203 protein-coding genes, 1 tRNA gene, 4 pseudogenes, 1 CRISPR repeat array and 1 riboswitch (2 of these 210 cut by a window edge) are annotated in these 230,686 nt (G+C 40.9%); of the genes and pseudogenes, 103 read left to right on the forward strand and 105 right to left on the reverse strand.

Annotation, left to right across the window (positions count from 1 at the left end):
- A CRISPR array of direct repeats spans window positions 1-959; the repeat unit is 36 nt; unit sequence GTTTTAATTCTTCTTCCCCTCACGGGGACGGAAACT (it extends 14 nt beyond the left edge of the window).
- Between the two features lie 170 nt (window positions 960-1,129).
- The 4 genes from WA1_RS01965 (at window position 1,130) to WA1_RS59285 (ending at window position 4,391) form a co-directional block, all read left to right on the forward strand.
- On the forward strand, window positions 1,130-1,597 hold the full coding sequence (locus WA1_RS01965) for a GFA family protein (protein WP_017741216.1): 468 nt from the start codon (window positions 1,130-1,132) through the stop codon (window positions 1,595-1,597).
- Window positions 1,598-1,886: 289 nt separating this feature from the next.
- Window positions 1,887-3,077: a polymorphic toxin-type HINT domain-containing protein gene (locus tag WA1_RS01970; RefSeq protein ID WP_017741217.1), complete on the forward strand. Its 1,191-nt coding sequence runs from the start codon at window positions 1,887-1,889 to the stop codon at window positions 3,075-3,077.
- A gap of 66 nt (window positions 3,078-3,143) precedes the next feature.
- Window positions 3,144-3,722, forward strand: a complete 579-nt coding sequence (locus WA1_RS01975) for a hypothetical protein (RefSeq protein WP_017741218.1) — start codon at window positions 3,144-3,146, stop codon at window positions 3,720-3,722.
- 90 nt (window positions 3,723-3,812) lie between these two features.
- Entirely contained in the window at window positions 3,813-4,391 is a 579-nt protein-coding gene (locus WA1_RS59285; RefSeq protein ID WP_272819048.1) for a CRISPR-associated endonuclease Cas1, read from the forward strand.
- 69 nt (window positions 4,392-4,460) lie between these two features.
- Here the strand turns inward: WA1_RS59285 and WA1_RS01985 are convergent.
- A pseudogene (locus WA1_RS01985) lies at window positions 4,461-5,034 on the reverse strand (ATP-binding protein); the annotation flags it as partial.
- A 263-nt stretch (window positions 5,035-5,297) separates the two neighbouring features.
- Here WA1_RS01985 and cas1 point away from each other — a divergent pair.
- The 4 genes from cas1 to WA1_RS02005 all read left to right on the forward strand — a co-directional run bounded on the left by cas1 (window position 5,298) and on the right by WA1_RS02005 (window position 7,406).
- Window positions 5,298-6,326, forward strand: coding sequence for a CRISPR-associated endonuclease Cas1 (gene cas1, locus WA1_RS01990; protein ID WP_017741221.1), 1,029 nt, complete (start codon window positions 5,298-5,300; stop codon window positions 6,324-6,326).
- A 2-nt stretch (window positions 6,327-6,328) separates the two neighbouring features.
- Window positions 6,329-6,607 carry a CRISPR-associated endonuclease Cas2 gene (cas2, locus tag WA1_RS01995; protein ID WP_017741222.1) on the forward strand — a complete coding sequence of 93 codons (279 nt, stop codon included), beginning with the start codon at window positions 6,329-6,331 and terminating at the stop codon, window positions 6,605-6,607.
- A gap of 222 nt (window positions 6,608-6,829) precedes the next feature.
- Window positions 6,830-7,090: a hypothetical protein gene (locus WA1_RS02000; protein WP_017741223.1), complete on the forward strand. Its 261-nt coding sequence runs from the start codon at window positions 6,830-6,832 to the stop codon at window positions 7,088-7,090.
- A 22-nt stretch (window positions 7,091-7,112) separates the two neighbouring features.
- Window positions 7,113-7,406, forward strand: a complete 294-nt coding sequence (locus WA1_RS02005; RefSeq protein ID WP_017741224.1) for a hypothetical protein — start codon at window positions 7,113-7,115, stop codon at window positions 7,404-7,406.
- A 282-nt stretch (window positions 7,407-7,688) separates the two neighbouring features.
- Here WA1_RS02005 and WA1_RS59290 read toward each other — a convergent pair.
- A pseudogene (locus WA1_RS59290) lies at window positions 7,689-7,823 on the reverse strand (hypothetical protein); the annotation flags it as partial.
- A 96-nt stretch (window positions 7,824-7,919) separates the two neighbouring features.
- Entirely contained in the window at window positions 7,920-8,213 is a 294-nt protein-coding gene (locus WA1_RS02015; RefSeq protein ID WP_026134430.1) for a type II toxin-antitoxin system Phd/YefM family antitoxin, read from the reverse strand.
- Window positions 8,214-8,653: 440 nt separating this feature from the next.
- Here WA1_RS02015 and WA1_RS02020 point away from each other — a divergent pair, with 440 nt between their 5' ends.
- Both WA1_RS02020 and WA1_RS02025 read left to right on the forward strand, forming a co-directional pair.
- On the forward strand, window positions 8,654-9,937 hold the full coding sequence (locus tag WA1_RS02020; RefSeq protein ID WP_026134431.1) for an AAA family ATPase: 1,284 nt from the start codon (window positions 8,654-8,656) through the stop codon (window positions 9,935-9,937).
- Entirely contained in the window at window positions 9,930-10,538 is a 609-nt protein-coding gene (locus WA1_RS02025) for an RloB family protein (protein ID WP_017741228.1), read from the forward strand. The genes WA1_RS02020 and WA1_RS02025 overlap by 8 nt, the downstream gene beginning before the upstream one ends.
- 89 nt (window positions 10,539-10,627) lie before the next feature.
- Here the strand turns inward: WA1_RS02025 and WA1_RS02030 are convergent, their stop codons facing one another.
- From WA1_RS02030 to crn3, 14 genes are all read right to left on the reverse strand, one after another.
- Window positions 10,628-11,128 carry a hypothetical protein gene (locus WA1_RS02030; protein WP_017741229.1) on the reverse strand — a complete coding sequence of 167 codons (501 nt, stop codon included), beginning with the start codon at window positions 11,126-11,128 and terminating at the stop codon, window positions 10,628-10,630.
- A 21-nt stretch (window positions 11,129-11,149) separates the two neighbouring features.
- On the reverse strand, window positions 11,150-11,428 hold the full coding sequence (locus tag WA1_RS02035; RefSeq protein ID WP_017741230.1) for a hypothetical protein: 279 nt from the start codon (window positions 11,426-11,428) through the stop codon (window positions 11,150-11,152).
- The gene (locus WA1_RS02040; protein WP_017741231.1) at window positions 11,429-12,061 is read right to left on the reverse strand and encodes a hypothetical protein; all 633 of its coding nucleotides are present in this window, start codon (window positions 12,059-12,061) and stop codon (window positions 11,429-11,431) included.
- A 31-nt stretch (window positions 12,062-12,092) separates the two neighbouring features.
- Window positions 12,093-13,160: an RAMP superfamily CRISPR-associated protein gene (locus WA1_RS02045; protein WP_026134432.1), complete on the reverse strand. Its 1,068-nt coding sequence runs from the start codon at window positions 13,158-13,160 to the stop codon at window positions 12,093-12,095.
- Window positions 13,120-13,608, reverse strand: a complete 489-nt coding sequence (locus WA1_RS02050) for a hypothetical protein (protein ID WP_017741233.1) — start codon at window positions 13,606-13,608, stop codon at window positions 13,120-13,122. Before WA1_RS02050 ends, WA1_RS02045 begins: the two co-directional genes overlap by 41 nt.
- Window positions 13,605-14,582, reverse strand: coding sequence for an RAMP superfamily CRISPR-associated protein (locus tag WA1_RS02055; protein WP_017741234.1), 978 nt, complete (start codon window positions 14,580-14,582; stop codon window positions 13,605-13,607). The genes WA1_RS02050 and WA1_RS02055 overlap by 4 nt, the downstream gene beginning before the upstream one ends.
- A 33-nt stretch (window positions 14,583-14,615) precedes the next feature.
- Entirely contained in the window at window positions 14,616-15,236 is a 621-nt protein-coding gene (locus WA1_RS02060) for a hypothetical protein (protein ID WP_017741235.1), read from the reverse strand.
- A 10-nt stretch (window positions 15,237-15,246) separates the two neighbouring features.
- Window positions 15,247-16,431 (reverse strand): type III CRISPR-associated RAMP protein Csx7, encoded by a 1,185-nt coding sequence (csx7, locus tag WA1_RS52135; RefSeq protein ID WP_017741236.1) that lies wholly within the window; start codon window positions 16,429-16,431, stop codon window positions 15,247-15,249.
- Between the two features lie 5 nt (window positions 16,432-16,436).
- Complete coding sequence (locus WA1_RS02070) at window positions 16,437-17,846, reverse strand: TIGR02710 family CRISPR-associated CARF protein (RefSeq protein WP_017741237.1); 1,410 nt, start codon at window positions 17,844-17,846, stop codon at window positions 16,437-16,439.
- Between the two features lie 36 nt (window positions 17,847-17,882).
- Window positions 17,883-18,458, reverse strand: coding sequence for a hypothetical protein (locus tag WA1_RS02075; protein ID WP_017741238.1), 576 nt, complete (start codon window positions 18,456-18,458; stop codon window positions 17,883-17,885).
- Window positions 18,459-18,461: 3 nt separating this feature from the next.
- Window positions 18,462-19,862: a type III-D CRISPR-associated RAMP protein Csx10 gene (gene csx10, locus WA1_RS02080; RefSeq protein WP_017741239.1), complete on the reverse strand. Its 1,401-nt coding sequence runs from the start codon at window positions 19,860-19,862 to the stop codon at window positions 18,462-18,464.
- Entirely contained in the window at window positions 19,859-20,572 is a 714-nt protein-coding gene (locus WA1_RS02085) for an RAMP superfamily CRISPR-associated protein (protein ID WP_017741240.1), read from the reverse strand. The genes csx10 and WA1_RS02085 overlap by 4 nt, the downstream gene beginning before the upstream one ends.
- Window positions 20,569-22,920: a type III-B CRISPR-associated protein Cas10/Cmr2 gene (cas10, locus tag WA1_RS02090; protein ID WP_017741241.1), complete on the reverse strand. Its 2,352-nt coding sequence runs from the start codon at window positions 22,918-22,920 to the stop codon at window positions 20,569-20,571. Before cas10 ends, WA1_RS02085 begins: the two co-directional genes overlap by 4 nt.
- Window positions 22,921-23,127: 207 nt before the next feature.
- Entirely contained in the window at window positions 23,128-24,186 is a 1,059-nt protein-coding gene (gene crn3 / locus WA1_RS02095; RefSeq protein WP_272819049.1) for a CRISPR-associated ring nuclease Crn3/Csx3, read from the reverse strand.
- 326 nt (window positions 24,187-24,512) lie between these two features.
- Here crn3 and WA1_RS02100 point away from each other — a divergent pair, with 326 nt between their 5' ends.
- Complete coding sequence (locus WA1_RS02100) at window positions 24,513-25,970, forward strand: TIGR03985 family CRISPR-associated protein (protein ID WP_017741244.1); 1,458 nt, start codon at window positions 24,513-24,515, stop codon at window positions 25,968-25,970.
- A gap of 556 nt (window positions 25,971-26,526) precedes the next feature.
- On the opposite strand, the gene WA1_RS02110 is transcribed toward WA1_RS02100, so the two are convergent.
- Window positions 26,527-27,345, reverse strand: coding sequence for a polyphosphate kinase 2 family protein (locus WA1_RS02110; RefSeq protein WP_017741246.1), 819 nt, complete (start codon window positions 27,343-27,345; stop codon window positions 26,527-26,529).
- A 426-nt stretch (window positions 27,346-27,771) separates the two neighbouring features.
- On the opposite strand from WA1_RS02110, the gene WA1_RS02115 reads away from it, so the two are divergent.
- Window positions 27,772-28,533 carry a hypothetical protein gene (locus tag WA1_RS02115; RefSeq protein ID WP_201789059.1) on the forward strand — a complete coding sequence of 254 codons (762 nt, stop codon included), beginning with the start codon at window positions 27,772-27,774 and terminating at the stop codon, window positions 28,531-28,533.
- A gap of 64 nt (window positions 28,534-28,597) precedes the next feature.
- Here the strand turns inward: WA1_RS02115 and WA1_RS02120 are convergent, their stop codons facing one another.
- From WA1_RS02120 to WA1_RS02130, 3 genes are all read right to left on the reverse strand, one after another.
- Window positions 28,598-28,789 (reverse strand): hypothetical protein, encoded by a 192-nt coding sequence (locus WA1_RS02120; RefSeq protein WP_017741248.1) that lies wholly within the window; start codon window positions 28,787-28,789, stop codon window positions 28,598-28,600.
- Window positions 28,790-28,938: 149 nt separating this feature from the next.
- Complete coding sequence (locus WA1_RS02125; protein ID WP_017741249.1) at window positions 28,939-29,175, reverse strand: ChaB family protein; 237 nt, start codon at window positions 29,173-29,175, stop codon at window positions 28,939-28,941.
- Between the two features lie 162 nt (window positions 29,176-29,337).
- On the reverse strand, window positions 29,338-30,720 hold the full coding sequence (locus tag WA1_RS02130) for a phospholipase D-like domain-containing protein (RefSeq protein ID WP_017741250.1): 1,383 nt from the start codon (window positions 30,718-30,720) through the stop codon (window positions 29,338-29,340).
- A gap of 328 nt (window positions 30,721-31,048) precedes the next feature.
- Here WA1_RS02130 and WA1_RS02135 point away from each other — a divergent pair, with 328 nt between their 5' ends.
- Both WA1_RS02135 and WA1_RS02140 read left to right on the forward strand, forming a co-directional pair.
- Window positions 31,049-32,206 carry a cysteine desulfurase family protein gene (locus WA1_RS02135; RefSeq protein ID WP_017741251.1) on the forward strand — a complete coding sequence of 386 codons (1,158 nt, stop codon included), beginning with the start codon at window positions 31,049-31,051 and terminating at the stop codon, window positions 32,204-32,206.
- A 116-nt stretch (window positions 32,207-32,322) separates the two neighbouring features.
- The gene (locus WA1_RS02140; protein ID WP_158516581.1) at window positions 32,323-32,916 is read left to right on the forward strand and encodes a hypothetical protein; all 594 of its coding nucleotides are present in this window, start codon (window positions 32,323-32,325) and stop codon (window positions 32,914-32,916) included.
- A gap of 30 nt (window positions 32,917-32,946) precedes the next feature.
- Here WA1_RS02140 and WA1_RS02145 read toward each other — a convergent pair whose 3' ends face one another.
- Window positions 32,947-33,759 (reverse strand): response regulator, encoded by an 813-nt coding sequence (locus tag WA1_RS02145; protein ID WP_017741253.1) that lies wholly within the window; start codon window positions 33,757-33,759, stop codon window positions 32,947-32,949.
- Window position 33,760: 1 nt separating this feature from the next.
- On the reverse strand, window positions 33,761-36,247 hold the full coding sequence (locus tag WA1_RS02150; RefSeq protein ID WP_017741254.1) for a hybrid sensor histidine kinase/response regulator: 2,487 nt from the start codon (window positions 36,245-36,247) through the stop codon (window positions 33,761-33,763).
- A 94-nt stretch (window positions 36,248-36,341) separates the two neighbouring features.
- On the opposite strand from WA1_RS02150, the gene WA1_RS02155 reads away from it, so the two are divergent.
- Together WA1_RS02155 and WA1_RS02160 are read left to right on the forward strand one after the other, a co-directional pair.
- Entirely contained in the window at window positions 36,342-36,923 is a 582-nt protein-coding gene (locus tag WA1_RS02155; protein WP_017741255.1) for an IS607 family transposase, read from the forward strand.
- A gap of 43 nt (window positions 36,924-36,966) precedes the next feature.
- Complete coding sequence (locus WA1_RS02160; protein WP_017741256.1) at window positions 36,967-38,343, forward strand: IS200/IS605 family element transposase accessory protein TnpB; 1,377 nt, start codon at window positions 36,967-36,969, stop codon at window positions 38,341-38,343.
- Between the two features lie 577 nt (window positions 38,344-38,920).
- Here the strand turns inward: WA1_RS02160 and WA1_RS02165 are convergent.
- Window positions 38,921-39,235 carry a hypothetical protein gene (locus WA1_RS02165; RefSeq protein ID WP_017741258.1) on the reverse strand — a complete coding sequence of 105 codons (315 nt, stop codon included), beginning with the start codon at window positions 39,233-39,235 and terminating at the stop codon, window positions 38,921-38,923.
- 494 nt (window positions 39,236-39,729) lie between these two features.
- Between WA1_RS02165 and WA1_RS02170 the strand changes: the two genes are divergently transcribed.
- Window positions 39,730-40,032, forward strand: coding sequence for a hypothetical protein (locus WA1_RS02170; protein WP_017741259.1), 303 nt, complete (start codon window positions 39,730-39,732; stop codon window positions 40,030-40,032).
- Window positions 40,033-40,345: 313 nt separating this feature from the next.
- On the opposite strand, the gene WA1_RS02175 is transcribed toward WA1_RS02170, so the two are convergent.
- The 3 genes from WA1_RS02175 to WA1_RS52140 all read right to left on the reverse strand — a co-directional run bounded on the left by WA1_RS02175 (window position 40,346) and on the right by WA1_RS52140 (window position 42,825).
- Window positions 40,346-41,464, reverse strand: a complete 1,119-nt coding sequence (locus tag WA1_RS02175; protein ID WP_017741260.1) for an ABC transporter permease — start codon at window positions 41,462-41,464, stop codon at window positions 40,346-40,348.
- 137 nt (window positions 41,465-41,601) lie between these two features.
- Entirely contained in the window at window positions 41,602-42,477 is an 876-nt protein-coding gene (locus WA1_RS02180) for an Npun_R2479 family HD domain-containing metalloprotein (protein WP_017741261.1), read from the reverse strand.
- Window positions 42,478-42,618: 141 nt separating this feature from the next.
- Window positions 42,619-42,825 (reverse strand): hypothetical protein, encoded by a 207-nt coding sequence (locus WA1_RS52140; RefSeq protein ID WP_081402814.1) that lies wholly within the window; start codon window positions 42,823-42,825, stop codon window positions 42,619-42,621.
- Between the two features lie 130 nt (window positions 42,826-42,955).
- On the opposite strand from WA1_RS52140, the gene WA1_RS02185 reads away from it, so the two are divergent.
- Window positions 42,956-44,467: an efflux RND transporter periplasmic adaptor subunit gene (locus WA1_RS02185; RefSeq protein WP_026134434.1), complete on the forward strand. Its 1,512-nt coding sequence runs from the start codon at window positions 42,956-42,958 to the stop codon at window positions 44,465-44,467.
- 49 nt (window positions 44,468-44,516) lie between these two features.
- A complete protein-coding gene (locus WA1_RS02190) occupies window positions 44,517-47,648 on the forward strand; it encodes an efflux RND transporter permease subunit (protein WP_017741263.1) in 3,132 nt (1,043 codons plus the stop codon).
- Between the two features lie 204 nt (window positions 47,649-47,852).
- Here WA1_RS02190 and WA1_RS56530 read toward each other — a convergent pair whose 3' ends face one another.
- The 3 genes from WA1_RS56530 to WA1_RS02200 form a co-directional block, all read right to left on the reverse strand.
- On the reverse strand, window positions 47,853-48,005 hold the full coding sequence (locus tag WA1_RS56530; protein ID WP_158516582.1) for a hypothetical protein: 153 nt from the start codon (window positions 48,003-48,005) through the stop codon (window positions 47,853-47,855).
- 13 nt (window positions 48,006-48,018) lie between these two features.
- The gene (locus tag WA1_RS02195) at window positions 48,019-48,405 is read right to left on the reverse strand and encodes a hypothetical protein (protein WP_017741265.1); all 387 of its coding nucleotides are present in this window, start codon (window positions 48,403-48,405) and stop codon (window positions 48,019-48,021) included.
- Between the two features lie 162 nt (window positions 48,406-48,567).
- Entirely contained in the window at window positions 48,568-48,798 is a 231-nt protein-coding gene (locus tag WA1_RS02200) for a hypothetical protein (RefSeq protein WP_017741266.1), read from the reverse strand.
- A 139-nt stretch (window positions 48,799-48,937) separates the two neighbouring features.
- On the opposite strand from WA1_RS02200, the gene WA1_RS02205 reads away from it, so the two are divergent.
- The 4 genes from WA1_RS02205 to WA1_RS62050 all read left to right on the forward strand — a co-directional run bounded on the left by WA1_RS02205 (window position 48,938) and on the right by WA1_RS62050 (window position 51,097).
- Window positions 48,938-49,009: transfer RNA gene (locus tag WA1_RS02205), tRNA-Gly, on the forward strand.
- Window positions 49,010-49,043: 34 nt separating this feature from the next.
- Window positions 49,044-49,187 (forward strand): restriction endonuclease subunit S domain-containing protein, encoded by a 144-nt coding sequence (locus WA1_RS56535; protein ID WP_158516583.1) that lies wholly within the window; start codon window positions 49,044-49,046, stop codon window positions 49,185-49,187.
- Between the two features lie 234 nt (window positions 49,188-49,421).
- A complete protein-coding gene (locus WA1_RS02210) occupies window positions 49,422-49,838 on the forward strand; it encodes a hypothetical protein (RefSeq protein ID WP_017741268.1) in 417 nt (138 codons plus the stop codon).
- Window positions 49,835-51,097: a pentapeptide repeat-containing protein gene (locus WA1_RS62050; protein ID WP_017741269.1), complete on the forward strand. Its 1,263-nt coding sequence runs from the start codon at window positions 49,835-49,837 to the stop codon at window positions 51,095-51,097. The genes WA1_RS02210 and WA1_RS62050 overlap by 4 nt, the downstream gene beginning before the upstream one ends.
- Here WA1_RS62050 and WA1_RS02220 read toward each other — a convergent pair.
- Window positions 51,094-51,984 carry a hypothetical protein gene (locus tag WA1_RS02220; RefSeq protein WP_017741270.1) on the reverse strand — a complete coding sequence of 297 codons (891 nt, stop codon included), beginning with the start codon at window positions 51,982-51,984 and terminating at the stop codon, window positions 51,094-51,096. The two genes, WA1_RS62050 and WA1_RS02220, sit on opposite strands and share 4 nt — an antisense overlap.
- Window positions 51,985-52,586: 602 nt before the next feature.
- Here WA1_RS02220 and WA1_RS02230 point away from each other — a divergent pair.
- The 3 genes from WA1_RS02230 (at window position 52,587) to WA1_RS56540 (ending at window position 54,399) form a co-directional block, all read left to right on the forward strand.
- Window positions 52,587-53,684 carry an XRE family transcriptional regulator gene (locus WA1_RS02230; protein WP_017741272.1) on the forward strand — a complete coding sequence of 366 codons (1,098 nt, stop codon included), beginning with the start codon at window positions 52,587-52,589 and terminating at the stop codon, window positions 53,682-53,684.
- The gene (locus WA1_RS02235) at window positions 53,662-54,177 is read left to right on the forward strand and encodes a PIN domain-containing protein (RefSeq protein ID WP_017741273.1); all 516 of its coding nucleotides are present in this window, start codon (window positions 53,662-53,664) and stop codon (window positions 54,175-54,177) included. The genes WA1_RS02230 and WA1_RS02235 overlap by 23 nt, the downstream gene beginning before the upstream one ends.
- Before the next feature lie 63 nt (window positions 54,178-54,240).
- On the forward strand, window positions 54,241-54,399 hold the full coding sequence (locus WA1_RS56540; RefSeq protein ID WP_158516584.1) for a hypothetical protein: 159 nt from the start codon (window positions 54,241-54,243) through the stop codon (window positions 54,397-54,399).
- Here the strand turns inward: WA1_RS56540 and WA1_RS02240 are convergent, their stop codons facing one another.
- From WA1_RS02240 to psbA, 6 genes are all read right to left on the reverse strand, one after another.
- Entirely contained in the window at window positions 54,400-55,581 is a 1,182-nt protein-coding gene (locus tag WA1_RS02240) for an MFS transporter (RefSeq protein ID WP_017741274.1), read from the reverse strand.
- Between the two features lie 211 nt (window positions 55,582-55,792).
- Entirely contained in the window at window positions 55,793-57,157 is a 1,365-nt protein-coding gene (locus WA1_RS02245; protein ID WP_017741275.1) for a UDP-N-acetylmuramoyl-tripeptide--D-alanyl-D-alanine ligase, read from the reverse strand.
- A 112-nt stretch (window positions 57,158-57,269) separates the two neighbouring features.
- Window positions 57,270-57,422 carry a hypothetical protein gene (locus WA1_RS56545; RefSeq protein ID WP_158516585.1) on the reverse strand — a complete coding sequence of 51 codons (153 nt, stop codon included), beginning with the start codon at window positions 57,420-57,422 and terminating at the stop codon, window positions 57,270-57,272.
- A 96-nt stretch (window positions 57,423-57,518) separates the two neighbouring features.
- Window positions 57,519-57,965, reverse strand: coding sequence for a tellurite resistance TerB family protein (locus WA1_RS02250; protein WP_017741276.1), 447 nt, complete (start codon window positions 57,963-57,965; stop codon window positions 57,519-57,521).
- Window positions 57,966-58,198: 233 nt separating this feature from the next.
- Complete coding sequence (locus WA1_RS58015; RefSeq protein WP_169886883.1) at window positions 58,199-58,357, reverse strand: hypothetical protein; 159 nt, start codon at window positions 58,355-58,357, stop codon at window positions 58,199-58,201.
- Between the two features lie 282 nt (window positions 58,358-58,639).
- Window positions 58,640-59,722 (reverse strand): photosystem II q(b) protein, encoded by a 1,083-nt coding sequence (gene psbA / locus WA1_RS02255; protein ID WP_017741277.1) that lies wholly within the window; start codon window positions 59,720-59,722, stop codon window positions 58,640-58,642.
- Window positions 59,723-61,056: 1,334 nt separating this feature from the next.
- On the opposite strand from psbA, the gene WA1_RS02260 reads away from it, so the two are divergent.
- The 8 genes from WA1_RS02260 (at window position 61,057) to WA1_RS02295 (ending at window position 72,251) form a co-directional block, all read left to right on the forward strand.
- Entirely contained in the window at window positions 61,057-61,905 is an 849-nt protein-coding gene (locus tag WA1_RS02260) for a glycosyltransferase family 2 protein (protein WP_169886884.1), read from the forward strand.
- A 232-nt stretch (window positions 61,906-62,137) separates the two neighbouring features.
- The gene (locus WA1_RS02265; RefSeq protein ID WP_017741279.1) at window positions 62,138-63,364 is read left to right on the forward strand and encodes a glycosyltransferase family 4 protein; all 1,227 of its coding nucleotides are present in this window, start codon (window positions 62,138-62,140) and stop codon (window positions 63,362-63,364) included.
- Window positions 63,365-63,402: 38 nt separating this feature from the next.
- A complete protein-coding gene (locus tag WA1_RS02270; RefSeq protein ID WP_051077011.1) occupies window positions 63,403-64,953 on the forward strand; it encodes an efflux RND transporter periplasmic adaptor subunit in 1,551 nt (516 codons plus the stop codon).
- 170 nt (window positions 64,954-65,123) lie between these two features.
- Complete coding sequence (locus WA1_RS02275) at window positions 65,124-66,482, forward strand: tetratricopeptide repeat protein (RefSeq protein ID WP_017741281.1); 1,359 nt, start codon at window positions 65,124-65,126, stop codon at window positions 66,480-66,482.
- Window positions 66,479-69,724, forward strand: a complete 3,246-nt coding sequence (locus WA1_RS02280; protein WP_017741282.1) for a glycosyltransferase family 39 protein — start codon at window positions 66,479-66,481, stop codon at window positions 69,722-69,724. The genes WA1_RS02275 and WA1_RS02280 overlap by 4 nt, the downstream gene beginning before the upstream one ends.
- 112 nt (window positions 69,725-69,836) lie before the next feature.
- A complete protein-coding gene (locus WA1_RS02285; RefSeq protein WP_026134435.1) occupies window positions 69,837-70,808 on the forward strand; it encodes a lysylphosphatidylglycerol synthase transmembrane domain-containing protein in 972 nt (323 codons plus the stop codon).
- Window positions 70,809-70,832: 24 nt separating this feature from the next.
- Window positions 70,833-71,972 (forward strand): hypothetical protein, encoded by a 1,140-nt coding sequence (locus WA1_RS02290; protein WP_017741284.1) that lies wholly within the window; start codon window positions 70,833-70,835, stop codon window positions 71,970-71,972.
- 72 nt (window positions 71,973-72,044) lie between these two features.
- Complete coding sequence (locus WA1_RS02295) at window positions 72,045-72,251, forward strand: hypothetical protein (protein WP_017741285.1); 207 nt, start codon at window positions 72,045-72,047, stop codon at window positions 72,249-72,251.
- Between the two features lie 441 nt (window positions 72,252-72,692).
- Here the strand turns inward: WA1_RS02295 and WA1_RS02300 are convergent, their stop codons facing one another.
- From WA1_RS02300 to WA1_RS02330, 8 genes are all read right to left on the reverse strand, one after another.
- Entirely contained in the window at window positions 72,693-73,091 is a 399-nt protein-coding gene (locus WA1_RS02300) for a roadblock/LC7 domain-containing protein (RefSeq protein WP_017741286.1), read from the reverse strand.
- Between the two features lie 69 nt (window positions 73,092-73,160).
- Entirely contained in the window at window positions 73,161-73,577 is a 417-nt protein-coding gene (locus WA1_RS02305) for a roadblock/LC7 domain-containing protein (protein ID WP_017741287.1), read from the reverse strand.
- Between the two features lie 49 nt (window positions 73,578-73,626).
- Window positions 73,627-74,184, reverse strand: coding sequence for a hypothetical protein (locus WA1_RS02310; protein ID WP_017741288.1), 558 nt, complete (start codon window positions 74,182-74,184; stop codon window positions 73,627-73,629).
- Window positions 74,185-75,001: 817 nt separating this feature from the next.
- Complete coding sequence (locus WA1_RS02315; protein WP_272819050.1) at window positions 75,002-75,259, reverse strand: hypothetical protein; 258 nt, start codon at window positions 75,257-75,259, stop codon at window positions 75,002-75,004.
- A gap of 156 nt (window positions 75,260-75,415) precedes the next feature.
- A complete protein-coding gene (locus WA1_RS02320; protein WP_017741290.1) occupies window positions 75,416-76,693 on the reverse strand; it encodes a glycosyltransferase in 1,278 nt (425 codons plus the stop codon).
- 159 nt (window positions 76,694-76,852) lie between these two features.
- Window positions 76,853-77,053, reverse strand: a riboswitch (cyclic di-AMP (ydaO/yuaA leader).
- 585 nt (window positions 77,054-77,638) lie between these two features.
- Window positions 77,639-80,089: a glycoside hydrolase family 31 protein gene (locus tag WA1_RS02325; protein WP_419183582.1), complete on the reverse strand. Its 2,451-nt coding sequence runs from the start codon at window positions 80,087-80,089 to the stop codon at window positions 77,639-77,641.
- A 254-nt stretch (window positions 80,090-80,343) separates the two neighbouring features.
- Entirely contained in the window at window positions 80,344-80,463 is a 120-nt protein-coding gene (locus WA1_RS62055) for a DUF2795 domain-containing protein (protein ID WP_473163453.1), read from the reverse strand.
- Entirely contained in the window at window positions 80,444-80,623 is a 180-nt protein-coding gene (locus tag WA1_RS02330) for a hypothetical protein (RefSeq protein WP_017741292.1), read from the reverse strand. The genes WA1_RS62055 and WA1_RS02330 overlap by 20 nt, the downstream gene beginning before the upstream one ends.
- Before the next feature lie 109 nt (window positions 80,624-80,732).
- Between WA1_RS02330 and WA1_RS59295 the strand changes: the two genes are divergently transcribed.
- The 4 genes from WA1_RS59295 (at window position 80,733) to WA1_RS02345 (ending at window position 85,024) form a co-directional block, all read left to right on the forward strand.
- Complete coding sequence (locus WA1_RS59295) at window positions 80,733-81,512, forward strand: lectin OAA family protein (protein WP_017741293.1); 780 nt, start codon at window positions 80,733-80,735, stop codon at window positions 81,510-81,512.
- Between the two features lie 631 nt (window positions 81,513-82,143).
- Entirely contained in the window at window positions 82,144-83,658 is a 1,515-nt protein-coding gene (locus tag WA1_RS02340; RefSeq protein ID WP_017741294.1) for a group II intron reverse transcriptase/maturase, read from the forward strand.
- Between the two features lie 209 nt (window positions 83,659-83,867).
- Window positions 83,868-84,038, forward strand: coding sequence for a plasmid partition protein ParG (locus WA1_RS54545; RefSeq protein ID WP_017741295.1), 171 nt, complete (start codon window positions 83,868-83,870; stop codon window positions 84,036-84,038).
- 110 nt (window positions 84,039-84,148) lie between these two features.
- Entirely contained in the window at window positions 84,149-85,024 is an 876-nt protein-coding gene (locus WA1_RS02345; RefSeq protein ID WP_017741296.1) for an effector-associated domain EAD1-containing protein, read from the forward strand.
- Window positions 85,025-85,397: 373 nt separating this feature from the next.
- Here the strand turns inward: WA1_RS02345 and WA1_RS02350 are convergent, their stop codons facing one another.
- The 7 genes from WA1_RS02350 to WA1_RS02380 form a co-directional block, all read right to left on the reverse strand.
- Window positions 85,398-86,564 (reverse strand): AAA family ATPase, encoded by a 1,167-nt coding sequence (locus WA1_RS02350; RefSeq protein WP_017741297.1) that lies wholly within the window; start codon window positions 86,562-86,564, stop codon window positions 85,398-85,400.
- Window positions 86,561-87,352 carry an RNA ligase family protein gene (locus tag WA1_RS02355; protein ID WP_017741298.1) on the reverse strand — a complete coding sequence of 264 codons (792 nt, stop codon included), beginning with the start codon at window positions 87,350-87,352 and terminating at the stop codon, window positions 86,561-86,563. The genes WA1_RS02350 and WA1_RS02355 overlap by 4 nt, the downstream gene beginning before the upstream one ends.
- 289 nt (window positions 87,353-87,641) lie before the next feature.
- On the reverse strand, window positions 87,642-88,262 hold the full coding sequence (locus WA1_RS02360; RefSeq protein ID WP_017741299.1) for a hypothetical protein: 621 nt from the start codon (window positions 88,260-88,262) through the stop codon (window positions 87,642-87,644).
- Between the two features lie 119 nt (window positions 88,263-88,381).
- Complete coding sequence (locus WA1_RS02365) at window positions 88,382-88,675, reverse strand: glutaredoxin family protein (protein WP_017741300.1); 294 nt, start codon at window positions 88,673-88,675, stop codon at window positions 88,382-88,384.
- A gap of 31 nt (window positions 88,676-88,706) precedes the next feature.
- Window positions 88,707-90,431 carry a pentapeptide repeat-containing protein gene (locus WA1_RS02370; RefSeq protein ID WP_017741301.1) on the reverse strand — a complete coding sequence of 575 codons (1,725 nt, stop codon included), beginning with the start codon at window positions 90,429-90,431 and terminating at the stop codon, window positions 88,707-88,709.
- 476 nt (window positions 90,432-90,907) lie between these two features.
- Window positions 90,908-91,492, reverse strand: coding sequence for a TetR/AcrR family transcriptional regulator (locus WA1_RS02375; protein WP_017741303.1), 585 nt, complete (start codon window positions 91,490-91,492; stop codon window positions 90,908-90,910).
- Window positions 91,493-91,551: 59 nt separating this feature from the next.
- Window positions 91,552-91,965 (reverse strand): hypothetical protein, encoded by a 414-nt coding sequence (locus WA1_RS02380; protein ID WP_017741304.1) that lies wholly within the window; start codon window positions 91,963-91,965, stop codon window positions 91,552-91,554.
- Window positions 91,966-92,285: 320 nt separating this feature from the next.
- Here WA1_RS02380 and WA1_RS56550 point away from each other — a divergent pair, with 320 nt between their 5' ends.
- From WA1_RS56550 to WA1_RS02390, 3 genes are read left to right on the forward strand one after another with little or no spacing between them, the layout of a single operon-like run.
- The gene (locus WA1_RS56550) at window positions 92,286-92,429 is read left to right on the forward strand and encodes a hypothetical protein (RefSeq protein ID WP_158516586.1); all 144 of its coding nucleotides are present in this window, start codon (window positions 92,286-92,288) and stop codon (window positions 92,427-92,429) included.
- Between the two features lie 31 nt (window positions 92,430-92,460).
- Window positions 92,461-92,706 carry a UPF0175 family protein gene (locus WA1_RS02385; RefSeq protein WP_017741305.1) on the forward strand — a complete coding sequence of 82 codons (246 nt, stop codon included), beginning with the start codon at window positions 92,461-92,463 and terminating at the stop codon, window positions 92,704-92,706.
- A complete protein-coding gene (locus tag WA1_RS02390) occupies window positions 92,703-93,185 on the forward strand; it encodes a PIN domain-containing protein (RefSeq protein ID WP_017741306.1) in 483 nt (160 codons plus the stop codon). The genes WA1_RS02385 and WA1_RS02390 overlap by 4 nt, the downstream gene beginning before the upstream one ends.
- 232 nt (window positions 93,186-93,417) lie before the next feature.
- Here WA1_RS02390 and WA1_RS02395 read toward each other — a convergent pair whose 3' ends face one another.
- The 3 genes from WA1_RS02395 to WA1_RS02405 all read right to left on the reverse strand — a co-directional run bounded on the left by WA1_RS02395 (window position 93,418) and on the right by WA1_RS02405 (window position 98,183).
- Window positions 93,418-94,068, reverse strand: coding sequence for an MAE_28990/MAE_18760 family HEPN-like nuclease (locus WA1_RS02395; RefSeq protein WP_017741307.1), 651 nt, complete (start codon window positions 94,066-94,068; stop codon window positions 93,418-93,420).
- Window positions 94,065-95,198, reverse strand: a complete 1,134-nt coding sequence (locus tag WA1_RS02400; RefSeq protein ID WP_017741308.1) for a DUF262 domain-containing protein — start codon at window positions 95,196-95,198, stop codon at window positions 94,065-94,067. The genes WA1_RS02395 and WA1_RS02400 overlap by 4 nt, the downstream gene beginning before the upstream one ends.
- Window positions 95,199-95,774: 576 nt before the next feature.
- Complete coding sequence (locus WA1_RS02405) at window positions 95,775-98,183, reverse strand: exonuclease domain-containing protein (protein ID WP_017741309.1); 2,409 nt, start codon at window positions 98,181-98,183, stop codon at window positions 95,775-95,777.
- 319 nt (window positions 98,184-98,502) lie between these two features.
- Here WA1_RS02405 and cysH point away from each other — a divergent pair, with 319 nt between their 5' ends.
- The 3 genes from cysH to bchD all read left to right on the forward strand — a co-directional run bounded on the left by cysH (window position 98,503) and on the right by bchD (window position 102,866).
- Window positions 98,503-99,222 (forward strand): phosphoadenosine phosphosulfate reductase, encoded by a 720-nt coding sequence (gene cysH, locus WA1_RS02410; protein WP_017741310.1) that lies wholly within the window; start codon window positions 98,503-98,505, stop codon window positions 99,220-99,222.
- A gap of 259 nt (window positions 99,223-99,481) precedes the next feature.
- Window positions 99,482-100,297 carry an EndoU domain-containing protein gene (locus WA1_RS02415; protein ID WP_017741311.1) on the forward strand — a complete coding sequence of 272 codons (816 nt, stop codon included), beginning with the start codon at window positions 99,482-99,484 and terminating at the stop codon, window positions 100,295-100,297.
- A 394-nt stretch (window positions 100,298-100,691) separates the two neighbouring features.
- Window positions 100,692-102,866, forward strand: coding sequence for a magnesium chelatase ATPase subunit D (gene bchD, locus WA1_RS02420; protein WP_066612683.1), 2,175 nt, complete (start codon window positions 100,692-100,694; stop codon window positions 102,864-102,866).
- Window positions 102,867-102,932: 66 nt separating this feature from the next.
- On the opposite strand, the gene WA1_RS02425 is transcribed toward bchD, so the two are convergent.
- Entirely contained in the window at window positions 102,933-103,718 is a 786-nt protein-coding gene (locus WA1_RS02425) for an RNA polymerase sigma factor SigF (RefSeq protein ID WP_026134437.1), read from the reverse strand.
- 374 nt (window positions 103,719-104,092) lie between these two features.
- On the opposite strand from WA1_RS02425, the gene WA1_RS02430 reads away from it, so the two are divergent.
- The 9 genes and pseudogenes from WA1_RS02430 to WA1_RS61555 all read left to right on the forward strand — a co-directional run bounded on the left by WA1_RS02430 (window position 104,093) and on the right by WA1_RS61555 (window position 111,237).
- Window positions 104,093-104,821 (forward strand): Bax inhibitor-1/YccA family protein, encoded by a 729-nt coding sequence (locus WA1_RS02430; RefSeq protein ID WP_017741314.1) that lies wholly within the window; start codon window positions 104,093-104,095, stop codon window positions 104,819-104,821.
- Window positions 104,822-105,213: 392 nt separating this feature from the next.
- A protein-coding gene (gene prfB / locus WA1_RS02435; RefSeq protein ID WP_148662597.1) for a peptide chain release factor 2 occupies window positions 105,214-106,330 on the forward strand; the annotation gives its coding sequence in 2 pieces (ribosomal slippage) (window positions 105,214-105,285 and window positions 105,287-106,330; 1,116 coding nt in all).
- A gap of 121 nt (window positions 106,331-106,451) precedes the next feature.
- The gene (locus WA1_RS52150; RefSeq protein WP_081402816.1) at window positions 106,452-106,607 is read left to right on the forward strand and encodes a DUF3285 domain-containing protein; all 156 of its coding nucleotides are present in this window, start codon (window positions 106,452-106,454) and stop codon (window positions 106,605-106,607) included.
- 69 nt (window positions 106,608-106,676) lie between these two features.
- Complete coding sequence (gene ybeY / locus WA1_RS02440; RefSeq protein ID WP_017741316.1) at window positions 106,677-107,204, forward strand: rRNA maturation RNase YbeY; 528 nt, start codon at window positions 106,677-106,679, stop codon at window positions 107,202-107,204.
- 139 nt (window positions 107,205-107,343) lie between these two features.
- Window positions 107,344-107,817: a diacylglycerol kinase family protein gene (locus WA1_RS02445; RefSeq protein WP_017741317.1), complete on the forward strand. Its 474-nt coding sequence runs from the start codon at window positions 107,344-107,346 to the stop codon at window positions 107,815-107,817.
- Window positions 107,818-107,903: 86 nt separating this feature from the next.
- The gene (locus WA1_RS02450) at window positions 107,904-108,515 is read left to right on the forward strand and encodes an anthranilate synthase component II (protein WP_017741318.1); all 612 of its coding nucleotides are present in this window, start codon (window positions 107,904-107,906) and stop codon (window positions 108,513-108,515) included.
- Window positions 108,512-109,294, forward strand: coding sequence for an MBL fold metallo-hydrolase (locus WA1_RS02455; RefSeq protein ID WP_017741319.1), 783 nt, complete (start codon window positions 108,512-108,514; stop codon window positions 109,292-109,294). The genes WA1_RS02450 and WA1_RS02455 overlap by 4 nt, the downstream gene beginning before the upstream one ends.
- A gap of 587 nt (window positions 109,295-109,881) precedes the next feature.
- A pseudogene (locus WA1_RS61550) lies at window positions 109,882-110,235 on the forward strand (response regulator); the annotation flags it as partial.
- A 663-nt stretch (window positions 110,236-110,898) separates the two neighbouring features.
- A complete protein-coding gene (locus WA1_RS61555) occupies window positions 110,899-111,237 on the forward strand; it encodes a sensor histidine kinase (RefSeq protein WP_419183607.1) in 339 nt (112 codons plus the stop codon).
- Between the two features lie 39 nt (window positions 111,238-111,276).
- Here the strand turns inward: WA1_RS61555 and WA1_RS02465 are convergent, their stop codons facing one another.
- Window positions 111,277-112,326 (reverse strand): trypsin-like serine protease, encoded by a 1,050-nt coding sequence (locus WA1_RS02465; RefSeq protein ID WP_017741321.1) that lies wholly within the window; start codon window positions 112,324-112,326, stop codon window positions 111,277-111,279.
- Window positions 112,327-112,999: 673 nt separating this feature from the next.
- Between WA1_RS02465 and ligA the strand changes: the two genes are divergently transcribed.
- Window positions 113,000-115,075: an NAD-dependent DNA ligase LigA gene (gene ligA, locus WA1_RS02470; protein WP_017741322.1), complete on the forward strand. Its 2,076-nt coding sequence runs from the start codon at window positions 113,000-113,002 to the stop codon at window positions 115,073-115,075.
- A gap of 315 nt (window positions 115,076-115,390) precedes the next feature.
- On the opposite strand, the gene WA1_RS02475 is transcribed toward ligA, so the two are convergent.
- Window positions 115,391-115,606 (reverse strand): hypothetical protein, encoded by a 216-nt coding sequence (locus tag WA1_RS02475; protein WP_017741323.1) that lies wholly within the window; start codon window positions 115,604-115,606, stop codon window positions 115,391-115,393.
- A 159-nt stretch (window positions 115,607-115,765) separates the two neighbouring features.
- Window positions 115,766-115,981, reverse strand: coding sequence for a hypothetical protein (locus WA1_RS02480; RefSeq protein ID WP_017741324.1), 216 nt, complete (start codon window positions 115,979-115,981; stop codon window positions 115,766-115,768).
- A gap of 495 nt (window positions 115,982-116,476) precedes the next feature.
- Here WA1_RS02480 and WA1_RS02485 point away from each other — a divergent pair, with 495 nt between their 5' ends.
- The 10 genes from WA1_RS02485 to WA1_RS02530 all read left to right on the forward strand — a co-directional run bounded on the left by WA1_RS02485 (window position 116,477) and on the right by WA1_RS02530 (window position 132,392).
- A complete protein-coding gene (locus tag WA1_RS02485) occupies window positions 116,477-119,011 on the forward strand; it encodes a hypothetical protein (RefSeq protein ID WP_017741326.1) in 2,535 nt (844 codons plus the stop codon).
- 217 nt (window positions 119,012-119,228) lie between these two features.
- A complete protein-coding gene (locus tag WA1_RS02490; protein WP_017741327.1) occupies window positions 119,229-119,537 on the forward strand; it encodes a hypothetical protein in 309 nt (102 codons plus the stop codon).
- A gap of 131 nt (window positions 119,538-119,668) precedes the next feature.
- Window positions 119,669-122,680: a serine/threonine-protein kinase gene (locus tag WA1_RS02495; protein ID WP_017741328.1), complete on the forward strand. Its 3,012-nt coding sequence runs from the start codon at window positions 119,669-119,671 to the stop codon at window positions 122,678-122,680.
- Window positions 122,677-123,873 carry a CHAT domain-containing protein gene (locus tag WA1_RS02500; RefSeq protein ID WP_017741329.1) on the forward strand — a complete coding sequence of 399 codons (1,197 nt, stop codon included), beginning with the start codon at window positions 122,677-122,679 and terminating at the stop codon, window positions 123,871-123,873. The genes WA1_RS02495 and WA1_RS02500 overlap by 4 nt, the downstream gene beginning before the upstream one ends.
- A 52-nt stretch (window positions 123,874-123,925) precedes the next feature.
- Entirely contained in the window at window positions 123,926-127,582 is a 3,657-nt protein-coding gene (locus WA1_RS02505) for a protein kinase domain-containing protein (protein WP_017741330.1), read from the forward strand.
- Window positions 127,579-128,766, forward strand: a complete 1,188-nt coding sequence (locus WA1_RS02510; RefSeq protein ID WP_017741331.1) for a CHAT domain-containing protein — start codon at window positions 127,579-127,581, stop codon at window positions 128,764-128,766. The genes WA1_RS02505 and WA1_RS02510 overlap by 4 nt, the downstream gene beginning before the upstream one ends.
- A complete protein-coding gene (locus WA1_RS02515) occupies window positions 128,763-129,542 on the forward strand; it encodes a hypothetical protein (RefSeq protein WP_017741332.1) in 780 nt (259 codons plus the stop codon). Before WA1_RS02510 ends, WA1_RS02515 begins: the two co-directional genes overlap by 4 nt.
- Before the next feature lie 78 nt (window positions 129,543-129,620).
- Window positions 129,621-129,893, forward strand: coding sequence for a hypothetical protein (locus WA1_RS02520; RefSeq protein WP_026134440.1), 273 nt, complete (start codon window positions 129,621-129,623; stop codon window positions 129,891-129,893).
- A gap of 15 nt (window positions 129,894-129,908) precedes the next feature.
- Window positions 129,909-131,819 (forward strand): ligand-binding sensor domain-containing protein, encoded by a 1,911-nt coding sequence (locus tag WA1_RS02525; protein WP_017741334.1) that lies wholly within the window; start codon window positions 129,909-129,911, stop codon window positions 131,817-131,819.
- Between the two features lie 279 nt (window positions 131,820-132,098).
- Window positions 132,099-132,392: a hypothetical protein gene (locus tag WA1_RS02530; RefSeq protein ID WP_017741335.1), complete on the forward strand. Its 294-nt coding sequence runs from the start codon at window positions 132,099-132,101 to the stop codon at window positions 132,390-132,392.
- On the opposite strand, the gene WA1_RS52155 is transcribed toward WA1_RS02530, so the two are convergent.
- Window positions 132,326-132,544, reverse strand: a complete 219-nt coding sequence (locus WA1_RS52155) for a DUF6887 family protein (protein WP_081402817.1) — start codon at window positions 132,542-132,544, stop codon at window positions 132,326-132,328. The genes WA1_RS02530 and WA1_RS52155 overlap by 67 nt on opposite strands.
- A gap of 20 nt (window positions 132,545-132,564) precedes the next feature.
- Window positions 132,565-132,693: a DUF6888 family protein gene (locus WA1_RS59305; protein ID WP_272819051.1), complete on the reverse strand. Its 129-nt coding sequence runs from the start codon at window positions 132,691-132,693 to the stop codon at window positions 132,565-132,567.
- A gap of 501 nt (window positions 132,694-133,194) precedes the next feature.
- On the opposite strand from WA1_RS59305, the gene WA1_RS02535 reads away from it, so the two are divergent.
- The 7 genes from WA1_RS02535 to WA1_RS02565 all read left to right on the forward strand — a co-directional run bounded on the left by WA1_RS02535 (window position 133,195) and on the right by WA1_RS02565 (window position 139,364).
- Complete coding sequence (locus WA1_RS02535; RefSeq protein ID WP_017741336.1) at window positions 133,195-134,985, forward strand: Hsp70 family protein; 1,791 nt, start codon at window positions 133,195-133,197, stop codon at window positions 134,983-134,985.
- A gap of 71 nt (window positions 134,986-135,056) precedes the next feature.
- Window positions 135,057-136,364, forward strand: a complete 1,308-nt coding sequence (locus WA1_RS02540; RefSeq protein ID WP_017741337.1) for a clostripain-related cysteine peptidase — start codon at window positions 135,057-135,059, stop codon at window positions 136,362-136,364.
- A gap of 101 nt (window positions 136,365-136,465) precedes the next feature.
- Window positions 136,466-137,410 (forward strand): HipA domain-containing protein, encoded by a 945-nt coding sequence (locus tag WA1_RS54555; RefSeq protein WP_017741338.1) that lies wholly within the window; start codon window positions 136,466-136,468, stop codon window positions 137,408-137,410.
- Window positions 137,407-138,189 carry an HIRAN domain-containing protein gene (locus tag WA1_RS02550; protein ID WP_017741339.1) on the forward strand — a complete coding sequence of 261 codons (783 nt, stop codon included), beginning with the start codon at window positions 137,407-137,409 and terminating at the stop codon, window positions 138,187-138,189. The genes WA1_RS54555 and WA1_RS02550 overlap by 4 nt, the downstream gene beginning before the upstream one ends.
- Before the next feature lie 94 nt (window positions 138,190-138,283).
- Window positions 138,284-138,508 (forward strand): hypothetical protein, encoded by a 225-nt coding sequence (locus WA1_RS02555; protein ID WP_017741340.1) that lies wholly within the window; start codon window positions 138,284-138,286, stop codon window positions 138,506-138,508.
- Window positions 138,509-138,572: 64 nt separating this feature from the next.
- Complete coding sequence (locus WA1_RS02560) at window positions 138,573-138,947, forward strand: hypothetical protein (RefSeq protein WP_017741341.1); 375 nt, start codon at window positions 138,573-138,575, stop codon at window positions 138,945-138,947.
- A gap of 3 nt (window positions 138,948-138,950) precedes the next feature.
- A complete protein-coding gene (locus WA1_RS02565; RefSeq protein ID WP_017741342.1) occupies window positions 138,951-139,364 on the forward strand; it encodes an HNH endonuclease in 414 nt (137 codons plus the stop codon).
- 204 nt (window positions 139,365-139,568) lie between these two features.
- Here WA1_RS02565 and WA1_RS02570 read toward each other — a convergent pair whose 3' ends face one another.
- From WA1_RS02570 to WA1_RS54560, 4 genes are all read right to left on the reverse strand, one after another.
- The gene (locus tag WA1_RS02570) at window positions 139,569-139,856 is read right to left on the reverse strand and encodes an AAA family ATPase (protein ID WP_017741343.1); all 288 of its coding nucleotides are present in this window, start codon (window positions 139,854-139,856) and stop codon (window positions 139,569-139,571) included.
- Window positions 139,844-140,929, reverse strand: a complete 1,086-nt coding sequence (locus WA1_RS02575) for an XRE family transcriptional regulator (protein WP_272819052.1) — start codon at window positions 140,927-140,929, stop codon at window positions 139,844-139,846. Before WA1_RS02575 ends, WA1_RS02570 begins: the two co-directional genes overlap by 13 nt.
- 118 nt (window positions 140,930-141,047) lie before the next feature.
- Window positions 141,048-141,941, reverse strand: coding sequence for a hypothetical protein (locus WA1_RS02580; protein WP_017741345.1), 894 nt, complete (start codon window positions 141,939-141,941; stop codon window positions 141,048-141,050).
- 5 nt (window positions 141,942-141,946) lie between these two features.
- The gene (locus WA1_RS54560) at window positions 141,947-142,126 is read right to left on the reverse strand and encodes a hypothetical protein (RefSeq protein WP_272819053.1); all 180 of its coding nucleotides are present in this window, start codon (window positions 142,124-142,126) and stop codon (window positions 141,947-141,949) included.
- A gap of 76 nt (window positions 142,127-142,202) precedes the next feature.
- On the opposite strand from WA1_RS54560, the gene WA1_RS02585 reads away from it, so the two are divergent.
- A complete protein-coding gene (locus WA1_RS02585; protein ID WP_081402818.1) occupies window positions 142,203-142,487 on the forward strand; it encodes a tyrosine-type recombinase/integrase in 285 nt (94 codons plus the stop codon).
- A gap of 206 nt (window positions 142,488-142,693) precedes the next feature.
- On the opposite strand, the gene WA1_RS02590 is transcribed toward WA1_RS02585, so the two are convergent.
- The 7 genes from WA1_RS02590 to WA1_RS02615 form a co-directional block, all read right to left on the reverse strand.
- Window positions 142,694-143,452, reverse strand: coding sequence for a Uma2 family endonuclease (locus WA1_RS02590; RefSeq protein WP_017741347.1), 759 nt, complete (start codon window positions 143,450-143,452; stop codon window positions 142,694-142,696).
- Window positions 143,453-143,809: 357 nt separating this feature from the next.
- The gene (locus WA1_RS02595) at window positions 143,810-144,232 is read right to left on the reverse strand and encodes a WD40 repeat domain-containing protein (RefSeq protein WP_017741349.1); all 423 of its coding nucleotides are present in this window, start codon (window positions 144,230-144,232) and stop codon (window positions 143,810-143,812) included.
- A 33-nt stretch (window positions 144,233-144,265) separates the two neighbouring features.
- Entirely contained in the window at window positions 144,266-145,006 is a 741-nt protein-coding gene (locus WA1_RS02600) for a hypothetical protein (RefSeq protein ID WP_017741350.1), read from the reverse strand.
- Between the two features lie 5 nt (window positions 145,007-145,011).
- Window positions 145,012-146,079: a trypsin-like peptidase domain-containing protein gene (locus WA1_RS02605; protein WP_017741351.1), complete on the reverse strand. Its 1,068-nt coding sequence runs from the start codon at window positions 146,077-146,079 to the stop codon at window positions 145,012-145,014.
- 138 nt (window positions 146,080-146,217) lie between these two features.
- The gene (locus WA1_RS58020; protein ID WP_017741352.1) at window positions 146,218-146,355 is read right to left on the reverse strand and encodes a hypothetical protein; all 138 of its coding nucleotides are present in this window, start codon (window positions 146,353-146,355) and stop codon (window positions 146,218-146,220) included.
- 349 nt (window positions 146,356-146,704) lie between these two features.
- Complete coding sequence (locus tag WA1_RS02610) at window positions 146,705-148,111, reverse strand: tetratricopeptide repeat protein (protein ID WP_017741353.1); 1,407 nt, start codon at window positions 148,109-148,111, stop codon at window positions 146,705-146,707.
- A 213-nt stretch (window positions 148,112-148,324) separates the two neighbouring features.
- The gene (locus tag WA1_RS02615; RefSeq protein ID WP_336389838.1) at window positions 148,325-149,377 is read right to left on the reverse strand and encodes an eIF2A-related protein; all 1,053 of its coding nucleotides are present in this window, start codon (window positions 149,375-149,377) and stop codon (window positions 148,325-148,327) included.
- 80 nt (window positions 149,378-149,457) lie between these two features.
- Here WA1_RS02615 and WA1_RS62060 point away from each other — a divergent pair.
- Window positions 149,458-150,665, forward strand: a pseudogene (locus WA1_RS62060) (ISL3 family transposase).
- Here WA1_RS62060 and WA1_RS02625 read toward each other — a convergent pair.
- Window positions 150,649-152,625 carry an nSTAND1 domain-containing NTPase gene (locus tag WA1_RS02625; RefSeq protein WP_017741355.1) on the reverse strand — a complete coding sequence of 659 codons (1,977 nt, stop codon included), beginning with the start codon at window positions 152,623-152,625 and terminating at the stop codon, window positions 150,649-150,651. The pseudogene WA1_RS62060 and the gene WA1_RS02625 sit on opposite strands and share 17 nt — an antisense overlap.
- 58 nt (window positions 152,626-152,683) lie before the next feature.
- Between WA1_RS02625 and WA1_RS02630 the strand changes: the two genes are divergently transcribed.
- Both WA1_RS02630 and WA1_RS02635 read left to right on the forward strand, forming a co-directional pair.
- Window positions 152,684-154,843: a CHAT domain-containing protein gene (locus WA1_RS02630; RefSeq protein WP_017741356.1), complete on the forward strand. Its 2,160-nt coding sequence runs from the start codon at window positions 152,684-152,686 to the stop codon at window positions 154,841-154,843.
- Window position 154,844: 1 nt separating this feature from the next.
- Complete coding sequence (locus WA1_RS02635; RefSeq protein WP_017741357.1) at window positions 154,845-156,485, forward strand: ATP synthase subunit B family protein; 1,641 nt, start codon at window positions 154,845-154,847, stop codon at window positions 156,483-156,485.
- A gap of 113 nt (window positions 156,486-156,598) precedes the next feature.
- Here WA1_RS02635 and WA1_RS02640 read toward each other — a convergent pair whose 3' ends face one another.
- Complete coding sequence (locus WA1_RS02640; RefSeq protein WP_017741358.1) at window positions 156,599-156,841, reverse strand: hypothetical protein; 243 nt, start codon at window positions 156,839-156,841, stop codon at window positions 156,599-156,601.
- Window positions 156,842-157,015: 174 nt separating this feature from the next.
- On the opposite strand from WA1_RS02640, the gene WA1_RS02645 reads away from it, so the two are divergent.
- Entirely contained in the window at window positions 157,016-157,975 is a 960-nt protein-coding gene (locus WA1_RS02645) for a protein kinase family protein (RefSeq protein WP_017741359.1), read from the forward strand.
- Between the two features lie 317 nt (window positions 157,976-158,292).
- Here WA1_RS02645 and WA1_RS02650 read toward each other — a convergent pair whose 3' ends face one another.
- The 3 genes from WA1_RS02650 to WA1_RS02660 form a co-directional block, all read right to left on the reverse strand.
- Window positions 158,293-158,760, reverse strand: a complete 468-nt coding sequence (locus tag WA1_RS02650) for a caspase family protein (RefSeq protein WP_017741360.1) — start codon at window positions 158,758-158,760, stop codon at window positions 158,293-158,295.
- Between the two features lie 256 nt (window positions 158,761-159,016).
- A complete protein-coding gene (locus WA1_RS02655; protein ID WP_017741361.1) occupies window positions 159,017-159,595 on the reverse strand; it encodes a Uma2 family endonuclease in 579 nt (192 codons plus the stop codon).
- A gap of 316 nt (window positions 159,596-159,911) precedes the next feature.
- Window positions 159,912-161,030: a ferrochelatase gene (locus WA1_RS02660; protein ID WP_017741362.1), complete on the reverse strand. Its 1,119-nt coding sequence runs from the start codon at window positions 161,028-161,030 to the stop codon at window positions 159,912-159,914.
- A 392-nt stretch (window positions 161,031-161,422) separates the two neighbouring features.
- On the opposite strand from WA1_RS02660, the gene WA1_RS02665 reads away from it, so the two are divergent.
- The 4 genes from WA1_RS02665 (at window position 161,423) to WA1_RS02685 (ending at window position 166,337) form a co-directional block, all read left to right on the forward strand.
- Window positions 161,423-161,995: a hypothetical protein gene (locus WA1_RS02665; RefSeq protein ID WP_017741363.1), complete on the forward strand. Its 573-nt coding sequence runs from the start codon at window positions 161,423-161,425 to the stop codon at window positions 161,993-161,995.
- A 98-nt stretch (window positions 161,996-162,093) separates the two neighbouring features.
- Complete coding sequence (locus WA1_RS02670; RefSeq protein WP_017741364.1) at window positions 162,094-163,356, forward strand: MFS transporter; 1,263 nt, start codon at window positions 162,094-162,096, stop codon at window positions 163,354-163,356.
- Window positions 163,357-163,498: 142 nt separating this feature from the next.
- A complete protein-coding gene (gene ilvB / locus WA1_RS02675; protein ID WP_026134443.1) occupies window positions 163,499-165,406 on the forward strand; it encodes a biosynthetic-type acetolactate synthase large subunit in 1,908 nt (635 codons plus the stop codon).
- A 295-nt stretch (window positions 165,407-165,701) separates the two neighbouring features.
- Complete coding sequence (locus WA1_RS02685; protein WP_017741367.1) at window positions 165,702-166,337, forward strand: hypothetical protein; 636 nt, start codon at window positions 165,702-165,704, stop codon at window positions 166,335-166,337.
- 8 nt (window positions 166,338-166,345) lie between these two features.
- Here the strand turns inward: WA1_RS02685 and WA1_RS02690 are convergent, their stop codons facing one another.
- From WA1_RS02690 to WA1_RS02700, 3 genes are all read right to left on the reverse strand, one after another.
- Window positions 166,346-166,927 carry a Uma2 family endonuclease gene (locus tag WA1_RS02690; protein WP_017741368.1) on the reverse strand — a complete coding sequence of 194 codons (582 nt, stop codon included), beginning with the start codon at window positions 166,925-166,927 and terminating at the stop codon, window positions 166,346-166,348.
- 88 nt (window positions 166,928-167,015) lie between these two features.
- Entirely contained in the window at window positions 167,016-167,336 is a 321-nt protein-coding gene (locus WA1_RS02695; protein WP_081402819.1) for a LysR substrate-binding domain-containing protein, read from the reverse strand.
- Between the two features lie 92 nt (window positions 167,337-167,428).
- On the reverse strand, window positions 167,429-167,815 hold the full coding sequence (locus WA1_RS02700; RefSeq protein WP_017741370.1) for a YybH family protein: 387 nt from the start codon (window positions 167,813-167,815) through the stop codon (window positions 167,429-167,431).
- Window positions 167,816-168,214: 399 nt separating this feature from the next.
- On the opposite strand from WA1_RS02700, the gene WA1_RS02705 reads away from it, so the two are divergent.
- Window positions 168,215-168,394, forward strand: a complete 180-nt coding sequence (locus tag WA1_RS02705; RefSeq protein WP_017741371.1) for a hypothetical protein — start codon at window positions 168,215-168,217, stop codon at window positions 168,392-168,394.
- A 372-nt stretch (window positions 168,395-168,766) separates the two neighbouring features.
- On the opposite strand, the gene WA1_RS02710 is transcribed toward WA1_RS02705, so the two are convergent.
- The 5 genes from WA1_RS02710 to WA1_RS02730 form a co-directional block, all read right to left on the reverse strand.
- Entirely contained in the window at window positions 168,767-169,288 is a 522-nt protein-coding gene (locus WA1_RS02710) for a hypothetical protein (RefSeq protein ID WP_017741372.1), read from the reverse strand.
- A gap of 215 nt (window positions 169,289-169,503) precedes the next feature.
- Window positions 169,504-170,298, reverse strand: a complete 795-nt coding sequence (locus tag WA1_RS02715) for an ABC transporter ATP-binding protein (protein WP_017741373.1) — start codon at window positions 170,296-170,298, stop codon at window positions 169,504-169,506.
- 34 nt (window positions 170,299-170,332) lie between these two features.
- Complete coding sequence (locus tag WA1_RS02720) at window positions 170,333-171,424, reverse strand: ABC transporter substrate-binding protein (RefSeq protein ID WP_017741374.1); 1,092 nt, start codon at window positions 171,422-171,424, stop codon at window positions 170,333-170,335.
- Between the two features lie 73 nt (window positions 171,425-171,497).
- Window positions 171,498-173,723 (reverse strand): caspase, EACC1-associated type, encoded by a 2,226-nt coding sequence (locus WA1_RS54565; protein ID WP_017741375.1) that lies wholly within the window; start codon window positions 173,721-173,723, stop codon window positions 171,498-171,500.
- Window positions 173,724-173,915: 192 nt separating this feature from the next.
- Entirely contained in the window at window positions 173,916-175,037 is a 1,122-nt protein-coding gene (locus WA1_RS02730) for an ABC transporter substrate-binding protein (protein WP_017741376.1), read from the reverse strand.
- Between the two features lie 122 nt (window positions 175,038-175,159).
- On the opposite strand from WA1_RS02730, the gene WA1_RS02735 reads away from it, so the two are divergent.
- Window positions 175,160-176,008: an ABC transporter permease gene (locus WA1_RS02735; RefSeq protein ID WP_017741377.1), complete on the forward strand. Its 849-nt coding sequence runs from the start codon at window positions 175,160-175,162 to the stop codon at window positions 176,006-176,008.
- 17 nt (window positions 176,009-176,025) lie between these two features.
- On the opposite strand, the gene WA1_RS02740 is transcribed toward WA1_RS02735, so the two are convergent.
- Together WA1_RS02740 and WA1_RS02745 are read right to left on the reverse strand one after the other, a co-directional pair.
- Window positions 176,026-177,114, reverse strand: coding sequence for a glycosyltransferase family 4 protein (locus WA1_RS02740; protein WP_026134446.1), 1,089 nt, complete (start codon window positions 177,112-177,114; stop codon window positions 176,026-176,028).
- A gap of 110 nt (window positions 177,115-177,224) precedes the next feature.
- Complete coding sequence (locus WA1_RS02745; protein ID WP_017741379.1) at window positions 177,225-179,144, reverse strand: FAD-dependent oxidoreductase; 1,920 nt, start codon at window positions 179,142-179,144, stop codon at window positions 177,225-177,227.
- 696 nt (window positions 179,145-179,840) lie between these two features.
- Between WA1_RS02745 and WA1_RS02750 the strand changes: the two genes are divergently transcribed.
- Window positions 179,841-180,077, forward strand: coding sequence for a peptidoglycan-binding domain-containing protein (locus WA1_RS02750; protein ID WP_017741380.1), 237 nt, complete (start codon window positions 179,841-179,843; stop codon window positions 180,075-180,077).
- A 147-nt stretch (window positions 180,078-180,224) separates the two neighbouring features.
- Here WA1_RS02750 and WA1_RS02755 read toward each other — a convergent pair whose 3' ends face one another.
- The gene (locus WA1_RS02755; RefSeq protein ID WP_017741381.1) at window positions 180,225-180,593 is read right to left on the reverse strand and encodes a hypothetical protein; all 369 of its coding nucleotides are present in this window, start codon (window positions 180,591-180,593) and stop codon (window positions 180,225-180,227) included.
- A 98-nt stretch (window positions 180,594-180,691) separates the two neighbouring features.
- Window positions 180,692-182,737 carry an elongation factor G gene (gene fusA, locus WA1_RS02760; protein ID WP_017741382.1) on the reverse strand — a complete coding sequence of 682 codons (2,046 nt, stop codon included), beginning with the start codon at window positions 182,735-182,737 and terminating at the stop codon, window positions 180,692-180,694.
- A 59-nt stretch (window positions 182,738-182,796) separates the two neighbouring features.
- Between fusA and WA1_RS02765 the strand changes: the two genes are divergently transcribed.
- Both WA1_RS02765 and WA1_RS02770 read left to right on the forward strand, forming a co-directional pair.
- A complete protein-coding gene (locus tag WA1_RS02765; protein ID WP_017741383.1) occupies window positions 182,797-183,537 on the forward strand; it encodes a retropepsin-like aspartic protease family protein in 741 nt (246 codons plus the stop codon).
- Between the two features lie 178 nt (window positions 183,538-183,715).
- Window positions 183,716-184,264, forward strand: a complete 549-nt coding sequence (locus tag WA1_RS02770) for a GAF domain-containing protein (protein ID WP_026134448.1) — start codon at window positions 183,716-183,718, stop codon at window positions 184,262-184,264.
- Between the two features lie 263 nt (window positions 184,265-184,527).
- Here the strand turns inward: WA1_RS02770 and WA1_RS02775 are convergent, their stop codons facing one another.
- Window positions 184,528-184,758, reverse strand: a complete 231-nt coding sequence (locus WA1_RS02775; protein ID WP_017741385.1) for a hypothetical protein — start codon at window positions 184,756-184,758, stop codon at window positions 184,528-184,530.
- Between the two features lie 102 nt (window positions 184,759-184,860).
- Window positions 184,861-190,389, reverse strand: coding sequence for a DEAD/DEAH box helicase (locus WA1_RS02780; protein ID WP_017741386.1), 5,529 nt, complete (start codon window positions 190,387-190,389; stop codon window positions 184,861-184,863).
- 104 nt (window positions 190,390-190,493) lie between these two features.
- On the opposite strand from WA1_RS02780, the gene WA1_RS02785 reads away from it, so the two are divergent.
- From WA1_RS02785 to WA1_RS02795, 3 genes are all read left to right on the forward strand, one after another.
- Window positions 190,494-190,853, forward strand: a complete 360-nt coding sequence (locus WA1_RS02785; RefSeq protein WP_017741387.1) for a hypothetical protein — start codon at window positions 190,494-190,496, stop codon at window positions 190,851-190,853.
- Between the two features lie 317 nt (window positions 190,854-191,170).
- A complete protein-coding gene (locus tag WA1_RS02790; protein ID WP_017741388.1) occupies window positions 191,171-191,971 on the forward strand; it encodes a hypothetical protein in 801 nt (266 codons plus the stop codon).
- Window positions 191,972-191,978: 7 nt separating this feature from the next.
- Window positions 191,979-192,455, forward strand: coding sequence for a type II toxin-antitoxin system VapC family toxin (locus WA1_RS02795; RefSeq protein ID WP_017741389.1), 477 nt, complete (start codon window positions 191,979-191,981; stop codon window positions 192,453-192,455).
- 194 nt (window positions 192,456-192,649) lie between these two features.
- Here the strand turns inward: WA1_RS02795 and WA1_RS02800 are convergent, their stop codons facing one another.
- The 5 genes from WA1_RS02800 to WA1_RS02815 form a co-directional block, all read right to left on the reverse strand.
- Window positions 192,650-193,384 (reverse strand): hypothetical protein, encoded by a 735-nt coding sequence (locus WA1_RS02800; RefSeq protein ID WP_017741390.1) that lies wholly within the window; start codon window positions 193,382-193,384, stop codon window positions 192,650-192,652.
- A 31-nt stretch (window positions 193,385-193,415) separates the two neighbouring features.
- A complete protein-coding gene (locus WA1_RS02805; protein WP_017741391.1) occupies window positions 193,416-193,616 on the reverse strand; it encodes a DUF6887 family protein in 201 nt (66 codons plus the stop codon).
- Window positions 193,613-193,786, reverse strand: a complete 174-nt coding sequence (locus WA1_RS61560; RefSeq protein WP_017741392.1) for a DUF6888 family protein — start codon at window positions 193,784-193,786, stop codon at window positions 193,613-193,615. The genes WA1_RS02805 and WA1_RS61560 overlap by 4 nt, the downstream gene beginning before the upstream one ends.
- A gap of 236 nt (window positions 193,787-194,022) precedes the next feature.
- Complete coding sequence (locus WA1_RS02810; protein ID WP_026134449.1) at window positions 194,023-194,241, reverse strand: type II toxin-antitoxin system HicB family antitoxin; 219 nt, start codon at window positions 194,239-194,241, stop codon at window positions 194,023-194,025.
- 226 nt (window positions 194,242-194,467) lie between these two features.
- Window positions 194,468-198,352 carry an Eco57I restriction-modification methylase domain-containing protein gene (locus WA1_RS02815; RefSeq protein ID WP_017741394.1) on the reverse strand — a complete coding sequence of 1,295 codons (3,885 nt, stop codon included), beginning with the start codon at window positions 198,350-198,352 and terminating at the stop codon, window positions 194,468-194,470.
- A 1,047-nt stretch (window positions 198,353-199,399) separates the two neighbouring features.
- Here WA1_RS02815 and WA1_RS02820 point away from each other — a divergent pair.
- Entirely contained in the window at window positions 199,400-202,903 is a 3,504-nt protein-coding gene (locus WA1_RS02820; protein WP_017741395.1) for a hypothetical protein, read from the forward strand.
- Window positions 202,904-202,999: 96 nt separating this feature from the next.
- A complete protein-coding gene (locus WA1_RS02825; protein WP_017741396.1) occupies window positions 203,000-206,863 on the forward strand; it encodes an ATP-binding protein in 3,864 nt (1,287 codons plus the stop codon).
- Window positions 206,864-207,065: 202 nt separating this feature from the next.
- On the opposite strand, the gene WA1_RS02830 is transcribed toward WA1_RS02825, so the two are convergent.
- The 4 genes from WA1_RS02830 to WA1_RS02845 all read right to left on the reverse strand — a co-directional run bounded on the left by WA1_RS02830 (window position 207,066) and on the right by WA1_RS02845 (window position 211,886).
- A complete protein-coding gene (locus tag WA1_RS02830; protein ID WP_017741397.1) occupies window positions 207,066-209,966 on the reverse strand; it encodes a helicase-related protein in 2,901 nt (966 codons plus the stop codon).
- A gap of 440 nt (window positions 209,967-210,406) precedes the next feature.
- The gene (locus WA1_RS02835; RefSeq protein ID WP_017741398.1) at window positions 210,407-210,955 is read right to left on the reverse strand and encodes a PadR family transcriptional regulator; all 549 of its coding nucleotides are present in this window, start codon (window positions 210,953-210,955) and stop codon (window positions 210,407-210,409) included.
- 269 nt (window positions 210,956-211,224) lie between these two features.
- On the reverse strand, window positions 211,225-211,674 hold the full coding sequence (locus WA1_RS02840; protein ID WP_017741399.1) for a type II toxin-antitoxin system VapC family toxin: 450 nt from the start codon (window positions 211,672-211,674) through the stop codon (window positions 211,225-211,227).
- Complete coding sequence (locus WA1_RS02845; RefSeq protein WP_017741400.1) at window positions 211,671-211,886, reverse strand: hypothetical protein; 216 nt, start codon at window positions 211,884-211,886, stop codon at window positions 211,671-211,673. Before WA1_RS02845 ends, WA1_RS02840 begins: the two co-directional genes overlap by 4 nt.
- 284 nt (window positions 211,887-212,170) lie before the next feature.
- Between WA1_RS02845 and WA1_RS02850 the strand changes: the two genes are divergently transcribed.
- From WA1_RS02850 to ggt, 3 genes are all read left to right on the forward strand, one after another.
- Window positions 212,171-213,067: a pirin family protein gene (locus tag WA1_RS02850; RefSeq protein WP_017741401.1), complete on the forward strand. Its 897-nt coding sequence runs from the start codon at window positions 212,171-212,173 to the stop codon at window positions 213,065-213,067.
- Window positions 213,060-213,461: a hypothetical protein gene (locus WA1_RS02855; protein ID WP_017741402.1), complete on the forward strand. Its 402-nt coding sequence runs from the start codon at window positions 213,060-213,062 to the stop codon at window positions 213,459-213,461. Before WA1_RS02850 ends, WA1_RS02855 begins: the two co-directional genes overlap by 8 nt.
- Before the next feature lie 305 nt (window positions 213,462-213,766).
- A complete protein-coding gene (ggt, locus tag WA1_RS02860) occupies window positions 213,767-215,530 on the forward strand; it encodes a gamma-glutamyltransferase (RefSeq protein ID WP_017741403.1) in 1,764 nt (587 codons plus the stop codon).
- A 62-nt stretch (window positions 215,531-215,592) separates the two neighbouring features.
- On the opposite strand, the gene pbpC is transcribed toward ggt, so the two are convergent.
- Window positions 215,593-217,998, reverse strand: coding sequence for a penicillin-binding protein 1C (pbpC, locus tag WA1_RS02865; RefSeq protein ID WP_017741404.1), 2,406 nt, complete (start codon window positions 217,996-217,998; stop codon window positions 215,593-215,595).
- 297 nt (window positions 217,999-218,295) lie between these two features.
- On the opposite strand from pbpC, the gene WA1_RS02870 reads away from it, so the two are divergent.
- From WA1_RS02870 to WA1_RS02900, 7 genes are all read left to right on the forward strand, one after another.
- Complete coding sequence (locus WA1_RS02870) at window positions 218,296-219,138, forward strand: sulfurtransferase (RefSeq protein WP_017741405.1); 843 nt, start codon at window positions 218,296-218,298, stop codon at window positions 219,136-219,138.
- Between the two features lie 94 nt (window positions 219,139-219,232).
- Complete coding sequence (locus WA1_RS02875; protein ID WP_017741406.1) at window positions 219,233-219,703, forward strand: tetratricopeptide repeat protein; 471 nt, start codon at window positions 219,233-219,235, stop codon at window positions 219,701-219,703.
- A 57-nt stretch (window positions 219,704-219,760) separates the two neighbouring features.
- Window positions 219,761-220,066, forward strand: a complete 306-nt coding sequence (locus WA1_RS02880) for a hypothetical protein (protein WP_017741407.1) — start codon at window positions 219,761-219,763, stop codon at window positions 220,064-220,066.
- 278 nt (window positions 220,067-220,344) lie between these two features.
- A complete protein-coding gene (locus WA1_RS02885; protein ID WP_017741408.1) occupies window positions 220,345-220,770 on the forward strand; it encodes a hypothetical protein in 426 nt (141 codons plus the stop codon).
- A gap of 624 nt (window positions 220,771-221,394) precedes the next feature.
- Entirely contained in the window at window positions 221,395-221,979 is a 585-nt protein-coding gene (locus WA1_RS02890; RefSeq protein WP_017741410.1) for a hypothetical protein, read from the forward strand.
- A 12-nt stretch (window positions 221,980-221,991) separates the two neighbouring features.
- On the forward strand, window positions 221,992-222,432 hold the full coding sequence (locus WA1_RS59320; RefSeq protein ID WP_017741411.1) for a hypothetical protein: 441 nt from the start codon (window positions 221,992-221,994) through the stop codon (window positions 222,430-222,432).
- Between the two features lie 11 nt (window positions 222,433-222,443).
- The gene (locus WA1_RS02900; protein WP_017741412.1) at window positions 222,444-222,893 is read left to right on the forward strand and encodes an HNH endonuclease; all 450 of its coding nucleotides are present in this window, start codon (window positions 222,444-222,446) and stop codon (window positions 222,891-222,893) included.
- A gap of 582 nt (window positions 222,894-223,475) precedes the next feature.
- On the opposite strand, the gene WA1_RS56555 is transcribed toward WA1_RS02900, so the two are convergent.
- Window positions 223,476-223,622 (reverse strand): hypothetical protein, encoded by a 147-nt coding sequence (locus WA1_RS56555; RefSeq protein WP_017741413.1) that lies wholly within the window; start codon window positions 223,620-223,622, stop codon window positions 223,476-223,478.
- 130 nt (window positions 223,623-223,752) lie between these two features.
- Between WA1_RS56555 and WA1_RS02905 the strand changes: the two genes are divergently transcribed.
- Both WA1_RS02905 and WA1_RS02910 read left to right on the forward strand, forming a co-directional pair.
- Window positions 223,753-224,037 carry a type II toxin-antitoxin system HicA family toxin gene (locus tag WA1_RS02905; RefSeq protein ID WP_017741414.1) on the forward strand — a complete coding sequence of 95 codons (285 nt, stop codon included), beginning with the start codon at window positions 223,753-223,755 and terminating at the stop codon, window positions 224,035-224,037.
- Between the two features lie 20 nt (window positions 224,038-224,057).
- Window positions 224,058-224,399, forward strand: coding sequence for a type II toxin-antitoxin system HicB family antitoxin (locus WA1_RS02910; RefSeq protein WP_017741415.1), 342 nt, complete (start codon window positions 224,058-224,060; stop codon window positions 224,397-224,399).
- A 17-nt stretch (window positions 224,400-224,416) separates the two neighbouring features.
- Here the strand turns inward: WA1_RS02910 and WA1_RS56560 are convergent, their stop codons facing one another.
- From WA1_RS56560 to WA1_RS02915, 3 genes are all read right to left on the reverse strand, one after another.
- Window positions 224,417-224,581 (reverse strand): hypothetical protein, encoded by a 165-nt coding sequence (locus WA1_RS56560; RefSeq protein ID WP_158516587.1) that lies wholly within the window; start codon window positions 224,579-224,581, stop codon window positions 224,417-224,419.
- On the reverse strand, window positions 224,565-224,708 hold the full coding sequence (locus WA1_RS56565; RefSeq protein ID WP_017741416.1) for a hypothetical protein: 144 nt from the start codon (window positions 224,706-224,708) through the stop codon (window positions 224,565-224,567). Before WA1_RS56565 ends, WA1_RS56560 begins: the two co-directional genes overlap by 17 nt.
- A 253-nt stretch (window positions 224,709-224,961) precedes the next feature.
- Window positions 224,962-225,525, reverse strand: coding sequence for a Uma2 family endonuclease (locus WA1_RS02915; RefSeq protein WP_017741417.1), 564 nt, complete (start codon window positions 225,523-225,525; stop codon window positions 224,962-224,964).
- A 410-nt stretch (window positions 225,526-225,935) separates the two neighbouring features.
- Here WA1_RS02915 and WA1_RS02920 point away from each other — a divergent pair, with 410 nt between their 5' ends.
- Window positions 225,936-230,686 carry the 5' portion of an alpha-2-macroglobulin family protein gene (locus WA1_RS02920; RefSeq protein WP_017741418.1) on the forward strand. Its footprint extends 985 nt past the window's final position, so 4,751 of the gene's 5,736 nt are visible here — the first part of the coding sequence; the start codon lies at window positions 225,936-225,938; its stop codon lies off the right edge, out of view.

Raw genomic sequence — 230,686 nt, forward strand, 5'->3', positions numbered from 1 at the left:
TCCCCTCACGGGGACGGAAACTTCGTCCGACGAACTGGAACAGTCGTCGGAAAGAGTGGTTTTAATTCTTCTTCCCCTCACGGGGACGGAAACTTTAGCCGTCGTCTCTTATTCCGTCGTCGGAACGAGGTTTTAATTCTTCTTCCCCTCACGGGGACGGAAACCAGGCACCAAGTAATGTGAGGTATTTTACCGTCTTTGCGGTTTTAATTCTTCTTCCCCTCACGGGGACGGAAACGTTAGATCTGGTGTCGTTACTTACACCAGTTTTGGGTTTTAATTCTTCTTCCCCTCACGGGGACGGAAACTTTAATTGGCTCAAGATCAAGATTTTTGATAATCTGTTTTAATTCTTCTTCCCCTCACGGGGACGGAAACTATTATCTGTGCTGGTAAAGCTACCAGCCGACACTTGTTTTAATTCTTCTTCCCCTCACGGGGACGGAAACCTGTATCTGTAGGTATATCCTTCGCCTGTCCTTGTTTTAATTCTTCTTCCCCTCACGGGGACGGAAACTTAAAAAATGTAGACCCTAGAGTTTTTAGCCAGCGTCTAACGTTTTAATTCTTCTTCCCCTCACGGGGACGGAAACTGCGTGGATGCTCCACTCAGAGTTTTGTAAAGCTGTCCAGTTTTAATTCTTCTTCCCCTCACGGGGACGGAAACTCCAACTACTCTCATCGTAAGCTTTACTAGTAATTCGAGGTTTTAATTCTTCTTCCCCTCACGGGGACGGAAACTTTTTTGATTGGCCAATAGGTTTTTGCTTTCGCAATTGTTTTAATTCTTCTTCCCCTCACGGGGACGGAAACGATCGTCGGAGTACTCCTTGGTCTCACGGGGAACTGAGTTTTAATTCTTCTTTCCCTCACGGGGACGGAAACCCAGAAATCACTATTAGCATCATATTTTGCATAATAGTGTTTTAATTCTTCTTCCCCTCACGGGGATGGAACCGACTATTGGTCGCACATGAGAGTGAGTACCGCAGAATTACTCTTGGCTAATGTCCAAGCCAATACCAGCCTGAAGGGGCATCATAGGTAACTGTGATGTCTCAGATTGCTCTGATGAATGGTAAGATTATCGAAACGGCATCATGAATAGAGAATGGAGACAAGCGGTATCATGAATGACTGGAATTTGCCATGGGAAGGCGGATGCCGTTGCGGACAGATGCGGTTTAAGGTGAGTGCCGTCCCTCTGCTTACGATGGCTTGCCACTGCACGGGTTGCCAGCGAATGACCGCCAGCGCTTTTTCTTTAAGCGTCGCGATCCCCAGTGAAGGGTTCTCGCTACTGAAAGGTCAGCCGGTTATCGGCGGCTTGCACGGTGCGGCTCGCCACTACTTCTGTCCGCACTGCATGAGTTGGATGTTTACTCGTCCGTCCGGAATAGACGAGTTCGTCAACCTTCGGGCGACGATGCTGGACGATGCGTCATGGTTCATGCCATTCATCGAAACTTGGACGAAGGAAAGGCTGTCATGGGCGACGACTCCTGCGGTTCATAGCTTCGAGACTTGGCCCGCTTACGAAGAATATCCAGCACTGATAGAAGAATACGCCCAGCTAGCATCGAAACCTGTACGATGACTGCAACTTGAAGGCTTTCTCAATCTTCTGCTATGAGATGCCAAACCTTTGCCCAAACTTCCACGTCGCAGTCTGGGTTGGTTTGCTTGATTGTTCGACTTCGGTCATTAGTAACAAGTTAAGATTCAGTCATAATTTAGGTGTAGACCTTAGCATTGAAGTTTCACCCAACTCATCCCACTTTTAAGGTCATTGAGGTGAAAACTGCTGTAATTGAGAAGGAGATTCTGTTGAAGTTGTTGATAAGATGTGGTTTGTGGCGGCAAAAGGCACGAATTAACTAGAAACAATGGCTTCAGACAATACGAACCATAATGCACAACTAGGGGGCAATAATACTCCCGCCCAACGTAAGCGGGAAATTCCAGAAGGTGAACTTCCAATTGAAGAGGGCATTCGGCAAGGGATTCGTGCTCGTGAAGACATTTTTCAAAAAGCCCAGGAAAATCCCGATCTATGGTACTTCGATCCTCTTGCGAGCAGATATAAAAAGCGACCAGAGCCTAAACCTGATTTCTCCTTAGAGCAGCAGGCGACTTCGGTAAACGCTACTCGTACCAGTCGGACACGGGAGATTCCAAAAGGGGGACTCCCGGTTGAGGAAGGCATGCGGCAGGGGATTCGTGCTCGTGAAGACATTTTTCAAAAAGCCCAGGAAAATCCCGATCTATGGTACTTCGATCCTCTTACGAGCAGATATAAGAAGCGACCAGAACCTAAACCTAATTTTTCCGTAGGAGGGGAGCAGCGTGCCATCCCGTGTTTTCCCAAAGGAACTCTTGTGGCAACTACTGATGGACTGGTTCCGATTGAGTTTCTTACCATCAGTATTACAGTGCCAGCATTCGACGAATTTAGGCAGGCTATGCTCAATAAACCAATCACTATGCTCTTGCAGAACAAGACCGTGCGTTTAGTCAATGTTACCACTGATAGGGCAACAATCTGTTCCACCATGCGCCACCGATTTTGGGTAGAGAATAAAAAGAAATGGGTTGCTGCCCAGTTCCTAAAGCCAGGTATGCTTTTGCGAACTGTGACTGGTGGGGTAAGCAAGATTAAAACGATCGCAGTCCAGGATGTCTCCGAACAAAATACTTACAACCTGACAGTTGCTGACTGCCACACTTACTTTGTCGGTAAAGAGAGTGTTCTCGTCCACAATGGAGACACAAGAAATGGTAAAGTCTACATCGGTCGTGACTGCCAAGGAAACATCATTTACGTCGGGCAAACAAAGCAAGACATTCTAGATCGCGAGAAAAACCACCGTGCCAATGCTATCAAAAAACCGGAAATATATGGGTATAAGAAAGATATGAAACTTGAAGTGATAATTGATGGTCTGACTGATGATGAGATGCACTACCACGAACGTCGGGTCTTTGAGCAATTAACGGCGCAAGGTATAAAACTGAAGTATGAGCAAAAGCCAATGGGTCATGCTGGAATAAATGAACTCATTGAAAAATACTGTTGATAAAATACTATTGGCAGCGCTACTATCCAGACAATTAAGTAGTTTCTTTAGACGAAGTATAAATTTATGGCTTGGGAAGAGTTTGAGCGAAACGGCGTCAAGGGGATAACGGGCGATCAACCTATCGATGAATTAGCGATCGCGTTGACAGAAATTGCTTCATCCTATGAAGACAGGTTTTCTCGCAAGCCCACTATTATTGAAATCATGTGGGCTATGGAAACTGTGCTCTCAAGCAACCCGAAAAGTTATGTGTCCGATCCAGAGGGTTTGAAATACGGTGACATCATTGTAAAACGGGATTACGAAGCAGAGAGCGATGATGTAGATCTAACGGAATATGAGGCGTCTGCTGGTATCGATCCGCCCGGTTATATTTTTGTGTCGCGACGTGGTTCAAGTCAAAAGAATCTACCTCCGATAGATGTTATAAAAATTACAATTCTTGACTTGCGGGAGCGAAATCTGGTCTGCGAGTATGAGATTCTGACGAAGGACATCTCCGATCAAATGGCTCAAACACTAATCTTAAGTGTGGTATTAGATGAGTTTTACGATCGCTACTTCCATGATAAAGCTGACAACATTGATTTCATAAATGCGAAATCTCATACACAATCCACTGTTTCATATGCATCGCTCTAGCACAGATACGAATGGGCTATTGCTTCCCTACTTAACGTTTACAGCCAGTGTCCCCAGACAACTGCAAAGCGGATTAGCCAATTTTGTCACTTGGGAAATCAACTGCTGCATCAATATATATACACGCTTCTCAATACCAGAGAACTTCACCCCGACTATGCAATATTACACCGGGACACGCATTACGACCTTCCTTTAGCGTGGGACTTGACAGCAGAATTTCGCGCCCCTATCGTTGATGATTTGGTACTCAATTTTGTCCGAAATCTTTCTACCAGTAATGGGAATGGTAAACATCAGCCACGGAGCTTGCTACAATCTTTCCTTCAGCAGTGGGAAGCAAAACTTCGGACTTTTGTCTTGCATCCCTACCCTGGCGAAGTCAGCTACCGTCAGTGTCTCGACTTGCAGGTGCGTGACAACTGTTTCTATATCATAATCATGGTTGTTAATTCTCTTCCCCTCACCGAAAATAAGGAAGGAGGAAGAAGAAAGGCCGAAGTTGGAAAGAATTTTCCGTCTGCTCTTTCTCTCTTCCTCCTTCCTAAGGTAGAAGCCCCTCAATTTATTGATGGAAAAGTAAGATTTTGTTCTTGCCATTTCAAATCCCCTCAATTTATTGATGGGGATACAACTTCGGTCTTCCCTCTTCCTTCTTACGAGCGTTAACTTTCTTCTCGCGCCAGACTTTTAATTCGATACCTAAAGTCGTAGAACCATATCTTAAACATAAATCCATGCGAACGCTACCACCAGAGGCTACCTTATAATCGCGCACATCGCGTAAACCAATCAACCCCACAGACAATGGAAAGTTATGAGGACGCCTGGGATAGCCATCACGTAATTGGCGTAAAACTGAAATCAAGGTTTCATTTTGTAGCGAGTCAATTTCATCTATAAATACTACCAAAGGTCGGGGCGAAGCCTGCGCCCAAGCTCGTAAATAAGCTCGAATCCTCCGTCCTGGTTCTTCGTTATGACAAACAGGTGGTTGTAGCTCTTTGGGTAATACATCTGCAATTGTATCGCGCCAAGTTCCAATCATCGCTAATTCTGCGGCACCTATATCATTATTAAACGCGCTTCCGACTTCTGCCGATACCACCACTGCTGTGTAGCGTCCACTGAGAGTCAACTGTTTCGCCAGTGCTAACATTGCGGTTGTTTTACCTGTTTGCCGGGGTGCATGAACGACAAAGTAACTCCGTTGTTGAATGAGATCCTCTAAATCCGGCAACCGAGCAGTTGGCGATAACATATAGTGAATATCGTCTTGGCAAGGACCTGCGATGTTGAACCAACGAGACATGCAACAAAACTACGTTTAAGCGGATACTCTATGAGTTTACCTTACTTGACAGCAGTTTTCACCTAAACGAACCATACCATTATGTCAGGGCGCAATGCCTTGCGCCCCTACATCAAAATTGCAACTCATATAACTCATATACGAAGTCATATAAAAATCGCTCTAGCACAGATACGAACTCATATAGCCATCTGAAAAAATAGAAGTATAGGTAAGGAAAGCAAACTTTCTTATCTACAAACAAACCCAGTTGGTTTTTATTTATGTCTACAATTTACATCACCGAACAAGATGTATCTTTCAAAATTCAACACCGTTATTTAAAGGTGTTTCATCAAGAAGAGCAACGCATTAGCTTACCAATTCGCAATCTCAGTCAACTCATTATCTTTGGTAATATCAATTTACCACAAGATATTATTAAACTCTTGCGATCGCACCCCATTCCCGTCTTATATTTAACCCAATCTGGTGAATATTTAGGACGATTAGAAAACCCATATAAACTCCAACCAAAATACTTAACCTATCAACGCAAGCGCGTGCGCGATTTTGAGTTTTTACGTGCAACGGCTGAAAGTATTATCTGGGCAAAATTACACAATCAACACGTTTTTTTGCAAAGTTGGACTCGCCATCATGTAAACCATGTCATCCAACAAGCCTTAAATTACTTAACGCTGTTGATGGACAACCTACCAATAGCACAATCTCTCAGCGAATTGCGGGAATATAGCGAGGAAGCTGATAAGGTTTACTATTGGGCTATTGCTTCCCTACTTAACGTTTACAGCCATTGTCCCCAAACAACTACAAAGCGGATGAGCCAATTTTGTCACTTGGGAAATCAACTGCTGCATCAGTATATATACACGCTTCTCAATACCAGAGAACTTCACCCCGGCTATGCAATATTACACCGGGACACGCATTACGACCTTCCTTTAGCGTGGGACTTGACAGCAGAATTTCGCGCCCCTATCGTTGATGATTTGGTACTCAATTTTGTCCGAAATCTTTCTACCAGTAATGGGAATGGTAAACATCAGCCACGGAGCTTGCTACAATCTTTCCTTCAGCAGTGGGAAGCAAAACTTCGGACTTTTGTCTTGCATCCCTACTCTGGGGAAGTCAGCTACCGTCAGTGTCTCGACTTGCAAGTGCGCGAATATCTTGCTTGTCTGCTGGGTGAAGTGGATTTTTACCGTCCCCTGGCGTTGAAGTTTCACCCAACTTATTCCACTTTCAATGTCGCTAAACCTGAAAAAGCACCATTAGCTTTGGTGAAGTAGTCATGTTTTACTTAGTTTGCTACGACATTGTTAGCGATCGCCGCCGTAATAAAATATCGAAAATCCTTGAAGGTTACGGGTTGCGAGTGCAAAAGTCTGTTTTTGAGTGCGTATTGGATGAAAAGCAGTATGAAACCCTATCCAAATACCTGACACGACTGGTTAACAAACGCGAAGACCAAGTAAGATTTTACCCCATGTCAGCACACAATCGTTGTAAAGTCGCAGTCATGGGAACGCAACCTGAATTTGTAGTAGACGACGCAGCGTTTATCGTCTGATTACAGAGATTACACACAGCATTTCCTTATAACCAAATGAACGATTGCAAAAAAGCACGCGCTCCGCCGTTGTGCAATCTCTGTGCGCTTCGGTTATACCATTTTGGATTTTAGATTTTGGATTTTGGATTGAGAAAGTCTTGCTTAGACTTGATTTCAACCAACTATCTGTCGCATTCTTTGTTCAACTTGGTATTGGTTTGGATTCTACACATAGCGTCAATGCATATCAAGTTTCGTTTGATTTTTGTTAGCAAAGTTCAAAAACAACTTGATTCATTATCCTCAAAAGACCGCAAGCAGTACGATAAAGCTTTTGAATGTTTAGCCAATAATGGCCCTGTTTATCCTAGCTTGAGAACTCATCGATATCGCTGCAAAGGCGATGATATGTGGAGTTCTTCCGCTTCGATGACAAAACGATTTTATTGGCGTTATATGGAGGAACACAGCATTCTCATTACGCATTTGGATTCGCACTAGTACACAATTACTTTTCTTTATGATGTACAATCCCCGTCGAATCACCGCACGCGAACAGAATCTCATTTCACTCTACAGCAACTGGGAGTTTAATATGACACCAACAGAATTTTATGACAAGTGGGCTGTCAGTTACGAACAAATCGCTTTAATCTGTTCCCGTTCCAATTCAACAGTTCGAGGCTGGTTTAGGAGCGATGGTAATCGACGCTATCCCACACACAATGATTTGCTGCATCTTGCTCTGATGGATTTTTTCCTAGAACACTTTGAGGAAATCCCCGAACAGGTTTTGCACTGGCTGCATGTTCAGTGAGCAGTAACCAGTGACCAGTGACCAGTAACCAGTGACCAATGAGCAATGACCAGGTAATTCAAACGTGAGTTAGATAGACTTCAATCTCCTAACCTAAAAGGATGCTGTTGGCGAATGGTGGGTCAGACCCTCACCTTGTTCCCAGGCGGAGCCTGGGAATGCCTTCTTTAGAGGCTCCGCCTAGGGTGTGGGACAATGTCACTCCTCTTCCGGTGAGAGAGGCTTTTGAGCATTATGACGGACGAAAAGGATATACACCTCTGAACCACGGACGGTGAAAAGAATTCGATATACGTTTTTCTTCTTGCCGTAGAGGAGTTGCCGTAACTCCTCGTCGAAAAGGTCATTTTCAAATGCAAGAGAGCAACGAAGCGGCATCTTCTCAAGCGACAGAATTGCTTGAAAAAGCTCGTTCATCCATGCGGTTGCGGAACTCGGTGAGTATTCGCTGATCCATTCGTAGGCATGACGGATACCTCCTGAGCTTCGGGGGTAACGATTACCCGGTACAATTCACTCATCGGGGATACCTAGTTCGTGGCGAAGTTCTGCAATCACTTCATCAGCAGGACGACCTTCCCCACGCTTCACCTGCTCCAAGGTGCGGCGGATACTCTTCACAGTATCCACAAACTCAGCGGCTTCAAGGAGTTCTTGGTAGGACTCAGCGTCCTGTACTACAAGTTCCGCTTTCCCATTCACCGTAAGCACCAAAGGATGCTTGGTTTCCTTCATGCGTTGAACAAACTCGGTCGTGTTCCGCTTGAAATCGGTAAGCGAGTGAATGTCTTTGGCAAGATCAATCATAATTAGCACACTATAAAATACTAATTAAATGCTATTCGATCTCCACGCACTATTCAAGACGGTAGGAGAGGGGTTTGGGTGAGGTCTCTCCTTTATAATTTAGTCCGCGCCGGCGGACTTTGCTTGTATAGCCGCGATTTCCAATCGCCCGATCTAAAAGGGTATTTATAAAATAAATTTTAAACAGTTGAGCAAAGATTAAAGTTTAGACTATGGCATGAAAAATAACCCAGCAATGCTGAGTTAAAAAGAACTCAAGGTCTTATGCGATCGCGTTGAAACTGTATTTGTTCTTCACTTGTATTTGATTTCATAACCACCTATCAAATCTTGAGTAATTTTTTATTATCTACTATTGAGCTAATGAGTCTGTTTAAATGCTATGATTACATATTGGTGTATTTTTAGTTATTTTTACTACTAACACCGATAGACTAATTATGTTAATCGAGTTCAGTGTTGGCAATTACAGATCGTTTAAAGATAAAGTCACTTTAAGTATGGTGGCAGCTAACATTGCTGCTCAAGAGAAAAAGCTAGATAAAAATAATCTTTTTACAGTAAATCGCGAACTAAAGCTACTGAAAAGTGCAGCAATATATGGAGCAAATGCCAGTGGTAAGAGTAATCTTGCCAAAGCTCTTAATTTTATGCGATGGTTTATGATTAATTCCTCCAAAGAAACTCAAAGTACAGAAAAAATACGTGTTGAAAAGTTTAGACTGAGTACAGAAACCGAAGCAGAGCCATCTTTTTTTGAGCTTGTTTTTCTTTTAGATGGGCAAAGGTACAGATATGGATTTGAAGCCGATCGAGAAAGGGTAATTTCAGAATGGTTGTTCTATGTTCCTAAAATTAAAGAAACAAAACTTTTTGTACGAGATAGAGATAATATTAGCTTTTCTAAGAAATTCAAGGCAGACGGAATTCAACAAAAAACTAGACATAATGCTTTGTTCATATCAGTTTGCGCTCAATTTAACGTTGAAATTGCGGAGAGAATACTAGATTGGCTAACGAGAAAAATAAGAATAGTCTCTGGTTTGGATGATTCCAGTCTTTTAAATTACACAGTAGAATGTTTAATAGACAATAAAAATAGCAATAAAGAAGAAATTATTCAATTGATAAAAAAATTAGATTTAGGGATTAGCGATATAAAAGTTGAAAAAGTATCTTTAGACAGTTTAGCTAAAGAAATTCCAGATGAAGTTAAGAAAATTTTAATAAAAAATAATCAAATTACATCTATTAATACGGTACATAGAAAGTTTGATAGCCAGGGTAACTATATTTCCACAGAGTTATTTAACTTGGATGAGCAAGAGTCTGAAGGAACTCAAAAAATATTTGCTATGGCAGGAGCGATCGTAGATACATTTAAAGATGCTAAAGTACTGATAGTTGATGAACTTGATACAAGACTTCATGTTTTAATTAGTCGTGCGATAGTAGAACTATTTAACTCTACTGAAACTAATTATAACAATGCACAATTAATATTTATGACTCATGATACCAATCTGCTGAGCAATAAGCTCTTTCGTAGGGATCAGATTTGGTTTACTGAGAAAAATAGATACGGAGCTACAGATTTATATTCACTAGTGGAGTTTAAGCTCCAAAACGATAATTCTTTTGAAAACGACTACATAAAAGGTAAATATGGTGCTATTCCTTTTATTGGTAACCTAATTTCTCTAATCAATGAGTCAGATGGCTAAAAAACATTTGAAAAAAGATAACTTACGTGGTTACTCAGCTAGAAAGGTTGAAACACGAGAACTTATCGAGAGGTTTTTAATTGTTTGTGAAGGAGAGAAAACCGAACCTAATTACTTCAATGCTTTTCGTGTACCCAAGGATGTTATTGATGTTAGAGGGTTAAGGTTTAATCCAAGTAAGCTAGTCGAAAAAGCTCAAGAATTAAGAAAGCAGGAAGATTATGACCAAGTTTGGTGTGTATTTGACCGTGATGCTTGGACTAAAGAAGATTTTAATTATGCTATTACAAAAGCAAAACAAGAAGGAATTGATGTAGCATACTCTAATGAAGCGTTTGAACTATGGTATGTTTTACACTTTGAGTTTCTTAATACAGGAATTCCTCGTAGTGATTATTGCAAAAAATTAGATAAATTACTGGGATACAAGTATCAAAAGAACAGCCAAAAAATTTATGAAGAGTTAGAAAATCGACAACTTACTGCGCTCAAAAATGCAGAAAATTTGCTTAAGCAATATCATCAACATAATCCAGAAAGTGATAATCCTTCAACTACTGTACATTTATTAGTTGGTCAATTAAATAGGTTTATTCGTTAACGGTTACCAGATGCGTAACCCACATTACCGCACTTCATTTAGAAATAATTAGCAAATTTTAAGCATTGTGGAAAGCGGCGACTTTACTATTACTGACGAAAATTTGTGTCTACTCTTTGAGTCATCTCTCCCTTTTCTACCTTCACTAAATTATCCCTTGCAGCAATAGTAAGGTATAGCGAAATTCCACAATCAATAGCAGCCATTACTAGCGCCGCCGATAAACTTTTAGTTCCACCCGTGTAATCAGCCATAATCTCATGACTGCTTTCTTGCTGCAAACTAGAGATGCGATCGCGAATTTTGGAATAGCATTCGCCTAAATCGTCCGGGTTCTGTACGAGAATTAAATCCCGTTGCGGTTGAAAGCGATCGCCTAACCCCACTTGTGTGGGAATATTGGGTAGTCTTTCGATAACTTCTGCACCCCGACGCACTTCGCAGGGAGTTCCCTCACCTATGACTTGGGACTTGCTACCTTTTTCGCCATCGGAAGCGATGAATATAACTCTGTCAGGTTGTAAACTGCTGATGGCAGTGATGATAGGTTGGAAAGAACCACCGATGGTGACTAAAAGAATTTTGGACATGGTAGATAAGAATTAACGTGTTTAAGTACTAAGAGAAGAAGGAAACTGCACAGGTTGTTGCGAATGAGGAGGGATAACCGCAGCAATACCATTTTGAATAAAAGGAATAATTACTTTACTCAAATTTTGGTTGTAATCCGTGTTAGATACAGGACGTAAACCATGAGCTAATATTGAAGAATTGCGGATTTGTAAAGTATGTTTAATAGCATTTGCATTTTGGTGATAAAGTTGTCCCAAAGCATCATTAGGTAGTTCATAACTATATAGATAAACTCTATCATATTGTGTAAAATTCAATCAGTTAACACACTTTACCTTTTTAGGAACCCCATTATCTCTAAGTTCTAAAACTTCTATTTTCACTATTAACTCAACTGATAAATCTGCATACTTTTTTGGTTCTTTAACAGTTAGTTTCAGCATTCCGGGTAATTCATAAGTAACTTCTTTCCCTTTAATATTTGTGACTTTAGCCTCAAAAATTTGACCTACTTGAAAGCTTTGTGACTGTGCTGCTACAGCTATTTCTCGCTGACGGCTAGACTCTGTTATGGTGTAAGCTGGTATTTGAGTAGAACTGGAAATTTCCCCAATAATACCGCCATCTTTGTAGTACCGCATGAGGCGAGATGTCCAGCCTAATATTTGCAGCATGATTTTTGTATCGTTTTGATATTTGGTAAGATAGTGTTGGCATGCTTTGTCGATACTACGGTAATAATCGGAAGTCTTTCCACTATGTCCGATTTGTCTACCATTTCTGACTAGAGTTTGTATGTACTTGAAAAATCGAGAACCTGCATCCGTCTGTTGTTGGTTAACAGCGTTACGGAGATAAACTATGGCTTTTCCCAACTCATTAACATCAGTATTTTCTTGAACTAGTGTTTGTGCAATTTTATGTGCCGTATTCCATTGTTCTTCGTTCATAGATACTGTTGGAACCTCATTAATAGCATAATTAATACATTCCAGATGGGGGTTCGCGGTCACTAGGATAACTCAATATGGCGGCAGTTTGCTGGAGTTGCTCGGCTTGTACCAAACGCGATGAATGCGCGGCTTGAATTTGCTTTTGCATGAACCTTTGTAAAGCTTCACCTGTTAAATAACTACTTTCGGGAAGAGTGTAGGAAGTGTAGCGAGCGCGCAAATTCTCTGCTTGTTCAATTTCAGACACTGTTACTGTCATCGTTCCCATACCAATTGGCTTACCACCTCCCACCTTGAGAGCAATTGGATACTTTGGATCTTGTCCTAAAACAATTAATAAAGTGCCTAACTCCTCTGGTTTCAGATTTTTGAAATGCAGTTTGGTTGTAAAAATATATTCTCTACCTGCCTGCTGTACGGGTATTCCAGCATTTTGCCCTTTATCAATAGCTCTTTTTGTATGGTAGTAAAATTTACGTCCTGCTACACGACCTTGAGTAAAATACGCCTGTCGTTCGTCAGGACGAGGACGGTACAATGAGGGCATAAAACCAGTAGTAAAACCCATGCTTTCACATTTGGCATCGCTAAATTCCAGCAAGCCTTGCCAATCTAATGCACCAAATACCTGGGATGCAGGACAAAGTTGTTCTTTATTTTTACAAGGTAGGCGTTCTGAGGGTATCCTATCGTGATATTTAGAAGTAATCACCGCCAAAGTACTGTTAGTAATTGCTTCATAAACAGCGCGAACACAACCTTTCAGCGAACTACCTTGAATAGACAACTTTTGATCGACATCCTGCACCATAGTTTTAATTAAAGGGATGCGGTTGTTACCGATGTCGCTACCCATGACAACAACGCCAGTGGAGACGTGGAGAGTGGTCTGCACTTTCAGGGTGAGGAATAATTTACCATGTAGATGAGCGCTCACATACTTGTGATGTCCAACAGGACGCTGAAAATTAGGGCGTTCCTGAGGAAAGGAAACGAATTCATAAGGTTTTGGTGCAAGTTCGGGAGATGAACTCTCACCGCTAGGACGGTTAGGCCTACTTGGTGGCTGAGGTCTTTGTGGACGATTTGTAGTCATGTTTATTTTTAATTGTCAAAGCGATAAAGTGAACTGTAGAGGTTTTTTTATCGATAAAATAGCGCTGGACAATATCCAATTCTTGAGCAGAAAAACCTTTAGGAAAACGGGTTTCTGTAGGGGAATGCAAGTGAGCATCTCGGTCTTGAGTATGCCAATCTTCTCCTACTTTGGTAAATTTATGATGTTCTTTGTCTGCAACACTCAAAAGCAGAACTTCATAACTATCTTTACCCTTTTGTTTCCACCTCAATTCAACTTGAGAATTAAACATCTGCCCCTCAAGCATAGGGAAGTTAGTTTTTGTGGGTTGCTGTTTCCAATCTTGACTAACTTTGTGAGTCCAACGTAAGAAGTAATAACTAGTTTCAGTTGCAAATTCTTGAATTAAAGTTAGCAAGTCAGAAACTGCTAAAAATTCTTTTTTTACACCTACAAAAGGCTTCATTTTGCCCCCAACAGTAAACGACTCCAAGACCTAACAGCCCGTTCAAATAAATCTATAACTGTACCATCCCACCAAGTAAGTTGCACTCCAAAACCTAAATCCATTGATTGTGCAGCTACTGGGGTATCTTGACGATCTGGTTTAGGGAAACCATATAATTGTGCTTCGTTATCTTCTAAAAACTCACCAGCCCCTAAAAGGAAAGTGTAATTCCATTGCTTTTGACTACCGATAGCTTGAATTTGTCGTTTATCTTTAGACAAAACACAACCAGGATATTGCACAATGGCTTGATTTAAATTTACTTCCACATTACCCAAACCGCGAGATTTAGCAAAACCTAAAGCAAACCAACCATCATTTAAATCTCGCAATACTAAACCAATTAAACCTAACTGTGCCAAAGTGAAGTTTTTGAGATGAATTTTGGTTTTGAATTCCCCAGCAGTACAAACTTGATAATTGAACAATGCTCCAGGAATAGTAGAACCAAAGACTCTATCAATTGCTACGCCATTACGTTCTTCAATTTTGAGAGACTTGGCTTTATCTGGATGAGCATCTTCAATTCTCACACGGCTAGCAATGGCAGTATTACCAAATATTTGGTCTGTAAAACTAGAGAATTTATATAACTTCCTTCCAATATTAGGGTCATTTTGATTCTGTTTTTTGAAGTTTTCTAAATAAGAATCATTTATTAAAGGGTTATTAGCCCAAAGTTTTTGAGTGTTCTCCGATGGACGTTCTTCACTACCCACAGTCCTCACAATTCTTTCTGCATGGGCGCGGATAGCACCTTTTAAACTACTTCCAGGTAAATATATAGAACGCCCACCAGCATGATAAGTTTCCACAAATTCCATATCAGGCTTAGTTGGATCAGCTCCTTCCTTACCTGATTTAATCAGAATCGGTCCATTAGGAACTAGGGTTAAATCAATAGTGCAGTGATTAACAAATCTTTTGTGCATGACTATATTTAGTTAGTTGAAGAAATATTGCAATCAAGCAGCAACCAAATTATTTAGCTGCAATTCACATTGTTGAAATACAAAATTAACAGCAGCAAATAATTTATCTAGTTCATAGATAGTGAAAGGAGTGATATTTCTTGTAAAAGAAGAACTTTCTAACTTCCCAAATTGCCACAGTCCACCATTAGAAACAATTCCATAGATAGTGATTGGATATTCTCCATTTAGTTTTTGGGCTGCAATCATTTCTGCTAAACATTGTGCCCAGCCATTTTCAAAGTTATCTTGTTTTGCTTCAACTAAAATGAAGTATGGTTTGTCAAAGACGACTTTACCTAAAGGAGAGCGTTTAGCTAAAATATATTCGGGAAATCCTGATAATTTTTCGTCATAATTGAAGGATTGGTGACTCCATAAAATAAAATGATGTCGATAGATTTTCCAAACTTCTTTAATAACAGGATAAATGAGATTTTCGCATATAGCAAACTCTGAGTTATCAACAACTGCATCACGCATCATTAGTTCTAAATCTTCACGGAAATAGTCAGAAACAGTAAAAGCAAGTTCACTGATAAAATTTGCTTCGGTGTAAGTCACTTGGAATGCTTTGAGAACTTCACCGATAGTTTTGAAACTACTGAAAGCCATATTGACCTCCTCAAGAATTTTGTGTTGCTTCGGTTGTATGAGTCTTAGCTTTATTTTCTCGTAAATAATTGATCAGCGAGTTCGTCCAATCTTGCTTTAAACTGGACTCTTTAACATCTTGATAGCTTGTTAGTTTCTCACCTGGATTGCTATTTAGCAATTCTTGCAGGTATGTGAGTAATTTTTCTGGGTCGTTGTTGACATCCAGCCAGTACATCTTGTCAATTTCTAGTTTAACGACACCCAAGCCACGCGATCGCCCGCCACCCAGAGGTATTTGTTCGGTTTCAAACTGGTGTAAGCCAATCATCAAAAGTCCCAATTCCCCAGGTTCTGCATTCTCGACGACAGCTTTAAACTCAAACTGCGTGCTTGCTGGAACTACTTGGAAATCGTAGAGTTTTCCATCTGCTGCTGTTTCGGTGTCTCTATCAATAGCTACGCCGTCTCTTTCTTGGTATTGTCCAAACCAGGTGTCACGAACTACGGTTAAATCTCTGACTTGGAATTTGCTAGCAATCCAAGGTGAACCGAAGAGGTGAGAGACTAAATCTGTATTTTTCTGAATTACAGATGTTAAAGCAAAGTCGTTCTTATATTTTTCCTTCAATTTATTTAGTTCATCTTCTAGTAGCAAGTCTTCGGCTTGTATTAATTGAATTACCTCTTCAAAAGTCAAATTTAGGAAATTTTCTGTTTTCCCAACTTGGCGTAAAATTATTAATTGCTCTAAATTCAGTTGTTTGATGTTTATAATTTTTGCCTTTGTTGCATGGTCAGGTAATAAATCTTTATCTTGAATGTATTTAATTAATTCATCCAAAGATAAATCTTGAAAATCTTCTGTTATCTGAAGTTGATACAGAATTAGTAATTGTTGTAAATTAAGCTCTTTAATTTTTTTAAGCTCACTAGATGTAAGTGACCATTCTTCCTCGATAGCTGGATTAGCAACTAATTGACGCTCTTTTTTAAGATTCTCATGTCTAAGGATACCACGGAGGAAGCTTTCGAGTCGCGATCGCATTGCACCTTTGAAGCTTGATCCTGGTATTAATGGATTACCTAAACTATCTTTAATTACAGGTAAATCTGAGCCAATTGGTTCACTTGAACGACCTGTACTGATACGTAGTGCTGTGATTGTAGTGAGTGTACCTGTGATTTCTAGGCGATTTTTGAATGTATCGAACATAGCGTTTAAATTTCTAAAGTATTGGGAAACTGTAGAGGCGGTACTTGCATTTTTTGTGGGATAACAGATGTAATAGCAGATTGGATGAATTTGACAAATACCTCGCTTACTTTCTGATAATCACTGCTATTAATTGGCTGAAATCCATGAGCAAACAGTGAGTTATTACGAACTTTTAGAGCATTAATAATTTTATTTGAATTTTCCTGATAAACCTTTCCCAAAGGATCATCAGGAAGTTTACTCAAAAGCTCATAGCTACTTCTCAAAGCTAGTTGAATTACCCCCTTAATAGGAGATCGTTGTTGCTCATATTCATTCCGCAAAGACTCTGGTAATTGCTGAAGGTCAACATCACCGGTTCTAATACCGTAAGTTTTCTTAAGACGAATCTGAGCTAATAGTTCTAAAGCTCGGTAAAGTCTCCCAACAGCGTCATCATAACGCTCTTGAGTAGCACGTCTTTCAGCACTATTTAGTAAGTCTTGTACAATCTCGTAGCCATGTCCTTCCGTACCACTACTGGAATCAAACTTTTCATCTATTTGTCCTCGACTGTTAATCACACGCTTGAGGAATAATGCTAGTTGTCGAATTTCAGTATGACTCATTTGAGGCTCTAGTAACTCTAAAGCTTCCCTATGGTCAAATCTATCCCAAGCATCTAAACCAGAACAACAAGCATATAAAGTTTGAATTTTTCGTTTAGTTTCAGATGGTAATATCATTGAAGATAGAAGTCGCCTTAGTTGTGCGATCGCAGCAGAATAGTTGTACTGTTGTAAGAAAGTTGGTAAAAATTGTTCAATGGTTCGTTGTGCGATTACAGGTGCTACACTTGCTTGTCCAGTTAATTCTCCTCTTTCAATCTTGACAATATTTGTACGGACAGCTGCAGTTACATATACCGAAACTTGATTATCAAGAGCTGCCATTGCCAATCCTACTGACATAGATTTAGTCCCACCTGTATAATCAGCCATGATTTGAGCATCTGGTAATTCTTGTTGAATGCTCTGAATAAATGATGAAACTTTCAGATAGCATTCTGATAAGTCATCTGGTTCTTGAATTAAAATTAAGTCTCGATCTGCTCGAAAGCGATCTTCTAAACCTATCTGAGTAACTATATTAGGTAATTTCTCTACTCGCATTAGGTTTAATGAATCTCGACCTGACTGATAGCGATTTTTTATACCAAGTTGTTCTAATATGAATGCTTCTACCTCTGACGGCATCTTTAAAGTTTCTGTCTGTCTAAATTCACAAGGATTGCTTGTACCTATAATCTGGGATGTACTGCCTTTACTACCATCAGAACAGACAAAAACAACGCGATCGGGTTGAAGAGATCGAACAGCAGTAATAATCGGTTGGTGAGAACCACCAACTGTGATTAATAGAATTTTTGTCATAAAAAATTATCTCCTATGTCTTTCATTTTTATTAATTTATGAACCTATTAAAGCTGTATGTTCACGACTAAGATAACCAAGGTAAAGTTGAGTAAGTTTTAGATGAATATCTTTAGCAACAATTGATTTATTCTTTTCAAGGTATAGCTTAAGTTCCTTTAGCTGTTCACGTTTAGTTTCACTGAGCATAGGATTAGTCAATTCTTTACTATCCTCTGATAGAAATGGCTTAATTTCTTTATCTATACTCCTATTGATGGAATCAAAAATAGCCTCGACATTAGTTGTTAAATCATTTATTTGTCTAATGACTGCGCTGGCAAATATTTCTTTTTGACCATGCTCATTTATTTCTAGCTTCCATATTTTACTAGCATCTTTACGACCAACTTGATAGCGAATATAGTTTTTGATAACTTCTAAAGAAGATGTTGAATCTGTGGCTGTAGTGAGAACATTTTTTATAGGAGAACGTTCTTTTATTTGCTTGATATCAAATTTTTTAGTTATTTGCTGCATTTTAATTATGACATCATCTAATTGTTTACTGAATTCATTTTCAATTCGTAGAGTTAATTGTTGTTCTAAATTAATTACGGAAATCTGGGACATTATTTAAACCGCCTGTTCTCTAAATATATTATGAAATTCATTACAAATTTGTACTTGACCGAAGCCTTCAGAAGTGCGCTCGCCTACTCCTTGCAGTTCTAATTTCAGAAGTTTATTGGTCCATTTTTCTTTCCATTTTTTTTCATTTTGTTTATTTGTACTAAATAAATACACAGCACCTCTATTTGTAACTAATTCTATATCCTTCATCAATCCCCAAGCAGAGTTCCAGCCAGAACGATAGCTATAGCTGCTGTATGCAACTTCTAATTTGAGGAAATCATTTTGTGCTTCAGGATTTAATTTCGCAAACTCATCATCTACACCTAGAAATTCACATAACATTTTTGGAGAGATAACCGTAGTGCGTCGCCAATTTTCTGTGAAGATGCCATCAGATTGTAGGTTTAGGGTAAAATATTTACGACCTTTTAATAGGTTATTTTCCGGTTCTCCAAACACTGACCATAATTGCCAACGTTGTTCAAGTTTTTGGTTGAATTCTTTGATTCTATCTGCAACATTGGTTACAGCATCTTCAATTTTGGCCTTAATTTTAACTTTACCAAGACCGCGTGAAGTTGCACCGCCTAATCTAAATAGCTGAGAATTATCATTAATGAATTGTTCCAGAGATTTAGCTAACTCTTCATTTTTTACAATAATCACACTGCGATAAACAACAGGATGCCAATTTTGTCCTTGAGGATTACTTAAAAACGATTCATTTAAAACTTCAATGCTGTAAAGAATATCATCCTGAGATGTGGTGCGTTGGCGGTTGATTCCTACTCTTGTTAAAAAGCGCGTGCTAACAGAATGACTGCGGTACTGATATTTAATTTTATTGTCGTTAGTTTTGCTATAAAAGCTGCTGTAAGGTTCAACTCGTGCATCAGTCTTGTCTTCTAGAGATTTGAGATCGCTAGGATCGTAAGGATAATTGTACGCATCTGCACAAAAGCGATCGATTAAGGTGTCAAAAACTCCATTGGCTTTAGGTTTAAAACCTGAGTCTGTTTTAGAACTGACGGCGGTTGCAGGTAAAACCATGACCTCATCAGTCACAACTTGAGAAATGATGTCATACTTTTCTTGTTCAGGGTTTTTTTTGTCAATTAAAATTGATTTATTTGCTATCTTGGCAACGGCTGGATAAGCATTCTGAAAAATTGCAGGTTCATCACCCAAAAATAATGCTTCAAATTCGCCACCGCCTGCTGATAGATTTTGTTCTGCTATTCGTGGTATTTGCTGATTAGATAGTTGTAAGATGTGTGATGCGATCGCACCGCGAATGACTGAACCAGGAATATGATCTTCTGCTTCACTCACAGAACCGGGTTTTTTGCCAGCAATCGCTAATGGCGATAAAGCTGTAATCTCTAATTTAATCCGCTTCATGACTTCGCCTCCGGTATTAGCATCTCCCACAATGGATCATCTTTCGATAGTGTTTCCAAATCTTTCCACCGCAGCCAACCCAAACCCGTAGATTTACTACCACCAAGGGCGTGAATGTGCCGCAAGCCTGCTAAAATCAAAGCCTTGGCGTATGGTGGACAGTCGGGTAAAAGATGAATTTCTCCCGTAAATTCCAATTGATTATTTGCTGGAGAAGTTTCGATAAAAAAGAGTTTATTCTCTTCTGCGGTTAAGCGACGGCGGTTAATAGTCACGCCAGGACGTATCACATCTGGTAAATCCTCTCGTTCTATATGACAAATCAAATCATCAACTACAATACGGGATGGAAGTATGGGATTACCAAATATTTGCGAAATTAAGCAGTGATAGCCTCTGTAGCCATCAATTTGGTAACGAGATTGGAATTGTCTACTCACTTGTGCTTCTGTAGGACAAAGTGTTTCAGCTTTTGGTGATGCAAAAATCTCCCATCCTAAACCCCTAGCTAGTTTTTCGCATTCATGGCGTAGTCTCCCTTTAAGTTGGGAAGCAGGAATTAGCAATTGTCCTTGAGCATTGCGGATGATAGGCTTGTCTACAAGGGAACCATCAGAACCACCCGCTCCAACACACAAAGCCGTATCAATTATGGCTGTGAGTTTAATATATCTTACTTGATTTTGGGGTAAGTTACGTAAAGTAATCATGATGCTAAGGTTGGTTGCTGTGATTTTGCAGAATTTAATTTATCCTGTGATTTTTCAATAAACGGGTATAAATCTACCAACTCTCGCCAAATAGTTTCGTAGGTAACTTTTTCCTCAGTTTCTTCTTTCCCCTCTTTTAAAGACATCCAAGGTGCGAGGTTTCCATTATTGGTTGGATCTTTAGGTTTGCACCACGCATCTTCAAACTGTGTTGTGAGGAAATTTTGAGCTTTTTTGTCACTTAGTCGTACTTTAAAATAACGATAATTAAGCATAGCTGTCTGTTTACTCCGTTCTAGTAAACTGCGGATTTGATAAAGCTGAGATTTGGGAAAGTCTGCATTTTTTAAAACCTTAGCAGTTTCTAACAGTCCACCGAGTTCATGCAAGGTATAAGGCGCGGCATACAGCTTGAGTTTTTGCTTTCCAGTCCCAGATTTAGTTAAGCCGTTGGCACGAAATTCGTTAATATTGGACGAAATCATTGTCACAGCTTTCATTACCAAAAAGTCTATTGTTCCACCATAGTATCCATATTTTTTTAGGTCTTTTGCTTGTTTTTTTGCTGATTTAAGTAGCTGCTCTGTCAGCTTTTGTGCATAGTATATCGGTGTGTTTTCAGCCGCGATTAATACACCAGTTGACATACTAAGTTGACACTGAGATGCTAGAGATGATTGTGGTTGGTAGCGATGGAAAAAGCAGCGTTGTGGTAATTTGTAATTTTCTATTTCTGCTAATCTACGTTCAAATTCTTCCCCAATAGTTTTAGCAATAGCCAAAGCTTTATCTGCTGGTACAATCAGCATCACATCATCACCACCAATGGTTAAAATTTCAAAAGGATGAATCCAAACTTCTTTTATACTTTTTCTTTCTGCTTGTAAATTCGAGTTTAATTTATGTGGCTCAAGATGTTCTGTCAAAGCTGCATATACAGATTTTTCGGTGGCGTCAAAAATATCCCGACTAAACTGTTTGTAATCTTCGGGATTTTGAATTTTTTTCTGGATGTAACCACCCATGTTATTACCATCTGCATAAATATAGGCAACAAAACCAGAAGAGGTACTTGCATCACCAATTTCTCTCACAGACATGGCTTCTTTAACCCGATTGGGATGAAGATTTTCTGAGCGGATTTTGCCGTAATATTTATGTGGTGTTTTGTATAAAAATCTTTCAAATTTGTTAACCCAAGTTTCAATAACTGCTTCACTACCGGGTTCCCAATCAAAACCTGTCTGTTCATACCATTTTGTAGAACTATTATCTCTTTTAGCTATTTGTCCTACTAATCGCTTACGTGCTGAAGCTTCTGAAAACCAAGGGTCACCAGGAAGTCCCTGACTTGAATCGTCGGGAGAGGTTTTAGCTTGCATTACAGCCGAACGGCGATCGCCCTCATCTCGTTTAAGATAAGGATGGGTTTCAAACATTGGTGGATACTGCCGCGAAGGTCTATCATGCTCCGGTAAACTATTACCATTACGCCTCTGATTAAATAGAGATGCTAGCTTACCTGCTAGTTCATTAAATGTTTTACGTTCTCTAAAGGCTTGTTCTGGAGATGTATCAATTTGCTCAAAATAACCTTTGATTAATGGATTGAATGACTTATTATCCCAATTCTCACAACATTTTTCTAACCAAAATGTCTGGTCATCATTTTTTTTGGGTAATCGACCAAAAATTATTTCTAAGGGCTTAAATGTATCACCTACGGCACAGGAATTAGCGGTTAAAGTTTCCTCTGTATAACGTTTTTCAATAGCATTAGCTAAATCATTTACAAAAGCAGCAGGACAAAAAGCTAAGATATTTCCACCAGTAGAATATATGATTAACTCTGGAATGAGTACCTTTGAAAGCTCAGGAAAATTTTCTGATTTATCTAACCAATCTTCTCTCACTTTTTGACAGTAATCTTTGGCACGTTGACACTGCTCATAATCTGGATGATTTTCGCAACCAAAGAAAGCAGGTAAATCAATCAAGTTAATTCTATCAAGTAAAGCTGAAGCACCGCGAATATCTGGCAGTTTAGCTGCTTCAAATACATATTGTTTAATCTTAGTTGCACCACCATAAACCAAGCCAACTTGAGAATTCCAAAATTGTGGATAGTCTTGTTGATATTTTTTTAACTCCTCCACTGTTTTGGGAAACGGTAGTTTTCGCAACATCTGCACTTGTTCAAGATAAGGAATTATCTCTATCGGAACTTCTCCTTCTGCTTGTAATTGCTGTTGCATTTTTTGCATCGCGCTTTTGTCATTACCTGCGTCGTTACACAACAGACACCAGGCTAATCCAATATCAGTTTGGCTGAATGAGTTTAGTTTCATACGAAAAGCAATTGTTTATTGACGTGATACCAATTTGAAAAAAGAATGCGAAAGATAGTTGGGTGAAATCAAGTCCAAGCAAGGCTTTCTCAATCCAAAATCCAAAATCTAAAATCCAAAATGGTATGAGGAATTCTGTGAACTTGTCATAATATTAGGTGAAATGGAGTTTTACATATTCAGATTCAGCTTAGTCGAGAAAGATAATTATTTTTTTGATATAAAAGTTGACTTCACGCACTTGAGTATAGATTCCGGAACACTTTTTACCCGTCCCCGCACCCAAGGACCGCAAGTTATTTCCAAATATGGCTCCTGCTTGTGAACCTCCTCTATCTCCTCCAAACGACTGTGAATAACTGCTACTGGTATTAAATTTCCCCTGTCCCGACAAAACTCATGCCAAGCATCCACTTTTTCTGGCTTGGAACTAATAATCAAATAGTGAGTACAAGCTTCTAAAATAGGCAGTTTCTCTGGCTGTACCATCCCACCAACATCCACAATCACCAAAGACTTTTGCTTCCGCAGTTGTAATATTGCTTGAGCATGATAGGGAAAAAACCGTTCTGTCAAAGCCCCCTTATTCTGTTTCTTGAAGGCTTCGATCTCATCATGAGTCGCCTCTGCACTTAATTCCAAAATGTAGTTCCCTTCTCCATCCCAGTGAGCGCGTTGTAAGTAAATCTCAGGATGTTCGGATAATAAAGCTTGAAACAAAGCATGAGATAGTACGCTTTTACCGCTATCTGGCGGTCCTACTATCATCAACGCCGGACACAGCCCAGCTTCTATGTTTCTTTTTTCCTTCCCAGGTGCATGATTTTGGCGTCCATTTGATAGATTGATAGGAATGACTTGACCGATACGGACTTGATGGGAGTTTGTGACGGACACCACTGCTCCTAAACGGGGGTCATAGCAAGCCACCCAATCGGTACGATTTAGTTTGTGAGTGAGGTAAGAATAGAGCCACATCGGTGCGCGACCGGAAATCGCCACGCCACCAGTGCTATCGATACCAACAGGTAATTCTAAGTTTTGTATATCTTGCGGTTCTATCAGACGATCGCTTCTGGTCAATTCAATTGACAGCACCTGGTATCTAAAACCCTGTACTACAACTGATTCACTCAGATGCAGGCGCAAAGCTGCGATAGTGACCTCACTCATGTGGATTGGTAATCTTTGTTTCTCTGTCATTATGGCATATTCAGTAGAAGAGGGGTCTTCTATTAAATCTGTTATTGTTACAACTATATTCATCAAGATGCTGATACTTTCAGAACTAGTTGGGAAAATTATTGCTACACAAGGCTTTTTATGAGAATATTAAGTTTTATGTCAATGATAATCTTTTATGTAACGTATTATTAAATACTTTATATAACTAAAAAACTATGAAACAAACTGTTCCAGCCGCTTGTATAGACCAATACTGCAAGGGGTGAGGAAATTGTAGGTTGCGTAGAGCGCATAAGCGAAACCCAACAAATGCTGATAAATGTTGGGTTTCGTTCCTCAACCCAACCTACTGCTGAAAAAGGACGACACAGATTGTGACCATCGCGTATTAAAGATAGGTTGTAAAATTGACTGAAGATTTGTTTCTCCCACTTACCCCAGAAATTTTGCAATGGCTGGCTGCAGGACAACTTGCCAATCGGCTACAACGATCGCTGCGGTTGTGGGTGCTCGTCAACAAACTCTACAGTACTCAGACAAACTGGGTAAACAAACTCCCAACACCATTCACATATTCTCAATTGCGGGATTACTTATTTGCCTACCGCCATCCTAAAAGCGATCGCCTAAACGCTCAAGACATCACCGCGCAATGTGGCGATCGCAGTTGCATTTGCCATAAAACTTTTTCAGAAATAGTCTTCGAGCAAAACTTCTATCTGAGTGTTGACAAATGGCAACAATCCATGATTCAACTAACAGGAATAACTGAAGAGGAACTACAAAAGGGACTGCAACAGCGTCCTTTTGCCACCGTGCATCGTTCTCTCAGGGATGACCTCAAGCAACTCGTCCGCCTGGGTTGGTTGCAGACAGAGACACAAAAGTATCGCTCTGTTCTGGTACAAGATTTACCCACTCCCCCAACTCAAACAACCACAGAACTCAGTCTGCTTTCTCTAGACCTAGCACAGACATGGGAACTACTGCAAATCTTAGAATCAATCTCCTTCGTACAGCCAAACCTATCGTTAATTATAGGAAAGTTATGGGAGCAAATAGCCAACTCTTCTGCCTCTAGAGGGCTTTATGCCAAAGACCCGCACCAAAGAATATTCCTGCACCTAGACTATATCCTTTCCCAACAAATGCAAGACCGAGTCGATAATTATCAGGAACAGCTAGAACAGCTTTGGCGCAAACCCCCTGGTAGCGTAGTGCAATTCGAGTATTGGATAGCAGCAACAGAGAACAAAGTCAAAGTCACTGTTTACCCAGTTTGCCTGCATTACCGACGCCGTGCTAAATACCTCAGTGCATATGGCACAGACCCCCATGGTAATATAGCATGGCACAACTACCGCCTAGACCGCATTGCTTGCGATCGCCTGCAAGCCCTGACATGGGACGATCCCCTGATTCCCAAAATATTAAAGCAGATGTGGCATACAGGAAATTTACCTGTACCATCATATGTTGACGCAGAACTGAAAGCTGCTTGGGGTTTTAATTTTTATCTTAAAAAAGAATTACTCGTTCTCCGTTTTCCAACAGATTTTGCCAAGTGGTACGTGGAAAACACGACAAGACATCCTACCTTTTGTGCAGTTTCCTACGACCAACTCCCAAAATTAATTGTTAAAAATATTTCAAACGAGCAAGAACGCCAACAGTTGTTAGAAATTATCAGTCAACGTTCTAAAGACGATGCTTATTACAACGCCTGGATACGAGCTAGCGATATCAACGTCCTGATGCGCCTGCGAGAATGGCGACCAAAAGGCGAAGTTATTGCGCCCTTATCCATTCGGCAACAAATGATAGCAGAAGCAGCACAAGAATTAGCTAATTATTCTGAAAAATAACAATTTTCCCACTCAAACACAATATGCGTATACATAGCCACAACGAGTTGTCATGTTAATATTCTCTCTACTGATTCTAGAGACAGATGTTGCTAGGAAACAAATATAGTTAGCTTCCTAGTGAACTATCCTCAAATTAAATATATATGTGTACTAATTGTCAAGATAAAATAGGTATTTCACTTGCATACCATAATTTCATGCAAGAGTATAAAAATTTTTTGAAGTCTTCGACAAAATTTAAACAATTGCGTTTAGTAATTAACACGGTTGAAAATTCTCAGATTCAAATAGTTTTGTACACACAAGCTCTAAAAGCACACTTAACTGCTATCGTCGCTTATATACAACTTGTTTCAATACATGAGCAGCTTTTTCAAAGATACTTGGATAGCATTCATGAGTAAGATTTAATCATACTTTACCACTCCCAATACTACTCGGAGCAAAGGAAATTAGAACGAGCAGCGGAAATTAGAACCCCGGTAACTTCTGCGAAACCGGGGTTCTAACACCTCAATTATCCTTATTGCTTCCACTCCCCACTCCCTAATCCCTAATCTGGAACAACAATCTTGTCCAAGCCCTTTTCTGCTGCTGGGTATTGTGGATTCATTGATTCAAGTGTATCAGCGATTGTACGGGCAACAACTAGATTTCGATACCACTTCTTGTTTGCTGGTACTACATACCACGGAGCATAAGCCGTTGAGCAATGATTAATTGCGTCCTCAAAGGCTGCTTGGTAGTCATCCCAAAACAGGCGTTCTTTAATGTCACTATGAGAAAATTTCCAATACTTATCTGGGTTTTGTAATCGACTTTCCAACCGTCTTTTCTGTTCGTCTTTAGAAATATGAAGGAAAAACTTAATTACCCTAATCTTGTTAAGAGTGAGCATATGCTCAAACTCATTAATAAGTTGATAACGTTTTTTCCAAACCTCTTGAGGTACTATCTGCTTTACCCTAACAATCAGAACATCTTCGTAGTGAGAGCGGTTAAAGATAGAAATCATTCCTTGTGGTGGGACTCGGTGATGGTAACGCCAGAGAAAATCATGGCTTAATTCCTCTCCACTAGGTGTTTTGAACGACCACACGTGACAGCCTTGGGGGTTAATTCCGCTAAAAACGTGTTTGATTGTGCCATCTTTGCCACCTGTGTCCATTGCTTGCAACACAATGAGTAGACTGCGCTGGTGTTCTGCATACAATCTCTCTTGCAAGTTTTGAAGGCGCTGGCGCTGGTATTCTAGTTCATCTTCAACGTTTTTTTTGTTTTTGTAGTTTTCAGAGGCATTGGGATCGACATCAGCTAAGACAATTGGTTTGTCTGGTCGAACTTGGTAGCTAAGATGGCTTGATGTATTCATAGTAATTTTGTTGTATATTGGCTCCCTGTGTCACTGGTTACTGGTTACTGGTCACTGGTCACTGGTCACTGGTCACTGGTCACTGGTCACTGTTAAAACTCAGGAACTAAGTTGATAATTATTCAGTCATTATACATAGTTAAGTAAACCCTCTTTTATAGCGGTTTTTAAGTAGGTGCAACACACTAAAATTTAAGGAACCGCAGATGCACGCTGACGCACGCAGATAAATTCTTCTGGGATGGGCTTCTTGCTTGTCGCTTAGAAGTGATTCGCCCGTCTTTTAGGAGTCGGGCGAGACGCCCGTACCACAAGAAATAATGATTTGTACACCAACCAGGAGTTTCCTGGGATTGTCTCGGCTAAAAAGCAAGAAAATATCATAACTCTAGTAAGATGCATCTCAATCAAATTTCTGCTTTACCTATGGCTTTGCTAATCTCTGTGACGACAGTGGGAATGCATACACCTATTGCTTCAGCAGAGGAAGTAAAATCTTTTGATTCTCCGTTACTTATATCTCAGAGGTATAGGGAGAGACGCAAGATCCGAGCGGTATCGGGACCGGATGACCAAGGACGGTGGCGGTTTAACAAACCCAGTGATGTCTCAGATGATGAAATGCGAGCACAGGGTTGCGTTGATGTTGGCTCAAGAAATGCACAACGTTGGCGCTGTCCTAATGACACAATTCGGGTAGATATTTATAGTCGGGATTATAACGATCGCTATAATGACCGATATGGTAGGGATCGCTATGACGACCGATACGATCGCAGAGGTTCTTCTTACACCCAAAGGTTGCGAGCGGTATCTGGACCTGATGACCAAGGGCGCTGGCGATTTTACAAGCCAAATGATGTTTCGGATGACGCTATGAGAGCAGAAGGCTGCGTTAATGTTGGAACACAAATACCTTGGCGCTGTCCGAGTGACAGAATCCGGGTACAAGTTTTCGAGAGAGATTCTGGCGATCGCTACGATGACCGATATAATAGGCGTCCCTATGAAAGACGCACGATCCGAGCAGTATCAGGACCCGATGACCAAGGACGTTGGCGGTTCAACAAACCCAGTAATGTCTCAGATGATGAAATGCGAGGAGAGGGTTGCGTCGATGTTGGACCAAGAAATGCACAACGTTGGCGTTGTCCCCAAGATAAAATTCGGGTTGAAGTTGGTCGTTGATAACACCTATCAGGTTATTTATATTAATATATGCGAAGGCATATATTTTTTTTGCCTTTTGTTTTCAATGATACACTCTGCCAATGATGAGCGCAATGACGATTGGAATAACAATCGGGATGGCAACAATCAGCCCCCATTTACCAACTTGAATTTCTTCTCCTTCTGACTTTAGGAAAGCTACCAAAGCCACTACTCCCATTAAGATCCATATACACCCGAAAGCAATAAATATAACAAATATAGAGTCTTGCATAGAGTTAAAAGCAACATTTAATTTGTAGTAGCGTTTTAGTACTAAGGCATTACTATAGCTTAATACAGAAATTTTGCTCTCGATTATAAGTAAAAGGCGGTTAGCTCACAAGAGAAACCGCCTGAAATTTAGTACTTTAGTGAGAAGCCTTAATTACCACCAGAGGTAACAGCTTTGTAGTGCTGAGCAGTGACTTCACCCTTGGCATACCAATTACCATTTTTGTCTTGACCGTACTGGTTGCGAACGCTGTTCCAAGCAATTTGACGCGCACCTTCTTCGCTGATACCGTCGCTTTGAGCAGCATTGAAAGCAGCAACGAAAATCTGCTGAGCTTCTTGGGGCAATTGTTCTCTTAAGTCTTGGGCTAACTCATCAACTTTCATTGATTTACTCCTATTCTCTAGCTTTGGTTTTATCCTAAAAAGTTAGGAGATAAATTTTCCTCTTTCTCAAAGTAGAGATAAAAAATGACCATCCTTTTGATAGAGAAGGGTTAGTGGATAGTTGTTAGTTGTTAGTGGTTAGTGGTTTTTGACTACTAACCACTAACCACTAACCCTACATTTCTGTGCAGATGGTAGAGTTTTTAGCCCTAACTCTGCTGTTTCATATAGCCGACTAAATTCTCTTTCATAATGTGCAGCAACAATGGAATTTTTGATGAACACTAAAGTTTCATCGTTAAAGTAATTTCCTGAATTAGACCAATTATGACTTCCGGCGATCGCTAATACTCCATCTAAAACTGCCATCTTACTATGCACTCCACGATCGCCTACTGGTCCTGTAGGAAAACCTACAGTCGTTATAGGACGCTTCCAAGGTTTCACTTTGATAAAACGACTGCTTTTATTAGCCAGAGGACAAACACCCATTGCATCATATGCTTTGGAATATGGTTGTCTAAAAAAATCTGGGTCCACCAGCACTTTGATATCTTCAACTCCGCGATCGCGAACTTCACCAAGAGTATCGCTTATTTTTTGGTCTGAATACACAAACACGGCAATATGTACGCTTTTTTGGGCTTGTTGTATATAAGAAGCAATGATTCCATTACTCGTAGTTGTAATATTGTCTTTCTTCCGATTTGGAGAGAAGTTGACTGCGATCGTTCCATTGCCTACCGGAATTGTGATCGGGCTTCTTTTAGGTTTATAAAATTTAAACACTCCCTGCCACATATAATTGAATTCTTCAGTAAAAATGTTGGCAATTTGTCTGTTGTCTGGAATCACAACCATGTTATTAGGATTCCCCCGACTGTCTAAATTTCTAAAGTCCCCGTGAAGGTCAGAAGTTGTCAGATTACCGCTAGATACTACCGTGGTCTTGCCATCCACAACAACAAATTTGTGATGCATGAGTCCACTGCCTTTGGGCGCACGAGTAGATCTATCGTCTTTTATCTCAATTCCACTAGTCCGTAACATAGCCAAAGCATCAGCAGGATATCGCTTTAATTCTTCATAGGCTCGCTTGTCATGAGGATTCATCTTGGCTATTTCTGCTGCTGTATAATCAGCTATAGTCTTGTTATATTTGCTGTCTATTAATACCCTCACTTTGACTCCGCGTTGATGGGCAAGAGTTAAGGCTTCTACAACTTTCGGAAGCCTTAATTCCATCACAGCTATGTCTACAGTTAATTGTGCTTGACTAATATTATCAATAATTTGCTGTTCTAAATTATCACCTTTACGAGTAAAGTGTCTGTAAGGGTCTTTGTAAGAGGAAACTGGATTTTGGTTAAAATAAACTTTAACAGCAGGGTCTTGAGGAAGCGGTTTAAGAAGTGTTTCCTTTGGTGAAGGCTTAAGACTGTTAACTAATACAAATCCACCAATTAACAGTAATAATAGAAAAGATATATTTCTGAAGAGTTGTTTGTGTTTTTTAGAAGCTAAAAGACTCAAGATAAATTTCATGGTATGAAGAGGATAATAATTGCATAATTGTCACCCTGTTAACATATTGACTAAGACCTTTACTAGTATTGTTTTAAACAACAAGAATCACAAGACGGCAATTGCGGAAGTTAATTTAGTTTTCTTGCGATCGCCGTCAGTAATTACACTACCCAGTGACCAGTAGTCAGTGACCAGTGACCAGTGACCAGTAACCAGTGACTAAAAATCTATCTGTACGCTTACGAACTGATGCCCAGAGGTGGTAATAATTGGGCAAATGAAATATATAAGCTCAAAATAAAAAGAACTAGCTGCTCAGTTATGTGTATTCTCGCTTAATAAAGTTATGCAAATTTATCTTGACTACAGTGCAACAACTCCCATTTGTCCAGAAGCTCTAGCTGCCATGCAAGCAGTTCTTACCCAACAGTGGGGTAATCCTTCTAGCTTGCATGAATGGGGACAAAGGGCAGCAACAGTTGTGGAACAAGCAAGAATGCAGGTTGCTGGTTTGATTAACGCTCGTCAGCCTGAATCTATTGTTTTTACTTCTGGAGGTACTGAATCGGATAATCTAGCAATTATGGGTGTTGCCCGTCTGTACACTCAACCCCAACACATCATTATTTCTAGTGTTGAGCATTCTGCTATTGCTGAACCAGTACGATTGCTGGAGTTATGGGGTTGGCAAGTGACTCGTTTGGGAGTCGATACTCAAGGAAGCGTCAACCCAATGGATTTGGAGGCAGCATTACGAGACAATACTGTATTGGTGTCAGTAGTTTACGGCCAAAGTGAAGTTGGCACTGTACAACCAATTGAGGAATTAGCTCGTATTGCTCGCAGTGCTGGTGTTTTGTTCCATACAGACGCAGTGCAAGCAGTGGGACGGTTGCATATAGATGTACAAAATTTACCTGTGGATTTATTAAGCCTTTCAAGTCACAAAATTTACGGACCCCAAGGGGCTGGGGCATTATATGTACGTCCTGGTGTGGAGTTAGTACCAGTACTATGGGGTGGGGGACAAGAACAGCGATTGCGTTCTGGTACTCAAGCAGTCCCTGCGATCGCGGGATTTGGAGTGGCTGCAGAATTAGCTGCCCAAGAAATGCCCACAGAAATACCTCGGTTAATGAAATTGCGCGATCGCTTGTTTGCCCAACTCACTGACATTCCCGGTTTAATTCCTACAGGCGATTTGACAAACCGATTGCCCCACCATGTGAGTTTTTGCCTGGAATACGCCGATGGGGAAAAGCTGAGTGGAAAAACTCTGGTAAGACAAATGAATTTAGCTGGTATTGGTATCAGTGCTGGTGCTGCTTGTCATAGTGGTAAACTCAATCCTAGCCCGATATTATTGGCAATGGGATATCCAGAAAATATAGCTTTAGGCTCTATCCGTATGACCTTAGGACGTGAGACGACTGAACTTGATGTAGATTGGACGGCAATGGTACTGAAGCAAGTTTTGGAAAGATTGGCACCACACTTCTCTTAAGAAAAACAGTCGTAAAATATTTATACAAGTTGGGTATTGGGTTTTTCCCTAACCCCTGACCCCTGACCCCTATAAGGTATCCTATGTTCTGCCCAATGTTAATTGACTGTAAAATTATGACTGGGGTAATTTATAATTGTCCCAATTTGTCAGAATGCTTGCGCAATACTCGCCTCAATCGAATGCAAGCACTGTTACTTTATTTTTTGAATAAGGGAGTTAAACCCGAAGACATTAAAGTTGATGGCAAACCATTACAAGTTAGTGAAATTTTGACTCAACTATCTTCACTTAACCCAAGCGATTTTACTTGCAACAGAGATTATCAAACGAGAGATAATATTGTCTTTGAAACTTCTCTACAATGGGAAGAGGTATGTGGAGGTGCTAAAAATTTTTACAATCTCACTGTTGAACAATTGCAACAGTTAGTTGATTTAGGATTTGCATCACCAATTGAAAGACAAAACTTTTCTCCAGCTATTTGCGAATTCTTGACATTTGGTCGCATTCAAAAGGATAGAGGATTTATCTTTACTTTTGAGGGGTATGTGATTAGCCCTTTTCGTGAAGATTATCGGGTAAGTATTGATGGAATTGTTTTTAATGGGATTGTTTCACAGGAATTAATTGACGATTTTCAAGCATTTATCACCTCACCGGATGAGCTTGATATTAAACACAATTATCTGCGTGCTTGGTGGGATTGACAGTGACCAATGACCAATGACAAATGACATTTAAAAATTGGGAAGTTTTTGAACGATTGCACAATGGTATCCTTCCCCGTTAAACTCTATATAATTAACAATAACTTCTACTTTGATAAGCTGACCATCTTTAGATCGATGGAGGGTTTCAACGGTTGAACAGCCTTTTTGTTTGGAGTTTTGCCAATGCGATCGCCAAATATCTCTTGAAAAATTTGGATCTAGATCGGGAACAGTCATGGTTAACAATTGTTCGCGAGTGTAGCCCAAATATTGACTGGCTGCTTCATTAACATAAATAAGTCGGGCATTGGAATCTACAAAATAAATGGCATCTTTAAATTGGTCTAGATAAAACTGGGAAAGGTACAGTGCTAACTCTGCTTTTTGGCGATCGCAAATTTCTTGTTGTAGGCGAGTATTTTGCTCGGTGAGTTGCTTTTGCAACCTTCTAATAGTCAAACTATTTTCTACACGAGCAAAAACTTCCTCCTCGCTAAATGGTTTAGTAATGTAATCAACACCACCCACAGCAAAAGCTTTCACCTTATCAAGAACCTCATCCAAAGCACTAATAAAAATGACCGGAATCTCGCAAGTGAGGGGTGATGCCTTGAGGCGTTGGCAAACTTCATAACCATTCATATCCGGCATCATAATGTCAAGTAAAATCAAATCTGGTGGGGCGGCTTGTGCTGTCTTTAAAGCGGTTTGCCCGTTAATCACTCGGCGAACTTCATACCCAAGTTGAGTGAGCATGGCGGATAGAAGTCGTAGATTATCCGGTGTATCATCTACAACTAAAATATTTGCTTTTGGCGGTTGCTCTTGACGATAGTTCATCTTAATCGACTTGTGTTAGATCTATGATCTTATCAATCCGGAAATTTTCAACCAAGTCAACTAAGGAATTTGCAAGAGTTGCATATTCTTCTGGGATTTGTTCGAGCAAGCTAAAAATTTGCTTCTCATCAGTGCAAAGCGCAGCTTGATGAAGTTGTGCTATCCACTCAGGAGGCATAACTCTCAGGGATGAAGGTTCAAGGGTAAAGGATGAAGGTGTTGTTTGATCTTTTCTACTTTCGACTTCATCCTTGACATCATAGACATAACGTACTCCTAAAAACTGAGCCATCTTTTCTAGAATGACTTCTTCCCGGAAGGGCTTGCGTACAAAATCATCGCATCCTGCAGATAAAACTACAGCTCTTTCCTCATCAAAAGCACTTGCTGTCAGAGCAATGATGGTAGTAGCTTGACCTCTTAAATGAGCTTTGATTCGTTTAGTTGCTTCATATCCATCCAAAACTGGCATCCGCATATCCATTAAAATCAGATGCGGTTCCCAAGTTTCCCATAAATGTATCCCTTCTAGACCATTTTCTGCTCCCCGCACCTCAAAGCCTAAAGATGTTAGCATTTGGAACAAGAGGTGGCGATTCTCCCATTTATCCTCAACGATCAAAATTCGGTATTTGGGCTGATTTGGTGCTACAGCAATAACGCGCCGTCGTTTTTGTTGAGGTTGAGTTTCCAGCCTTTCCATTGGGGAAATTTGTAGATCAAAGGAAAAAATGGTTCCGCGATCCAACGTACTGCTAACAGCGATATCACCTCCCATAAGATGCACGAATTGTTGGCTGATAGTTAAACCCAAACCTGTCCCTTGCTGGGATTTTCGACCAGTTTGTGTCTGAACAAAAGGTCTAAACAGTCTCCCCATCTCAGATGGTGCAATTCCAAGACCCGTGTCTTCTACTTCAAAATGAAGTTTACGAGTTGTCGAGACTGGTCTTGGTGCGTCTATACCCGATTGGGGAGTCAGTTGGTTTGTTTGTCCATTCCCCATTTTCACACGAACCGCCACACCACCTTCTTCAGTAAATTTAATTGCATTACCAATCAAGTTAATCAAAACCTGGCGCAATTTGCTTTCATCTGTTTGCACATATCTGGAAACTTCAGGGTAGCGATCGAATATCAGCTTTAAACCTTTAGATTCTGCTTTTTGTCGAAACATCTCTTCTAAAGAGTCAAGCATACCGTACAAGTCAAAACCATTTTCATTCAGTGTTGTTCTGCCCGCCTCAATTTTGGACATGGACAGCACATCATTAATTAATGTTAACAAATGCTCGCCACTGCGGCTAATAATCTCAAGTTGTTCGAGTTGAGAAGAGTGGAAAGATGGGTCGCGAGTCAACAGTTGGGTAAAGCCGAGGATTGTATTGAGGGGAGTACGGAGTTCGTGGCTCATATTTGCCAGAAATTCACTTTTGGCGCGGTTAGCTGCCTCTGCTTCATAAGCTTTTTGTTCCAATTTGCGACTGTAATTTTCTAACTGCTGTCGAGAGATTTTTAATTGTCGTGTCAGCCAATAAACCCCAATCAAGAGGAAACCCACTGATATCAGCCCGACTAACACAATTGTTCCTGCCAGTTGACGTGCAGGCAAAAAAGCTTCTTCCTGCTGCATTTCTATTATAAGAGCAAGGTCTTGATCGTTCAGCCAACGGTACACCCCAATCACTGGCACGTTAGCATAGTTGTTATATAAATCCTCCCCACTGATGCCATTCATAGCATCATCTATACCTTTACTGCTTACACCCTCCGGATACTCTTGTGTATTGGAGTATTCTTTAGAGATAAAAGTATTTTGCGTGATGAGCGAGCCAACTAAATAAGTTTCACCACTTTTACCCAAACCTTTTCGTTCTCGAACAATTTGGTCGATTCGTTCTAAATTTAGATGGGATAAAATCACTCCTTGGCGCATTCCCTTAGCATCGCGAAGAGGTGCGGCTAAGGTGACTGATGGTTTATTGGTATCAGCAGAAACGTAGAAAATTGGATCGAAAGAATTGCCTGCTTCGACTGTTTCAATATATGTAATACTAGCTAAAATCTCGTACTCATTTTTACGCCACTCGGTTGTGGATAAAATCACTTTATTTGTGCGGTCGATAATAAAAACTTCTTTAAAATTTGGTTTGAGTTTAACAACATTCTTTAAATATTCAGAGAGGAGAGCGTGAGAAATTTTATATTTTAGGTCAGTTGTTGGGCGATTTAAGAGTACCTTGACGTTTGCTTGTACGTCTGGAAACTGAGTGACAAGCAAAAAATCTCGCTGTTGATCCTCAAACCAACGAGTAATTTCTCCTTCTTTAAGGGTTGCAGTCACGCGCAACCGATTGAAAGCAGCCGCTTTTAGCGCCTCCCTCGCTTTAAAAAAGGCGACGCTTCCCACAACACCGACAGTAAATAAAGATAAAATTAGAAAGGAACTGGCGACTTTGGTGGTTAGGTGCTGATTCCAAGAATTCATAAATTTACGGATGCCTTTGTTGCTTCTGCTACCCAGACGTAAAACCAGATAACTAAATCCTGGAGTATCTTGGAGTAAAGCGTTGTTTTATTTCATGAAGTATCTTTCACCAATTCAAGCACAAAAACTCTACGGTTATCACCCAAAAACTCTGGCTAATTGGGCGGATGAAGGAAAAGTTGAGTATATCCGCACACCAGGTGGACAAAGACGCTACTTAGCTTCGTCCCTAGAATCTAGAGTACAAGCCAAACCTATTGAAAGAACCGTTCTTTACTGTAGAGTATCTACCCAATCACAAAAAGTTCTGCTTGATACTCAAGTTATCGAATTATCCAGACGCGCACCTGATTCCGAAGTCATTAGAGAAATAGGGTCAGGAATGAATTTCAAGCGGAAAAAGTTTATGGCATTGATGCAACGAGTGGCCTCAAGAGAGGTCACACAGATAGTTGTCGGGCATAAAGACAGGTTGTGTCGTTTCGGTTTTGACTTTGTGGAATGGTTTTGCAATATCAACGGATGCAAAATCACAGTACTGGGAAAAACCGAACTGAGTCCTCACCAAGAGTTGATGCAAGACTTTATGGCTATTATGCACTGTTTTAGCTCGAAGCTTTATTTTCTGAGAAAATACAAAGAAAAAATTTTTAACGACCCAGAAAAACCGGAGTGAAATGGGGTATAATGGCAAGAGGTCGAAACAAAGCAGTAAAATTATGGCACTAAAACGCAAAAAAGGTTATTCAATCGAATCTAAAACAGCACGCTTTACATTGAAGCGTGATGGGATTGACTTGGATGAAACAAAAGAAGCTTTTAACGAATTGGTGTCATTTTACTTCGCTGTTGTCGCCACCCACCCAGAAGGCACAGATAAAGCCAACGAATACTACAAGGTGTATGAGGGATTAACTTTAGGCGAAAAACCTCAATATCCTTTACCTTTCGATGCTCCATCTGTGTTTCGCCGTGCAGCCATCAAGAAAGCAATTGGAGCGTACAAATCTTGGAAAACTCATTATGACAAGTGGTCATCTCGACCACCGCGACACAGAAAACATCGACCGCCAGTGCAGCCACGTTCCTTTAACTTCAACCCAGTATTTTACTCTGGTATGTGGAAAGAGGATACGGGCAATAGCATTATGCTGAAAGTTCGTAGAAATCATGCCTGGATTTGGATGAAGTTCCAATATCAAAGCTACGACTTTGGAGCGGCATGGTCCAAGGTATCACCAACAGTCACCTTAAAAGGTGGTCAAGCATACTTAGACTTCACTATCGAAAAATACGTACCAGCAACAGGAGGATTAAAAACTGTCATTGGGCAGTCAGATTTACGTATCTGTTGTGTTGATTTAGATTTAGATGGAAACATCGCTACTTGCACTGTTCTAGAAACCGACGATAACGGGGTTGTACACGAAATTAGCCGTATGACTGTATCCGGTCATGCAGCCCATGTCAGTCGTAGGAAGAGGGATTTAGGTCGGATTGCACGTAAGATGAACCAAACTGGCTCCTTTGACAAAGGCTTTGCTAGCACCTTATTTGCCAAGATATCTCGTCGAGAGCGCAATGAAGGCTTTAGAATAGCCAACGAGATCGTGGAATTTGCTCACCGTCATGGCTGTAAAGTCATTGTTTTCGAGCATCTTGGCAATCTAAAACCCAAGCGGGGCAAGTATTCAAAGCGTTCCAATCAAAAGAGAGCGTATTGGCTTAAAGGTAAGGTTGTTGATCGTGTTCGTCGCATAGCTTATCAACGCTATGGTATCCTCACGGCTAGAGTTAATCCTAAAGATACTTCTCGGTTGTGTGCTGTGAATGGAGTAGAAGTTTGGAGAGGAAATCATTACTTACCGACCCTCTTAGAGTTCTGTCAACCTTACCAGTATGGCGGAAAGTGTTTTGCCACCGTAACGGGGCAGCGCGGAAGTTCAGCCTTGAACGCAGCACGTAACGTTGGGTTGAGGTTTCTATCTCGTAGATTTGATAAGCCAACACTCGCAGTAGAGAAGGCTGGCATCGTCCGAAAAGCCATGCCTGTAAAGGCAGGGTGTGATAAGGTTGCAAGCAAAGTCGGTGGCTAACCGTACCCCAATCTTATCACGGGTGTTGTGTAAACGCCTCGTGGTTCTCTCCTACCATCCTACGCTTATCCGGTTTGCTCTACGAGCATTGATTCTAGGTAACGCGCTCACAGAGGAGAGCAGAAATGAAAAGTTATAGTTGACCCCGGTTGACTCCGCTTTTTGCTTACACAAGTAAATTGATTGATTTGATTGGTAAAAACAGATCTTTATTACAATACCTTCGCCAAAAAAAACAGGGCGTTTTGTAGTAGAGTTGTTGTTTACCACAACGACAACTCCAATTCTACAAAACGCCCACTTAGATATACTAACACTTCTTTTAAGCTGGCATAGGCTTTAAAACTTTTCACTTTATTGCTAACAACACAAAAAAACCCCAATACCTGAAACTGCATTACAGCATATGGGGGATAGTAGTCCAGTTCGTTTGCTTTTACATACTATGAGTTTGCACACTAATCATGATTTGGGTATTGCATGAAACAATAATGAAAAAAACATGAGATTATTCTCATGACCTATCAAAAAAATTTGAGAGTGCGATCGTTCTTCCGTTGAGAGTGGGGGATCTGTGCTATAGCAATTCTACTTCTTGCAAGCGTTCGATTAAGCGGTAATGGGCATCTGGAAATTCCCTCAAACGCTGAAGTCGGGTATGGAAATCAACCATTGCATCATATGGCATTACCAAAAGCTTTAATCCGATCGCGTCTGGGTCAACGTCAGTCTCTATGTCACTTGCATCATGCTTAATAGAATTTGTCGCTTTAGTCACCTCAGCAATGAAGCCAAGCAACTCGCACTGCTTACCTCTCAGTACCTTAATTATGAAATTTAGTTCAGATCTTGAGAAATATTCTTTTCTGTAAGTTATATAAGTTTGATACATACGTCTATACGTAAGGTTAACAACTTAACTGTAATTTTATTTTTTTTTAATTGTTTTCTGTAAACAAAAAATATATTCTGTGCAGGAAAACATTGAAAAAACTTACTGATTTTTTAACGGCATGACGATTATTTTGAGGCGGAATTTTCTGTGCATTTGACGATATAACAACAGTATAGTCGTCAAACAACGCTTTTGAACAGTAATCGAAACCGAAAAAAATAAGTGACTTATTTCTAATTTTTTTCGACTTTAAAATTGCCTCTCTCAGAGGAGATTTTAAAAGGAGCTTTTGCTCTATTAGTAAGCACAACGAAGTATTTCAGTACACAGATAAAAGCTCGATTTTTGATTGCAGTTGCCCTAAGTCAGAACGGGGAAATTATACCTTATAAAAGTTTTAAAACATCCCCTTATGGTATGGAGCGATCGCGCACAAAATTGATATAACATGATGACCAGAAAATATTTAGCGTAATTCTCAGAAGGAAACAATGATTATTTCTGACTTGAACTTTTGTGAAGCCGTAGAATTTCCCAACCAAATTCTTGGCGGAGCAACCGCTATTGCTATCGGTGATGCATATGCTTATCCAGGTGGCGCTGAAGCTATAGGATCTGCTTATGCTGAAGGAGATATCACTTACACTAATGCTACTACTCATGTCTCTGTTAAGGAGAAAAAAAATGTGATCCAAAGCAAGGCGAAGGTAAAAGTGGATGCTTTGGCTATAGATGAGAATGGTGTTGCTAAGGCAAAAATTCGTGATAATGACGTTTACGTTATGCACATATAATAGTTAACACAAATGAGAAATTTAACATTGCGCCTTATTATCGCTCTTTCATCACTAAGCGCGAGAGAATAATTGAGGCGATTGGAAGTCGCGGCTATACAAACGTTAGTCCGCCTATGCGGACTTACGCATTGACAGAAAACGTCAGATATGAAGTGAGCATATTTAGCGCCTCAACGTTTGATTTTTTAACGAATAAGAACCAACATTACCAACCGTAGGGGCGCAAGGCATTGCGCCCCTACAAGTCTAAAACGACCATTATTCGTTGATGCATATAACGGTTAATTTGTACAGTGCGTAAGTTCTAGTATCACCTTTGCAAACTACGGGGATCGAGGGCGTCCCTCAGCCCATCACCCAGTAAGTTGAAAGACAACACTGTCAGAATAATTAAAATTGCTGGAGGCCAGATCAACCAAGGTTGTAATACCAGAATAGAAGCATTAGTTGCCAGAGATAACATATTACCCCAAGAAGGATCTGGCTGTTGAATTCCCAATCCAATCAGACTGAGTACGGCTTCTGCTCCAATGAAACTAGGAATAGCTAGGGTAGCAGAGATAACAATATAGCTCGCAGTTTGTGGCAGTACGTGACGAAGGATAATGTAAAGCGGTTTGCCTCCCATCGCTTTGGCTGCTTGGACATATTCTCGCTCTTTAATTGAAAGCACCTGTCCGCGAATAACCCTTGCTAATCCCGCCCAACTGATAAAGGAAGTAATGACGACAATGAGTAAAAAGCGTTGGGTATTAGATATACCTGGTGGTAAGACTGCTCCTAAAGTTACCAAAAGATAAATGCTGGGGAAAGTCATCAGCACTTCCGATAATCGCATGATGACACTATCTGTCCAGCTACCAAAATATCCAGAAATTCCACCTATAATTAGTCCCAAGGGAAAGGTCAGGAGAACTCCTATAATACCGATAAACAGGCTGATTCGACCACCGACAAGCAAACGACTTAACTGATCGCGTCCTTGGTCATCCGTACCCACAAGGTTGAACTTTGCCTCACCGTCAGCACCGAACAAATGCCAATTTAAGGGGATACCGGGAATGATATCTACTTCTTCCCATTTAGGCGGGAGGGGTACGCTTAACTGAAATAAACGGTAAGTAGAACCTTGTACAAACAGCCGCAAAGGTGAAGGCTTTTTGTAGTTTACAATTAGTTCGCGATCGCCTGTTTCTAAATTTGTTTCTCCCTGAGTTGTGGGATAAATGTGAGGACCGATAAATTGTTTTGATTCTTGAGAAACCCAATAAACGCGAGTTGGTGGCAATAGAGAACCATTGGGTTGAGAAGCATAGGGGTCATAAGGGGCGACAAAGTCAGCCGCAATAACTAGCGTATAGAAAATCAAGAGCACAATTGCCCCAAATTTCGCTAAAGGATTTTTCTTAAGTCTGTGCCACCAATTCATAGGGTTAGGGAGTAGGGAGTAGGGAGTAGGGAGTAGGGACTAGTTTTGTAGGGTTTCGATTATATATCATTATGGACTCAGAAATTTCTCATCATTTATTTTTCTCATTCCTCACTTCTTCCTAAACCCCCTATCCCCTATGCACGAAGTTTCTCCATTAAATACAAGTTATCTTCTTGAGATTTTTCGTGTTCTATAACAAACACGTTAGAGTAAAGATTAGCAATGATTTGTTTGCCTTGCTGTGTTAGAGAAAGGTAACGTAATGCATCGCGAATGTATTGATAGACCACATTCCAATAAAACTTGGCGTAGTTTTTGCGTAAGTCGGCAGGGTTTTGGTAACCCAATACCTTATTCATACCAGTTTCTTCAAACTCGTAAAACAAAGAAGTAATCTTTTTTAAATAACGGGGATCACTTAACTGACCGATTAAATCAGCCCCACGCACCAATCCAGCAAAACTATGTGTATCTTGGTGGTCATCTACAGCTGGTACTGGGAAGCGAGTTAATTCAATATTTCTCTTGATTACCTCAGCATCTATCAGTTTGTGACCGCCAAAACGTTCATCTATAAAGAGTTTAGCTCTATCAACATGGTGTGGAGTGAGACTGGCATCAGAAGCACCAGGTGCTAGACTAATCATTTTCCCGTCTTTACCCGTAGCATACAAGCCTTCTTCATCGCGGTCTAGACGGCATACCCCTTTCACATAACCAATGTCATGGCAAAGTAAGGAAATCATAAAATGCAACCAGTCTTCACTGGAAACCCCACCTTCACGGATGTGTTTGCCACGTAAAATTTCTTGCCCTACTAAGGTCACTAAGATAGAGTGTTCTACGTTATGATACAAAGCATCGCTATTGGCAATATTTTCCAAAGCCATGTTACCCGCCCAAGCTATGATATCTTGGTAGTCGTGCTTATAACAGCCGTAAGTGCGAGTGTATCCTTCACGAATTTGCTCTACAAAGGTGTCTATTAAAATCTCAGTTGCATTAAACATAGTAACTGCTCAATTTGATAAGAATTATTTATTCTTTTTCTTAATTTTTCATAATTAGGCGATCGTTCCGGAGGTTACAGGTAACCCCTTGAACGCTCTTATGGAACGGATTCGCAAGTGGGTTGGCAAACAGCCAGATCACTAGTAAATCTTTCTGACTTTAGCACAGCAATAAAGCAGTGACCAGTGACCAGTGACCAGTGACCAGTGACCAGTGACCAGTGACCAATGACCAGTGACCAGTGACCAGTGACCAGTGACCAGTGACCAGTGACCAGTGACCAGTGACCAATGACCAGTGACCAGTGACCAGTTACTGGTCACTGCTAAAGATATGACTTTGGTCATGTGTATATTCCGAGGAATCACACAACCGAAAGCCGAAGTAATACGTCATATTTAATGTACAGCAATCATTTTTAAACTTTCTTAAGCAAAGCTGCTTATAGTGGTTTGGCAGAAAGCGGAGGCATCAACTGTGGGTGAAGAGAGTTTGTCAGAACTAGAACTGGAAGCACCAGTGATGGCGGAAGACGCCAAATGGGAAGAGAAAAAAACGGTGGAAAAGCGGGGAAACCCTTGGCTAGTACCGTTGTTAGTGGGTACGGGATTGGGCGTTGCTATCTCCTTTGGGGGAATGGGCGTTCTCAGCAATCGTTCGATGAGCCAAAAACCACCAGTTGCAAGTAAATTGGTGCCAGCCGCACCAAATATGACTGTTACTGTCGCCCTAGTCGAAACAACCCGTGTTGCCCGTACACTGTACACGACGGGGAGTGTAGCAGCACGCGACCTAACTCCGGTTTTGCCGCAAGCAAATGGTTTGCAAATCAAACAGATTCTTGTGAAGGAAGGAGAAAAAGTCAAAGCCAGTCAAGTGATGGCTGTGTTAGACGATTCTCTCCTACAAGAGCAAATTCGGCAAGCACAAGCGGAAGTAGAAGCAAAACAGGCGGATGTAGCATCCAAGCAGGCAGATCTCATATCGAAACGAACATCGGTGACATCCAGTGAAGCAGTTGTTGCTTCCAATCAAGCCATTGTGCAGCAAAAAGTAGCTGACTTGGCTCAAGCTAAAGCAAAGTTGAGAGAAGCGGAACTCAATTTCCAGCGCAATCAAAAACTGGCAAATGAAGGGGCAATTAGCCGCCAACAGTTTGATACTGCGACAACAAATTTGGCAACAGCAACAGAGGTAGTGCGCCTTGCTGAAGCTAATATCCGAAGTGCTCAAGCTAATGTTAAGAGTTCTCAAGCGAACATTGGTGGTGCATTGGCTGGTGTCAAAATTGCCCAAGCTAATGTCAACAGCGCCCAAGCTAATGTCAAAAGTAGTGCAGCTAGGGTAGAACAACTAAAAACTCAACTCAGACAAACTGTGGTTCGCGCTCCTGTCTCAGGAGTTGTGGCAGAAAAACTTGCCCGAGTTGGGGATGTGACGGGTGTACCGCCACAAACTCAAGTTGGAACTGTGGTTGGTGGGACACAAAAATTATTCTCAATTATTCAAGATGGTGAGTTGGAGTTACTTGCACGAGTTCCAGAAATTCAATTGCCACAAGTCCGAATTGATGCGCCCGTGCAAGTCACTTCTGATATGGATAGTCGGGTGAAATTGCAAGGAAAAGTTAGAGAAATAGAACCGATTGTGAATCAGCAAAGGCGTGAAGCAACGGTGAAAATTAATTTGCCTGCAACGACTTCTTTAAAACTAGGTATGTTTGCCCGTGCTGCCATTACCACCACAACGACAACGGGTATAGCTGTACCGCAAAAAGCCGTACTACCCCAACCTGATGGGAGTGTAGTGGTGTTCATCCTATCGGGTGAAGACGCTGTCCGCGCTCAAAAAGTAGAACTAGGAGAAGTTCTTATTGGTGGCAGAGTGGAAGTCAAAAGTGGATTGCAACCTGGCGATCGCATAATCATCCAAGGTGCTGGCTATCTCAAAGATGGCGACAAAGTTCGAGTCGTTAATGCTGGTGGTTAATTTCCTACTAACAACTAACCACTAACAACTAACCACTAACAAAACTTCTATGTCCTTCAACATTTCAGCTTGGTCGATAAAAAAGCCAGTTCCAACAATAGTATTATTCTTAATTTTGACGGTAGTGGGTTGGTTTTCCTTCCAATCTTTAGGGATTGATACCAACCCAAATATTGATGTTCCAACGGTACAGGTAAAAGTTACACAACCAGGGGCTGGTCCTGCGGAATTGGAATTCCAAGTCACAAAAAAAATTGAAGATGCGGTGGCTGGGTTGGGTAACATTGACGAACTGCGATCGACAGTTACTGATGGCGTTTCCACAACCACAATCAACTTTGTGTTGGGGACAAACACAGATCGCGCTACAAATGATGTTCGCAATGCTGTCTCTCAAATTCGTCAAAACCTTCCCCAAGATATCAATGACCCCATTGTGCAACGCTTAGAATTTGCTGGGGGTGCTATTCTCACCTACGCAGTCAGGTCTGATAAGCGTTCTGTAGAGGAATTAAGTAACCTTGTTGACCAAACCATCAGCCGTTCATTGTTAGCGGTTCGAGGAGTAGCACAAGTGAATCGGATAGGTGGGGTTAACCGAGAAATCCGGATTAATTTAGATCCCACTCGCTTACAATCTTTAGGTATTACTGCTACCCAAGTCAACGATCAGATCCGGGCTTTTAACATTAACTTACCAGGTGGACGTGCAGAACTTGGTGGTAGCGAACAAAATATCCGTACTCTCGGTAGTGCTGCTAGCGTACAAGTTTTAAGAAACTACGAAATTATCTTACCTGAAGGTGGTTCTGTACCCTTGTCTAGTTTGGGAACGGTAGAAGATAGCTACGGTGATGTGCGACAATCTGCAAGATTGAACAACAAACCTGTGGTCGCGTTCCAAGTGTTGCGAAGTACGGGCAGTGTTATGGTGACAGTGGAAGAAGGAGTCAAAGCAGCCGTCGAAAAACTGCAAAAAACTCTTCCTTCTGATGTTAAGTTGGAATTAATTTTTACCAGAGCTTCTTTTGTTAGGGAATCTTACCAAAGTACAATTGATGAATTAATCCAAGCTTCAATACTCGCAATACTGGTTATCTTAGTATTTATACGTGATTGGCGAGCAACATTAATCACGGCTGTGGCATTGCCACTCTCCATAATTCCGACCTTTGCCGTGCAATATGCCTTGGGTTATACTCTCAACAATATGACCTTGCTAGCACTTGCACTTGCAGTCGGTAACCTAGTAGATGATGCCGTCGTAGAAATTGAAAACATGGAACGGCACATGTCAATGGGTAAATCAGCAAAGCAAGCTGCATTTGACTCATCTGATGAAGTGGGTTTGGCTGTGATAGCAAGTGCGGCCACAATTATTGCCGTATTTCTACCCGTTGCTTTTATGGGAGGTGTTCCGGGTCAATTTTTCCAACCCTTCGGTGTGACTGTTGCCGTTTCTACCATCTTCTCAACCTTAGTAGCAAGGATGATTACGCCGATGATGGGGGCGTATTTGATGAAGGACAAGCATCCGAACAAACAAGGGAAAAATCAGAAGTTCTCCTCCTCCCGTCCTCGCTTCCAACCCTACAAATCCCTGCTCAGATTCGCATTGCGTCATAGATTGACAACGATGGGGATTGCCATAGCATTCTTCATTGCCAGTTTGATGCTTGTTCCTCTCATTCCTAAGGGACTGGTGGATGGCGGTGACATTGGAATTTCTATTATCTCCGCAGAACTCCCCCCCGGTTCTTCTTTGGAAGATACCAAACTCTTAGCAACCCAAATTACCAACCTTGTTAAGGAGAATCCCAATGTTTTGAGTGTGCTATCCACAGAAGATATCAATACTGCAACTCTCACTCTTCAGTTGAAGCCTAAAGAAGAAGGGCGAAAACTTTCCCAGATAGAGTTTGAGAAATCCGTGCGTCCTTTGCTAGAAAAAGTTCCAGGTGCAAGAATTGGTTTCCAAAGTGCTGGTTCTGTTGGTGGTCGCAAGGATTTAACCCTACTCTTACGCAGTGAAAACCCTGAAGCATTAACCCAAACCGCAGATGCGATCGAAAAACAAATGCGGGGAATACCGGGCTTGGTGGAGGTGTCTTCCAGTGCAAGTTTGGTGAAACCAGAAATTTTGGTTGTTCCCGATCCGCAACGGGCGGCAGATTTAGGAGTTTCGGTGCAATCTATTGCCCGGACTGCATCTCTTGCTACGATTGGAGATAACGATGCTAGTTTGGCGAAATATAATCTACCCGATCGCCAAATCCCAATCCGTATCCAAATTGACCCTAAAGCCCGTGAGGACATCACCACTCTCAAAAATCTTCAAGTTCCCACTTCCAATGGAAGTGTGGTGCCCTTAATTGCCGTTGCAGACATCCGCTTTGGCAGTGGTCCTGCAAGTATTAACCGTTTCGATCGCACCCGTCAAGTTTCTTTAGAAGCGAACTTAGAAGGAATTTCCTTGGGGGATGGTCTTACAGCAGTTAATCAACTACCAGCTTTGCAAAAGCTACCTCCGGGAGTCATGTTGCAAAACTCCGGTGATGCCAAGATTATGTCTGACATCTTCAGTCGTTTTGGTGGTGCATTAGGGCTTGCCTTAATGTGTATCTATGCGATTCTCGTTTTGTTGTATAACAACTTCCTTCACCCCATAACCATTATGGCGGCGTTACCCTTCTGTTTGGGTGGCGCGTTGGTAGGTTTGATGCTGGCACAAAAAGCTTTAGGAATCTATGCTTTGATTGGTATTGTGTTGTTGATGGGAATTGTCACAAAAAATTCAATTCTGTTGGTTGACTACACAATTATCAACATGGAGGAAGGAAAAACCCAACGTCAGGCACTCATAGAAGCTGGGTTGTCGCGTCTGCGCCCAATTATGATGACTTCATTGGCAACCATTGCAGGTACTGTTCCCTTAGCATTGGGAATTGGTGCAGGTGCGGAAGTCCGCCAATCAATGGGGGTTGCTATCTTGGGAGGTTTTACCACTTCCACTTTGCTAACCTTGGTGGTTGTACCCGTGCTGTTCTCCTATATTGACGACTTCCAAAACTGGATGCTGAATATAGTTAAATACGGTTTTGGGAGGAAGAAAAAGCAACGGCGAAATGTTGTTGAAGGCAATGGAGTGGTGAGGGATTTGCCCCCTGCTAACTCAAATTAGCCATTTTTCAATGAACCACACTGTGTTCTTGTGGTAATGTTCTTGTGATAATGTTCTTGTGGTACGGGCGTCCTCGCCCGTACATTTGAGTACAATTCAAGCAGGTTTCAGCAGTCGTGACAGTCATGTGTCATGAATTAATTTATTGTTATTCAGGAACTTGCACTAATGCAGCGATTAATACAGACGTATCGTACAGAATTTTCACAGACCCATTTTCCCTATCTGTTCTTGAATTCGTTCCTCTCGCATCTCACTAATAAACGCATTAATGTCAAACTCATTTAATTGCCCAGTTTCAATCACTAAAACACCGTGTTTGCGGTACAATCTTGGACGGTCGGAAGATGAAGCCAAAGCATTTTCCATGTTAAGAAGCAGTTCGGTAAAATTCTAATAATTCCTGTCTTGAGTAAACTTTTTGGTTTGAGTCATAAATAACACAATTCCATCGTTCTGCGAACCTATGGGCAAACTCAAACGCCATTTGTTCACTGCCTAATTTTTTACTAACATCAAGTAGGATGTGAGTCTGTGGACTAGCATTAAGCTGTTGCGTAATTAACTCAATTTCATCAGCATCAAAGTTTTTTAGCTCACTATTATCTAAAGCAATCCAAATATGGAGACTCCCCTTAGATAAACATCCATCATACAAAGGATCGGGATGTAACACTGCTCCTACTTGCTGCAAAAAATTCAGAAATTCCTCTTGCTTAATATCAGCACTGGAAATTAGAGAAATAGGTTCTGGCATAGATTATGCTCCTATTATAGACATTAATTCTAATAATTCCTCTTGAGTACGAACTACATAACCCTCGACATTGATGATATCTTGAGCCGGAGTAGATTTGTAATTAGGTGCATAGAGAATCACTGCTTTGCATAATGGATTTAGATCGGTATTTGATATTAGTTATTGAATTTGCTTTAACTTGCGGGAAGTCTGGGTGGTTACTTCGATGATAACGTTAGTTGTTTCTACATCAATTTCACCAATCGCTCCATTTAAACCCACTTCTTTATTGAAGCTTATTAACTCATATCCTGCTTGAATGATGGCATTAGCCACTACACCTTCTAAAACCTTTTTAGGATCGCCTGAGTTCAGTGCTTCGTTAATAACATCATTAAATGAGCTAACCATATTCTATATATAGTTCATTGTTGCTATCAGGGAATGGGTTGTGATTATTGAGATGTTGTAAAGAAATTTATCACATGCTAGCTGAAATTGAAAAACTGTGCTAACATAAGAGATGATTTAAATAAGAATGCAACCAATTGCGGGTGTAATTCAGTGGTAGAATGTCACCTTCCCAAGGTGAACGTCGTGGGTTCGAGTCCCATCGCCCGCTTCTTCAGGACTCTTTGGAAGATGTACAAAATTCATTGAAACAGCTTAAGCAACTACCAGAGAAGAAACATCAGCAAGCCGAGATTGAGAAAATAAAACGTCGTATCGTTAAGCTACAACAAGAAATTCAGGTTTTAGAGCAGTTGCGGCAGATGCTACAGGAAAATTATAGTAAATAACAAGGGCTAATACCTTAGTCATTGCAAATACTGTTCCCCTCCACGACGTAGACCACGTAAGCGTTAGAGGGATTTAGACCCAATACTGCTTGGTTAAGGGGGAAACGGACGAAATCTTGTTTTAGAGATAACATCAAATGTGGAACACTAGAGATTGAACGACTGGGAACTGCCATTTTACAGATGTCCCAAATTACTCTAAATATTTAATCGCTTTAGATCGGCAAATACTTAATGAAATTGTTTCGTAATCACTTACCACCTGACTGTCCACCAGAAGATGCAAAAGAAGCATCAGAGAATGTATATATGCTTGTAAATGATAATACTCCTAAGCCTGAGGACTTTCTCTCAAAACGCGAAAAGCATCGAGATAAGCCCCCCTTTGAACCGAATGACCGTGAGTGTCAAGCGTGTGGTTTATCTGTCTACACAGAAATATCTGACCTCTTAAACACTCGTTTAAGGCATCGTGGATTTCGTAAAATGAAACCAGCATTGGGTAAATTAACTTCTGAACAGGGAGTAATGAAGCATACTCCATCATTAGATTCACCATCTCATCATACTTGGTGGGTTGCCAATGATGCAACTCCTTGGAAAGTATTTCAAGTCATTAATGTTACTACAGAATCGGTTATGGAGTCATGAGCTTTCTACCACAAAATACTGACTTAGGTGAACTTTCAACCATTGAGATATACAGTTACTACAACGGACCCAGACTTTTTTCCTGTCAAAATTTAACGGGAAATATATACTTTGCACTTTGGATAGACGAGGAGGTAGATTTTGATTTATGGCTTTATGTTCTAATATCGCAGCAAAGATTTCAGGAAATTCGATCTGGAAAGATTGATTTACAAAATGCATTTCTAAAATCTGAGGACGGTTTTGTTTTTGAGGTAAAGATTTTTTTTGAGAATTCTGATGTAGTTAACTCTGTTCCTTGCGAAAAAATTGATAAAGACTGGCTACCTTTGCCTGATGACTATCTTCGATTGCCATCTAAAGATTTCTCTGGAGCCAACTTGAGCCGTTTCGATCTGAACAATGCTGATTTAAGTGCCGCTAACCTTAGTAAGACTAACCTGAACAGTGCTAACTTGAGCAATGCTAACTTGAGCAATGCTAACTTGAGCAATGCTGAACTGAGAGATGTAAACTTGAGTGGTGCCAACCTGAACAGTGCTAACTTAAGCTACACTGACCTGAGTTATGCTGATCTGGGCAATGCTAATCTGAGTTGTGCTGACCTAACCTTTACCAACCTGAAGGCGGCTCGCTTGAGAGGTGCTAACTTGAACGGTGCAGACTTAAGTTGTGCCAACCTAGGATTTGTCAACCTCGGTTATGCCACCTTAAGGGATGCCGATCTAAGCTATGCCGGACTAAACAGTGCATTCCTAAACAGTGCTAATCTTAGCGGTGCCGATCTCAGTGCTGTCGATCTCAGTGATGCCGATCTCAGTGATGCCGATCTCAGTGATGCCGATCTCAGTGATGCCGACTTGAGGGATGTAAAAATTAACAACAAAACAGAACTGGACGGTAAATGGCGTTTAGTCAGGAAAATTGTAAATACAGGAGCTGTCGGTCAAAACCTAAGAAATGTTGACTTGAGCAATGCCAAGTTAAACGGTACTGACTTGAGTGGTGCCAACTTGAGTGGTGCTTTTATAGAAAATGCTGACTTAAGTGATGCGAATTTAAGCGATGTTGATTTAAGTAATGCCAACTTAATTGGTGCGAAAATGAGCGGTACTAATCTCACAGGTGTGAAAGTGAAGGGTGCTATATTTGGAAATAATGTTGACCTTCCTAAAGATATGGAGCGCGACCTGGAGAAAAAAGGTGCTATTTTCAACGATTCTCCAGGTGACCGCTCTGAGGTTTTAAGTCGTCGCTAGGATTGCTGTCTTTCCTCCTGATGTTTCTTTATTGCTGCATCAAGTGCACCAATAATCTCATAAACTGAGCGTTCCCCGTGCCAGACCTGAGCAAAAATTTCCATCCCACGACGGGAAATAACACATTCATCAGGATCATTTGGGCGATCGGGGTGAGGCATGAGTTCGTTTTCTCCACCTGCCGCACAGACTAAATCAAGCATGACCTTATGGGTTTGTTCTGAGCTATCCAAATCATCAAGTTTCTTCATTATATGTACAATTCCCTGAATTCGCTCTGGATGAGCTTGTGCCACATGATTAAGCAGGATAGGAAATAGTTCAATCTGCGTTCTCTCTTGGAACCCACTTGTCATTACAGCCAAATATGTAGCTGCTTCGCTATCAGTAAAAGTTGTTAAACGAGCACTGACTCGTTGCAACAGCTGCTCAAGAAATGGCACCCCTAAATGTTCTTCTAAGGTATCTAGGGCATTAGGTATTATAGTGGTTTTCAATTCTGCACGAATCTTGGCTCTAAAATTTTCTGGGACATCAACTAGAAGTGCTTCACTGGCATTGTCGCTAAGTATAATTCCGCCTTGTGGATGAATGCTAAAATCCGTGCCTGGTGTGTACCCCTTCTCGACAAGCACTTGATAAAGAGCATTTGACGCCTCTTGCTTCATGTGCTCGTACCCCGTCTGCCCTAGCATAGTTTCATAGCACCACTTATAGTCTTCTGGCGGTAACGTAGGCAAAACTTCATTTATGACTAAATCTGTTGTACGGTCTATTCCCAATCTTAAATACAACTTTCCTATGAATTCTTGATACGCTTTTGAATTTTGACTGCTGATTATCTTGACAAGCAGACGTTTTTCTTTCTGAAGTCCGAATCCTTTCATTGTTTGCAACTTTTGATTTGATAATTGCGACAAACTATTATATCGTTAAGAAGTTTGCTGGTTTTAAATCTTACTTAATTTTGTAGTTTTCTGCATTTATAGGAATTTAGTTTTTTAGTTCTGATTCCCTAGCTTTCTTGATTGAATTTCCATACTTATTCATTTCAAAATCTCCATGATTTCATTACCCAATGCTGTGTAATCCTTCCATTTTATGGTGTGGATTATCTTTAACTTAGCATTGTTGGGTTCTTTTCCGTGTCATGGTCTAAAGTCCAGTTGGCGCGATCGCACGAATAAAGGAAATAGTAGTGTAAAACTTGTTACTTCAATTTTTGAAAAAAATTTTAGATCGCTTCGCTGCTCTGCGTTCACTCAGAGCAAAGAGAAAAAGGGCAAAGGGGAAAAAGCCTTATAGTATAAATCTTTTAGGTATAAGAGGTAAGTGCGAACTCATTTACGAATTGCAACATTTAATTTGCGAATGTACATATCTTTCCGTCTGTGGGGATAATCTCTCCTCCCATAGCGCGACTGTTCCGACACTTGGTTTACATTACATACTATAATTGATATTATGTAAACCTCAAGAGTGCAAGATTATGATTGGCGAACGCATTAAGATTGCCCGAAATAAAGCGGGTTTGTCTCTTCGCCAGCTCTCCGAAGCTATGCAGGGGAAAGTATCGCCTCAAGCAATCGGAAAGTATGAACGAGGCGAAATGCTCCCAAGCTCCGGTGTTCTACTTGCTCTTAGCAAAGCGCTTGGAGTATCTCTCACTTATTTAATGGATACTCAAGGTATCGAGCTAGGAGAAGTTGACTTCCGCTCCAAAAGCAATACGACTGTTAAAGAGCGTGCAAGAGTTAAAACTGAGGTTCTTGAATGGGTAGAGCGCTACTTACAGATTGAACAAATTCTTGATATGGGTAGTGCAGAATGGGAAATACCTATTGATATACCCTGTAAAATCAGTAATATTGAAGAAGCGGAGAAAATCGCTGATGAAGTTCGGAGCCAGTGGGGTTTAGGTTATGACCCTATCCCAAACATGACTGAGTTATTGGAAGAAAAAGGGATGAAAGTCTTCACAATCAACCTTCCAGAAAAAGTATCGGGCTTTACTTGCTCAATCAAACGCTCCAACAATCATTCAAATGTACCAGTTGTTGTAGTCAACAACCTATTTTCTCTTGAACGGCGTCGGTTAACCCTAGGACACGAGTTAGCTCATCAACTCATAGATTCTGAAAATCTTTCTAAAAAAGATGAGGAAAAAGCTGCAAATTTCTTTGCCGGAGCTTTTTTAATGCCACGAGAACACCTCGATCGTGAAGTTGGTAAGCATCGTAATTTCTTAGGTTACCAAGAGTTAATAAACCTGAAGCGACTGTACGGGGTTAGTGGAGCAGCGTTATTAGTTCGCCTCAAAGATATCGGAATTATTTCTGATGCAACCATAACATACTCTTTTCAATCAATAGCAAGAACTTGGAGAATGACTGAGCCAGAGGAACTTGAAACCATCTCTGAACGTGGTACAAAAGAACAAGCTTGGCGTTTTGAGCGGCTCTGCTATCGTGCGCTAGCAGAAGATTTAATTTCTTTGAGCAAAGCCACAGAGCTTTTGCGACAACCGATTCACCAAGTAGAGGCGGGACTCAAAGGACCAAGTGGTGCTTATTCAGGTTATTGTTAGTGACTCGTCTTGTCTGATCGATCTACGCAAAGTGTCCTTATTGGGCGCTCTTATATCTCTTCCTTATGAAATTACAATTCCAGATACTCTTTTCTACAATGAGCTAATTGAGTTGACAGAGTCTGAAAGAACAACACTTATTAACAGTGGTTTGAAAATTCTTGAAACACCGCCTACAGGGATCAGCCGAATCCAAGGAATTAGCCGTCAATTCCCAGCTTTATCAATTTATGACTGTTTTGCTTTTGCCCTTGCAGAACGCTTACAAAACTCAATTTTACTCACGGGGGACAAAACGTTACGAAGAATAGCAACTAATCATCGTATTGAAGTTCACGGAATACTTTGGGCAATTGATGAAATGTATAAAACTGCAACAGCAACGGTCAAGGAACTTTATGACGCATTGATTTTATTTGAAAAAGATCCAACTATACGTTTACCTAAAAAAGATTTAGAAAATTATCTTGAACGATATAAAAATATCTTATGAAAAGAAAACAAGATAATAGTAATGTCTATTTAATAACAACAAATTCCAGCCGTTTTCCAGTCAATGAACAACATTATGTTCTTGTGGAACGGGCGAGGACGCCCGTCCTTACATCCTGTATGGGCGAGGATGCTCCGCAGTCGCTACAACTCTGAGAACCCCCGCACGGCGCTGCTCTCCACCCTACTCTATGCGATCGTGAATGATTTAGGATTGCTATAGTCAGGGCAAAAGTCCAATTAGCAAGGCTATGGGTGCTGCAAGTAACAGCCACATAGTCCAGTACAAACCATGCTGTTGAGCAACTAACCCAAGCCCAAGGGGTAATAAACCACCAACTAAACCAAACAAATTGTTTAGCGTCATGACTGTACCACTTTGTCCGGGCATAGCTGTGTACAATTGCCCTTGGAGAATTGAGTACCAACCAGCGTTGAAGAAACCCAGCAAGCCGAGAATTACCAATTTGATATTTATGTTTGGTACAACCAAAAAAGCTGGGTAAAGACACAAGACTATCATGGCGCTTAATCTTAAATAATCTAATCCCCGCACCCGTTCTAGTAAAGGGATGAGTAAAAAATCTCCCACCAAGCCAAATCCCAGCCATACAGTTACAGCAAAACTTGTCTGCGTGTTGTTTGCACCAACCACATCAACAAAGTACAGTGCTAAAAAGCCTCTTAGAATATCCAACATTAAATCAGAACATTGAAGTAAAGTTAACCAAAGTAGCACTTTACGCCGTTTTAATGCGTTGATCGCATTCCGTATCCCATCTTTGAAGCCATGCATTGGTTCATCAATTGGGGAAGATGAAGTTGGAGTTGCTTTTCGATACTTCCACAGCATTCCCAACAGCAACACTGTCAGTACTGCTAATGTAAAAAACGCACTCCGCCAACTTTGATGTAATGCGGTTGCACAAGCTAAAACCAAGGGTCCAATTACATTTCCGAAAGAACCTGCTAATGTCCAACGTGCCATATTTTGCTCGTGGCGTGTAGGTTCGATGTCCATTAAGGTGGCTTGGGAAAGACTAACAAAACAGCCAGATGCTGGATAAAACAATACAAAGGCGGCTAATAACAATGAAAAGTTATGACTGAGGGAAATCAGCAGCAACGCGATCGCAAAACCAACGCCTCCACCCAAAATCAATTGCCGTCGCTGACCGATATCTCCCCAGATTCCCAAAATCGGCTCTATCAAGCTACTGATAGTATTGGGTATCGTCAGCAACATTCCTACTTGTACATAAGAAAGATGCAAGTCGTTACGAATCAATGGCCAAGCGGCTCCACGCACTCCATCAACAAGCTCGTCTAATAATTCGATGACCACGAAGATAATAATTAAAAAAATTACATTCCTAGCAGTTTTATTTTTACCATTCAATGGCATTGTATAATTCCCCCGTCCTCAAAATTTGATAACCAACGCAAAATCTTCACAGCGCTGGCTTTTGGAGGGGGAATCCACGAACAAAATTTTACGCCTTGTAAGGCGAATCGCTGGTGGGATAATTTTCTAGGAGATTACCAGGGTGGGAAATTCATAGAAACCAAAGGTAAAAAATTACTTACCAACATACATAACATATTATAGTTGCTGGTCACTGGTCACTGTTAATAAACTCTGTCCGGAACTGACTGACAACCTTATCCAATCCTACAGAGTGTGCTGCTTTAAAAAGAATTCGATCGCCCTCTTGTACAAATGTCTTTAACCTAGCAACCAAGTCCCCGTGGGTTGAAAAGCATTCACAGGTTACACCTTCTGCACTCTCAGCTATAGCTTGGGCATCTTTTCCATCAACCAAAACCAACAACGCATCTAAATTTAATTTTCGCACTGTTTCTCCTACTTTTTGGTGGATATTGTGCGATCGCTCTCCCAATTCTTTCATAGCACCCAGTACAGCGATACGCCGATGACCTGGTGTTTCTGCTAATAAGTTCAACGCTGCTTGCATAGCTTCTGGTGCAGCATTATATGTTTCATCCAAAATGACCACATCATTGGACAAAGTAAAACGCTGCGATCGCCCTCCTGGCATATCCACCATCACACCTGCTTCTAAAAACGACCAATCAATATCCAGCACTTGCGCCACTGCTAAAGCTGCCAGAAAGTTAGTTGCATTGTGACGTCCGGGCAAAGGTAAGGGGATCTGTATTCCAGCAACTTCAAAAGTTTCGCTATCAACAAGTCTGCCTTGGATATCACCACCAGACAAACCATAGGTCAAAACTTTTCCCTGCCACACTTTCGCTGCAGTTTCAATTAATAGCGGACAATCATGGTTGAGAATTGCTACACTATCTTTAGGCATTTCTGCTAGTAACTCACATTTTGCTTGAGCGATCGCTTCCTCAGAACCCAAAAGCTCAATGTGTGCCGTTCCTACATTAGTAATCACCCCAATGGTCGGATTGGCGATGTGAGTGAGTTCGGCAATTTGTCCTTTTCCGCGCATTGCCATTTCAATAACCGCGAATTCATGTTCTGCAGTCAGTTGCAGCAGAGTTTTTGGCACCCCAATTTCATTGTTGTAATTGCCATAGGTTTTGAGAACTTTTCCTTTTGTCGCCAACACAGCAGCAATGAGTTCCTTAGTGGTGGTTTTACCCACAGAACCCGTTACCCCAATAACTGGAATTTGAAACCGATCCCGCCACCATCTACCAATTTTCTGATAAGCTGAGAGAGTATCTTGGACTTGCAAAACTGGAAATTCACCACTCTCATATTTAAAATCCACAATAGCTGCCAAAGCACCATTGTCTATCGCTGTTTGGATAAATTCGTGTCCATCAAATTTCTCACCGCGCAAAGCCACAAATATTTCACCTGGCTTGAGAATACGACTGTCCGTTTGTATACCGTTACTCGATTGTGCTAGCTCATTTTCAGATAAATTGACAGCTTGGGCAGCAAGAATTTTAACTAACTGGCTTAGAGTTATAGAAAAAGACATAATTCTAAATTTTCTCTTCGTTACGTCACTTAGGGAACACTTCGCCTACAAGTAGGACAAGATTCCTTAAATGTTAATACTGTTCTAAGTTATCTGGAACAGCTTGGAAATTTTAACAGTGACCAGTGACCAGTGACCAGTGACCAGTGACCAGTGACCAGTGACCAGCGATCGGTGACCAGTGACCAGTGACCAGTGACCAGCGATCGGTGACCAATGACAAATGACTAAAGTAGAGCCAAAAGAGATTTAACTCCTTTGGCAAGCCTAATGTATAAGAATTTATTCGACTGAGTCTATATGAGTTTTGGCTGTTATGAAAATTTCTATTCCCTACTTCCCACTCCCTACTCCCTACTCCCTACCCCCGGTTCTTAATCACCATCACTTCTACAATCTGGGTAGCGATATCACGAGAAATGTCCAAAGCATGACACAAGTCGTTCAAGAAATCCTGCTCTTCTCGAGTCACTATACCGTCAGCTAACACTAAATCTGAAGCGACTGCAAAAGCTGCTTCCCGCAAGTCGTAGGGTAAAGATTCCTTTGCTAAGTTAAACAAAGCATCTAAACCGTCCCTTCTCAGAACACCGAGAAGCTTATCAAACATCCTGTTGATGACATCATTGGAATAACTTCTGAATAGTTTCATCCGAGACAGCGTAGCAGAAATACTACGAGCCTCCTCATCAGACAGATACCCGTCTGATGCTGTTGCAGCCAAGGTGATAGCAGCAAAAGCTTCTGCTGGCGTGAGGATGTCGTGGACTTGGCTTTGTGTGCCAAACACTTTGTCAAATAGACCCATTGTTGTTTACTCCCTAGTTGGTGTCTCATCAGCGGTGCCTCTACCCATGCTTGGATCGCTGTCGGAGGATGGTGCAGCGCTATGAGACTCTTATGCTTTAGTGTTCCCAAGATTTTTCACAAACGAACACTTGCACTCAATGGTTCTTGACAAAAAGCCAACTTTTCGCTAGAAGGAGTAAAACTTCTAATATACGTAAAGCTTTTTGGTATCAACTGTTTGCAAGCCGATCTCTAATGGAACCGCTTCGTGTCTACGCGATCGCCAGATTTTTCAGTGGTTTCGATGATTGCCAAACCTATGCCGGAAACAGCAATAAGTAATAACACTGAAGCCAAGAAGGCGTTTACAAGTATCCGAAGAGCATCGTCAAAGAAAATATAGCTGTTCATTGTCCTATCTTTAGAACTCAATGGTGCTAGTACTTACATATTTCTTCACACCTTGATAATTGGTTTTCGGGAATGAAATACTAGCATAAGCATCTTAACAAAACTTTAGCTCTTTCATAACGATGTTTATACTTTTTCTTTTTGAAGTTCAGATGAACTTTGGGAACATTTTCTCTGCGCCTTTACATAAGCTAAAAATAGCTATAAACTAAAAAGCGCCCCTCTCACGAAGGACGCTTTTCTCTTGTGAAGACCAGGTACACCGTGTCTTCAAGTTAATGATTAACCGTTGATAGCAGGAGCGCTGAGAGCAACAGGAGCAACTTCAGCAGCTGCTAAGTCGAGAGGGAAGTTGTGAGCGTTGCGCTCGTGCATGACTTCCATACCCAGGTTAGCGCGGTTGAGGATGTCTGCCCAGGTGCCAATCGCACGACCTTGTGAGTCAATTACCGATTGGTTGAAGTTGAAACCGTTGAGGTTGAACGCCATGGTGCTGATACCCAGTGCGGTGAACCAGATGCCTACCACTGGCCATGCTGCCAAGAAGAAGTGCAAGGAACGACTGTTGTTGAATGATGCGTATTGGAAGATAAGCCTTCCGAAGTAACCGTGTGCAGCGACGATGTTGTAGGTCTCTTCTTCTTGTCCGAACTTGTAACCGTAGTTCTGAGATTCGGTTTCGGTTGTTTCACGAACTAAGGAAGAGGTGACTAGAGAACCGTGCATTGCACTGAACAAGCTTCCACCGAATACACCTGCTACACCTAATTGATGGAAGGGGTGCATGAGGATGTTGTGCTCAGCCTGGAACACCAACATGAAGTTGAAGGTTCCGGAGATACCCAAGGGCATACCGTCTGAGAAAGAACCTTGACCGATGGGATAGATTAAGAACACTGCGGTTGCAGCAGCAACGGGTGCGCTGAATGCTACGCAAATCCAAGGACGCATACCCAAGCGGTAGGACAATTCCCACTCACGACCTAAGTAGCAGAAAACGCCAATCAGGAAGTGGAAAACAACCAACTGGTATGGACCACCGTTGTACAACCACTCATCTAAGGAAGCGGCTTCCCAGATGGGGTAGAAGTGAAGACCGATGGCGTTGGAACTTGGAACAACTGCACCGGAGATGATGTTGTTACCGTAAAGTAAGGAACCTGCTACAGGTTCGCGGATACCATCGATGTCTACTGGAGGAGCAGCGATGAAAGCGATGATGAAGCAGATGGCTGCGGAAAGCAGTGTAGGGATCATCAATACGCCGAACCAGCCTACATAAAGGCGGTTTTCGGTAGAAGTGATCCAATTACAGAACTGCTCCCACACGCTTGCGCTTTCGCGGCGTTGTAGAGTTGCTGTCATGGTTTTATGATTGCGATGAATTTAATGAGTTGGGTAATTGCTTACCTTAATTACTAAGTTACATTTCTTTACTTTATTTAGCAATATAGTTAACTTTAGTAAAATTTATAATATTTATTAGTTCTCCTTATTGAAAGGGCAAGATTTAAAATGATGAGCGGATGCAATACTGCTCGGTTCTGGCACCTCAACTATCCTTAACCGAGTAGTATTGCGATCGCAAATAAACTAGAGTGAACAATTGCTTGCTTTGCAAATTCCACCCTCAGTCACCTCTTATAGTCCTTGGCTCACACCAATCCTTTGCAGTGCTGGCGCGTCCAAATAAAACAAAATTACAGCCATTTTCAGATTAATAGAACACATGGAGTGAGGCGGGCGAGGACGCCCACCTTCATGGAGTGGGGTGGGCGTCCTTGCCCGCCTTCTCCAGAATGAACGGGCAGGGATGCCCGTACCACAAGGTTCTAAATATATATTTAGTTACTGCGATCGCGACAGTGAGATCTGTGTTGCAACAGAGTCAATTTATGACAAAAAGATTACTTTATATGTAGAAAAAATACTGTAACTCTTTCATAAGATAAAAATCTCTGTTAAAGCTTTAGCAATAAGCTATAAAGAGAGAATATTACCATTAATGCATTTAAGACTTTTGCTCGATCCAATGTTTATGATACACTAATTTTCGTCAGTAAAACTTACAGAAATATAACCTCGGACTAAAGAAAAATATACACTTTAGAAATATCAGTATGCTCTAAGGGTGTGCTGAGCCGAGGAACCTTTGCAAGCGAGATATGAAGACTGAAAAGTCTTTATAATCTGCCTGACTTTAGTGGGCAGAGCATCAAAAACTTAGCAAAGGAAAGTCCTTGCGGTCTTCTCGGTCTGACAGTGTATTAGACATCTCCAGAAATGAGGTATCGACCCTGACTGCACAAGGCTTTTATATTCTTATTTGGAGATGTCTATTAGTGACTATGTCATTTATATATCTGGTTGTACCAGATATAGTCTTGAGGTGCGCTACTCCTATCGACCAATGTGGTAAATAAAAAAGAAGGAGATTGCAATGCAGAATTGCCATACTAATATCCTTGCAAATTTTAAGCTAGATACCCACGGACGATGGCCCACAACGAGGGAATGAAAATTTCTTCCTCCGATTTCCTACTCACTATTCCCTACTCCCTATTCCTTACTCCCTATTTCCTACTCCCTATTTTCAAAACTTTAGTTTCAACGTGCGGTTTAAATTCTCAAACTGCATAGTTAGGACTTTGTTGGAAATCAAGCCGATCGCTAAAAAATTTGCTTTCATGAAATTAAATATGTTGAATATACCTGGTGCTACTACCATTGCTGCTACCGATGCCACTCTGGAAAAAGCTCCAACTTTTTCTCGTCTAAATCCAATTGAAAGTCGTTCCATTGCAGTAGTTATACCTGCCCTCAATGAGGAAGGGAATCTTGAAAAACTACTACTTTATTTAGAGGAAACCTTCCTAAACCTTGGTTTTACTTTACCAGTAGTGATAATTGATGATGGCAGCACAGATAGTAGCCCTGAAATTCTTGCTTGTCTAAGTACACAATATAAGTTTTTAAAAGTCATTCGTCATCCTCAACGACGGGGTGTAACCGGAGTCTGGAAGACAGCTTTAACTCATGTCAAAACTGATTGGATATTTTGGGGACAAGCAGATTTAGAGTCTGACCCTCGAACTGATATTCCATTGCTGTTGCAAGCATGTGTTCCTGGAGTAGATGCGGTTGCAGGTTGGCGACAAAAGCGCGGTGACGGCAAAATTTTTGCTTCTAAATTTGCCAACTTCACTTGTCGTTTGTTCTTTGGTTTAAAAATCCACGATATGAACTGGATAAAACTAGTTCGGCGCGATCTATTGTCTAGTTTACCTGTTGAAAAAATTACCCACCGCTACTTATTGGCAATACTAGCAGCACAAAGATATAATATCACAGAAGTTCCTACTCCCTGGCATGCTCGGTATTCAGGAAAAAGTAAATTTGGTAAAGGGCGTCTTTTAACTTCCGCTATTGATTTTGTCAAGTTATGGTGGTGGTTTCAAACTGAGGGTCATCTCATTAATCAACCTCATAAGGAGAAACAGATAAATCTAGGAACAACTTCGGTAGCCAATTTAGTCAGTAAAAGATAAAGTCTTGCATACCATTACTCTAGCATTCAAATACCCCAATAATGTTTCTTGAGAGCGTCCCACGGGCGGCGCACCACCCCCTACGACTGAAAGAAACACTCTTTCCCCTACTCCCTACTCCCTACTCCCTACTCCCCTGTTTCTTGAGAGATTGACCGAAATACTTTGGTTGACGCAAGTGATGAATAGCTAGTAAAAAACAGTAGCTTAGGTTGTCGCCGTTTTGAAATTTATGAATATTAAAAGTAAGCATATTCTGGTAGTCACTTCTGTCTATCCGATGACGGTTGATGGCAATCATGGTGCTTTTATACGAGAAGCAATTTTACGCTTGCAACCAACGGAGGCTAAATTTACAGTATTTGCTCCCGCCTATGAGGCTTGTCAAAGTCATATATTAGACGGCATTAAAATTTACCGCTTTCGCTACTGTCCAAAACGGTTTGAAAATCTTGTTCGTGATGGTGCTCCTACCAAGTTGCAAAGACAGCCTCTTTATTTGCTAGCTGCGGCTCTGTATATTTTTCTAGGTACATTACAATTGTTTTGGGTGTGCCGCAAAGAAAAACCAGACCTACTCCAGATTCATTGGCCTTTCCCTCATGGATTGATGGCTTTACCTACCAGGGTTTTACTAGGTATCCCGATGGTGTTTAGTTTTCACGGCTCTGAACTGATGTTAATGAATAAGTTCAGTTTTGTAGCACACATCCTCCGTTGGTTATTGCCTATGGCTAAAGGTGTTACAGCCAATTCTTCTTTTACTTGTGGGTTGATTCGTAAACTCTACGATAAACCTGTTACCGTTATTCCCTATGGTCTGACTATCGAAGCTAAACACAATAAAGCACGATCGCCACAAGAAGTCCCGACACTCTTGTTTGTTGGTAGGCTAGATGAACGCAAAGGGCTGCGCTATTTATTAGAGGCTTTACCTTTAGTGTTGGCTCAAAGATCGGTACGCTTGCGAGTTGTGGGCAAGGGAATTCTCGAACAAGAGATTAAATCCCAGTGTCACACCTTAGAATTAGATAACGTAGTTCATTTCTTGGGATTTGTTAGTAAAGAAGAACTAGCTGAGGAATATGCAGGGTGCGACATCTTTATATTGCCAGCTATAGTGGATAGCAAAGGTGACACTGAAGGTTTGGGAATTGTTGCGATCGAGGCTCTAGCTCACCAAAAACCTGTTATTGCTAGCGCTGTTGGGGGAATTACGGATGTCATTCAATCTGGTGTGACGGGATTGTTAGTACCAGAAAAAGCTCCTGAAGCTCTAGCACAAGCTATCCTCACCTTGTTATCAGATCCCATTAAAGCCGCAGAAATGGGGGAAAAAGGTTTAGCCGATGTCCAAGCCCGTTTTAGCTGGTCTCGCATTATACTTATGTGGCAGCAAGTTTTTGCTACAGCTCTGGATTCTTGTTTAAGTAAGCAAACTCCTGAAAAAATTGTATAGTAAACATTTCCCAAAATATTCTATCAGAGTTGTAGAAAATGACGCAGTCACATCTATCTATATCTAATGGAGTTCTGACGACTCTCGTCGCAGCCCCCTTGGGTGTCATGGGGGTTCTTTGTATAACCGTTCTTTTGCCAACCTTGAAAGATCCCCAATCCAGAATCTACTATTCGGGTATAGGTTATCCTGCTCTGCAACGCGTGGCTGGCAAACCAATTCAAGTCCAGACTGTCGCAGCAACAACAAAAACTTTAGAGGATAGCTTAGCCGCTCCGGGCGAATCTGTTCCTCTACAGGAAGTAGATGTCCGCCCTTTGGTATCAGGACAAGTAGAAAAAGTTTACGTAGCCGAAGGACAGTTGGTACGTCGCGGTCAACCCCTGCTTCAATTACAAACAGCGTCTTTTCAAGACCGGGTGAATACAGCTCGGAACAATGTCGCTACTGCTGAAAAGAATGTTCAGGCTTTGCAAAGCTTAGCACCTGAAAGATTGTTGGATTTACAAGAAAATGTCAGGACTGCCCAGGCAAGGCTATATGCAGCTAAAACTAGACTAAAAGCAATAGATAATTTAGCAGAGCAGGAAGTAAAAAACAATGTCGCTGCTGCTCAAGCGAGGCTAAAGACGGTTGAAAACAAACTGCAACAACTTCAATTGTTAGCACAGCAGGGAGCTATTTCCAAATTTCAGCTATATGATATGCAAGATGTTTATGCTACTCGAAAAAGAGAACTACTAGATGCTCAACAAGGAGTTGTTGAAACCGAAAATAAGCGATTTATTAACCAAGATTTCTACATCACCCGTGAAAACGATTTGATTTCTGCTCAGCAAGCACTGGAGCTTACCCAAAAAACTCTAGATAAAGAACTAGCAGATGCTCGCCTCACCCTAGAAAACAGAAAAATAAAGCTACAGGAGGCGATGAGAGACTTAAATAGAACGAGAATTTATGCCAGTACCGATGGTCTGGTGAGTAGAGTCAATATTAATATAGGTGAAATAGTAGATTCTCGTAGCAGCGACTCTCTGCTCACTCTGGCTCAAAATACTGTATTTAAGGCTTACATCGACCAAGCGCGACTTAACACCGTTAAAGTAGGTGATAAGGCTACAGTTCGCTTGATAGCTTACCCCGGACGCACCTTCAATGGGCGGATAATTCAACTCAACCCTACAGTCGAAACTGATGCAACCCAACCCCGTAAAGTAGGCATTGACCGTCAATATACCTATTCTGTCTGGGTTACTGTCGATGAGCTGCAAATGTCTCCAGGATTGCAAGGTTATGTTGAGTTTGGACAAACTAGCACCCGCTTAGTTATCCCAGAAAATTCCGTGACCCATTTATCTGCTGGTGAAGGCATGGTGATGGTTGCAGAAACTGGCAAAGCTGTTATTAAAAAAGTGAAGCTAGGTAGGACATTTGACAACCAACGGGAAGTGCTAGAAGGTTTAAAACCGGGAGAACTAGTAGTCCTATTTCCCGGCGCATTACATCCCGGTGATGCAATTGACAGCCAGTCTGCCAGATCACCCAAAACAACTCCGGAAACTGTATATAATGCTACATTTTCTCTATAAACTTGACTTTGCGACTGGAAGTCGCGGCTATACAAGCAAAACCCACCTACGTGGGTTTCAACGCCTTGATTGTTTACTAGTCTGCTTAGGCGGACTTTGTTTGTATAGCCGCGTATATTCGCCTAAGACTTTTAAAACATTCTTAGAGGATAGTTAGGAAATTATTGACTATGAGGAATTTGGCATCTTGGCAAAACTGGTTTAATCGGGAAAAAATTCTCCTTTTAATAGGGTCTGTAGTTTTACTTCAGGGAGCAATTTATCCCTGGTATCGTTTACCAACTCAAATTTTAGAGGTCTTTGGAACCAATCTTGTTTTTACAAACATTGGCAGAGTTTTGGCAGGGATATTTGCCCTTCTGGGTTTGGCTTTTACTTTATTATTTAGTATCAGTCGCGCTCCTCGATTACTTTTTTGGACTGGATTGATATCAGTTTTACTCTTTCCTTATTTCATCACAACTTGGAGTCCTAGGGTTGCTTTTATAGCATCAAGCTATTACAATCAAGAGAAGAGTGTAGCAATTCATGTAAATAAAAATTTTGCAGAAGTTCAATCTCATTGGAAACAAAATATACTTCTAGATCAACCAGACCCTCCACCGACAATTTTTGAAATGCCTATTCAAGACAGTCGATTTTTTCAAATCCCTTCATGGGAGCGAGTTCTGCAAAATGGATTGGGCTACAAAAACAGCTTTTTTAGCTTCATTGGTAAAGGTTGGAGTTTCAGTTTAATTGGGTTGGTGATTAGCTTAATTGGGTGTTATTTGGTAGGAGAAAAGAAAAATCTACAGGTTTTTATTAAGGATGTAGTTTGGTTATTTCCTGGGACAGTATTATTGTTTGCTATTATTTTAATTTCGACCATCGGGGTCAATATTGCCAATTATCAACTAGAGACTCAATTCGCTAAAGGAGAATATGACAAAGTTGTCAATACTAGCAAAACCTTGGCATCGTGGTATCCTCCTTTACAAGGGGATGAAGCTTTTTTCGAGCGGTTGGCAAAAGCAGAGTTTTATGCAGGTGAACAAAAACCAGCTTTGTTTAACTTTGTCAAAGGACTAGAACGCTACAAATTGGGTGATTTTCAAGCAGCAGAAACCGACTTTCAAAAATCTTTGGATATCCAACCCAATCTCTTTTTAGTGAGAGGATATCTTGCATCAGCAATCCTCAATCAAGGGGTTAATTATCTTAAAAACTCTGATACTAGAAAGCCAGGAACAGCGGCAGATATTTTTGAGAGGGTATTGCAAATTTTCCCCAATCATGTAGAGGCTCTTTACGATCTGATGTTGGCTAGAGTTGTGAATGGAGAATTTCAAAAATCAGCTGATGCTGCTAAACAAATCATACACGGGCAGCAGTACTTTCAAGAACCGAGTATTGGTTTGTTGGGACAAGCTTATTTACACTTAGCTTGGGCTGATTATCATAATGACGATATTAACAAAACTTGGGAACAGTACCGCCAATCTGTCGATCCCAGGACTTGGAGTAAATCTTTTAGGGATGAGAAATGAACCGACTAGAGCGTTGGTTACCATTGGGACTGCTATTAACCTTGGGACTTTTGCTAGGAATGTTGGGTTTTTCTCTCTGGGAAAAAATCCCCTCTCCTGTAGAGCGAGTTATTTGGTCGCAACAAGCTCAATGGATTGCTCCCCAAACACCAACTTACCGTTTTTATGCTCGCCATACCTTTTCTTTACCCGATCGCGCTCAGGCTGGTTGGGTTGCGGTTAGTGCTGATAACGACTTTACTCTCTACGTTAATGGGTGGCGGGTAGCGAGGGAAAACAGCGTGCTCAACAGTTCTCTGGGTTTGAATGCTGGAGTAAAAATTCCGCCATTTCAAGATTTCAATGACAGTAACCGCTACCGTATTCAGGCTGCGAATTATTTACTTGGGAGTTCCCAAGACTGGAAATTAACGACTTATGTAGACCTGACTTCATATCTGCGTCCTGGGAAAAATGTCATTGGCTTGGAGATTCAAAAAGGACAAACAAATCCGCGTGTAGTTGTTGAGGGGGCTGTTTATCCTATCGCTGATGGCAAACCAATTCTAATAACAACAGGAGTCGCTTCTTGGCAAGTCGCAAATCTGTCAGAAACCTACCGATCGCTTCAATGGTTTGACGTGGATTTCAGTGACGTAAATTGGTTAGAAGCCAAGATGCTAGGTTCTGTTAAAGAAGCTACCTACAGTCGATTAAGTAAAAATTTATTCGATCGCCCCCTACAGGGAAATTGGATTACTGGAAATCACAGTTCTAAAGGAGAGGTATGGCTAACAGGTGGGTGGCGAATGCCAAAAACTCAGATTTCTCACGCCTATATTCGCTTTGCTGGAAGAGGGGAGTATTCCCTATTGCTTAACGGTGCTCTCGTTAACCATTACAAAACAGAAGATGGCAAACAGTTACATCTATTGGAAGTGACAAAACTGTTGCAACCAGATAATAATATTTTAGCAGTGAGGCTGGCTCATCCTTTAGAGGCGAGATTAACAAATGGCTCTGTTGACTTTTTCTTGGATGCATGGGCGGAAACAGAAAAAGGTGAGATTATCGGCGCGATCGCGACTGATAATACTTGGAAGACTTTGACAGAGCGAGTACCAGGTTGGGTAGAAGGTGCGGGTTCTGGAAAACCTGCAACCCTTCTGGGTTTACCTCAACCGCAAGAGTTCCAGCGCCATTTTGAAGGTAACGCCTATCTGCTTAATTACCCGCATTACCTATGGCGTCTGAGTATTTGGCAATTGCTAGGAATTGCCTTTGCTTTGGTTTATGCCTTTATTTTAGGCTTTTGGTTAAGGTATCGGGATAGTTGGTGGGATAGCTTAAGTGCAGGAGCAACAATACTTTCACCAGGAACTCTGTTTTTAATCGGCATTGGTTTACTCAAACACCGCTATGCAGAGGCAGAAATTGGATTGTTGTTTGCTCAACCAAAAAGCAATTACCTCATATTGCTTGGATTTGTAAGTATTGTATTGCTAACTCTGCTCTTGAGTCAAATTAAAAGTAGATTAGAGACATTCCCTCGCGGGAGCTTATGGTTTTTCCTTGGGCTAGTTGCCTTTATTGGTTTAGGGTTAGTAGCAGGAGCAAATGTTGCCCTCATTCTGCTTTTTTTTGGTGGAATTATTGGTATTACCCAGGTTCGCCAACCGACATCAATCCAAAATTGGTTAACCCAAACATGGGAATCAAGAAGGGGTCAATGGTTGTTGTTGATTTTGATTGTTAGTATCGGTTTTGGATTGAGGGTTTATCACCTCGATTTTATGGACTTGGATACGGATGAAAATACTTCCTTCGACGCAACCAGAGGAATTCTTCGCACAGGCGCTCCCATTTCAACTTCTGGCATTTGGTACACTCGCGGTCCTTTCTTTCACTACCTACTAGCTTTTTGGTTGCGTCTAGTGGGAGATTCTATTGTTAATGCTAAATATTTATCTGTATTTGTAGGTACAGCCACGCTGATTTTAGTCTATATTTTTGCCCATAAAGTCACTGGAAAAGTATGGATTGCTTTGCTAGTCACAGTAGCTTTAGCTATTAACCCTTGGGAAATTTGGTATTCACGGTATATTCGGTTTTATCAGCTTTTACAATTTTTGACCATTCTGTCTTTATGGTCATTTTTCAAAGGTTTTATTGAGCAAGCCGGGAGGTGTTATCAATACATCTTTTTCATTGCTCTCACTTGTACTCTACTCACTCAAGAAATCAGCTTAACCATACTGCCAGTTTTTCTCCTTGGTTTCCTTTTCTTCTACCGTCCATTTCGGTTATTACATGATTGGCAGATTGTTTTGGGTAGCATAATGACCCTAACAATCTTTATCTACTGTCTTGGTTTTTCTTCTATCCGACTTTTGACTCCTTTACCAGCAATAGCTGATAGCACGGCTTCTTATCTTAGACTTCACTTTTTCAATATCACAGACCTGACTGCAAATTTCTTTATCGGTTCTGATAGGATACAAACAATTTATACGCTGTTCTTTTTGATGGGATGTATCTATTTTATAAAAACTCGTAATTTCCCAATAATTTTCCTGTATAGTAGTATTATTGTTCAAGTATTTATTGTTACTATTATTAGCTATCAGTCAGATGAACGTTATGTCTATGGTGTTTATCCGGTGTTCGTTTTGCTTGCTATCTACAGTGCAATTTGTATAACAGAAAGCGTAGGAAACAGATTGGAGTTGTTATTGAGTGGTTTGCTACCTTTGCGAGCGATCGCCTTGAGTCTTACTCTTATTTTATTGATTGGCAACATACAACCTACTAGAGTATTAACTGGCTATCAAGAATCTATTAACAGACGTAATGACCAAATCTTTAAATATATCCGTACTCATAAAGAAATAGGAGATGTAGTTATTTCTCCTCTCCCATCTTTATCTGTCATTTATCTAGGTCGTTTAGATTACTTCCTCATGGGAACTGGATATTTCGATGCAACTTACTGGCATGATGGTAGGTTAATTGACCGTTGGGCTGGAGGAGTAGTTGTTAGTAATTTAGACCAGTTAAATCGCGTGTTAGAAAAATCTAAGCGTGTATGGATTCATATAGAGGACACTAGAGAAGGTAGATTTCAACCTAATACTTGGCAATATATTCAAACTTTGGGTAAACCAGTCATTGATACCTTTGGGACTCGTTTGCGTCTTTGGCAACCAGAAGATGGATTGCCAAGCCGAATACCAAATGAAGGCAAAGATTTAGGAGCTTATTAAAAAGGATTTTGGATTTTGGATTTTGGATTTTGGATTATGAGAGTTAGGAGGAAGAGATTATTAATTATTAAGTTAGTTAATTAGAATGAAAACCAAAAAAATATGTTCCACTATGAAAATTAAATCAGTCGTTATTATCAAAACACTCGTCAGTATCGGTCTATTAGTATGGGTATTCACTCGGATAGATTTCAATCAAGCATGGAATCAGTTTAAACATCTCTCTTTGCCCTTTATCATCTTTGCCTTGCTCTTTTACACAGGTTGTCAATGGTTGAGTTGCTGGCGCTGGCTAGTGGTTCTCAATTCTAGCGGTCATTCAGCTCCAATGAGTAGTCTGCTTAGCAGCTATTTTGCTGGTATGTTTCTGAATATTTTTCTCCCAGGCGCTCTTGGTGGGGATGCTTATCGAGTGTATCGGGTTGCCAAACACACCAAAGACTCAGAGGTAGCACTTGTATCTGTATTTTTAGAACGATTTACAGGTTTAGCAGCTTTATCAGCTTTAGCTTTAATTGGTCTAGCTCCTGCTTTTAAACTAGTAGCACGTTGGGATATTATTCTACTCTTTCTCATCTGTGTAGGAAGCCTAGTAGGAGCAGTTTTGCTGATATCAAGTCCTCAGTTGTTGATTTGGGCGGAACCTTGGCTGATAAAGTTTCGCCTTAGCGCTATAGCTGCTCGTTTTGCCAAAATTCAAATCCTGTTACGAACATTTGCCCAACACCGCCAAGCTTTAATTGTATCAATGGGTCTTTCACTATTACTACAGTTAGCTATAGTTGCTTATCACTATTTCATAGCCCAACAACTAAAAATTCCCATTTCTTATTTACAACTTTTAGTATTTATTCCCATCATCGTGGTAGTTACTTTACTTCCTATATCTTTGGGAGGACTGGGTCTAAAAGAAGGTTTATGGGTGTATCTATTCAGTCGGGTTGGTTTGACTGCAGAACAAGCCCTACTATTATCTGTGACGATTACTGCGTTAAGTTGGCTGTTGAGTTTGCCAGGGGCTATCATTTTGCTTTTGGATTCTACGGGATTTCAATTGGTAATACAAGGGAAACAAGGAAAGTAGGTAGTAGATAAGGAGGAAATTTCGATGAAATGGTGGGTTAAAAGGCAATTATTAATAACTAAGGTACTATTGTTACCACTAACGACGATCGCAGCGATCGCAATGACAACCATCTTGACCAATGCATTGACTAAAAACAGCATTCACCAGTCGCCAATGAAGTTTGTGCAGTGCCAAAGTGAGCAATCTGAAACTTTCTTATCTGGGAAAACAGACTTTTGGTGTGAATCCAGCGATTTGATGGCGAACGTTTTTTACCGACGCTTGTCGGCTTTAGATAATGAGCTTGCACCCAGTGGCGCTAACGGTGTAAACGCCCAGTGGGAATCTAAACAGACTCAGCAATGGTACATTGAAGCACAGCGTCATGGTGAAGAATTAATCATCGGTGGGCTGATTAAAAACGATTCAAAAGCGGTTGAGGCGGGATTTAGGATGTTTGATTGGGGATTTGCCAAGCAGGCTAGTGATGGAAGTTTTTCGGGAACTGGCGATCCCTTTCATAGCACCTCTATGTTTGTGCAAGCGGTGTCTCGCACACTTCTGGTCATACAGCAATCTCCACATTCAAAACAGTACGCCGATAAGGTAGCGCATTACACACCTCTATTGCATCGTGCAGCGCGATGGATGATTTCCGACAATGCCTGGAGAAGAGGAATAAACAATAATAAACCCTACACCCATCGCCGTTATATAGTTGCCACAGCTTTGGGACTTACGGGCAAACTCACTGGTGACCAAGTACTCATTAACTACGCCCGCAAATCTATTCAGGATGGCTTATCTCTACAACGAGAAGACGGCGTTAACCCAGAAAAAGGTGGTCATGATAGCAGTTACCAGATGGTAGGTGTGGTTTATGCTCAGCGGTGGTTAACCTACTTTCCAAATGACTCACTGACGCCCAAAGTCAAAGCGATGATTGAGCGATCGCTCGATTGGGAACATACAAAAATATTCCCGACAGGCGAAATTAGCAACAAGGGCAATACTCGCACTGGTGGACAGGAAAGAGGAAGGAGTGGCAAGGTTAAAAAGGTAGACCACAGGAGTGTATACCGTGGATTTGCTTATTTGACTTGTGTTACTGGCAACAATAAATGGGAAGCGATCGCTCGGCAAGTCGCACAGTACTACTATAATCTGCCAAAGAAATCTTAAAAAAACATTAAGTATATTTACTTATCTATCTATTGGATGAAGCATGGAGATATAAAAAGCCATTAAAGAAACATGGATAATGTACACATTTTTTCCAAAGCTCCAGAATTTCAACCTAACATCCATGAAGCCAAGCTTGCGGAGCTTCTGGATTGGTGCCAACTCGTGCAAGATTATCTAAACTCCGGGCAGACTGAGGATGCAAAGTTCTTCTTGGCGCAAGCGATCGCTGACGCTAAAAGACCAGTTGACTCATCCCGGCGTGTTTCTCCTCCCTAGTTGCAACTACAGTATTGAAACGAGAGGGAATAAGACTAGCAACTGACAGTATTTTGGGAAACCTTCCCAAAACTAAATCCTCAGCTAAGGATTAACTTCGGAAGAGTGTAGGCTTGCTAAAAATGAACACTCTTAATTGAGGCAGAATACCAAGACATTGAAAAGACTGTCTATTCTTAGACAGTCTTCAAACAACTTGAGTTGCGATACCTACTTAAATAGGTAGCCCTCTTAAGAGGGCATCGCATCCTTACTTATAGCGATAATCAAGCCTCAACACAACCTCGAAAACCTCACATCACAAAACTCCTCAAGCTTTGGCTCAACTCCAACACCATTAACAGTCCTAGGGAGCTTGCAATTTCAGTTACGAGCAAGCAAATTTGCTGTGCCTTCCACTTGAATCAAAAAATGTTCATTCTCTGGAGGGAAGGAAAAAAATTATGCTACGTAGTTCCCCCGACTTCTGCCTTCTAGAGCCGCTTTAATTTCTGGAATCATGCGCTTGATTTCCAGAAGGAGTACCCCTTTATTAGAGCCGCTAGCTACCACGAACAACATAGCATCCGTACTACAGGTAGTTACGATACTTAACCCTTGATTGCTTTCAACGTAGATTTGTTCGACAAACCCCTGGTTGAACTCAGTTGCAATTGTCTCTGCTACAGTTGACATTGTGGCAGATATAGCAGATACGGTCTCCTGTTCCGCTCCTTCACTAGGTAAATGAGATGCCAGGGGCAAACCTTGTGCTGAAACAATCATGGCACCTTGAACGTTGCTCACAGAAGTCACAAAGTTTTGCAGAATTGTATTTAGTTTGTTTGTGTTAATGACCATTGTTGCAATTCTTCACCTATCTTTCCAGAAATGACTCAATCAAACCCAGCTAAAACTTTCAGGTTTTTATCACCTATTCCAGCGCGTACCAGCAGAGTTCCCCCAACTATTTCCACCATCTAGAACGCTTCTAAGTTCTGGAATGATGCGATTAATCTCCTGAAGTAAAACCCCTTGTTTGAGACCTTCAGTAGCTAGCACAAACAACACAGTACCCTCATCACAGGCGGTGAGGATGCTAAAGCCGCGATTACTTTCAACGTAGATACGTTCTACAACGCCCTGATTGAACATAGATGAGACCCGCTCAGCCATAGATGACACTGTAGCGGACATGGCTGATACTCTCTCATCTTGAACTTCATTTGATAAGTAAGATGCCAGTGGCAGACCATCTGAGGAAGTAATAACGGCACCTTGAACTTTGCTTACAGAACTCACAAAGTTTTGCAGAATTATGGATAGCTTATCAATATCAATTGCCATTGTCGAAACTCCTTATCTTTCCATCGCGAGAATCCTAAGTCATCTGATTTCAAACAGGCGTGAACTCAAATTCTGTTTGTAGACCTGCTTGTTCAGCCACTGCGATTTGCCGCCCTTGGTGACGTTTTTGCAGGATCTGATCAATAAAGCCACCGAGTATACCAAGCGTAAATGGGCACAAACGCTCTGAATTGGCGTTCTCACCACACATTTCCAATGGCTCAACTATCGTTACCCGAATAAAGCCTTCTTGTTGAGTGACTTCATCAATTACACAGAGTCGTGTTCCTTCCATGCCTAAACTTTTATTCAGTTTCTTCAGTACAGTGGTCAGATCTTGTGTTTCCGCTGTTGCTCCCAGCATAGTGGCAATTTTCTTGCCGTATGCACGACCTGCCGTACTGATAATTATTGCCGCCGCCTTTTTACCCATGTTCTCTTCTATACCGTCCAACAACGCTTTAAAGTCTATTACATTCACAAAATCCCCAAGCATGGGTCTGAGAGTATTAGAAGTTGCCATCATTTTGTTTGACATTGCCTCATTTAGTTTTTCTAGTCTAGTTTGGGTTCGAGCAAAAGCAACCGAGACGCGCGCATTTTGCACGCGTAAGTCCTATCCTTAATTCGGCAGCCCCGACCTCTCGTCTGCTATGCTGCTATGCTTCCCCACGAATTTATTTATTCGGGGGATTTAATAAAGTGCAAACTTTATTATTTGTCGATCTAATTAAATACATTCGGCTTTTAACCGTATGGCAGAGCTTATTTGGACTGGCTTTTGTATTAAAGCTTACAATATTACAGAGCTGCACCCCGCAGTATGTCTCATGCCTTTCTTCAGGAAAAATCACATCCCATCCGTTAATAATTTGGGTATTGCATGAAACAATGATGAAAAAGTCATGAGAAAAACTTCATAATGTATAAAGCTTTTTTGATGTGTCAATGATTATCATCATGGTGACTGTGTGACATCAAATCGGCAATTTAAAAATTTACACGACATTGCCCTTAATCCCCCCGATGTATTAGGGGGAAACAAGAAAAAATCGGTTCCCGGACCAATACATCAGTCTGGGTTAGGGAGGGGGAAAAAATATTTGATAGATCAATCATGACTTTTCAAACATCCTCTAAGCTGATGTCATTCAAAGTCCGACTCTCCTCAACAACTCTAGTTAATCTCTCCGCGTCACCGCGTCCTCAAGTCTCCGTGTCGGCTAGCTTTTACGACTTCTTAGTGCCATTCGGGTTATATCCCCTTAATAAATTAGTCCTTGCCTTGCGGACTTCGTTTGTATAGCCGCGATTTCCAATCGCAGGGGATTTGGTATTTAGATGTTGTGAGAAATCCAGGTCATGCGATTTAGGACGGGCATCCCTGCCCGTCCCACAAAATGGGGGATTTTGCCGCTATACTTTTATGCTCGCAGTGCGACCTCAGTTTCCACTGATTCTTGGGAAAGAGTTGTAGGAACGTGTTCTATTTCCACTTGCACCCATTCAGAGTATACATCTTCCACAAATCTGCTGCGCTCGGGGCTTCCGTTAACGATCTCTCGGACTTTTAGAGTTGTTACGTAAACTCCATGTAGGACTTCATGTCCGTAACCAACGACTTGACCAACTAGCCCAGTGATTTGATGGCGTGCATAGTCTCCAATCTCTAACATTGTCATGACTCCCTGACTAGATAGACTTAACGATTTGTTTTTACTTTTGGTACAGAATATCAGCTATCGGTTGAACAGTTATCATTTGAGGCAGTGAAATGATTGCGGCTTCCTTCATAAATTTATTAAGGAATGCTGGTTCAAGTGATAACTGAGCGTTAATTAAGCAACAACCTGAGGTGTTCTCGCTTGTGTGGTTACAACTTCAGGCAACAGATGAGTATAAAGATGAGTTAATCTGGAGGCAACACTTTGCCAGCTGAAAGCAATTTCTACACGCTGTCTACCCGCTTCACCAAGCCGATCCCGCCATTCTGGATTGGTTAGAATGCGGTCAATAGCTAGGGCAAAAGCATCTTCATCTTTGGGAGGAGCAAGCAATCCTGTCACCTCAGGTACCACTGTAAATTGCAATCCACCTACATCACTTGCCACCACTGGAGTTCGGCTAGCCATCGCTTCAATGGTCACTAAACCGAAAGGTTCGTAGTGACTGGGGACTACACACACATCAGCAGCAGCGTAGTAAGAGGGTAGAACAGTCTCATCAAGCCGACCTGGAAAGGCTGTGCAATTGTCTAATCCAAGTTCAGATACAATGCTGGCAATGCGATCGCGCTCGATGCCATCACTATAACCGGGACGGCTACCACCCCCAATAATTAACTGTAGGTTAGCCACAGAGTGCAAACTCGACTTTGCAAAAGCTCTGACAAGTGTTTCAATGCCCTTACGTTTATCAAAGCGACCAACGTAGAGCACCACCTTCGCATCAGGAGCAATGCCCAATGCTTGACGTGCTGTAGCCCGTTGAATCGATCCAAATTTATCAATATCCGTACCGCAAGGAATGACTTCTATGCGTCCAAGAGTGGAAACTAGCTTCCGCATATGTTCCTGTTCTTGAGGACTGGTAGCAACAACTCGCTCTACGTTCTCCAGACAATTTTTTTCAACATCCAGTCGGATACTAGCTATTGCTGGTAGGTCAGAAACAGTGCTGTACTTCACCGCTCCTAAGGAATGGTATGTATGCACTTGAATCAATGGTTGGCGCTTTTTCAGTTCCATACCCACCCAGGAAGACAACCAATAGTGAGTGTGAACAAGAGGATACTGAAAACCTTGCTTCTGCTGGAATGCTTGAAACTCTGCGATAAATTCAGGTAGATGCTCCAGTAGGCTATCCCGACCTATAAACTCCATTGGACCTGCCGTCAACCGAATTGTTCGACAGTTAGTTCCATGTTGTATAATAGCAGCCTGCTCGGAACTACTGCGGCGAGTGAACATATCCACCTGCCAACCTTCCTGAGCTAACGCATAACCTACCTGACGGACATAGACGTTTTGTCCGCCAGCCTCTTCTTGTCCTATTTCTGCAGCCGGATCTCCATCCACAGAAATCAAAGCGATGCGATGTTTTTTTGTCAGTAGCATAGTTAAACTTCACCACATGGCAATCTATCCTGCCTCAGATACCTAAGTTGAGGTAGTGTGACTCCTCCCCAAAGCTAAGGGCAGGTACAACGAAGCGCACAGATACCAGCCAAGGATACCGACGAGAACAAGGCATTACTTGTTAAGAATGCTGCTCGTTCAGTCTCTTCTCAATGCCGACGAAGTTAGCTGACGGGCTAGGACTGAGAGATGTCCCTCTTTCGTAAGGATTCAGTAGGTCGGATGAAGTGTGAAAGGCAAGTTCTCATTTATCCTCGATACTTGATTCCTTATCCTTTTAAAAGATTAGCCCCAAGGTTGGTTCCTCCGCTCCAGGCTTACCTCAGGGAACACTGTGTCTAAGGCAAACCGTGAATTAGGCAGACTGATTTAGATATGTTAAGAATCTAACGCGTAACCACCGTCTAAGTCAACCTTTTTTAAGAATGACTTCCTCTAGCAACAAGCATTGCTATACTCCAAACCGTTTTATTGCAAGCTGTATAATTCTGAATATAACTGTTTAACAAGGCTAGCTTGGTACAACAAGTTATACATAAACGATCATTAAGTACAACTACCATCTAAGATATATCCCTCGTAGAAATAAATTGCAAACGCTTAACATAAGTTAGCATAGGTATATATTATTTTTATAAATAAAATTATATGAATTACTTTCTCATCCGTTTTGTTGTAGCAAACATTCAAATTTTTCTATCTTTAGGGAGAGACTCAAAAAAGGGAGTAGGGAGTAAGGAGTAGGTATCGAAGGTTAAGAAATTAGAATTACCCAATCCCTAACCCGCTAGAGCGTCAGTCCACTAATCCCAAAAACCCGGTTTCTTCGAGTTGAGCAAACGAGATATCAAGCTTTCTAAGAGAGAGAAACCGGGTTTTTTGCCCCCTTTTGAAATACTGTACCGACGCTCTGGTTTCCAAACCCTAAACCTGAATGCGAACCTTATGGAAGCGATTTCCGATCGCAAGCCCTTCCGAGTCTTCAAACTCCAGTATTTGTCCAGTGCAAGTCACTTCTTTATCATCAACCCAAGCTTGTTGTGGTTTGATTCCATGTAGATGCAGGCTGACTGATATAAAGGCGAAAGGATATTTCCCTTCTTCTGTCCAAGTGATTTCTAGATTGTTCTCAGAACGTGTCATACAAAACTTATCCAGCCTTGATTCTCCATAGCCATCACCTGCATCAGAGTAGAGAAGAGTCTCACTGTTTCCTTCTACAGGCGGGTAAATATGAAGAATTAGTTGCTTTTTTTCCTCCATTGGTAAAATACTTCCTGCTAAAACCAACAGGGGAATTTGCTCTAGGGGTGCTTCAATTGTGACTTGTTGGGAACCTTTCAGAACTGCATCATTCCAAAAATTATACCAATGACCTTTGGGTAAAATAACCTGTCGCGATCGCGCCCTTTCTTCCACAATCGGACAAACGAGTAATGCATCACCCAAGAAGAAAGCATCTTCCACAGACCAGAGTGCAGGTTCATCTGTTGCAGACCAAAAAACAGGACGCACGGGAGGATAACCTTTTTGTGTGGCTTCCCAAGACAAGGTATAGAAATAGGGAAGCAATCGGTAACGAAGTTCTAAAAATTGCCGAATAATACTTAAATAAGGTTCCCCATAAGTCCAAGGTGTGCGGTGTTCCACATTATTAGAAGAGTGGGTGCGGTAGAACGTGAAAAAGGTAGCCATTTGGAACCATCGCAAGTAAAGTTCAGCACTAGGATTACCCTGAAAACCACCGATATCAGGTCCACTGTAGGGAATACCAGAAAGCCCCAAACCTACTACTGTTGCTATAGTTGTACGCAAGGCAACCCAGGTACACTCTACATCACCCGTCCAAGTCCAGGCGTAGCGTTGAAGACCAGCCCATCCTGCACGAGAAACAAGAAAAGGGCGTTGTTGGGGATGGTATTGACACAGACTGTCGTATGCTGCTTTTGCCTGTAGTAACCCGTAGACATTGTGCGCTTCGCGATGATCCCCGCCCCTGCCTTCCATATAATGCTGCGTTACCTTAGGAAGTGAGCGATCGCCCCAAGCAATAAAAGCAGCTGGTTCATTCATATCATGCCAGAAACCTGCAACTCCCACATCTAGCAGATACTGATATTGCCGACTCCACCATCCACGAACCTTAGGGTTAGTAAAATCTGGGAATACACACCAACCAGGCCAAACAGGTGCAACAACAAGTTTACCATTGGGGAGTTTGCAAAAGCCATCCAGTATTTGACCTTCTAGAAATAAATTACTGTGACGGCTGTACTTAATCCCTGGATTGAGAATTGCAATAAACTGCACCCCAAGTTCTTTGAGTTCTTGTGTAAAACTTCCTAATTTAGGAAAGCGATCGGGATCGATAGTAAATGCTCTGTTACCAACTTGACAATCGATATCTAAATGAATAGCACTTAAAGGTAAATTGCGATCTTGAAATGCTTGGGCTTCTTCTCGGATCTTTTCTTCTGTACGATATCCCCATTTAGATTGGTGATAACCCAAAGCCCAAAGAGGAGGTAAAGCTGCGCGTCCAGTTAACTCTGTATAGCGTTCTAAAAGTTGAGCGGGTACGCCATAAGTAAAATAATAACGCAGCGATCCCCCTTCAAAATCAGCAACAGCAGTTTCCCCAAAGGTAAAATTAGCATCAAAAGAGTTTTCATAAAAAATCAAATAACTGCCAGAAGAATATAAGCTCAAATACACGGGAATACACAAATACATTGGATCTGAACCAGGACCATACATACCTGCAGCATCATAGTTCCACATCCGATATGTTTTTGGTTGTTGTTTCTCATCTTTAGCAGCACGTAAGTTAAGAGAAGAAAACCTTTCCCCAAGCCCATATATTTGTTCTTCTTGTCGCAGTTTTGCTTGATGTAACCATCCTTCACTTTTACGAGAGGGAGGCAATTCTTCACGTAACGTTTGTCCTGAAGAATCGCAAAACTTTAGACTACCATCTTCTTGGACAAAAACTTTTAGCTTAGCACTGGATATAGAGAAACCATTTTCTATCTCTTCCAATTGAGTTTTAACTTCCTGCCAATCTTGTTGGACAATAGCATAAGAAATAGGTGGTATTCCAGGTTTCCAGTCAACTCTAACAAAATCTTCAGTAAGAAAACAAATCTGTAATTCTGCCAGTTCAAAATAGAAATTAGCACCTCTTTCTGTAAGTTCAGTACGAATGATTTTTCCAGGTTGGTTAAATCCTTTTTCTGTAGAACGCTTAAAAAATTTGCGTTCTATATTGTCTCTTTTGCGAGAATAAAGAAGTGCATGAGGCGTGTATTTGAAGTAAAAGAGGGAACCCCAAAAGAATTTTATTTTTAGGTGAATTTCTTTAAGACTGTTCATCATAGAATTTCGGTATTGAGGGGAGTTCCGTAAACAATTAAGAACTTAAAGATAACAAAAATACTCTGTCAGATGTATCTGCTTGAGGAGTGAAAATTTAGCGCAACAAAGGCTTGAGATCACCGACTTCTTAAAGAAGTCGGGGATCTCAACGACCTAACCCTCTGAATTTATGCTAAAATGCCAATTGCTTGGCTCACATCAGTGGGTGTTTGGTATTGCTGATTGGGCAAATGCTTAAAAGCCCGAAGAACTCCTTAATCAACGCCTTTTTCCTCAGCATAAATAATTAAGTCTTTCTTGCTCGACGGGTATTGAACTTCATTCAAGTGTTTCTGTAGCTGTACGTGATTTACTCTATATATTTTTAATGACATCTATCCTAAGATAGAAATTAGAGATTTGAGCGTTTTTATTAAATGCGATCGCCGTAAGCGCTTTGCTACTACAACCAAAGATTAATTCGACTTTATCGTAAATCTTTGTAAAGGCGGTTCGAGCATCGCATCGGTAAGGAAGCGATTGCTTTCGCACCATCGCACCCTTTGGTTATGCCGCACTCCCATGAGCGAGTGCCACTTTTGAGATTACAATGTAACTGTCATTCAACACATTGCTATACGGAATTCAGATATTGAAAAATATAATGCCGACTAAAGAGCAGCGCAAAAAACTACGAGATGCTTTGATCGGAGCTTTTCCGGAAAAATCATCGCTTGAGCAATTGTTATATTTCGAGCTAGATAGAAATCTAAATCAGATTACTAAAGATAGTAATTTAGAAGTTATTGTCTTTGAATTAATCAGAACAGCAGAAACTCAAGGATGGTTTGAAGAGCTAATTCTTGCGGCAAAGAATTCCAACTCTGGAAACCTACTCTTGCAAGAGATCGCCACTGAATTGCTAGCAGATAATCCAACCCCTAGTACAAGCAATAACAAGCCTTCAGTGAATACCAACCCGCCTAATAATCCGCCTGCTCAACCTGTAAGCCAAGTATTTCAAATGAGCAATCGGAATCGGTATCAAGTGACAAATCAATGGGGTGGTTCGTCTGCCCCGTGGCAAGATGCGGGTACATGGGTGATTGGTTCCCGTACTGACCAGCAAGTCGTCGCGATCGAAGTGAAGTCTAACGATGGCGGACAAACCCTCAATGGCACCATGACTTACTCTGATGAGGGACCGATTGGCTTTCGGGCTACCCGCTTTGGTAGTAATAATGATTACAAGGTCGAAAACCAGTGGGGGGGAGATGCAGCTCCTTGGAATGATGGGGGTATATGGGTAATCGGTTCCCGTACTAACCAGCAAGTCGTCGCGATTGATGTGAAATCTAACGATGGCGGACAAACTCTTAATGGCACCATAACTTACTCTGGTGAGGGACCGATTAGTTTTAACGGTCAGAGGGAGCGGATCTAGCGGTTGGGTGAGAGCAAAGTGGAGTCTGGAAACAGACGATCAAAACTTTCTCTGGAATCATAGATTGTACATTTGTAGATTTGGATAAGGTGCGATTCGTTGACAGCTAAATACATAAGCTGGACCAGGATGAAAAACCTCAGTGGAGGATTCCTGAACTTTCGGTCAAAGATGTAGGTGAGAACCCTACCCGCCAGACTCAGGCGTGAATCCCGATCTGCCCACAGTGACCAAACTCGGAATTTTGGAGGCTGAAGCTGGGAACAGGACGCAACCAGACAACCGTTGCGGGTTGACACTGGCGTTAATGGGGGGCAATCCTAAGGTGAAAATAGAACCTAAAAAAGCAACCTAAAATCAAGCGGGGCGCAACTGATAAAGCCCGACTTAACTGAGGCATAATTCCCGCCGCAAGTCTTATCATTAACGGCACGAGTCCGGGGAACTCAGTGGTTGAAATGGTTACACCTACGGGGCAAAATATCAGACCGGAGGAACGAATAAAAACGGATTGGGAGTCAAGGATAGGTCGAACCCTTGTAGGCGAGACGAGACGCGGAAATCTCCCAATACGGGTAGGACAACCCGTAATTGGGTTGAGGTATTCAGAGTAAACAAATTGGAGTAGCACATGATTAGACACAGTAGCAATATTAGTGAATCCTGGAAGAGGTTGCCGTGGAAGAAATTCCGCCAAAACTTATTCCGTCTACAAAAAAGAGTTTATAAAGCCGTTTGTGTTGGTGATTTGCGGAAAGCGCGGTCTCTACAGAAACTGATTCTGAAGTCCACCTCAGCAATTATGCTGGCAATCCGACAAGTATCCCAGCTTAACGCGGGGAAAAAGACACCGGGGGTTGACGGGATAGCAAAGCTCTCATTCGAGCAACGCTTTCAACTTGCAGAGGAGTTAAGGAAATCCGGGAAACAGTGGCAACACCAAGGTCTGCGTGAAATTCCCATTCCAAAGAAGAACGGCAAAACCAGGATTCTTAAAGTACCCACAATGAGCGATCGCGCTTGGCAATGTCTGGTGAAATACGCTCTAGAGGCTGCCCACGAAGCCACATTCCACGCTCACAGCTACGGGTTCAGGACAGGAAGATCGACGCATGATGCACAGAAATTCATGTTCTACCACCTGCGGTCACAAAGCAATGGGATAGAAAAGAGAGTCATAGAATTAGACATCAAAAAGTGCTTTGACAGGATAAGCCACAGCGCAATCATGGACAGACTCATTGCCCCAAAAAGCATAAAACTCGGTATATTCCGATGCCTCAAGGCAGGGGTCAACCCAGAATTCCCGGAACAGGGAACACCGCAAGGTGGCGTTGTCAGCCCACTTTTGGCAAACATCTCCTTAAACGGGATTGAGGAAATCCACAAGTCTGTACGATATGCAGATGACATGGTAATAATACTCAAACCACAGGATGAGGCAGACAAGATACTCGGAAAGATTAGCCAGTTCCTTGCTGATAGAGGGATGGAGATTAGTGAAGAAAAGACCAAACTGACCAAAGCGACAGATGGATTTGACTTCTTAGGCTGGCACTTTAAAGTGCAAAGCAACGGAAAATTCAGAAGTTATCCTTCAGAGGACAATTTCAAAGCTTTCCGGAAGAAGGTTAAAGCCATAATCAACAACTCAAACTATGGTGCTACTGTGAAAGCAATCAAGCTTGCACCTGTGGTCAGAGGTTGGAGGAACTACCACCGCTACTGCAAGATGGATGGATCGAAATTCTCGCTATATCACATCGCAAACAGGGCATATAAGGTATTCAACAAGGAATCAAAGCAGAACCGCTACTCTAGCAAGAAATTACTAGATAAAGCGTTCCCTTCAGTCCCTTACTCCGAAAATAACCATGTCATAGTCAAACGGAATAAATCCCCATTCGACGGTGACTTAGTCTACTGGAGCGATCGCAATAGTAAGCTATACGATGGTGAAACCTCTGCTGCCCTAAAACGGCAGAACCATACCTGTGCCGCCTGTGGAATGAAATTTCTGTCTGATGAGAGGGTTCACCTACATCATATAGATGGGAATCACAGTAATTGGCGGAAAAATAATCTGGCAGCAATCCATGAAAGCTGTCACGATTATATACACATGGGGCAAAAGTCAAAACACTAAGAATATCGAGAGCCGGATGTAGCGAAAGTTACACGTCCGGATCTAAATGGGAGGGGCGAGGTGTAATAGCCTCCCTCGACCCAACCTACTATTTCTATATCGTCACTTAAAGTGCAAAATCGTGGTTCTGCTTGCACCTATGAGAATATGGGTTTGTACATTTGTTGTTTTGTGCCAATCATATTTATATCCATTATCATGTAGCGCTTATGCACATTAGTATTGCGGACGACCTCAAAAAACAATTCCATGCAGCTTGCGCTATTCGTGGCTTGAAAATGAGTCAAGTCGTAGCAGAGTTAATCGAGCAATGGTTAAAAGCCAACAATGCGCCCGCATCTGGTGGTGAATCTATGACAACAGACAAAGCCACTCAGTAATTTGTCATTTATAGTTGTACTTTTAACTACGAATTCTTCTGTCATGGCATTGGGAGCCCCAGCCACAACAATTTCACTCGTTGTAGTAAAAATATAAGGGATTCATAAATATGAGTTTATCCGGTCCACAACGTAGAGAACTACAAGACGCTTTAATTGATGCTTTCCCTGATACAGCATCCCTGGAGCGAATGTTAGCATATGAATTAGATAAAAATCTCAAAGCTATTGCTGGTGAAGGAAGTTTACAAGATATTGTTTTTAAATTAATACAAACAGCAAATGCTCAGGGATGGGTTGAAGATTTAGTTCGTGCTGCATATAATTCAAACCCAGGAAACGAAAGACTGCGGGCTATTGCTGAAGGACTGCCAAATCGCGCTCCTCTAACACCTCCTAACATTCCCCAAAGACAAAGCAATCAGCCACAAAAAATATTAATCCTAGCAGCAATTCCCCACGGCTTACGTTTGGATAAAGAAATTCGCTCAATAGAAGAAGCGATACGACGAGCTACCAATCGAGATTTATTTGAAATCAAGATAAGAACTGCTGTACGCCCAGCTGATATTCGCAGAGCAATTGCAGAAGAACAGCCATCTATTGTGCATTTTTGCGGACATGGTTTGGAAGATGGCAGTTTGCTTTTAGAGGATGATGGGGGTAATGATAAGCCAGTAGCACCATCCGGTTTAGCATCTTTATTTAAATTGCACTCCGATTATGTGAAATGCGTACTGCTTAACGCTTGTCATTCAGAAAAACCTGCTGTCGCTATTAGCCAATACATTGATTATGCGATCGGTATGAATAACCCAATCCAAGACGGTGCAGCGATTGAGTTTGCTAAAGGGTTTTATGATGGACTGGGTTATAAAATTTCCAATAATCAAGATGTGTTTCAACGCGCCTTTGATGAAGGTATGGTTGCTATTGAGATGGAAAGCCTTTCACAAGGGTCAATACCAGTTTTGAAAAAACGATAAGACTAGTCGAATTCAAAAGCAAAACTACAAGCAATATCAGCAGATAGCAGCAGCAGAAATAGCCGACACCGTTTACGTTTGCTGCTGCATCTTACTTGATAGGTGCAGCAGTATCGCTACTTGTTGCTTACTTGTTTTATTTAATTTTTGAGCGACCATTCATGTCTAACTTTGCGAAAAAGCACAAAGTGAAACATGCGTGACTAATCCTTGTAATTGCAGCAGGTTTTAGATTAATAGATTGTAGTACGGGCATCTTGCCCGTCTGTGTGGGTGGGAGAGGGACGGGCGAGGACGCCCGTACCACAAGAAAATGCTGTGGTTCTAGACCTTGAAAACTGCTGTCTATTTTGCTGTTATGCAAGACAGAACTTTACAGATTAACCCAATCCACCTGTTGCGCTTCAATAATATTAGGAACTTCCAAACGGTTCCTCATTCGGTAAAGCACTTTTTCAGGTACTACGGCGTTGCGAACGCGATTTCTGTGCAACAACTCATCCCAAGGCGCTTCCAAGTAAACAATGCGAACCCTTGCTTGATAGCTAGAAAACAGGCGAATCAACATCCCGCGTAACTGGCGGCTGAGGTTCGTTGCATTCCACACAAAAGATTGTCCCGATCGCAAATATTCTTTAGCGATCGCTTTTGCTTGATTGGCGACAACACCTTGGTCATCTTCTGGATCAACACCCATTGTCTTTCGCAATTCATCCAAAGAAATCACTTGCGAGTCTACCAAATTTTCCTGAATCCAAGTATCCTTACCAGAACCAGGCAATCCTGACATGAGAACAACCTGAAAGCGAGTATCATCATAAGCGTCATAATCCGGGTAGCTATTCTCTTTTTGAAAATAAACAAACCGACTGTGAGCCGATGAAAACAATCGCGGATGCTCCAAGCACATATTTTCCTGACAAAATTCGCGGAAGAACTCAATACGCTCAAACAACTGCACTTGGTCATTGCAGTAACGCCCCCGAACATCAGCTTCAGCAAGCATTGCCAGCATATCGCAGCGTATAATTTGACTGACTTTGATAACAGACAGTTCTGGATTGGGCTTATCCCAAAACCACAAAGGCAAACTACCAAATTTCACCAAAGCAACAATTGCTTCCCGTTCTCTCAAAGGAACATTCAAATTCCAGAGAATCTCTTGTGCCATTTTTGCTCCTTGTAGGACATGACCTTTAGAGGAGATAGCACCATCTTCTTCTATTTGAGTCGCAGCCGGTTTTGCAACATCATGTAACAAAGCAGCCGCAAATAGAACCGAGCGTTCCTTTGGAGGTAGCGATGCTGCAAAGCAGCCGCTACGCGAACGCCATTGAGGTAAGTCAACCAATGCTTTACATACTAAACGTGTATGTATCAAAACATTACCCTCAGCATGGTAGCGGGGGTCTTGAGGACAGTCAGCCAGAGCACTGAGCCAGTCAAACTCAGATTCCAGCGCCGACCAATTGATTGACCAGTTCGTTTCCTCAGGACAGTGAGGAAACGACCAAGATATTGAAGAAACAGAGGTATTCATGATTGGAACAAATCGACATCAGGACGCAGAATATTAGGTATAATGGGGCGGTTGAGCCAATGCCCATCTGATTGCTGGATAGTTGTTAAAAAGCTCGAACGAACGTACTTATAGCGAGCAGTTACCATAGCTCCCAGTTCGACCTTGATGTACAAACCTTCCATAAGATTTGTTTGGTCAGTTTGTTTGAGAGAACGTTCCACATCCAATCCCCGTTCCTGACAAAGTTCCTGAAAGCGTTCTAAATGATTGGGAGTTTGGTAATGAGAATTGCCCAGCAATCCTATCAGTTGTTTGTAAGATAAGAGTTCCCCAACAAACAGCACGGGTACAGAAACCAAAGGTAACCCAACCAATAACTGCTTGCGGCTAGACGTACTAAGAAATAGTTGCTTTTCTAAATCCAGCACATCGTACTCAAGAAAGTAATGAGGTAAAGCGTCGTAAAACACAGTGTGCTTGGCGTAAAGCCATTCACCAAACAAAATATAACGAGTTCCCAACACCTGCCAAAAAGCAACAGCATGGGTATTTGCCCACTGTTTGAACAGATTAAAGTGCTTTTCCCTCTGTCCCCCCGTGAGATAATGTCCCCGACTTTGCAATTGAATTTCACCATCAGCACCAAAACTAATAGCAGCATTTGCCCCATCCACTTTTTCTTCGACGACTACATACTGCTGTTGTATGGCACTAAAAGGAATGCTATCAAGGTCTTCATCTCCAGGTTGCGATCGCGAACCCTCAATATGATGGGTACGCGGATATTTGTAAATTTGTTTTGTCATTTCTCTACCTTGGCAACGGTAATCTTCAGCGAACAGTTATTAGTACGTGACCACATTGATTGTGAGGGGCTGCTAGATCCCCGACTTCTTGAAGAAGTCGGGGATCGGAACTAACTTAAGAACCCAAACAACACTGTGCCACGCAAATAGATTTGTAGGGCTAGATTGATAACTGAAGTGAGATTTGAGACTACATATGCCGTTACCGCAAATTTCCAAGAGGTAGATATTTTTATATTATTTACTTCACTATCTTAAAGGAATTTTTCGGACTTTCACCGGTCACTGGTCACTGGTCACTGGTCACTGTTGACAGCAACTCCAACACCTTAGAGCGTAAAGGCTCATCCTCTGGAAGTGCTCTCAGTTCATCAATTGCTTGTTGTCGAACTTTCCCCTTACCCAAAATTCTTAACCAAAGTGTTTTTTTTGTTTCAGGTAACTCGTCAATAGCCACTATTGCTGACCGAAAAGATTTCGCCAAAAAGTATACCCCAGGTGACCAATACCTCTTCTTAGGTGTAGCCCTAAATCCTTCTATCAACTCAGAAGAAGCCGTTGGTGTCAGAACCCACAGTCTGGGTAAATTAGTTTCTTCAACCCGTTGCTGGTTTTGGCTAGGCTGGTGCTCAAGTTTATCAAGCATCTTTAACAACTTCAGCAGAGAGTTAGAAACATCCATCTCATCCGGTTCATCGCGGAAAGTTTCAAAAATTGCAGCCTTAGAAGCAAATCGACCCAATAAGCCCAACTTTGTAACATCTGCCACAGGTGGTGATTCATGAGGTACAAACCAAACATCTATCTCCACATACTCTGACAATCGGCGAGCAATCTGTATCGAACCCAGAGGCTGCAATAACTCCTTGAGATAGCTTTTGACAAATTGGTCGTAGGAAGAGCGCGTCATATCAAATTCAGATAAACACTGATTTATTTATTAGGTTAGTAGTTGCGCTGTCTTCGCATGCGTCGCAACTACAAGCAATCAGCCGGACATTATACCATTAAATACGGTTTACTTGGTAGTCAAACATACTTCTGAAGCGTTTTTTCCAACTGCTGCACCGAGCTTCTAGGAGAAGGACGAGGTAAAAGCTCCTCTCTCCCCTCTTCCTCAGCGCCCTCTGCGCCTCTGCGGTTTACAAAAAAAAGTACCGGCACCTCATATTGATAAGCTTGAAACCAATCATCACGAGTCGTAATATCCCGAATTTCCAACTGTAGAGACGCAATACTTTGCATCTCCACAATTTGTTCCAACTTTTCTTGCAAACCCTCACACAAATGGCATCCCGGCTTGCTGTACAAAATTAATCGCATTGCCTCAATTAAACTGATACGCTCTCCTATCTTACAGCCCAGCAATCAATTGTTGCATCCTCTCTAAACCACTAGCGTCATTTCGCTGATTGTAGATTTTTGCAGCCTGCTCAAAAGCTTGCTTAGCTTCAGATGCTTTTTTCAAAGCCAACAAAGAATTCCCCTTGTTTTCAAACGCTTCTGCATACTTGGGATTGCGTTCGATCGCGCGATCGCAATCCTTAATTGCATCATCATACTTCTTCCGAGCAAAGCGGGCAACACTTCGTTGATAATACGCTTCAGTATAATCACTATCTAGCTCGATAGCCCGATCGAAATCTTTGGTTGCATCCCTGTAATCTTCCAAAGCTTGGCGAGTCAGCCCCCGGTTGAAATACGCCCAAGCCCAATTTTTAGAATTATCAATAGCTTTGTCAAAATCTTTAATTGCTGCAGTGTAGTTTTTCAGGGCATACTGAGCCACACCTCTGTTATTATATGCCTCAAATAATTTAGGATTTAGGCGAATAGCCTCAGATGCATCCGTGATCGCCGCCGCATAATCTTTCTGAATGCGGTAAATTGTTGCTCGCCCGCTATATGCATCGGCATATTTAGGATTTAAAGCGATCGCTTTGTTAAAATCAGACAAAGCGGCTGGGTAATCTTTTTGGTCGAGGCGCGTTAATCCCCGACTGTTGTATGCTCTAGCATACTTGGGGTCAACTTCTATGGCTTTATTATAATCGGCGATCGCACCCTCATCGTCTGCCAAACTGCTCCTAGAAAGACCGCGACTGGTGTAAGCTTCCGCAAATTTAGGATTGACTTCAATTGCGCGATTGTAGTAAGCGATCGCATTCTTATAATCGCTCTTTTTATACCGATTATCTCCCCATCTTGTAAAATCAGGAGCTTCTGCAATAAAACCGTCACTTGGTAACTGAGCAGTATCTAAATCAGCACCCCTGAGATCCGCATCAAGCAGAGTTGCGCCCCTAAAATTCACCCCCGCCAGTTGTGCGCCACTCAAGTCAGAGTTATCAAGATTGGCATACTGCAAGTTACTTCCTTGCAAGTTGGCATTACTCAAATCCGCACGGCGGAAGTTGGCATAACTGAGATTAGCATTTTTCAACTGTACGCCTCTCAAGTTAACACTCTCCAAGTTTGCCCGATTGAGGTTAACACCATTGAGAGACACACCAATAAGATTCACATTTCTCAAATCTACGCCACTCAAGTTCACCCCATCAAAACTAACCCCATTGAGGTTGACATTATCCAACCGCACACCCCGAAGATCCGCGTTAGTGAGAGTCACTCGACTAAGATTGACACCACTGAGATCGGCTTTGCTTAAATTTGTATTGCTTAAATTAGCATTTCTGAGGTCTGCACCACTTAAGTTAGCACCACTGAGATCGGCATTACTTAAATTAGCACCACTCAAGTCAGTGCGAGATAGATTTGCTCGGGAGAAATTAGCACTTTTTAACTCAGTATCTCTCAAATCAGCACCACTTAAGTTTGTACCACTTAAGTCTGTACTTGTTAAATTAGCATCATAGAGGTCAGCACGAACGAGATTTTTCCGGCTGAAGTTAGTGTAGCTGAGATCGCATTTAGAACATCTGTTAGTTTCCGTTAGCTGTTTAACGTGTTCTGGTTTTTCAGCATAACTGGGAACCGCTACTAATATTGGGGCAAAGAACGCGATAGTAGCGAAAACCTTTTTAATACTTTTTTTATAGGGAGTCGTTGATGTAAACATTACCATGACTTGCGCTTAACCAGGATAATACCTGACTGACTTAGCTAGATACCGATGTATCTGAAAAGCTATTTCCCCTAAGAGATGCTTCTCTAGATCAGTTTGTTCCCAATCACCAGTCCCTTAAAATTTTGTTTCCAAATGTAAAACCCCTCTCATTTTTTGGAGGGGCTTTTGTAAAGTTTTTTATGAAATTTTAAATTTTTTGCCCTAGAAGAGGCTCATGATAGTAATAATTCCAGCACTTGTCAGCACAACCAAAGCTCCCATTGCAACTGATACACCAACTGGATTTGGAGTTTTTGAATCCTTCATTTTTTTAAACCTTTGCTTCTAAGATATTTTTTTAAAGATATCAGTACTGCCACATAAATTAAATCAAATCATGCTAAAACTTAAAAAACGTTTACTTAAGTTAATAAAATCTTCAGTTTTTGCTAATACTATGATGAGTAGAAGGTAGTAGGCGCATTCACTTATTCACAAAACTCTGCAATCACCTGAGCTTTAACTTTATCCAGGGGAAAACTCTGGGGATAGGTCGAAAACATTAACATAATGCCTTGCAGGGTGGAGGAAAAGTAGAGCGATCGCAGGCGAGGATTTTCTACCCCAAGCTTGCGAAAAATCTCAGTCTGCACTTCAAACTGTCTGGCTTGTTCATCCATCAATTTTTGGCTGTATTTTGCCACAATTGGATCGAGTTTCGGTTGGGTGAATAGATTGAGGTAAAATCGAAACACTTCCGGTTTGCGACACACATCCTCTAACGCTCCTTCCGCAATATGCTGGATTTGTTCTGCAGGCGTTGGCTTTGCTACTGCTGCATTCATGACTTCTAACACATCATTGATACGCATATCAACGATCGCCGCTAGCAAATCTTCTTTGCCCTTGAAGTAATGATATAGCAATCCTTTGGAGATTTGCGCTTGCTTGGCAACATCCTCAATCGACGTTGAGTGATAGCCCTTCTCACAGAATAAACTCATTGCCGTTTTGAGAATTTGCTCAGTGGTGGCGCGGCGGATGCGATCGTTTTCGGCTGGGGTGCGAGGCATTCTTGTTACTTGCTCAGAAAGTCGGTAATTACAGCAATTTTCAGATTAATACACTACAACTACATATTGTGGGGTGGGTGTCCTCGCCCGCCCTCTGAGGAATGTACGGGCGTCCCCGCCCGTACCACAAGAACAGGGTAACGGGCTTGCCACTCTGCTAGACCGAGGTCATGCCCGGAATGCGGTGCTATAATTGCAGCCACACGACCTTTCTGCTCGATCGCAGCAAAATCCTCTTCAGACATCCTCATTGGTGGGCTAACTACAGCTAGAGTCTTCTCGTCAAGGAGAACAGCGAAAGCGTTAACTTGGTTGTAACCAGGAACACTATACTCAGATCTCCATACATCCGTGCCTTGAACTAATTCTTGCCAAACCATAAATTCCTCCTTTGCGATCGCGCAACGTTGTTTTACTCCTGTGAAGCAACACAAGCGATCGCTTTTGCCTTGAATTTCATGGTGTAAGTTCATATTCCTACCACTACACCTGAATGGCATAGGCAGCAGAACATATGCAAAGGTAAGCTGCACTTTGAATGTGAATCACTGCCATATTATATAGTCTAATTTATGACTGAATAATTAGTCAATAAAAGAAATTTGGTTTGCTAGAGTCATATCTTAACCGGATTGGTCATTCTAAATGACACTAGTTTTCAATTGGGTGCAATAGTTGAGGAAGCGCACCTTGTACCGGATAAACGCGGATGTGTACCTAATTCAATTGCAATCTGCTATGGTTAGTGGTAGTGCTCTATCCTGGTATGAGAATAAAGTTAGGAGATACAGGCATGAATCAACTAACAGTAGAACTACCCTCAAACATTTCTATTGAGGAAGCACGATTAGTGCTATCCGGTAAACCTTGCTCTCGATATGGGCAACTCATCACAGATTGCACCAGTTTTAAGCCCTATCTTAATCGCCTATCCTAGTATTTAGAATTTTCAATTAATCCCGAAAGCTATGAGCATCATTATTCCAGATGAAGTATTGCAAACAACCCAAATGTCTGAGCTTGAGTTATTGACTGAAATTGCAGTGATGCTCTTTCAAAAGGAAAAATTTACTTTAGGTCAAGCAAGTCGTTTTGCGAAAATGAATCAACTCCAGTTTCAACGCTTACTTGCAAGTCGCCAAATTCCTCTCCATTACGATATTGCCGAACTCAGAGAGGATGTAAAAAGTTTGGAAGCAAATAATTGGCGATGATTGTAGTTAGCGACACATCACCTATTAGTAATTTGGCTGCTATCGGTCAATTAGAATTATTGCAACAACTTTACAGTAGTGTAATTATTCCTACAGCAGTTTATCAGGAAATTCTCAATTCTGGCGAGACAGACCCTGCTGTTTTGGCGATTCAAACTGTAAACTGGATTGAAACTCGTTCTGTTGCCAATATTACTTTGCTTCAAACTTTACAAAATAATTTAGACATTGGTGAAGCAGAAGCTATTACCCTTGCTATCGAATTAAATGCCGATCGCCTGATTGTAGATGAACGAAGAGGTAGAAATGAAGCAATTAGGTTGGGTCTTCGGGTAACTGGAATATTGGGGATATTGCTAGCAGCAAAACAACAGGGATTAATTCCGTTGATACAGCCACTATTAGACGATTTGATTGCTAACGACTTCTGGATTCGGGAACAATTGTACGCAGAGCTATTACAATTAGCCGGAGAGTGATGCTGATCGCTCCTGTGTTGGTGGAAAGAATGCGTTCGGCTCCATACCCAGTAAGGTTGTTTGTTCCTCTTCTGCTCTCAGACAAGCGTACTTCTGCGTCCATCTGCGGTTAATTATTCATTGTTTTTCAACTTTTGCAAAAAGTCCAATGAAATCGACAATTTAGAATTTTCCAGGTTTTCCCGCTTTTAAGCTGATTCACACACAAATCAGAGGATTTTCTCAAGTTGAATCAAGTTGAAATCTGCATATATTTTTTCTGGATAGCTGCATTTTCTATCTGGTTACGAAATGTATCAAGCATCCCTATAACTTCTAAGTGTAACTCTATATATTCACCCTTATCAAACGACGAATAATTACCATGTGCAATTTCGTTTCTTGTCTTTAAAAGTTTAGTATCAATTAGCACTGATTTAGTAGAGTAGAGTGAAAAGTCTATTCCAAGAATATAAGTTATTTCTTTTAAAATTTCCGAAGATAGATTTGATGCAGTCGATATAACATCTTTAGGTAAAATACATCTTTGATTTAATTCCGACACAAAGAAGTCACAAACAGGTATATACAATGATGGCTTATTTGTTTCTTTTGCTTCCTTAAGTTTATCTTTCATTGCCAAAGCTAAAAAATTAGTAGAAAGTTCCTTATAGGTAAGCTTTTTTGAGCTTACATATTCTAAATAAGAGTTTGCTGCTAATTTAACAAAACCTTCCCAGTGGGAATAGAGCATACATATTCCACTCCGGAGTAATACTTTATGTCTTTGGTCAGAAACATTTTTCGCTTCTACCAAAGATTTGATTTCTGAAAGTTCTTTCTTTCGCCAAGCAAGGTCAGTAGACAGCTTATCACTTAATTGTTCAGCAGTTCGGATGCTCATAAAGGTGAAAATACTTTTCTACCAAGTGGAATAAGATAGGGTAAACGTCTTGCCGCATTCACTCCTGCTCCTGACCATTTTTGATATGTTGGGTTTGACCAAATATTTTTTATCCGCTCAGATATTTGGTCTGTTGGAGGTACATTTTGATAATTGTATCCAATTCCTAGTGCTATTACCTCATATGCAGATAATAAAAATCCTCCAAGGAATCTATCATTCTCAGATTTATATCGTTTGAAGCTATTATCTCCCATAACTTCATTAAGAATATTGAATGTCACATCAAATGCTCTCTCTATATGACTGCCATCCCAATCTTTTTCAAAAGCCATGTCACGCATTCTATCTGTTAAAAAAACGCTTACATCTCCACCCAAAGTTTGAATGCTGTTATCATCTTTATCAAATAGAAGAATAAAACGTAATACTAGTTCCATATCATACTGTTCTTCATAAAGTCTATCACTCAAAGCAATGCAGCTTTTAAACGCCTCACGATCTGCAAGTGAACGCATCAATTTATATAAATCTTTATCCAACATCAACAAAATGCAATTTCTTACTTCTTGTGGTGTTGCAATTGAGCCTCCTGTATTTAGTCGTTGAAACAGCTCGTATTTAATCATTGGATCGCTTTCTTTTTCAACAATATTGACTGCGATTTTTGCTCGCTTTATCAATAAACGTTGTGCCTGAGTTAAAGAGTTTTCTTTATCGTCTGGATCGTCCCACTTTTTCCCTGCTAAGGAAGGTAAATATGTGGTTTTTTGTAAAGCAAACAAAAGTTTATTTCGTTTTTGAGCAGATGAGATATCTTGTTCTTGAATATCGGGTTTAAAGATACCCACAAATTCATATATAGTTGACAGTCTCTGTAAGCCATCGATAACATCCCAAATACCATCATCTCTTTGGCTAACAAAAATTGGCGGAATCGGTATGCCTAAAAGAATTGATTCTATAAAAGTTGATTTTTGATGATCTGACCAACGAAAAAACCTTTGAAAATCTGGATGAATATCGATTTCATTGTTCTCATAAAGACTAATCCACTCGCCAATAGACATTGAGTAGCCATCTGTCCGAATTTCTTGCCTTGTTTTGTCAATCTCTTCTTGTAGAGACATGGGTTAAAATATTATAGGTGTTGTTAAGTTAACTATTCTTGCAGAACTGCAATATTTAGATATTTTATCGCGAATTGAGTGCTAGAGCGCCGGTACAGTAGTCAAAAAGGGGGCAAAAAACCCGCTTTCTCTCTGTGGTCAAGCTTGATATGTCGTATGCTCAACGATAAAGTTACCGGGTTTTTGGAATTACTGTATCAATGCTCTAGAAATTAGAATAGCTCAGTCAATAGTTGATTTTACTCTGTATAATGACCATAGCTGTTATTAGTACTTGTTTTGGGTAACGGAATGGCACTCATGCAGATGTATAACATAATAAAATCCAGTTCATTACCCACACTTACCTTTTAAGGGTTTCGCCAAGTCCTCATTTTTTGTTAGTTATTTTCAATAATCTAAAACTATTGAGAATAAGGCTATAGAAAAACAACGCTGTTTCGTAGTTTGAGAACTTCCCGTGAAAAGTTAGATTGCATTCGCGTTGGCGACGCTTCAAAATGTAAAGGATGTCAAAATAATTCGTAATTCCTAACTTTACCATTAATTACGAATTACGAACTAGTAATTATTCGGTCATCTCACTGTTTGTGCAACAGGTTCACTAAAGCCAAACATGGTAAACAGCCAGTGATACCATTTAGGGTAGGTGACAAACACCTTTAAAGCTGACTCTAAATCGACATCCAAATCTCTATTTTGAATGTCGATAATTAATTGATAAGTCAAATCCCAGTGAATCCTATCATGCCTGCTGAATAAAACAAATTTCCCATTTCGAGAATTTTTTAGTTGTTCTACTCTTTCTTGAGCTATCTTACCCTTAATTTCCGTTAAGCGCTCATCCCGGAATAAACCAAACTGGTCTTGAGGATGCAAGCAGACGATCTCATTAAAATTACTAATTCGACTAGTAAAAGATGTGGTGTTTGGAGGAATTTGCAGAAATCCTATGACATAGTTTTTGCGATTAGTCTCTATTACAATATGCTCTGGCAATACTCGTTTCCCCAGCCGATACAAAGTCAATTTAATAGGTTTTATCTGGTTGAAAGCTTCAGCAATGGTCTTTAATTTACCTATATCATCCGAATCAGAAATAATGGGAGTATTAACGTACTGCTGTTCAAGAAAAGCTTTCTTTTGAGTTAGATATTCAACCACATATTCTTCTATTTGCTGCTCTTGACTCTTAACATCAGGAACAAGCTTTTGACGCAGGTCTATCATGTCAACCGAACCAGGTTTCTGTATTTCCTGTATTAAATTCAGAAAGACTTCCGTCAATACCTGCTGCTGTTGCTGGACGACTCGCAACTGTTGCTCTAGTTTTTCATTGCCATCTAATTTTTGAACATTTTCCCTTATAGCAGGTAAGGGAATTTGACGAACCCTGTAGTTGTAGTACTCAGCAGCTCGGTTTAAAACCACCCGGATGGATTTTTGTTCGAGAACATCCTCTAGGTCTTCTGGGAAGAATATCTGCTCTAGAGGAACATTCACGCTCTGAAGCTTAACTCTAAGAATTGCTTTGAGTTCTTTAATATCTGGTGTTTGTAGATGAATTTGGTACTGTGATACCCGACCAATAATGGAGTTGTCAAAACTAGTCTTAAACTGTTCCCAGCGATCGGGAAAGATATTGAGGATAATCAAGCTATTAGGAACATGAGTGAAAATCTCCTTAATAGTTTCCCCAAAATTCAGCAATATCTCGCGATTATGAGGAAGTCCCAATCCTTCAAGCTGATCGAAGATGATAATTAAAGGTTCATCAAGAATAGATAGTTTACCCAGAACCGAAATAGCTTCTAAAGAAAATGCTTCTTGGCTAAGGTTTTCCCCCCAGTTCGGTAGACCAACTTTTTCTGCCTCATCATCTGATAAAATCTGATCTGCCAGCCAACGAGTCGCAATATCTTTTCGTCGAGGATCGGTGTAGCTACAATACTTGATAATTCCCTTGAGGATCGAAGTTGCAAAACCTCCAGCAGAGTAGTACTTAACCCACCATTCATTGAATCGTTTCTCAATGTGCTGCCAGTAATCTCGCTTGCGCTGAGTTCCTTCTCCTCCCAGGGCATCTGTATTTTTATAATTGAATGCCTTAAGAATTTCCTGGTCTTTATTGGTAAGACTTGGGAGAGTAGCAACAATTTTATGAAAGCTATTAACAATTAAATAGTCTAACTGGGTAAATGTTCCAACTCGCTCGACTAAAGACTCCAAAATCCGACTGTAAATATGGTACAGCACTGACTTAGGATGGTTGGGTTGACGGATAAAAAGCAGTCGGTTCTTAGATAATCGCGCTTGGGCTAATCTCATCATCAGATGAGTTTTACCTGAGCCAGGTTCTCCAATCACGACTACCCCTTTACTCTGACGGTTTGAGTCTAGTTTGATATCGGTCAGTATTGACTCAAGGGTAACAAACTCTTGGTGATAGGTATCGGGGGAATCAGGATGATTTTGAAAGGGGGTGTCAACTCGACTACTACTAAAGGGATTGGGCTTCTGTTTTAATTGCTCCATCATTAACTGGCGATAAAGGTAATAGGTAAATTCAGCATCATACCGGGCAGCATGAGCCATATCTCGGATAAAATAGCGGTTATTAACCCGTAAATTTAAATATTTACTTAGGTACTCCAAAGAGTAACTTTCTAGGCCCAACCAGTAATTTTTTGCTCTTACCCAAGTACACTCAAACTCTAGGTTGGGCAAATTCAAACCAACTTTACGGAAACTGGACTGGAGTACTTCCATATCATGCTGAGCATAATGGCAAACTATTTTCTTACCCCGAACAATAGCTAGAAATTCACTCAGCAGAGTTGTGAGACTTTTGAGGTTAGGCAAATGAAAAGCGTTATTGGGATGATTTCTAGAAAACGCTTCATAAATCACGCGTCCTTGACTATCCACGATCGCCAGTTCGCTTAATTCTGGGTTGCCTTCAGTATCAAGAACGACAAAGTCCATCTCACCCCAACTCGTGCTTTTGCGATCTCTTCACTAATGTCAAGTAAGAACATATGTTTTACTTGGCAAGTATTATGTTATTTTATACATTTTAGATACACTTGCGCTTAACTGTAATCCGGAAAAATACAGAGAAATTTTTTTACTCATGGAGTACATTAGTACTTAATTGAATTGAAAATTATATTAGAGAAAATTTTAACCAGATCTGTTGTGCAATGTACCGAAGATAGCTTTTACAGAATTCCGACCAAGTTATGTGCCATTGTGGTGTAAAATTAGGATACATTCAAGCTAGGAACAATTGGACTGGAAAATTATGACCACTGCGTTTAGACCCCAAAGTACCACTCTCGACTTGGACAAGTTAAATGAAAGATTTGAGACTGCCCATCCAAGAGAAATACTGGCATGGTCTGTGCAAAATAACCTCACTGGACTGGTGCAAACCAGTGCTTTCAACGTCGATGACATAATTATTACCGATATTCTGTATCGAGAACTCAAGCATCCAGTCCCTGTTATCTTCCTGGATACCCTGTACCACTTCCCACAAACACTAGAACTTGTTGCCAAAGCGAAAGACATCTACAACCTGGATTTAAAAGTTTACAAAACTCCTGATGTAGACAGTCGCGAAGCCTTTGTCGCCAAATATGGGGAAGCACTTTGGGATAAAGATATTGCTAAATTCCATGAAGTTACCAAGATAGAGCCTTTGCAAAGAGGTCTGTCTGAACTTAACACCATTGCTTGGATTACCGGACGCCGTCGCGATCAAGCTGTCACCCGTGCCAATATGCCCATCTTTGAATTGGATGGTAACAAGCGCCTGAAGATAAATCCTCTAGCCAATTGGACACGCCAGTTATCTTGGGAATACGTTACCGAACATGGTGTTATTTATAACCCTTTACATGACCAAGGGTATCCAAGCATTGGTGATGAGCCTATTACAACCCGAGTCGCTGATGGTGAAGATGAGCGTGCTGGACGCTGGCGGGGAACTGGTAAAACAGAGTGTGGAATTCATATTTAATCAGATTCCAAAGAATCCCATCCCTTTAAAAGGGATGTAGGAATTCTATAAGTCCTCAATCGGGTGGAACTGCCATCAATTGAGGGCTCGTTTTTTGTTAGGTACAAACACTATTTTGAGGAGCATCCCAAATGTGCAAAATGGTCTCAGAATAGTATTCTGGGGCTATACAAACAAAGCCTGACTACCCAGGCTAAGATGAGTCCGCGTAGGCGGACGAGCGTTTGTGTAGCCGCGAATTTTATTCGCAAGGTATTTTATGAACCTCAAGCAATTGGCTCCTATTTTTGCTATTTATTTGCTGACTTGCCCAATTTGGTTACATAACCCCGCAACTGCTCAGCAACAAGATATCAAACTCATACCCTTTTTTGATAATGAAAACAATCCCGTACCTGTGGACTATCCTCAAGAGCAACAGCTAGATATTTCCCCTCCACCTCCTCAATTGAATTCCTTCGACAAAGCTGTATTAAACGTTTGTGGTCCTATAGGTACTAGAGTTAGCCCTAATAAATTTAGGAGATTGCTGTCATCTTATCCAGATGTATTGCAAAAACTTCAGCAAGTGACTAAGGGAGAATTGCGTCCCGGACGCAAGGAAAAAGCACAATTTTTAGAAGATTTAACAGAAATTTGGTTTAAGAATCGCGGATTTGAACACATTTTTTGTGGAGAAATATATAACGCTAATGATATCGGTGGCTTACATTTTTATGGCAGATATTTAGAATTACAAAATCTGGGAATTGGCGGACGCTTTGTCAGTGATAAAACTCGTGAGGAAGTTGTTCCTGGTGTTATATATACATTAGGAGTGGTCATCAAGCAAGGTAACCGAATAGTGACAGATGTGATTAAAGGATACGGTTATCTGAGTAACGCTCAAGAAATGCTTTTAGATGTCACAAAAGTCTTTAAACTTCAAAGAGAAACTGACGGAGCCTGTATATATAATGCACGAGACCAAGAGACTGGAAAAACTTTCCCTACAGTCTTTGTCAGGAAGGAAAAAGCAATAATTACGTATTATCCCGATGCGACTCCTAGTGGTGAAAAATGTAAAGATTCTTAATGATTCAGCTTTTTAACTAAAAGTTAAATCACAGGCAATCAGTAGTTAACAATGAACGCTCAATGTGGGATTGTCTACCAAGGAAGAAACAAGAAAATAGATGTCCTTTGTACTTCTAAGTGTAGTAGGGGGATCTATACTACTTACAGGAAGGTTGCATTTTTAAGAAGTAGTAGCAACGGATGACAACCGGGTGTAGCGGATAAATTATCTGTGGGAGTTACAGATGAATTATTGGCTACATTCTTTTAAGAGATGAGCGTCTTACCTGTCTATATAATGGGCAGGCGAGGACGCCCGCCCCACAAGATATGTATTTAATACATCTTGGATTTCCAGGAACAATCATGTTTGGTATGCTGAAGGTCTAGACTAACTTTTATGCTAACTGTCTATGCCCGCGCCTACCATTAACCCTCTCAGTACAGCCTTTCCCTTGACAGCTGTTGTTGGTCAAGAAGCAATCAAGATAGCCCTGCTGTTAGCTGCAGTCGATCCGGGTTTGGGAGGTGTAGCGATCGCAGGTCGTCGCGGTACGGCAAAATCAGTTATGGCACGTGCCATCCACGCCTTACTCCCACCGATTGAAGTTGTTAAGGGTTCTATCAGCAATTGCGATCCCAATCATCCAGAAGAATGGGATGACAAAATTTTAGAAACCCTTGTAGGACAGGCATCCTGCCTGTCAGTAGAAGAGGGCAGGCAGGATGCCCACCCCACAATAGAAGAAGATGCCCACCCCACAATAGAAGAAGATGCCCACCCCACAATAGAAGAAGATGCCCAATCCGCAACAGTAGAAACAGAAATCATAAGCGCTCCTTTTATCCAAATTCCTTTGGGAGTAACAGAGGACAGACTTTTAGGTTCTGTGGATGTAGAAGAATCTGTGAAACAAGGCGATACTGTTTTTCAACCTGGGTTGCTTGCCCAAGCAAATCGAGGCGTTCTTTACGTGGATGAAATTAACTTATTAGATGACCAAATCTCAAATCAGCTTCTCACAGTTTTATCTGAGGGACGCAACCAGATAGAACGGGAGGGCATTAGTTTTCAGCATCCCTGCAAGTCCTTATTCATCGCCACCTATAACCCAGAGGGAGGTACTCTGCGGGAACACTTACTTGATAGAATTGCGATCGCTCTTTCTGCTGATGGTGTCCTTGGTTTAGATGACAGAGTCCAAGCAGTCGAAAAAGCAATTTCCTACTCCCAATCACCTCAAGAATTTCTCAAACAGTACAGCGAAGATCTAGACGCCCTCAAAACCCAAATTATCTTGGCACGGGAATGGTTAAAAGAAGTTACCATCACTCACAAACAAATTGGTTACTTAGTAGAAGAAGCAGTACGTGGAGGAGTTCAGGGACATCGTGCTGAAATATTTGCCGTGCGAGTTGCCAAAGCATCTGCGGCTTTAGATGGACGCACGCAAGTCACTGCTGAAGATTTGCGGCGTGCGGTAGAACTCGTGATAGTTCCACGGGCGACTATTGTACAAACACCTCCACCCGAAGAACCACCGCCACCACCTCCACCACCTCAAAATCAGGAAGAACCTCAAGATGATTCCGAACAAGAACAAGAGGAACAGGAAGAGCAAGAGGAAGAAAACCAAGAACAGCCAGAACAAGAACCACCAAGTGTCCCTGAAGAATTTATCTTCGATCCTGAAGGAGTGATTCTCGACTCCAGCGTGCTTTATTTTGCTCAGATGTCACAACGGCGAGGAAAATCTGGCAGCCGCAGCTTAATTTTTTCAGAAGATCGGGGACGATACATCAAACCGATGTTGCCCAAAGGGAAAGTCCGGCGCATCGCTGTAGATGCCACTCTCCGATCTGCAGCCCCGTATCAGAAAGCAAGAAGTCAGAGGTATGAGAGTTTGTCTACCCCCCACTCCCCCAAAAAGCGAGTATTTGTAGAGCAAAGTGATATCCGCTCAAAGCGGTTGGTGAGAAAAGCGGGTGCTCTTGTTATTTTTATTGTGGATGCTTCGGGTTCTATGGCACTCAACAGAATGCAGTCAGCCAAAGGAGCAGTGATGCAACTACTGACAGAAGCATATCAAAACCGCGACCAAGTCGCTTTGATTCCTTTCAGAGGAGAACAGGCAGAAGTTTTATTACCGCCAACTCGTTCTATTGCACTAGCACGTAACCGTCTTGAAAGATTACCATGCGGTGGTGGTTCGCCACTCGCTCATGGTTTAACTCAAGCTGTACGTGTCGGTTTAAATGCCCAAATGAGTGGTGATATCGGGCAAGTCGTGATTGTAGCGATCACCGATGGACGTGGAAATATTCCTTTGTCGCGTTCTTTGGGTGAAACCCAAGAACCAGGGCAAAAACCAGATATAAAAGCAGAGTTGTTAGACATTGCCGCTAGAATACGAGCTTTGGGAATGCAGTTATTAGTAATAGATACTGAAAGTAAATTTGTTTCTACTGGGTTTGCTAAAGAGTTAGCAAAGAATGCTGGAGGTAAATATTATCATTTGCCTAAAGCTACCGATAAAGCTATTGCTGCTATGACAAAAGGGGCAATTGCTGATTTAAAATCTAAATAAATTGGTTATTGGTTATTGGTTATTGGTTATTAGTTCAACTAACAACTAACAACTAACAACTAACAACTAAGCACTCGTTGCCACTGCTTGTGGTTGTAACATAGTGACTAAGTCTTGAATTCCTTTTTGGAGATATCTTGTGACTGTCATTGGGCTAGTGCCAATTTTCTTGGCTGCATCTTTACGAGATAGTTCTTTTAAGTACACCATTTCAACTGCCATGCGAGGCTTTTCTTCTAGCTTATTAATTGCTCCTTGAAGTTGTTGCTGTTCTTCTTCTAATTGTTGAAGAACGGCAGAACGAGGGCAGGTTAGTGCTTCTCCTAAGGTGATTTGGCAGTCAACGTTTTGAACTACGGTAGCATCTAAACTTAAAGGCAATCGGTTTTGAGCAGCTAACTTGGTTTCTTGCCATTCTTGTACGGATACCTTAAGTTTGCTGGCAATTTCTGAATCTTTGGGAGGACGACCTAAAGCTATCGATAATTCTTTACGAACTTTTTGTCCTTCATTATATAGCTCTTGCCAGCGACGGGGAATTTTTAATAGGGTGCTGCGATCGCGTAAAAAGTGCAGCATCTCACCACGAATATAAGGAACAGCAAAGGAACTAAAAGCGTATCCTTGAGTTGGATCGAAGCGCTCAATAGCTCGAATTAGACCAAAATAACCAATTTGTTCTAAATCTTCATAAGGTTCATTGCATTGATGGCTGAATTTATGAGCCATCTTGCGTACCAACCCAGTATGTAACTGTACAAGCTGATTGCGAAGTTTAATGGAAGGATTTTGGTGGTACAACTGTAATAATTCTATGCCATCAAACCGGGTAGAAGACTGATTGGTTGCCATTATAATAAATTCCTCTTTAGTAACTACTGGTTTTTGGGAAAAATAAGAATTGCGTATACGTTCTTCAAAGCTGTCATTATTTTCCTTAGGAAGCCCTTTGGAAACCATTCGTTGTTCTACTGAACTTATAAGAGACCCTACCCCGATAATCAGCATTTACACGGATTCTTTTTCCTGTGCTTCTCGATTCATGGAAACCTAGCTGATATGCGGAGAAATGTTAAATTCTGTAAAGAGAATAGGGAGTAGGGAGTAGGGAGTGGGGGAAGAGGGATTTTCCTGTGAATGACTGTGGCTGTTAAGAGAAGCGATCGGTAAAAATAGAAGTAAACGCAAACAGCAATTCTTAGCGAAAAAACCTCTTCCTTTGAAATATGAGCAATACCAGCAACTTCCGAGATGCCATTTCTAAGGCTAAAACTCAAGCCCTGTTAGGTCCAAATGTGATCGCCAACGCCCTACCCTACTTGGGAGGTGGATTGGTTCTCACTGCATTGGGGACGTATGGTGGACTCGGCGTTATCCGTACTAACCCAGCGCTGTTCTTTCCCACTTTCATTGGGGCAGTAATTGTAGAATTGATTTTGTTCTTTGTTGCCCAGAATGTTGCCGAAAAAGGTAATAAGAAAGTTGCACTGCCGTTGTTGGCAACTTACAGCCTTCTATCTGGGTACACTCTCAGTGGTTTGATTTTTGTTGCACTGCGAACTCAAGGTGTAGGTATACAAGGTATTGGGATAGCAGCCCTTGGTTGTGGTGTCACCTTTATCGCAGCCCGTCAAATTGGCTCAAATCTTTCTGAGTCAGACGGTATGGCTTTAACAAGAACCATTAATTTAGGGTTAATTGCACTAGTAGTAGTCGTTGGAGTGCAATTTTTGTTTAGCTTATTTGGTGTTTACACACCTACTTGGCTGGAAATTGGGATCTCAGGTGTAGGCGTCTTGCTCTTTGTTGGCGTATCTGTGGTTGACTTCTACATCCTGCCCCGTACTTACCATGACGATCAATATCTACCTGCCGCTTTGTCGATGTATCTAACTTACATCAACCTCTTTATTTTCATCTTGCGATTGCTTATTGCTTTAAATAGTCGCGATTAAGTGTGAGGATTGAGGACTGGGAACTGGGAAATTACAGAAATTTTCAAGTAAGGGACTTCCAAATAAAAAAATCTCCCAAAATTTCTTGTGGTGCGGGCGTCCCCGCCCGCCACTAAGCATAGGACGGGCGAGGACGCCCATCCCACAATCACCGGATAATTTATTTCTTGGAAGTCCCTAAATAGACCACATTGTAGGGGCGCGGCGGCCGCCGCGCCCCTACTTTACATAATATGGTTCAAAGAGATGAAAAACGCTGTAGTCCCCAATCCCCATAAACTTCTTAGTGGTAAAAAATACTGTGCTGGTTCAAGTGTAGGTAGAATGAAAAGGTAAACAAGTAAGAAGAGCGATCGCGTATAATCCAAAGCGATCTTTCATCAGTCAACATTATGGAAGTATTAGAACTCAAACGCGAAATCGAAACGTTGTCCAATCGCCTGGGTAAAACCCAGGACTATCTTTGACATACCCGCACTGACTGCTAAAATTCATGACCTGGAAAAAATCTCAGCCCAGCCAGAATTTTGGGATGACCGCAACACAGCCCAAACAATACTGCAAGAACTTGATGAACTGAAATCGCACCTGCAGCAGTATTATCAGTGGAAATCCAATCTAGAAGATACAAAAGCTGTGGTAGAGCTTTTAGAGTTGGAAACGGATGAAGGACTCCTCCAAGAAGCCGAATCTACTGTCAGCAAGCTTAACCGCGAACTCGATCAATGGGAATTACTCCAATTACTTTCTCGTCTGTATGACGAAAAAGGCGCTGTGTTGACAATCAACGCAGGTGCTGGTGGTACGGATGCCCAAGATTGGGCAGAAATGCTATTGCGGATGTATACCCGTTGGGGAGAAAACCACGGCTATAAGGTGGCAATTACTGAAGTGTCTGAAGGCGATGAAGCAGGTATTAAATCTGCAACTATAGAAATTACGGGGCGCTATGCCTATGGGTATCTCCGTTCGGAAACGGGAACCCACCGTCTGGTGAGGATATCGCCTTTCAACGCTAACGGGAAGCGGCAAACAAGTTTTGCTGGGGTAGAAGTTATGCCTCAGCTAGACAATAGCGTACAATTGGAAATCCCAGAGAAAGATTTGGAAATTACAACCTCCAGGTCTGGTGGTAAAGGTGGGCAAAACGTCAACAAGGTAGAAACTGCCGTGCGGGTTGTTCACGTTCCTACGGGTATAGCCGTGCGTTGTACGGAAGAACGCAGCCAACTGCAAAACAAGGAAAAAGCCCTTGCTCGGTTAAAAGCTAAGCTGCTGGTGATCGCCCAAGCGCAACACGCTAAGGAAATTGCAGAAATTCGGGGTGATATGGTGGAAGCTTCTTGGGGTAACCAAATCCGTAACTACGTGTTCCATCCTTACCAAATGGTCAAAGACTTGCGAACAAACGAAGAAACAACTGCGATCGCTGATATCATGAACGGCGAAATCGATTCGTTTATTCAAGCTTATCTCAGGCAGGAAAATCAGTTGGTAGAGAGGGAGTAGGGAGTAGGGAGTAGGGAGTAGGAAATATTCAGTAAGTTTCCTATTCCCTATTCCCTATTCTCCACTCCCCTTTTACTATACAAACTGTTACATTATTAGAAGAGTTTGTTAACAAAAGATTATGAGTGACTCTCCTTCGGTGGAACCTCAACCCAGCTACGTAAAACTTGCCATGAGAAACATGGTGCAGAAACGACTCACCTCACTTAAACATTTTTTACTGACAATGGTGGGGCTTTTGGCTGTCTTGGTGGGGCTTGCTTACTTAACCCGCTAATCGGTTATTAGTATACTTAGAGGATTGATTGATAACTAAAGAACTTAAGTATGGGAGAATTTATAGCTGGTGAAAGTTGAACTGTATGTGCAGGACTGTGTTACTGAGTCGTCTCAAGAAACAAATCTAGATTTTTGGGATGCTCGGACTCGAATTACTGCTGAAACTTGGCAAAATTGGTTTGGGCAGTGGATGGAAAGACTGCATGATGAGACTCTGCTAGCGCCAACGTATGAAATTGGGTTGCGCTTGACGGATAACACCGAAATGCACCAGATGAATTCTCAGTACCGTCATCAGAATAAACCTACAGATGTTTTATCATTTGCGGCTCTTGAGGTAGATTTCTCTCAAGGAGAAGAAATAGATACCGAAGTACCTTTGTATCTTGGTGATATTGTTATTTCTATTGAGACAGCACAACAACAGGCCCAACAGCAAGGGCATTCTTTACAGACAGAGTTAGCCTGGTTGGCAGCTCATGGTTTGCTGCATCTCCTGGGTTGGGATCATCCCGATGAGGAGAGTTTGAACCAAATGCTGAATCAGCAAGTAATATTACTGAAGGACATAGGTATTGATATTAACGTAGAATAGCCCTTGCTGAATAACTTCTTAGTGTTATTCTGGAATTGTCATCTTACGAAACTCTTGTAAAAAATTGTTTATAAACCTGTTACACAATTACAATAACCGAAAATTCAGATAACCACTTTAGTCTCTTGTGTCCACGCCTATGTCCCAACAAGTTTCATCACCCCCGCAAGTCTCAGCACCACCAACGCCAAGTTGCCTGGAGACAGTTGTTCCCAAACAACGGGAATTTTCATGGAAGGTGGCTTCTAATTTATTTGTTAGTTTTAAATATGCTTGGTGCGGAATCACCTACGCTTTTCAAAGTCAGCGCAATTTTCGCATTCATGTTGGTGTATGCGCTATAGCGATCGCTTTGAGTCTTTTTTTACAACTTAAACCAGTGGAAATAGCGGTTATTGCGGTGACCAGTGGTTTAGTTTTAGCATTAGAGTTACTGAACACAGCTATAGAATCTATAGTAGACCTGACAGTTAAGCAAACGTATCACGAATTGGCAAAAATAGCTAAAGATTGTGCTGCAGGAGCTGTACTTGTATCTGCTCTGGTAGCGCTACTCGTAGCGGCAATGCTCTTATTACCACCGCTATACGTCTTAATTGTCTCGGTTATTTAGCCGATGGCTCCTCCTGACAACTTTCCGCATAATCTTAGCATCCAAAATGGTATAAGATGATTGGCAGAAATCAGGAGCCATAGGTTGTGATTATAGTTATTGATAATTACGATAGTTTTACCTATAACTTGGTACAGTACCTGGGAGAATTGGCAGCAGAATTCCCAGTCGCCTCCGATATCAAAGTTTTTCGGAACGACAAAATAACCATAAATGAAATTATTGCTCTAAACGCAGATGGAATTGTGATTTCACCAGGACCGGGTCGTCCTGATGATGCAGGGATTTCTTTAGATTTAATCGAACAGCTTGGACCGAGCTTGCCGATTCTAGGAGTTTGCTTGGGTCATCAAAGCATCGGTCAGGTTTTTGGCGGTAAGATTATTTCCGCACCTGAATTAATGCATGGCAAAACTTCTCCAGTTCATCATAAAGGGGTAGGTGTTTTCCGAGAATTAGAAAGTCCAATGACCGCAACCCGGTATCATAGTCTAGTGATTGAGCGCGACACTTGCCCAGAAGTGCTAGAAATCACTGCTTGGGTTGAGGATGGAACAATTATGGGAGTACGACACCGGAACTATCCTCATATTGAAGGCGTCCAATTTCACCCAGAGAGTGTCCTGACAAATTCAGGAAAGCAATTATTGCGAAACTTTCTGGAACAATTGCAGTCTAGAGAGCGGAATTCTTCATGAAACGACGACAGTTCGTGGGCTATGCAGGGGTAGGAATGGTGACAGCATTATTTACTAGCTTGAGTTCTGAATTTCAAGCAAATGCTCAGTCTAAACCTCGATCTGGTGGTTCATTATCAATTCAGTGGTTGGGTCATACCTCCTTTCTGTTTACTGGTGGCGGCGTAAGAATTCTGGCAAATCCCTTTCGGACAGTAGGTTGTACCGCAGGGTATCGTCCGCCCAAAGTTCAAGCAGATTTGGTATTGATTAGCAGTCAACTGTTAGATGAGGGCGCTGTAGAAGATCTCCCTGGAAATCCCAAACTCATTTACGAACCGGGAGTTTACGAGTTTAATAGCATTAAATTTCAAGGAATTGCCATAAATCACGATCGCAAAGGTGGAAAACAATTTGGCATCAATACCGCTTGGCAGTGGAAGCAAGGGGGTATTAGCATTCTTCACTTAGGGGGAGCAGCTGCACCCATATCCATTGAGCAAAAAATTCTGATGGGGCGTCCTGATGTGGCGTTAGTTCCCGTAGGTGGAGGGCCAAAAGCTTATAATGCTGAAGAAGCCAAGCAAGCCATTCAAGTCATTAATCCTAAACTAGTAATTCCTACTCATTACCGTACACAAGCAGCTGATGCTTCTACGTGTGACATTTCCCCATTAGATCAATTTTTGACAGCAATGGATGGTATGACAGTGCGCCGTAGCAATAGTGACACAATAACTATCAGCTCTGGCGATCTCCCAGAAAAGAGTGCCATTCAACTGTTAAGTTACAAGTTTTAGGCAAGGGACTTCCAATAAATAAATTAGCCGAAAAATCAGTTTTTTGTAAAGACGCGCCATTTGAAGCGTCTTTTTTCATCAGTATTTGCCTGCAGTCAGCAAGTTTTCTTTAATTATTTTCAATAAACTTAGATTTCCAAATTCTATTTGGGAACTATAAACTTGACCTACTCTCTCAACAGCAATATGAGAGCTACCTTAGAGGAATTTTGCTTGTGCCATTATGCGATCAAAAAAGTATTCTTTCTATAGGAATCATAAATGATTTCTGAAAAAATCTTAGTACTGTAGGGTGGGCAATGCCCACCACAAGCTTTATGTGGTGGGCATTGCCCACCCTACGTGTATTTCACAAATCAAAGAGGAGTCCCAGACAACAGTAAGTTTACTTATAAATATTGTTTTTAAATCACTAGTATAGGGTAGTAAAAATAACTATTGAGTTAACAAAGCATGAATTGCTTGTGTTTTAACCTTTATTCTCTTCTACCTTCTTCAACTAGAAAAGCTAATTGAAATTTTCATCAGTTTTTTCAAAAAATTAAGGATAAATCATCATGCAAGCTTGGCATCAACATGAAACCGAAATGAATTCTTTAGACATAAAAGAAACCATCTTAGTTATTGACGATAGTAAAGCTAATTTAGATTATTTAAATATCACTTTAAGTGATGCAGGTTATAACGTGTTGATTGCCATGGATGGGACAAATGGTATTGAGCAAGCTTACAATGAACAAATAGATTTAATTTTATTAGATATAATTATTCCAAAAATCGATGGATTTGAAACGTGCCGCATACTTAAATCAAATTCAATGACAAAAGATATTCCTATTATTTTTATGACTGCTCTTTCTGAGACAGGACAAAAAGTCAAGGGACTGAATTTAGGAGCAGTAGATTATATTACTAAACCATTTCAAGAAGAAGAAATATTAGCTAGGATACAAGTTCATTTAAAACTTAGACGATTGAATCTGGAGTTAGACCAGCAAAAACAACAACTCGAACATCGAGTAAAAAGCAGAACTGCTGAACTTTCTGAAGCCCTTGAAGAACTCAAAAAAGCTCAATTGCAGCTAGTACAAAGCGAAAAAATATCTTCCTTAGGACAGCTTGTTGCTGGTGTTGCTCATGAAGTCAACAATCCTTTGGGCTTTATTTTTAGTAACTTACACTATGCTGACCAATATGTTGACGATCTTGTTCATCTAATTAAACTTTATCAAAAACAGTTTCCCAATCCGGGAAATGAGATAGAAGAAGAAATTGAGGCAATTGATCTAAATCACATACTAGAAGATTTGCCCAAAGTTATTTCCTCAATGAAACTAGGCACAGATCGCATTCAAGGGATTATGCAGTCCCTAAGAAACTTCTCACGTGCAGACGGAGATCAAAAGATAGCTGTTGATATTCATGATGGATTAGAAACTACTCTCATGATTTTGCAACACCGTCTCAAAGCTCGACCCAAGCGGCCCATGATAGAAGTGATTAAGGAGTATGAAAACTTGCCTCCTGTTAAATGCTATTCCGGACAACTTAATCAAGTTTTTATGAATTTATTAACAAATGCCATAGATGCTTTGGAAGAGGGAATGGGCAATGGGTCATGGGGTATAGAATCTACTCCTAATTCTCATTGTCCAAAAATTCGCATTACAACTGAACTTGTTGAAGACACAAGAGTTCTTATTCGGATTTCAGACAATGGACCAGGAATGCCTGAACCAGTACAGAATCAGATATTTAATCCTTTTTTCACGACAAAAGCAGAAGGCAAAGGGACTGGATTAGGTCTTTCTATCAGTCACCAGATTATCGCACAAAAACACAACGGAATGTTGCAATGTATTTCATCTTTCGGCCAAGGAACAGAATTTATTATTGAGATTCCATTGGATACTAACCAGTTACCAGTGACCAGTGACCAGTGACCAGTGACCAGTATCTACTAACCACTAACCACTAACCCATTATAATTTTTTTCGGTAACGAAGGGCTACGAATCCTGCTAGTAAGACCGCACCAATCGTACTAGGTTCAGGGACTGTTGCAGGACGGCTGAGAATACTGTCAATCCAGTTTGCATATGTTGAAACTCGAGTATCAACACTGAATTCTCCAAAGCTGGAATTGAGAATGTTGTCAATATCAGAACCCGAACAGTCTGGGTAACCATAACACGTACCAAATGATGTGATTCCAGCAATGAGTCCATTAATAAATGTTGGTCCCCCAGAATCCCCGGCTGCTGAATTGATTTCATCCAATCCTAGCCCGGTGTCTGAAATACCGAAGTGGACACCAAAGGCATCGTTAGCTGGTAACCCATTATCAAAATCATAGGCTAAAACTGTGCTAGGAAATGGGAAAGTTTCTAGTTCGGGTAGCTTGGATAAAATTTCGCCTGGAGCATCGTAGATGTTTTTCCCGAGGCGTTTCAACCCATCCGAGGAAATATCGCCTTCATTACCATTACCAGAATAACCATACCCTACTTTAATACCTATCTTTCCAACTTCATCTGTACCGCGATAAATATCATAGCGTTCGGCTGCTACAGGTGCTTCTGAAGCTAGTTCTATGATGGCAATATCGCCATTTATAATGGTAAAGTTATCACTCCAGTCTGAGTGAATAAAGAGATTTGCACTCTTTATGGATGTAGAACCTGTAGGTAGAGAGAAAAAAGCTTGAATACTATTAGCAATAATATTTTGAGAGCCGTCAGTAAAACAATGGGCGGCTGTAAGAATATGTCTCCCTGAGGTTAATAAAGAACCCGAACAACCGAAGTTTTCTGAATCAGTTTTGATGAGTAAATCTACAACACCATCAAAGCCTGTTCCTAGATTGACAACAGAATGTGCTGGATTGCCTGCTGTAACATAACGCGGGCGATTTTCATTCTCTATGGATCTGAGCTTGCGAAAGGTAGCTGCTTCTGCATTCAATAAACAGCCCCCAAAGGTAGTTGTCAAAGCTACAACTACTGGTACAAGGGCTTTGTGAAAAGGTTTCATATTTGGAAAAAATTGAGATTGGAAAAGAACTTTACTCAGATTTCACGTTCAAACAATTGTTTGAAGTATAACTATTATTACTGAACTATTATTATGCTTATTATTTGAGGAGAAGCTAACAGTAAATCTTCGGATATGAACAAAATTCATTCGTTTAAAAATCGTATTTTTACTGTTATCACTTTTTTTGTTAATACTTGATTTATTGAAAATAAATATCACTAACTTGAACAAAAAAATATAGTTAATTAATCTTACAGAAAGCGATACAAACCACAAAATTCATTTATGAAATAACCAGAGATTGCTTCATTATTGAAATCCCCTACCTTCAAGTAAGGAGATTCATCGGTCACTGGTCACTGGTCACTGGTCACTGTTAATGTAAAGAGTATAAATTGACTTAGTAGAACTACCGATGAAGCTAAGAGTATTTTGCGATCTCAGAGAAATAAAATCATCATAACAGGGAGATAAATAAACGTAGTTTCCGAAATTGTAATCCCTAGATGACTTAAAAAAGTTTTATGCCATGAACCAGTAATGATTATTTGCGCCGACTTACTTATGACTTTCTACCTTGTCAAGTAGAGGACAGAGTTCGTTAAATTTGATTAAGCTATAGCTACGACTTTGTTAATAGTGAAGACAGTTTGCTAATTTGGGAACGACGATGGAAGCGATGGAGACGGAAGCTAAACAGCGTATTCAAGAACTGCGACAACTCTTACAAAAGGCTAGTTATGCCTATTACGTCCTTGATTCTCCCATCATGGAGGATGCAGTTTATGACCAGTTGTATCGGGAGTTACAACAACTGGAACATCAACACCCAGAATTGGTGTCGCCGGATAGTCCCACTCAACGGGTTGGAGAAAAACCGACGACTCAGTTTACCTCGGTGCGTCACAACATTCCACTCTATAGTTTAGAGAACGCATTTAATGTAGATGAGTTAAATAATTGGGATCAACGCTGGCGGAGACAATCACCCAATGCAGGCGCGGTGGACTATGTGTGCGAACTCAAAATTGATGGCTCTGCTTTAGCGTTGACTTATGAAAATGGTGTTCTTGTCAGGGGTGCAACTAGAGGCGATGGCACAACGGGGGAAGATATTACCCAAAACGTGCGGACTATTCGCTCGATTCCCTTGCGCTTAAATGTAGAGACCAAGCATGGCGGGTCTGAAACATCTGGCGCGTCGGGTGCATCTCTACCAGAAAGAATAGAAGTGCGGGGTGAAGCGTTTTTGCCCCTAGAAGTGTTTCAAAAAATCAACCAAGAAAGACAAAAAGTAGGTGAAGCGGTGTTTGCCAATCCTCGGAATGCTGCGGCGGGTACACTCAGGCAGTTAGATTCCCGGATTGTAGCGCAACGACGGTTAGATTTCTTTGCTTACACGCTACATATTCCCGGTAGAGATGATGCTAGTATTGCCAGTACTCAGTGGGAAGCACTGGAATTGTTGCAGAAATTGGGATTTCGGGTAAATCCTAACAAGCGCTTGTGTTCTTCTTTAAAAGAAGTTGCTGAGTATTACGAACACTGGGATACTGAACGGCTGAATTTACCTTACATGACTGATGGGGTGGTCGTAAAGCTGAATTCTTTCAAACTTCAGGAACAGCTTGGGTTTACGCAGAAGTTTCCTCGTTGGGCTGTGGCGCTGAAGTATGCCGCAGAAGAAGCACCGACTCGTGTGGAAAATATTGCTGTAAATGTGGGTAGAACTGGGGCGTTGACTCCTCTTGCAGAAATGCGTCCCGTGCAATTGGCAGGAACTACTGTTTCTCGTGCTACTCTACATAATGCCGATCGCATTGCTCAATTAGATATCCGCATTGGGGATACTGCGATCGTACGTAAAGCGGGGGAAATTATCCCGGAAGTTTTGCGAGTTCTTCCAGAACTGCGTCCTGAAGGTACAAAACCCTTTGTCATGCCCAGCCATTGCCCTGTTTGCGGTCAACCCGTGGTGCGGGAAATGGATGAAGCAGTGACTCGGTGTGTAAATGCTTCCTGTCCAGCTATCTTAAAAGGAGCAATTGAGCATTGGGTCAGTCGCGATGCTTTGGATATTAAGGGTATGGGTGAAAAGCTGGTACATCAACTTGTGGACAAGGGAGTTGTGCATTCTGTTGCCGATTTGTATGACTTGACAGAGGAGAATTTGTATGCATTGGAACGGATGGGAAAAAAGTCGGCACAAAAGTTGGTGGAGGCTATAGCCCAATCAAAAAACCAATCTTGGTCTCGCGTGCTGTATGGTTTGGGTATTCGTCATGTTGGGAATGTGACGGCACAAGTTTTGGCGGAAAAGTTTCCGACTGTGGAACAATTGGCTGACGCAACACAAGCGGATATTGAAACAATTCACGGTATTGGGGCAGAAATTGCTCAGTCTGTTTATCAGTGGTTCCGCATTGATGCAAATCAAACTTTGATTTCTCGACTCAAAGATGCTGGGTTGCAATTGGAGATTGTATTGGATGCGATCGCACAAAATGATGACAATCAAAAGTTGGCTGGGAAAACTTTTGTGATTACTGGCACTCTACCAACTTTAAAGCGGGATGAGGCGAAGGCGTTGATCCAAAAAGCGGGTGGAAAAGTTACGGATTCTGTGAGTAAGAAAACCGATTATTTAGTTGTGGGAGAAGATGCGGGGTCTAAGTTGACTAAGGCGCAGGAGTTGGGTGTTGCTCAGTTGAGTGAGGAGAAGTTGTTGGAATTTTTTGAGAGTTAAGGAAGCGCAGAGGTACAGCTTCGCTGTACCTTGATTATACAGAAAGTTTCCATATAATCTTTGGTGGTGTTTAAACCTCAACCGTATTCTAGAGAAAGATGTATAAAGATTATGTGAAATTTCCCCTTAAATTGTAATTATTATAAATAATTGGTGCCTGCCGCTCATCTTTTGAGTACTTCTACTCATTTCGAGCGAACGAATTGCACTTGCTGGTATCTCGGCAGGCACCCTTGTAGGCTGAAGTTATATGCAGCAAGCAAAGAAAAAACTGTCACGCAAGTCGTTGAGGTGTGAGATGAGTTTTGGGGCAAGCTAACGACAAGACTCATCGACTATGGCAACTACAAACAAGCAGAAGATAAAGATTGCAATGCGGGAAAGCCATGGCAATAAAATGGAGAACAGAAGTATTTGAACAGCCGCAGCCCCAAAAACCTGAGAGATGACATATGCGATCGCAAAACCAAGCAAAGTCCACAGAAAATATTTCAGACCTTTACAAGCCCACTTAAATAGATTGCTCGTCATGATTTTTGCCCTTTTTGAGAATTAATTTTGAGATAAATGCACCCCCGACTACAATCGACGAGGGTAACGATCGACCAAGGAAAACCTTTTAACCAAGGAAAACCTTTTAATAGATGAATTCCACACCCTGATGTAATCTGTTAGGGAACGAGAAATAACTTAAGCTAATTTCCGTTTGAGTAGATTGGGTTGTTGACCTTCAGGTGGTGGCAAATCGTTTGAACACGGAAAAGAACCGCCCTGTACTTTGACTTGTAAGCTCCAAGGTGCGACTTGTACAGTAATGGCACCATCAAACTGTGCTATGACCCCTACAAGAGTAGTCAGCAAAGCTAAATAGACAAAATACCGAAAATTTTGGTTGAATGAAATCACGTTTGCCCTCCAAGCAATTCATTAATTTGTTGTTTTAGTTGCTAGAGACAAAAAAGTAGATATGCGAAGCTTCAACAGCATCTGTCGTGGTTCTTCCATCAATGCGCTGTTAGCAAACATTTATTAAATTGTTCCGAAACACTCTCACGCCAAAATTAAAGCTTTATTCTGTGAACTACTGAAATTTAGTCCTTGACCCCATTGATTTTCAGGATTTGCCAGATCCCCGACTTCTTTGAGAAGTCGGGGATCTAAAATAGCCAAATACTGTAATCTGGGTATACATGTTAATAATAAAATCATTATTTGAATAAAATTTGTATTAAAATATACATTTTTGCGGTTTTTATCATAGATAATGTAAACTGAATATACACGTTAATGCTAAAACTATATATACTTCCAATTTTATGTATAAATTAACACGGAAAATCAATCAGAAAGATTTACAATGTAAATTAGATTTACATTTATATTGTGCACTAAGTTAAGAAAATGGGCAGAGAAAGTGTTGGAGACCAAGAAGCACTGCGCGAGATGCTCCACTTCTTCCTAGAGAAAATGGGAGCAACGCAGGTAGAGCTATCAGAAGGGATGGGTGTGAGCCGCCCTGTGGTGATCGATTTTCTCAATAAGGAAAAAGAACGGTTACCCGTCGATCGCGAAGGGTTGATCCAACTGTGCAAAAATCTTCGCAGTCGTAGAGCATCCAAAAGAAAATTAAAAAGAGAGTGTGAAAAAACATCAGAAAAAGAAAAAGTAGAATCAAATCCTGACGAACTGCGAAAGTTATTGGGAGACACAGGAGCTGATGAACTACTGGAGTCTGCTGGTTTTTTGCCAGAGAAAACAAAGATTATCCGAGTTAGCTCAGAGCGATTTTTTCAAGTAGCGCAAATAGCTGCATTGCTGGAGTTATTGGAATTTGAAGATTTATGCTCAACAACCCAAGAGTTTGTCGCAATTGCAAGCAACAAGGTAGCGATCGCAGGTAACAAGCTTTTTTGGAATTCTTCTGACACTCAGGAGAACGACTCCCTTGGGTATCTCATAGAGAAACTCCGAAAATCCTATCCAACTTTGGGTTTAAAACTAAGATTAGAGGTTATTGAAAAACTGGGACGAACTTGGGAAAGACTAAAAGCAGGAGGAAAAACCAACTTTTCTCGACAAGAGGCAATTGCACTTTTCCTAAGTATTACCATTAAAGAGCAAATGCTCAAATATCCAACTAATCTTCAGATCAGAGTTCAAAAATTAGAATTCAAAACTTTATCGCGAACCATTAATCGAGAAAAGGAATATAGCGATCTATACGATAAATTTGTACAAATTAGTCACCAAGCAGAGTGTGAGTTGAAGACTTCAGGTATATGCTCAACAATTCAACTAGAAGCACAATCACTCAATTCGCTCAATCCTGTGATTATGGCGATCGTCACCTGTAGCTTTAGTCATGATGGTAAATCTTATGAATTTCTGGAATGGATGTATACCTCTAGCAACACGATAGTAGAGAATGCTATTGGTGCGTGTAGCTTACACATGGGCTTAACTGAAGAAATAGCCAACGTTACCCTATCAACAAAAACCTTGGACAGCAGCATTGATTCCTTAGTTAAAACAACAGTAGTTTTGGGAAATCAGCAACAGTATCAAGGAATTTGGGTTGACCGAGACTCAATGATTACTATGCTGCAAGCAATTGTCTGTGCTGCAAAGCAATGGCTAGCAGAGCAAAGTTGGAATGGAGAACTCAATTTAGAAATTTATGGTTCAGTATGCAAAACTCTTTCTGATTTAAGGACGAGATTAACCAATGTCAGGATGGCCTTTCAAAATTTTCAGTTCCTTGATGAAGAATGTCGCTCTGCTCAAATTAAGAGGATTGCTGATATAGCTAGAGATGAATTGAAGAAAATTCCCAAGGAGAAAATATACTTTTCATATCGGCTCAACTTCTATCGATGCTATTTCCTCGCAAAACGACTGGAGCTAAGGCTATCAAATTTCCAAGGCAATATCAGTAATGCAAAACTGCTTATTCAAACCATTAAAGAAGACCTTGAAGAAGATTGTTCAGTCAAGAAAAATCTAGTTCCCATTCAAGCTCTTATCCAGTCAGAAATTTATTTGTATGAACTTTCTTGCGGACACAACCCAGATTTGTTTGAATTTAGCAAGAGGAAAAAGTGGCTTGGATTAGAAGAATGGGACAATGAAATTAGAAAGGCGATTAAACCAGGCTCTTGTTACAAAGACCCTGGGTTAGATGTTTATCAAGCCTTATCAGAAATTTATGGAAATGCTGCGCGAATACAGTTATATCTTGCTAATGATAAAAATTCTCTTGAAGAAGCCGCAGTACATTTTCTCAGAGCAGCTCATTATGCATCACGCATCGGTTTAACACAACGAATGGCTAGATGGCTGGCTTTAGCGGGGCGAGTTTGGGTTAGACTCGGAGATGGTAATTTGTCAAGACAAGCATTAAGTTTTGCTGAAAAATTTGCTAAGGCTGATTTAACAACCGGTCACAGCCCTAATTTTTGCCAAGCAGTGCTTTCAGAAATTTCTTTGTTGAATGGAGAATATTTGCTCTTAATTCAAGATGAACCTATTCAAGCATTAGAGAGTTTTTTAAAAGCACTTAAGGGGTCTGTGTACCTGGGCTTGAACCGTCGAATTTGTGATGCACTTTTCAATATAGCAAGGTGCTCGAAGAAGCTCGGCAACTTTAGTATTAAAGAGGGACTTGGCAGAGTTTTTCAGGAAGGGTTAACTGAATCTAGCAAAAGCAAACTCAATCAAATGAGTAACCACACATCCGAGAAAGTTCTAGATTTGCTTTATAGTCTGTGGAGTGGAGAAGAGAATCCTACCTGGTTCCAAGTGCGGGGTGAGTTTTCTAAACTAGCTGCTCAGACTTGGCAAGGATGGCATGATGATACATCTAAACCAGGAATGACGACAAAACACCCCATCGCCGAGCAAATAGAAAGTGAATCTTGGTTGTGTCAGATTAATTAGGGATTGGGCATTGGGCATTGGGCATTGGGGATTAGAAATGAGTTAGTAGCAGTTCTTCCTTGTCTTCCTTGTCTCCAGTCCTCAGCCCCTTTAAGACTTACCAAATTGTCTCAATATCTGCTGCTTGAATTTTTGTATCGCATACTACCAACGGTAAAGTCAGCAGCTAGAACCGGATTTATGGCAATCATTAGAAACAGCATCCAAGTTTCCAGAAATGCCAGACTTGCGTTGGCGCTCGCTGCTTAACGTAGTCGATGAACTTTTGGCGGAGCAAACACCAACTGAAACAGAACTGGCTGAAGAGATTATAAATTTGGCACATGAGGAAAAAGTAGAGGAGTGGATAGAAGCGATCGCTCAACACTTAAAGCAGCTTAAAGGTCAAAGTATTCGCCTGCTCGATTTGCAAAAAGCATTAAAAATGCCTTTGATAGAAGTCTGGTTGGAATTATTATTAGGAGGATATACCTTAGAGCAACGTAGAGAATTTTATAAAACACAAGACGTATGGATTACATTCTGAGAAATGATTTATAAAGTAGGTTGGGTTGAGGAACGAAACCCAACATTTAACCGAATTATTGGGTGTCTATAATATTTTAGTTAAACCTCAATGAAAGTATAATTAATTTAAATTTTAAGAATGCTTTGTAGATGAATGCGGAAGAAGCCTTAGAGTTTGTAGACAACTTAGTCTTTAATGGCACTGGCGAACACTTAGATAAAACTCAAAAGATACTCTTGTGCCAATTTTGGGAAGATAATGACAGAACTTATCAAGAGATCGGCGATCGCCTTCAATATACAGAAGACCATCTTAAATCAGTTGGTGTTAAACTGTGGCAACTATTATCAGAATTACTAGGGAAAAAAGTTTCAAAAGTCAATTTTCAAGCTGTAGTACAGCATTCCTCAGAATATATAGGCAAGTTAATCAGAGAACGTTATCGAATTATCAAATTCTTAGGTAGCCAAGATGAGGATAATATTTTTGCGTTATCCATCCCAGAATTTGAGGAAATGATAAACTTATTTTTGATTAAAGATGAAGGTTTACCAGGTGAACCTCTCTGCATGATGAAGCAATTTTCATATAAGAATCTACCCAGTTTACAGGATAGACATAGAGCGATTTTGGATGAAGCAAGATTACAATTTGAGAATCAAGTTTTGATTTTGGGTGAAATAGGTACGAATCACCTCAGTATTCCACGACTTTTGGATTATTTTGCAGACCAAGAATATTTTTATTTAATACAGCAGTATATTCAAGGTAACACATTAGAACAAGAATTACAAAAATTTGGTTTATTTAGTGAAGCTAAAATTATAAATTTTCTTCAAGAGTTTCTACCTACTTTGCAATACTGTCATAGCAAACAGGTAATTCACAGAAATATTAGTCCTACTCAAATAGTTCGTCAGACATCAAACAGTAAGATATGTTTAATAGATTTTGGAATAGCAGTATCAGTTAACTCAAATCGCTCATCATTGACTATTGGAAACCCTAATTTTGGAGCACCAGAACAACTGTCAGGGAATCCAGTTTATGCTAGTGATATTTATGCTCTTGGAAAAACTTGTGTTTATTTGCTAACTGGTAAAGTACCATCTCATTTAGAGACTAATGAAGCTTCCGTAGATAGAATACTATGGCGAAATGAAGTAAAGATTAGTAATGAATTTGCTGAAATTTTGCCAAAAATGCTGGCTGTTAACGTTCGAGAACGCTATCAATCTACCAGTGAGGTGTTGTCAGCAATTCAACAATTGGCTAATTTGTTCCAAACCATCAATTCATTTTCTGAGAATGAATCTAGAACTGTAGCATATAGTTTATTACAAAATGTATCCTCAAAGTCGTTGCTAATTGGTGGAGATTTAAAGGTTTCTATTTCTCTCAACTCACTAGATAATAACAATACAACCTATATTTTAGAACTTTCCAACAACGAAGCCACTGGAAACGAAATCAACATATTCCTTACCGCCCCTGGCTTTCAATTCAACAGCGACAATACTACCAGCCTACCTTTAGACCCCGACACTGCCAACATAACCCAAACAGCAATCTTCAATCTCACCGCACTACGCCCAGGTACAACTCAGATAAAAGCAGAACTTTACTGTGGCGACAGCTATAAAACAACCTTGGAAACCGAAGTAGAAATTACCGCATTTGAAGAAATAGAACTACGCCCACTTATTGCAGCGCGATCGCGTCCCGTTCCCCAACCAGATATAATCTTCCAAATACTGACTACTTGGAACGAAAGTCCCTCTACCTGTACCTTCAATTATCATATCGATACTTTTCAACGGCGACTGCTATTTACTGACGATGTTGACCACAACTCACAGTCCAAGTCAGCTGCTTGGGTCGAAACAACGCAACAATTATTGAAAATCACTCTCGAAGAAGCTGCCAATAGCATATCCGAAGATTTCCGCGCTCGTCTGACTTCTCTTGGTCAGTACCTGTTTAAATCTTTACTTCCAGAGGAGTTGCAAAATACTTTCCGCACTATAGCAAGTTTCAACCGCCCTTTCAGCTTACTCATTTTAGCTGACCGGGATGCTTGGTTTCCTTGGGAACTCTTGCATGATGGGCAAAAGTTTTTTGGGGAATACTTTATTATTGGACGGTGGCTGTGGGAGTTAGAAAAAACACGACCTTACGAATTTCCTGTAGGTGCGGTAAATGTTGCTCATTATGCCAATGTGGAACAGCCAGAAATTTGGACAGAGCTTTTGGAAGCACCAGGCGCACCTCCACCTATTCCTTTACAAGGTGGTGTACTTGCAGACCTGAATTTCACCGAATCATTGCGAGGTTTGCACTTAGTTCGTTTTGGTCAATCATTGGATGCAACCAACCGACAGAATGCCCCCGTGTTGATTGATAATAGTATTACCTACGATATTGAGAGTGAGGTGCAACCCGCTAAATTAAGTTTACGTCGCAATCGTCCCCTTGTTACTTTGGGTTATATAAGTGCGGATCAACCAGAATTAACTGTGTTAGAACAAACCTGGGCATCTACATTTATACGGGCTGGTTGCAGCGTCTTTGTTGCTCCTCTGTGGGCGGTGCAACCAAATGTAGAAGCAGCATTTGTCAGCGCTTTTTATAATAGCATCTGGGCTGGTCAAACTCTAGGTGTAGCGTTCCAGATGGCTTGCAGATTGGCTAAGACAGTTGTACCCAACTCCTTAGACTGGCTGGCTTATGTGCTTTTTGGCGATCCAATGGCGCGTCCTTATAAACCAGTACAGGGACAAGGCTATGCTGTAGTTGAACCTATTGGTCAAGAAATTGATGACCCCGTACTCCCAGGAAGCACAGTACGTTTTCGCGTTAGCCTGCGCCGCACACCTCCTGTATGGTACGAAAATCGGTTGATGGAGGTAGCGCAAGATTTAGTTTTTGACGATTTACGTGTTTTTATCGTCACGTCCGGATTGCGGGTAACTCCTGATGATTCCATAGTTATGAGTCGCACACCAATTGGAGATTATCTGGGTTGGTTTACGCTAACTGTCCCTAATGAGGTGGATACTCGGTCAGTCTTAGTTCAGGTTTACTTTGAGGACGGGATGGAACCCGTTCACAATTTGCGGTTTTCACTGAAGGTTGTTAATCGGGACGGAGAGGGAGAATGAGGGGAGTTGGCAGTCCAGTTGGTGTAAAGTCGGCGAGTTCTTGCTTGGAAATCTTAATTGATAAAGATGACTACTCAATTGGGCGGTGGAGCTTTCCCAAACCGGATAATAAAGTTTTGGAAGTGCTGACAGAAGAAATTTTAGAATGCTTTGATGCTTTAAGAATAACTGTCAACAAAGAAAAAAGCCTCAAGCTAGACGCTCCTTTGTGCCATCAGTATTTGGTAAGGTTAGCTGAATGGGGACGGACGGCTTACCAAGCATTTTTTGGAGAAGACAGACCAAACAAAATCCTTACGAGTCGCTTGGATGAAAATGTAGCTCCCACTTTTGTTTCTGAAGTTATGCCTTTTCCTTGGGAAGTTTTGTTTGAGGGGAGTGAGGAGGACTACGAACAAGGAAATCCATATATGTTTTGGGGACTGCGCTACACCCCGGCTCGGATTCTCAACCCAGAAAAAGATATCGCAGACTATGTTTTAGAGCAAGCTCAACCTTCAGATATGCTGTTTTGTTTGCATCACAGGTTGCTTCACGCTCATAGGAAGGAAAGACCGGAAATTGAAAGGTTGGTTAGAATGACATCACGCGATCGCTTCACCCTCTTGGGAACAGCTTGCAACTTGACCAATGGTAAATGCAGCGACCCCTTGGGCGACGATCTGCTCAAATATCTTTACAAAGCCAGTCACAATATGTTGCATTTTGCTTGCCATTGTAAGGAAAGTAAGCTGGGGGATAAACTGCTGATTTCTTTTATTAAAGATGAGGAGATTGCAGAAAATGCTTTAGTCTTAGAGTTGGAAACTTATAAATTTTTATTGCGACAGGGTAAATTTCTCTGTCAACCTTTGGTGTTTCTTAATGCTTGTCAGTCAGCTGGAGGTGCGGATGAGTTACGGAGGACATTCAATTTACCCAAAGTGTTTATTCAGCATAGTGCAGCGGCGGTGATTGCTACTGCTTGTCCTGTACCGGATATGTTTGCGGCGGCTTTTGCAAAGGTTTTTTATGAGTTTTTTCTGCGAGGACAGGTGGTAGAGGATGAAACAACTGGGGAGAAAGTTGTTAGAATTATGACAATTGGGGAAGCACTACGGGCGACAAGGTGGTATTTTTTGAAGGAGTTTAATAATCCGTTGGGATTGGCTTATGGGGTTTATAGTCCGGCGGGTTATCGGGTGGAACAGTAACCTATTTTGGTAAGATTAATAAATCGGTAGACGGGAATTTATACACTATTAGATGGATGTAATGTTGGGAAGAATAGTGGGAAGACGTTATCGAATTAAACAACATCTCAGTCAAAGTGGGTTCGATCAAACTTACCTTGCTGAAGATAGCGATCTTCCAGGTAATCCTATATGCGTCGTCAAACAATTCATGCCATTATTTAGTGACGCCAACACGTTACAAGAGGCCAGACGTTTGTTTTTCTCTGAAGCGAGATTGTTATTACAGCTAGGCAACCATGACCAAATTCCTAGATTCTTAGCTTATTTTGAAGAAAATCAAGAATTATTTTTAGTTCAAAAATTTATTCATGGGCATGACTTAAGCAAGGAAATTATTTCAGGTAAGCAATTAAGCGAAACTTATGTCATAACTTTATTGCAAGATATATTGCAGGTACTAAAATTTGTTCATGAGAATAATATAATACATCGTGATATAAAACCTTCCAATCTAGTCAGACGTGCATCAGACGAAAAAATAATCATAATCGACTTTCTGGCAAGTAAAGAATTAATTTTTCTCACTAAAAGAAATGAATTTCAAAAACAGGAAGAAGACTCAGCATCAACGATTGCAATTGGTACTCCAGGCTATATGCCTCCAGAACAAGCTAATGGTCGCCCTCGATTCTGCAGTGATATATATGCTGTAGGTATAATTGGAATTCAGGCACTAACAGGAATACAACCGCGAGAATTTCAAGAAGATACTAATACAGGTGAAATTGTTTGGGGCAATCAAGCTCAAGTTAGCAAAAAGTTAGCAAACATCTTAGATAAGATGGTACAACGTGATTATAAAGAACGCTACCAGTCTGTAGATGAAGTATTGAAAGCTCTCCGCAGTTTGGGGACTCCTACAACTTACATTTCCAAAGAAGACAATCTTTCTGAAAACCCTGTTCAATTGAATGGGCGATGGGTACAGAGATTTTTTGGACAGAAGCAGGAAAACCTAGATGAAGCAGAAGAAATAGCAGAAACAGCAACATTACAGCTCATAAGACAGCCAACACTATCACCTAAAACTATTATACAAACACCAGAGAAAATATGTGAAATCGTTCAGAATTATATTCAGGAAGAACACTTTGACCGAGCGTTAGCAACAGCGCAGCAAATTTCAGATGAACAAAAGCATTTAGAAGCATTGACAAAAGTTGTCCAAGCAGTAAGCAAATTGGAAAGTAATCGTGTTCTTGAATTACTAGCGCCACTTCAAAATGACCCTAATGAAAGAGTACGTCAATTAGTAAGAGAACTCCATCTCATCAGTTCTCCTCAACCCCAATCTATCTCCAGCGAGCAGGTGCTTGCACGTATTGAATTTGTTCAAGGGGATCTACTGGATCTGGATGTGGATGCTCTGGTAAACCCCACAGGCTTAGACGTAAGTTATGGCGGTGCTATTAGTTCGGAACTTTTTCAAAGATTAGGCTTTGAGCTTTATGAGACATTGCTGAAGCAACCGCCTCTTAAATCTGGTGAAGTGTTTGTTACTGATGCTGGCTCTCTACCATCTCGCTACCTAATACATACACCCACAAAAGAGAACGAAGGTCGGCATACAACTACAAGTATAGTACGGGGAGTTGCTGCCGCTTTAGTCAAGGCAGATAGCCTGAACGATGTTCGGACAATAGCTTTTCCCTCAGTGGGAACTGGAGGGGCGGGATTTCGTCCAGTCGATTTAGCTCCAAAGGTTTTGAGAGCCGTTATAAATCACTTAAAACAAGGCAGTCAGCTAGAGAAAGTTATTTTTGCATTTATAGACGAAGCTGCATATCAGGTTTATGTTAGCGTTTACCAAACATTACTTCGGGAAACGAGTTTAGCTTATGGTATCTCATTGATTATATCGCCAGAAGCAACTGGAGTTGGTGGAGACATAAAAGCTTCAATCTATTTAAAGCAAATTGGAGCGGATAACCAGAATGATTATTTGCTTCAAGTTGCACAAACTCAAGCTGTTGGAAGTGAACTGAATATAATTTTAACTGCCCCCGGTTTTCAGTTCGACAGCGATCGCACTACAAGTTTACCCCTTGACCCCGATACTGCTCAAGTCACACAGACTGCTCATTTTCGCCTAACTGCACTTCGACAAGGTACAGCCACAATTACCGCCGAACTTTACTGTGGAGATATCTTTGAGACAAACCTGGAAACTACATTGCAAGTTGCAGGATTTGACGAAGAAAGTTTTCTGCAAACAAGCCTCACAACTCAACCCCGTCCTGTCCCTCAACCTGATTTTATGCTCCGGGTACAATCAGTATGGAATGAAACTAATTCTGACTGTATATTCAATTATCAACTTAGAAGCTTCCGTTTTCCTACGGTATTTTCCGGAGAAACCAATTATCAAACGGTATCATTTTCCAGTAGTTGGCTTAAGCAGATGCAGAGTATGTTAGCAAATACGCTGGAAAATATATCTGGGGCTAACCCTGAAGACGGTAAATTATCTTTGGTGTCTCTCGGTCACTACCTATTTCAGCACCTCTTTCCCACAGAACTAAAAAGCGACTACCGCACTTTAATACCCCAAAATCTCACTTTTACTTTACTAATTATCGCAGACCAAGAAACCTGGATACCTTGGGAACTATTGCATGATGGGCAAAAGTTTCTGGGCGATCGCTTCATCATTGGTCACTGGTTACAGGAATTAAACGACACCCGACCCTATGAGTTTCCCGTGGGTGCGGTTAATGTCGCCCACTACGCCAATATCGAACACCCGCAACTCTGGGCTACCCTCCTCGAAGCCCCAGGTGCGCCTCCACCTCAGCTTTTACCGGAAGGCATCTTGCACGATTCCACCGAAGCCATACGAGGTATGCATTTAATTCGCTACAGCCAACCATCAGATGCAGTTAACCGCCGTAACGCTCCTATACCTATAGATAGCACTGACGACGCCGAAGACATTGAACGTCAAATGCGTCCCGCCAAACTAAACTTTCGTCGCCATCGTCCAGTTGTTACCTTATCCTACGTGAAAACCGAAACTCCAGAGTTAACAGCATTAGAACAAACTTGGGCATCAGCTTTCATCCGCGCTGGATGTAGCGGCTTTATTGGCTCCCTTTGGGCTGTAGAACCATCTGTGGAAGCTGCTTTTATGAGTTGCTTCTACAACCGTTTGTGGGCTGGTGCTTCCTTGGGCGAAGCTTTTTATACCAGTCGCCAGTTAGCCCGTGCAGCTGCACCTGACTCCCTTGACTGGTTAGCTTACGTACTGTACGGCGATCCAATGGCGCGTCCTTACCGTCCTGTTCCGGGTGATGGTTATGCTATTGTAGAACCTATAGGACGGGAAATTGATGACCCATTGTTCCCTGGAGCAAGCGCTCGTTTTCGCGTTAGTTTGCGGCGAGCGCCACCTATTTGGCATAAAGATAGAGTCATCGAAGTTGCAGAGAATCTTGCCTTTGAAAATCTGCAAGTTCATATTGTAACTTATGGACTCCAAATCATTCCAGAATTGCCCATCACAATGACGCGCACTGATAAAGGTGATTATTTAGGCTGGTTTACTTTAGTTGTACCTGCTGAAATGACCGATCCATCAGCTTTAGTTCAGGTGTACTTTGCAGATGGGATGCGACCAATTCACAGCCTCACCTTTTCCTTCAAAATTGAGAGCAGGAGGGAAGAATGAGTGGTATCAGTAGCGCCGTCCGCCATCAAACAATGGCATCTTTTTTACCTATTTTAGTCCGTACAGAATCTTATAATATTGATTGGCATCAGTTTAAAAAAAGCGCCACTGACGAAGAATTACTCACATTTACAAACAAGGTTTTAGATTCTTTCTGGAGACTAGAAAAAGCAATTAATCAAGCAAAAAGCATCAAGTTAGATGCAGAGATTTGTCAGAAAGAAATGAAGGAACTTGCAAAGTGGGGTTTAGCTGCTTACCGGAGATTTTTTGAAGACGAACGCTCTCGTCAAATTATCGAAGGTCGTTGTAAAATGATGGGTAGTGAAACCCCTGCACCCACTTTTATATCAGAACGAGTCCTTTTTCCTTGGGAAGTCTTGTATGCAGGAGATAATTATCAAGAAGCTAATCCAGCAATGTTTTGGGGATTGCGCTACACCCCGGCTCGAATTCTGACTCCCGATAAAGATATTTCTCGGTTTTTGGCAGAAAGAACTACACCATTAGATATGATGTTTTGTCTGCATCATCGATTGAGAGAAGCTCATCAAAATGAATGGTTGCAAATTCAAAAACTGATTCGTACTTTACAAAATAGCCGTTGCTCTCTTCTTTCAGCAGTAGGTAAATTAACGGGGATTGAAAGTGGAGAAAACCTACTTGATTATTTAATAGAAGCCAACCATAACATCTTGCATTTTGCCTGTCACTGTCTCTCAGAACAGTTAGAAGTTGATACGCTGCTATTTTCTATGATAAAGGATGAAGGACAAGAAGGAGAACCTTTAGTTATTCAGTTAGGAACAATAGCTTTTATTTTAGTCAAAGAAGATAAACAATTCCAGTGCCAACCTTTAGTATTTCTTAATGCTTGTCAGTCAGCAGGGGGAACTGATGCATTACGCAAAACTTTTAACTTACCTCAAATGTTTATTAAACGGGGTGCAGAGGCGGTCATAGCCACCGCTTGTCCGGTACCAGACCGTTTTGCTGCAGCTTTCGCTCAACAATTTTATACTTTTTTTATCGAGAAACAAATGACTATCGGGGAAGCATTGCAAGCTACCCGCAAATATTTTATAGAGGAGTACAATAATCCTTTAGGTCTTGCTTATGGTCTTTATAGTCCTGCTTACTACCGATTAACTCAACCTCTTGCTACAGTAGGTGTCGCCACATGACAAACCCTGCATCTACATCAAACATTACCCAAGCAGAAGTGGACAATGTACTAACGCAACTGCAACAATTGCGCCAAGGAATTACTACCGCACGGGAAACAATGACACCAATGTCAGCAAATCTCGCTGAAGCTTACAATGAATTCCAAGCGGTAGTCGGTGCATTACGCCGTCACTCAATGCGCTTGCAAGCAGAAATTGCCTCTCTTCGCACCCAAATTGAACGCTTCACCCATGTCGAAGACGATGCACAACAGCAGGATGCAGGAAACAACAATTTTCTCTACAGGGAAGAAGAAATAACAGAATCTAGCTTACAAGACCCGGAAGCGGTTGATAAAGATATGCTATTGGAGCATATTTTTCGGGTACTCGACCCTGATGTCAACGATGAGGATGCTGAGTTACTGGCAAATCTCCAGGGTTTATGCAGCGATCGCACAGCCAGTTTAGCTGATATTTTGGAAGAATTGCCTTGGGGAGTTGTTTGGACAACTCGTAACTCCCAAGAAAACTTGACACAGCAGTATCAACGTCTGAAGATTTGGGAAGGAGCGTTAAACCGACAGATGCTTTCTTTGGAGCAAGCAACAGAACGTTTGTACAAAGATGCACGCTACGGACTTTGGCAACAACAGCAAAAAGGTCAAGAACACTGGCGCACTTTTCTCAATCAATGCGTCGAACAACAGCAAGACCAAAATTATGAATTACTTGCTGAGTTAGACAAATTAAAGGAGGAGTGGAGGCGAATCACTAGCACCAATAAATTATAAGCAGTAAAGACTACCAACTCAATGCAATATCATAGAAGTGAATATGAAGGCAAGCTGAGATACAAAGAAGAGGTATTTATGCAAATCATGCTTTTGAGCCACGAAGAGGTGGCAAAAATTGCAGAACGTATGTACTCAGATAGCATTCGACAAAAGGTAGAATCAAAAGAAAATATCGGCAAGATGGTAATCATTGATATTGGGTCGGGTGACTACGAAGTAGACAAAAACGGTTTACGTGCAGCAAATAGATTGAGTGAAAAACATCCAGACGCACGGCTCTATGGAATTCGCATTGGCTATAACGTAGCGGCTTCGCTGGGTGGCGTAATGGAGCGTGTTTGCGAGTGATTTCTGGTATTGTTAATGAGTAGCAAAGACTACCAAATCGATCTACCAGTTCCACTTGGGGTTGAGGATTTACCCATCCCCGTAGCTGATGCTGCACCGCAACAGGAGCAAACGAGGGACAAAGCTTTTTTGGAATGGAATAATTTGGCGAGTCAACGTCATGTTCGCTCTTTAGCTTTTGACCCAACACAGGGAGATTTATGGTTAGCGACAGGGGGAGGAGTCCTGCACTGGAAGTTGGAAGCAAACCGATTTGTGAGATATGCAAGCGAACATGGTTTGCCTGGTAACTCAGTGTTGGCAGTTGCGGTAGATAGTGCGGGTCAAGTTTGGGCGGCTCACGAGCATTTTGGCATTTACTATCTAAAAAATGATATTTGGCGACTTTATAGCTTCTTGGGAGAGGTGAAGGTCAGTTGTTTAACTGTAGACTCTACTGGTAGGCTTTGGGCTGGAACTGCTAGCGGTATTTATGCTATCAACAGTCCAGAACGTAAACCCTCTATTGAGCTACCGATCGCTGGTTTTCCTCCAAGAGCAATGGCGATTGCAAACGAAAACGACATTTGGTTGTGCAATGCTCAAGGTGTTTATAATTACAAAAATTCTTGTTGGGTGCGTAGTAGCGACAGCGTGCAACCAGATATCCTAACACTAGCTCGTCAGGGCGAAAATTTATGGTTGGGAACTTTTCGAGGACTGGTACGCATTGACTTAACAACTAATACTTCTCAAAAAATTGATACTACTTTCTTAAGTGAAGTTACTGCCTTAGCTCCCCATCCTGAAGGAGTTTGGGCAGCTTGCGGCGGACAAGTCGGTTTAGCAACAGAAACGGGTTGGAAACCTTTAGGAGAAAAGAGATTTAATGCTCCCATTACCAGCTTGGTAGCAGGTAGCGCTCGCGAAGTATGGATTGGTACTCATGATGGACTGTTGTGGGGTGAGAACAAAGAGATACGCCTATACTTAACAGATACTCCTCCTGATGTCATTGGGTTAGCTTCAGGTGACAAGTCTCCACCCACTTTCAGTCACTTAGTGCAAGCGCTTTCAGTCCAGCAATTGGCAGACCGTTCTATTTTATGGATTGGTACAGCACGCGGTTTGTTTCGTTATGACTTATTGACAGAAAGTTGGCGGCGTTATGGGCAACTTGCTACCCAGGATATCCGTGCGATCGCCCTTGGCGCAAGCTGTACCCAGCTTATCGTCACCAGTCACAATCAAGAAAATATTTGGGTTGCCAGTTGGTCGAGTGGTTTACATTCCTTGAGAGAAAAAGCAGAATTGGAAACTGCACCCAATATTTCCGAACCGATTTTGGCACTCACTACAGGGCTTGAGTCTCAGTTATGGGCTGTTGGGCTAGATGGTGCATATCATTACAATAATTCTGATTGGGTAAAAGTGATTTCAACGCAAGAACTACCCGTGCGCGGGTGGTTGCAAGCTGTTACTCAAGGAGTTAAAAATCGTGTATGGCTGGGAACTTCTACAGGATTGTTGGTTTACACAACTGAAACTAAGAAACTGACTGCAATTAGCGGTCACTTGGGTAGTGCTGATGTGCGATCGCTGCTAGCACTTTTTCACAATGAGTCAGAACTGGTATGGATAGGCACAAGTCTTGGGTTATATGTGGGTAAGGTTGATTGTTGGGAGGCTGTAACCAATCTTGAGAACCGCACAATTACGGCTTTAGTTTGGGATGGTAACACCAATAGTTTGTGGGTTGGGACAGATAAAGGTTTATTTCGTGTTGTTCATCAAGGGAATAATTGGAACTTGGCAAATGAATTTAATATCCACAACAGTGGTTTAGCCGCAAATCGAGTTATAGCGCTTACTATAAGTCATGGGAATGTTGGGGAGACTCAGTTATGGGTGGGTACACCATGTGGTTTGAGTTGTTATAGCTATTAAAAATCCCATAGATTACTCCCTTCGGTGCTAGAAGAATACCTAATTTAATGAACCGCAAAGACGCAAAGAGCACGAAGGAAGAAGAAAAAGAAGATAGGTAATCTTAGACCGGAAAGGGAGTAATTGATTTGAAAACCGCAGAGGGTAGAGGACGCACCAGAGATGGATATAGGATGGTTAAGAGTTTTGTTGGAAGGCTAACTGCTGGTGTACTGTCATTATGTTTTGATATTAGAGGTTATTCTGTAGATTAATATCAAATAAGTAAAAGGGTTAACAATGGTATCTCATGAGTTAGTAGAACAATTACGCAGGCTCAATCGCGTAGACAAACTAGAGGTCATTCAACTCTTGGCTGCCGATCTAGCAAACGAGGAAACTAATCTTATCAAATCTGGGGCGTCATACCCTGTTTGGTCTCCCTATGATGCGGTAGAAGCTGCCAATATCATGTTATTCGCGTTAAATGCGGAAACTTCCTTATCTCTTCAAACCGCTCTTGGTGCTCATAAGTTCATTGGCACTGCAACAGAAATTGCCTTCGCCTTAAGGGATGGTTCTGGAATAGTTTGACCATCTTCAGTAAACATCGACGGATATATAATTGCTTCTGAGTCGGGGGTACGACGACTAAACAGAATTTCCAGTGCTTCTGTATCTTCCCGATGAGCCAGCACATATGCCCTCAATTCTTTTGTGGACATTTCTGCAAAATTAGGTTTCATTTACAAATCTCCAAGTTCCATCACGATCGGGCAAGGATTTGCAGTTCATCACCTGCCAAAATAAACACATTGCCAGCTGTGTCACTAAAACGGAATAACTGAATTTCCCGATAGAAATTAGACAAGTACTGGCAAATAATCACACACATAAGTGCTTGTCTGGTTGTAGGGTATATATTATTTTCCTCAATTGTGACATAAATAATATTAAACTTACAATTTTATGTTTTGTAAAGACTGAACTTCATAATGCTTGATTTAAGCGGTTAGCATTCCTCTTTTCTCTTTTCTTCGTGCTCTTTGCGTCTTTGCGGTTCATATTTTTATAAATCAAATAGGACTGCTATATAACTCCTATTAAACTTAATCCTATTTAAATCGTGAAAATTCCTTTTTTCAGGAACCTTACTAGGTGCAGAGGACGCAGAGGTTAAGAGAGGATTTTACAAATGATTGAGGACTGCCATAACATTTATATAGCGGTTCTCACTTGAATGAAGTACAGATTTATCCGCGTTCGTCTGCGTTCGTCTGCGGTTCCATAACTTTTTTATGTATTGCACCCAATTGAAAACCGCTATATTTTTGTAAATGTTAGAATAAGCATGAATTTCAGCAAACAAGCTTGAATTTGAGCATCATGTGAGCCGATGAGTGAAGTAGATATCCTGGGGATTGATTTAGGGACAACCAATTCAGTTATTGCGCTCTGGGAGTCAGATACAGGAGGAGTCAGAGTTTTGTCGAACCTAGAAGGCGATCGCCTCACTCCTTCTGTGGTCATGATTGATACCCAAACCAATCAACCCATTGTCGGTAAATCGGCGTTGGATTTCATCACCAGTCACCCCGGTCAAGTCATCTACTCTGTAAAGCGTTTCATGGGTTGTACTTTTCGTGACGAACGGGTACGCATTGACCAAACCCAAGTTACCTATACTATCGCTCAAGTGCAGCAGGGGAAGGTGACTATTCGTATTGGCGAAGAAATGTTATCACCATCGCAAATTTCCGCCCATGTTCTGCGTAAGCTTAAGGAAGATGCTGAAGCAAGTTTGGGTAAAAAAATTACTCAAGCTGTCATCACTGTCCCTGCTTATTTCAGCGAGTCTCAGCGTCAGGCGACTAAGGAAGCAGGAGAATTAGCTGGATTGCGGGTTCCCCGGATAATTAATGAACCGACTGCTGCGGCTTTGGCATTTGGTTTGGGTACAGAACCTCAAACAGTAGCGGTGTACGATCTAGGTGGTGGGACGTTCGATCTATCAATTCTGCGGATTGAGAAGGGTTTGTTTCGTGTCAAAGCTACCAGTGGCGATACTCACTTGGGTGGGGATGATTTCGACTCTTGCATTGTGGGTTGGATGAAGGAAAAGTTTCAGCAGCAGCATGGGGTAAATTTACCTGTTGCAGAAGATAATAGCCTGCGATCGCAGTTACGAAAAACAGCAGAAGTTGCCAAAATCGCTCTTACCCAAACCACAGAATATCAAATTAGCATTCCAAATCTTTTCACTGTAGAAAATAAGTGCTTGGGATTAGAAGCAACGTTAACTCGTACTGAGTTAGAAAAACTCGTGCAACCTTTTATTCAACGCACTTTAGACATTTGCGATGCTACTTTGAAGGAAGCTAAGTTGCAACCAACTGACATTGACCAAGTATTATTAGTTGGGGGACAAACCAGATTACCAGCTATCAAGAAAGCACTCTTGCATCGCTACGGTTGGAAAATTAACGACTCAATAAACCCAGATGAAGCCGTTGCTAGAGGAGCAGCTGTTTTAGGGGGAAGGTTATGTGGTTATCTTCGGGAAGAGGTAAAATTATGGGACGTGACACCCTTGTCTTTAGGAATTGAGTTAGCGAACGGCAAAATGGATGTCATCATTCGCGCCAATGAAGCAATACCAGTGACCAAGTGGCGCAAGGGACCGCAAGCCTTTACCACCCAGCGCGATGGACAAGAGAGTATACGCTTCCGTATTTATCAAGGTGAGCGACCAATTGCAGCAGATAATGAATTTATTGGTGAAGTCGTTCTCAACTTAGCCACAGTCCGACCCGCAGGAGAAGTTCGAGTTAACTGTATGTTTAAAGTTGACCATGATGGAATTCTCCACGTCCTGGCGCAAGATACGAGTACTGAAGGACAACCTGTAGAGAAAACTTTTGACCGTTTTTACCGCTTGACTCAGCAAGAGGTAGACCAGAAACTTGAAGAAGCGAGAGTGCATCAAGATGAAGATACTGTCACCAATCGGATTTTTCAAATAGAAGAAGAGATCGCCCGATTGCAACGTGTCATTAATAATGATAAGGCATCCGATCGTGTACTGTTGGAAAGGTTGGGAGACTTGCAATTAGCTATTAGCGATCGCAATGTTAACCAAGCAGAGGAACTACTTGCTGAACTCAAAAGCAAAATTATGACTTTATAGTTTGCGGAATTTATGGATATAACAGCGATGGATTTGTAGAAAAAGAAGACTAAACGCAGAACGATTGCAACATGACTCAAACAAATCGTCACTGGACATTGATGGTCTACATGGCAGGGGATAATGGTAAAGTGTTCGAGCAGCTTCAAGGTAAACGCTTGATGGCTGCGATGGAGGAGCAAGGTTATCAAGATATTGCTGAAATGGAAGCAGTTGGCTCCACTCCAGAAGTAGCCGTGCTAGTGCAGTTTGATACTCTTTCTAACCGCGAACACACTTATCGTATTTACATCCGCCCTTCTTTTGAACCGAGGCAAATCGAGAACATTCCAGAGCAGAATACAGGCGATCCCCGCGCATTACGGGACTTTATTGTTTGGGGAATTGAGAATTATCCGGCGGAAAACTATGCGGTTATACTGTGGAATCACGGAACTGGTTGGAAAGAAGATGACATTTATTCCTTTGCGCGAAATCGTGGCGTTCGGGTGAGGGCGAGTGAAGATGAAGTGCGCTCTTTTACACGCAGTACTCAGTTACAGAGTGCTTTTTTCCTATCTTCTATAGTGGAAGTGCTGCAACTGGAAGATGAAGAGTCAAGAGCGATCGCATTTGACGATTCATCTTTAGATTTTTTAGATAATGCCAAACTTCAGCAAGCTTTTCAAGAAGCCGAAGCGATTACAGGTAAAAAAGTTAACTTAATTGGTATGGATGCTTGTTTAATGGGGATGGTAGAAGTCGCATATCAACTGCGAGCAAACGCCAATTACATGGTTGCATCCCAAGAAGTAGAACCCCTATCAGGTTATCCTTACACGGCAATTTTACAGAATTTAACTGCCAATCCAGAAATAACAGCAGAGACATTGGCAAAGTTAATTGTACGGGAATACGGGCGCTACTACGAGGAAGAATCGCGTGGTAGTGTAGCTCAGATCACCCAATCAGCAACAAATTTGAAGGGAGTTGAGAAGTTGGTTGAGGCGTTGGGAAGATTGGCAACAGTTTTGCGTCAATTGCTGGCGGAGTCAGATATTTATACTGAGAATGCGTTGTATCATGCTCAACGTAAAGCAGTGCGTTTTCACGATCGGGACTTTGTAGATTTATATGATTTTTTGAAGATGTTAAGGGATAAATATGCTGGGGAGAGTACAGAATTAACCCAGGTTATAGATGAAGTGATGGATTTGATAATTCTTGAAGTTGAACCGCAGTTAATTTTGGCTAATGTGACTTCAGGGGTGAGATTTGAGCGCGTTAAAGGGTTATCAATTTATTCGCCAGTGAGAGGTTATTCTCAGTTTTATGAAAGGTCAGATTTTGCTTGTTGTGGGTGGGGAGAATTCTTACAAGTGCTTAATGATGTGGGTTGAGGATTAACTGTCAAACAAAAGTAAAATATTTTGACCGAGTTGGACAGGAAAATGTAACATGATTTTGTTCTCATGTGGTAGCTGTACGTTCGCTCCAATTTATGACCTCGGAATTTCCAATCCTGCTTGTCACCCAAGAAGCTTATGCAGCGTCCTCAAATGAAACTTTAGGAAGTAAGTATAAATTTTGGTTTGACCACGAGAAAGTAGGTCGTTGTCTTTATAAACAAAGCCGACCAAACCTGGGGGAAGATTGGGCAGAAAAAATCGCATCAGAATTGTGTTCTCTATTGGGACTTCCCCATGCAGTTTACGAATTGGCTTCAACTTGGTCTGGCGTTCACGAAGTGACTCCGAAGGAGTATCGCGGCATAGTCTCACCCAACTTTTTACCACAAGGAGGGACGCTTGTTCATGGTAACGAGCTTCTTACCTCAATTGTACCAAACTACCCTGCATTTGGAACTTACGGCATATCACAACATACAATAGATGTAGTGCTGGAGGTAATTGCAGGCGAATCTGTAAATTTACCCATTGATTGGACACCGCCCTCTGGCATCCAAAAAGCAGTAGATGTGTTTGTTGGCTATCTTCTGCTAGATGCGTGGATTGGTAATGGAGACCGTCACCATGAAAACTGGGGAATTGTCAGAATGAAAACAGCATCGACTTCAGAAGAAACCCAACACCTAGCACCTACTTACGACCATGCTTCAAGTTTAGGACGCGACCTCTCGGACTCTCAAAGGCAAAAACGCTCAGTTGAGGCTTATGCAAACAAATGTTTCTCAGCATTCTATGGCAGTGTTGATGATAGAAAGACCCTTAAAACTTTTGATGTGTTTTCACTCGTTGCTCATCGCTACCCCGAAGCCGCTTGTGTATGGTTGGAGCGACTTGAAAATATCTCGAAAGTAGATATATTAGATATTTTTAATCGGATTAACCGCTCGCGCATTTCCCCCGATGCGAGTCGTTTTGCTCAGTCCATTCTTGAAATAAACTGTCACAGGTTACTTACTTTGAGGGAAACACTACTTTGAAAACACCAAAAACCCTATTTTTAGCTTGGCAAGATTCCATTAGTCACTATTGGTTCCCTATTGGTCGGTTAACATTTGATGGGGGTGTCTATCAATTTGTCTACACGCAAGGTGTAAAAGAAGCTGAAGAGAAATGTGCTTTTAAACCTTTGTCTTCATTTCCGCGCTTAGATGAAATTTATACATCAACTCAGTTATTTCCAGTGTTTGCTAATCGGGTGATGTCGCGATCGCGTCCTGATTATTCAAGTTTTATTGAATGGCTGAATATTCTCAACGATGAAAATGACCCAATCGCAATTTTAGCCCGCAGTGGTGGTGAACGAGAAACAGATACACTCGCCGTTTTTCCTTTTCCAGAAGTTGATGAACAAGGACAGTACCATCTTTATTTTTTATTACATGGGTTGAGACATTTGTCAAGCAATGCGATTGAGCGGATCGATCGACTTGAGCCTGGGGAAAAGTTGTGCTTACAAAGCGAATTTCAAAATCCCTCCGATTCTCAAGCTTTAATTTTCAACACCGAAGACCACTACATTGTCGGTTACTGTCCGCAATATTTGCAAGCAGAAGTTTTTGAGTTGCTTCGACAAAATTCCAACGAATATGTGCGGGTAGAGCGTGTCAATAAATCTCCAACACCACTCCAGTTTCGCCTGCTGTGTAAAATGAGTGTGGATTGCAGAAATGATTTTCGCCCCTTCTCAAGTCATCAGTATCAATCCCTTATTGCAGAGATTGCGACTGCGATAAAAGGATTGCCTTCGTCACGATAAACCAGTGGCAAAAACCAGGGTTACTATATGAATTAAAACCCATTATCTCCAAGCGGGAGCATCCCCCGTACAACATTAAAATCCCCAAAGAATTATGAATCAAACCTTCACGACTCAACACCTTTCTCCAGAAGCGATCTCTTTGCTTGTCAACGACCTACCCGATTATATCAAAGCTGCACTCTTGAAAAAGTCTGCTGAACTTGAATGTTCCCTCGAAGCTACAATTGAAATGGCAATCTCCAGTTTTCTAGATGAAGAAGCGTTAAGCTTTGAGGACTGTCTACTTGCTCAACGTCTGAAAGAGCGAGAGCGTTAGATTTGCTGTAATAGCTATAATTGGCATAAAAGACAAGTCGGGTAGCACTAAGGAAGCGATCGCAATGGCAGAATTAACAATTCAAATTTCTGATGAACTGGCTCAACGTTTAAAACCTTTGCAAAATCGCTTACCCGAATTGCTTTGGCGATTGTTAGACGTTGCTAATTCGCCACAGGTTCAGCAGACAGTCCTAGCTGAGACTACAGATATTCCCGCAGTTTATCAAGAAGTTCTTGACTTTTTGATTAAGCGTCCAACACCAGAAGAAATTATGACTTTTAAAGTTTCATTCCCAGCTCAAACACGCCTGCAAGCATTATTAGAAAAAAATCGCTCTGGAATACTCAGTCCAATGGAATTAGCAGAATTAGATGTTTACGAGCAATTAGAACATATTATGATTTTACTAAAAGCACGAGCCTCCACTAGAATTTAATAAATGACTTCTAATTCAATTCCTGCCGAACTACGTAAGCTAGTCATAGAGAGAGCATCTGGACGCTGTGAATACTGCTTAATCCATCAAGATTTTTCAATCTATACTCATGAAGTAGACCATATTATTGCTGTAAAGCATGGGGGTGAAACGACTGCTGATAACTTAGCATTTTCATGTTTATCATGCAACCGTCAAAAAGGTTCGGATTTTGCTACGATAGACCAAGTTACTAAAGAAATTGTCCCATTGTTTAATCCCCGTCATCAGGTTTGGGATGAACATTTCTATCTTGAAGGTGCGAGAATAGAAGGGCAAACTCAGATTGGTCAAGGGACTGCAAGGTTGCTTCAGTTTAATGTTCCTAATCGCATACTTCAACGGCAAGTTTTGATGAATCAAGGACAATATCCGTAGACAATGCTGGGGAAAGTTTGGAATAGGCGGTAGAATATCGTGTCTGTTTTCACGCGGTTAATGCTTGGTTGGATGCTTAATTTTTGATTTTACCGGAAGTTTGGTGGTTGTGGAGGGTTACTCTACATCGGCAAAGCCAAAAACCCACGGGAAAGTTATTTTTTGTTTGGTATCGAACAACTGAGACTTGTCGGTATATAAGCTTTACTGTAGGGGATCGCTATCATTGGGTGTTATTAAGACACAAGCTTCATAAGGTAAGCCCAATTCGTAAGCCACTGCCTGTGCTAAGCTTGTTTTACCACATCCAGGTTCACCTTTGAGCAACAAGGGACGTTTTTCCAAGAAAATAGCGAGGTTAACGGCTTTGATAAGTTCTGGTGATGGTAAGTAAGGAGAAAGCCCGTACTTTTGACATTCTTGGGGTGAAATTGGCTTGCCAGTATAATACTGCTTGCCATTGGCGGTGAGTACGCTTGCTAAATCAGCCATTTCGCCAAATCTCCTTCCCAACTTAAATCAAAGTGCGTGCAAATTTCTTCATAGACAAATTGAGGAATGCCGTTATCAGAATTTTCCCATATTCGCTGATAAGTTAAATGAGCAGGTATCTGTAGATCGCGAAATACCTTTATATCCCCTAGCCAATCTTTTAGGACATCGGTTGGAAACGGACTCACAGGTGGTAAGTACAGGGGGATTCGAGGATACTCCGGTTCATCAAATTGCTTTGCCAACATGACTTGTGACTGACAAACACTGCCACAATTATCCACTAGGAACATTAATAAATGTGTATCCTTCAGTGGTGGATTGAACTTTCCTCTGTCTACTAGCGGTTCCCAAAACTCCTGAAGCCAACCTACGAGAACTTTTGACGGCATACAGTCAACTTTTTCAAAGATGAAAATGACATCTTGAGTCTGCCAGCGATCGCAAATCCTATCGATAATCTGTTCTGGTTTAGTATCTAGTGGGAGTAAAAAGGAACGAGCTAGTTGTTTCCACAAGCGTTCAGTACTGCGGTAAGCTGCATTGTTGGTCACATCGTTTTTAATGGGAGAGTTATTCTTCCATCCTGATTTTACCCGAAATAAACGAGTAACCAGTAATTCCTGCCCACAGTCAGGTTCCCCGTGAACAAGGAATGCTGCTGTTCGATGTTGTTCCAATACATCTTCCACTAACCGCACCTGCTGCTTAAAGTCCATTTGCAGCAGTAAATCAAACAGTAGATGCGGCGGTGTAGAAATAGTTAGAGTTTCTGCTGGTGGTAAAAATTCTACAATCAGTGTGTCGATAGTGGCTTGGACATCAACGCCCACTTCCTCACGAACCACCTTGAGTAATGCACAAATTGCTGGTTTCCCTGAAGAAATTTCCCCAAATTCCACCAGTTTCTCGAACATATCCCCGATAAACGCATCAACGGGTAAATTCCAGCACAGCCGATTTAACACGGGCGCATTCATCCCTAACGCCTTCCTTAAATATCCTCGACGCTGGTACTCATTCTCCATTAGAGGTCTGAGTAGAGGCAATAACTTGTGTATTAGGTCACTCACTGCAAAAGGGTGTATATGCCTGGGAAGTTTTGGTTAGATGATCTATATTACTTTTATCATTTCTGAAACCGAGAGGTGAATTTCTATAGTACTTTTTAATACAGTAATTATTAAAACCTTATCCAGACAGTATATCTTGGATAACAGTACGTAACTTTTTCCAGACCACTTCTCCCTTAAAATTTTCCCAGAAATTAGATGGTTTGTTGTAAAAGTAAAGCTTTTTACGACTAAGCTCATAAATGACTGGGACTTCATACCACAACAAGTCCAGACTATGGTCTAAGGGATTAGTAGTCTGCACTTCAGAAACGGTTTTATCATCAACTGTGTCAACAATAGCAACTGCAAAACAAAGATGAGTAGGCGCTCTAAAGTTATATATTGCTTGACCAACCGTCGATGGATTAACTTTTTCTCTAGCCCATTCACTGCATTGGGAAGTAAATCGCTGCAAAATTTTCATGTTTATAGAAGCAAACTCAGAAAATAAAAAGAATGCTTCTCCACGCATACTAAAGATCCCAAACGATAATTCAAAATCTGAAATTTTAGCAACGTAACTGAATTTACAGTGAGAATGAATCTGATTTTTGCGGATATCCAAACAACCTTGTTCCCGAAGTTTATCTAGGGTGACTGTAAAATATTCATCCAAGACTTGAGAGTAAATTTTGGGAACTTGATTTTCTTTTTTTATCAGTTCTTCTCTAATTTGTTGCAATAAATTGTCAATTTTAGGTTGAATATCTACGCCTACATTTTCACGTATGACTTCCAATAAAATACAAAGTGCAGGTTTGCCAGAGGCAATTTCTTCAAATGCTACTAGTTCCTTCACCATTTGGGGAATAAAAACATCCACACTCGTATCCCAAACCAGACGATTCAATACATTTGCATTAGTCCCTAAAGCCATAACAAGATAAGACTGACGTTGTTGCTTATCCCACATAAATGGTCTCAACACACGCGATAATTCTTGAATGATTTCCCCACTGAGTTCTGCCATCTAAATTACCCTTGCAATCGTGCGTAAATTTCAGGTGCATTCGCCTGTAAATCTTTTAAAACAGCGATCGCACTCGTTCCTGCATTACGTAAATACCTCCGTTGTGTACTTGGTTCTACTAACATCCCACCGCTATGGTGAATCCCAACCACCAGAAAATCATCATCGAAAACAGGCGACCCCAATTTTCTGCCATGTTTTGAGTATTATTGCTTATTGACAAACGGTATCCGACCTTAACCTCTCACGAATGGGCGACGGCTGACACCACAAGCTGTAAAATGTATTTTGGATAAGCGTGCTCGAGAGTGGAGAGCTAGAGAGCAAGACAGTGGAATTGAGTTAAAGCCCTTTTCCAGTCACGATTTCCGGCGGACATTTATTTCCGAACTCTTGGAAAATGGAGTAGATATGTCCACAGTGAAAAACTTAGCCGGACACTCCGACATTGGCACTACAATCCGCTACGACAGGCGTGGCGAGCAAACCAAACGGCGTGCAGTGGAAGCGATCTCGATTCCGGGTTCTGGAAGAAAAAGGAAGTAGAAGCAGTCATTTTTGCACTCTACAGGTTAAAATGAACGCACCTAACTGGATTTTTTTGTCTATTAGCAACAACAAATATATCCAAGCATTATTTTACTGTGTAGCCTAGTTAATCTATGATGTTGGTACTTGCAGCAATGAAAGTAGTCAGACAAAAGCTTTAACAGTTTTTGGAGATGTCTATTGGTTCAATTGTTGCTCGAAAACTAAATTTGATCGGGGTCAATATTCAACTCGCGTAATTTGTCAGCCAGTTTTTCAGCCCGTTGTGCTTCGGCTTGTGCCCGTTGTGCTTCGGCTTGTGCCCGTTGTGCTTCGGCTTGTGCCCGTTGTGCTTCGGCTTGTGCTTGTTGCTCAGCTATTTTGACCTGTTCTTGGGGTGTTGGATACCGGTGTTGGTGTTCGTCGTACCAATACAGCCACTCGCGGATAATTCCGCCATAACTTCCACGAGCACAGCCTATTCCCAACCCTATTTCTGGCATCCAAACTGGGTTTCCCTGCTGTAATACGTACTCACCGTTTACTAGTTTATGTACTTCTAAGCGAGGTTTGCGACGGCGGCGCGATGAGTAAATTACATAGTACAGTACGCCTAGGGTTGCATACTCATCTTTTTTGGCACTATATTCTTTACGATAAGTTTGGGATACGACTTCTAAAGCTAAAATTGGTACGACATTTTCATCCCAAAGTGCATAACTTGGACGTAACTCTTCATCATAAAATCTTTCCACACCCAAACTGAGAAATCCATCCGGTACGATTGGCGGTTCATCTGGGTGAGTATAAATCCCCATATCAATGCCGAAAAACCAGTCCATCCGCTCTGACCACAGCATCAGCAGGGTGGCTTTTAACAGTCCTGGTAATAATTCTTGCAGTTCGTTATCCACAGGTGTTTCGTCCGAGTCGGGCAGTTCTTCTGCCGAAGGTAGAGAGCGCGGCAATTTGTACTCTAGCATGGCGGAGTATCAAGTTTGGTTTGGGGTTCTAAAATTATTTTAGATGCTTTAATTGCCATTCGATAGATAAACACACCACACCAGATACATCTTTTTGTCAAAGCAAATACTAAAGATTGCAGGTCATCAGAAATTGTCATTTATGATGAGCCTTTTGTCTGGCGTCTAAACCAGCTCGTCCGGTTCGGTCGTGCGATACGGCTTTAGCCGTTAAGCTTCGCTTATCGCATTCACAGAATCTGTGTGTCCAGTCAGAATACGCTCTTGTGTTCCAGTGTTTGATTCCACAACTTTATTGGTGGATTATACTAAAAACGGTTTGAAACTTTACTTTTTAAAAGTACTATGAATTCCCCCTTATCTCGTCCCCAGGCTCCGCCTGGGAACGAGAGAAAAAAGTTCAGCTTTTAGCCGTTTGCAGTATAGAAACACCATTATCACCGACACTAGTACCTCCACTTGTCCCCTTAAAGTGCGGAGCTGTTTTCCGCTACTGAAATGCCAAAGTCTAATAACCGCGTCAAAATGTCCCGTGGCGAGGGTTTGTCCATCCGGGCTAAAGCTGACACAACTCGTTCGCAAAGAAACCAACGAACTACCTAAAGTTTGTCTCAGTCTACCTGTACGTATATCCCACAACTTGATATTACCATCCTGAAACTCCATGTTGCTGACACTTGCCAAGGTTTGTCCATCTGGGCTAAAGTTAACAGCAAGAACTGGGCTAGAATCTCTAAGGAGAGGCAATAATTTTTGGATACTATCACTACTGATTGTCATCGCACAAATCTCGCGGTTCATTAATACCGATTTTTAATAACTGGGTTGAAAAATTACTACACCAAAAGCCCCCTGACCTATTAACAATGATGTAACATTTGAATTCCAACTTTTGATTTTAGTTTCTGAAAATTTAAAAATTTCTTTGTAGACTATTGCATCACTTAACCCGTGAAATATCCTGGCTTTCAAAGGTTGCTCTATACCAATATTTATTTTTCGCTCTACAAAATTTACTGAAATGATTGCTCCTGTAAAATTATATTCAGATTGGATAGTGTTAATATTTATCGAACTTGAGACTTGAGCTAACCAATTATTTAATTCTGTTTCTAGTTTGTGCCAATCATCTAAAAATGGTGCTGTCTTGAATACCTTGGTCAATATATTCTTTGCAGCTTCATTCCCAAAATGATTAGTATTAATTTCTGAATTTACTTTTTGCTGGTGTGGCTCTTCTAGCAATTCTTCTGTAATCTTTCTCAGTAAATTGTCAATTTTAGGTTGAATATCTACGCCTACATTTTCACGTATGACTTCCAATAAAGTACAAAGTGCAGGTTTGCCAGAGGCAATTTCTCCAAATGTTACTATTTCCTTCACCATTTGGGGAATAAAAACATCCACACTCGTATCCCAAACTAGACGATTCAAGACATTTGCATTAGTCCCTAAAGCCATAACAAGATAAGACTGACGTTGTTGCTTATCCCACATAAATGGTCTCAACACACGCGATAATTCTTGAATGATTTCTCCACTGAGTTCTGCCATCTAAATTACCCCTGCAATCGTGCGTAAATTTCAGGTGCATTCGCCTGTAAATCTTTCAAAACAGCGATCGCACTCGTTCCTGCATTACGTAGATACCTCCGTTGCGTACTTGGTTCCACTAACATCCCACCGCTATGGTGAATCCCAACCACCTGAAAATCATTATCGAAAACAGGCGACCCCGATGAACCCGGTTCTGTACTAGTAGTATATTGCAAGACTTGATTATCGGCGTAAGCAACAAAGTTATTTTGTATAGAGATTTTCTTTAAATGCCCACCTGGATGTTGAATAATTGCCACGCGGTCATCTCGCCGCATTAATTGACTTTTGAAGATTAAAGGTTTGCCAAAGTCAGGAACTTCTTTCAGGGTTACTACTGTAAAATCCAGTTCTTTGTTAGTGTAAAAAGCACCATCTGGTAAAGCCCCAATAGTCTGTGTTGGGCATTCTTTACCATTGATATCCAGTTGATAGTTGAAGCTAAAATTACTTTTTTCTGCTACTTCCTGGCTTTTGATAACGTGATTGTTCGTCATGAGTAAATCAGGTGTAACCATAAACCCCGTACCCAAACCTTCTGGAGTTTTGATACGAACCACTGCTTTTGATGCTTCCAATGCTAAGTTTAAAATGTAAATGTGGCGTAGGGTATCTTCTCCAATAATTTTTTCCTGGATGTCAACTATACTGTCAGTTCCGCGCCAAGAATCAATAGAGCGATTGCGAGTACTAGCAACATCTAGGAGAGGATATGTTTGAAATAAGCCTAGAATAAAGTCTTTATCATCACCATCGCCGATATAGTTCTGAATATGGTTGAGGAAAACTGCTAGGGCTTCTTTACCGTAAGCAACCTGTCCAAATTGCGACAAAAAAGTGACTATCCTCACAGAGAAACTCATGGGGCTTCCTTCCCAGTCTAGCCGCGCTAGAATCACCTCAGCTTTCGGATCTCCTCCAAAAGCTCCTGTAAGAAAATCTCGGCGATCGCGCACGTTAGCAAAGTCGGGTAAATTCTGCACAATGCGCGTCAGTCGTTGGAAGTCAGGTTGGGATAGTTGTACGGTCACAGTTACTGTATCCTATGAAACGATATACTAACATTAACATCCAATACTGCTCGGATAAGAAAAATCAATTGACATTTCAACCTCGTAGAGACGCGATTAATCGCGTCTCTACACCCGCAAAATTATTACGAAAAATCCTTAACCGAGTAGTATTGCATTAACATCTACAAATAACTCGCCCAAATCTTCCCAATATTTAACGCCTAAAAGTGATATTGTTCCATGTAAGCGTTGGATATCATCATGCAGGCGCTCGGCTACCGGATAACTGTACATGGGATGACCTGATGTACGAAATGTATGTTAAACAAGTCATTGAAACTGGACTTGATGATAGTAATGCTGGTAGAGTTAGTTGTGTATAGGATATTTGAGCTAAATTTGGACTACCAGAGTAAAAGTTTAAATATTCGAGATTGAGTTTACTGAAAGCGATATTGAGGATTTGCGCTATCTTAAAAAGACAGAACAAAATCTGATTTTAGATAGTGTCAAAGAGCCACTACCACAAGAACCGTTAACCGTAACCACAAACCGAAAACAACTTCGTCTCAATGAGATCTCAACGGGGGAATTACGGATTGATAAATAACGTGTTTTTTATGATGTAAATATATTTTAATTATTATTTAGATCCGCTTTGTTTGATTGATTTTTTGGATAAATATTTATACTTCCTTAAAAAGGCCATAATTCGGGCATTGCATCCAATTAAAAAACAAATACTTCCAATAAATCCAAGTTTATTCAGCAGCGAAAACCAATCTCTAACTCCTGATTTCTTTTGATAATATATATGTACGAGATGTACAGCAGCATCTCCAATTATTAAAGGATTTTTAAGGCGCTTACCTTTAGCTAGTAAGGCGGTAAAAGCTCTTAGAGCCTTAGAAATATCTCCAGAATTTTTAAAAATACGTGCTTTATTCGCTAATACTTGAGCAACTGATTTATCAGGAGAATCAAAATTACGATATGCTGCTTTTGCATATGTCAAGTACTTTAATGCAGCCTCATAGTTAGGCTCGGGATTTTTGCTATAAGCAGCTCCTGCTAAGTTAAATATTTGACCTTGACGTTCTGCAAATGATGTATTGACAACACCGAGTCCCGATTCTGTCGCTTTCTTAAATGTTGTAATCGCTTCTTCTATATTTTCTCTGGATTTCAAAATATTATTTTTACAATATTCTAACCAGCTTATCCCAAAATAAGTTAAGGCTAAGTAGTGTAAATTATTATTTATAATAGAAGTTTCTTTGGATTCATTAAATGTTTTTTCTGCCTCCTCTAGTTTGCTAGCTTTCACATAAGCCATACCTAAACTATATAAAAAACGTCCTCTATCAAAAACATGATCTATTTGATATATAAGTGACATTGATTCTTGATATTTTGAGATAGATAAGTTCATCATACCCATGCGATCGTATAAACTACCTAAATTTAAGAGCGCATCCGCTTGCCGATATACGTTACCTAATCGAGACAATATTTCTACAGCTTTTTGTAGATACCATTCTGCTTTTTGATGTTTCTCCAAACGTTGCAAAGTAGTGCCAGCACCGATATGATTTAATGCTAAATGAGTTTCATCACCCACACTAATACTATACTCAATACCATCTGTATGATATTTCAAAGATTCGCGTAGTTGACCAATCTCTTCTAAGTAACGTCCAAAACCATAGAATAACCAAGGACTATCAGAGCCTGCGCCAATACGGATTTCTTCTTCTGCCCATAATCCCCAATATCTCCAGTCTTGAGTTAAATCACAGTAATCTAGTAGTACCTGGCAATAAAGCGCTTGTTTTCCTGTTGCAACTTCACCGTAGTCTGCTAGCTTGCATATCATGTCCGGGATGAAAGTCGCGACAGAGCCACTCCAAATAAGGCGTTCCAACACAGGCAGACTATGACCCAACGCTAAAACTAAAAAGGGACGGCGGTCTCTCTCATCTTCTAAAAAAGGTTGGAGCAGCTGTACCAGTTCATTGATGGTGTTAGGTTCTAGAGCATATCGACTCATGTTGGCGATGTAAGAATAAGTGTTTTAATTTAATTTATAGATTATAACTACAAAGTCGTAGTCTTGTTTTTCGGAGAGTTAGTGAGTGCGATTGCTTCTTTTAGTTTTGCTGAGGTCACGAGCTGCTCCGGAGATGGATTTTCATCAACACGGAGCAATCCTTCCTCATTTATGACATGAGGGAAACACTACCGTATAATGCGTTTAGTGAGGTTAAACTAGCCATTTTGCTACTGCTTCTTCCCAACTATAACCATAGTAGTTGCAAATTTCTTCATAAACAAATTCTGGAATACCGTTATCAGAATTCTCAAACAATATTTTGGATGTTAATCCAGTCGGTATTTGCATCATCCCCGATGCCATTACTGTCTGAATCCAATCAGCCAGTACATTTTGTGAAAAGGGATTAACGGGTGGCAAGCATAGAGGAATTCTAGGATAATCTGGCTCGTCAAATTTCTTTATCAGGGGGATATTAGATTCACAAACGCTGCCGCTATTGTCTACCAGAAACATTAATAAGTATGCATTCTTTCGAGTGAGAGGGGGTTTTCTCTCAATTTGTGTTATCAATGGTTCCCAAAATTCTTGAAGCCATGTCTTCAAAACCTTTGGCGGCATATAGTCTACGTCGTCAAAAATAAAAATCACATCTTGAGTTTGGCTGCGAGCGTAAATTCTATCGATAATCAGATTTGGCTCAGAATCTTTTGAAAGACCCCATAAAGACGAGAGTTGTCGCCATAAGTGAGGGGTACCTCGGCCAATCCCACGGGAACTCATATTCATCTTTAACCAAAACCTTATGCTTCCATCCATCTTAATGGCTGCTAATTGTTTACTGTCTGGACTGAATATAATATCATCAATATGTTCTTCTGGAAACTCTACTATTTGTTTTCCTGAGGTGACATCCCATAATTGTAAATCTGTAGAACTGCCATCAGTCGCAATTGCAAGCAATTTCCCATCAGGACTAAATTTAATATGTCCAATAGAAGACGTGGATTTCAACTGTAATTGCGTCTCTTGCTTACCAGACAAATCCCACAATCGTATAACTTTATTGTTTTCGACAGTAATAAATTGCCTGCTATTAGGTCTGAATAATAATTTTGATACTTCCTTCTGATGACGGAATTCTTTTGCTTTACCTTCAGTCAAGTTCCAAAGATAAACAGTATCATTTTTAATAATTGCGAATTGCTGACCGTCAGGAAGGAAATTTAAAGTATCTGCATTGTCCTGAAATTCTTGTATCAGTTTAAAGTCAGAATCGGCTCTTGCGTACTTAACGTGCTAAAATGTTAAAATATTCATTCAGAGTTTAAGTAAAATTAATTATGAAAAGAGTCCTTACTCAACTATTAAATTTGTCAGATGTAGTGGTAGAATCAAGTCTACAAGAGGGTTTAGTCTTATTTTTATCAGTAAGTAAAAAGACGAAAAGCGCAATATGTCCGCAGTGCGGTAAGAAGTCAGAACATTTACACCAAAATCAAAATTATTTAGTAAAAGATTTACCGATAGGGGATAAAGAAGTAATATTAAATGTAAATAGACGAAGATTTAAATGTAAAACGTGCCGAAAAACGTTTAACGAAAAGCTTGATTTTGTAGGAGCGAGAAAGACATATACGCATCGATATGCGGAAAATATTGTTAAACAACTTATTAGTAGTAATGTAAGTAATGTGGCGGAAAATAATGGATTAACCGATGAAGAGTCAAGGTGAATGCTTGAAGATGTAGCTAAAAATGTATTACCAATAAACCTAACCAATTTGAGAAGATTAGGAATCGATGAAATAAGTTTAGTAAAAGGGCAAGGAAAATTTATTGTTGTACTCTGAGTTGCAGATTCAGGGAAATTAATAGGGTTAGTAAAAGAAAGATAGATAAAGTAATATGAAAAAGTGGGGAGAAGAAGTTTTAGAACGAATAGAAGAAGAAAGGTCTGGATCTGACTGGAAATTATAAAAGTTTAATCAATAAGATTTGCCCAAACGCTGTCATTACGGTCGATGGGTTCCATGTTACAAAAATAATACATGAAGAATTAAACCAAGCTAGAATAACAGAAAAGAAAACAGCGTTAGAGTTAAACGTTGAGGATAGGGAAAAAATTTTTGAGCGCTTAAAAGGTAATAAATTTACAATTTTAAAAGCAGAAGATAAGTTGACAGATAAACAAAAAGGAAAATTAGATACAATCAGAGAAGCCTCTCCTTTAATAGGAATAATGCATTCATTGAAAGAAGAATTTCGCAATTTATTTGACACCAGTGAAGATTCAGGAACAGGAATATTAGGGCTACTCGATTGGTTAAAAAAAGATGAGCCATTATATCAGAAAAGTGTGAAGACGATTAAGCGGTGGTTTGGAGAAGTAGCTGGATATTTTGAAAGAAAAACTACTAATGGGGTAGTAGAAGGAATTAATAATAAATTAAAGCTGATAAAACGAAATGGATTTGGCTTTAGAAATTTTCGCAATTTTGAAATTAGAGCTTTACTTTCTTGGCATTATAATATTAATTTAGCACGTTAAGTACGCAAGAGCCGTTTAATCTAGCACCTTGTAAAAGATAAGCTACATCTTTTGGCTTTTGCTTATCTCTCCAATCCCTGGCGGCATCCTCAATATCCTGTTTTATCAAGAGTGCCTCTCGATTTTCCTTCAACCATTTACCCAATACATCCCAATTACGAATTAAGGCTTCGTGGGCAATATTTACTACCGCTACCCGCTTACCTTCAAACTCTTGCTCACCTGTAACAACTAACTTTTCTTTCGCCAAACGCTGTACCACCCTCTCCACCAATTCAGGCGATCGCCTTTGTGTCACCAAATCCTGTTGACGAACTTGTCTGCGTGTATCTTCCGTTCCCTCTCCCAAATGCGTCAATTCAAGAAAAATCTGCTTGGCTACCAACTGTTCTTTAGGAGAAAGAGATTGATAAACCTCATTTGCGTGTTTTTCCAGCGCCTTCTTTACCCCACCCAAGCGGGTATAGTCAGAAATTGTCAACCGATTTAAAGTACGCTGCTCCCATAATTCTGTCAGCGTATACTGCAACAGAGGCAAATCACCAGGGGAACCTGACACATCTGCAATCATTTGATTAACAAGTTCGCGGTCGATTTCCAAACCCACTTGTTCGGCTGGTTTAATAATTGCCTCCCTCAACTCCTGCTGATTCATAGGCATGACTCTCACCAGATTTTGGTCAATCTTGGCAGCAAGTCCCCCATACTCCTGTTCTGCACACTTACCCTGAAAATCCGCCCGCATCACCAGCACCAAGCAAAATTTCTTACCAAGGCGTTTCACTGCACTTAAAAGACACTCAAAAAACTTTTGCCGCTCCGCATCATCACGACACTGGGTAAAAGCTTCTTCAAATTGGTCTACTACCAACACCACTTGGTCAGCTGCGGCTGCTTTAATTAAAGCTTGTAATTGGTCAGCTTTTACACCAATCACTTGCTCTAGACTTTTAAGGGGATGCTCACTAGGAGTAAACGGTTCGTAAATTTTCCATCTCTCACTACCTGGCACTACACTTAACTTTAATTGATGTAACAACCCTGCTCTTACAACAGAAGATTTACCACTCCCAGATGCTCCTAACACAGCGAGAAAATTGCTGTGACGTACTTTCTCTAACAACTGTTTTGTCAGTGCTGTGCGACCGTGGAAATACTTAGGATCTGACTCGTTAAAGTCAAAATAAGCCAAGCCTTTGTAAGGACAAATGCTAGAAATTACCGACTGCTCGCCCGTTAGAATAATCTGACCCCCGGAATTATTACAGATTGGGTGCTGTGGAGCATCTTTTAAAGCCTGTTTAACAAAATCAGCTAAAGTAAAATTAGTTACCCATTTATCAGGTTGCAGCGTCGGGTTAAGTCCTTGTAACAATGCACCACTAAGAACCCCATGTTCTCCTTCTGCCTGTTCGTAAGCTAGTTGGAAATCTCTTGAAGCAACAATAAAACAGCGATCGCGTCCCTTTTCATACTCCCCTAAATCAATCTCAGCAAAATTCATCAATTCACCGCTGTGACAGCAATCTAACCAAATAATCTGCTGCCTTACCGGACTTTTATCCAGCAGTTCACGTAACCAGCGCAGGGATAAACCCCATTTCTCTTTTCTGGAACCGCTATCACTGGTTACCAAATAGCCTTCCGTACTACCATCAGGCAAGTTTCTGCGTAAACCATGCCCAGAGAAAAACAGCACTGCGGTTTCAGGAACTTGCTGACCTTTCGGATGGAAAAGTTCAGTAATTGCCTCCTCCAGATCTTTCAATGTTACTGATTGCTTCAGGTGAATTGCAAGTAGTCTCCGCACTTGGAATTCACCATACTTTTCCAAAAGTTGGGCGATCGCTTCCGCATCTGTTGCGGGAGTTTTTAAGTGCTTCGCTTTACTTCCCGGTCCCGGTTTATCCTTTAAAGATGGATACTGGTTTATACCAACTACAAGTGCATCTCGTGTCATAAAAACTTAGTCTACACTGATTAACTGCTTTATCCTGTTACCGAGGCACCCTAGCTTGATGAATTCTTCTGTTACCAAAACTCTACTGGCTCTTTTACTAGCTCTAAGAGAACTGAAAATCCCCCTCACCACCGATGAACAAGAACTTTTGCAAAATGTGGGACAGATCTTGGCTCTTGACCCTGATGACTGGGACTTTATTGAAGAAGAGCTAATGGCACTGATCGAGGCGAATTCTACCTTAAGTGACCTTTATCAGTATAACAAAGTCAAATTAGATGCTTTAGACGGACAAATCCCACGAAAATTGTTTCCCAGCTTAGATGAGTTAGAGCAAGAACTTTTTGGGGAGACAAAAGAAGTTATAACCTTTGACGGTCAGCCCAAGGGAGACCCCAATAATAAACCTAACGAGGTAATCACCATTACCAGTAACATCTTGCTAACTGAAAATCAAGATCGAACTGCTAAACAGCTAATTTTTCTGGAGCAGATCAGCGACTTCGTTCAAAATTACCGTTACTTTAATACCTATTTTACTGACCCTAGCAATCAAATAACAGTTCCACCCAGTGAACCTCTAATTCACGGGTGTGTTTACATTTTATACATAGATATTAGCCCAGAAAAAAAAGGAATAGACCAGCAGCAGATTCCTTTTCCAGACGAAACTCTGGCTCAGGTTTGGAATGACCAGGAAACTTTGGTTCTAGATGTAGTCGTTGCTTCTAAGAATTTCAGTATTAATGCACCAGTAAAAAAGTTAACCTTACCCCGCAGTGGTACTTCAGATAGCGTACAGTTCATCGTTAAACCTAACCTATTTCAAGGTCGGGGCTACATCCAAGTGGAGTTGTTTTATCGTGGCTACCTGCTCCAGTCCAAACAAATTGCAGTCTTAATTATACCTATGGTAGGTTCGGAAATTCCTGACTCTCTACGTCCCCCTCAAACTGCTCGTATTACCTTTACTACCACTGACTTGCTCACCAACGAGCAGCTAGCACTGCTTCCCGAGCGGGTATTGACTGTAGATGTGGAACTTGACCAAAGGGATGGCAGTATTGACTTTCGTTTCCTTGACCGAACTGGTGGTAATAAGGAACTAGCATTTTATGATACCACCTTGCAGCCTACTTCATTAGGGAATGCGATCGCAGGAATTCGCCAACAACTCTACTTAACTTTATATGACGGATACTGGGGACAAGTTGAGGGAAACATGGAGTTACTCAATACTTGGCTCCCTAAATTAGCAGGTGTAGGACGGGAACTCTACCGACAACTTTTACCCCACAACCAAGCTAACTTATTGGCAGATGACCAAGGGGAAATACTACAAGCGATCCTTAAACCAAACACAGTCATTCAAGTCAACCCAATTTTAGGAAAAGTAACAATTCCTTGGGCGCTGCTGTATGAGCGAAAAGTCAAAAGCAATCTCGCTCGTGTATGCGATCGCTTTACCGAGCATGACTTAGATTGTACAAATTGCCCTAATAAAAACGACCCAAAATATGTTTGCCCCCATGCTTTCTGGGGCTACCGTTACTCAATCGAGCAACTCCCGTGCTGGACTAGTAGCAAACACTCTGCTCCCATAGCATTAGTACGACAAATAAAAAATAATCAGCCATTACAGTTGAGTTTTAATGTATACCGCGATTTTGAACTTTGGCGAGAGCATCTACCCAAACTAGAAACTGCTGCTTCAGTCAACATACTACTTGCAGAAGAAATATTAGAGCTAGAACACATTTGGGGAGAACACAGCAAAGTCTTGGATTTAGTATACTTTTACTGTCACGGTGGAGTAGAAGAGATGCCAAAACGACCATATTTAGAACTGAGTGACGATCGCATTGACAGTAATTTTTTAGAGTGTTATGAGTCAAATTGGCTACACCACCCACTCGTTTTCCTCAATGGCTGTGCAACGGGAGACTATGGACCTGAAAGTTACGTAAGTTTAATTGATGATTTTCTGAATGCAGGAGCAAGTGGAGTGGTTGGTACAGAATGTCCTGTGTCAGAAAATTTGGCTGAATATTATGCTATTGAGGTATTTAAACGTTTATTTGCAGGAGAACCAATGGGACAATCCATGCTTGCAGTGCGTCGAGAATTGCTACAACAGCATTATAATCCCCTTGGCTTAGTCTATTCTCTATATGCTGCTCATGAAATAGCTTTAGCTTGTTCCGTATTGCAGAAATAATATGAAACGCTGGATTTTTGCTACTGTTTGCTTATTGCTAATTTGTCCCCCATCGGCTCTAGCTCAAACCAATATTCAGGTGGATGCTAAGGACAATTCTTTGGAAATTAAGGGATGGTTGAATGAAGAAAATACCCTGATAGGTAGCATACGTCTTTCTGCTTCAGCAAAGGTAGAACAATTCACTTTTTTAGCTTCCGACTTGAAGCGTCAAGAAGGGGATGAAGTCATTGGTCGTCAGCAAGTATCGTTTATAGGTGAAACTAAATTACAAGCTGGTATACCCAAAGATTTCCAGGTAAAACTTAGTAATCCTCAATTACCAGGAACATATAAAGGACAAATTCAAGTACGACTTCCTGCTCAAAAACCACAAGTTATTAATATTAGTATATTAGTAAAAGCTAGACCAAAACTAACACTTTTGAAGGGAAACGAACAGGTACAGTTACAATTAACCCAGTGTAATTGGTGGTTAGATTGTGGTTTAGCACATATATTTTTTCCCAAAAGTGCATTTTTACAAAATTGGGACTTAGCTTTTGATAATACAGAGGATGCATCTGTAAAAGTAACCGGTGCTGAGGTATTGTTAAAAGGTGAGCAAACAGGTTATCAGTTAAGTTCTAACCAAATCAAAATACCTAATATTCCTCAAACTTTAAAAGCCGACCAAATTGTCAAACTACCTTTAACTTGGGACACTACTAAAATTCCCTCAGATCGCTACACGGGAGCAGCTTACTTAACTTTAGAAGGTGCGCGGGAGCGTTTGATTATTCCAGTAAATTTGACTATGCGAATTGCTCCCTTTATGCCACTGTTGGTGTTGTTCGTGGGCATTCTTTTAGGTAGATTAATTAAATATATGCAAGAAAAGGGTATTCCCCAGTCTGAAGCACTAGGTAAGGTAAAAGAGCTAGAAAAGCAAGTGTCTCAGAGTAACTCAGAAGACCAGAAAATTCTCATTCCAATGATATCAGATGCCGAGCAATTGGTGCAGCAGATGAAATTGTCAGCTGCAACAACAGAAGTAGAGAAAATTAATGCTCGTCGGGAATGTTTGCAGCAGTTACGTATTATAGAACAAAAGTTAGAGCCCTTCAAAAATCTTCCTCAAGTGAAGGGAGACAATGGTATTTTTCAAAAAATCAACAGTGTGCGAGCGCAAATTGATTTCCGACAGGATGAGCCAGCAAAAACTTTACTGGGAGAGTTACAGCAAGATGTTACTAAGTTGCAACTACCGTCAATGATGGGACCAGATAAAATACCCGTTAACTTATCAGAAGTTGTGAAGGGGGTAAAAGATGCTGTTGTAGCTGTTGGTAGTGCTGTTCAATCTAGTGTAAACAAACCTGTAGATAAATGGGTGCTATGGTTGCAGAAATCTCTGATTATCTTATCTGGAACTAAATTTCGGACTCAAGCAACTTATTGGTTTGCAAGACCATTGTTTTCTTTGGTGTTGTTAGTTGGTTTGTCCGTAGTGGGGTTGCGATCGCTTTACGTGCAAAAAGGAACAACTTTTGGGGCTGACCCCTTTTCTGATTATTTCGGATTGTTAGTTTGGGGACTGAGTGCGGACGTGGCTAGTCGGAGTTTGAGTAATTTTACGGGGGGAGAAGAGAAAAAAGAGTAACTTTGCGATCGCTACAGCAATACTGTACATGGGATGACCTAATGTCCGAAATTTATGTTAGGCATGGACTTTGGAGAAAAAGAATTGTTCGCGAATCTACACAACCCTTTCACCTAGCTATTTTGTGCCAAAGAAGCTATGAGTTTTGTCTTGATTTCTCTAACTTCCTGTGAAAGCTGCCGATTTTTCTTCTCTGACAGACTGCGGTAGACAGCCTGACGCAATTGTAGAAGTTCTGGGATATCTATTTCGTGATTTCTTTTTAAAATAGCAGAGGCAATATTCAGTGAATCTGGAGTAGAGAGTTCCAGCAGCTTGATTAAATAGTTTAGATCGTACCTAGTTTGGCTTTCCATACTGTTAAAAAAGTATATTTCATTCTAGCAAACCTCACTATAATATTAGCAGGTATTTTAAATATTCTGCTTGCTCACTAGGAATTTATTTTAGCAAAGGTAGATTTTTCCTTACAAATTTTTACGAGCATCTGAGGAATAGAATAATCTTGTTGAGGGGGAAGAGTATCATTAATGAAGTGGAATCAACTTCAATATGCTATCAGGTCGGAGTATGGACAGGACGGGGTATATTTTATAAATGACGGACAAAAAGGGCAAGTTTTGAAAGCACCTGAAAGTCCATATGCTGAAGTATTTTTAACATTGTTAGCAAACAGCTTTGGCTTAAGCACTCCTACAGTTAGGGTAATCCGTCCCGATAGTTCAGAATACACAGATGTGATAGAAGCTCTCAAGCCATATATAGAAGAGTCTAACGCTTCTCTGAGAGTAGCTCAAGAGCAAGAGCAGAAGAAAAGTGAGGATAAACGCGACTTAGAGTTAATGTCCAAGCGAACTCTAGATTTAGAATCATTACCTATCTTTTTGTTAATGGAAGATTTATCAGGTCGTTCTTTAAGAGACGTTACTCAGCAAGATTTAGAAGATTGGTATGGTGAAGATGAAAATCTTAAGCCAATAGGACAAAAGTTTTTAACCGATTTAGGGAAATTGCTAGTTTTTGATATTTCGATTAGAAATGTTGACCGTTTTATTTTTTGGAAACTGCCTGGAATTGGGGAAATAGAAAGCGCTTTAGGTAATCTCGGAAATATTTTTATTAGAGATGAGACCAAGGAGCTAATAGTTATCGATTCGTTAATAGATAGAAACATAGAAATTGTTGACTATGCAAATGCGGTCAAAGAGGTTCTTGCTAAAACGCTAAATGCTTTACCTGACAACTTAGTAGATCGTGGTCAAGAAACCCTAGAGTTAACAGGGTATGAGATCGAGGAGAATGGTAGAGCTTTAATTCTACAAGGAGTTCGAGAAGGCATTAACCAGCTCTATGATTTAACCCAAGGAGATACCCTTGAGCAGATCAAACAGGAGAGCCTACGGCAACTTTCCAAGTCCGAAGAGAGAAAAGTAGATGCACTATTTCAGTTCATTAAAAAGATAGGAGAAACTTTAAACATAGAGCCTTAAGTTAATATATTGTCTTCATCTAAGTTGTTAACGTAGCAGTGATGCCACAGGCTTGCCGCTCCCTCTTAGTACGCTGCATGGGAACTCAAAACTTAAATCAAAAATCACTCTTCAATTTGGGTATCAACTTCAGAATTTAAATCCTTAATCGCCCAAATCCTATCACTAAATTTAGCTAAAGGTTTCTCACTGCGGTTCCCAATTAAAATGGCTCTTGCGTACTTAACATGCTAAATTGATAGGATAATGCCAAGCTAGTAAAGTACGACTTCCCGCTCAAAAACCACAATTTATTAATATGAGTGTTTTAGTAAAAGCTAGACCAAAACTAACACTTTTGAAGGGAAACGAACAGGTACAGTTACAGTTAACCCAGTGTATTTGGTGGTTAGATTGTAGTTTAGCACATCTATTTTTTCCCAAAAGTGCATTTTTACAAAATTGGGATTTAGCCTTTGACAATACAGAGGATGCATCTGTAAAAGTAACTGGTGCTGAGGTGACAGTGCTGTTTCAGGAGGTTTCTCACTTTCTGGGAGAAATAAATTGAGGATAGCTTTTTCTAATTCTTCTATCTTGAGGGGTTTATCTGGGTCTACCTGCAATTTTCCATTAATATTGCTGACTGGTAAGCGTGTGACTCGGAAGTTGTTGTGGGCTTCTAGAAGTTGGGCGATCGCTTCTGCATCAGTTGCGGGGGTTGTTAAGTTTTTAGCCTTACTGGTGGGAGTATCTTTGAAAAAAGAGTATTGATTAATCCCAACAACTAAGGCTTCTCGACTCATGTTAGTGCTGATTTCGGGAGAATTTATGCTTTGGCTTAACGTATAGATTATAACGATAAGGTGAAGGTGCTGTTTTCCTAAGAGATGATTTATAACGTAAACATTAAGACATCGTGGGTTGGATTGAGGAACGAAACCTAACAATTCGACTCAATGTTGGGTTTCGTTCCTCAACCCAACCTACGTAATATCTGATGTTGGCGATTTAAGATTGACTTTATAAATGACCTCTAAGAATTCGTGAGTATATGTTTCTTTATTCTTCGGTTCCAAATACAACACTTTCATACAGCAATTCAATAGGACATTCAAATTCAATACTTGATAGAGTGATAATATCTCCAGTGGTGTAGGGATAGTAAAGCCACATTCTACCCTCTCCCCTACAGTAACGCTCGACGGAGATTTGTTCAGAGTTAATCAAGATATACTCTTGCAAAGTGGGGATTTTAAGATAATAAGTGAATTTCTCACCTCTGTCTTTGGCGCTTGTGCCTGGGGAGAGGACTTCGACAATCAGCTTGGGAAATTGAATAAATTTGCGAGCGTTGAGGTCTCGAGGGTCGCAACTGACGATAACATCTGGATAATAGTACTGGCTCTCTTGACTGACTTGTACTTTCACGTCTGACACATTCACCCGGCAACCTTTGGAATGCAGATGAGGGTATAAGGCTCTGTAAAGGTTTAAAGCAATATCATTATGGGGAATTGTACTACCTGTCATGGCAAAAACTTCGCCGTTGACATATTCGTAGCGAACGTCTTGCCTCTGTTCCCATTCAAGATATTCCTCAACGGTCATTTTTTGGGGTTGTTGGGTGATGGCTACCATAATCTTTGAACATCTTGACTTTTTCGGGCTTCTAGTTTGATTGTAGCGTTCTGGGTGAGGGTGAAAGTTAGTCAGTACCTGCTGAAGAGTGCAAATATATGTCAGTGGCAGTTGGGATAATACAGTAAAGATTTGATATGTAGGAAATTGGAAGACCGGGCTAGAAGTAGCGTGCAATAGATTAAGCTACCATCCAGTCTTGCAACATGGCGGTATGAATTAGGCAGGAACTCAACTTAGAGGTAGATATGTTCCAGAGTAATGAGTGAGGAGTAAAAAGTTAAGAGTGCTATCTTTGATTCCTCACTCATCACTTTTAATGGTGGTGATGGTGATGATGACTTACAGCCAAGTCAGGATTCACCGCCATCGCTTCTTCTGAAAGCAACTCAGCAATGTGAGCATTTGCCCATTCCGCCGCCATTGCCAAAAATGCAGGATCGTCATTAACGCAAGGCATTTGCACGTAATTGAGACCAGAATGCTTTTTCTCTAAAGCATGAATAATGTGATGTACATCCAATAGAGTTTCGTGGTTTTCCGTCGCAAAGCCAATTGGCATAAAGACGATCGCTTTAGCACCCAACTGAATCAGATTGTTTGCAGCTTGTTCCACATTTGGCTGAGTCCATTCAATTAAAGGCGTGTCATGGTTCAGCCAACCAACAGAGATTAGGGGGTAGCGGTTAATTAACTTATCCCGTACTAAATCATAGAGTGCTTGACTTTCAGTGATGCCAGAGGTAAAGCCCTTAGCTTTGTGGGGACAACCGTGATTCATCAGAATAATGCCGATTTGAGAAGGGAGGTAAGCATTTATTAAATCGGCATTAATTTTTTCTTCAACAAGATGCGCCATCAAATCGATGTAAGCTGGCTCGTTGTAAAAAGAAGGGATATAACGCTGTCCTTTGACCCAGTGTTCGTTACCATCTACTATCTCAGCTAAAGCGTTGTTAACTTGCTCAATGGCAATACCACTGGTAAAGATCGAATCAACCACTAGCAGTGGATAGATGAGTATTTTATCAAAACCTTCGTTTTTGATTTCTGCTAAGACTTGTTTGGGAAGGAAAGGGGCGCAGAAGTTGAAAGCTTTGAAGACTTTCACCCCTTCTCCCCATGTCGCTTGTAGGTTTTTCTCAATACCCGCCCGTTGTTTTTCAAAGATAGAGTTGTGTGGGGAAATGAAATCATGATGCTGGTGTCCCCACTCGTGGCGGTCAAATAATGCTAAAAGCTTTGCCAAGGGAGGATAAACCCAAGTTGGTACTGGTGCAAATTTTGCGGTCAGTAGGTTTAAAGCCTGTTCGTTATAGTTTGCGAAATCCTCATAACTTTCAACTTCACCGTAGCCCATGAGCAATACGGCGACACGTTGTTGACCTGATGCTTCCTGGTGCGATTTTTGTAGTTTTTCCGGCGTAGCAACCACAATCAATTCCTCTATACAACTTCAAGAGTGTTCTTTTTCGTACTTGTCAAATTGTATCCTATCCCCCCGGATGGCATAATCAAGTCACCTTTAGTAATACTTATGTTGGCATCCCTCTATCTATCTACAGAAGGATGAAGTATGAATTACCGATCTTCCAAACTCTTCTCCCTTAGGATGCACACTAAATATCTATGCAAAATGTTTCATTATAATAATTATTTTTAATAAAATTGTTTTAATGTCAGTTGTGTGCATAAAGCTGATGCGAAGCTTTCACCGCAATTTAGCAAAGTTCTGGGATGTCCAAGAAATAAATTATCCGGTGATTGTGGGACGGGCGTCCTCGCCCGTTCTATTATCTTGTTTGCTCATACCATCATTCATAATTCATGAATATAATTCTTTGTCCTGGAATTCACGAACATGACTTAACTCAGAGCTTTGTATCGGAGTGGCGATCGCAAGCTTCCCATGAATCAGCCAATGGAAAACCAGTAGATATACTTATTGTTCCTACCAACAATTATTCAACTTTATCACCATTTCATATATTCCAATTTTTACACGAATGCTTGAAGAATAGGCTAGAATCACCAGTTGTCTTCATTAGTTTTAGTGCTGGTGTTGTTGGAGCAATAGTTGCTGCTCATATGTGGCAAATATTCGGAGGTCGTGTTAAAGCTTTTATTGCTATAGATGGATGGGGCGTTCCTCTCTGGGGTCATTTTCCTATCCATCGTATGAGTCACGATTACTTCACTCACTGGAGTTCTTCTTTACTTGGTAGCGGGCAAAATAACTTTTATGCAGCCCCATCTGTTGACCATTTGGCAATGTGGCGATCGCCTAACGTTGTCCGAGGTTATTGGGTAAACTCATCTAGTGGGGATTTATCTCCAAAACAACGCTTGAGTGCATCTGAATTTTTGCACTTGCAAGTCCTGCATTATGAAGAGAATTAATCCGGAAAACAGATTTGCCAATCGGGAGTGAGGAATGAAGGAGTCTCCCCCAATCCCCCACTCCCCTATTCCTACACTCACTATTCCAAAAATCCCAGATGTTTCCAACTGAACCTGCTGCTGTCAATACCGGATTTGTCGCCCTGCTAAAAAACCGTAGTTTTATGCTGCTGTGGATGGGACAAGTGTTGTCCCAGTTAGCAGATAAAGTCTTGTTGGTTTTACTAGTTGCTATGCTCAAGAACTACCAACCCTCTTCAGGATTGCCAGAAAACTCCATGTACTCCACGTTGATGGTGGCGTTTACGATCCCGGCAATATTGTTTGGTTCAGCTGGTGGTATCTTTGTCGATCGCTTTCCAAAAAAGCTGGTTTTGATTGGCTCGGATGTTGTACGCGGACTCATGATATTGTTGATTCCCTTTTTACCACGAGAGTTCCTGCTTTTATTGATAATTACCTTTGCCATCTCTACTGTGACGCAGTTTTTTGCACCCGCCGAACAAGCGGCTATTCCCCTTTTGATCCGAACCGAAAATTTGATGGCAGCCAACGCTCTGTTTAGCAGCACAATGATGGGAGCTATGATTGTTGGTTTTGCGATCGGAGAACCAATGTTAAGTTTTGCTAAAACTTTCCTGGGAGTGAAGTACGGTCAAGAACTGGTTGTTTGCGGGTTGTATTTGTTATCTGGCGCATTGATGCAACCAATTCACCTTAAGGATTACAAATCAACAGAAGGAAAAGAAAAGTTTATTCATCCTTGGGCTGACTTTAAGTTGGGCTTGCGCTATCTCAAAACAAACCGCTTGGTATTAAATGCCATGCTACAACTGGTTGGTTTGTATTGCGTGTTTGCAGCTTTAACAGTTCTAGCGATTAGATTAGCAGCAGATTTTGGGTTGCAAGAAAAACAATTTGGCTTTTTCTTAGCAGCAGCAGGAGTTGGTATTGTACTGGGTGCAGCAATTCTGGGACACTGGTGTCATAAGTTGCATGGAAAACCCTTGCCTCTCATTGGATTTTTGCTGATGGCGCTGGTATTGGGAGTAGTTACTTTTACCAAGAGTTTGGTTTTGGCTCTGGGGCTTTGTGCTGTGTTAGGTATAGGTGCTGCCCTGATTGGAGTGCCAATGCAAACTCTGATTCAGCAACACACTCCAAGCGCAATGCACGGTAAAGTCTTTGGCTTCCAAAATCATGCTGTCAACATTGCTCTTTCAGCACCGTTGGCAATTACTGGTCCGATAACAGATACTTTAGGTTTGCGAGTGACGCTTCTGGGCATGAGTCTCTTAGTCGCTGCTGTGGGAATCTGGACGTGGCAAAATACCCGTCGCGTTTTGCAAGATGCCCTCTAAATTTTTGGCAATGTGGAGAATTCTTGACTATTGGAAGCGACAAATTAAAGGATATGCGATCGCTCTGCTATATTTTTCAGATAAAATGAAACTTTAAATACTACAATCAAGCAATATCTTCGCTATCTTGTGAGGTTTGGCTGTGCGTCCACCAAGTGTCTCCCAAGGAGATTCGCTTTCCCCAATTTCTCTTCCGCAAATAGAAAATCAAATTAACTCAAAGGTTTCTACATCGCCAGTCGCGATACCCAAACGTGTAACTGGTGGTTTTGCCCTGCTTGACAGCCTGAAGCGTCATGGCGTGGAATATATTTTTGGTTATCCTGGTGGTGCTATTCTCCCGATTTACGATGATTTGTATAAAGCAGAAACTGAAGGTCGTGGGATCAAGCACATTCTGGTGAGACACGAACAAGGAGCTGCACATGCGGCTGACGGTTATGCTCGTGCGACAAGCAAAGTAGGAGTCTGCTTTGGAACATCCGGTCCTGGAGCAACCAATTTAGTCACCGGCATTGCTACCGCCTACATGGACTCCATCCCCATGGTGATTGTAACGGGACAAGTCGCTCGTCCGGCGATCGGCACAGATGCGTTCCAAGAAACTGATATCTACGGAATTACCCTACCCATCGTCAAACACTCCTACGTCGTGCGCGATCCCCGCGATATGGCACGCATTGTTGCGGAAGCGTTCCACATAGCAAGTACCGGTCGTCCGGGACCTGTGTTAATTGATGTTCCCAAAGATGTCGCCTTAGAGGAATTTGACTATGAATCTGTAGAACCAGGTTCAGTGAAATTACCGGGCTACCGTCCCACCGTTAAAGGAAATCCCCGCCAAGTTAGTGCTGCAATTCAGTTAATACGTGAAAGTCGGCGTCCCTTACTGTATGTAGGTGGCGGTGCGATTACCTCTGGAGCATATTCAGAAATTAAACGCCTAGCAGAGTTATTTAATATCCCCGTCACCACAACATTAATGGGGCTGGGTGCTTTTGACGAACACCATCCCCTTTCTTTGGGAATGTTGGGAATGCACGGTACTGCTTATGCTAACTTTGCTGTCAGTGATTGTGACTTGCTGATTTGTGTTGGTGCAAGATTTGACGATCGCGTGACTGGCAAGTTAGACGAATTTGCGTCTCGTGCAAAAGTCATCCACATTGACATCGATCCCGCAGAAGTCGGGAAGAATCGCGTTCCCGAAGTCCCCATCGTTGGTGATGTCAAAACAGTATTGCAAGATTTACTGCGTCGGTGCAAGGAGAATACACCCAACCAAACTCAAGAGTGGTTGACTCTCATTAACCGTTGGAAGGAAGAGTACCCTCTAGAAGTACCCCATCATTCCGATAGCATTTCACCACAAGAAGTCATAGCAGAAGTTGGTCGCCAAGCACCCGATGCTATCTTTACCACAGATGTAGGTCAACATCAAATGTGGGCAGCGCAATTCCTGAAAGCAGGACCGCGACGTTGGATTTCCAGTTCAGGTTTGGGAACAATGGGTTTTGGCGTGCCTGCAGCGATGGGTGCTAAAGTTGCTTATCCAGATCGCCAAGTCATCTGTATTAGTGGTGATGCCAGTTTCCAAATGAACTTGCAAGAATTGGGTACGCTGGCACAGTATGGCATTAATGTCAAGACCGTAATTATTAATAACGGTTGGCAAGGAATGGTGCGCCAGTGGCAACAAGCTTTCTATGGAGAACGTTACTCATGCTCCAATATGGAAGTTGGTATGCCAGATATCGAGTTTTTGGCAAAAGCATACGGCATTAAAGGTATGGTCATTCAAAACCATGATGAGTTGAAAGATGCTATTGCTGAAATGCTCGCATATGATGGTCCAGTTGTCGTTAATGCCCATGTTACTAGAGACGAAAACTGTTATCCAATGGTAGCCCCAGGTAAGAGTAATGCTCAGATGGTAGGCTTGCGACGCCAACCTCAAAAAGCATCACTTGAGCCAATTTATTGCAGCAACTGTGGTGCTAAGAACCAGCCTAATAATAATTTCTGTCCGGAGTGCGGCACAAAGTTATAATATCCTCGCTCCCATACAGTTTAGATTAGGACTTACATAGAGCCTCCTTTTTTCAGGGGGTTTTTTGTTTGGTTTTAGGCTGGGGAAACTTCTTTTAAAATCATACCCCACCCTAGCCCAGACCTTGCAAAGGGGAGGGAAGAAAATCAATTTCCCCCCTTTCCAAGGGGGGATTAAGGGGGGTAAATTCAACTTGTGTGACACCGTAGTCCCTTGCCAAACGAACATGATATAGCTCTCCCAACTGACTATTGTTTTATAATAAAAACATATCTAAATAAATACTCTTTTGATTATGACCCAAACAAAACAAGCTAAAGAAATTGATTTGCGTTACTTAATTAATAACTACGGTATCCAATTAGTATTAGATGACCAATTTTTCCGCGAATGGCAAGATGATTTACCAGAAATTACAGACTTAGATAAACAACTTTTAGATAAAGTAAAAGCAAGTTATTTTAATCTTTTAAATTATCCACCTTTACTAGAAAGTGTTGTCAGAATAGTTATTGTCGATCCAATACTTTTTATTGGGGATTTTTGTCTAACACCTTTTTATATCAAAGCTGAAGAACAAATAGACATTACGGATGAAGACGAAGGAGTCATCATCAAGGGTAAACTAGACACTTTGGTACTAAGAGACCAACTATGGGCTATGATTATTGAGTCTAAACAAGCAGAGTATTCTATTGAAAAAGGACTCGCACAAATTTTAGCTTATATGTTAGGTAATCCTTACCCAGATAGACCTAGCTTCGGTATGATAACGACAGGTGGAAGTTTCATTTTTATCAAATTAGTGAAGGGTGAAGTTATTCAATATGGAACTTCTAAAATGTTTGAAGTGCGTAATCCTGGAAATGAGTTATATGATGTACTTCGTATCTTGAAGCATCTAACCCAAATCGCAACTGCTGAAAACTGATGATATCTTTAATCTTCGGTTGCTTCAGTTTCAAACTGCACTTGTCGGTACAAATCAGCGATCGCTATTTCCACATTTACTGATTCGAGTGGCAATATCTCGTCCAAATTATACTCAGACAGTACCCATTTCCCTTGTTCGTTACGCCGAAACACTTCCACACCCGGTTGAGCTACTTGTACTAAGACATATTCTTGTAGGGTAGAAGATTGACGGTACTTGGCAAATTTCTTCCCCCTATCGGCTGCTTCCGTTGAAGGTGATAGCACTTCGATAATTAAGCAGGGAAATTGCACGAGTTGCGGATTGAGATCGCGCTCATCGCAAGTTACCACCACATCTGGATAAAAATACTTTTGTTCCGATTCTATCTGCACTTTGACATCTACAATATATACTTCACAGACGCGATCGACTAGAGCATCATCTAACAGCCTGAAGAAATTTCCACAAACGCGATTGTGGTTGCGCGTACCACCGCTCATCGCTAGAAGTTCGCCATCCCAATACTCGTAGCGTTCCTCTTGGGTTGGTTCCCAAATCAAATATTCCTCTGCACTCATCAAAATGCGATCGGGTAAAGCAACCATCTTTTGTTCGGGATCGGGGAATAATTCACTTTTCTAGAATAGCGAAAAAAAGGACGTTGCCATCCCTCGAAAATGAGTGAACGTACACTTACCACTGTGGTATTTGTTTGTATCTTGCAAGCGGATGGGATGAGGAAAGTGCAGCGATGTAGAACTGTTCGTGTAACGGATACACCCACAGAGTTGGTTCGCGAATAGGAAGATAGACAAACGCAACATCAATTTGGTGAGTGCGTAAAGCTTCAACATGAGCTTCCGTTTCACCGCCTTTCAAGATTAACTTGACTTGTGGATAACGCTCTCGGTAAATTCTTAAAATACTTGGCGCATAGCAGAACAGTGTTGCTTCAGTCAAACCAAGTCTTACCTTCCCAATTTGTCCATCAGCTACACGTCTGGTAACTTGTATGACAAGGGTTTTAACCTTTTCTTAGTTCATTTCTTAGTACACCTTAACAGGGGTAGTCCTAGATACCTGTGCAAGTCCTTCCTCACTACTCATTACTTGAGATTCCAAATCTGCCTCTCAATCAACCATTCTCCTGAGTTCTCTCTGTGGAGAAGCCAAGTCTTCGTGACTTTGAATGAATTCGTCATCCCATCAGCGTAGGCGACAGTGTTCACATTAGCCTGTGCAATTCCATAGACCCATTGATCGTCGATCCGTAGAGCATCAAGAGGTGTCGATTGAATAGTCCATTTTGCGACATCATAGTCTTTCTGCTCGCTCTTTGAAATCTCATCCCGACCTTGCTCAGGCTCTGACCCTGGTGGAATCCGAATCGCGTCTGCGGCAAATAGCTTCCCATAAGCTACCGAATCGTTGGCGCTCACAGCTGCCTGATATTTCTCACACATTGCCTTGAGAATCTCGTTCGCATCGATCATAGTTTCCGCCTCCTTGGCTAACTTGCTCTTTCCTGATAGATAGCAGATGAGCAAAATTGGTATAACAGCCGACGACTGCTTGTATCGTCCATCAAAGAAGGACTTTCGCACTGTCTAACGTCATTAAGCTCATCAAGACAAAACTGATTTTGAGTCAAAACCGGATCGGACCCGCTATTCACCCTTATGTGGTGGATTGTGAGGAAAAACTTTACTAAAATTACTTAGCCTGAATATATTTAGCTACCATTAAAATATCTTAAAATACCTGAATGGCAGCAGTTTTCGCAACAGAAAATTGCAAATCTTTGAAATTTGTAAAAGACTTCGTACAGCCGTATCGCTTGTGCAAAACGACAAACATTTGGTAAGGTCACCAGTGGCAATTATGAAAACGTTATGCCAAATTACTCCAACCAAACACCGAACTGGCAACCTCTTAGTAGACTGCCTTTGATTGCACAAATGATTGATGAGGGACTAGCACAAGCTTTAGCACAGTATCAAAACTTACAACAGGCTCAAAACCCGTCCTCAGATATCAGATATTGGATAACCAAACCGTTGAACGAGTCCTGAAGGTATTTGGCTCCCAACAAGAATTTTTAGGGATTTATTTTTTTGTTTAAGTCCCAATTTTAATAACTTTAGGACTTACGCACTGTACAAATTGACAATTATAGCAATCGCCAAAGCTGTTAGGACAAGTCGGGGGTATACGCCTTCAAAGCGCGTACATTGTAAGTTGATTGTTGTCCTAAGCTTCCTGTCCGTTGCTATATATGCATCAACGAATAATGGTCGTTTCAGGCTTGTAGGGGCGCAATGCCTTGCGCCCCTACGGTAGGTGATGATAGTTCTCATGTGTTAAAAAATCAAACGTTGAGGCGCTAAAAATACCCAATTTATATCTAATGCTTTCTGTCAATGCGTAAGTCATAAGAACTTTTTTTAGTAAGAAATCCCTCGGTATTTTCTAGTTAATTTTTTAGTAGATGGTTTGTGTTCATTAGGTAGCTGGGATAAAGGAAGATTGTCAAACTCACTCGGCTCTTTTACTAGGCTTGAACTGCCAGATTTTTCTTCATCCTTTGGAAATAAGTTTTGGATTAAGTTGTGAGGATAAATAGAGACTGTCAGTTTCTTCTGTGTTTGAATTACAGCCTCAGTTTCATCTGTAGCTTGAGATGAAAAACCAATAGACTCATGCGGCTCATAATTTATTATTTTAGTGTCGCCTGCTAACCGCTCTTCTTTCTCTTCGACCCAAACCGTCAGATATGACTGATTTTCTACTATTAAACAGAAGAGATTATCATCAAGAAATTCTTGACAAAATTTGAGAGCTTTTTGACGATATTGTGTAGAAAAATCTACACATCTAGTTAAAATTTTATTCTTAAAAATAATTTTTGATGCTCCCTTGTAGGAAACACCTTGAACTTCTAAATCATCGAGGGTAATAAAAAGCATAGTAACAATCCTGCTTTATGGTCGCTACTCTCAAGAAACCAAGCTTAAAAATGCTCCCTGCACAAGCTGTGTTTTCGCTTGCAAGTCATACAGTGATATTAGTGAGTATAACAGTTCCCTAGTTATTTCTACTCTCTTCATACAAGGTTTACATTTAATAGTCACCGATCGCTGGCAAGGTAATAGTAAAGAGAACCATGACATCTTTAGTTTTTCTAAGTACCTCTACTGAGATAGTTAGTAATCTCTCTACAGTACTTGTTATGTAATGATGATATGCGAAATTCTTCAGTCCTGGGGAAAGGAACATCAATTGTCACGTCTGCAATGACTCGTCCTGGTCGAGCTGTCATAACCACGACCCGCTCGGACAAGTAAACAGCTTCATAAATATTATGCGTGACAAATACAACTGTCCAGTGCTTGTGACTCCATAAATTCAATAAGTCGCTGTTTAACTTACTGCGAGTCATTTCGTCTAAAGCACCAAAGGGTTCATCCATTAGTAAAATGTCTGGTTTAGTTACCAGAGATCTTGCTATCGACACTCGCATTTTCATACCACCTGATAGCTCGCGGGGATATGAGCGTTCAAAGCCTTCTAGCCCAACCAAGGCAATTGCTTCTTCAATTGTCGCATCAGCAACCTTCTTGGGTATACCAGCCAATTTCAGGGGTAAGCGCACATTCTCCACCACGTTGGCCCAAGGCATTAATGCGGCTTCTTGAAAGACAAATGCTAATCTGTATAAAGATTCCTGATTTTGGCGCTTCGCTACAGTTGACATTTTTTTTGGAAACAAGTCGCCTCCCCACTGAATACTGCCAGAACTTTTACGACTTAGTCCAGCAATCAGGTGAAGTACAGTACTCTTACCACATCCAGACGGTCCAACTATGCTAACAAATTGAGACTCACCAATAGTCAAGCTCATATCCTGTAAGGCAACAACGCCATTGGAATAAACTTTGCTAACATTACTAAGCATGATGGCTGGATAATTTATCATCAAGAATAACCTTAATTACTGAGAACGACTTTGCCTAAGATTTGTAAGCTTGTACTCCTTTATTGACGAATTGGAGCGTAAATGCATCTTCATATTTAGTGGTTGATTTGAAAACTCCAGCCTCCACCATTCCGTCAAAAAAACTTTTCCAACGTTCCTTAGTCATGGCTCCAATACCTAAATTCGCTGCATCTCCACCAGTAATTAAGTTGTATTCCTTAATTTTTTTGACACTATATGCTATCTGTTCATCTGTCATTTCTGGATTGTACTTTTTGATTAACTCGTTGCCGGGAGTAGGCTGCTCTAAGTAGTTATACCAACCTTTTATTGATGCATCAACAAAACGCTGCACAAGTTCGGAATTGTTTTCTACCAATTCTACGGTTGTATCAATTGTAAAATTGTATGAATTGTAGCCTCGATCGGCTAACAGTATAACCACAGGTTTAAAGCCACCCTTCTTTTCTATTTCAAATGGTTCAGCAGTCACAATACCTTGCTGAATCATATTTTTATCTGCTAAGAAAGGTTCAATTTTGAAGTTGTAAGGTCGCTGTTGGCTATCTGTAAAACCGTACTTGAGTTTTAGGAAAGGCCAATAGGTTGCGCTGGCTGCGGAAGCAGTCAAAATTGGTTTACCTTTCATTTGTTCAAGTAAATCGTTACCTACGCCAGGGTGGGCAATGAGGACTTGTGGGTCTTTTTGAAAAATAGCAGCTACTGTAACCTTAGGCACTCCTGTTTCCACAGCTACAATTGCTTCACCGCCAGACCCCATGATTAAGTTTGCTGCTCCTCTCATTAGTAACAAACCAGCACTCATTCGAGGACCACCTTGTGTGATAGAGACATCTAGTCCGTAGTCCTTGTAAATGCCAGTGGCAAGAGCTTGATAGAAACCGCCGTATTCTGCTTCAGCAACCCAAGAAAGAATAAAATTGACTTTATCTAATCTGCTCTTTGCTTCTGGATCGACAGTAGAAACTAACCCACCTGATAGTGATTGGTTTCCACTGGAACAAGCTGTAAAAATGCTAGATCCAAGTGCCATTGATCCATATTTGATGAACTGGCGACGATTGACCGTTTGGATTGTACTTAGAGAGTTTTGCAGTCTAATCATTCGAGTCTCCATAAATCTTTAACTTAAAAGTGCATAGCGATCGCTCGAATTCATACTTCAATATATGCAACTGCTAAAATTTTATATGCCAAGTTTTAATTGTACTATCTGCGCTGCCACTGACCAGAATCTTTTCATCTTTACTGATTGCAAGGGAGACAACTTGAGCCGAATGAGCTTTAAAGGCGCGAATTAAAGATCCTTTTTGTAAATTCCATGTCCTAATCTCTCCATCGAAGCCTCCACTAATCAGGATTTGTCCATCTGGGCTGATAGCAATTGAGGAAACAGAGTATTTGTGACCTTCGAGAGTGCGAAGCAATCTTCCAGTACCTAGCTCCCATAATTTAATCGTCTTGTCTAAACTTCCACTAGCAAGGATCTGTCCATTAGGACTGATGGCGATCGCATCAACCCAACTTGCATGACCTTCGAGAGCGCGAAGCAATTTTCCAGTACTTAAATCCCACAGCTTGACTGTTTTATCTGTACTAGAGCTAGCAAGGATTTGATTATCAGGACTGATGGTAACGGCTAGAATCGGAGCTTGATTGAAAAGCGTATGTATTGGAGTGCCTGTTGCAATTTCCCATAGTTTAATAGTGTTGTCTGAACTACCACTGGCAAGTATTTTACCGTCAGAACTAATGGCGACAGCAGTGACCCACCCTACGTGTCCTTCAAGAGTGCGGTTATTTTCTTTAGTACTCAAATCCCATAGCTTGATTGAGTTATCAAGACCGCCACTAGCAAGGAGATGTCCATTGGGACTGATGGCAATGGACAAAACTGGATCTTTGTGACCGTAAAGAGGAGAACGGGCTGTTTTACCGCTACTCAAGTTCCATAGCCTAATCGCCTTGTCATGACTACCACTGGCTAAAGTTTGTCCGTTAGGGGTGATAGCGACAGATGAAACTGGACTAGAGTGTTCGCTCAGCGTATAGAGCAAAGAGACATCTTTCGTGGCTACTTTATTTGAAGCAGGTAATCGAGAGTAGTTGGTTACAACCAATACAACTAGAACACCAATAACGACTGAGCCAGCTAACAAAAGATAATTAATTCGCGAGCGCAATAAGTTCACTATTGAGTCTACGGAAGGAATTATTGGTAAAGTTATAGACCTCAATGCGCTATGATTGTCCTCTCCTGAGGTCAGTTTTACAGACCGAGAGTCACCCGTTAATTGAATTGCCTGTTGCTGTTGAGCAATTCGTTCCTTAATTGGTGCTACATCTTCATTTCTCAGTCTCAAGATTTTTTGATAACGACTTAGTTCATTCAGAGTATATTCACTGAAAGGATACTCTTGCTGAACTGCCTCTACTAATGCCTGCTCATACTGTTGTAAATTTTGATTGTACTCTCGGTATGGCTTCAAAACTTCATCTTCAATGACAGAGGTTTCTGTTGTCTCCAAACCTAGAGTTTCTCGTACATAGTCCAGCATCCTACGCCCAGTGGGGGAAATTTCACCGCGAATAGCGCAGTTTTCAACTTCTTTACGATATCTTAGCCTTGGATCGCCAATCGGTGCTTTAGCGAGAAAAATTCTATACCCCTGCTTAACTGCATATATTTCTGGCTTCATTGCTGGAGCAGCTTCCTGCACTTTCCGCCTAGCATACTCATGCAGTTCATCAATGGAAATGACGCTATCACCATCGAGATCTGCTGCTCCCGTGCTTATCCCCTCAACTATATACTCAGTATATATTGATAAATTACTCTTGTTTTCAAAAGAATATTGAGTGGAGGTTGAAGATGTGAGCACAGCTCTACCTTCTCGACCTAAATCTTCGCCACCTAACTGGCTTCTAATATCTATTGAGCCATCATCTTTTGCTAATAACCCTTCAGCAAAAGCTCCACTAAAACAACAATCCAAAACAATTACTTGTCGTTTTGAGCGGCTTTTACTCATATTTTCTTGCACAAAGCTAGCAGTAACAGCAGTAGACCTAATGAGCTCTCCCTGAGAATTTTTTCGAGTTCTGCGAGTTGCTAAGTAAAGTCTTCCACTTTCATCTTTAATCCCATGACCAGAGAAATATAGGAGGATAAGGTCATCTCTAGTACTATTTGAGAATACAGTCTCAATAGCTACCTGCATTTCTTGAGTGTCAGGATTAATTAAGCACCTAACCTCACTAAACTCTCCCATGTCTGGGTGTTCTAAAACTTGCTTTACCGCTTCCACGTCTTTTCTAGCCGCAGGTAATGAGGTCAAATCAGGTTCATACTCACTAACTCCGATTAGCAGTGCTAGCTTTCTCATAGCTTCCCAATCTATCACTACTATACTCTTGAGGATGTTGGCTATGGTACGAGCACCTGTAACTAATATAATTGGACAAAAAGTTTCCAGATTCTGTAGAAATCCTTATAAATAATTTATCCCTACCTACCAACCATAGCTACACAATTATAATTATATTTAAAATAATAATGTTGACACTAAGCGGAATGTGCCTTACAATTCTTAATCTTAGGATTTGTAAGCTTGTACTCCTTTGCCAACAAACTTGAGCGTGAACGCTTCTTTGTATTTGGTATCCGGCATGGAAGATTTAGGATCTGCTATAGTGTCAAAAATAATTTTCCATCGTACATCCGTCATGACGCCGATTCCCTTTGTCTCAGCATCGCCTGAATTGATAATGCCATATTCCTTAAGTGTTTGAAGACCGTAAGCAATTTGGTCATCGGCCATCTGCGGGTTATCTTTCTTAATGAGTTCATTGCCTGGAGCAGGATTGTCAAGATAGCTGTACCAACCCTTAATTGAGGCATCAACAAACCGTTGCACTAAATCAGGGTTAGTCTCTACAAGCTTTTTCGTAGTCTCAATAGTGGTGTCATAGGGAGTATAACCAAAATCAGCTAGCAGAAATATAACTGGCTTGAATCCGCCTTCCTTTTCAACAGCAAACGGCTCAGATGTTAAATAACCCTGCTGAGCAGAATTCTTGTCTGCTAAGAATGGTCCTATGTTAAAGTTATAAGGGCGTTTTTGCTCATCAGTGAAACCATACTTTGTTTTCAGAAAAGGCCAGTAAGTTGTATTAGCTAAGGCAGATACAAAAATGGGCTTACCTTTGAGTTGATCTAAGGAGCTATTCCCAACACCAGGGTGTGCCATCAGAATTTCAGGAGATTTTTGGAAAATAGCAGCTACTGAGATTTTGGGAATTCCTTGCTCAATTGCTTTGATAGCATCAGCAGAATTGCCCATAAAGAAGTCAATTGCACCTCCCATCAATAACTGGGTACCGTTCACTTGAGGTCCACCCATTTTGATAGTAACATCTAAACCATAGTCTTTGTAGATACCAGTAGCAACGGCTTGGTAGAAGCCTCCATGCTCGGCTTGGGCAAACCAGTTTGTGCCAAAAGTGACTTTATCGAGTTCACTCTTTGCTGTCGGACTGATTGATGGGTTGGAGTTGGCACTCAGAGAAGTGGAAACACTAGAAGGTGTCTCACTATTATGAGAACAGGCAGCAAAGACGCTGGTACCAAGCATCAGTACCCCATATTGAATAAACTGGCGACGATTAAGACGATTAATGTGATAAAGTTTATTCCGAAGGTCTTGTATTTGGCTCATACAAGGGAAAAATATCAAAGACTCTGCTGGCAAATATACCACAAATCCATAATCGTATTGTCTCTACTAATTGATAGTTACAATTAATCAGGACGGGGAACTTTTAGCGCAAATTTACAAAGATGACGGATATTGAGAGTTTTTCTACCAAGTATACTAGCCATCTTTCATCTGACCGACTTAAGCATTTCGCTGCTGTCGATATCGTAGCTCCAATAATTGTAGGAATGTTGGCATTATTTGCATGGGAAATTTTTGTTCGAGTAGCGGGTTTGCCACCTTATTTGTTACCTGGACCAATACTTGTGTTTAAGACGCTGATTAGTGACTGGAACGAGTTGTTTCCATCACTAATAATCACACTGCAAATCACTCTTGTTGCTTTTTTTGCCGCAGTGATTTCAGGACTACTCATTTCTATTTTGTTTACTCAAAATAAGTGGATTGAAAGAAGTTTTTTCCCATATGCGGTCATTTTACAGACAACTCCCATCGTCGCGATCGCACCTCTAATTATTATATGGCTGCGAAATAATACCTTTGCTGCCTTGGTTGTCTGCGCTTGGATAGTAGCATTTTTTCCCATTCTCTCCAGTACGACTTTGGGACTGAATAGCACCGAGCGCAATCTGACAAACGTATTTCGATTGTACAAAGCTTCACGTTGGCAGACTTTACTCTACTTGCGCTTGCCCAGTGCTATGCCCTATTTTTTAGAAGGTTTACGAATCAGTGGGGGTTTATCCCTGATTGGTGCTGTAGTGGCAGAATTTGTAGCAGGAACAGGCGGAGCCAAATCGGGGATAGCTTATCAGATTTTAATCTCAAGCTACAATCTACAAGTTCCTCGAATGTTTGCGGCATTATTTATGACAACTTGTACGGGAATTTTTATCTTTGTGGCTTTAACCTCGATCTCTGATTTTATACTGCGTAACTGGCATGAAAGCGCTATCAGAAACAAAGATTAATGAGAATAGAAAATTTCCTATTCTTGTGAGAAGATAATCTCCTTAAACCATTTTTCAAAGCGATCGCCTAACGCTTCCAAAGAAAATTCCGTTTCGGCTTGTTGACGACAAGAGTGACGATTGATTTCATTGATACGTTGTGTTGCATCTACCAACCCAGCAACACTATCAGGTTCTACCAAAAATCCTGTTTTGCCATGTTGAATAATTTCTGTGGGTCCGCCGCGACGATAAGAAATCACTGGGACTCCACAAGCAAGTGCTTCTATTGCTACATTTCCAAATGCTTCCACCCAATGCGGTGTCATTAATAACGCTTGGCACTCACGGACGACTTGCTGCAATTCTGTAGTTGATAAAAATCCCAGATATTCAAAAGGTGTATTGGGAAAATCTTGACAAATCTGCTGCCAATATGATTCATCTTGGATTTTACCCATAATCTTTAAGGGAATATTAGTAATTTTCGCTACAGCCACTGCATCTTCCAATCCTTTTTCTGAGGAAATGCGACCTATCCAGGCTAATTGTTGCTTTGGTTGACTGCAAAACTGATAGAGCGATAAATCAACGCCGTTACTCAAACAAATGATTGGTGGGGTTAGTTCAGTAAAAGTAGTTGCTTGTGCAAGGCTATGAAAGCCAAGTGTACCGGGAAACTGCTTTGCCACTTGAGCAATAATTTGGTCTTGAGCATTATTCAGGGAACCCATGCTCACCAAATGAGCGATAGGACGTTTAAAAAAAGGCGTCAGGTAGAAAGGTAACCAATCGTAAGCAAAATTCACAATTAAATCGTAATCGTCCTGAACCTGACGAGCATAGTCCCACATATTCGCCAATACAGAATTCTCCGGCATGGTAATCGGGGCTGTGCGTTCTTGGCTTTGAGCTATGATTTGTAAATTGCCTGGAATTTGTACTAGAGGAAAAGAAGTTCTTGTGGAACCTTCAGGGGCAACTATTTGCAGTTGATGACCTCGTTGTATCATTTGTTGGGCGACATTGTACAAGGTTAACTCCACACCGCCACCCAGTCCAGTACCGAGAGGCCCCACAGAAGTAGAAACAAAAAGCAATTTTAATGATTTGGCAGAAGCAGTCATCAAATGGAAGAGAACAAAACCAAAAACACACTCAAATACAAAGATATCACAAAGCGCTTCTTCACTGGTCATTGGTCACTGGTCATTGGTCACTGGTCACTGCTCACTGCTTACCAATAAAGACGCAAACCTTGTTTTTTCATCGCTTGTTGCAATTGAGGCATTCGTTGTTGTGGAACAATCTGAGCGGGAGTTAAATCTGGTTGAGTCAATAGCCAAGCGGCTGTCACTCCAGAAGCAGCACCAATACCCCACTCGCTATGATGAACGCGAGTGACAGCATTAACTATGTGAGTCACGGCTATACTCTTCCCACCAATCAGAAGATTATCTATTCGCTGAGGAATCATGCTTTCCAAAGGAATCATAACGGGACGAACCACAAATTCTCTAGCCGGGGCTTTGGCTGCTTCGTTAGATGGTTCCCAATTACGATAGCGACACCCATGGATATCAATATCATAATGAGTGACAGCAACTACCGTTTTGGAAACATCTCGACCACCCGAAACATCTGTTCTAATATCTGCCTCGCGCATCATGAACTCATTCTGTCCGTGGGCTTGGCGTCCTAAAATTCTGCGTCCCTCCCGAATATAAGGCATCATACTCAATCCTGAAACTGTACCCATGGGAGATTCACCTCCAAAAAGGTAGGTAAGGGGAAAATTAGGTTGAGCTTGAGTTTCTAAAAGCCATTCTGCAAAAAAAAGTGCATGATTTTCACCTTCCTTAAGTGCTTCTAAAGCCAGCCCTCCCACCCAGTTTTGACGCTGTCCTGAAGCACTAATTTCTTCTTGTGTCAGAATCAAATGGGGATTCATTAAGTTCCAGTCGTTACCTCGATTCCAGTTCACCATAGTTATGTCCCCACGGACAGGAGTATCAACAAAGGGGTCACTGCGGCGCATACTCACAATGCGTCTGTAATTAAAAAAGCTTCGACCTGCAAATATGGGAGTTCCTTTAATGGAGTAATCTTTTCGATGTTCCTCTTTCGATATTCCTGACTCAATACGAGATAAGCGATCGCGACTTAAACCGCCATCGTCATGAATAGCAACTGCAAATGTATTGGTAAATGCTTGGGTGCATTGGGGGTTATCTTTAGGGGCTGCATGAATTTCACCTGTTGTAGCACGAGATTCCGACCCCTGTCGGTGGGGAATATTTGCCCATCCTATGAATTCTCCCGTATCCGTGGCGTCAATAACTATCATGCGATCGCCTTTCGGGGCTTGCAATTGTATTGGGACTTTTTCAAATTCTTCATTCTCAAACCAGGAATACCAAGAGGTTAATTCTTGAGAAAGGCGACCTTTAGGAACATAGTTAGAATTCCGTGGTATCCTTTTAACTGCATAAATTGAGACAATTTGCCGCCCCGTACTGTCAAATTCAGCCCCTTTGAATGCAATAGAAGTTCCCCAACGACTCCCTGGTGCAAGACTAGACGAAGACTTGAGCAATTGTTCTGCTGCTAATGCGCCTGCTTTGGGAGGAAAACACAACTTACCCACCCAACAGCTATTAATATCTTTTACTTTTAGAGGAGAAGATATTTTTGACCATGCAGGTAGTTCTACAGGTTGTTGTGCGATCGACTGCTTGAATTCAATCCAACTTTTTGAATGATTCTCCTTAGCCCGCATTGCCAATGATTCATCAACCGCCGAGACCCCTTGAGAGCTAATTTGTCCTCCAAGCCAAGGAGTGAGTTCAATTAAGCAAGTCTTTGCTCCCGACTGCATTGCTTCGGATGCTGCTGCTACTCCTCCTAAAGAACCGCCAATCACAACAACAGAGCATTCCCAGACCTCTTTTGCTGTAGGTAGAGGGTTGAGTTGGGGTAAACCATTCGTTCCGACAAGCGGTTTAACTTTTGTCTTTGAGCTAGGCGTCGGATCTAATTTCGAGTTTGGCAAGAGTAGTGCAAAACGGGTATGCAAATAACCCAAACTGACAACAGCAAGGAAACCCAAAGCTGATATTAGCAGAATGAATGGACTGAGACGGCGAGGTTGCTTCACTGAGAATAGGGGAACGGATTTTTATCTTTACAATATACTGCAAGAGAAAAGATCCGTTTCACAAATAATACATAGCAAGCATATGTAGGTAGGGCTAAAGCCCACCATATTCTGTCAAGGTAGTAAATTGCCCTCACTCTGGAAGAGTGGAGCTACACAAACAACGCCTGACGACCCAGACTGTAATTAGTCCGCGTAGGCGGACTTCGTTTGTATAGCCGCGAATTCTATTCGCCAGGTATTTTGACAAAATTGGGATACTCCCTCTCTCTATGCCTAGTAAGGTTTAAAAGTAATTTATTTAACCGCCGAGACGCAGAGTACGCAGAGGTGAGAGAGCTATTGCTTTTCTGAAGTTTTTACCCACCTTGAAAGGGCTAGCAATGCCCACCCTACATTATTATAATATCAAAACAATTGAATCAGTCAGAAAAGGTCAGAAAAAGTCAGAAAAAGTCTTACCTTCATCAATAGTCCCTGTTTGTTTGCGAAAAGTTCCCCAACCCCAGTGAATCAATATGTGAAAGTAAATTCGCTGACAGGTTCAATCCCCTAGAAGCAAATCATGGCATCTACTAAAAAAATATTTCTTTTTTAAGAAAGTGCCATTTAATGGAAGCCAACTTAATAACAAAATTACGGCTTCAACATCATTGTTTATTCAATAATTATCTGTAATCAAAGGAGAAAATCATCATGAGTCAACAACATCCTTCAATCTTAAGTCGCGGTGCTCAAGGTCCAGAAGTTGAACGCTTACAGGGTGAGCTAACTCACCTGGGATACGATTTAGGTTCTGCTGGTGTTGATGGTATTTTTGGTGAATACACTGAAAAGGCTGTTATTGCATTTCAAAAAGATAACAACATAACTGTGGATGGCATTGTTGGACCTGAAACAGGAAAAACTTTGGGTGCTCGTTTAGCAGCATAATTCAAAAGTTGTTTAGTAACTGCTAACTAAAATGTAGAGAAGTTTTATACAAACTCTCTACATTTTTTTATCTTGGAAATTTTCGCTTACGCGCCAATTTCCCGAAACAACGTAACCCTAAAGGTTACACAGATCAACTGTAAGCAATCAGTTATGAAAGCGATAATCAATAGTTAATTCACCAGATTTGACATCAATTGGGCTGTACCGAATAACTGCTGTATTAGAATACCAGTCATTATCCCATTTGAAATTTATACTGTTGTGTGCTTTCTCGGATTTATAGAGTTTGCCATCAACTATTAAACCAATATTTGCCGTACCATCAAGCTTGCCAGTTCCTCGAATACTGATGGAATGAATATTACCTTGAGAGGACGCTTTGCTAATATTTATATTCTCTAGTTTCCGAACATCTTTAATCCGAACTGTTTGGTAAGGTACAGAACATGAAGTTAGCAAATAGAGTAAAGCGATCGCATAATTTAGGCAAAGACTTTTTTTCACACTTACCACTACAAATCTCCTATAGCAGTTCTAAATAATTTGTGAGAAACTAGATCCCCGACTTCTCAAAGAAGTCGGGGATCTGATGGCGCGTCTCTACATTAAATTTACATTTGACGACGATAGCAGGCAAACTCCATTGAAAAAGTTGCCATACCAGAAGTTAGCGATCGCAAGGCTGTAGAATAGCCAAACATTTTCTCCAAGGGAACTTCAGCCCGAATCACCGAGTCGCCTTGCATGGTTTCAGAACCCAACAGCAAACCACGCCGGGATGAAAGATCGCCCTGGACTCTTCCCACAAATTCGTTGGGTGTTTCCACCTCTACAAGCATAATGGGTTCGAGCATAGCAGGCTTTGCTCGGGCGAATGCTTGCTCAAACGCTTTATACGCCGCCGAACGGAACGCCAATTCCGAAGAATCAACAGAGTGATAGGAACCTCCTTCCAAAACCACTTTTACCCCAGTTACGGGATAACCTTCCAACAATCCCGATAGCATCGCTTCTTTGAAACCTTTTTCACAAGCAGTAATGTATTCTTTGGGAATTGCACCACCCACAACCCTGTTTTCAAACACAAACGGTTCGTCTGAAGGTTCAATTCTCCCAGTGACATGAGCAAATTGACCCGAACCGCCTGATTGTTTTTTGAGTCGGTAGTCGAAACTCGCTCGTTGCAAGATGGTTTCGCGGTAAGCTACCGCAGGTTGTCCCACGTAGACTTCAGCATTGTATTCCCGCTTGATGCGCTCAACATAGATTTCTAAGTGCAGTTCTCCCATCCCAGAAATGAGAGTGTTATTTGATTCTGGATCTACGCTGACCCGAAATGTGGGGTCTTCCCGTTGGAAACGGTGCAGTGCTTTTGCAAGACGATCTGTATCTTCTTGTTTCTTAGGACTAATCGCCAGAGTAATAACTGCTTCTGGAACAAACATCCCTTCCAAAGAAATTGGCATTTCTTCAGAACACAAAGTATCTCCAGAAGCACAATCAACACCTAAGAGGGCAACAATATCGCCAGCGACAGCAACTTTAACGTCTTCTCGTTTGTTAGCGTGCATCCTAACCATTCGACCAATTTGCACTCGCTTGTCTGTTCGCGGATTGTAAACAATATCACCAGGTTTTAAAGTTCCTGAGTAAATGCGAGTGTAGGTTAATTGTCCGAAAGACTCTACTGTTAGCTTGAATGCTAGGGCGACTAAGGGGGAATAGGGAGTGGGGAGTAGTGAGTAGGGAGTATGAGACGACGCTAACGCCTTCACGCCCCTATCTACAGGAGAAGGAAGGTAAAGGGCGATCGCATCCAGCAAGTTTTGCACTCCTTTGTTTTTGAAGGCAGAACCTAGTAGCACTGGGACTAGTTCCAGTCTCAGGGTTGCTTGTCGAATCGTTTCCCAAATCAGTTCTTTAGGAACTTCTTCACCTTCTAGTAGCATCGTTGTCATTGGTTCTGAGAACAATGACAAAGCATCTAGCATTTTTTCCCTTGCCTGTTGTGCTTTATCTTTAAGAGTGGCAGGAATGGGATTTTTTACCCAATTCTCCCCATTTTCGCCCTCATAGTAATTTGCCGTCATTTCCACTAAATCAATGACTCCCTGAAATTGGTCTTCGCTACCAATTGGGTACTGAAGTAACACCGCATTCAGCGCAAGTCGATCGCTCTTAGCGCAAGCTGTACCCAGCTTATCGCACATTGCTTGCACGACACGGAAAGGATTTGCACCCGCCCTATCCATTTTGTTAATGAATGCCAAACGCGGAACCCGATATCGCTTAATTTGACGGTCTACTGTAATCGACTGTGACTGCACGCCTGCTACAGCACAAAGCACCATCACAGCCCCATCCAACACCCGCAAAGCACGCTCGACTTCTATCGTAAAATCCACGTGTCCCGGCGTATCAATAAGATTTATTTGAGTTTCTTGCCACTGACAAGTGGTAGCAGCTGAGGCGATCGTAATTCCATGTTCTTTTTCTAACTCCATGAAATCCATAGTGGCACCCTTGCCACCTCCACGCACTTCCTCAATATTATGGATTCTGCCCGTGTAAAATAGAATTCGCTCCGACAATGTGGTTTTACCAGAATCTATGTGGGCAGATATACCAATATTGCGGATGCGTTCTCGAGGTTTCATCGACTTCCTTTTTGATAAATGGACAAATAGCTACTGTCTCAACAGCAACTATAATTTTTATGTTACATAAATACTACAAAAATGTAAAGAGTCACTGGTCACTGGTCACTGGTCACTGGTCACTGGTCACTGGTCACTGGTCACTGGTCACTGGTCACTGGCTACTGGTCACTGGTCACTGGTCACTGGTCACTGTTTATTTCTCTGCTCGTCTGGGTAAATTAGTTATAGGCAGGTTTTTTGAGGATTGGGAGAATTGGATGAAAAGGGTTTCATGTCGGTGGATAAGAACTATTGCATTAGTCTCCACGTTGGTGTTGTTGGCATCCTCAGAAAGAATAACTGCTCAAGACATGGGAGCCTGTTACATGGTAACGACTTCTGGTAGAGCTATAAGTTTGGGAAAATTATGTGGTGTTACACCATCAGATAAGGGAGTTTTTCGGATTCCTATCAAACGCCGTATGGGAAAAACGCCAATTGTGGACGTTACATTCAATGGGAATAAAACTTTTGAAATGATTGTGGATACAGGTGCTAGCATAACTCTGATCACCTCAAGCATGGCAAATACTCTAAAACTTAAGCCTACGGGTAGTATGCAAGCAGAAATTGCTGATGGTAGCCATGTCAAATTTTCTGTGAGTCAAGTGAACTCCATTGCTGTTGGTGGAGCTGTGGTGAATAATGTTGAAGTTGCGATCGCGCCAAAAGCAGGTATTGGACTTTTAGGTCATAATTTCTTCGATAACTACGATGTCAAAATTTTAGGAAACGTTATCGAATTTTCTCGGCGTTAACAGTGCTGGGTAATATTTAACTGCTGGAGGAAAATCTGACTGTCAAATTCTTAGAATTGAGACATTAAGAATTTAAGTAATCTCCTTAGACTGTCAATTTATAACGTTATGTTAAGAGACAGACCTTCTATGTTGTGTATGGAAGGCTGCTGTGTCTATTAGTCATAATTGCAGACTCGTGCAAAGTCATTCCAACCCAAAACCTAACCCTAACACCAAAGTGCATCGCGATCGCGGGTTGCAAAGGGTGCTTCAGCGCCTAATAAGAACAATGGAGCGAGACACGTTAGTGATACAAACCACAAACCGTCTTCGAGAATCGCTTCAAGTCGATCGCGTGGCTTTATATTACTTTTACCATCAGTGGCATGGACAAGTGACTTTTGAAGCTATAAGTTCTGAAGAATTTTCTATTCTTGGTTCCACAGGACCTGATGAGTGTTTTAATAGTGAGTATGCTGCTTTGTATTTGGCGGGACGGATCAGAGCCATCCCTGATATTGAATCAGAATCAATTGCCACTTGTCACCGAGATTTTCTTCGTAGTTTGCGGGTTCGTGCCAACCTGGTTGCACCAGTGTTAACCTCAAAAGGATTGTGGGGACTGTTAGTAGCGCATCACTGTCAAGCGCCGCGTCAATGGTCACCATCAGATATTGTTTTGATACAAGCACAGGCAAAAGTTTTAGCAACAGCGCCTTGTATTTGTAACGAACTGCAAACATAAATCCGCAAATAGATCCCCGACTTCTCAAAGAAGTCGGGGATCTTGCAGCCCTAACACTAGTTACTCACCCGTTGCAATCTGCCAGACTCTTCTCTCTCTTACTCTGCGCTCTGGTGCGCCCTCTGCGGTTTAATATGCAAATTAGATATGGAACAGCTTATCAAGCTTTGCAATAGGAAGAAACCTGGTTTTTATGATTTCTGCACCAATCCGCTAGCTCATACGTATGCACGATCCAGAAAACGGCGGTTCCGTACTAAAAGTTAACTTTCAAGTTTGTCTCTCAGTGACGGCGTTAAAATCATTAATCCTCTGACTACTTCTTCAGGGGTTGCTGTACCATCAGTAACACGCTTGACAATTTCCATCACCTCTAACGCTAAATTCTCCGGAATTCCCCGCAGGACAAGCCGCTTCAATTCTAAAACGTCGATGCCTGTTTCTAATCCTGCGAGATACTCTTCTACACTTACTCCTAAGTCTTCAATCTCCATTTTCCTAGAATCTTATTTAATGAAAATACTTGGTGATAATTATATCTTGATGTTGCTACGATTTTTATTTGACTTCAAACTCTAACTTGGAAGTGTAGAAAGTTAATGACCTGCATCGGATCGCTTGAGTGTTTTTGCCAAATCTTCTAACAAAGCTAGCCAATCCTCATCATACCGTAGAGTTAAGACACGGTATTGAGTGTTGTACTTGAGATTATTTCGCTCGATTCTATCTTTCTTTTTCTGGTCGGGATGGTCGTGGGCTGAACCATCACAGAAAATAGCGATAGCATCCAGTTTATACAAAAAATCTGGTTTACAGTTGGCTTCTGAAATCAATTCCTGGGCTGCATCTGGAAGTTTATATCCTCTTTGATAAATCTCTTGTAACACCACTCGCTCAAAATCAGAATTTGGATCTGTTTGTTGTAGCAATTGTTGATACTGATTGTCACGGGATGTTCCTTTTTCGCAAACAACAGTACTATGAAGCAGTTGTTCGAGCAATGGTTGAATCGAGTGTCGATTTATCAATGCATGGTCGAACTGATTGCGGTAAGAAAGCAAACATTCATAGCAAGCTTGGATGCAACTGTCTTTTGCTGCTTTAAAATGACAGATATCTAAAGCCGCTTCAGCAATTTTCTCAAAAGCGTTGGGTTGTTCTAGCAGTTGTGAAAGAACTCCTGCACCTCCTTCAGCTGCTTCCCAAAAAAGTAAGTACTTGCCATCTCCTAGCCTTTCAGAATCGAGTTCATCTGATTCTAATTTGTAGACGGCTTGGATTGCTGTTTCTAAAGCATATTGTAAAGTGGTAATAAAGGCTTCTTTATTCTCAGTGGTAATACTTAATGGTTCGATAACCAGAATATTGCAAGTATTGCTGACCATTAAGTTGACATCAGTATGTAAGGTGTTGGTAGATTGGTCATTTTTCGGATCTCCCCAAATCCCCGTAGCAATATCGAGTTTAAATCCTCTTTCTTCACTTTTTTTCTTATTTAATCCGCGATTGATGTGCCATACATTTGCTGTCGCACCATAGGTAATACGTAATAATACTGTACCATCTGGTGTTTGTACGGTTGCCGATCGCCGTTTTTGGCGGTCGTAACGGAAGTGTGTTGTGATATTGTAACCGTATTTCAGGCGTTCTTCTTCATCACAGGTGATGCGATCGCGACGACGAGTGAAGGCTGTTTCCATTTCTAGTAACCGGGTCAGTAAAGCTTTATTATTGTGACTGTCTGTCAGACGAGTATTGCAGTTAGAACAGGTATCGCGATCGCTTTCTTCCCCGGCGTGAAAATAACCGCATTTAAAGCAGATATGAACCCGTTGGTAATTAATTCCACTGACAGAAATTTTGGTTTTATTCACCATAAATTTACTGCCTTCATAGTAAACAATATTACTAGGAGCAAATTCTCGGAGAGCCACAGTACGGAGGCGGGATATAAATTCACCACCTTCTTCTGTGGGAATAAATGCTCGAACTGGTAAACGAGGAAAGTTAAATCCGGGCAAAAAACCCTCAGCAGCAAAGTAACGGTATGGATAGAACTCAAACTCACTATTGCTTTTCCCCTTCACTTGTCCCACAAGTAAATTTCTTTGCCTCAGTGCTTCCTTTTCTTGAGCCTGAGCAATATCTCGTTCTTCATGAGTGGCGTATCCTCTGGCACAACGGTCAATAATGTTACGGGCATCTTGTAACTGTTCGACTGCATCTTTGTATAGCCGACGCCAGCGATGGCATGCTCGGTCAAAAGCATGAATCGCATTTTCCAGAGTACAATGTAACCAATTATCGGAATACCAAGAAGCTTTTTTCAAGTCATCTTGACAGAAGACATCAGATAGAATTGATTTTGTAGCGTCCAAACACTTTGCCAATTTCTCCGAACCCATACTCAGTTTCTGAGAGACATCATCCTTCAAGGGATAGCCAGGAGAATCAAGTTCTAGAATTTGATTCATCGACTCGCCCAAGTATAAACCCGTACGCGCTAGCCATATCGAATACACATGAGACTCAATCAAATCCTGGTTAGCCAATTCGAGTTTAGGTGGAGCAACAACTCCAGCCACCATTTGATTCTGACGTTTAAAAAAGTACTGGTCGTGACCGCTACCAATAGAAGCATAAGTAATAACTAAAGCTTCCTGTCCGCTTCTTCCCGCACGACCGCTTCTTTGAGCGTAATTTGCAGGGCTTGGGGGAACGTTCCGCAAGTGAACCACACTCAAGTCAGAAATATCGATTCCCAATTCCATTGTAGGCGAACAAAATAAAGCGGCTAATTCTCCCTTCCGAAATTTGTCTTCCCGTTCCTGACGGTTTTCGTTTTTTACCTGTCCGGTATGTTCTCGCCCTTCCATGGCTTTGATTTGATGGGCGTTGGTTTGATAAAAGTCTTGAAAAAATTGGTTAACAGAAATATTTCTTTCATCGCCGTGCAAACGACGTGAAGTTAAAGGATCGGGAGGAATTTCACTGTATTGAGTCGCTTTCCAAACCATTGAGTTAATTTTGAGTTGAACTTCTTCCCCTTTTTTGTATAAGTAACCTGCATCTACCAAAGCATTCACTAAAGCGTTAATCAGTTCGTTATATTCCAATTCCGATAAAGGTTTTTGCAACCAATCCCACGCCCGATTGAAACGCAGAAAGCGCCCAATTTCACTCCGAAATGTGAGTTTAACCACACTTCTGAATGGACTTCTCTTATCGGTACTCCCTAGAATTGCCCAAGTTGCTTGATGCAAATACTCAAAATTATCTATTTTCCAAGGCTCTTTCAAGGCTTGAGCCACTTCTTTTTTGAGGTGTTCAATACCATCTGGTTGTAGAATAGCAGCATCGATCGCTAATTGTTTCCGCAAGTGGTCGAGAAAAGTTTTGGCAACAAAATATCTTTGTTGGGAAGAGGCTTGGAGTAAAATAGGATGGCGATATTTTTGCCAAAGCTTAGTATCGGCAGAACTTTCCCTCAAGGTACTGTATTCTATAGTTAACAAACCGCATTGTTCTAAATTGGGTTGGACAATTCGCCATCCACGACGGAGATCTTCGTACAGTCGATATTCAATTAAATTGCTAAAAGCTTCCTCGTTTCTCCGTTTACCAATACCAAATTCAGCGCTTTGAGTTGCATAATCTATTTGAGATAAACCCATTTGTTTCACAACTTCCGATGCAAGCCCTTTATGAGTCAATTCTTGATTTTCTTGAATAGCACTATTTAACGCCGCCCTTAAGAAACTGGTTTGCACAAAATCATTGAAATGTCCTGCTTGTAATGAAGCATCCTGACGGTTATCAGTAAAACTAAGAATTTTGGCAGCTTTGGCGTTATTGTCTGTAAAAACTTGCTTGAGGCGACTAACGGTGGAAAGACAAAGCAAAGTGGTGGCGGTACTGCGTCCTTCACTACTGAGGCGGGAGAGTTTGGTAAATTCTTTGCGTTTCTTATCATACACGACACCGCAATGCAAACAAAACAGAAAAGGTTTGGGGATAAACCAGCAAGTCGTACCTTGTAAAACAGAAGAAGTCACTTTACCATCCGGTAAAACTTGCAGTTTGAGAGGAAGGTGCTTTGCGTATTCTGGTTTGACAACACGCCCCAGCTTTTTGGTTTCCTTAAACCAAGAATCGGGGAGTCTATCCTCATCGTTTTTATCCCAAAGTTCTGGTTCGTCTAGAGTGAGATAACCTTCGGTAATATCAGCATCGTCGGGATTGATATCTAAGGCGGTGGGTAATTGTGGCAAAATCATCTCTTTGTCTGCATCGTAGCGCACGACGTAGTAGTCCTGTCCGCATTCCCGACAAAAGACGAGAGGATAAAGCAGGCGGTTTTCTGTGGTTGTATACTGTCCTTCTAGAGTGAGAAAGCGATCGCACCGACTTTCAATAGTGGCATAAACGCTACCACCTTGGGAAATAAATTGGTGTAGGCGAAAGGCTAACCCTTTTGTTTTGCTTCCCCAAAGAAACATTTGTTGGAGGACTGTTAAACACTGTTGGGAGTCCCGTTTGAGTGCATCTTCATCTAGCGAACCTGAAAGGCTACAAACTTGTGCTAGTCTTTCTGCACCTTCCTGAAGAGTGATGGGTTGACGACGGATATAATTAACGGATTGTTTAGAGGATGTTTTGTATGTCCCTGTACTTGCTGCAACTTTGGCATCTTTATAAGCAGATTTTGTAGGAAAAGGAATAATTTTGTCAGTGGATGTAGCAGAGGGTTTATCTTTGACATCTGGTAATCCATCTATGACTTCTTCCTTTAACCCAAAATTCATTTCTATCCAGTGGCTGAGGGGATGCTGTTTAAAGTTTTCCAAAGTTTGTGCAGATGGAGGTAAACCAGCTTGGATGCTTTGACGGAGTTCTTCTACGGAAGGCTCAACACGTTGGATAGAACGTTGTAAAGTTTCGTCAATGACATGACTAGCTTTGATTTCCACGCCGAATAATTTGCTAGCAACATTTGCCACAACCTGACGGCGTTGTTCGCGAGAACCTTCACTAGACATCGTTGCACTCGTTCCGATGCATAGAAGATTTTTCCCACAGCGTTGACGGAGTTTGCGAATCAGAATAGCAACATCTGCACCCTGGCGTCCGCGATAAGTATGTAGTTCATCCAGGACTAAGAATTTTAAGTGAGGAGATTCTACCAATTCGTTTTCGTGAGTGCGGGAAAGCATTAACTCCAACATCACATAATTGCTTAGCAAGATGTGAGGCGGGTTGTTTTGAATTTCGGTTTTCTTTTCTAAACCTTCTTGTCCGGTGTACTTAGCAATACGAATGTGAGTGTTCTTAACATTATCAAGAAACTTCTTCAGTTCTTCTTCTTGGGAGTTGATTAAAGCATTCATGGGATAAACTAGAATTGCCCTAACTCCTTGAATATCTGGATGGCGGAGTAAATTGTCAACGATAGGGACAACGTAGGTAAGGCTTTTTCCCGAACCCGTACCAGTTGTGACAATATAAGGTTCCTGGCGTTGTGCGGTTTCAAAGGCTTGTTTTTGGTGATAGTGGAAAGTAAAGGGTTTACCGTCTTTTGCAAAGTAGTGGTTACAGTCTGGATGGAGAAGCCCTTGTTGTACTAATTCGGTAACTGTTGCACCTGGACGGTATTTTGGATTTAATTGAACTAAGGAGTCCGTCCAAAGTTGTCCTTTTTCTAATTCTTTGTCTACAAATTCTTTGACTTGAGAGTCGCGGATTTTGAGGAAGCTTTCAATATAGCGGCGGTAGTCGCCTATAACTTTGTTGCGGAAGTTGAAGATATCAAGGGATTGGGTACTGGGGGTGTAAGGTGTGGGAGATGAGGATTGTAAAGTGGTTTGTCCTAGACGTTGGTTGATGTATTGGGTTAGTTGTTGATTTAATGTGTCTGTGAGGGTGGAAAGAGTGATGATTTCTGCAAGTTCTCGAACATCCCAATTTTGAGGAATTGCACTGAAAATGAGGGTTAATTGTTCGGGCGTGACAGAAATAACGTCTGTACAGTCTAGAACTGCTAGTTTTTGGCTCAGAAATGTACTTGTTGCGGTAATTGCGCTTTCACTCTGCTGTAACAAGTCTTGAAGTTTTATAGTAATTTTCATATATTTTTACGGAATATATAATGTTAATGATGAATATGTAATTTTAGCTATTCAGTTTTAGCTTATAAGGTATCATTTTTGTCAAGAGTGTCAATTAGAGCGTCATGGCAGAAGAATTGACTAGGAGCAACATTATTCAATTATTGACACGGTTAGTAGATATGTATCAAAATACACGCGCAGAGCAAAAAGAAATTGCTACTCACTTTCCTCCAGAAGGTGATGAGTTTTCGCTCATAGAAGAAATTGAACTTTTAACAGTAAATCTTAGAGGTTACGCCAGTCAACTTCAAGCCACAGGTCAGATTGCTTCTAAAGCTAAGGTAATTGAGCAACTACAAGCAATGGGAGTCTTAAACGTGCCAACTATTGCGAGATTTTACTTTGGTAAGAATGACAAGTATACACTTATCAAGAGTTATATTAGAATGTTAGATTATTTGCGGTTGCTACTGTTAGAATAATTGCATACAGACTGAATTTACCAAATAACTTTTGCTAAATTGGAGTTGTTGTAGATCCAGGTGAAGTTATCGGTTGATGTATAAATTGAGAACGTCTCAATTTTCCTTCTGCCATCTGCCCTCTGCCTTTTCTTTGTGCCATTCTGCTATCAGGGGAGGGGTAGGAGTACTAATTTTTTATTATATCTGGTTACAAAAATAGTTTATGTAGTATGGTCATAATAGAGTTAATTAGTTTTATCTAAGAATGTATCATCTGTATTATTATTCTTAAAACGTTATTAGGAAAATCGTTATTTGAAGTGGAGGAAAAAACTATGCCTCTTTTAGAAAAAGATAAAGCTGTTATTGTAGATGAAATTATTAAGGATGACATAAAACAGCAAAAAAACAATATTAATGAAATTATTAAAAAGCTAGAAGAAAACTTTCAGTCAAAAGACATTCAATTGCAAGATTTAGAATTCTTGGATTTCCAAAGAGAAATTATTAAATTAAGAAAAGCCTTAGATAAGGTTGCTAGTATTCAAAATAAAGTTTCAGATTTAGAGGATGATATAGAAAATCAAATTAAAGCTCAAGAAAAAATATATTATGATATTTACAAAATATTAGATTTAATAAAAGAAAGATATCGTGAATTTTTTCCAGATAAATTAATAGATAATCTTGAAGATCTAAAGAATCGTTTTGGTTGGAAAAGAGGTCTACTGAATGCTGGCTTGCTCTTGCACGAATCAACTCGATTATCAAAATTAAATTACCAGTCAGGTGCTGAAAAATATTATAAAGCCTTGGTTTTATTATTACAATCTCTGGAAAAGTATTATTTAGGCTCATCAACTCATGAAATTGAGGTTATTAAAAAATTAGCTAGCGAAGTAATTGAAAGAGAGAAAACTATAAAAAGACGAGAAGATAAAAAAGAAAAGTATCACACTCTTTTAAGGAAGTTGCTTAATGTAAGTAAGTCTATTTTATGGGAAATAGAGAATCAACAAAATAAAAATAAGCCAACTGTACAAGATTTATTAACATTTCTTGAAAAGTCTCCTAAATGGATAGGAGATGATTTTGAAGAATGCTTAGAATATATTAACGAAGTAAGAAGACAATGAGGTAATTGTGTATTTGCTTGATACAAATCATTGCAGCTTTATTATTCATCAAGAAGCAGAAGTTATTCATAAATTAAATTCTTTACCCCAAAAGTCTAAAATCTATATTAATTCAATAATATATGGAGAGCTTATTTTAATGGCAGAAAAGTCTGAAAGAAAATGTGAGAATTTACAAATAATAGAATCTATTGTAAAGACTTTTTCAGGAATCCTTTCCATAGATGAAGAAACATCCAAAATTTACGGTCAGTTTCATGCTGAAATAATTAATCATTTTGCGCCTAAAGAGAAAAATAAGAGAAGAAAATATAAAGTACAAGAAGCTGGAATTTATCCGAACGATTTATGGATAGCTTCTACAGCAATACAGCATGATTTAGTAATAGTATCTCAAGATAAAGATTTTCAACAGATGAATAAGGTAAGACTTCTAAAATTAGAATGTTGGATACCTACAGTTTCTTCTGATGAGAAAGTTTAGAAAATCTCACTGCTATCTGTTTTAAAGGGGGCTAGTTCCGACCTTGATACAACAGTATACTTTACAAACCTCTTCTAAGGGATTTCCAAGAAATAAATTATCCATCTTGTGGGACGGGCGTCCTCGCCCGTCTTATGCTAGTTGCGGGCGGGACACCACAAGAGAAAGTTGTATATTTTTTTATTTGGAAGTCCCTAAGTTGAAGTCATTTTAGATGCAGGTGAAGTTACAGGTTGATGTCTAAATTGAGAACGTCTCAATTTTACAATTTCTGGTATATATTCATTTTTTTGCTCTTGTCCCCCAAATCCAAGGCGCAAGTAAACATTTCCTCCTATTCCTGGGATGACTTCACCTTTAGCAGTACGTTCATCATCTTTAGCAAAGTAGAAAAAACGAAATTTTTCAGAAATACTTTCTTTAAATTCATCTTTCAATTTTTGTTCGGCATTTTGATACATAACAGGTGCAACTATAAAAATTATCTCTGGCTCGATTTTTTGAATCAGGTTGATGAGATTTGTCCTTACTACACAAGCCCCAGAAATAATAGATTTGACAACCATTAAATACTTAACTTTTTTAGGACAAGGTTCTTGGTATTTTTTGAAAATCGGAGCAACTTTTAAATCTTCAAGTTCAAAAGGTGACAAGCGTTGGTTCCAAAAACAAGCAAAAGCAATGTTGGAGAGATGTTTTTCTAAAATAGAAAGTATACCTTTAGCTAGAAAATCAGCATCTTCTACAGTACAAGCTAAGTATACATTAGCTTGATTATTATCTATTTGAGACAGAGTAGTATTACCAAGAGCCATACCTATCTTTTTCATAGCTTCTCTATATTTTTCTGGCTCAATACTCTTGTCTGCAAGTGTTTCCAGTAAAAATTGGGTATCTTCTTGACACAAGTCTGAATATATTCTACTCATATTAAAAAGATCTCCAATTCTTCACAAGAATTTATGGTTGGTGTTTTGACTCTGCCTGTATTCTCTTTTGAAATTCCATTACAGCTTGCTCTTCCGTGCTAACTACAACTCTACCCGGTTTTGCTCGCATAATAGCAAGGTAGTATTGAAAAGCATCCTCATCTTCTGGATGTTGTTTAATATAATTTCTCAGTTCAATTTCTGTTAATTGTTGATAGTTAGTGTTACTCATTGAATTATTTCCTCTCCATTACTCAAAATTTCTACTTGAATTTCTTGACCTATTAAAACAATAATTCGCTGTGAGCGTGTATCGTATCTTGTTAATTCAATATTCCTTAATAGATTACTTGCTCGTACACATATACGGAAAAAGGTTTTTAGCTGTTCTGTGGTAGGCACTACTTTTAAGTTTCCTCCTTATTGTTAGCGTTAGTCATTGCTTATACCTCTGTTTTTAAATTATTTGCAGTATGGATACAGAACTTTTCACTTTCATAAAGCACAGAAAGAATAATTAACCGCAGATGCACGCTGATGCACGCTGATAAATTTATATTTTAGCAGATTAGGTAAAGTCTATAAACGCGATATTCTGGGTAAATGCATTGATGTAAGGAGTGAGTTCATCAATAAAACTACTCTGCTTTATTAACAGCAGGTTCTGGAAGCGGTTCGCCTGTAGCTTGATAAGCCATGACTAACGACTCTAGCGCCTCAGTTCCATTTACTACTGCTTCTTCATAAGAGTCGCCGTGAGTTCGCCACTGTTGTCCGGGAAAGTCAGGGAAACCTACTAGAAAACAGTTATCTTCCTCTGACCATTGAATACTCATTTGATATTTAAGTTTCATGATTTTTTTCATTTGATGAATATTGTACATATAGCAGTTCTTAATCTGTTGAGGTATACAGCAGATTGCAACTAACTGAGGTACATATTCTTGTAAGGGCGCAAGGCATTGCGCCCCTACTTATGTACTTCATTTACCTCGAAACTACTGTAATTTTATGCACTTTCGTTCGCGTTCATCTGCGGTTAATTCAATATTATGTACCTCATGAAGGTAGGAATTACTATATTTAATTACGCATTATTCTATCCCATGCTTCTAGCACTAATCGTTGTGTACGGTATTCCCCAAATTGCTTAATTTCATTATTCTTCAAAACGCGGAATGTTTCGCTAGGGAAATCTTTGTCGTAGACATCAGTAGGATCGAGAATATAACGAAGTTCATTGCGGGTGAGTCCATAAAGTTTGGCGTAATAAGCGTCTAATTCTGCTCTTAATAATGCTCGTCTTTGATTGTTCCATATAAATGGTTCTCCTTCGTAACCCATATCTTGGGCAAAGGGTTGCATATCCCAAGTAGTGTAAACCAGTTCGAGTACACGAGGGACAATGAAGTCAATATCTGTTTGAGTGTAGGATTCTGGAGGAAGGACGGGGAGTTGTTTAAGGATGAAAAAACTTAAGGAACAACCACCTATTTTTTGACGAACTACATAATCAAGAATTAAGGAATTCATATTAGTCAAAAATAAACAATATGAGATAGATGATTGATTTACCTTTAAAAATATTAGAGGAGCTTTATGTCCAACAGCAACTTTAGGTATAGTACTAAAAATAGCTGTACGTTCGTTAGTTGCATTAGTAACATCTCTAAAAGCCAAAACCCAATCTTTGTCCCACTTTTCAGCCAAGCGATTTTCTACCTCAACCCGATTTACCCAATAACGAGGCTGAACTGAAAAAGAGGCATTACCTTTTTCCTCATCTATCAGATCGCGAGTATCGCCTCTATCAGTATAAGTCGCCCAACGATGATCGAACTGATGGAACATCTTCGCTTCGTAAAGAGGAACTAAACCATCACCTGCTTTATTTTTAAATAACCCGCTATCATTTGCCATGTCAAACATTCGCATGAATGAAATACCCCAAGGATTACGATCGCAACGCTCATTTTCCAAAACAGGGACACGCTGATATATTTTTTTCGTTAACTCAGCATCAATACTACTTCTAAAAACAGGACAAGTCAGGGTATTAGGATTAAGTAGTGCAATATCTTGAGGTGTAAGCTGAAATAATCGAGATTGATTTTCTAACTGCCGAGTTTGAGTCAAGAAGAAAGCAAACTTACCACATTTTATTGGTTTACCACTCATCGCAAGTAAAGAGAATTTATAGCTACGATGTACAGCAGAAAATAACCCTTCACGATTCTCAAAATCATACAAGATTGCTAAATTTTGCTTCTGTGTTAAATCTCCAAAAAACTTTTTACAGGTATCATCAGTTGCAATTCCTGTAGGAACGATCGCACCGACTCTCCCCTCAGAAGAAATCAACTTTCTTGTAGTCTCAGCAAACACAGCATAAGTATTGATATCTCCCACCGCAGTTAACAGAAATCTTCCTGACTCCCTAATAAACTTACCTTGTGCTTCAGCGTCGTGTTTTGCATCTTCAAACGCTTGGGCTAACTCCGGATTTTTCTTTGGTAATTCTTTAATTAACTTCTCTCTTGCTGCTTTATTTGCTGCATTTGCAATCTCAGCACTATGAGTGGTAAAAAACTCTTTTTCCTGTAACTTAATCCTTTCCCAAGGTGGATTCCCCAAAACGCAATCGAACCCTGTTTTCTCTCCTGTTTCAGGAAAAACTTCTGGAAACTCCAAACACCAGTGGAAAAAGTGCTTTTTCTCAGCTAACTGATTTGCTGCATCGACTATCTTTGTCAATTCAAAATTCAGAATTCTTAATTCATAATTTCCCTCCGATTTGTAAATTTTCTCGACAATTTCTCGTTGTAGGCGGTTTAATGATTCAGTTGTAGGCAATAGCTGTAGATTGTGTTCGGTTAGTGGTAAAAAGAATGCTGTTGTCCAGAGATTACAAGCAGAATATTTCAACCAACGATTCGGTTCTCTCAAAATCTCTTTATATTGCTTTTCTTTGCTTCTAACTTCTTGAGGTGTGGTTTCGGGAATGGCTCCTAACTGTCTCCATATCTGGGCATAATCTACATTATTTACTTGTTGCTGTTCATCAATGGATAGCTGTCCTTGATTTTCCCGTTCTTTTTTATTCCGCTTCTTTAACTGAGTAGATAACTTCTTATCGTCCCCTGTTACAGCTTTATAGGCTTCATCGGGAATACCGTCCTCCAAACAACTTATATCCAACACCCCTACAAGGGAGTTACCACACTTGATTCTATGATCCAAAAAGTTGAGGGGTAATCTACCGGGAAAGCCTTCTATCCATAATGCGACTTTGCACAAGTCTACTGCTAATGGATTTATATCTACTCCGTAAATACAATTCTGAATCACATCCCGAATTGCCAGTTTTAAAGGTTCGCTTCCCGGTTCTGCTTCTCCTGTTCGTATGCGTGCTAACTCTTTTCCTAACCGACGTGCAGCTGCTAGGAGAAAATGTCCCGAACCACAGGCGGGATCGCAAACTTTGAGGCTGAGGAGAATTCTTTCTAATTCGTCATTGGATTTGGTTTTGTTCAGGCGTTCTTCTATAACGGGTTCGAGTGCTGTTTTGATGAGTTGTTGTACGAGTTGCGGTGGGGTGTAATATGCACCTGTGGTTTTACGATCGCTACCAAAAACCAGTTTAAATTGATAGACTCCTTCATGTTGGACAATCTGAGGATGAAAGTCTAACAAACTCTCATACACACTTCCTAGTTCCTCTACATCTAGCGCTGCATAATTCACTCGTCGTATTTGTCCCCGTTGTTCGTATAGGGAGAGATGGCGAATTGCTTGCATCAGATCGTAGTTATCGATTCCACAATCATCTAAATCGAGCAAGGTTTTAGAACCAAATAAATCTCCATTGAGAGGCGATAGCCCTAACAACTCTCCTCTCCAGTTCTCATCAAATAGCCGAAATGTGACTCGCAAACCTTGCCATAAATCTTGAAATCCTTCCCGCCGCCATCTAGGACGTTCGGCTAGTTCTCGCGATCGCTCAATGCTGTAATATTCTCTGTAGATTCTTGCCTTTTCTTCATCATCTCCGATTAAGAGTAAGTTACGCGATTCCGCCACCATCAAAAATAGCAGTCGATAAATCAACCGCAACAGTTGGCGATAATAATCGAATTCGTAATGAGAAGAAGTCTGGAATCTTTGCCGTAAATGTTCGTTTGCAGGGTGTTGGAGAAAACCCATCCCCAGTTGTATCAAAGCTTTTTCCACTCCATCGCGGAGTTTGTCTCGGACTCTTCCGCCCTGTTGCAGTGCCTCTTGATGATAATATTCCAACAAGCACTGGTCTGCATCATCTACCCCAGAAGGCAGTCGGGAACGGTGAAATAAGCGATAAAATAACCCAAACTCTGCAAAGTTCTCGTTTTTGAGGATTTGCTCTAAGTCAAATTCAATATACGTCAGACGAGTCATCAAAGAAGAATCCCGTAATAACCGCCAACGAAAACCATTAGTTGCGATCGCCCAGAGATGTTCCGTCTTGTTAAGATATTCTTGTACTAACCCATGAGCCGATAACCGAGGCGTACCACTCGGCGGACGTTTATCAATCTCCAACCGACAGCCAATGATGTGAATAGGTGGCTGATTATCTCCTGGTTCTGCACGATGAGAAATAGCATAAGTCTGTCCATCAATGACTTCAGCTTTTGCAGTATATACGGGATTATAACCAAGACTTCTAAGCAAAGGTACGACAAAATTTTCACGAGTGATACTTGTAGCAGTCTCATCCGTACTATTTCTGAGTAACAGCGCTTGAAATGCTGCCCAGTATTTTTTTGCATCTCCCCACGCTGCGGCAATTTCATCAGCAAGTTTGTTTGTCTTGGCAAAACCAAAATCTTCCGATACTTGTCCTTTGATACTACCTTCTTGTAGCTGAGAAGTTATATCTGGAGCCAGTAAATTTCCTTCAATTTGAACTGCTGTTAATGTAGCTTTCATAGGGGAGATGTTAATCAAAGTAATTGATGTTGAGAGTAGAAGTTTGATTCATAGTGCTTAATTAGACAAAGGGTAAGCAATAAATACTAGAATTACCATCAGAAAATGCACGGTAAATTGTTCAACTTGTGGCTTTAGAATAAAATGTAGGATTTACGGATAGTCAGCGCAGAAGCAGGGGAGCAGAGAGCAGAGGGGTATCTCAGATCTTGCACCTCTGGGTATAACCCTGGGTTTAGTCAAAAGCAGCGCAATAAAGCTACAGCATTTTTCTTGGCTTTTCTCGGTAAAATAAGGGCTTTAGGCTTAATACTGTGTGTCAAAACAACATTAATTTTTCTTGGTGCAAGATGTGTGGTATGCCCTCAAATGAATGATGCTGTTGGTGAATCAATAAGGTTCGTGCCACCGGAGTCAAGCTGCTTTCCTATGGGATGTTCGCTTGGATAGCTGTTTCCAAGGCATATTGAGTGTGGCAATAAAGAAGAATTTATTGCCAGTAGTAACATTGAGATGTTCGATCGCCAGAATGTTACAAGTATTCTTGTCGATTACAGCGCCTTCTAATCTGCTGAGGTACAAATTTATCCGCGTCCATCCGCGTTCATCTGCGGTTAATACTTTCTTCCCATACCTTAGGAAAGTGAGAATTGCGATAAGTTAACTTCAGTATGTAAACTGTCAATAGATTGGTCATTTTCAGGGACTCCCTAAATACCTGTGGCGATATCGAGTTTAAATCCTCTTTGCTCACTCTTTTTCTTATTCAATCCGCAATTGCTTTGCTATACATTCGCTGTCGCACAGTAGATTATATGTAATAATTTTGTCTCATCTGGAGTTTGTACGGTAGCTGATATCCGTTTTTGGTTATCATAGCGGAAGTGGGTGGTGATGTTGTAACCTTACTTGAGATGTTCTTCTTTATGGCAGGTAATGCGATCGCTCTTAGCGGACGCTCCCGCGCCGTTGGCAAATTTAGCTATTCATGGAAAAGTAAGCAATACACAACCCGGTTTCATTTAACTAAAAAAGGGGTGACACAGAGTGGAGAATCAGAATCAGTTAAAGGAAGAAAGAAATCAACTACCGCAACTAGATTATATAGATTTTCTCTCAAAAATAGATGAGAAATTGGATGGAGAGTCAGGAGGAAAAATATTTTCTTTAAAAAAAGACTTTAATAACGAAAGATTGAGGTTAATTGTCGATATTCATTCCTTAGCCTCGCAGATAGCTAAAGCTAAAGAGATTAGATTACCGTTGTCAAAAGACGAAAAAGCATATCGAGCAACAATAAATATGAGCGATGCTTGTCGTGAGGTATTTAAAGACAAAATTAAAGAAATAAAAGCTACTTTGTCCAACCTTTTAACAAGTGAAATTAAGAAGATTTTAGGTTTGGATTTCAATATAAAAAACGCTGATGATATCATTGAGCGATTCATTGAGTCAATACTTATGCCCTTGGCAAAGCAACCTCAAGAGTCTTCCTTATTTACCTGGAATTTCCCCCAATCCTCTGGATTAAGTAGCCAAGAACTAGTTTTGGAGTCTGAGTTTGATAATCCTGCAATTAGAAATCATAAAGTTACCATACAAATAAATAGTGCAACTAGATTCCGTGAGTTTGTATTAACAGCACTAGAAAGTTATGTTCGTCTGAAGATGAATGATGAGTCCGATCTATCTGATTATGTTGTTCGTAATGTAAGAACTAATCTTGAATCTCTAAAAATTCATGGTTCTCAAGAATTATTATTGCTTGAAAAATTAATTAATCAAGAAACAATCGGAAGATTAAAAAGAGAAACGGAGATATTTTTTTTAGATTTTTGGTCAGAATTAATTGATGAAGAATGTAACGATTTAACTAAAAACAAAGAAATCATATATGAGTGTGGTCAAAGAGGAAAAATACGTCAAATATCAATCCATGAAGCATCATTTTATTTGAAAGACTACAGTAGACGTATAAGATTATTAGAAAACTTCATCAATGATCCGAAGAAGCCTGATGATTATTACGATTTAACATATCAGGGTGTAACTGTGAATATTAAAGAATTATTTTCTCGTAGGGATGCTTTTTTTGAATTACCTATAGTTGGACAAATTAATGGTTGTATTGGGCAGACAGATGACTTACATCGGAGTATAACATCAATAACTTTTGGATTAAAGTTTAAATTCAATGGGCGAGTCAATAATCCAGTTAAGTCACCTACTTCATTCGCTTACGGACTTGAGATCATTAACCCCAATTCAAACTTAAATAATGAACAGATTGATGAAACTACCCCAGAAGAGAGAGCTTGGCAGGTTGAAAAAATAATTAAGTATTTTATTCTTTATTATTTTGCATTTGCGTGTCCTAACCCCTGGGAAGTAAATTATCTTTATACAGATGTTCTCAAATTTGATATAGTTCAACATTTTACAAACAAAGTATTGCCTACTTTCAGTAACCTAGATAGTCAGAATGATGCAGAGAAGAAAAACTTATTAGTAGAGTTTGTTAGTAATATTAATCAATATTTAGTACCACAAAAACTAGAAGCAATAGCAAAACTTCTCAAAAAATACATAAAAAAAACTTTTGTTTTTGATGAGAAACGAGTAAGTATTGGAATATCAAAAAAAATACTTGTCCCTGAATTGACAGAAATAAGTGATACAGATCGATTTTTTGTAGAAGAACTCTCTTCGGGCAATTTAAAACAATGCCTCAAGCATATCTTTATTTCCCGACAGGGGGTAACAAAAGACGCAATTATCCAGTTACCTGTTACGCTGAAATTTGAAACAGATAATTTTTATCGAGCAGCAAAAAAATATGAGTTTGATATGGCTTACCAAACTGACAATATACAAATGCTCCCTGTATTCTATAAGTTTGTACAACATACTGAGTCAAAGCAGTTTGAGCGCGATAAAAAAAATATACAGCTGCTAGCAAATTTACTAAATAAATCTCCTAATATATTGAAGGAAGTTAATACACTTAAGAAGGCTGACGAAGCTAGTGATTTACTCAGTCGTGTTGTATTTTCAGGCTCAGTTATAGAGTTTCAGATAGGGGAGGTTCCTTTAGAAAAAGCTACTTACGAAGGGCGTTTCAAATACGAGATTACATTAAAGACCCTTGGATTTCTAATTCTAGAACTTATTACAAGTAGGGTGAAACAAAACAAAAATTTATTCGTAGGTCAGTGGATACTGCATGAAACATCGGAAGAAAAAACAACACAACAGGAAGCACTAATTCGTCAAATGGTTAAAGAATGGAATCACTTATTGAGTGACTTTATGTTCATCAATTCTCAAGGGATAGTTTTACCGGAAATCGCTCGTTTTAAAATTCTGAATGCGAAGAAATCACTTTACTCTTTATTACCCCAGAAATACCGTAGCAACAATAATGATAAAAGGATACTCAAAAAATTATTACTAGTCATGGTGTCTAGTAACAAGTGTGATGCTCGTTCATCGCGATGGGAAGAGAATTATATTGCGAATTTGACAGGTGAAATAGTAGCGGTAGAAGATACCGAAACTGGTATAAAGATAAATCGAGTTAAAACTTTAGCAGGCAACTACTGGTTAGATGAATTACATAGCACCCCATGGGTACTTCGAGATGTAATTAATGTAATGTATGATAAAGGTTTTAAGGATGTTTTATACATTGCAAAAACTCCCTTTTCAGAACAATTGCGAGTGACAAATCAACAAAATGAATTATTTTTTATGTCATCTAATCTAATCAAGTTTCTCAAGGATATTGCAGATGATTTAATAATATATCCTGTTTTATATGATAGTTACAGTGCCTTAAGTATTGACGACAAGACTCAAGAAGAAACCTTATATATTCAAGATGTACGGCAATTAAGTAACTTATTTAATGATCCCAATCGCTCCCAGGTCATATTTTTTAATTTGCTTACAGTAAATACCATCGAGAAAGCTAGGACTTTTTATAACACTGCAACGACTTATTCAACCCTTTTGAATGCTCATCCAGGTGATGCACTCGATATGACTAAGGTTATGAATGGTCTAATTAAGGAATGTCAATTAAAAAATGATATTATGTTGTATTTGACACTATTTCATTATTCAAGATACGAAAAAAAACAAAGTAAGTTGGAGAAATTATTACCTAAACTTGACCCACTTAACGATATAATTGGCGATAATGCAATCGGCAGATTATCCGCAAGAGGTAAGCATTGTATTCCTGGGTTGCAGATGAATTATCTTGCATGGTTGACGGAAGTTAACAATGCCTTAATTGACTCAACATATGTCAAACATACGATGAATGATTCTGCAAATTTATCTCAAACTCTACTTGTCTTTCTTGAAGAAATTGAGAATTTTTTAGCTCAACACCAACTAAAAGACCCATTGACAGAACTCCCTAGAGATTATAATGATTTTTTAGTGAGATATTACAACAATCCAATTTTAAAAGAGCAAATTTGCTTAATACTAGAGAAGCAACATTGGTTTATTGAAAATGGTAATGTTGAAATTTCATTTTAGGTAAACCATAACATACATAATTTGAATTTATAAAAACTCTTGATTAACTCAGCAAATTATTGTTTTCAAGTCGAATTTTTTTTAATAAAATCAAAAATGAAAATAAGAGAAGCTCAGGGACACATTTTCGAGTTAGCATTCAACACAGGAATATTGACAGCCCTTCATCAATCCGGGATGAAATATGCTCACATGGATTTATTCATTAATGATTTGAAACGTATCAATCATCGAGGAGTAGTTAATAAACTTGTTGAGATGAAACTGTTAGAAGGATTTATTGATGCGGAAAGTCAAAGAATATGGGCTGCATGGGGTAAATTTTTACTTTTACGAGGTCATCTTGGGGGTTTAGGTTTATGGGAGGAATTGATGAACTCCTTAGAATTTTCGTTCGTTTCTAATAGAAACTGGGAACTACTATATATGCAATGCTGCCTCTCAGATGAAGCCAGCATGAGAACGCTAGAAAAACATCAATATGAACGGTATTCTCAGATTCTTTCGCAGTTTGATATTACCGCTGATCGGGTTACATCATATATAAATCAATATGCCAAAACAGGAGAATTTTTAAAAGCAGATACATTGATGTTGATGTCGAAAGATGGAGAAAAAAACAAGGAATATTACATTGTTTGTGTTGATTTGTCCGCCTTTACTGTGGAGAATAATCAAAATAATGAATTAAATTATCAAAAAAATAATGATGAATCAAGGCATGAAGAAGAACAGTTGGAGTTGTGGAATTTATCAAGCGCTTCGTCTATTCTTGCATATTTGAAAGCAGAACTGCGTTATTTAATGTCCAAAAGTGTTTATCATAAATTAAAACTTGACACCCAAAAAGGGACTAATCAGCAATTAATAGGGCAATATATTCAGGATTATCTTACAGCTTTTTCTTATTACGATAAAGATTTTGTTAAGTTGGTACAGGCAGCATCATACTCAGCCAGTTTCGTCAAATTTCTTGAGTCAGAAAATAAAATACCCAAGGATGCTACTGTACAAGTAACAGCAATAGGTTACACGACACGAGGAATTAGCACCTTAAATGTTATTCGGGAGGACTTTCACATTCTTGACCTTTGCGCCAATGCATATAAATCGATGAAGGGACGGCAAAAGTCCGATAGAGAAAATTCCATCAATACTTATGAGCAGACGCTTTTTAAGATGCTTAATTTAATTAAAAGAAATGCTGTATATTGTTTCTCACGTTCGCTTGAGCAAGTAGGAATTTCGGTAAAAGAAAAATTAATAGAAAACTCTCAACCAGAGCCACTTTCTCATGAACAAAAAGTCAACCAATTTGTAGATTCATTATGTGATACTAATTGTCAAGAAGATAAAACTGTATGTTTCAGTGAAATACTAACAAATTTTAATAATCCTTCAGACTTTTTAGCTTCTTCAATCAGTTCAAAATACTATCTAACTGAGGAAATTTCTTTAATAGATGCCCACGCAAAAATAATTCAGGAATATCTGTCAGGTAATTATCGTAATCTATTTCTAACTGGTAATCCAGGTATTGGTAAAACAACAGCTGTGGTGAATTTTCTACGCGAACATGCTGACGAGGGTTTCCTGTTTTTCTACATTAGTCCACGTCTCTCTGTGAACGAAGACACGATTAATAAATTTAAAGATAAAAAAACAGGTCATTTGTTCGCTGATGACCTGTTTTGTATTTCCACAAGTCGTGCTCTGATTGCTGCCAATAATAACCAGCCCACAGTGAGATACTATTCTAATAGCAATAATCAAACTTTTGAAAGTTTAGGGGTAACTTTTTGTGGTGCAGAATATGATGAAAAACTGAACACTAACCGAAAAAATTTAATAAATCGTCAGTCTCGCTCTTTACTCGGTTATAATAACAAATCCGGAACCGGAGTTATTAGAAGTTTATGTGAAGCAGGTCATATTCTCATCAAACAGCAAAAAAATAAAATTGTCATTACTAGCTCAACTCAATCGCTCCGCAAATTGAATAGTGGAGGTGACTCATTAGATAATTTCGAGAGACTATTTCGTTCAGTTACAAATAATGGTGAGATAATACCGGAGTTAATGGGTGAATTATCTTCACGCCTGAAACATATTATTGTTATGATTGATGAAGTAACAGGTGACAATGCTGGAGTTGAGTGGTTTCACTCTATGAAGAAATGGTTAGGAAAAAAACTTGAGCTATTTGACCATTCATACGGTTTTAATACAAAGTTAATTGTTGCCGATGCTTCTCTTACAGGTATTGATGTTGTTAAACCACATCTTGGTACAAAGGAAGCGGAACCAGATAAAATTTATTGTTTTTTTGTTGATAAGGAGCAAGAGCCATTGGAAGTCAGTTATTTATCTTTTGATAATTATTCTGTAGCGCAATCTAATGTCGATTCTGCTATTATTAATGTTAATTCATTTCCTGCAAAACAAATTGATATAACTTACAAAGTATTCTTTGAAGTAAACAAAATCAATGACGATGGTTCCGTTAAAATTAAACTAGGTCAATCAGTACGAGATGAAGCTTTAATAAACGAAATAATCCACTATGTTAATCAACCAGAGTTAGGACAATTAATTGTTTATATCCAGGATAAACAACGTCTGAGACAATTAATTTCCCTAGTAAAAAAGAAACTGTCTTGGTTCAAGAAAAATGAGACTTATTTGGAGATACATTCCCAAGTAACTGATATGGAAACGCTACTCAAATGCAAGAATCAAGTGCGGGTAGTGTTTATGACATCATCTGCGGCTCGTGGTATTTCCTTTCCCCATGCTAAACATATAATAGTTGAACTACCAAGATTTCAGATAGAAAATAACCTGATGGAGATCATTCAGGTAATTTATAGAGGTAGAGGTGAGTTTGGTGAGGGACAAAATAACGATCGCGCTTGTAAGAAAATAACAGTTTACATTATTGAACAAGTTTTTACAAATACACCTAATAATCAACAAAGTAACAGCACCCGCGCCGCGAATTTAATAGGTTCTCTACTCGTGTTGCGAGCAGCAGTAATGACACGAATTTTGGGCGCTGGAAATTTAGGTGGACGCAACATAGCTATGATTCCCGTCGGTGGTAAAGCGATATATTCAAGCGGGGAGACTTTCAGCACTCGGATTAAATCTTTGATGCAGTTACTACGAAGTCACCAGCGATTGCATCCAGATGACCTGAACGTTAAACTTGTTTTTGAAAATCTGTCTACCTTATTTAAGTCATCTGAGTTTCTAATTCAACCTCCTCGCGTCTCTAATTCTTCTGTTGTCCAACAGCAAGCTAGAAAAAAAATTAGCTTGCTGTCCTTATTAGAGCTAGGAGTAGATTTTTTATTTGACCAATGTTCCTGTATGGCGGAATTGTTAGAAATAGAACTTAACCCACAGGTTTACATGGATGGTTCATTGTTGATTATTCCAATGAATAATTATACTGTAACATCACGTTACAGTATAGATCCTTATTCTCAAATTCGCTCTTATATAACAACTAATTTTAGGAATGCACTAAAAAATATCAGTCAAGGTGATTATTCAGGAAATATCAAAAATGAAATTTTGTTTACCATCGATTTTATAGAACATTTACTACAAAATGAGGGTAACACTCAGCAAATAAGCGACTCTAGTAATTTTAGCGATCAATACTTAGCTATTCCCATACATTTTTTGTTAAAGGATAAAATTCTTCAATCCTCATTTATAGGAGATGAAAATTCTCCTATGAGTTATGATTTTCGTATTTTATTAGAGCGTTATATTAAAGCTTTGTACCCTGCTAATGATTTTCTTCCCATTGGTAATGGTTACCCTGATTTTCCTTGGGTAATTTTTAAAAGTTACGATTTAGCACAAATTCGTCGCAGTTTGTTTAAAGCAAATTACTTTCTTAACTCTCGCTCCCTAAATCTTCTCAATCTGATTTTGTCACGTCAATAGAGTCACAACTAGAGAGTAAAGTCGATTTCATATTTAAATTAATGTTATATGTAAGTTTGTTGGTTAGGCTTATAGCAATTTCAGGTTAATAGACCACATTTGTAGGGTTCTTGAATGCACGGGCGGGGACGCCCGTACCACAAGAGGATATTTCTGTATTACAAGAGGATATATCTTTAACACAAGCGGATATTCCTTACTTTTATCCGGGCTGTAGAACATAAACACCCAATATATCCATCGGTAATTGCGGTGTAACCCGAACTTGTCCTTCTTTAGTAATTGCTCTAACTCGCCTGTGACTTTGTAAAAGTTCTTGCGCTCTTTGTTGAGCAAACTGTTCTAAACCGGGTTGTAGTTCTTCTAGTTCTTCCAACAATTCCGCAATTTCTCTCTGTTTAGAAGCTTTGTTAATGTCACTCACCGGAATTGCTTGCTCTAACAATAACCTTGCTTCTTCTTGCGATAACCAAGTTGGATTCGATGGGGAATCGGTAAAACCAATGACAGCGCATTCTTCTGCTAACATAGATGTGCGTTCGCGAAGCGGCTGCTTGGCAGCATCGCTCTTAGCGCAAGCCGTACCCGGCTTATCGCGTATTTCTACACCACGTCTCGAATCTAACAAATGTCGCAACCTAACCAATAACAACGTTGTCCGCTTTTGTACGGCATCTGTTACAGTAAAGCCACACCGGGCTGCTATGGGTTCTTTAGTGTTGGAAAGTGCTTCTTCTAAAATGTAACTTGCCAAACCTTCTACTAAAGGATGGTTCCGCCCAATGTATTCCACGCCGAACGGTGCAGGGGTTGTAAAGGTTAGCAAACGCGGTTTGTCTCCTAAAGATAGTTTGAGAAAACTCGGTATTTCTGGGAGTGACCAACCTTGTTTTTTCTTGGTAAAAGAAATATTCATGCGATCGCATGCCAACTTCACAAACCTTTCGACATCTTCCTCAGCCCCTAAAATCCTATCCGAGTCAACCAACTCTTGTTGGACTTGTTCTGGTTTGATAGCACGTTGAGCAAAACGAGTCCGGCTAATTTTCTCCCGTTCTACAGCTTTATCCCAACTGTTGTGAACTTGCTCAACAGAAGAATCTTCTTGAGACAGTAAATCCAACAAAGATAGCTGAACAGCATCAGTTGCACGGTCAAATAAAGACTTAAACACCGCCTCTGCTACAGTAGTACTATCCATGGGTACGGGAACGGTAATTCCCAAAGTCTTGTGAATCTGTACGGCTTTGCGGATGAGAACTTCTAAGACTGCTCCATCTACGGGATTATCCTGACCGTAAAGTAAACAACATTTCACTTGCTCTGCTGTTTGTCCATAGCGGTCTATACGTCCTTCCCGTTGTTCCAAACGGTTGGGATTCCAAGGTAGATCGTAGTGAATTGCTGAATTAAAGTGTGTTTGTAAGTTCACTCCTTCACTCAAACAATCGGTAGCAACTAGTACACGTTGGGGATAAGATTTCAATTCTTCAAGGCGGATTTCCCGTTCATCTTCCGAGAGTTCTCCTGTAATAGCAATAACTCTCACCTGACTGTGTTTTTTCTCCAGTTTTTGCTTGAGTGCATCTGCAACATAATTAGTTGTGGTGATATACCGACACCAAATAATCGGATTCATCTCAACAGAAAGCAAAGACTCCACTGTCTCGATACAAGATTGCAATTTTTGGTCTTTATCGCCTCGTAACTTTTCCGCAGCTTGTACAAAAGCCCTCAGTTTCTTTTTGTCTGCATCCTTATAACTTTGCTGTCCTTGTTCCATCACCACAGTCGGCGATGCATCAACAGCCTGTTCTTGTTCTGTGGAATCGTAAACGTAAGCACTCATCAAGCCTTCGTCTAATTCCGTCAGTAAGTTATTGCCATCCCCTTTCCCAACTTGACGGTTTAAAGTTGCTATTGCAGCCGCAGGAGAAGACATGACGCAACGAATTAACGCCAACGCCGACCAATACCTTCCTCGACGTTGGGCGTGGCTCATGTCGGCTGTTGTATTTTTTACCAATCCACGAGCAAAATTATAGACATCCTCAAATAGTTCTTTATACTCCTTCGATAACTTGTAATGTTGTTCCTGTGATTCTCGTTCTGGAAAAGGAGTTTCATTTCCCAACCACAGTTTCACATCCGCCCGTCGTCGTTGAACAAAATGGCTAGCTAATTTGTCTCGTTCTTTCTCGGTTAAGCAGTCTAAATCAAAACTTTCAAATTCCGGTACGAGTAACCCTAGCAGTGACAAAAAAGCTGATTCAATACCACTATGAGGAGTTGCAGTCAGCAGAAGTAAATGCCGTTGTTGTTTTTGAGCAATTTCTTGAACGAGTTGGTGGCGTTGCTGTTGGGATGTAGTTTTTGTATGAGGATGGGCGCAAGTGTGTGCTTCATCCACAATCACTAAATCCGGACAGTGAGCGATAAAACTAGCACGACGGCGTTCTGCTTTTGCGTAATCGAGACTTACAATAATGTAACGATAATAACTAAAAATACACGTATTATTTGGTACGTTGCGTTCCAACTGGGAAGCCGTACCGGAACGTATAACGACTGCATCAATATGAAATTTTTCCCTTAATTCTTGCTGCCATTGATCGCACAAGTGAGGCGGACACAACACTGCTATTCGCTTGACTTCACCCCGATCCAAAAGTTCCCGTGCAATTAACCCGGCTTCAATGGTTTTGCCAATTCCTACATCATCCGCAATCAACAGCCGCACCGTCTCCAATCTCAGCGCCATCAATAAAGGAACTAACTGATAGGGGCGCGGACGAAGCGATAACCGTCCCAAGCAGCGAAACGGTCCCGCACCACTCCGAAGTTGCATCCGCGCTGCATCCATCAATAACAAGGCGGCGGAATGGTCTTTGACTTGTTCGCTTTTTGGTAAAGGAAAAGTTGCTGGTTTGATGGTTTCTAGTCCTTGCTCCCACAGCTTTTGATAAATACCCACAATTTCGTCTTCGTTCCCACTTAAGGAACGCAAACGAACGACCTCCTGATTTTCTGAAGGTATGACAACCCACTGGCGATCGCGACTGGTCACAATAGAACCAGGTGTAGGATTGATGGTTTCCGTCATTAATTTGCCTTACTAGAAAATAGATAGCAGAAATTCAGTAGCCAGTATGACTACTCAGCTACCAACTCGTTATTTGTGAATTAGATAAATGATTCTAATTTCCTGTATCTGTTTTAGTGCAGCCTGGTAAATTTGATATTAGAAAAAGTACTTGCTTTTTGCCCTGATATTGCCCTGATAAAAAATCACTATAATGTATCTTCTGATATCCATGGTAATCAGTATACTGTACGTAAAAGAGCACAAATTTAAAGATTTACACATTACAAAGTAAAACTTTAGCCAAATTACTGATATTTAACTGTTTTATTATACGGACTCTATAAGTAATTTCTATGTAAATGTCCTAGATCGGACTGATATACATAAGCATTGGTAAGCATATTTACGGCTGAGGGAATCACGAGCTTTATACCATGCGGCTGGCGATCGCATTCCTCTTATGATTTACTATCAATCAGGTGGATGACCTCAATTGCCATATCCAACCAATCAATATAAGTCTGCTCTTGCCGTAGCACTAGCTCCAGTACTAACCTTTGCAGAATTTGTTGGCGATTGTTGGAAAGGTTGTCAAGCAGTGGTAGCTCGATCGCTTTACATTTCTCTAGTTTTTCACACCGCGCTGCTCGTTGTTGCTCTAACAGTTTAATGATGGCATTATCCGGTAACTGAGCGGCAAAAAACATCTGAATGCGTAAGGGATCTCGCACAGTTGGTAAAGGGTGCGGTTCTTGAAGCCATCTTGTGAATTCCGCTTTTCCTGCTTCCGTCAAACGGTAAACTTTACGATTTGGGCGATCGCGTTGAATCTCAACCGTACAGCTAATCCAACCCCGTTCTTCCAGTTTATCCAAAGTTCTGTAAATCTGTGCTTGGTCGGCTTGCCATAAATGGGCAATGGTGCGATCGAAGCAGCTTGTTTTGAGGTCATAGCCAGTCATCTCTTCTTGCTGAAGTAGACCCATAATTGCGTGTGCCAAGGACATGATACGGTTTTCCGAATAATGATGTTCGTTTAATTACACTGTCATGACCTATATATGCTTGCGCTAATATATGATTAATCATATATAAAGTATAGTACTTTAGAGAAAGACCGCATAGCTACCTTACACCTTAGCTAAACTGACACAAATGATAATTTAACGGTGGGGTGGTTCATCAGCACAGATGAAGTATGGTTAGTAATAAGTTGTGCAACCACATTAAGATCTTCATACTGCCCATTGCACCAATTAGTTATGAAGCGCTCGCCCTAATCTGCCCCACCAGTCTTGCTTATTGTCCAATTTTCTATCTTTAGCTCTGGCACCTTACCAAAATCTCGATTATTACGTGTTAGCAAGATTAATCCACGAGAGCGGCAGGTAGCAGCAATTCGTAAATCCATCGTTGCTAGCTGAATTCTTTGAGATTGCAAGCTATCAAACATTGCTGCGGCAGCACTATCAAATGGAATAACTGGCAAAACTGTAAAGTCTCTCCGAATTCGAGCCATCATTTCATAACCTTTGACGATCTCATTGGAATTACGAGCGCGATTAATATAAGTATGGCTACCAAGAATCTGTTCATGAAACGTAACCATTGACACAGAAAAAGCTGAAATCGGATGTTGAGCCATCCGATTCAATAGGTTCATGTAATCTTGCCCCATTTCCCTTTGGATAATGCTGAGATGATCGGTATCCAACAGATATTTCATAGCTCAACTTCTGTATCTATAAGGGGATGATCTGCCTGACGAATCGCTCGACCATAGGCTAAAACCTCTTCAAAGGCTGGCTCATCTTTGAACGAACCTGTAACTTGTTGTAACCAATTAGTGGATTCAGAAGCAGCTAACTGCTTTTGTAACTCAATGACTGCAGCCTCAACAACTGCGAGACGTTCCTCGACAGAAATGTTGGTTGACATCTCAGTTTTCTCCCTTTCTCAGGTAACTGTTTGAAGGATAGCGAGTTAGGAAAGGATTTGCAACTTGTGCATAACATCTCTACTATATTTCTGCAATTTAACAAGTTGTCAAAAATAATGATAAAGAGAAGATTAGGTTGAAATTAGGAAGTATCAACTAGTAGTAGCTTAATACGGTTTACCGAATAATGATGTTCGTTTAATTACACTGTTACGATCTATATATGCTTGCGCTAATATATGATTAATCATATATAAAGTATAGTACTTTAAAGGAGATCTGCATGGCTACCTTACACCTCAGCAAAGAACGGCGAACGGTTGCAGGGATCATCAGCAGCGTCGAAACGTTGGAGGGTGAAGGCATCGTTGTGCGCCGTCCCTTTCCAAAAAGTACTTTTTCAGATTTCGATCCGTTTCTACTTTTAGATGAATTAGGCCCTGTTGAAGTTGCGCCCGGTCAAGCTAAGGGAGCACCGGATCATCCTCATCGAGGTTTTGAGACGGTGACCTATTTGTTACAGGGACGCTTGGAACACAAGGATTCGCTGGGACATACTGGAAGATTAAATTCCGGTGATGTGCAATGGATGACAGCAGGATCTGGGATCGTTCACTCAGAAATGCCGGAACGGGAGTTTGCTCGCACTGGTGGGCGGTTACACGCGCTACAGTTATGGGTAAATTTGCCGCAGCGCAGTAAGTTGATGCCTCCTCACTATCAAGATATTCCTGCTGAACGCATTCCCACAGCGCGATCGCACGACGGGTTGGTAGTAGTGAAAGTCATCGCTGGAAGTGCATTCGGTGTCAATGCTGCCATTGAAACGCAAACACCCATTATGTACTTGCATCTCACACTTAAACCAGGTGCAACAGTAGTTCAGCCCGTGCCGAGAGATTATAATGCCTTTGCCTATGTACTTGAAGGTGAAGGAGCATTCGGTGCAGATTCTGAACGAGGTGAGGATGGAAAGATGGTTCTTTTTGCCCAAGATGGCGAAGAGGTAGCGATCGCAAATTCATCCACAGAAGAGCCACTAGAGGTGCTGCTGATTGGCGGAGTGCCTCTTAATGAACCAGTTGTTCGCTACGGACCGTTTGTCATGAACACCGAAGCGGAAATTGAGCAAGCATTTGCAGATTATCATAACGGAAGGATGGGTACTATTAATGTCTGACACGCTTTTACAACCAACACTTCAACGTTTGTCCGTTCTGCGTGACAAACTCCTCGACCTACACAAAATCTTGCTTGACACAGAACGCACGACTTACGAGCAAGTCCGTGGGCGAGTTTCTAGAGGAGAACTGCTACAACTCCTCATCTCTGACGAGCAATTTGCTTGGTTGCGTAACATCTCTATGTTAGTAGTAGAGATTGATGAAACCCTTCATGCAGATGAACCAGTCACCCTGGACGATGCTCAAAGTCTGCTTGATAGTACTCGCACGTTGCTGACACCTGCAGAAGATGGTAATACCTTTGAGAAAAAGTACTACAATGCTATCCAACGCGAACCTGATGTTGCACTAGCAAATGCAGAAATCACACAGATTCTTGCTCAGAAATAAGGGAACTGCAAAAAATAACTTATCCCCGGAATGTGGGATGGGCGTCAAGGCCCGTCTCTGATTAAGGACGCCCGTCTCTGATTAAGGACGCCCGTCTCTGATTAAGGGCGGGCAAGATGCCCGCACCACAAGAAATTTTGGGACATTTTTTTATTTGGAAGTCCCTAATACCATCTTGGGCGCGTAGATTTTGTGGAAAGTTGGGTCAGTTGCTGGCGGCGGCCCAAGAGTCATAAAAGAGGGTTAATTGACAGCTTCTATGGTCTAATAGTACTTGGAAAAGTATACAAATCAAGGTATTCTCTGTGGTTATAGCACGTAAAGTTCGCTGGCGTATTGGTTTGCTGGCTCTTGCCGTCGGAACCGCCCTCTTGCACCCTACGCTGGCGCGTACACAAGATGCACCCGAGGCAGGTAGTGGTCGTATTGAGCGCGAAGCTGTTATCACTCAGAAGTATATGGCAGTAGCAGCTAACCCTCTAGCATCAGCAGCAGGTAGTGACATTCTCCGCGCTGGAGGAAGTGCTGTTGATGCGGCGATCGCGATCCAATTAGTCCTTGGCTTGGTTGAGCCGCAGTCTTCTGGACTTGGTGGAGGGGCATTCTTAGTTTACTACGATGCCAAAGCTAAACAACTTCGTACCTATGACGGTAGGGAAACTGCACCAGCAGCAGCTCAACCAGACCGTTTTCTGGATGCAGATGGCAAACCGCTACAGTTCTACGATGCTGTTGTTGGTGGAAAATCTGTAGGCGTGCCTGGGGCAGTCAGGATGCTAGAAATGGCACACAAGAAGCATGGTAAGCTACCTTGGAAGAAACTTTTTCGACCTGCGATCGAACTGGCTGAACAAGGCTTCCCCCTCTCACCACGCTTGTACACTCTACTGAGAACAGAACAGTATCTCCAGCGTACTCCCGCAGCTAAGAATTACTTCTTTCAACCAGATGGTACTCCCAAGCCCGTCGGCACCATACTTGTCAATCAACCTTACGCTCAGGTACTGCGCCAAATTGCCAAACGAGGTGCTGATGCCTTTTACGAGGGTGAAATTGCTAAAGATATCGTTGCCACAGTACAACAGGCAGACATACCAGGCGACTTAACAACCACCGATCTCACAACCTACCAAGCGATAGAACGACCACCAGTGTGTGGAGTTTACCGAGTTTATAAGGTTTGCGGTATGGGAGCTCCTAGCTCTGGGGGTCTGACTGTGTTACAAATTCTCGGCATCCTCGAAAACTTCGACTTGGCAAGCTTGGAGCCAGCTTCATTAGAGGCAGTCCATCTCTTCGCGGAAGCCGGACGGCTTGCCTATGCCGATCGCGGATTCTACATAGCCGATCCAGATTTTGTCTCAGTGCCATCTAACGAATTAATCGACCCAGAATACCTCAAGCGACGTGCAGCACTCATCAGTCTTGAGCGTGCTTTGACTGAAGCCCAACCTGGTGAGCTACCTCTACAGGCTGCATTTGTGGGGGGAAAAGATGATTCCCCAGAGTTTCCCTCCACCAGCCATCTTGCAATTGTCGATCGCTACGGAAACGCGGTGTCGATGACTACTAGTATTGAAGATGCTTTTGGCTCAAGATTACTGGTGCGAGGCTTCTTGCTCAACAATGAACTCACAGATTTCTCTTTCTCACCCACAACAGGTGATGGCAAACCTGTCGCCAATCGCGTAGAACCAGGAAAGCGCCCCAGAAGCTCAATGGCTCCTATGATGGTATTCGACCAAAATGGCAAGCTAGTCATGGTGGTTGGCTCTGCTGGTGGTGCAAGAATTATCAACTACGTTGCTAAGGCACTAGTTGCGGCTTTGGACTGGAAACTCGATAGCCAGCAAGCAGTAGCATTGCCAAATTTCGGCAATCGCAATGGTTCGACAGAATTGGAGACAGGTACTGCAAATGTTGCCGATCTCAAGCTTGGTTTAGAATCACTCGGTCATTCGGTGCAAGTTGTAGAGCAAACGAGTGGTTCCCATGCCATTACCCTAACCGATATGGGTTTGGTCGGCGGCGCAGATCCCCGTCGTGAAGGAGAAGCTATAGGCAAATAAGCTGTTTGGCAACGCTTGTTTTGCGCTTGGGGAGTGCCGCAAACACTCCCTTTATGAAAGGGCTAAAAGCGGTGGGATAAGCTTACCGAAAACCCCCGACGTGTAGGCTTAAGAGTCGCAAACTCTACTTGAAAAGTTATGCGATCGCTCATTCCACCACTGCTTGCTTCCAATACCCACTTACCAGGACGCAGAGTCCAAAAGACAGAACCAGAAGAATCCGTCGCTAGCTTTTCACCATTCAACGACCATTCTACGGTTGCTTCCGATGTCCCTGCTAATTTGAACTCCAGTCTTTGTTTTACTTCATCACCCGGATGCAGCAAGAACAAATCCCCCTGATGAGGGGATACAATTTTAAGCTTACTTGAAGTCAACCCAGATTGCTCCTGCTTTGCCAACCAATCATCATACTCGTGGGACAATTGAAATTGGTTTTGGCGCTGGTAGTCTTGGACGTTTTCTGGATAAAAATATTCCTGTACCACTGAAGAACAATCTGGTGTTGGTTTTAACCCAGAAACAGCACAAATAGGGAGTTGTACCATATCTTTTGGAGGAGTAAAACCTACAGGTTCTCGCTTTTCATGCAGGTATAACATAATTCGGTTCCATAATGGTGCAGCGCCAGTCACGCCAGAAACCTGACGCATGGGATCGCCATCGAAATTGCCTACCCAAGTCGCGACAGTGTAGTCAGTCGTAAATCCCACCGTCCAAGTATCGCGAAAATTAGAGGAAGTACCAGTTTTAACAGCAGTCGGAAACGGTAAATTCAGGACTGAATCTATACCAAATGCAGTTGCACGCGCATGGCGATCGCTTAACATATCGGTTATAAGTTGCCATGTTGTGGGGGAGGGGAGTGGGGAGTGGGGAGTGGGGAGTGGGGAATTGGAAGCTTTGGGATTGGGGAGTGGGGAGTGGGGAGTGGGGAGTGGGGATTGAGAAACTGTAGTCAGTAGCTGCGTAACTTCTCCTTGTCGTGCCATAGTAATGTAAGCACGGGCTAATTCCCACAAACTGACTTCGCCACTACCCAGAGTTAACCCCAGCCCATAGTACTCTGCTGACTGGGTGAGGTGTTCAAAGCCTAGTTGGTGAAGACGATTGAGAAAAGTTTTTACACCCACCTTTTCCAACACCCGTATCGCTGGAATATTCAAAGAATTCGCCAAAGCGATACGCACCCGCACTGGTCCCAAAAAACTTTTATTATAATCTGTGGGGCTGTAAAGTTTTGCTCCAGGAATTGCGTAGTGAGCGGGTACATCTGCCAAGATTGTATTGGGGAGGATGACACCTTTTTCCAAAGCCAACTCATACAGAAATGGTTTGAGAGTAGAACCAGGTTGACGCAGTGCTTGTACTCCATCATTGCGTCCTAGCTTAGCTTCATTAAAGTAGTCAGGCGACCCGACATAAGCCAAAACTTCCCCAGTATGGTTGTCAATGACCAAAGCAGCTGCATGATGAACATTGTTATTGGCTAGGGTAGAAATAACCTGCTGGACCTGTGCTTCTACAAACTGCTGTAAAGGACGGTCTATAGTCGTCAGGATTTGGTTAGATTTCAACTCCTGCTTGTCCTGACGGGGAGTGCGGGGAGGGGTTGGGTGAAGTTGAGCAGACAACCAAAACAAAAAGTGCGGTGCAGCAATAATTCCCCGTTGACGAGATTGAAACACAATTTCTTCAGTGTATGATTGTTTTGCTTGAGAGGGATTGATATATCCGTCTTGTTCCATACGATGAAGGACGTATTTCTGGCGTTGCTTCAGTCGTGGATAATGCTGAAGTGGATCGAAGTAAGTGGGATTATTGGGAATAGCAGCAAGGAGGCTAGCTTGAGCAAGATTGATGTCACTCGCTGGTATGGAAAAATAGGTACGAGCTGCTGCTTCTATACCATAGATGTTCCCTCCCATTGGCAGACGGTTGATATATGCAGAAAGAATTTCGTCTTTACTCATTCCTGCTGTTAACCGCCAGGAAAGCCAAATTTCTTGAACTTTGCCTGACAGAGTACGAGGAACTGGATTTAGCATCCTTGCTAACTGCATGGTAACTGTGGAAGCACCGGAAACAATCTTTCTGGTGTAGATTGCATCTTTAATTGCGCGGGCTGCGGCTTTTAAATCTAATGCTCCGTGATGATAAAAGTCTCCATCTTCTGCAGCTAAAATAGCTTGGATAAAAAGAGCAGAAACATGATTCAATGGTACTACAGATGTGTGCTCTTGGTCGCGGGTTAGCAATGTTCCCAATGGTAGCCCATTCCGGTCTGTAAATTCCAGTGCCAGCTGTTGTTGAGCAATATCGGCGGCGCGAATGGGTGCTAAATATGGGAGCGATCGCACTGTCACGCATATCAGTAGCAACGCTAAGATCACTTTGCCAGTTCTGCGATTCAACTGATGCCACAGTTTCTTTTTCATCTGGGTAAGCAACGGCAAAGCTTGTCTCATCCGTGAATCCTTTGCAAAGATCTATTTCAATTTTTGCTTTACATTTACAAATAGATCGGGAAATATATCAAATTTGTAACAATAAACAAAGCTTTACCGATAGTCATAGACATAGGCGTGGAAAAGATGTAAAGGCGCAAGGCATTGCGCCCCTACCAAGACTTTTGGGTAACGCATAATTAATTTCTGGAAATGTCTACTAAAAAAGCATTTCGCTAACATCTACTCTCGACGCCAAATTCTAAAATTATGTGGTGCTTGTTTATAGGAATTGCCGTGTCAAGAAGAAAAGCAGAAATGGAAGTAAAACCGCTGCTCACACCCATAAAACTAGCTGAGATTTTGCCGCAAAAATCAACTATTGTAATTGATACCCGTACTTCTGAAGAGTATGCAGTTTCCCACATTCCTGGAGCAGTCAATATTCGCGATATTTTTACTTATTTGGCGGCTTCTACACCATTGGGTTTATTGAGCTTGCAATCGCATTTTGCAGCCAGTTTAGGTGCAGCTGGGATCTCAGGTGTGGAACAGATTGTCATCTATGAAGATGCTATGAACTCTGGCTATGGACAGTCTTGCCGAGGTTACTTTTTGCTCAAGTATTTAGGTTGTTCTCAGGTTTCTGTTCTACATGGTGGTTATCAAGCATGGTTAGCCGCCGGATTGCCGACTACCGCAGAAGTTCCAAATCGTGATAAAAAGTCGTTTTCTATCAACATAGATTCCTCAATGATGGTCACCACGGAGGAGATGTTGCAAGCTCTCGATCGCCCTGAAATTATCAAGCTGGATGTCAGAGATACTGATGAGTGGATGGGAGTGAGTTCCTCCCCTTATGAAGTTGACTTTTGTCCGCGTAAAGGTAGAATTCCTGGCGCAGTCTGGATTGAGTGGTATCGGATGATGGTGTCCCATTCTGGAATTCTGATGTTCCGTTCTTCTGAAGAAATCCTAGAAATTTGTAAGTCTGTGGGCATCACGCCAGAGTCAACGGTATACGTTTACTGCTTTAAAGGGTCTAGAGCTTCTAATACCCTAATTGCTCTTAAAGAAGCAGGTATTAGAGATGTGAGAAACTATTTTAGCTCTTGGAACGAGTGGTCTCGAGATCCATCACTGCCTATTGAAAGTGTGTAAATTATACTTAGTACTGATTGTGTTAAAGTCGTGAATATTGGGCAACAAAAGAGGAAATGCCGTGGGCTACTACGACTTTTACAAAAATTGCTGCATGGCGATTACAATCATTAGTCTGTCTGCACTTAGCAGTGAGCTGACTCCATCTGTTTATGCACAACCTACTCGTACTGACACTTTAAAAAGTAACCTTAACAACTCAGTTGACTTTCTCAACCGAGGACGCGACAGATTTCAGCGTGGAGATTATAAGGGGGCGGTAGAGGACTTTAACCAGGCAATAGTCCTGAATCCTAACGATGCCAACGCCTATTATCATCGGGGTCTTCTTCTACATAAGCTCGGAGACAATTTGAACGCAGTATTGAACTTCGATCGGGCATTGCAACTTAATCCCCGCTATGCAGATGCTTACTTTCGCAGAGCTGGTGCTCGTTATAATATTGGAGATCGACCCGGAACAATTCAGGACTTACAGCTAGCAGCTAAGTTCTTTCAATCACAAGGAAATACAAAGGGTTATCAACAAGCACAAAATCTAATTAAGCGGCTCAGCACTTGGTAGAATGCCTGAATGGTAACCATGTTATGCTGAGAAATATGGAACCGCAGATACACGCAGATGCACGCGGATGAAGTTGTACCTCACGCGGATGAGAATTGCTATATTTGGAGTAATTTGGGGTTAATTGGACTGAACCACCGCCAAACTAGACCATTTGCTAATTCCGAGCAAGCACGAGAAGCACTTTTAGAAATTCTAGATGACTGTTTTGAAGGATATGCTATTTTTCCAGGTTCTGCTGGAAAACGCGACCTCTTTAACTGGTGGGTTGTTGAGGTGATTCCTGCTGCTTGGTCTCAGCAGCTTCCTACTTTCATCTACACTATGAAATTGCCAACAACCCTTGCAGTATTGGGTCAATAACTTGTTTCCTCAAATGTCAGATAAGTCTACCCGAAATTATTCCTACACGTGGCAATGTTATGCTGAAAAATATTGTAGAGCATTTTTTGCGATCGCAAAGGATACCTCATAGCTGTATGAATACATATTTTTGACACATTTTTTGAATTCCTTTATAACATTTAATTCTTTGAGTTTGTTTGTAATAGAAAATCTGTCTTCTATTTGATTTAACGACTCTTTAATATCTCATTAATCTGCTGAACAGTCCTTATTGGAAAGACAGTGCTATCTTCATTGTGGAAGATGATTCCCAGAATGGCGTAGACCATGTGGACGGACATCGTACAGAAGCATTGGCGATCGGTCCTTATGCTAAGCGTGGCGTTGTCGATAGCACCTACTACACGCAGATCGATATGCGACGGACAATTGAGCAGATTTTGGGGCTACCTCCTGCGAATCAAATGGATTTTCTTGCCTCGCCGATGTACAACGCCTTTAGCAACTCTCCCGATCTGACTCCTTTTGATGTAGTACCAAACCAGATTGCGCTAGATGAGCTAAATTCTGGATCTACTGTTGGGATGAATCAGGTTCAGCAGTCTTGGATGCAAGCATCAACTGAGATGTTTAGCAAGCCAAACCTTAGTCCCGATGAACAAGATGAGAATTTATACCAATTCTCTAAATTAACACTACACATCCAAAGCTTTTGGCGCTGAAGCGTAACTACAAACCTTTTTTCATCTGTAGTCTAGTTTTCGAGAAATGGTATTACTCAATCGCATAATTTGGTATGCCACTAAGGGTTTTGATAAACCTTATCCGGGTGATACGAAGGTTCTGCAACCAAAACAAGTCACTGATATAGCTTCCAATTGAGTCGAAAAAATTTAGCATCACGCTCAATATTACTAGGACTTACGCACTGTACAAATTGACTATCCTATGCATCGACGGATAATGGTCGTTTCAGACTTGTAGGGGCGCAAGGCATTGCGCCCCGAAGGTGGGTGATGTTGGTCTCATTCGTTAAACAATCAAACGTTGAGGTGCTAAAAATGCTTACATCATATCTGACGGTTTCTGTCAATGCGTAAGTCCTAATTACTTGGATAATCAGAAATTAGAACCCCGGTTTCTTAAAGAAACCGGGGTTCTGACACCTCAATTATTGTAATCCCTTGCAGTATTGGATTTCGATGGCGCAAGAAATCCGCGATTTGTTGCAAAAAGGTATAAATTTGAAAATTGTGCTATTTTAAAATAAAAATTCTTATGAAGCCAGGAAATTTTATTCACTCTGTTCGGGAATACCAAGTTATCAATGTTTTAGGAGATAACTAATGGCATCCAAAGATGAGTTTCAGAATACTTTGAAAGAAAGATTTAGTATCAATAAGAATATCAGTCAGCCCCTGACTAAGGAAGAGTGCGAAAAATTAATCAAGCTCCTTGAGAGTGAACCCAGCGCTGTAAAACTTGTTAGCTCTTATGCTGACAAAAACTCTACTCTAGGACGTAATAATTCTAATTACGCCAGGGCGCGTAATCAAGCAGAACGTAAATTTGAGGCTTTACAAAAAGAATACCTTCAGTTAGAAAAATCTATTGAATCTATAGAGGAAGCTAAGGCAAATCTTGAAAATAGAAAGAGGATTTTAGAGGAAGAACAGAAAAAGCTTCAAGATGAAGTTGAAAACTTAGCTTCTAAAAATCAGTTTCTATCTTCCAAAGTTCAGACCTTAACTACCCAAAATGACGAGATTATAGACGCCAATACACAATTGAAGAAAGAAAACAGAGATTTAAAAAACATAGTCGATCAAATTAAACTCAGGTTGGCAAGAGATACAAAAGCACTTCTTCAATATGAAGATAACGAGATCCGAAAAGCTTTAATCAGGCTATTTAAATGGACACTGGGATAAGGAACCAAGCCAATGGCAAGCCCAAAAAAACAAAAAAGAAATTTCAACGGCATGAGTTACGGTGAGGTACAAAGTGCTAACTCAAAGAATCGAAGCCAACTCGAAAAAGAACATCAGAAGTGGCTAAAAGATAATGGCTATAAAAATGTTGGATGGGATAATGTCATCAACCTTTATAAAAAAATTGAGGAGTTTCTAGAGAAATCCCAATTTGAGGATATGACTCTAGAGGAACTTTTCTTAGAAGCCGATCGCATTGGCAATAAGTATCTCACTCGCAATGATATCGAAGAGTTTAACCAACAGTTTTCTAAGGAAGTTGCTGAGATTGGGGATTTAATAGAGCAGCAATTTCCTGATACTGAGATTGAGGTTATTGATTATAGCAACACAATAACTAAGAAATCTCGGCAGAAGCGCAATCAAAAGACATACCGAACAACTAAACTTTAGCGAGGGATACTGTGGATCTTGAAGGCAAGGGGCTTGAAGAGTTATTTGAGTTAGCAGACAAGATTGGCGAAAGGCGATATCACCGACTGACTCGCCAGGATCTTGAGGATTACAAGAAATTTGATAACTGGCGATATATCAATGGTGACATCAGGTGCGGAACGACTAAGGAAAGTCAGGATTGGGCAAGAGATAATTCAGATTGGCATTGTCCAATTTGTGGAGATAGATTCTCGGAATGTGGTGGTAGAACAATCGACCATAAACTACCGCGATCGCGGTATCCCTGGTTGTCAATGGACTTTAGAAATTTTTGGGTGATTTGCAGATCTTGCAACGAAGAGAAAGGGGAGATGCATTGGTTCGAGTACGAGCATTATATGTTCGTTCGTCATCCCAATTTATTGCCTGCTATACAGGATGCACGCCCTACCCAATTGCTAAAGTCATTGAAGGAATAAGTAAAATTGTTCAATCACCTTGATTATAACCTGAGTCAGCTAGCAAATAGACTGTTACTTCATCTTCTAACGGTCACAATCACTTCTAGAGCATCGGTACAGTATTCAAAAAGGAGGCAAAAAACCCGGTTTCTCTCTCCTGCAAAGCTTGATATTTCGTAGGCTCAACTTTAAGAAACCGGGTTTTTAGGATTACTGTATCGGCGCTCTAGGGTTTAATTGAAAATGTACGAACACTTGCTTCAAAGATTGGTAGACTATTTTCAAATTCATCTGGACCAGTAGAAAAAACTACACTCCAAACGATGTTACCATTTCGAAATAAATAGTATACTTGCTTACTATTTTGACCTATAGCAATTAGTCTTCCTACTTGATCTCACAGTATCAACTACGTCATTCAATCCCAGTCTAGCCATGTCACTTTCAAATTTACTAGAGAAGTTCTCGCTATTCATTGCCGATCGCTAATAACCAGCTGTTTTGATATTATAGTCGCGGTCAACAGATTAAGAGTAGAAAAAAGTTTTATCAGTTGAGGATTGTTAACAGTTAACAGTCAACACAATTTATGATTATCGACTAGTTTCCAATAACTGCAATGTTTGTTGAATAACAGTCACCGATTTGCTCCCACACTCGACAAGCTTCTGTGAGCCATCCGGCTTTGAGGTAGCACTTGGCGGCTTTTTGCAGGAGTTGTGTTGTTTCTTCTGGTGATGGGTTCACTCTGCCTGTCTTTGTTGCTGAATATTACGTCTCTAGGGTGTTCATCTTATGATATCGTTTTATGATATCATAAACAAAAATGTACTTTAATGTGGTAAAAAACATATGTATTATAAATTGTGACTGCTAAATGGATTTAAATAACAAACAGCGTCAGGTTTTGGAATCTATTTTTACAAATCCGATTCCCGCAAATATTCTTTGGCAGGATATTGAAAACTTATTTAAAGCATTGAGTGCTGATATACGCCAAGGTCAAGGGTCACGGGTGAGAGTGAAATTAAACAATGTCAAAGCTGTATTTCATGAACCGCATCCAGAAAAGGAAACTGATAAAGGTGCAGTTAAATCGGTACGAGAGTTTTTAATCAAAGCAGGTGTTGAACCAAAAACATCAGTAAATGATGATGAGTAAGTTTTAAAGTTAAAACTATGATGACTTATAAAGGATATACAGCAAGTTTAGAAATTGACTTAGAAGCAGGAATTATTTTTGGGCGTGTATTAGATATTAATGATGTCGTGACATTTAAAGGGAAAACAGTCGAGGAAGCACGTCAAGAATTTCAGAAATCGGTAGATGATTATCTTGCTTTTTGTGAAGACTTAGGGGAAGAACCCGATAAACCTTTTTCTGGAAAACTTCCCTTTCGCACAACACCAGAAAATCACCGCAAAATTTTTATTGCAGCTTCTAAAGCAGGTAAAAGTATTAATGCTTGGATGGATGAAGTATTGAGCATTGCCGCAGATAAGGTAATTAATACAAATTTCTAAAGAGTTTGGTTTACCTTTTACACTGAACTATACTGAACCATATTAATGGTAAACTGCGAATTATCCTCAGATGGTTTTAAGGTAATCATTGCTACTGTTTGTCTAACGCGATCGCCAGGACGAATACCTTCAAAAGAAGAGATTCGCCGTTCGGCAGAACTTGCATTAGTAAGTACGTACACGCAGTACTAAGTCTTCTAAGCGCATCCGTCTAGGTTGGTTTGGATTTATAGACTCTTGTTCACCTTCACAAAAGAAAGTTCGCAGTTGTTCATCGTAATCCAGGGCTGTTTCTTGTATTCGGGACAACGATTTTTTTTCTCCCTCTTCTAAAGCATTTATCGAATGGTCTTCACACAGGGCAGCTTAAGAACTATATCTCCGGTATGAGCATCAATTTAATTACTACCCATCCTTACTCTTAGTTATCCTTAACAATAACAGCGTTTATCGAATGAGCAGCAAAGTAGCCATACGGATTTTTACATACATTATTTTTCTTGGCTTGCACCACTTCTAATTTTAAAGGTTTTAATGATGTGAAAATTTGTCCAGATTTGCCTTAAAGTTTCGGCATTAGTAATTGCTGAGCAGTCAGGTAAATTTGGGGAAAATTTTGCGATACAATTTTTTGATTGCCAGTAAATACTGTTTGATTATAAATTGAACCAACTAGCAAACAGACTGTTACTTTATCTTCTAACGGATCGACAATCCAATATTCATTAACACCAAAGGCGGCGTACTCTGATATTTTGATATTATAGTCGCGGTCAATAGATTCGGAAGATACGACTTCAACAATGAGTGGTGGTGCAGTTCTAAGAATAGCTGATTTCTTTTCAATGGACACAGCTTGTTGTTGAGTCATGACCAATACATCAGGACGCCTAATTTGTGTACCTATCATAACTTCAACACCATTGGAACGCGGTTCTAATGTTAGTCCCAGTCTTTGTTTTTCCAAAATAAACTGAAATAACACGAACGTGATGATTGCTTCATGATTCCCAGTCCCAGGAGGCATTTCTACCAATACCCCCGAATCAAGTTCGTAACGCTTGTCTGTGCCATCATCGTAGGTTAGATACTCCTCTACTGTCATTTTTAAGGGTGTTTGGGACATAATTGCCTCCTAATCGTCATTAGTCATTGGTCATTGGTCATTCGTTATTGGTAAGGAGTTCAGATCAACTTTCATTTTATAATATGATTCGGTTTATTGCCACCTCATTACATAGATACAAAAAATTTCTGCTATCCATAAATTAATTAAGAATTGTATTGATTTTATGGAAACAAGGGAGAGAATTAGATATCTATAGGAATCCTATTTCATTTTTGAAATTTAAACCTATCTACTGTACTGGTTCTCATTTTTGTTAATCAGTAACTGGTCGGTAGCTTCTTACAGCGTTTCCTAATTTGCTGAGATACAAATTTATCTGCGTCCATCTGCGTCCATCTGCGGTTAATTTCTTCTTACTGTATGGGCGCAATGCCTTGCGCCCCTACCCCCTATCCCCTAACCCCTGTATGTTCCAAAGAATTTTGCTTTACTTTCTGCTTACTCTGACACTTTTAATAGGAATAGCAGGGTGTGGTTTTATCAGCATCGCCCCAAAAAAAGAGAAGCTTCCTTCGGTTTCTTTACTCAATCCACCACAGTTACCAGACTGGATAGAACAGATCAGCCCATTATCTGATAGTGAATCTCTTAACCAAATCCGCATCCGGTTTAAAGAGGCTTTAATCCCAGTTGAGAGTCTTGACAGCCCAGAACAACAAAGTTTATTACAAAAGTTTGAAATCGTACCATCTATACCCGGTCATTTTCGATTTTTGACACCACGTATGGTGGGATTTCAAGTAGAGGAAGCCCTTCCAAAAGCAACGCGATTTCAAGTGACGCTCAAAGCAGGTTTGGCAGATTTAAAAAATCACCGTCTCGATCAAGATTTATCTTGGACTTTTAATACCGAACTTATCAAACTCACTGGGTTACCTGGTAAAAATCCAATTGAAAAAGATGACAGCGAGCCAATTGATTTGCAGCAGAAGTTACAATTCACTTCTAATACGGAATTAAATTTAGCTTCTGTGCGATCGCATTTACAACTTCTTGAAGAAGGCAAAAATAAGAGTACGCGGTTTAAAGTAGAATTAGCCAAAGAAGAAAAATCCTCAGAACCTCAAGACCCTTTGGAAAAATTTGACCCTTCGTCTCGTCAATGGATTTATAATCTCATTCCTCAAGACAGTTTACAAAAAGCAACGAATTATCGTCTAGAATTTTCTCCTGGTTTACTTCCTGCTTATGGCAATTTACCCAGCGAACAAGCTTTTGTGAGTAAAATATCAACTTATTCTCCTTTGGAATTTAAGGGAATTCAGTTTTACGGTCAACCAGATGCAAGCGGAACTTCTGGGAGATTTGTTCAAGGTGCTCCTCAACTTATATTTAATAATGAATTAGTGGCAAATTCAGTTATTGAAAATATTAAAATTAATCCTACACCAAAAGCTATTTCTCGACTCATCCAAGCTAACGATCGCGAAAAAGTTATTACTATCAATCCTTATGCCTTAACACCTTCAACAACTTATACAATAACTCTTGGTGCAAATATTAAAGATAAATTTGGGCAAACTCTGGGTAAACCTGTGACAGTTAAGTATGAAACAGGCGATTTAGCTGGGGATATATGGGTTCCTGAAGGGTTGAATATTTTTCCATCAGGGAAGAATTTAAAACTCAATATTTCTACAGTAAATCTGCCAGATTCTAATTATAAAGCAGCTTATCAAGTTGTTCAACCAACGGATTTGGTTTATTTTAATTCGGCTTATCCTAAAGGTGAAGGTAACGATTTATTACCTAAAATTTCTGAGTGGAAAAGTTTTAAGGTATCGGGGAAAAAAAATCAGTCCTTGGAAGTGAGTGTTCCCATACGAGAAAAACTGGGTGCTGCTACGGGGATGTTGGCTTATGGGGTACAAGCACGCACAAATACATATAAAGAAAATGGGAAAGAACTTTGGCGAGAACCGACGACTTATGGTATGGTTCAAATGACAAATTTGGGTGTCTTTACACAGTGGTTTCCAGAGTCTGGCTTAATTCGAGTTCACCATCTTTCTGATGGCTCACCTGTAAAAGCAGCTGCGATCGCAATCTATCAATCCAAATTAGAAACAAAATCGCGTCCTCAACCCGTACCTTGCGCTTCTGGAAAAACTGATGAAAATGGAACTTTGCGTCTCACTCGTGACGATTTACGAGAATGCTTTGCAGGCGATCGCAGTTCTACCAAAGAACCTCTATTATTAGTTATTGCACGAGAAGATCGAGATTGGGCATTTGCTCGTACTGAAGAATACAGTGGTGCTTATGGCTACGGAGTTGATGCAAGTTGGGAAGATGGCAAAGTTTTATCCCGTGGAGTCATCTTCTCCGACAGACAGTTATATCAACCTGGAGAAAAGGCTTGGTTGACTGGTTTTGCTGACTACTTACAAAATGGCGAAATCAAACAGGATAAAAATGCTACTTACCAGTTAACTCTTCTAGATCCAGATGGTCAAAAAACAGATTTAGGGACTAAAACTACCAATGAATTTGGGACATTTTCTCTAGAGTTACCTATCAAAAAAACTCAACCTTTAGGCTACTATACAATCCAAGCTAAGGGTAAAAACCAACAAGAAATTTCTGGAGAGTTTCGCGTTGCTGAGTTTAATCCACCTAATTTCAAAGTTGAACTGAATTTCGATAAAGAATTTGCTTTTCTTGATGATACAATAGAAGCTAAATCTACAAGTCAATATTTATTTGGTTCTCCTGTAGAAGGAGGACAAGCAAAATATTTTGTGACTCGCGAGCAGACTAATTTTGTTCCTAAAGGTTGGGAGGAATTTACTTTTGGGAGACAGTGGTTTTGGCCAGAAGAACCTCCTTCTTTACCGAGCGATGTTTTGCAAACAAATGCAGGACTTGATGCTAATGGGAAAAGCAGTCAAACGGTGATGGTAAAAGATTTGCCTTATCCAACGATCTACCGGGTTGATGTACAAGTCTCAGATGTTTCCAATTTATCGGTGGCAAATTCCAAAACATTTACAGCATTACCAAGCCGTCAATTCATCGGGTTAAAAAGCAATTTTGTTGCTGAAGCTGATAAAGATTTTCCTTTTGAGATTATTGTGACCGACCATACAGGAAAACCACGAGAAGGTCAACGGGTATGGTTGGAACTTCAACAAATGAAGTATAGCAGCGTGACTCAATTAGTAGAAGGAAGTGCAACAGGGAAAAACCAAGTTGAATATAAGACAGTAGAAAAAGCAGAAATTAGATCGACAAACAAACCGCTATCCGTAACGCTAAAACCCAATGAATCCGGTTCTTATCGCATTAGAGCAAATTTTAGCGCTGCAAAAAATGATGTCAGCGCAACAGATATCCAAATTTGGGTGACAGGAGACAATCCGGTATTTTGGGGGAATAGAGAAAAAGACCGTTTGGAAATTCAGCTGGATAAAACAACTTTTAAACCAGGTGAAACAGCGACTGTACTGATTCAGTCTCCTTATTCAGAAGGAGAATTGTATTTTGCTGTCATTAAAGACAAGCCTCTCTATCAAAAAATTATCACAGTTAAAGGAGGCGCACCGCAAATTCAATTTCAAGTTACGCCAGAAATGCTACCCAATGCAGCTATTGAAGCTATATTGGTACGACAGGGTGAACCGCTGAACCAGGTAGAACCAGGTAGTCTAAGTAACTTAGCTAGGATTGGTTTTGCTCCTTTTAAAGTTAACTTAGATGATAAGTATTTAAAAGTACAAGCGACTCCATTACAAGCATCCCTCGAACCTGGTGCAGAACAAACAGTACAACTGGAACTTAAAGATCACCAGGGAAATCCCACCAAAGGACAGTTCACAGTGATGGTGGTTAATGAGGCGGTGCTGCAGCTTTCTGGTTATCGTCCCCCGGATTTGGTCACTACAGTATATGCTGAACAACCGATATCGACTCGCTTTAGCGATAACCGCCAAAATGTGGTGGTAGAACAACAAGCATTAGCTGAACCCAAAGGCTGGGGTTATGGCGGTGGATTATCAGCAAGTACGGCAAATACGCGCATTCGTAGGGATTTTCAAGCTTTAGCGTACTACAATGGTTCTGCGAGCGCTGATTCTAAAGGTCAAGCACGGGTAACGTTTAAAGTCCCAGATAACTTGACGACATGGCGAGTGATGGTTATCGCTACTGACGAAAATCTCCGTTTTGGTAACTCGGAAGCAACCTTTATCACGACCAAGCCATTAGTCACTAATGCAATATTGCCACAGTTTGCTCGTCCCGGCGATCGCTTTCAAGCTGGTTTATCAGTGACTAACAATACTGGAACTACCGGGACTCTCAATATTAATGGTGAAGTGGGCGGTACAGTTCAGTTTGCTGAAAATAACCCCACATCTGCTGCTTTGCAAACCCAGACTGATGCAGTTACCCGTGCTTATCGCTTTCCCATGGTCGCAAGTCGAGTCGGAGAAGGTAAGGTTCGGTTTACCACTCAACTGAATGGTACATCAGCAGATGCTTTTGAAGTTCCTTTGGAGATTCAGCAATTAGAAATAACTGAACAAGTTGTTGAAACAGGCGCAATTGCTCAAGGGAAGAATGAGGTAAAGATTCCCCTAAATATCGATAAAAAGACTTTTTCTGAAGGGGGAGGTTTAGATATCGATCTGGCGAGTACTCTCATACCAGAGATGAAAGCACCAGCACAACAGGTTTGGGAAAATGATGACTTTCCTTTTGCAGAACCTGCGGCAAGTCAACTTTTCATTGCGGCTGGGTTGCAAACTTTGTCTGAAAAATACGGTCAAACATTTACAGAGTTTAATCCTAGCAAACGTGCATCCCAAGCTCTTGAGAGATTGCAAAAACTCCAACTAGCAGATGGTGGCTTTGCTGCTTTCCCAGGAGAACAAAAATCTGACCCTTGGGTTTCTTCCTATGCTGCTGAATCTCTTGCAAAAGCAGATCGGTCTTTCCCAGGTTTGGTAGATTCAACAATGGTGTCTCGTCTTAAGAGTTATTTGCAGAAAATACTGGCAAACCCAGGACAGTATGAATTTTGCAAAAAACAGCCATGTAAAAGTCAACTGCAACTCAACGCTTTGATGGCTTTGGCTGAATTAGGAGATAAGCGCAATACTTTCCTCGCTGATATTTACCGTCAGCGCAGCGCTTTTGATTTATCGACTCAGATGAA

This window comes from Scytonema hofmannii PCC 7110 (genome assembly GCF_000346485.2).
Taxonomy (GTDB): Bacteria; Cyanobacteriota; Cyanobacteriia; order Cyanobacteriales; family Nostocaceae; genus Scytonema; species Scytonema hofmannii.

Excerpts from the sequence above, each read along its gene's own strand:
- WA1_RS01965 (WP_017741216.1), top strand. The coding sequence starts at position 1,130 with ATGAATGACTGGAATTTGCCATGGGAAGGCGGATGCCGTTGCGGACAG.
- WA1_RS01970 (WP_017741217.1), top strand. The coding sequence starts at position 1,887 with ATGGCTTCAGACAATACGAACCATAATGCACAACTAGGGGGCAATAAT.
- WA1_RS01975 (WP_017741218.1), top strand. The coding sequence starts at position 3,144 with ATGGCTTGGGAAGAGTTTGAGCGAAACGGCGTCAAGGGGATAACGGGC.
- cas1 (WP_017741221.1), top strand. The coding sequence starts at position 5,298 with ATGTCTACAATTTACATCACCGAACAAGATGTATCTTTCAAAATTCAA.
- cas2 (WP_017741222.1), top strand. The coding sequence starts at position 6,329 with ATGTTTTACTTAGTTTGCTACGACATTGTTAGCGATCGCCGCCGTAAT.
- WA1_RS02000 (WP_017741223.1), top strand. The coding sequence starts at position 6,830 with ATGCATATCAAGTTTCGTTTGATTTTTGTTAGCAAAGTTCAAAAACAA.
- WA1_RS02005 (WP_017741224.1), top strand. The coding sequence starts at position 7,113 with ATGTACAATCCCCGTCGAATCACCGCACGCGAACAGAATCTCATTTCA.
- WA1_RS02015 (WP_026134430.1), bottom strand. The coding sequence starts at position 8,213 with ATGATTGATCTTGCCAAAGACATTCACTCGCTTACCGATTTCAAGCGG.
- WA1_RS02020 (WP_026134431.1), top strand. The coding sequence starts at position 8,654 with ATGTTAATCGAGTTCAGTGTTGGCAATTACAGATCGTTTAAAGATAAA.
- WA1_RS02025 (WP_017741228.1), top strand. The coding sequence starts at position 9,930 with ATGGCTAAAAAACATTTGAAAAAAGATAACTTACGTGGTTACTCAGCT.
- WA1_RS02030 (WP_017741229.1), bottom strand. The coding sequence starts at position 11,128 with ATGTCCAAAATTCTTTTAGTCACCATCGGTGGTTCTTTCCAACCTATC.
- WA1_RS02040 (WP_017741231.1), bottom strand. The coding sequence starts at position 12,061 with ATGAACGAAGAACAATGGAATACGGCACATAAAATTGCACAAACACTA.
- WA1_RS02045 (WP_026134432.1), bottom strand. The coding sequence starts at position 13,160 with ATGACTACAAATCGTCCACAAAGACCTCAGCCACCAAGTAGGCCTAAC.
- WA1_RS02050 (WP_017741233.1), bottom strand. The coding sequence starts at position 13,608 with ATGAAGCCTTTTGTAGGTGTAAAAAAAGAATTTTTAGCAGTTTCTGAC.
- WA1_RS02055 (WP_017741234.1), bottom strand. The coding sequence starts at position 14,582 with ATGCACAAAAGATTTGTTAATCACTGCACTATTGATTTAACCCTAGTT.
- WA1_RS02060 (WP_017741235.1), bottom strand. The coding sequence starts at position 15,236 with ATGGCTTTCAGTAGTTTCAAAACTATCGGTGAAGTTCTCAAAGCATTC.
- csx7 (WP_017741236.1), bottom strand. The coding sequence starts at position 16,431 with ATGTTCGATACATTCAAAAATCGCCTAGAAATCACAGGTACACTCACT.
- WA1_RS02070 (WP_017741237.1), bottom strand. The coding sequence starts at position 17,846 with ATGACAAAAATTCTATTAATCACAGTTGGTGGTTCTCACCAACCGATT.
- WA1_RS02075 (WP_017741238.1), bottom strand. The coding sequence starts at position 18,458 with ATGTCCCAGATTTCCGTAATTAATTTAGAACAACAATTAACTCTACGA.
- csx10 (WP_017741239.1), bottom strand. The coding sequence starts at position 19,862 with ATGAAGCGGATTAAATTAGAGATTACAGCTTTATCGCCATTAGCGATT.
- WA1_RS02085 (WP_017741240.1), bottom strand. The coding sequence starts at position 20,572 with ATGATTACTTTACGTAACTTACCCCAAAATCAAGTAAGATATATTAAA.
- cas10 (WP_017741241.1), bottom strand. The coding sequence starts at position 22,920 with ATGAAACTAAACTCATTCAGCCAAACTGATATTGGATTAGCCTGGTGT.
- crn3 (WP_272819049.1), bottom strand. The coding sequence starts at position 24,186 with ATGAATATAGTTGTAACAATAACAGATTTAATAGAAGACCCCTCTTCT.
- WA1_RS02110 (WP_017741246.1), bottom strand. The coding sequence starts at position 27,345 with ATGAATACATCAAGCCATCTTAGCTACCAAGTTCGACCAGACAAACCA.
- WA1_RS02115 (WP_201789059.1), top strand. The coding sequence starts at position 27,772 with ATGGCTTTGCTAATCTCTGTGACGACAGTGGGAATGCATACACCTATT.
- WA1_RS02120 (WP_017741248.1), bottom strand. The coding sequence starts at position 28,789 with ATGCAAGACTCTATATTTGTTATATTTATTGCTTTCGGGTGTATATGG.
- WA1_RS02125 (WP_017741249.1), bottom strand. The coding sequence starts at position 29,175 with ATGAAAGTTGATGAGTTAGCCCAAGACTTAAGAGAACAATTGCCCCAA.
- WA1_RS02130 (WP_017741250.1), bottom strand. The coding sequence starts at position 30,720 with ATGAAATTTATCTTGAGTCTTTTAGCTTCTAAAAAACACAAACAACTC.
- WA1_RS02135 (WP_017741251.1), top strand. The coding sequence starts at position 31,049 with ATGCAAATTTATCTTGACTACAGTGCAACAACTCCCATTTGTCCAGAA.
- WA1_RS02140 (WP_158516581.1), top strand. The coding sequence starts at position 32,323 with ATGACTGGGGTAATTTATAATTGTCCCAATTTGTCAGAATGCTTGCGC.
- WA1_RS02145 (WP_017741253.1), bottom strand. The coding sequence starts at position 33,759 with ATGAACTATCGTCAAGAGCAACCGCCAAAAGCAAATATTTTAGTTGTA.
- WA1_RS02150 (WP_017741254.1), bottom strand. The coding sequence starts at position 36,247 with ATGAATTCTTGGAATCAGCACCTAACCACCAAAGTCGCCAGTTCCTTT.
- WA1_RS02155 (WP_017741255.1), top strand. The coding sequence starts at position 36,342 with ATGAAGTATCTTTCACCAATTCAAGCACAAAAACTCTACGGTTATCAC.
- WA1_RS02160 (WP_017741256.1), top strand. The coding sequence starts at position 36,967 with ATGGCACTAAAACGCAAAAAAGGTTATTCAATCGAATCTAAAACAGCA.
- WA1_RS02165 (WP_017741258.1), bottom strand. The coding sequence starts at position 39,235 with ATGTATCAAACTTATATAACTTACAGAAAAGAATATTTCTCAAGATCT.
- WA1_RS02170 (WP_017741259.1), top strand. The coding sequence starts at position 39,730 with ATGATTATTTCTGACTTGAACTTTTGTGAAGCCGTAGAATTTCCCAAC.
- WA1_RS02175 (WP_017741260.1), bottom strand. The coding sequence starts at position 41,464 with ATGAATTGGTGGCACAGACTTAAGAAAAATCCTTTAGCGAAATTTGGG.
- WA1_RS02180 (WP_017741261.1), bottom strand. The coding sequence starts at position 42,477 with ATGTTTAATGCAACTGAGATTTTAATAGACACCTTTGTAGAGCAAATT.
- WA1_RS52140 (WP_081402814.1), bottom strand. The coding sequence starts at position 42,825 with ATGACCAAAGTCATATCTTTAGCAGTGACCAGTAACTGGTCACTGGTC.
- WA1_RS02190 (WP_017741263.1), top strand. The coding sequence starts at position 44,517 with ATGTCCTTCAACATTTCAGCTTGGTCGATAAAAAAGCCAGTTCCAACA.
- WA1_RS02195 (WP_017741265.1), bottom strand. The coding sequence starts at position 48,405 with ATGCCAGAACCTATTTCTCTAATTTCCAGTGCTGATATTAAGCAAGAG.
- WA1_RS02200 (WP_017741266.1), bottom strand. The coding sequence starts at position 48,798 with ATGGTTAGCTCATTTAATGATGTTATTAACGAAGCACTGAACTCAGGC.
- WA1_RS02210 (WP_017741268.1), top strand. The coding sequence starts at position 49,422 with ATGAAATTGTTTCGTAATCACTTACCACCTGACTGTCCACCAGAAGAT.
- WA1_RS62050 (WP_017741269.1), top strand. The coding sequence starts at position 49,835 with ATGAGCTTTCTACCACAAAATACTGACTTAGGTGAACTTTCAACCATT.
- WA1_RS02220 (WP_017741270.1), bottom strand. The coding sequence starts at position 51,984 with ATGAAAGGATTCGGACTTCAGAAAGAAAAACGTCTGCTTGTCAAGATA.
- WA1_RS02230 (WP_017741272.1), top strand. The coding sequence starts at position 52,587 with ATGATTGGCGAACGCATTAAGATTGCCCGAAATAAAGCGGGTTTGTCT.
- WA1_RS56540 (WP_158516584.1), top strand. The coding sequence starts at position 54,241 with ATGAACAACATTATGTTCTTGTGGAACGGGCGAGGACGCCCGTCCTTA.
- WA1_RS02240 (WP_017741274.1), bottom strand. The coding sequence starts at position 55,581 with ATGCCATTGAATGGTAAAAATAAAACTGCTAGGAATGTAATTTTTTTA.
- WA1_RS02245 (WP_017741275.1), bottom strand. The coding sequence starts at position 57,157 with ATGTCTTTTTCTATAACTCTAAGCCAGTTAGTTAAAATTCTTGCTGCC.
- WA1_RS02250 (WP_017741276.1), bottom strand. The coding sequence starts at position 57,965 with ATGGGTCTATTTGACAAAGTGTTTGGCACACAAAGCCAAGTCCACGAC.
- WA1_RS58015 (WP_169886883.1), bottom strand. The coding sequence starts at position 58,357 with ATGAACAGCTATATTTTCTTTGACGATGCTCTTCGGATACTTGTAAAC.
- psbA (WP_017741277.1), bottom strand. The coding sequence starts at position 59,722 with ATGACAGCAACTCTACAACGCCGCGAAAGCGCAAGCGTGTGGGAGCAG.
- WA1_RS02260 (WP_169886884.1), top strand. The coding sequence starts at position 61,057 with ATGTTGAATATACCTGGTGCTACTACCATTGCTGCTACCGATGCCACT.
- WA1_RS02265 (WP_017741279.1), top strand. The coding sequence starts at position 62,138 with ATGAATATTAAAAGTAAGCATATTCTGGTAGTCACTTCTGTCTATCCG.
- WA1_RS02270 (WP_051077011.1), top strand. The coding sequence starts at position 63,403 with ATGACGCAGTCACATCTATCTATATCTAATGGAGTTCTGACGACTCTC.
- WA1_RS02275 (WP_017741281.1), top strand. The coding sequence starts at position 65,124 with ATGAGGAATTTGGCATCTTGGCAAAACTGGTTTAATCGGGAAAAAATT.
- WA1_RS02280 (WP_017741282.1), top strand. The coding sequence starts at position 66,479 with ATGAACCGACTAGAGCGTTGGTTACCATTGGGACTGCTATTAACCTTG.
- WA1_RS02285 (WP_026134435.1), top strand. The coding sequence starts at position 69,837 with ATGAAAATTAAATCAGTCGTTATTATCAAAACACTCGTCAGTATCGGT.
- WA1_RS02290 (WP_017741284.1), top strand. The coding sequence starts at position 70,833 with ATGAAATGGTGGGTTAAAAGGCAATTATTAATAACTAAGGTACTATTG.
- WA1_RS02295 (WP_017741285.1), top strand. The coding sequence starts at position 72,045 with ATGGATAATGTACACATTTTTTCCAAAGCTCCAGAATTTCAACCTAAC.
- WA1_RS02300 (WP_017741286.1), bottom strand. The coding sequence starts at position 73,091 with ATGGTCATTAACACAAACAAACTAAATACAATTCTGCAAAACTTTGTG.
- WA1_RS02305 (WP_017741287.1), bottom strand. The coding sequence starts at position 73,577 with ATGGCAATTGATATTGATAAGCTATCCATAATTCTGCAAAACTTTGTG.
- WA1_RS02315 (WP_272819050.1), bottom strand. The coding sequence starts at position 75,259 with ATGACAATGTTAGAGATTGGAGACTATGCACGCCATCAAATCACTGGG.
- WA1_RS02320 (WP_017741290.1), bottom strand. The coding sequence starts at position 76,693 with ATGCTACTGACAAAAAAACATCGCATCGCTTTGATTTCTGTGGATGGA.
- WA1_RS02325 (WP_419183582.1), bottom strand. The coding sequence starts at position 80,089 with ATGATGAACAGTCTTAAAGAAATTCACCTAAAAATAAAATTCTTTTGG.
- WA1_RS62055 (WP_473163453.1), bottom strand. The coding sequence starts at position 80,463 with ATGTCATTAAAAATATATAGAGTAAATCACGTACAGCTACAGAAACAC.
- WA1_RS02330 (WP_017741292.1), bottom strand. The coding sequence starts at position 80,623 with ATGGTGCGAAAGCAATCGCTTCCTTACCGATGCGATGCTCGAACCGCC.
- WA1_RS59295 (WP_017741293.1), top strand. The coding sequence starts at position 80,733 with ATGCCGACTAAAGAGCAGCGCAAAAAACTACGAGATGCTTTGATCGGA.
- WA1_RS02340 (WP_017741294.1), top strand. The coding sequence starts at position 82,144 with ATGATTAGACACAGTAGCAATATTAGTGAATCCTGGAAGAGGTTGCCG.
- WA1_RS54545 (WP_017741295.1), top strand. The coding sequence starts at position 83,868 with ATGCACATTAGTATTGCGGACGACCTCAAAAAACAATTCCATGCAGCT.
- WA1_RS02345 (WP_017741296.1), top strand. The coding sequence starts at position 84,149 with ATGAGTTTATCCGGTCCACAACGTAGAGAACTACAAGACGCTTTAATT.
- WA1_RS02350 (WP_017741297.1), bottom strand. The coding sequence starts at position 86,564 with ATGAATACCTCTGTTTCTTCAATATCTTGGTCGTTTCCTCACTGTCCT.
- WA1_RS02355 (WP_017741298.1), bottom strand. The coding sequence starts at position 87,352 with ATGACAAAACAAATTTACAAATATCCGCGTACCCATCATATTGAGGGT.
- WA1_RS02360 (WP_017741299.1), bottom strand. The coding sequence starts at position 88,262 with ATGACGCGCTCTTCCTACGACCAATTTGTCAAAAGCTATCTCAAGGAG.
- WA1_RS02365 (WP_017741300.1), bottom strand. The coding sequence starts at position 88,675 with ATGCGATTAATTTTGTACAGCAAGCCGGGATGCCATTTGTGTGAGGGT.
- WA1_RS02370 (WP_017741301.1), bottom strand. The coding sequence starts at position 90,431 with ATGTTTACATCAACGACTCCCTATAAAAAAAGTATTAAAAAGGTTTTC.
- WA1_RS02375 (WP_017741303.1), bottom strand. The coding sequence starts at position 91,492 with ATGCCTCGCACCCCAGCCGAAAACGATCGCATCCGCCGCGCCACCACT.
- WA1_RS02380 (WP_017741304.1), bottom strand. The coding sequence starts at position 91,965 with ATGAACTTACACCATGAAATTCAAGGCAAAAGCGATCGCTTGTGTTGC.
- WA1_RS56550 (WP_158516586.1), top strand. The coding sequence starts at position 92,286 with ATGAATCAACTAACAGTAGAACTACCCTCAAACATTTCTATTGAGGAA.
- WA1_RS02385 (WP_017741305.1), top strand. The coding sequence starts at position 92,461 with ATGAGCATCATTATTCCAGATGAAGTATTGCAAACAACCCAAATGTCT.
- WA1_RS02390 (WP_017741306.1), top strand. The coding sequence starts at position 92,703 with ATGATTGTAGTTAGCGACACATCACCTATTAGTAATTTGGCTGCTATC.
- WA1_RS02395 (WP_017741307.1), bottom strand. The coding sequence starts at position 94,068 with ATGAGCATCCGAACTGCTGAACAATTAAGTGATAAGCTGTCTACTGAC.
- WA1_RS02400 (WP_017741308.1), bottom strand. The coding sequence starts at position 95,198 with ATGTCTCTACAAGAAGAGATTGACAAAACAAGGCAAGAAATTCGGACA.
- WA1_RS02405 (WP_017741309.1), bottom strand. The coding sequence starts at position 98,183 with ATGGACTTTGTCGTTCTTGATACTGAAGGCAACCCAGAATTAAGCGAA.
- cysH (WP_017741310.1), top strand. The coding sequence starts at position 98,503 with ATGACCACTGCGTTTAGACCCCAAAGTACCACTCTCGACTTGGACAAG.
- WA1_RS02415 (WP_017741311.1), top strand. The coding sequence starts at position 99,482 with ATGAACCTCAAGCAATTGGCTCCTATTTTTGCTATTTATTTGCTGACT.
- bchD (WP_066612683.1), top strand. The coding sequence starts at position 100,692 with ATGCCCGCGCCTACCATTAACCCTCTCAGTACAGCCTTTCCCTTGACA.
- WA1_RS02425 (WP_026134437.1), bottom strand. The coding sequence starts at position 103,718 with ATGGCAACCAATCAGTCTTCTACCCGGTTTGATGGCATAGAATTATTA.
- WA1_RS02430 (WP_017741314.1), top strand. The coding sequence starts at position 104,093 with ATGAGCAATACCAGCAACTTCCGAGATGCCATTTCTAAGGCTAAAACT.
- WA1_RS52150 (WP_081402816.1), top strand. The coding sequence starts at position 106,452 with ATGAGTGACTCTCCTTCGGTGGAACCTCAACCCAGCTACGTAAAACTT.
- WA1_RS02445 (WP_017741317.1), top strand. The coding sequence starts at position 107,344 with ATGTCCCAACAAGTTTCATCACCCCCGCAAGTCTCAGCACCACCAACG.
- WA1_RS02455 (WP_017741319.1), top strand. The coding sequence starts at position 108,512 with ATGAAACGACGACAGTTCGTGGGCTATGCAGGGGTAGGAATGGTGACA.
- WA1_RS61555 (WP_419183607.1), top strand. The coding sequence starts at position 110,899 with ATGGGCAATGGGTCATGGGGTATAGAATCTACTCCTAATTCTCATTGT.
- WA1_RS02465 (WP_017741321.1), bottom strand. The coding sequence starts at position 112,326 with ATGAAACCTTTTCACAAAGCCCTTGTACCAGTAGTTGTAGCTTTGACA.
- ligA (WP_017741322.1), top strand. The coding sequence starts at position 113,000 with ATGGAAGCGATGGAGACGGAAGCTAAACAGCGTATTCAAGAACTGCGA.
- WA1_RS02475 (WP_017741323.1), bottom strand. The coding sequence starts at position 115,606 with ATGACGAGCAATCTATTTAAGTGGGCTTGTAAAGGTCTGAAATATTTT.
- WA1_RS02485 (WP_017741326.1), top strand. The coding sequence starts at position 116,477 with ATGGGCAGAGAAAGTGTTGGAGACCAAGAAGCACTGCGCGAGATGCTC.
- WA1_RS02490 (WP_017741327.1), top strand. The coding sequence starts at position 119,229 with ATGCCAGACTTGCGTTGGCGCTCGCTGCTTAACGTAGTCGATGAACTT.
- WA1_RS02495 (WP_017741328.1), top strand. The coding sequence starts at position 119,669 with ATGAATGCGGAAGAAGCCTTAGAGTTTGTAGACAACTTAGTCTTTAAT.
- WA1_RS02500 (WP_017741329.1), top strand. The coding sequence starts at position 122,677 with ATGAGGGGAGTTGGCAGTCCAGTTGGTGTAAAGTCGGCGAGTTCTTGC.
- WA1_RS02505 (WP_017741330.1), top strand. The coding sequence starts at position 123,926 with ATGGATGTAATGTTGGGAAGAATAGTGGGAAGACGTTATCGAATTAAA.
- WA1_RS02510 (WP_017741331.1), top strand. The coding sequence starts at position 127,579 with ATGAGTGGTATCAGTAGCGCCGTCCGCCATCAAACAATGGCATCTTTT.
- WA1_RS02515 (WP_017741332.1), top strand. The coding sequence starts at position 128,763 with ATGACAAACCCTGCATCTACATCAAACATTACCCAAGCAGAAGTGGAC.
- WA1_RS02520 (WP_026134440.1), top strand. The coding sequence starts at position 129,621 with ATGCAAATCATGCTTTTGAGCCACGAAGAGGTGGCAAAAATTGCAGAA.
- WA1_RS02525 (WP_017741334.1), top strand. The coding sequence starts at position 129,909 with ATGAGTAGCAAAGACTACCAAATCGATCTACCAGTTCCACTTGGGGTT.
- WA1_RS02530 (WP_017741335.1), top strand. The coding sequence starts at position 132,099 with ATGGTATCTCATGAGTTAGTAGAACAATTACGCAGGCTCAATCGCGTA.
- WA1_RS52155 (WP_081402817.1), bottom strand. The coding sequence starts at position 132,544 with ATGAAACCTAATTTTGCAGAAATGTCCACAAAAGAATTGAGGGCATAT.
- WA1_RS59305 (WP_272819051.1), bottom strand. The coding sequence starts at position 132,693 with ATGTGTGTGATTATTTGCCAGTACTTGTCTAATTTCTATCGGGAAATT.
- WA1_RS02535 (WP_017741336.1), top strand. The coding sequence starts at position 133,195 with ATGAGTGAAGTAGATATCCTGGGGATTGATTTAGGGACAACCAATTCA.
- WA1_RS02540 (WP_017741337.1), top strand. The coding sequence starts at position 135,057 with ATGACTCAAACAAATCGTCACTGGACATTGATGGTCTACATGGCAGGG.
- WA1_RS54555 (WP_017741338.1), top strand. The coding sequence starts at position 136,466 with ATGACCTCGGAATTTCCAATCCTGCTTGTCACCCAAGAAGCTTATGCA.
- WA1_RS02555 (WP_017741340.1), top strand. The coding sequence starts at position 138,284 with ATGAATCAAACCTTCACGACTCAACACCTTTCTCCAGAAGCGATCTCT.
- WA1_RS02560 (WP_017741341.1), top strand. The coding sequence starts at position 138,573 with ATGGCAGAATTAACAATTCAAATTTCTGATGAACTGGCTCAACGTTTA.
- WA1_RS02565 (WP_017741342.1), top strand. The coding sequence starts at position 138,951 with ATGACTTCTAATTCAATTCCTGCCGAACTACGTAAGCTAGTCATAGAG.
- WA1_RS02570 (WP_017741343.1), bottom strand. The coding sequence starts at position 139,856 with ATGGCTGATTTAGCAAGCGTACTCACCGCCAATGGCAAGCAGTATTAT.
- WA1_RS02580 (WP_017741345.1), bottom strand. The coding sequence starts at position 141,941 with ATGGCAGAACTCAGTGGGGAAATCATTCAAGAATTATCGCGTGTGTTG.
- WA1_RS02590 (WP_017741347.1), bottom strand. The coding sequence starts at position 143,452 with ATGCTAGAGTACAAATTGCCGCGCTCTCTACCTTCGGCAGAAGAACTG.
- WA1_RS02595 (WP_017741349.1), bottom strand. The coding sequence starts at position 144,232 with ATGACAATCAGTAGTGATAGTATCCAAAAATTATTGCCTCTCCTTAGA.
- WA1_RS02600 (WP_017741350.1), bottom strand. The coding sequence starts at position 145,006 with ATGGCAGAACTCAGTGGAGAAATCATTCAAGAATTATCGCGTGTGTTG.
- WA1_RS58020 (WP_017741352.1), bottom strand. The coding sequence starts at position 146,355 with ATGTACAGTTATCCGGTAGCCGAGCGCCTGCATGATGATATCCAACGC.
- WA1_RS02610 (WP_017741353.1), bottom strand. The coding sequence starts at position 148,111 with ATGAGTCGATATGCTCTAGAACCTAACACCATCAATGAACTGGTACAG.
- WA1_RS02625 (WP_017741355.1), bottom strand. The coding sequence starts at position 152,625 with ATGACACGAGATGCACTTGTAGTTGGTATAAACCAGTATCCATCTTTA.
- WA1_RS02630 (WP_017741356.1), top strand. The coding sequence starts at position 152,684 with ATGAATTCTTCTGTTACCAAAACTCTACTGGCTCTTTTACTAGCTCTA.
- WA1_RS02635 (WP_017741357.1), top strand. The coding sequence starts at position 154,845 with ATGAAACGCTGGATTTTTGCTACTGTTTGCTTATTGCTAATTTGTCCC.
- WA1_RS02640 (WP_017741358.1), bottom strand. The coding sequence starts at position 156,841 with ATGGAAAGCCAAACTAGGTACGATCTAAACTATTTAATCAAGCTGCTG.
- WA1_RS02645 (WP_017741359.1), top strand. The coding sequence starts at position 157,016 with ATGAAGTGGAATCAACTTCAATATGCTATCAGGTCGGAGTATGGACAG.
- WA1_RS02650 (WP_017741360.1), bottom strand. The coding sequence starts at position 158,760 with ATGAGTCGAGAAGCCTTAGTTGTTGGGATTAATCAATACTCTTTTTTC.
- WA1_RS02655 (WP_017741361.1), bottom strand. The coding sequence starts at position 159,595 with ATGGTAGCCATCACCCAACAACCCCAAAAAATGACCGTTGAGGAATAT.
- WA1_RS02665 (WP_017741363.1), top strand. The coding sequence starts at position 161,423 with ATGAATATAATTCTTTGTCCTGGAATTCACGAACATGACTTAACTCAG.
- WA1_RS02670 (WP_017741364.1), top strand. The coding sequence starts at position 162,094 with ATGTTTCCAACTGAACCTGCTGCTGTCAATACCGGATTTGTCGCCCTG.
- WA1_RS02685 (WP_017741367.1), top strand. The coding sequence starts at position 165,702 with ATGACCCAAACAAAACAAGCTAAAGAAATTGATTTGCGTTACTTAATT.
- WA1_RS02690 (WP_017741368.1), bottom strand. The coding sequence starts at position 166,927 with ATGGTTGCTTTACCCGATCGCATTTTGATGAGTGCAGAGGAATATTTG.
- WA1_RS02700 (WP_017741370.1), bottom strand. The coding sequence starts at position 167,815 with ATGATCGATGCGAACGAGATTCTCAAGGCAATGTGTGAGAAATATCAG.
- WA1_RS02705 (WP_017741371.1), top strand. The coding sequence starts at position 168,215 with ATGCCAAATTACTCCAACCAAACACCGAACTGGCAACCTCTTAGTAGA.
- WA1_RS02710 (WP_017741372.1), bottom strand. The coding sequence starts at position 169,288 with ATGCTTTTTATTACCCTCGATGATTTAGAAGTTCAAGGTGTTTCCTAC.
- WA1_RS02715 (WP_017741373.1), bottom strand. The coding sequence starts at position 170,298 with ATGATAAATTATCCAGCCATCATGCTTAGTAATGTTAGCAAAGTTTAT.
- WA1_RS02720 (WP_017741374.1), bottom strand. The coding sequence starts at position 171,424 with ATGATTAGACTGCAAAACTCTCTAAGTACAATCCAAACGGTCAATCGT.
- WA1_RS02730 (WP_017741376.1), bottom strand. The coding sequence starts at position 175,037 with ATGAGCCAAATACAAGACCTTCGGAATAAACTTTATCACATTAATCGT.
- WA1_RS02735 (WP_017741377.1), top strand. The coding sequence starts at position 175,160 with ATGACGGATATTGAGAGTTTTTCTACCAAGTATACTAGCCATCTTTCA.
- WA1_RS02740 (WP_026134446.1), bottom strand. The coding sequence starts at position 177,114 with ATGACTGCTTCTGCCAAATCATTAAAATTGCTTTTTGTTTCTACTTCT.
- WA1_RS02750 (WP_017741380.1), top strand. The coding sequence starts at position 179,841 with ATGAGTCAACAACATCCTTCAATCTTAAGTCGCGGTGCTCAAGGTCCA.
- fusA (WP_017741382.1), bottom strand. The coding sequence starts at position 182,737 with ATGAAACCTCGAGAACGCATCCGCAATATTGGTATATCTGCCCACATA.
- WA1_RS02765 (WP_017741383.1), top strand. The coding sequence starts at position 182,797 with ATGTTACATAAATACTACAAAAATGTAAAGAGTCACTGGTCACTGGTC.
- WA1_RS02775 (WP_017741385.1), bottom strand. The coding sequence starts at position 184,758 with ATGGAGATTGAAGACTTAGGAGTAAGTGTAGAAGAGTATCTCGCAGGA.
- WA1_RS02780 (WP_017741386.1), bottom strand. The coding sequence starts at position 190,389 with ATGAAAATTACTATAAAACTTCAAGACTTGTTACAGCAGAGTGAAAGC.
- WA1_RS02785 (WP_017741387.1), top strand. The coding sequence starts at position 190,494 with ATGGCAGAAGAATTGACTAGGAGCAACATTATTCAATTATTGACACGG.
- WA1_RS02790 (WP_017741388.1), top strand. The coding sequence starts at position 191,171 with ATGCCTCTTTTAGAAAAAGATAAAGCTGTTATTGTAGATGAAATTATT.
- WA1_RS02800 (WP_017741390.1), bottom strand. The coding sequence starts at position 193,384 with ATGAGTAGAATATATTCAGACTTGTGTCAAGAAGATACCCAATTTTTA.
- WA1_RS02805 (WP_017741391.1), bottom strand. The coding sequence starts at position 193,616 with ATGAGTAACACTAACTATCAACAATTAACAGAAATTGAACTGAGAAAT.
- WA1_RS02815 (WP_017741394.1), bottom strand. The coding sequence starts at position 198,352 with ATGAAAGCTACATTAACAGCAGTTCAAATTGAAGGAAATTTACTGGCT.
- WA1_RS02825 (WP_017741396.1), top strand. The coding sequence starts at position 203,000 with ATGAAAATAAGAGAAGCTCAGGGACACATTTTCGAGTTAGCATTCAAC.
- WA1_RS02830 (WP_017741397.1), bottom strand. The coding sequence starts at position 209,966 with ATGACGGAAACCATCAATCCTACACCTGGTTCTATTGTGACCAGTCGC.
- WA1_RS02835 (WP_017741398.1), bottom strand. The coding sequence starts at position 210,955 with ATGTCCTTGGCACACGCAATTATGGGTCTACTTCAGCAAGAAGAGATG.
- WA1_RS02840 (WP_017741399.1), bottom strand. The coding sequence starts at position 211,674 with ATGAAATATCTGTTGGATACCGATCATCTCAGCATTATCCAAAGGGAA.
- WA1_RS02845 (WP_017741400.1), bottom strand. The coding sequence starts at position 211,886 with ATGTCAACCAACATTTCTGTCGAGGAACGTCTCGCAGTTGTTGAGGCT.
- WA1_RS02850 (WP_017741401.1), top strand. The coding sequence starts at position 212,171 with ATGGCTACCTTACACCTCAGCAAAGAACGGCGAACGGTTGCAGGGATC.
- WA1_RS02855 (WP_017741402.1), top strand. The coding sequence starts at position 213,060 with ATGTCTGACACGCTTTTACAACCAACACTTCAACGTTTGTCCGTTCTG.
- pbpC (WP_017741404.1), bottom strand. The coding sequence starts at position 217,998 with ATGAGACAAGCTTTGCCGTTGCTTACCCAGATGAAAAAGAAACTGTGG.
- WA1_RS02870 (WP_017741405.1), top strand. The coding sequence starts at position 218,296 with ATGGAAGTAAAACCGCTGCTCACACCCATAAAACTAGCTGAGATTTTG.
- WA1_RS02875 (WP_017741406.1), top strand. The coding sequence starts at position 219,233 with ATGGCGATTACAATCATTAGTCTGTCTGCACTTAGCAGTGAGCTGACT.
- WA1_RS02880 (WP_017741407.1), top strand. The coding sequence starts at position 219,761 with ATGCACGCGGATGAAGTTGTACCTCACGCGGATGAGAATTGCTATATT.
- WA1_RS02890 (WP_017741410.1), top strand. The coding sequence starts at position 221,395 with ATGGCATCCAAAGATGAGTTTCAGAATACTTTGAAAGAAAGATTTAGT.
- WA1_RS59320 (WP_017741411.1), top strand. The coding sequence starts at position 221,992 with ATGGCAAGCCCAAAAAAACAAAAAAGAAATTTCAACGGCATGAGTTAC.
- WA1_RS02905 (WP_017741414.1), top strand. The coding sequence starts at position 223,753 with ATGGATTTAAATAACAAACAGCGTCAGGTTTTGGAATCTATTTTTACA.
- WA1_RS02910 (WP_017741415.1), top strand. The coding sequence starts at position 224,058 with ATGACTTATAAAGGATATACAGCAAGTTTAGAAATTGACTTAGAAGCA.
- WA1_RS02915 (WP_017741417.1), bottom strand. The coding sequence starts at position 225,525 with ATGTCCCAAACACCCTTAAAAATGACAGTAGAGGAGTATCTAACCTAC.